This window comes from Allomuricauda ruestringensis DSM 13258, assembly GCF_000224085.1.
In the GTDB taxonomy this organism is placed as follows: Bacteria; Bacteroidota; Bacteroidia; order Flavobacteriales; family Flavobacteriaceae; genus Flagellimonas; species Flagellimonas ruestringensis.
Window position 1 is genome coordinate 1,913,260 of the sequence record NC_015945.1, and the last position, 230,686, is coordinate 2,143,945.

The 230,686-nt window shown below is 41.5% G+C and carries 194 protein-coding genes, 4 tRNA genes and 1 pseudogene (2 of these 199 running past the window's edge); 119 read left to right on the forward strand and 80 right to left on the reverse strand.

What is annotated here, in order from left to right:
* The 9 genes from MURRU_RS08610 to MURRU_RS08650 form a co-directional block, all read left to right on the forward strand.
* Nucleotides 1-2,361, forward strand: partial view of an N-6 DNA methylase gene (locus MURRU_RS08610; RefSeq protein WP_187289884.1) — the 3' portion only. It extends 135 nt beyond the left edge of the window; 2,361 of the gene's 2,496 nt are visible here — the last part of the coding sequence; the start codon falls outside the window, past its left edge; the stop codon is at nucleotides 2,359-2,361.
* A 2-nt stretch (nucleotides 2,362-2,363) separates the two neighbouring features.
* Nucleotides 2,364-3,542, forward strand: a complete 1,179-nt coding sequence (locus tag MURRU_RS08615) for a hypothetical protein (RefSeq protein ID WP_014033074.1) — start codon at nucleotides 2,364-2,366, stop codon at nucleotides 3,540-3,542.
* Nucleotides 3,543-3,606: 64 nt separating this feature from the next.
* A complete protein-coding gene (locus tag MURRU_RS08620; RefSeq protein WP_014033075.1) occupies nucleotides 3,607-4,887 on the forward strand; it encodes a DUF2130 domain-containing protein in 1,281 nt (426 codons plus the stop codon).
* A 3-nt stretch (nucleotides 4,888-4,890) separates the two neighbouring features.
* Nucleotides 4,891-6,528, forward strand: coding sequence for a type I restriction-modification system subunit M (locus MURRU_RS08625; protein WP_014033076.1), 1,638 nt, complete (start codon nucleotides 4,891-4,893; stop codon nucleotides 6,526-6,528).
* Nucleotide 6,529: 1 nt separating this feature from the next.
* Complete coding sequence (locus MURRU_RS08630; RefSeq protein ID WP_014033077.1) at nucleotides 6,530-7,690, forward strand: restriction endonuclease subunit S; 1,161 nt, start codon at nucleotides 6,530-6,532, stop codon at nucleotides 7,688-7,690.
* A gap of 137 nt (nucleotides 7,691-7,827) precedes the next feature.
* The gene (locus MURRU_RS08635) at nucleotides 7,828-9,060 is read left to right on the forward strand and encodes a DUF3825 domain-containing protein (protein ID WP_014033078.1); all 1,233 of its coding nucleotides are present in this window, start codon (nucleotides 7,828-7,830) and stop codon (nucleotides 9,058-9,060) included.
* Nucleotides 9,061-9,075: 15 nt separating this feature from the next.
* Complete coding sequence (locus MURRU_RS08640; RefSeq protein WP_014033079.1) at nucleotides 9,076-9,633, forward strand: DUF1643 domain-containing protein; 558 nt, start codon at nucleotides 9,076-9,078, stop codon at nucleotides 9,631-9,633.
* 127 nt (nucleotides 9,634-9,760) lie between these two features.
* Entirely contained in the window at nucleotides 9,761-13,132 is a 3,372-nt protein-coding gene (locus MURRU_RS08645; protein WP_245545028.1) for a type I restriction endonuclease subunit R, read from the forward strand.
* 74 nt (nucleotides 13,133-13,206) lie between these two features.
* Entirely contained in the window at nucleotides 13,207-14,964 is a 1,758-nt protein-coding gene (locus tag MURRU_RS08650) for a hypothetical protein (RefSeq protein WP_014033081.1), read from the forward strand.
* 575 nt (nucleotides 14,965-15,539) lie between these two features.
* Here MURRU_RS08650 and MURRU_RS08655 read toward each other — a convergent pair.
* Genes MURRU_RS08655 through MURRU_RS08665 form a run of 3 tightly spaced genes read right to left on the reverse strand, consistent with a single transcriptional unit; the run spans nucleotide 15,540 to nucleotide 17,481 of the window.
* A complete protein-coding gene (locus MURRU_RS08655) occupies nucleotides 15,540-15,887 on the reverse strand; it encodes a hypothetical protein (protein ID WP_014033082.1) in 348 nt (115 codons plus the stop codon).
* 30 nt (nucleotides 15,888-15,917) lie between these two features.
* Nucleotides 15,918-16,265, reverse strand: a complete 348-nt coding sequence (locus MURRU_RS08660) for a hypothetical protein (RefSeq protein WP_014033083.1) — start codon at nucleotides 16,263-16,265, stop codon at nucleotides 15,918-15,920.
* A gap of 10 nt (nucleotides 16,266-16,275) precedes the next feature.
* Nucleotides 16,276-17,481 (reverse strand): HEPN domain-containing protein, encoded by a 1,206-nt coding sequence (locus MURRU_RS08665; RefSeq protein WP_014033084.1) that lies wholly within the window; start codon nucleotides 17,479-17,481, stop codon nucleotides 16,276-16,278.
* Nucleotides 17,482-17,625: 144 nt separating this feature from the next.
* Between MURRU_RS08665 and MURRU_RS08670 the strand changes: the two genes are divergently transcribed.
* The 4 genes from MURRU_RS08670 to MURRU_RS08685 all read left to right on the forward strand — a co-directional run bounded on the left by MURRU_RS08670 (nucleotide 17,626) and on the right by MURRU_RS08685 (nucleotide 20,215).
* Complete coding sequence (locus MURRU_RS08670) at nucleotides 17,626-18,027, forward strand: helix-turn-helix domain-containing protein (protein ID WP_014033085.1); 402 nt, start codon at nucleotides 17,626-17,628, stop codon at nucleotides 18,025-18,027.
* A 108-nt stretch (nucleotides 18,028-18,135) separates the two neighbouring features.
* Nucleotides 18,136-18,318, forward strand: a complete 183-nt coding sequence (locus MURRU_RS08675) for a hypothetical protein (protein WP_014033086.1) — start codon at nucleotides 18,136-18,138, stop codon at nucleotides 18,316-18,318.
* Nucleotides 18,315-18,791 (forward strand): nucleotidyl transferase AbiEii/AbiGii toxin family protein, encoded by a 477-nt coding sequence (locus MURRU_RS08680; protein WP_014033087.1) that lies wholly within the window; start codon nucleotides 18,315-18,317, stop codon nucleotides 18,789-18,791. The genes MURRU_RS08675 and MURRU_RS08680 overlap by 4 nt, the downstream gene beginning before the upstream one ends.
* Nucleotides 18,792-19,201: 410 nt before the next feature.
* On the forward strand, nucleotides 19,202-20,215 hold the full coding sequence (locus tag MURRU_RS08685) for a hypothetical protein (RefSeq protein ID WP_148261495.1): 1,014 nt from the start codon (nucleotides 19,202-19,204) through the stop codon (nucleotides 20,213-20,215).
* A gap of 230 nt (nucleotides 20,216-20,445) precedes the next feature.
* Here MURRU_RS08685 and MURRU_RS08690 read toward each other — a convergent pair whose 3' ends face one another.
* Nucleotides 20,446-21,660: a site-specific integrase gene (locus MURRU_RS08690; RefSeq protein ID WP_014033089.1), complete on the reverse strand. Its 1,215-nt coding sequence runs from the start codon at nucleotides 21,658-21,660 to the stop codon at nucleotides 20,446-20,448.
* A gap of 1,064 nt (nucleotides 21,661-22,724) precedes the next feature.
* Here MURRU_RS08690 and MURRU_RS08700 point away from each other — a divergent pair.
* Nucleotides 22,725-23,114 carry a response regulator gene (locus MURRU_RS08700; protein WP_014033091.1) on the forward strand — a complete coding sequence of 130 codons (390 nt, stop codon included), beginning with the start codon at nucleotides 22,725-22,727 and terminating at the stop codon, nucleotides 23,112-23,114.
* 85 nt (nucleotides 23,115-23,199) lie between these two features.
* A complete protein-coding gene (locus tag MURRU_RS08705) occupies nucleotides 23,200-24,657 on the forward strand; it encodes a sensor histidine kinase (protein ID WP_014033092.1) in 1,458 nt (485 codons plus the stop codon).
* A 4-nt stretch (nucleotides 24,658-24,661) separates the two neighbouring features.
* On the opposite strand, the gene MURRU_RS08710 is transcribed toward MURRU_RS08705, so the two are convergent.
* From MURRU_RS08710 to MURRU_RS08720, 3 genes are all read right to left on the reverse strand, one after another.
* Nucleotides 24,662-25,597 carry a threonine/serine dehydratase gene (locus MURRU_RS08710; protein ID WP_014033093.1) on the reverse strand — a complete coding sequence of 312 codons (936 nt, stop codon included), beginning with the start codon at nucleotides 25,595-25,597 and terminating at the stop codon, nucleotides 24,662-24,664.
* 60 nt (nucleotides 25,598-25,657) lie between these two features.
* Entirely contained in the window at nucleotides 25,658-26,566 is a 909-nt protein-coding gene (locus MURRU_RS08715) for a universal stress protein (RefSeq protein WP_014033094.1), read from the reverse strand.
* Nucleotides 26,567-26,647: 81 nt separating this feature from the next.
* Nucleotides 26,648-27,337: a Crp/Fnr family transcriptional regulator gene (locus tag MURRU_RS08720; protein WP_014033095.1), complete on the reverse strand. Its 690-nt coding sequence runs from the start codon at nucleotides 27,335-27,337 to the stop codon at nucleotides 26,648-26,650.
* Between the two features lie 119 nt (nucleotides 27,338-27,456).
* Here MURRU_RS08720 and MURRU_RS08725 point away from each other — a divergent pair, with 119 nt between their 5' ends.
* The 9 genes from MURRU_RS08725 (at nucleotide 27,457) to MURRU_RS08765 (ending at nucleotide 37,459) form a co-directional block, all read left to right on the forward strand.
* Nucleotides 27,457-29,841: a heavy metal translocating P-type ATPase gene (locus tag MURRU_RS08725; RefSeq protein WP_014033096.1), complete on the forward strand. Its 2,385-nt coding sequence runs from the start codon at nucleotides 27,457-27,459 to the stop codon at nucleotides 29,839-29,841.
* A 59-nt stretch (nucleotides 29,842-29,900) separates the two neighbouring features.
* Nucleotides 29,901-30,110: a cbb3-type cytochrome oxidase assembly protein CcoS gene (gene ccoS, locus MURRU_RS08730; RefSeq protein ID WP_014033097.1), complete on the forward strand. Its 210-nt coding sequence runs from the start codon at nucleotides 29,901-29,903 to the stop codon at nucleotides 30,108-30,110.
* A 2-nt stretch (nucleotides 30,111-30,112) separates the two neighbouring features.
* Entirely contained in the window at nucleotides 30,113-32,296 is a 2,184-nt protein-coding gene (gene ccoN, locus MURRU_RS08735; protein ID WP_014033098.1) for a cytochrome-c oxidase, cbb3-type subunit I, read from the forward strand.
* A gap of 83 nt (nucleotides 32,297-32,379) precedes the next feature.
* On the forward strand, nucleotides 32,380-32,568 hold the full coding sequence (locus MURRU_RS08740; protein ID WP_014033099.1) for a hypothetical protein: 189 nt from the start codon (nucleotides 32,380-32,382) through the stop codon (nucleotides 32,566-32,568).
* Nucleotides 32,569-32,572: 4 nt separating this feature from the next.
* The gene (locus MURRU_RS08745) at nucleotides 32,573-33,466 is read left to right on the forward strand and encodes a cbb3-type cytochrome c oxidase N-terminal domain-containing protein (protein WP_014033100.1); all 894 of its coding nucleotides are present in this window, start codon (nucleotides 32,573-32,575) and stop codon (nucleotides 33,464-33,466) included.
* Between the two features lie 129 nt (nucleotides 33,467-33,595).
* Complete coding sequence (ccoG, locus tag MURRU_RS08750) at nucleotides 33,596-35,005, forward strand: cytochrome c oxidase accessory protein CcoG (RefSeq protein WP_014033101.1); 1,410 nt, start codon at nucleotides 33,596-33,598, stop codon at nucleotides 35,003-35,005.
* Between the two features lie 11 nt (nucleotides 35,006-35,016).
* A complete protein-coding gene (locus MURRU_RS08755) occupies nucleotides 35,017-35,463 on the forward strand; it encodes a FixH family protein (RefSeq protein ID WP_014033102.1) in 447 nt (148 codons plus the stop codon).
* Nucleotides 35,464-35,465: 2 nt separating this feature from the next.
* Nucleotides 35,466-36,176, forward strand: a complete 711-nt coding sequence (locus MURRU_RS08760; RefSeq protein WP_014033103.1) for a sulfite exporter TauE/SafE family protein — start codon at nucleotides 35,466-35,468, stop codon at nucleotides 36,174-36,176.
* A 14-nt stretch (nucleotides 36,177-36,190) separates the two neighbouring features.
* Nucleotides 36,191-37,459: an acetyl-CoA hydrolase/transferase family protein gene (locus MURRU_RS08765; RefSeq protein ID WP_014033104.1), complete on the forward strand. Its 1,269-nt coding sequence runs from the start codon at nucleotides 36,191-36,193 to the stop codon at nucleotides 37,457-37,459.
* A gap of 94 nt (nucleotides 37,460-37,553) precedes the next feature.
* On the opposite strand, the gene MURRU_RS08770 is transcribed toward MURRU_RS08765, so the two are convergent.
* Both MURRU_RS08770 and hemN read right to left on the reverse strand, forming a co-directional pair.
* On the reverse strand, nucleotides 37,554-38,378 hold the full coding sequence (locus MURRU_RS08770; protein WP_014033105.1) for a universal stress protein: 825 nt from the start codon (nucleotides 38,376-38,378) through the stop codon (nucleotides 37,554-37,556).
* A 17-nt stretch (nucleotides 38,379-38,395) separates the two neighbouring features.
* Nucleotides 38,396-39,769: an oxygen-independent coproporphyrinogen III oxidase gene (gene hemN, locus MURRU_RS08775; RefSeq protein ID WP_014033106.1), complete on the reverse strand. Its 1,374-nt coding sequence runs from the start codon at nucleotides 39,767-39,769 to the stop codon at nucleotides 38,396-38,398.
* 170 nt (nucleotides 39,770-39,939) lie between these two features.
* On the opposite strand from hemN, the gene MURRU_RS08780 reads away from it, so the two are divergent.
* Nucleotides 39,940-41,784: a glutamate-cysteine ligase family protein gene (locus MURRU_RS08780; RefSeq protein ID WP_014033107.1), complete on the forward strand. Its 1,845-nt coding sequence runs from the start codon at nucleotides 39,940-39,942 to the stop codon at nucleotides 41,782-41,784.
* A 2-nt stretch (nucleotides 41,785-41,786) separates the two neighbouring features.
* Nucleotides 41,787-42,989 (forward strand): succinylglutamate desuccinylase/aspartoacylase family protein, encoded by a 1,203-nt coding sequence (locus tag MURRU_RS08785; protein ID WP_014033108.1) that lies wholly within the window; start codon nucleotides 41,787-41,789, stop codon nucleotides 42,987-42,989.
* Between the two features lie 52 nt (nucleotides 42,990-43,041).
* On the opposite strand, the gene MURRU_RS08790 is transcribed toward MURRU_RS08785, so the two are convergent.
* Nucleotides 43,042-43,770, reverse strand: a complete 729-nt coding sequence (locus tag MURRU_RS08790) for an energy transducer TonB (RefSeq protein WP_014033109.1) — start codon at nucleotides 43,768-43,770, stop codon at nucleotides 43,042-43,044.
* A 218-nt stretch (nucleotides 43,771-43,988) separates the two neighbouring features.
* Nucleotides 43,989-44,957: an ROK family protein gene (locus tag MURRU_RS08795; RefSeq protein WP_014033110.1), complete on the reverse strand. Its 969-nt coding sequence runs from the start codon at nucleotides 44,955-44,957 to the stop codon at nucleotides 43,989-43,991.
* A gap of 196 nt (nucleotides 44,958-45,153) precedes the next feature.
* Between MURRU_RS08795 and MURRU_RS08800 the strand changes: the two genes are divergently transcribed.
* The 4 genes from MURRU_RS08800 (at nucleotide 45,154) to MURRU_RS08815 (ending at nucleotide 48,398) form a co-directional block, all read left to right on the forward strand.
* The gene (locus MURRU_RS08800; RefSeq protein WP_014033111.1) at nucleotides 45,154-45,945 is read left to right on the forward strand and encodes a universal stress protein; all 792 of its coding nucleotides are present in this window, start codon (nucleotides 45,154-45,156) and stop codon (nucleotides 45,943-45,945) included.
* 79 nt (nucleotides 45,946-46,024) lie between these two features.
* Entirely contained in the window at nucleotides 46,025-47,344 is a 1,320-nt protein-coding gene (locus MURRU_RS08805) for an ATP-dependent 6-phosphofructokinase (RefSeq protein WP_014033112.1), read from the forward strand.
* Nucleotides 47,345-47,423: 79 nt separating this feature from the next.
* On the forward strand, nucleotides 47,424-47,723 hold the full coding sequence (locus MURRU_RS08810) for an HPF/RaiA family ribosome-associated protein (protein ID WP_014033113.1): 300 nt from the start codon (nucleotides 47,424-47,426) through the stop codon (nucleotides 47,721-47,723).
* Nucleotides 47,724-47,771: 48 nt separating this feature from the next.
* The gene (locus tag MURRU_RS08815; RefSeq protein WP_014033114.1) at nucleotides 47,772-48,398 is read left to right on the forward strand and encodes a hypothetical protein; all 627 of its coding nucleotides are present in this window, start codon (nucleotides 47,772-47,774) and stop codon (nucleotides 48,396-48,398) included.
* On the opposite strand, the gene MURRU_RS17940 is transcribed toward MURRU_RS08815, so the two are convergent.
* The 3 genes from MURRU_RS17940 to MURRU_RS08825 all read right to left on the reverse strand — a co-directional run bounded on the left by MURRU_RS17940 (nucleotide 48,395) and on the right by MURRU_RS08825 (nucleotide 51,317).
* Nucleotides 48,395-48,544 (reverse strand): hypothetical protein, encoded by a 150-nt coding sequence (locus tag MURRU_RS17940; RefSeq protein ID WP_014033115.1) that lies wholly within the window; start codon nucleotides 48,542-48,544, stop codon nucleotides 48,395-48,397. The genes MURRU_RS08815 and MURRU_RS17940 overlap by 4 nt on opposite strands.
* A 105-nt stretch (nucleotides 48,545-48,649) precedes the next feature.
* Nucleotides 48,650-50,041, reverse strand: a complete 1,392-nt coding sequence (locus MURRU_RS08820) for a sugar porter family MFS transporter (protein ID WP_014033116.1) — start codon at nucleotides 50,039-50,041, stop codon at nucleotides 48,650-48,652.
* Nucleotides 50,042-50,075: 34 nt separating this feature from the next.
* On the reverse strand, nucleotides 50,076-51,317 hold the full coding sequence (locus MURRU_RS08825) for a 3-deoxy-D-manno-octulosonic acid transferase (protein WP_014033117.1): 1,242 nt from the start codon (nucleotides 51,315-51,317) through the stop codon (nucleotides 50,076-50,078).
* A gap of 83 nt (nucleotides 51,318-51,400) precedes the next feature.
* On the opposite strand from MURRU_RS08825, the gene MURRU_RS08830 reads away from it, so the two are divergent.
* From MURRU_RS08830 to MURRU_RS08840, 3 genes are read left to right on the forward strand one after another with little or no spacing between them, the layout of a single operon-like run.
* The gene (locus tag MURRU_RS08830) at nucleotides 51,401-52,555 is read left to right on the forward strand and encodes a DegT/DnrJ/EryC1/StrS family aminotransferase (protein ID WP_041801423.1); all 1,155 of its coding nucleotides are present in this window, start codon (nucleotides 51,401-51,403) and stop codon (nucleotides 52,553-52,555) included.
* A gap of 3 nt (nucleotides 52,556-52,558) precedes the next feature.
* Nucleotides 52,559-53,575 (forward strand): UDP-glucose 4-epimerase GalE, encoded by a 1,017-nt coding sequence (gene galE / locus MURRU_RS08835; protein WP_014033119.1) that lies wholly within the window; start codon nucleotides 52,559-52,561, stop codon nucleotides 53,573-53,575.
* Nucleotides 53,576-53,617: 42 nt separating this feature from the next.
* Entirely contained in the window at nucleotides 53,618-53,974 is a 357-nt protein-coding gene (locus MURRU_RS08840; RefSeq protein WP_014033120.1) for a hypothetical protein, read from the forward strand.
* 7 nt (nucleotides 53,975-53,981) lie between these two features.
* Here the strand turns inward: MURRU_RS08840 and MURRU_RS08845 are convergent, their stop codons facing one another.
* Nucleotides 53,982-55,082 (reverse strand): acyltransferase family protein, encoded by a 1,101-nt coding sequence (locus MURRU_RS08845; protein ID WP_041801425.1) that lies wholly within the window; start codon nucleotides 55,080-55,082, stop codon nucleotides 53,982-53,984.
* Between the two features lie 209 nt (nucleotides 55,083-55,291).
* Between MURRU_RS08845 and MURRU_RS08850 the strand changes: the two genes are divergently transcribed.
* Both MURRU_RS08850 and odhB read left to right on the forward strand, forming a co-directional pair.
* Entirely contained in the window at nucleotides 55,292-58,090 is a 2,799-nt protein-coding gene (locus tag MURRU_RS08850; RefSeq protein ID WP_014033122.1) for a 2-oxoglutarate dehydrogenase E1 component, read from the forward strand.
* A 23-nt stretch (nucleotides 58,091-58,113) separates the two neighbouring features.
* Nucleotides 58,114-59,334: a 2-oxoglutarate dehydrogenase complex dihydrolipoyllysine-residue succinyltransferase gene (gene odhB, locus MURRU_RS08855; protein ID WP_014033123.1), complete on the forward strand. Its 1,221-nt coding sequence runs from the start codon at nucleotides 58,114-58,116 to the stop codon at nucleotides 59,332-59,334.
* A 73-nt stretch (nucleotides 59,335-59,407) separates the two neighbouring features.
* Here the strand turns inward: odhB and MURRU_RS08860 are convergent, their stop codons facing one another.
* The gene (locus MURRU_RS08860) at nucleotides 59,408-59,848 is read right to left on the reverse strand and encodes a retropepsin-like aspartic protease family protein (RefSeq protein WP_014033124.1); all 441 of its coding nucleotides are present in this window, start codon (nucleotides 59,846-59,848) and stop codon (nucleotides 59,408-59,410) included.
* Nucleotides 59,849-59,973: 125 nt separating this feature from the next.
* Between MURRU_RS08860 and MURRU_RS08865 the strand changes: the two genes are divergently transcribed.
* From MURRU_RS08865 to MURRU_RS08900, 8 genes are all read left to right on the forward strand, one after another.
* Nucleotides 59,974-60,741: a TatD family hydrolase gene (locus MURRU_RS08865; RefSeq protein WP_014033125.1), complete on the forward strand. Its 768-nt coding sequence runs from the start codon at nucleotides 59,974-59,976 to the stop codon at nucleotides 60,739-60,741.
* 3 nt (nucleotides 60,742-60,744) lie between these two features.
* Nucleotides 60,745-61,776, forward strand: a complete 1,032-nt coding sequence (locus MURRU_RS08870) for an asparaginase (RefSeq protein WP_014033126.1) — start codon at nucleotides 60,745-60,747, stop codon at nucleotides 61,774-61,776.
* Nucleotides 61,777-61,842: 66 nt separating this feature from the next.
* Nucleotides 61,843-61,930, forward strand: a tRNA-Ser gene (locus MURRU_RS08875).
* A 78-nt stretch (nucleotides 61,931-62,008) separates the two neighbouring features.
* Nucleotides 62,009-62,737, forward strand: coding sequence for a MotA/TolQ/ExbB proton channel family protein (locus MURRU_RS08880; protein ID WP_014033127.1), 729 nt, complete (start codon nucleotides 62,009-62,011; stop codon nucleotides 62,735-62,737).
* Between the two features lie 26 nt (nucleotides 62,738-62,763).
* Nucleotides 62,764-63,201 (forward strand): hypothetical protein, encoded by a 438-nt coding sequence (locus MURRU_RS08885; protein WP_014033128.1) that lies wholly within the window; start codon nucleotides 62,764-62,766, stop codon nucleotides 63,199-63,201.
* A 13-nt stretch (nucleotides 63,202-63,214) separates the two neighbouring features.
* On the forward strand, nucleotides 63,215-63,820 hold the full coding sequence (locus MURRU_RS08890) for an ExbD/TolR family protein (RefSeq protein WP_014033129.1): 606 nt from the start codon (nucleotides 63,215-63,217) through the stop codon (nucleotides 63,818-63,820).
* 12 nt (nucleotides 63,821-63,832) lie between these two features.
* A complete protein-coding gene (locus tag MURRU_RS08895) occupies nucleotides 63,833-64,315 on the forward strand; it encodes an ExbD/TolR family protein (protein ID WP_014033130.1) in 483 nt (160 codons plus the stop codon).
* 72 nt (nucleotides 64,316-64,387) lie between these two features.
* On the forward strand, nucleotides 64,388-65,089 hold the full coding sequence (locus tag MURRU_RS08900; protein ID WP_014033131.1) for a porin family protein: 702 nt from the start codon (nucleotides 64,388-64,390) through the stop codon (nucleotides 65,087-65,089).
* Here MURRU_RS08900 and MURRU_RS08905 read toward each other — a convergent pair.
* The 10 genes from MURRU_RS08905 to rplM form a co-directional block, all read right to left on the reverse strand.
* Complete coding sequence (locus MURRU_RS08905; RefSeq protein ID WP_014033132.1) at nucleotides 65,084-65,686, reverse strand: membrane protein; 603 nt, start codon at nucleotides 65,684-65,686, stop codon at nucleotides 65,084-65,086. The two genes, MURRU_RS08900 and MURRU_RS08905, sit on opposite strands and share 6 nt — an antisense overlap.
* Nucleotides 65,686-67,143: an RNA polymerase factor sigma-54 gene (gene rpoN / locus MURRU_RS08910; RefSeq protein ID WP_014033133.1), complete on the reverse strand. Its 1,458-nt coding sequence runs from the start codon at nucleotides 67,141-67,143 to the stop codon at nucleotides 65,686-65,688. The genes MURRU_RS08905 and rpoN overlap by 1 nt, the downstream gene beginning before the upstream one ends.
* Nucleotides 67,144-67,192: 49 nt before the next feature.
* A complete protein-coding gene (gene asnS / locus MURRU_RS08915) occupies nucleotides 67,193-68,626 on the reverse strand; it encodes an asparagine--tRNA ligase (RefSeq protein ID WP_014033134.1) in 1,434 nt (477 codons plus the stop codon).
* A gap of 90 nt (nucleotides 68,627-68,716) precedes the next feature.
* Nucleotides 68,717-71,116 (reverse strand): efflux RND transporter permease subunit, encoded by a 2,400-nt coding sequence (locus MURRU_RS08920; RefSeq protein ID WP_014033135.1) that lies wholly within the window; start codon nucleotides 71,114-71,116, stop codon nucleotides 68,717-68,719.
* A 75-nt stretch (nucleotides 71,117-71,191) separates the two neighbouring features.
* Nucleotides 71,192-71,746: a ribosome recycling factor gene (gene frr / locus MURRU_RS08925; RefSeq protein ID WP_014033136.1), complete on the reverse strand. Its 555-nt coding sequence runs from the start codon at nucleotides 71,744-71,746 to the stop codon at nucleotides 71,192-71,194.
* Between the two features lie 42 nt (nucleotides 71,747-71,788).
* Nucleotides 71,789-72,496, reverse strand: coding sequence for a UMP kinase (pyrH, locus tag MURRU_RS08930; RefSeq protein ID WP_014033137.1), 708 nt, complete (start codon nucleotides 72,494-72,496; stop codon nucleotides 71,789-71,791).
* 132 nt (nucleotides 72,497-72,628) lie between these two features.
* Entirely contained in the window at nucleotides 72,629-73,453 is an 825-nt protein-coding gene (gene tsf, locus MURRU_RS08935; RefSeq protein WP_014033138.1) for a translation elongation factor Ts, read from the reverse strand.
* A gap of 80 nt (nucleotides 73,454-73,533) precedes the next feature.
* The gene (gene rpsB / locus MURRU_RS08940; RefSeq protein WP_014033139.1) at nucleotides 73,534-74,634 is read right to left on the reverse strand and encodes a 30S ribosomal protein S2; all 1,101 of its coding nucleotides are present in this window, start codon (nucleotides 74,632-74,634) and stop codon (nucleotides 73,534-73,536) included.
* Nucleotides 74,635-74,862: 228 nt separating this feature from the next.
* The gene (gene rpsI / locus MURRU_RS08945; protein ID WP_014033140.1) at nucleotides 74,863-75,249 is read right to left on the reverse strand and encodes a 30S ribosomal protein S9; all 387 of its coding nucleotides are present in this window, start codon (nucleotides 75,247-75,249) and stop codon (nucleotides 74,863-74,865) included.
* Nucleotides 75,249-75,704 (reverse strand): 50S ribosomal protein L13, encoded by a 456-nt coding sequence (gene rplM, locus MURRU_RS08950; protein WP_014033141.1) that lies wholly within the window; start codon nucleotides 75,702-75,704, stop codon nucleotides 75,249-75,251. Before rplM ends, rpsI begins: the two co-directional genes overlap by 1 nt.
* Before the next feature lie 246 nt (nucleotides 75,705-75,950).
* Between rplM and MURRU_RS08955 the strand changes: the two genes are divergently transcribed.
* The gene (locus MURRU_RS08955; RefSeq protein ID WP_014033142.1) at nucleotides 75,951-78,602 is read left to right on the forward strand and encodes a DUF5916 domain-containing protein; all 2,652 of its coding nucleotides are present in this window, start codon (nucleotides 75,951-75,953) and stop codon (nucleotides 78,600-78,602) included.
* 161 nt (nucleotides 78,603-78,763) lie between these two features.
* On the opposite strand, the gene MURRU_RS08960 is transcribed toward MURRU_RS08955, so the two are convergent.
* The 7 genes from MURRU_RS08960 to hppD all read right to left on the reverse strand — a co-directional run bounded on the left by MURRU_RS08960 (nucleotide 78,764) and on the right by hppD (nucleotide 85,352).
* Nucleotides 78,764-79,864, reverse strand: a complete 1,101-nt coding sequence (locus MURRU_RS08960; protein ID WP_014033143.1) for a pyridoxal phosphate-dependent aminotransferase — start codon at nucleotides 79,862-79,864, stop codon at nucleotides 78,764-78,766.
* Between the two features lie 15 nt (nucleotides 79,865-79,879).
* Entirely contained in the window at nucleotides 79,880-80,176 is a 297-nt protein-coding gene (locus tag MURRU_RS08965; RefSeq protein WP_014033144.1) for a type II toxin-antitoxin system RelE/ParE family toxin, read from the reverse strand.
* A complete protein-coding gene (locus MURRU_RS08970) occupies nucleotides 80,173-80,397 on the reverse strand; it encodes a type II toxin-antitoxin system ParD family antitoxin (RefSeq protein WP_014033145.1) in 225 nt (74 codons plus the stop codon). The genes MURRU_RS08965 and MURRU_RS08970 overlap by 4 nt, the downstream gene beginning before the upstream one ends.
* Before the next feature lie 183 nt (nucleotides 80,398-80,580).
* Nucleotides 80,581-81,450 (reverse strand): flavin reductase family protein, encoded by an 870-nt coding sequence (locus tag MURRU_RS08975; protein ID WP_014033146.1) that lies wholly within the window; start codon nucleotides 81,448-81,450, stop codon nucleotides 80,581-80,583.
* Between the two features lie 150 nt (nucleotides 81,451-81,600).
* A complete protein-coding gene (fahA, locus tag MURRU_RS08980) occupies nucleotides 81,601-82,821 on the reverse strand; it encodes a fumarylacetoacetase (protein ID WP_014033147.1) in 1,221 nt (406 codons plus the stop codon).
* Between the two features lie 158 nt (nucleotides 82,822-82,979).
* Nucleotides 82,980-84,137 carry a homogentisate 1,2-dioxygenase gene (locus MURRU_RS08985; protein ID WP_014033148.1) on the reverse strand — a complete coding sequence of 386 codons (1,158 nt, stop codon included), beginning with the start codon at nucleotides 84,135-84,137 and terminating at the stop codon, nucleotides 82,980-82,982.
* 81 nt (nucleotides 84,138-84,218) lie between these two features.
* On the reverse strand, nucleotides 84,219-85,352 hold the full coding sequence (hppD, locus tag MURRU_RS08990) for a 4-hydroxyphenylpyruvate dioxygenase (protein ID WP_014033149.1): 1,134 nt from the start codon (nucleotides 85,350-85,352) through the stop codon (nucleotides 84,219-84,221).
* A gap of 179 nt (nucleotides 85,353-85,531) precedes the next feature.
* On the opposite strand from hppD, the gene MURRU_RS08995 reads away from it, so the two are divergent.
* On the forward strand, nucleotides 85,532-85,987 hold the full coding sequence (locus tag MURRU_RS08995; RefSeq protein WP_148261496.1) for a MarR family winged helix-turn-helix transcriptional regulator: 456 nt from the start codon (nucleotides 85,532-85,534) through the stop codon (nucleotides 85,985-85,987).
* On the opposite strand, the gene MURRU_RS09000 is transcribed toward MURRU_RS08995, so the two are convergent.
* Nucleotides 85,963-86,712, reverse strand: a complete 750-nt coding sequence (locus MURRU_RS09000) for a sulfite exporter TauE/SafE family protein (protein WP_014033151.1) — start codon at nucleotides 86,710-86,712, stop codon at nucleotides 85,963-85,965. The two genes, MURRU_RS08995 and MURRU_RS09000, sit on opposite strands and share 25 nt — an antisense overlap.
* 179 nt (nucleotides 86,713-86,891) lie before the next feature.
* Here MURRU_RS09000 and MURRU_RS09005 point away from each other — a divergent pair, with 179 nt between their 5' ends.
* Nucleotides 86,892-87,455: a hypothetical protein gene (locus tag MURRU_RS09005; protein ID WP_014033152.1), complete on the forward strand. Its 564-nt coding sequence runs from the start codon at nucleotides 86,892-86,894 to the stop codon at nucleotides 87,453-87,455.
* Between the two features lie 70 nt (nucleotides 87,456-87,525).
* Here MURRU_RS09005 and MURRU_RS09010 read toward each other — a convergent pair whose 3' ends face one another.
* From MURRU_RS09010 to MURRU_RS09040, 7 genes are all read right to left on the reverse strand, one after another.
* A complete protein-coding gene (locus tag MURRU_RS09010; protein ID WP_014033153.1) occupies nucleotides 87,526-90,801 on the reverse strand; it encodes a S41 family peptidase in 3,276 nt (1,091 codons plus the stop codon).
* A gap of 103 nt (nucleotides 90,802-90,904) precedes the next feature.
* Nucleotides 90,905-91,180: a thioredoxin domain-containing protein gene (locus tag MURRU_RS09015; RefSeq protein ID WP_014033154.1), complete on the reverse strand. Its 276-nt coding sequence runs from the start codon at nucleotides 91,178-91,180 to the stop codon at nucleotides 90,905-90,907.
* 20 nt (nucleotides 91,181-91,200) lie between these two features.
* Entirely contained in the window at nucleotides 91,201-92,019 is an 819-nt protein-coding gene (locus MURRU_RS09020) for an NIPSNAP family protein (RefSeq protein ID WP_014033155.1), read from the reverse strand.
* 239 nt (nucleotides 92,020-92,258) lie between these two features.
* The gene (locus MURRU_RS09025; RefSeq protein ID WP_014033156.1) at nucleotides 92,259-92,921 is read right to left on the reverse strand and encodes a DMP19 family protein; all 663 of its coding nucleotides are present in this window, start codon (nucleotides 92,919-92,921) and stop codon (nucleotides 92,259-92,261) included.
* Nucleotides 92,922-93,088: 167 nt separating this feature from the next.
* Nucleotides 93,089-93,601 carry a hypothetical protein gene (locus MURRU_RS17365; protein WP_014033157.1) on the reverse strand — a complete coding sequence of 171 codons (513 nt, stop codon included), beginning with the start codon at nucleotides 93,599-93,601 and terminating at the stop codon, nucleotides 93,089-93,091.
* A gap of 27 nt (nucleotides 93,602-93,628) precedes the next feature.
* Complete coding sequence (gene polA / locus MURRU_RS09035; RefSeq protein WP_014033158.1) at nucleotides 93,629-96,463, reverse strand: DNA polymerase I; 2,835 nt, start codon at nucleotides 96,461-96,463, stop codon at nucleotides 93,629-93,631.
* A gap of 166 nt (nucleotides 96,464-96,629) precedes the next feature.
* Nucleotides 96,630-97,631: an isoaspartyl peptidase/L-asparaginase family protein gene (locus MURRU_RS09040; RefSeq protein WP_014033159.1), complete on the reverse strand. Its 1,002-nt coding sequence runs from the start codon at nucleotides 97,629-97,631 to the stop codon at nucleotides 96,630-96,632.
* Between the two features lie 40 nt (nucleotides 97,632-97,671).
* Between MURRU_RS09040 and MURRU_RS09045 the strand changes: the two genes are divergently transcribed.
* Both MURRU_RS09045 and MURRU_RS09050 read left to right on the forward strand, forming a co-directional pair.
* A complete protein-coding gene (locus MURRU_RS09045; RefSeq protein ID WP_014033160.1) occupies nucleotides 97,672-98,391 on the forward strand; it encodes a copper homeostasis protein CutC in 720 nt (239 codons plus the stop codon).
* Nucleotides 98,392-98,445: 54 nt separating this feature from the next.
* A complete protein-coding gene (locus MURRU_RS09050) occupies nucleotides 98,446-99,681 on the forward strand; it encodes a metallophosphoesterase (RefSeq protein WP_014033161.1) in 1,236 nt (411 codons plus the stop codon).
* Nucleotides 99,682-99,725: 44 nt separating this feature from the next.
* Here the strand turns inward: MURRU_RS09050 and MURRU_RS09055 are convergent, their stop codons facing one another.
* Complete coding sequence (locus MURRU_RS09055; RefSeq protein ID WP_014033162.1) at nucleotides 99,726-100,187, reverse strand: CBS domain-containing protein; 462 nt, start codon at nucleotides 100,185-100,187, stop codon at nucleotides 99,726-99,728.
* A 269-nt stretch (nucleotides 100,188-100,456) separates the two neighbouring features.
* Here MURRU_RS09055 and MURRU_RS09060 point away from each other — a divergent pair, with 269 nt between their 5' ends.
* Nucleotides 100,457-100,756, forward strand: coding sequence for a thioredoxin family protein (locus MURRU_RS09060; protein WP_014033163.1), 300 nt, complete (start codon nucleotides 100,457-100,459; stop codon nucleotides 100,754-100,756).
* Between the two features lie 159 nt (nucleotides 100,757-100,915).
* Here the strand turns inward: MURRU_RS09060 and MURRU_RS09065 are convergent, their stop codons facing one another.
* Nucleotides 100,916-104,248, reverse strand: a complete 3,333-nt coding sequence (locus MURRU_RS09065) for a glycosyltransferase family 117 protein (RefSeq protein ID WP_014033164.1) — start codon at nucleotides 104,246-104,248, stop codon at nucleotides 100,916-100,918.
* 170 nt (nucleotides 104,249-104,418) lie between these two features.
* On the opposite strand from MURRU_RS09065, the gene MURRU_RS09070 reads away from it, so the two are divergent.
* Nucleotides 104,419-104,490, forward strand: a tRNA-Gln gene (locus tag MURRU_RS09070).
* A 59-nt stretch (nucleotides 104,491-104,549) separates the two neighbouring features.
* Here MURRU_RS09070 and MURRU_RS09075 read toward each other — a convergent pair.
* Both MURRU_RS09075 and MURRU_RS17370 read right to left on the reverse strand, forming a co-directional pair.
* Complete coding sequence (locus MURRU_RS09075) at nucleotides 104,550-105,152, reverse strand: YkgJ family cysteine cluster protein (protein WP_014033165.1); 603 nt, start codon at nucleotides 105,150-105,152, stop codon at nucleotides 104,550-104,552.
* 217 nt (nucleotides 105,153-105,369) lie between these two features.
* Complete coding sequence (locus MURRU_RS17370; protein WP_049789098.1) at nucleotides 105,370-108,783, reverse strand: PA14 domain-containing protein; 3,414 nt, start codon at nucleotides 108,781-108,783, stop codon at nucleotides 105,370-105,372.
* A gap of 343 nt (nucleotides 108,784-109,126) precedes the next feature.
* Here MURRU_RS17370 and rimP point away from each other — a divergent pair, with 343 nt between their 5' ends.
* From rimP to infB, 3 genes are read left to right on the forward strand one after another with little or no spacing between them, the layout of a single operon-like run.
* Complete coding sequence (gene rimP, locus MURRU_RS09085) at nucleotides 109,127-109,588, forward strand: ribosome assembly cofactor RimP (protein WP_014033167.1); 462 nt, start codon at nucleotides 109,127-109,129, stop codon at nucleotides 109,586-109,588.
* Nucleotides 109,589-109,600: 12 nt separating this feature from the next.
* Nucleotides 109,601-110,833: a transcription termination factor NusA gene (nusA, locus tag MURRU_RS09090; protein ID WP_014033168.1), complete on the forward strand. Its 1,233-nt coding sequence runs from the start codon at nucleotides 109,601-109,603 to the stop codon at nucleotides 110,831-110,833.
* Nucleotides 110,834-110,875: 42 nt separating this feature from the next.
* Nucleotides 110,876-113,617, forward strand: coding sequence for a translation initiation factor IF-2 (gene infB / locus MURRU_RS09095; protein WP_014033169.1), 2,742 nt, complete (start codon nucleotides 110,876-110,878; stop codon nucleotides 113,615-113,617).
* A 51-nt stretch (nucleotides 113,618-113,668) separates the two neighbouring features.
* On the opposite strand, the gene MURRU_RS09100 is transcribed toward infB, so the two are convergent.
* Nucleotides 113,669-114,040 carry an SPOR domain-containing protein gene (locus tag MURRU_RS09100; protein ID WP_014033170.1) on the reverse strand — a complete coding sequence of 124 codons (372 nt, stop codon included), beginning with the start codon at nucleotides 114,038-114,040 and terminating at the stop codon, nucleotides 113,669-113,671.
* Nucleotides 114,041-114,275: 235 nt separating this feature from the next.
* Between MURRU_RS09100 and MURRU_RS09105 the strand changes: the two genes are divergently transcribed.
* The 9 genes from MURRU_RS09105 (at nucleotide 114,276) to MURRU_RS09145 (ending at nucleotide 127,006) form a co-directional block, all read left to right on the forward strand.
* The gene (locus MURRU_RS09105) at nucleotides 114,276-115,643 is read left to right on the forward strand and encodes a cytochrome c3 family protein (RefSeq protein ID WP_014033171.1); all 1,368 of its coding nucleotides are present in this window, start codon (nucleotides 114,276-114,278) and stop codon (nucleotides 115,641-115,643) included.
* 32 nt (nucleotides 115,644-115,675) lie between these two features.
* The gene (locus MURRU_RS09110; RefSeq protein ID WP_014033172.1) at nucleotides 115,676-118,795 is read left to right on the forward strand and encodes a TAT-variant-translocated molybdopterin oxidoreductase; all 3,120 of its coding nucleotides are present in this window, start codon (nucleotides 115,676-115,678) and stop codon (nucleotides 118,793-118,795) included.
* Nucleotides 118,796-118,828: 33 nt separating this feature from the next.
* A complete protein-coding gene (gene nrfD, locus MURRU_RS09115; RefSeq protein WP_014033173.1) occupies nucleotides 118,829-120,580 on the forward strand; it encodes an NrfD/PsrC family molybdoenzyme membrane anchor subunit in 1,752 nt (583 codons plus the stop codon).
* Nucleotides 120,581-120,582: 2 nt separating this feature from the next.
* Nucleotides 120,583-121,110 (forward strand): DUF3341 domain-containing protein, encoded by a 528-nt coding sequence (locus MURRU_RS09120; RefSeq protein ID WP_014033174.1) that lies wholly within the window; start codon nucleotides 120,583-120,585, stop codon nucleotides 121,108-121,110.
* A 4-nt stretch (nucleotides 121,111-121,114) separates the two neighbouring features.
* Nucleotides 121,115-121,684, forward strand: a complete 570-nt coding sequence (locus tag MURRU_RS09125; RefSeq protein WP_014033175.1) for a c-type cytochrome — start codon at nucleotides 121,115-121,117, stop codon at nucleotides 121,682-121,684.
* Between the two features lie 17 nt (nucleotides 121,685-121,701).
* Nucleotides 121,702-123,039, forward strand: coding sequence for a hypothetical protein (locus MURRU_RS09130; protein WP_014033176.1), 1,338 nt, complete (start codon nucleotides 121,702-121,704; stop codon nucleotides 123,037-123,039).
* 33 nt (nucleotides 123,040-123,072) lie between these two features.
* A complete protein-coding gene (locus tag MURRU_RS09135; RefSeq protein WP_014033177.1) occupies nucleotides 123,073-124,197 on the forward strand; it encodes a cytochrome c oxidase subunit II in 1,125 nt (374 codons plus the stop codon).
* 37 nt (nucleotides 124,198-124,234) lie between these two features.
* The gene (locus tag MURRU_RS09140) at nucleotides 124,235-126,058 is read left to right on the forward strand and encodes a cytochrome c oxidase subunit I (protein WP_014033178.1); all 1,824 of its coding nucleotides are present in this window, start codon (nucleotides 124,235-124,237) and stop codon (nucleotides 126,056-126,058) included.
* Between the two features lie 123 nt (nucleotides 126,059-126,181).
* Nucleotides 126,182-127,006 carry a GIN domain-containing protein gene (locus MURRU_RS09145; protein WP_014033179.1) on the forward strand — a complete coding sequence of 275 codons (825 nt, stop codon included), beginning with the start codon at nucleotides 126,182-126,184 and terminating at the stop codon, nucleotides 127,004-127,006.
* A gap of 3 nt (nucleotides 127,007-127,009) precedes the next feature.
* Here MURRU_RS09145 and MURRU_RS09150 read toward each other — a convergent pair whose 3' ends face one another.
* Nucleotides 127,010-129,262 (reverse strand): acyl-CoA dehydrogenase family protein, encoded by a 2,253-nt coding sequence (locus tag MURRU_RS09150; protein ID WP_014033180.1) that lies wholly within the window; start codon nucleotides 129,260-129,262, stop codon nucleotides 127,010-127,012.
* Nucleotides 129,263-129,388: 126 nt separating this feature from the next.
* Between MURRU_RS09150 and ruvB the strand changes: the two genes are divergently transcribed.
* From ruvB to tsaB, 27 genes and pseudogenes are all read left to right on the forward strand, one after another.
* The gene (ruvB, locus tag MURRU_RS09155; RefSeq protein ID WP_014033181.1) at nucleotides 129,389-130,411 is read left to right on the forward strand and encodes a Holliday junction branch migration DNA helicase RuvB; all 1,023 of its coding nucleotides are present in this window, start codon (nucleotides 129,389-129,391) and stop codon (nucleotides 130,409-130,411) included.
* Nucleotides 130,412-130,713: 302 nt separating this feature from the next.
* Nucleotides 130,714-131,688 (forward strand): c-type cytochrome, encoded by a 975-nt coding sequence (locus tag MURRU_RS09160; RefSeq protein ID WP_245545029.1) that lies wholly within the window; start codon nucleotides 130,714-130,716, stop codon nucleotides 131,686-131,688.
* A gap of 12 nt (nucleotides 131,689-131,700) precedes the next feature.
* On the forward strand, nucleotides 131,701-132,375 hold the full coding sequence (locus MURRU_RS09165) for a Tat (twin-arginine translocation) pathway signal sequence containing protein (RefSeq protein ID WP_014033183.1): 675 nt from the start codon (nucleotides 131,701-131,703) through the stop codon (nucleotides 132,373-132,375).
* A 3-nt stretch (nucleotides 132,376-132,378) separates the two neighbouring features.
* Nucleotides 132,379-132,789: a DsrE family protein gene (locus MURRU_RS09170; protein WP_014033184.1), complete on the forward strand. Its 411-nt coding sequence runs from the start codon at nucleotides 132,379-132,381 to the stop codon at nucleotides 132,787-132,789.
* A 14-nt stretch (nucleotides 132,790-132,803) separates the two neighbouring features.
* The gene (locus tag MURRU_RS09175; protein ID WP_313777673.1) at nucleotides 132,804-133,220 is read left to right on the forward strand and encodes a GIY-YIG nuclease family protein; all 417 of its coding nucleotides are present in this window, start codon (nucleotides 132,804-132,806) and stop codon (nucleotides 133,218-133,220) included.
* Nucleotides 133,221-133,247: 27 nt separating this feature from the next.
* Nucleotides 133,248-134,171, forward strand: coding sequence for a tRNA epoxyqueuosine(34) reductase QueG (gene queG / locus MURRU_RS09180; RefSeq protein ID WP_014033186.1), 924 nt, complete (start codon nucleotides 133,248-133,250; stop codon nucleotides 134,169-134,171).
* Between the two features lie 166 nt (nucleotides 134,172-134,337).
* Complete coding sequence (locus tag MURRU_RS09185) at nucleotides 134,338-136,635, forward strand: NADP-dependent malic enzyme (protein ID WP_014033187.1); 2,298 nt, start codon at nucleotides 134,338-134,340, stop codon at nucleotides 136,633-136,635.
* Between the two features lie 23 nt (nucleotides 136,636-136,658).
* Complete coding sequence (gene ruvA, locus MURRU_RS09190; protein WP_014033188.1) at nucleotides 136,659-137,240, forward strand: Holliday junction branch migration protein RuvA; 582 nt, start codon at nucleotides 136,659-136,661, stop codon at nucleotides 137,238-137,240.
* A gap of 5 nt (nucleotides 137,241-137,245) precedes the next feature.
* On the forward strand, nucleotides 137,246-144,349 hold the full coding sequence (gene sov / locus MURRU_RS09195) for a T9SS outer membrane translocon Sov/SprA (RefSeq protein ID WP_014033189.1): 7,104 nt from the start codon (nucleotides 137,246-137,248) through the stop codon (nucleotides 144,347-144,349).
* Nucleotides 144,350-144,452: 103 nt separating this feature from the next.
* Complete coding sequence (gene gcvH, locus MURRU_RS09200) at nucleotides 144,453-144,833, forward strand: glycine cleavage system protein GcvH (protein WP_014033190.1); 381 nt, start codon at nucleotides 144,453-144,455, stop codon at nucleotides 144,831-144,833.
* Nucleotides 144,834-144,882: 49 nt separating this feature from the next.
* Entirely contained in the window at nucleotides 144,883-145,233 is a 351-nt protein-coding gene (locus tag MURRU_RS09205; protein WP_014033191.1) for a VanZ family protein, read from the forward strand.
* 63 nt (nucleotides 145,234-145,296) lie between these two features.
* Nucleotides 145,297-146,001 carry an energy transducer TonB gene (locus MURRU_RS09210; RefSeq protein ID WP_014033192.1) on the forward strand — a complete coding sequence of 235 codons (705 nt, stop codon included), beginning with the start codon at nucleotides 145,297-145,299 and terminating at the stop codon, nucleotides 145,999-146,001.
* Between the two features lie 157 nt (nucleotides 146,002-146,158).
* On the forward strand, nucleotides 146,159-147,061 hold the full coding sequence (gene cyoE / locus MURRU_RS09215) for a heme o synthase (protein WP_014033193.1): 903 nt from the start codon (nucleotides 146,159-146,161) through the stop codon (nucleotides 147,059-147,061).
* Nucleotide 147,062: 1 nt separating this feature from the next.
* Nucleotides 147,063-147,644 (forward strand): cytochrome c oxidase subunit 3, encoded by a 582-nt coding sequence (locus MURRU_RS09220; protein WP_014033194.1) that lies wholly within the window; start codon nucleotides 147,063-147,065, stop codon nucleotides 147,642-147,644.
* Nucleotides 147,645-147,736: 92 nt separating this feature from the next.
* Complete coding sequence (locus MURRU_RS09225) at nucleotides 147,737-148,711, forward strand: cytochrome c oxidase subunit 3 (protein ID WP_014033195.1); 975 nt, start codon at nucleotides 147,737-147,739, stop codon at nucleotides 148,709-148,711.
* A 15-nt stretch (nucleotides 148,712-148,726) separates the two neighbouring features.
* Entirely contained in the window at nucleotides 148,727-149,110 is a 384-nt protein-coding gene (locus MURRU_RS09230; RefSeq protein ID WP_014033196.1) for a cytochrome C oxidase subunit IV family protein, read from the forward strand.
* A 70-nt stretch (nucleotides 149,111-149,180) separates the two neighbouring features.
* Nucleotides 149,181-149,813 carry a hypothetical protein gene (locus MURRU_RS09235; RefSeq protein WP_014033197.1) on the forward strand — a complete coding sequence of 211 codons (633 nt, stop codon included), beginning with the start codon at nucleotides 149,181-149,183 and terminating at the stop codon, nucleotides 149,811-149,813.
* Nucleotides 149,794-150,537 carry an SCO family protein gene (locus MURRU_RS09240; protein WP_014033198.1) on the forward strand — a complete coding sequence of 248 codons (744 nt, stop codon included), beginning with the start codon at nucleotides 149,794-149,796 and terminating at the stop codon, nucleotides 150,535-150,537. The genes MURRU_RS09235 and MURRU_RS09240 overlap by 20 nt, the downstream gene beginning before the upstream one ends.
* A complete protein-coding gene (locus MURRU_RS09245) occupies nucleotides 150,534-151,070 on the forward strand; it encodes a DUF420 domain-containing protein (protein ID WP_014033199.1) in 537 nt (178 codons plus the stop codon). The genes MURRU_RS09240 and MURRU_RS09245 overlap by 4 nt, the downstream gene beginning before the upstream one ends.
* Before the next feature lie 7 nt (nucleotides 151,071-151,077).
* Nucleotides 151,078-151,290, forward strand: a complete 213-nt coding sequence (locus tag MURRU_RS09250; RefSeq protein WP_014033200.1) for a hypothetical protein — start codon at nucleotides 151,078-151,080, stop codon at nucleotides 151,288-151,290.
* Between the two features lie 113 nt (nucleotides 151,291-151,403).
* Nucleotides 151,404-151,547, forward strand: a pseudogene (locus tag MURRU_RS18080) (ABC transporter permease); the annotation flags it as partial.
* A 91-nt stretch (nucleotides 151,548-151,638) separates the two neighbouring features.
* Nucleotides 151,639-152,340, forward strand: coding sequence for an ABC transporter ATP-binding protein (locus tag MURRU_RS09255; protein ID WP_014033201.1), 702 nt, complete (start codon nucleotides 151,639-151,641; stop codon nucleotides 152,338-152,340).
* Nucleotides 152,333-153,562 (forward strand): ABC transporter permease, encoded by a 1,230-nt coding sequence (locus MURRU_RS09260; protein WP_014033202.1) that lies wholly within the window; start codon nucleotides 152,333-152,335, stop codon nucleotides 153,560-153,562. Before MURRU_RS09255 ends, MURRU_RS09260 begins: the two co-directional genes overlap by 8 nt.
* A 2-nt stretch (nucleotides 153,563-153,564) precedes the next feature.
* Nucleotides 153,565-154,821 (forward strand): ABC transporter permease, encoded by a 1,257-nt coding sequence (locus MURRU_RS09265; RefSeq protein WP_014033203.1) that lies wholly within the window; start codon nucleotides 153,565-153,567, stop codon nucleotides 154,819-154,821.
* A gap of 38 nt (nucleotides 154,822-154,859) precedes the next feature.
* The gene (locus MURRU_RS09270) at nucleotides 154,860-155,978 is read left to right on the forward strand and encodes an efflux RND transporter periplasmic adaptor subunit (RefSeq protein WP_014033204.1); all 1,119 of its coding nucleotides are present in this window, start codon (nucleotides 154,860-154,862) and stop codon (nucleotides 155,976-155,978) included.
* Between the two features lie 42 nt (nucleotides 155,979-156,020).
* A complete protein-coding gene (locus tag MURRU_RS09275) occupies nucleotides 156,021-157,370 on the forward strand; it encodes a TolC family protein (protein WP_014033205.1) in 1,350 nt (449 codons plus the stop codon).
* Between the two features lie 16 nt (nucleotides 157,371-157,386).
* Nucleotides 157,387-158,067 (forward strand): tRNA (adenosine(37)-N6)-threonylcarbamoyltransferase complex dimerization subunit type 1 TsaB, encoded by a 681-nt coding sequence (gene tsaB / locus MURRU_RS09280; RefSeq protein ID WP_041801432.1) that lies wholly within the window; start codon nucleotides 157,387-157,389, stop codon nucleotides 158,065-158,067.
* On the opposite strand, the gene MURRU_RS09285 is transcribed toward tsaB, so the two are convergent.
* The 4 genes from MURRU_RS09285 to MURRU_RS09300 all read right to left on the reverse strand — a co-directional run bounded on the left by MURRU_RS09285 (nucleotide 158,064) and on the right by MURRU_RS09300 (nucleotide 162,311).
* Nucleotides 158,064-158,891 carry a mechanosensitive ion channel family protein gene (locus MURRU_RS09285; RefSeq protein ID WP_014033207.1) on the reverse strand — a complete coding sequence of 276 codons (828 nt, stop codon included), beginning with the start codon at nucleotides 158,889-158,891 and terminating at the stop codon, nucleotides 158,064-158,066. The genes tsaB and MURRU_RS09285 overlap by 4 nt on opposite strands.
* Before the next feature lie 83 nt (nucleotides 158,892-158,974).
* Entirely contained in the window at nucleotides 158,975-161,074 is a 2,100-nt protein-coding gene (locus tag MURRU_RS09290) for a thioredoxin domain-containing protein (RefSeq protein ID WP_014033208.1), read from the reverse strand.
* A gap of 67 nt (nucleotides 161,075-161,141) precedes the next feature.
* The gene (locus MURRU_RS09295) at nucleotides 161,142-161,342 is read right to left on the reverse strand and encodes a dodecin family protein (RefSeq protein WP_014033209.1); all 201 of its coding nucleotides are present in this window, start codon (nucleotides 161,340-161,342) and stop codon (nucleotides 161,142-161,144) included.
* Between the two features lie 72 nt (nucleotides 161,343-161,414).
* Nucleotides 161,415-162,311, reverse strand: a complete 897-nt coding sequence (locus tag MURRU_RS09300) for a NifU family protein (RefSeq protein WP_041801434.1) — start codon at nucleotides 162,309-162,311, stop codon at nucleotides 161,415-161,417.
* Between the two features lie 125 nt (nucleotides 162,312-162,436).
* Here MURRU_RS09300 and MURRU_RS09305 point away from each other — a divergent pair, with 125 nt between their 5' ends.
* Nucleotides 162,437-163,432, forward strand: coding sequence for a PorP/SprF family type IX secretion system membrane protein (locus MURRU_RS09305; protein WP_014033211.1), 996 nt, complete (start codon nucleotides 162,437-162,439; stop codon nucleotides 163,430-163,432).
* A 315-nt stretch (nucleotides 163,433-163,747) separates the two neighbouring features.
* Here MURRU_RS09305 and MURRU_RS09310 read toward each other — a convergent pair whose 3' ends face one another.
* Nucleotides 163,748-164,923 carry a vWA domain-containing protein gene (locus MURRU_RS09310; RefSeq protein ID WP_014033212.1) on the reverse strand — a complete coding sequence of 392 codons (1,176 nt, stop codon included), beginning with the start codon at nucleotides 164,921-164,923 and terminating at the stop codon, nucleotides 163,748-163,750.
* A gap of 198 nt (nucleotides 164,924-165,121) precedes the next feature.
* On the opposite strand from MURRU_RS09310, the gene MURRU_RS09315 reads away from it, so the two are divergent.
* The 7 genes from MURRU_RS09315 (at nucleotide 165,122) to MURRU_RS09345 (ending at nucleotide 177,488) form a co-directional block, all read left to right on the forward strand.
* The gene (locus MURRU_RS09315) at nucleotides 165,122-167,338 is read left to right on the forward strand and encodes a tetratricopeptide repeat-containing sensor histidine kinase (RefSeq protein WP_014033213.1); all 2,217 of its coding nucleotides are present in this window, start codon (nucleotides 165,122-165,124) and stop codon (nucleotides 167,336-167,338) included.
* A complete protein-coding gene (locus tag MURRU_RS09320) occupies nucleotides 167,338-168,069 on the forward strand; it encodes a LytR/AlgR family response regulator transcription factor (RefSeq protein WP_041801918.1) in 732 nt (243 codons plus the stop codon). The genes MURRU_RS09315 and MURRU_RS09320 overlap by 1 nt, the downstream gene beginning before the upstream one ends.
* Nucleotides 168,070-168,151: 82 nt before the next feature.
* Entirely contained in the window at nucleotides 168,152-168,667 is a 516-nt protein-coding gene (locus MURRU_RS09325) for a gamma carbonic anhydrase family protein (protein WP_041801436.1), read from the forward strand.
* A 47-nt stretch (nucleotides 168,668-168,714) separates the two neighbouring features.
* Nucleotides 168,715-169,599 carry an ACP S-malonyltransferase gene (gene fabD / locus MURRU_RS09330; protein ID WP_014033216.1) on the forward strand — a complete coding sequence of 295 codons (885 nt, stop codon included), beginning with the start codon at nucleotides 168,715-168,717 and terminating at the stop codon, nucleotides 169,597-169,599.
* A 111-nt stretch (nucleotides 169,600-169,710) separates the two neighbouring features.
* Entirely contained in the window at nucleotides 169,711-174,549 is a 4,839-nt protein-coding gene (locus tag MURRU_RS17375; RefSeq protein ID WP_148261498.1) for a Calx-beta domain-containing protein, read from the forward strand.
* Nucleotide 174,550: 1 nt separating this feature from the next.
* Entirely contained in the window at nucleotides 174,551-175,540 is a 990-nt protein-coding gene (locus MURRU_RS09340; RefSeq protein WP_014033218.1) for a PorP/SprF family type IX secretion system membrane protein, read from the forward strand.
* A gap of 1 nt (nucleotide 175,541) precedes the next feature.
* A complete protein-coding gene (locus tag MURRU_RS09345; protein ID WP_014033219.1) occupies nucleotides 175,542-177,488 on the forward strand; it encodes an OmpA family protein in 1,947 nt (648 codons plus the stop codon).
* Between the two features lies 1 nt (nucleotide 177,489).
* Here the strand turns inward: MURRU_RS09345 and MURRU_RS09350 are convergent, their stop codons facing one another.
* Both MURRU_RS09350 and MURRU_RS09355 read right to left on the reverse strand, forming a co-directional pair.
* Nucleotides 177,490-178,734, reverse strand: coding sequence for an NRAMP family divalent metal transporter (locus MURRU_RS09350; RefSeq protein WP_014033220.1), 1,245 nt, complete (start codon nucleotides 178,732-178,734; stop codon nucleotides 177,490-177,492).
* Nucleotides 178,735-179,008: 274 nt separating this feature from the next.
* The gene (locus MURRU_RS09355) at nucleotides 179,009-181,384 is read right to left on the reverse strand and encodes a prolyl oligopeptidase family serine peptidase (protein WP_014033221.1); all 2,376 of its coding nucleotides are present in this window, start codon (nucleotides 181,382-181,384) and stop codon (nucleotides 179,009-179,011) included.
* Between the two features lie 223 nt (nucleotides 181,385-181,607).
* Here MURRU_RS09355 and MURRU_RS09360 point away from each other — a divergent pair, with 223 nt between their 5' ends.
* Together MURRU_RS09360 and MURRU_RS09365 are read left to right on the forward strand one after the other, a co-directional pair.
* On the forward strand, nucleotides 181,608-183,332 hold the full coding sequence (locus MURRU_RS09360) for a GMC oxidoreductase (protein ID WP_014033222.1): 1,725 nt from the start codon (nucleotides 181,608-181,610) through the stop codon (nucleotides 183,330-183,332).
* A 4-nt stretch (nucleotides 183,333-183,336) separates the two neighbouring features.
* The gene (locus tag MURRU_RS09365) at nucleotides 183,337-184,047 is read left to right on the forward strand and encodes a gluconate 2-dehydrogenase subunit 3 family protein (RefSeq protein ID WP_014033223.1); all 711 of its coding nucleotides are present in this window, start codon (nucleotides 183,337-183,339) and stop codon (nucleotides 184,045-184,047) included.
* Between the two features lie 71 nt (nucleotides 184,048-184,118).
* Here MURRU_RS09365 and MURRU_RS17945 read toward each other — a convergent pair whose 3' ends face one another.
* The 5 genes from MURRU_RS17945 to mutS form a co-directional block, all read right to left on the reverse strand.
* Nucleotides 184,119-184,889: a hypothetical protein gene (locus tag MURRU_RS17945; protein WP_041801437.1), complete on the reverse strand. Its 771-nt coding sequence runs from the start codon at nucleotides 184,887-184,889 to the stop codon at nucleotides 184,119-184,121.
* A gap of 348 nt (nucleotides 184,890-185,237) precedes the next feature.
* Nucleotides 185,238-185,323: transfer RNA gene (locus tag MURRU_RS09375), tRNA-Leu, on the reverse strand.
* An 11-nt stretch (nucleotides 185,324-185,334) separates the two neighbouring features.
* Entirely contained in the window at nucleotides 185,335-185,595 is a 261-nt protein-coding gene (locus MURRU_RS09380; protein WP_014033224.1) for a GIY-YIG nuclease family protein, read from the reverse strand.
* 108 nt (nucleotides 185,596-185,703) lie between these two features.
* Nucleotides 185,704-185,776, reverse strand: a tRNA-Gly gene (locus tag MURRU_RS09385).
* 76 nt (nucleotides 185,777-185,852) lie between these two features.
* Entirely contained in the window at nucleotides 185,853-188,435 is a 2,583-nt protein-coding gene (mutS, locus tag MURRU_RS09390; protein WP_041801921.1) for a DNA mismatch repair protein MutS, read from the reverse strand.
* A gap of 330 nt (nucleotides 188,436-188,765) precedes the next feature.
* On the opposite strand from mutS, the gene MURRU_RS09395 reads away from it, so the two are divergent.
* On the forward strand, nucleotides 188,766-189,299 hold the full coding sequence (locus tag MURRU_RS09395; protein WP_014033226.1) for an RNA methyltransferase: 534 nt from the start codon (nucleotides 188,766-188,768) through the stop codon (nucleotides 189,297-189,299).
* 121 nt (nucleotides 189,300-189,420) lie between these two features.
* On the opposite strand, the gene folK is transcribed toward MURRU_RS09395, so the two are convergent.
* Nucleotides 189,421-190,566, reverse strand: coding sequence for a 2-amino-4-hydroxy-6-hydroxymethyldihydropteridine diphosphokinase (gene folK / locus MURRU_RS09400; protein WP_014033227.1), 1,146 nt, complete (start codon nucleotides 190,564-190,566; stop codon nucleotides 189,421-189,423).
* A gap of 69 nt (nucleotides 190,567-190,635) precedes the next feature.
* Between folK and sppA the strand changes: the two genes are divergently transcribed.
* From sppA to MURRU_RS09415, 3 genes are read left to right on the forward strand one after another with little or no spacing between them, the layout of a single operon-like run.
* Nucleotides 190,636-192,396 carry a signal peptide peptidase SppA gene (gene sppA, locus MURRU_RS09405; protein ID WP_014033228.1) on the forward strand — a complete coding sequence of 587 codons (1,761 nt, stop codon included), beginning with the start codon at nucleotides 190,636-190,638 and terminating at the stop codon, nucleotides 192,394-192,396.
* 40 nt (nucleotides 192,397-192,436) lie between these two features.
* Nucleotides 192,437-193,144 (forward strand): queuosine precursor transporter, encoded by a 708-nt coding sequence (locus MURRU_RS09410; protein WP_014033229.1) that lies wholly within the window; start codon nucleotides 192,437-192,439, stop codon nucleotides 193,142-193,144.
* 36 nt (nucleotides 193,145-193,180) lie between these two features.
* The gene (locus MURRU_RS09415) at nucleotides 193,181-195,886 is read left to right on the forward strand and encodes an AsmA-like C-terminal region-containing protein (protein ID WP_014033230.1); all 2,706 of its coding nucleotides are present in this window, start codon (nucleotides 193,181-193,183) and stop codon (nucleotides 195,884-195,886) included.
* A 9-nt stretch (nucleotides 195,887-195,895) separates the two neighbouring features.
* Here MURRU_RS09415 and MURRU_RS09420 read toward each other — a convergent pair whose 3' ends face one another.
* Together MURRU_RS09420 and MURRU_RS09425 are read right to left on the reverse strand one after the other, a co-directional pair.
* Nucleotides 195,896-196,120: a hypothetical protein gene (locus MURRU_RS09420; RefSeq protein ID WP_014033231.1), complete on the reverse strand. Its 225-nt coding sequence runs from the start codon at nucleotides 196,118-196,120 to the stop codon at nucleotides 195,896-195,898.
* A gap of 79 nt (nucleotides 196,121-196,199) precedes the next feature.
* The gene (locus tag MURRU_RS09425; RefSeq protein WP_014033232.1) at nucleotides 196,200-197,003 is read right to left on the reverse strand and encodes a DUF2797 domain-containing protein; all 804 of its coding nucleotides are present in this window, start codon (nucleotides 197,001-197,003) and stop codon (nucleotides 196,200-196,202) included.
* Between the two features lie 98 nt (nucleotides 197,004-197,101).
* Here MURRU_RS09425 and MURRU_RS09430 point away from each other — a divergent pair, with 98 nt between their 5' ends.
* Together MURRU_RS09430 and MURRU_RS09435 are read left to right on the forward strand one after the other, a co-directional pair.
* Nucleotides 197,102-198,616, forward strand: coding sequence for a GH3 auxin-responsive promoter family protein (locus tag MURRU_RS09430; RefSeq protein ID WP_014033233.1), 1,515 nt, complete (start codon nucleotides 197,102-197,104; stop codon nucleotides 198,614-198,616).
* A 174-nt stretch (nucleotides 198,617-198,790) separates the two neighbouring features.
* A complete protein-coding gene (locus MURRU_RS09435) occupies nucleotides 198,791-199,333 on the forward strand; it encodes a hypothetical protein (RefSeq protein ID WP_014033234.1) in 543 nt (180 codons plus the stop codon).
* A gap of 1 nt (nucleotide 199,334) precedes the next feature.
* Here MURRU_RS09435 and clpX read toward each other — a convergent pair whose 3' ends face one another.
* The 7 genes from clpX to MURRU_RS09470 all read right to left on the reverse strand — a co-directional run bounded on the left by clpX (nucleotide 199,335) and on the right by MURRU_RS09470 (nucleotide 206,391).
* A complete protein-coding gene (clpX, locus tag MURRU_RS09440) occupies nucleotides 199,335-200,570 on the reverse strand; it encodes an ATP-dependent Clp protease ATP-binding subunit ClpX (protein WP_014033235.1) in 1,236 nt (411 codons plus the stop codon).
* Nucleotides 200,571-200,658: 88 nt separating this feature from the next.
* Nucleotides 200,659-201,336, reverse strand: a complete 678-nt coding sequence (gene clpP / locus MURRU_RS09445) for an ATP-dependent Clp endopeptidase proteolytic subunit ClpP (RefSeq protein ID WP_014033236.1) — start codon at nucleotides 201,334-201,336, stop codon at nucleotides 200,659-200,661.
* Nucleotides 201,337-201,426: 90 nt separating this feature from the next.
* Nucleotides 201,427-202,749, reverse strand: a complete 1,323-nt coding sequence (gene tig / locus MURRU_RS09450; RefSeq protein WP_014033237.1) for a trigger factor — start codon at nucleotides 202,747-202,749, stop codon at nucleotides 201,427-201,429.
* 99 nt (nucleotides 202,750-202,848) lie between these two features.
* Nucleotides 202,849-203,193 (reverse strand): phage holin family protein, encoded by a 345-nt coding sequence (locus MURRU_RS09455; RefSeq protein ID WP_014033238.1) that lies wholly within the window; start codon nucleotides 203,191-203,193, stop codon nucleotides 202,849-202,851.
* Between the two features lie 72 nt (nucleotides 203,194-203,265).
* A complete protein-coding gene (locus MURRU_RS09460; protein WP_014033239.1) occupies nucleotides 203,266-204,768 on the reverse strand; it encodes an SGNH/GDSL hydrolase family protein in 1,503 nt (500 codons plus the stop codon).
* A gap of 136 nt (nucleotides 204,769-204,904) precedes the next feature.
* The gene (locus MURRU_RS09465) at nucleotides 204,905-205,675 is read right to left on the reverse strand and encodes an alpha/beta fold hydrolase (protein ID WP_014033240.1); all 771 of its coding nucleotides are present in this window, start codon (nucleotides 205,673-205,675) and stop codon (nucleotides 204,905-204,907) included.
* Nucleotides 205,675-206,391, reverse strand: coding sequence for a pyridoxine 5'-phosphate synthase (locus MURRU_RS09470; protein ID WP_014033241.1), 717 nt, complete (start codon nucleotides 206,389-206,391; stop codon nucleotides 205,675-205,677). The genes MURRU_RS09465 and MURRU_RS09470 overlap by 1 nt, the downstream gene beginning before the upstream one ends.
* 86 nt (nucleotides 206,392-206,477) lie before the next feature.
* Between MURRU_RS09470 and MURRU_RS09475 the strand changes: the two genes are divergently transcribed.
* The 8 genes from MURRU_RS09475 (at nucleotide 206,478) to murI (ending at nucleotide 214,533) form a co-directional block, all read left to right on the forward strand.
* A complete protein-coding gene (locus tag MURRU_RS09475) occupies nucleotides 206,478-207,134 on the forward strand; it encodes a CBS domain-containing protein (RefSeq protein ID WP_014033242.1) in 657 nt (218 codons plus the stop codon).
* A gap of 1 nt (nucleotide 207,135) precedes the next feature.
* Nucleotides 207,136-208,017 (forward strand): NAD kinase, encoded by an 882-nt coding sequence (locus MURRU_RS09480; RefSeq protein ID WP_014033243.1) that lies wholly within the window; start codon nucleotides 207,136-207,138, stop codon nucleotides 208,015-208,017.
* 112 nt (nucleotides 208,018-208,129) lie between these two features.
* Nucleotides 208,130-208,813, forward strand: coding sequence for a type IX secretion system protein PorG (gene porG / locus MURRU_RS09485; protein ID WP_014033244.1), 684 nt, complete (start codon nucleotides 208,130-208,132; stop codon nucleotides 208,811-208,813).
* Between the two features lies 1 nt (nucleotide 208,814).
* Nucleotides 208,815-209,555 carry an isoprenyl transferase gene (locus tag MURRU_RS09490; protein WP_041801440.1) on the forward strand — a complete coding sequence of 247 codons (741 nt, stop codon included), beginning with the start codon at nucleotides 208,815-208,817 and terminating at the stop codon, nucleotides 209,553-209,555.
* Nucleotides 209,527-212,190 (forward strand): outer membrane protein assembly factor BamA, encoded by a 2,664-nt coding sequence (bamA, locus tag MURRU_RS09495; protein WP_014033246.1) that lies wholly within the window; start codon nucleotides 209,527-209,529, stop codon nucleotides 212,188-212,190. Before MURRU_RS09490 ends, bamA begins: the two co-directional genes overlap by 29 nt.
* 98 nt (nucleotides 212,191-212,288) lie before the next feature.
* Nucleotides 212,289-213,110 (forward strand): OmpH/Skp family outer membrane protein, encoded by an 822-nt coding sequence (locus MURRU_RS09500; protein WP_014033247.1) that lies wholly within the window; start codon nucleotides 212,289-212,291, stop codon nucleotides 213,108-213,110.
* A gap of 49 nt (nucleotides 213,111-213,159) precedes the next feature.
* Nucleotides 213,160-213,669: an OmpH/Skp family outer membrane protein gene (locus MURRU_RS09505; RefSeq protein ID WP_014033248.1), complete on the forward strand. Its 510-nt coding sequence runs from the start codon at nucleotides 213,160-213,162 to the stop codon at nucleotides 213,667-213,669.
* 84 nt (nucleotides 213,670-213,753) lie between these two features.
* Entirely contained in the window at nucleotides 213,754-214,533 is a 780-nt protein-coding gene (gene murI / locus MURRU_RS09510) for a glutamate racemase (RefSeq protein WP_014033249.1), read from the forward strand.
* Between the two features lie 3 nt (nucleotides 214,534-214,536).
* Here murI and MURRU_RS09515 read toward each other — a convergent pair whose 3' ends face one another.
* Nucleotides 214,537-215,028, reverse strand: coding sequence for a dihydrofolate reductase (locus tag MURRU_RS09515; RefSeq protein ID WP_014033250.1), 492 nt, complete (start codon nucleotides 215,026-215,028; stop codon nucleotides 214,537-214,539).
* Entirely contained in the window at nucleotides 215,025-215,417 is a 393-nt protein-coding gene (locus MURRU_RS09520) for a 2TM domain-containing protein (RefSeq protein WP_014033251.1), read from the reverse strand. Before MURRU_RS09520 ends, MURRU_RS09515 begins: the two co-directional genes overlap by 4 nt.
* A gap of 54 nt (nucleotides 215,418-215,471) precedes the next feature.
* On the opposite strand from MURRU_RS09520, the gene MURRU_RS09525 reads away from it, so the two are divergent.
* The gene (locus tag MURRU_RS09525) at nucleotides 215,472-216,551 is read left to right on the forward strand and encodes an aminotransferase class V-fold PLP-dependent enzyme (protein WP_014033252.1); all 1,080 of its coding nucleotides are present in this window, start codon (nucleotides 215,472-215,474) and stop codon (nucleotides 216,549-216,551) included.
* Nucleotides 216,552-216,708: 157 nt separating this feature from the next.
* Complete coding sequence (locus MURRU_RS09530) at nucleotides 216,709-217,005, forward strand: isoamylase early set domain-containing protein (RefSeq protein WP_014033253.1); 297 nt, start codon at nucleotides 216,709-216,711, stop codon at nucleotides 217,003-217,005.
* A 90-nt stretch (nucleotides 217,006-217,095) separates the two neighbouring features.
* Here the strand turns inward: MURRU_RS09530 and MURRU_RS09535 are convergent, their stop codons facing one another.
* The 9 genes from MURRU_RS09535 to MURRU_RS09580 all read right to left on the reverse strand — a co-directional run bounded on the left by MURRU_RS09535 (nucleotide 217,096) and on the right by MURRU_RS09580 (nucleotide 225,488).
* Nucleotides 217,096-217,326: a hypothetical protein gene (locus tag MURRU_RS09535; protein ID WP_014033254.1), complete on the reverse strand. Its 231-nt coding sequence runs from the start codon at nucleotides 217,324-217,326 to the stop codon at nucleotides 217,096-217,098.
* Nucleotides 217,327-217,542: 216 nt separating this feature from the next.
* Nucleotides 217,543-218,376 carry an alpha/beta hydrolase gene (locus MURRU_RS09540; RefSeq protein ID WP_014033255.1) on the reverse strand — a complete coding sequence of 278 codons (834 nt, stop codon included), beginning with the start codon at nucleotides 218,374-218,376 and terminating at the stop codon, nucleotides 217,543-217,545.
* 72 nt (nucleotides 218,377-218,448) lie between these two features.
* Entirely contained in the window at nucleotides 218,449-218,877 is a 429-nt protein-coding gene (locus MURRU_RS09545) for a Dabb family protein (protein ID WP_014033256.1), read from the reverse strand.
* A gap of 270 nt (nucleotides 218,878-219,147) precedes the next feature.
* Complete coding sequence (locus MURRU_RS09555) at nucleotides 219,148-220,053, reverse strand: RES domain-containing protein (RefSeq protein ID WP_014033257.1); 906 nt, start codon at nucleotides 220,051-220,053, stop codon at nucleotides 219,148-219,150.
* A gap of 48 nt (nucleotides 220,054-220,101) precedes the next feature.
* Nucleotides 220,102-220,926 carry a thymidylate synthase gene (locus MURRU_RS09560; protein ID WP_014033258.1) on the reverse strand — a complete coding sequence of 275 codons (825 nt, stop codon included), beginning with the start codon at nucleotides 220,924-220,926 and terminating at the stop codon, nucleotides 220,102-220,104.
* Between the two features lie 465 nt (nucleotides 220,927-221,391).
* Nucleotides 221,392-222,852 (reverse strand): NupC/NupG family nucleoside CNT transporter, encoded by a 1,461-nt coding sequence (locus tag MURRU_RS09565; protein ID WP_014033259.1) that lies wholly within the window; start codon nucleotides 222,850-222,852, stop codon nucleotides 221,392-221,394.
* Between the two features lie 13 nt (nucleotides 222,853-222,865).
* Nucleotides 222,866-223,495, reverse strand: coding sequence for a bifunctional nuclease family protein (locus MURRU_RS09570; RefSeq protein ID WP_014033260.1), 630 nt, complete (start codon nucleotides 223,493-223,495; stop codon nucleotides 222,866-222,868).
* A gap of 89 nt (nucleotides 223,496-223,584) precedes the next feature.
* Nucleotides 223,585-224,553 (reverse strand): electron transfer flavoprotein subunit alpha/FixB family protein, encoded by a 969-nt coding sequence (locus MURRU_RS09575; protein WP_014033261.1) that lies wholly within the window; start codon nucleotides 224,551-224,553, stop codon nucleotides 223,585-223,587.
* 188 nt (nucleotides 224,554-224,741) lie between these two features.
* Complete coding sequence (locus MURRU_RS09580) at nucleotides 224,742-225,488, reverse strand: electron transfer flavoprotein subunit beta/FixA family protein (RefSeq protein WP_014033262.1); 747 nt, start codon at nucleotides 225,486-225,488, stop codon at nucleotides 224,742-224,744.
* Nucleotides 225,489-225,656: 168 nt separating this feature from the next.
* Between MURRU_RS09580 and MURRU_RS09585 the strand changes: the two genes are divergently transcribed.
* From MURRU_RS09585 to MURRU_RS09600, 4 genes are all read left to right on the forward strand, one after another.
* On the forward strand, nucleotides 225,657-226,637 hold the full coding sequence (locus MURRU_RS09585) for a pyruvate dehydrogenase complex E1 component subunit beta (RefSeq protein WP_014033263.1): 981 nt from the start codon (nucleotides 225,657-225,659) through the stop codon (nucleotides 226,635-226,637).
* 153 nt (nucleotides 226,638-226,790) lie between these two features.
* Nucleotides 226,791-229,286, forward strand: coding sequence for a DUF5686 family protein (locus MURRU_RS09590; RefSeq protein WP_014033264.1), 2,496 nt, complete (start codon nucleotides 226,791-226,793; stop codon nucleotides 229,284-229,286).
* A gap of 238 nt (nucleotides 229,287-229,524) precedes the next feature.
* Entirely contained in the window at nucleotides 229,525-230,052 is a 528-nt protein-coding gene (locus MURRU_RS09595) for an inorganic diphosphatase (RefSeq protein ID WP_014033265.1), read from the forward strand.
* 116 nt (nucleotides 230,053-230,168) lie between these two features.
* Nucleotides 230,169-230,686, forward strand: the beginning of a protein-coding gene (locus tag MURRU_RS09600) for a sodium-translocating pyrophosphatase (protein WP_014033266.1). Its footprint extends 1,885 nt past the window's final position; the window shows 518 of its 2,403 coding nt (coding positions 1-518); the start codon lies at nucleotides 230,169-230,171; the stop codon falls past the right edge of the window.

Genomic DNA, 230,686 nt, shown 5'->3' on the forward strand with positions numbered 1-230,686 from the left:
AAGGATGGTGTGCTTAATTTTTCGCCTAGAAATTATTCCGATTGGAGCTTCAACCTTAAAAATGAAGATGAAAATTTATTTTATAGAGATATACAGAAAATATTTCACCCATTATTTGAAAGTCTTCATGAAAGGCAGATAGAAGAAATACTTCACATAATAAATGGTATTGACCTCGAACAACTAATTGACAATTTCAAAGAAGTCTTTGAATTTGTTTTAAATAAAATAATTGATTTTGATAGAAAATATTCCAATGTATCCATTAATCCAGAGGAAATAAGTAAACTCATTATTGGGTTGGCTGATTTACCTAAGTTTTCAAATGTATACAACCCCTTTGCTGGTTTTGCTTCATTTGGAGTTTATCTTGAAGAGGGTCATATGTATTACGGTCAAGAAATTAATCCAAATACTTGGGCGATTGGACAGCTTAGGTTAAAAGCCCACTTGAATTGCTTCACACATAGGTATTCTCTTGCAGACTCTATAGAAAATTGGAATGACTTTCAAGATTTTGATTTAATAGTTGCCAGTCCGCCAATGAGGTTACAGCTAAAGAAGCACCAGTCTCATAATTCCATTTATACTAACCATAGAACTATTGAAGGTTTCCTTGTAGAAAAAGGAATGGAGACATTAAGGTATAGCAATAATGGTCAATTGATTGTTGTTTTCCCATTATCATTTCTTTTTAGTGGAGGTGCAGAGGGTAAACTTAAAAAACGTCTTGTTGATAAAAATTTAATTGATACAATTATAACTTTACCCTCCGGGCTCTTGTCTAATACAGTTATTCCTATTTGTGTCATCGTATTCAAAAACCATATTAAAAGACCTGGTTTTGTTAAAATGATAGATGGTTCAAGCTTTTATTATAAGGATAATCCAAAAACCAAAACTTTAAAGTACAAAGACCTTTTAATGCTCATTAAAGACGATGTAGAAACCGAATTTCTTAGATATGTTAGCATTAAAGAAATTTATGAAAATGATTTTGATCTTTCTGTTAGTAGGTATTTCTTAGAAGATCTTGTAGGTTCTAAATTAACATCTTTTGCGCAAATAATAAGAGGAACAAGGGCTCCTATGAATGAGTCATTTAAACAAGTTCAGATACGTGATTTAAAAGATGATGTATTTGACAGTGTATTGAGAAGTATTGAATTGGATTCAAAAATCGTTAAACGCGGTACATTTAGAATCATAAGCGAATCATGTCTGCTGATTGCAAACAAATGGAATACTCTTAAACCAACCTATTTCAAGTTTACCGGAGAGTCAATTGCGATTTCCCAGAATATCACAGCTTTAAAATTAAATGAAGATATTGTTCATCCTATTTATTTAATAAATGAGTTTTCATCTGAATACGTAGAAAATCAAGTCGACAGCTATAGAGTTGGTTCGGTACAACCAATGCTACGAACAAAAGATTTAAAAAATATTGTGTTCAGAATACCTGATATGAAAGAACAAGTTGCTAAAGTTAGCGGCATAATCGAGCTTTCAGAGAGATTGAAAAAAATTGAGTCAGAGAAAGAATCTTTGTTGACTGGAATCAAAAAAGTGGAAACAGAAAGCTCAACTTCTTTGAGTCATATTTTAGGTAAACCATTACTTAGTATCGGGTCATCTTTGGAAATTATTAAGAATGCACTTACTAAGATTGACCCTAAATGGGAGAAACACTACTTATCTCAAAGTAGGGAATTTACATTGTCCGATGCTTTTGAATCCATTTCCAAAAACGTAAAGTATATCCAAGAACTTGCAGATAGAAATACTTCAATGGTAAGTGTTTCAAATTTTGAACTCGAACCAATACATTTTCTGAAATTCCTATCTTCCTTTGTTAAGGACGAAAAGAAAAGTTTAAAAACCAATATTAGTCTTGAACTAGACATTCATGAAGACATTAAGAATCAAATGTCGAATCAAGTAATAATAAATGGGAATATACAGAAACTAAGAATATTGCTATTGAATTTACTCGATAATGCTAAAAACCATGCATTCAATGAAAATGATATTGCACATAAAATCAATATTGAGATTTTACCATTTACAGGTAATGCAAAAGAAGCTTCAATTCTAAATTATGATATTGATGATAAAAAGTCTTATGTGGAAGTTCGTGTTTCAAACACAGGGAAGTCTTTTCCTAAGGACTTTAAACTTGAAGATTATGTCCGAAAAAACTTTGCTGCTGGAAGCACGGGTAATAATGGATTAGGCGGATATGAAGTTAATGAGATACTTAAAACCTTAAATTCAGGTAAAAACGCCTTAAATATAATTTCAAATATTCCGGATTCTGAATATTGTACGGTTGTATCTTTCATCCTTCCAATAATTTAATTATGAATAAAGTATACAATGTGTTGTGGCTGGATGATGAGCATGATCATCCTGATATGGAGCCTTTTTTAATCCTTGCTGAGGATTCTGGTATTATATTAAAAGGATTTCGAAATCCTATTGAAGGATTTCGTGAACTTGAAGCAAATGTTAACCATTATGATGCAATCCTATTGGACGCTTTGTTTTTTGAACATGAAAATTCAGAAACCGTTAGTAAGAAAGGTTTGGGGACTTCTATAGCAAGGATTAATCAATTAAAAAATAGAAAGTTGTTCCCCTTTTTTGTTTTATCAGGCCAACCAACTTTTGTTGAAGCACAAAATGATATTTTAGAAGCTAATAACCTTAGATGTTATAACAAAAAAAAGCTTGAAGATGTTAAGGAGCTTTTACAGAATATAAAAGCTGAGGCTGATAGGCAAATAGATTTACAAATCAAACATGACAATCAAAATCTCTTCAATTTGTTGGAAAGTTATCCTGATTCATCTAGGGATACTTTTATTTCGGTTTTCAAAGGCTTGAAAGGTTTGAAAAGTGATTTTGAGGATCAACTGTATTTTACTCAATTAAGAATAATATTGGAACAAATGTTTCGAAAAGCCAATGAAATTGGCTTGCTACACGATAGATGCGTGAAGGTTAAAGGAAGACAAGTGAATCTTACGGAGTCATGTCTTTTTTTATCAGGCTTGGACACAAAACATTTAGGCATCAGGTGTTCTGAAACTCACTTTCCAAAAGTAATTGCAAACCACGTAAAAAACATTATTCATACAACAGGAGCTGCATCTCATGATGTCAATGTTGATATAAAAAAAAATATCGATGTTCAGAATTTAAGGAGAACTGTCAATACACCTAACTTGTTGTACTCATTGACTTTTCAATTAATAGATGTTTTATTATGGTTTCATGGTTATGCAAAAGCAAACGATGATCAAGTGAGAAACAAATCTTTCTGGCAAGAATTTGATTTCGATGAATATGGAAATAAATATCAATTTGAGGAGATAGCTTCCATTGCTCCAAATGGTTGGGGTCAAATAGAACTCAAAAACGGTTTTAGTGTTGGTGTTCCTAAAGATGAGATGGCCAAACTTAATTTAAAAGTTGGTGACAAAATCAAATTCTGGATTAGAAATTCATCAATTGCAAATGGTATCTCCAAGGTTTAGTTTGTGCAATTATCCCGCACTACCATCCCTTAAATTTGCTTCAAATCATAAAAAACAAGTTGTCATGAGCAAAAACGCAGAAGTTAAGTGCCCAAATTGTAAAGAAGTGTTTAAGGTTGATGATTCTGTATATACGGATATTGTTAAGCAAGTACGAGACCAACAATTTCAGGATGAAATAGTGAAGCGGTTAGAAATAGCAGAAAAGGAAAAGCAGTCTGCTATTGAATTAACAGAGTCTAAAATTAAAGGTGAATACCAAGAATTGTTGGCTCAGAAAAATCAAGAAATTAGTGACCTAAAGCTAAAAAGCAAGGAAGAACTAGTTTTAGAAGTAACTAAAAAGGAGGATAAGATCAGAGATTTACAATCTCAATTGGAGAATGCCGAAACCCAGAAAAAATTGGAGGTCTCTGAAGCGCTGAAATCTATTGAAAAAGAACGGGATCAACTCAAAAATGATTTAAAACTTAAAGATTCCGAAAAGGAAAATCTGGAAAAATCACTTCAAGCAGATTTTAAAAGAGAGCTTGAGTCAAAAGAACAGATTATTAAATATCGTGACGAAGAAATAGAGCGTTTAAAAGATTATAAGCAAAAACTTTCCACAAAGATGTTGGGTGAAACACTGGAACAGCATTGCGAAATTGAGTTTAACAAACTTAGAGCTACAGCTTTTCAAAGCGCATACTTCGAAAAAGATAATGATGCTTCTGCTGGGTCAAAAGGGGATTACATTTTTAAAGAAACTGACCATGATGGCAATGAAATTGTGTCCATTATGTTTGAAATGAAAAATGAAAATGATCAGACATCCACTAAAAAAAAGAACGAAGATTTTTTTGCGAAACTGGATAAGGACAGAAATGATAAAGGATGTGAATATGCTGTACTAGTTTCTTTATTGGAGGCAGACAATGAGTTTTATAATACAGGTATCGTTGATGTCTCCTATAAATATGAAAAAATGTACGTTATTCGTCCTCAGTTTTTCATTCCAATGATTACCCTATTACGAAATGCCGGAATGAAGTCCCTAGCGTATAAAGCGGAATTGAATACCGTTAGAAACCAAAATATTGACATTACCAATTTTGAAGAAAAAATTGAAACTTTCAAAACAGGTTTTGCAAGAAATTACGATTTAGCCAAAAGACAATTTGGAGAAGCTATAAAAGAGATTGATAAAAGTATATCGCATCTAAATAAAATTAAAGATGCACTCACTTCATCTGAGAGAAACTTACGTTTGGCTAATGATAAAGCGGAGGAATTGACCATTAAAAAACTCACCTATAACAACCCAACGATGAAACAAAAATTCGACAACTTAAACAACCAGTAGTATATGATAACCGGAGAAATAAAATCCCAAATAGACCAAATATGGAACACCTTCTGGTCAGGTGGCGTTACTAATACAATTACAATAGTAGAGCAGTTAACCTATTTGATTTTCATTAAGGATTTAGACGAAACTGAAACGCGAAATGAGCGTATGGCAAAACGTTTAAGCAAAACGTACACACCCATTTTTGGTCCTAACCAACAGGATTTCCGTTGGAAAAATCTAAAAGAAATGGATGTGACTCAACGCCATGCAATTTTCAATAATTCGGTGGATGGTATTTTTCCGTTCATTAGAAGTTTGGGTGGCGAAAAAAGCTTGTTCAGTACATATATGAAAGATGCTTCTTTCGGTATTAATAAAGCCAGTACGTTAGACCAGGTTATGGAAAAGTTAGAACGTTTGGATATGTCGAATCAGGACATAAAAGGAGATATTTATGAGTACTTATTGTCTAAGTTGGAAGGTGGTGGAACAGCCGGACAATTTCGTACACCTCGCCACATTATCAAACTTATGGTAGAAATGATGCAACCATCTCTTGATGACGTTATATGTGATCCATCTACCGGTACTGCTGGCTTTCTGGTGGCTGCTAAAGAATACATAGATAAGCATTACAGAATAACTGATTTAGACAAACATAGTGAGCATATAAATAAGCGTATGTTTAATGGTACCGAGTTTGATGCTACTATGCTGCGTATTGCTAGTATGAATCTTTTTTTACATGGCGTTGAAGAGCCTAATATTGTTGATGTAGATGCTGTAAGTAAAGATAATACGGTTAGTGATGCCTATACCCTTATTTTGGCCAATCCACCCTTTAAAGGGACAATAGATAAAGAAAGTATCGCGCCAAGTTTGAGTAATGTGACTAAAACAACGAAAACAGAGTTACTCTTTTTAGCTTTGATGTTACGCCAACTTAAAAAAGGTGGTCGTGCTGCGGTTATTGTACCAGATGGCGTGCTTTTTGGTAGCGGTAAAGCCTTTAAAAGTATCCGTAGTGAAATTGTAAAGAATCATAAATTAGATGGTGTGATTTCCTTGCCCAGTGGTGTGTTTCAACCTTATTCTGGGGTAAGTACTGCAATCTTACTATTTACCAAAACTGACAATGGAGGTACCGATATGGTGTGGTTTTACGATATGAAAGCTGATGGAAAAAGCCTAGATCAAAAACGTAACCTTATTGTAGACGAAAGCATTTTTAACGAGTTTGCATTTGCCAAAGACTTAACACCCGAAAAATTAGCACAACTAGCACAAGCTCACGATAACTTTAATCTACCACAGGTTCTCGACCATTACCGCTATTTAAAAAGCGATTACTTTGGTAAAATGCACGATAGTAACGGCGGTCTTTTAAATGTGAAAGACATTCCGGGAAACCTTGGCTCCGACAATTTTTTGGATGGTACATGCTCGCATAATTTTTCTGATCGCTCAAGTCAAAGTTTCTTGGTCCAGGTTAAAGAAATAGATGATAATGATTGGGATTTATCAATAAATCGATACAAAAAAATTGTTTATGAAGAAGTAGATTATGATTTGCCTGAAGTGATTTTAGAAAGAATTAAAAAACTAAACAGCGAGAGAAGTGAAATATTAAAACAACTTTCTAAAATTAATTAAGATGAAATTAGAAAATTGTGTTGATATACTTTCTGGATATGCTTTTAAATCCAAACTATTCAATACTGAGGGTATAGGTATCCCTATAATTCGAATTAGAGACATTACTTCTAATAGCGTTTCAACTTATTATGATGGAGATTACAAAGATGAGTATTTAATCTCTAATGGAGACTTGTTAATTGGAATGGATGGAGCATTCAATTTAATAGAGTGGCAAGGAGGAAAAGCTATTCTTAATCAACGAGTTTGCAAAATTACTCCTAGAGAAGATAAAGTGGATAAAGACTTTGTAAAATATTTAGTTCCAAAATCTTTAAAACACATTGAGGACAAAACACCTTTTGTTACGGTTAAGCATCTTTCTGTTAAGAAAATTAGAGAAATAGAATTACCTAAATTGACTCTAAAAATGCAAAAGCGTATTGCTCAAATATTAGATGATGCCGCAACTTTACATGATAAAACCCGACAACTATTATCAGAGTATGATCAACTTGCACAATCTATTTTTCTGGATATGTTTGGAGATCCAGTGATTAATCCTATAGGTTGGGAAACAAAAACCATAGAAGAGCTTGTCTTGCCAGTTAAAGGGTCAATTAAGCGCGGCCCATTCGGTGGAGCATTGAAAAAAGAAATTTTTGTTGAAGAAGGTTATCTGGTATATGAGCAATATCATGCTCTAAACAATGACTTTAATTTTGAGAGATATTATATAACCGAAAAGGATTTTAAAAGATTGGAGTCTTTTGAAGTTAAGCCGGGAGATATAATTATAAGTTGTTCAGGTGTGTATTTAGGTAAACTGGCAATTGTTCCAAATAATGCTAAAAAAGGTATTATTAACCAGGCGTTGTTAAAATTGACATTGGACGAAAATAAGATGTCAAAGGAATTTTTTGTTTTTCATTTTACCCAGGAAAATTTTCGAAATAAGTATTTTGGGGCAGATAGAGGTGCAGGAATACCAAATTTTCCGCCGATGAAAAGCTTTAAACAGTTTCCTTTTATTTATCCACCTATTAATTTACAAAATCAGTTTATGGACAAGTTAATTTTAATAGAGCAACAAAAGGCACTTGCAAAACAAGAGCTAAAGGAAACTGAAGATTTATTTAATTGTCTATTACAAAAAGCATTTAAAGGACAGTTGGTTTGAAGTTCAATTATTTTGGATAATAATAAAATTTCCATAATTTTTAATCCTTATAACTCCCCCCTAGCTAACAATAATTCTGCAAATTCACTGCACACTTAAACTTTAGGTTTGCAGTTCACAGTTTAAAAACCTTAAATATGACGGGCAAAATTAAATTTTATAATAACCAAAAGGGTTATGGCTGGCTTTACACCGAAAAGCCAGAAGAAGAGTGTTTTTTTCACATATCTAATGTAGAAGGCGAATTGCAAGATTTAATATCATGCAATAAATACGAAGATGAACCTTTAACTTTTGTAACTAAACCTTCGACTACACATACAGATAGAATGGTTGCTGAAAATATAAGGTTAGATCTTAGTAAAAGAAATGTAGGTTTTGTCGATGAATACGATAAAGGTTATGGTAGAATTATATGTGCTAACACAGATAAAAATTTCTTCTTTCACCACTCTAAATTAGTAGGGTCTGAAAATCGTTATATAAGAGTGAGTAAAGGTGACCCGGTCATTTTTACGGGTAGTGAAAATGATAAAGGGCTTGAAGCTCTAGAAGTAGTGGTAGTGGATAACAGGTCAAGTCTAGAAAAGTTTGCTGAATTTGATAATTTTTATGAATCTCTATCTCAATTAAAGGTAGTGGCTCAAGAAGAAGATTGGGATTACATTAAGAATAGAACAGGGTATGATCCTGTGCTTTATAGTTATATTAATCATACATTTAATAGAATAGAATCACAGGACAAGTTGGTCCTTGGTAAATCTTCTGTAGGAAAAGAATATGCAATATTTAACACAGGTTTGGCGACCAAGTTTCAAGATGATGTTTATGCATATTTTCAGAAGTTAGATGTTATAGATTCTGATAGAAAATGGAAAATAAAAGAACCGCAATATCGTTTTCTAGAATTCAATACAGATCAGTCCCATTTTCGTAAGTATCTACCTAAATCACCAGAAATCGCAACTTATTTTTCGGAAGCGGAAATAACAGAACTTATTTATGATTATTCGCTAAATGGTGGTGAAATAATTATTGATAGGGAACATATAATTTCTAGGAGAAGTAGATTTCCTTCGGAGATTAGAGAGCTTAACGATGAAAAGTTTTTAGATACTATTAAAAAAGGTATTGAATTAGCTCTAAGAAGAATAAAAAGAAATTATAAAACTGCAATCCCTCATTATTATGATGGTAAGATTCAGTTTTTGATGCCGTTATGCTTAGTTTCAAAGTCTGAGGCTGATTTAGCTCTAGTTGTAAATAAAGAAGAGTATGTATACAAGGCTCATACAGTGTTAACGCTGGATCAAGCTTATAATAATGCTCGTTTACTCGCTAAACCTGACAGAGAATGGTTAAATCCATAATGTAATAGTCTTTCTATGAAGGCAAAATTTATAAGCTTACCAGAAAACAATCCAAACTTTAGATACTATTTGGGCAAAAAGGGTAAGAATAACTTATTGGTTGTGGCATTGAACCCCAGCACGGCCAATGTTCACAAACATGATGGAACTTCCGATAATATCGAAAAAATTACAGCTGTAAATGGGTTTGATGGATGGTTGCTTTTTAATCTTTCACCTCAACGGACACAATACCCTTATTTATTAGGATTAGAGCCAAAAATAAAAATGCTGGAACAAAACCGGCATTTCCTAAACCAATTTCTTAAAGATAATGATTGGAGTATAGGTTCAGTATGGCTGGCATGGGGTAATAATATAAATCTCAGACACTATCTAAAAGAAGAAGCACTTCATGTATTAAGTAAAATTCGTGACTTAAATTTAAACATTTACTGTATTAAATTAACAGGAACCGGGCACCCTTATCATCCTTCTAAACAAAGTGTCAATCGGTACGTTGGCCCAATTGATAAAATAGAATTTCATCCATTCGAAATTGACTCCTACATAAAGAAGTTAAAACAAAACTAAGTATCTTTTAACCATGGCTTCAAATTTCCAGTTTCTAAGAGATGAATTCAAAATATTGTTTGAGAGAGCCTCTAGGGCTGAGAGTTTTACAATAACCGACCCTCGTACTTCCTTAATATATGCTCGTATGGCATTGGAAGAAGCTGTTCAATGGATGTATGCCAACGATGAGGAACTTGAGCCTCAATACGATACTACGCTTCATAACCTTCTTGTTCAAAATGCATTTAAGGAGCAATTTAACCACAAACTGTATGGAGAGTTATTTATAATTAAAAAAGCTGGGAATTTGGCTACTCACGGAAAAGCTGTGAGTGATATTGATTCACACAAAGCAATTGAGGCTCTATTTTATTTTACTAAGTGGTTTGTTAAGTCATATAGTCAAAATGGGGTTCCGCATATTGGTATTTTTGATTTTCATTTGTTACCAAAGGAAGGCAGTGATGTTCTGTCTAAAAAGCAGACAAGAGAATTAGAGCAGGAACTTGAAGAGAAATTAACGGTCAATAAGGAGGAACTAAGTCGTAAAGAAAAAGAAAGACAAGAACTCATACAGAGCAATGCGCTTTACAAAAGGCAAATTGAGGCATTACAGTCGCAAATTGAGGCCAATAAGGTAATAGCTAACCAGCAAGATGAGGTTCAACACCCAAGAAATGAAATAGAGACTCGAAGATACCTTATTGACGTCTCGCTTAGAGAAGCCGGTTGGAATTTAGATGGCGTAAATGATAAGGAGTATTTGGTTCAGTATATGCCAGAAAGTACGAATAAAACGAAAACTGGTAAAGTGGACTACGTACTCTGGGATGATGATGGTCTCCCACTCGCTCTTGTGGAAGCAAAGAGCACCCTAGTAAGTGCTACAAAAGGAGAGAATCAAGCCCAACTCTATGCAGATTCCTTAGAAAAGATGTTTGGACGTAGACCGGTTATGTATTACACCAATGGGTATGAAACATATTTGTGGGATGATGGGTTTTATAAACAATCGAGAAGGGTATTTGGTTTTTATACAAAAGCTGAACTACAAACAGTCATGTTCAGAAGAACCCACCGAAAAGATATTCGTACTGCACCAATCGATACTAACATTGTGGAACGGTTTTATCAGATACGGTCTATAAAAAGCATAGCGGAACATTTTGCCGGCAATGATAAAAGAGGAGGTGGGCTTATTGGAACAAATCGCGGTGCCTTATTAGTGTTGGCAACAGGGACAGGAAAGACGCGTACTTCAATTGCTTTTTCAAAATTGCTACTGGAGTGCAACTGGGCAAAGCGTATATTATTTTTAGCGGATAGAATAAGTTTGGTTGAACAGGCCAAGAGAAATTTTGTAAAATTCTTGCCACAACACGCCAGTGTAAATCTTTTGGAGGAAAAAGATAACCCTGATGCTAGAATAGCGTTTTGTACCTATAACACTATGATGGGGCTAATTGATAATTCAAAGGAAAAAGAGACTCGATTCTATGGAGTAGGTCATTTTGATTTGGTTATTATTGACGAGGCACATAGATCTATTTATAAGAAATATCAGGCCATTTTTGAGTATTTTGATGCACTCTTTCTTGGGTTGACGGCCACGCCTTTTGATCGAATTGATAAAAATACATATTCCGTATTTGGTTTGCCGGATAAAATGCCAACTGATGCCTATACTTTCGAAGAAGCTGTATCCAATAAACATTTGGTGCCGTACAAATCAATAGAGTTGCCTACTAAGTTTTTACGTGAAGGTATTCGTTATGACGAGTTGTCAGATCAGGAAAAGGAAGAATTTGAACGGGAAATACTTGATGGAGAAGAAGCAACAGGCAACGAATGGGTTTCTTCAACTGAACTGAACCAATGGCTTTTTAACAAACCAACGACGATTAAAACGTTGCGTTATATTTTGGAAAATGGAATTAAAAAACGTGGCGGGGAAGAATTGGGAAAGACAATATTTTTTGCAAAAAACAGAAAACACGCCCAATTTTTAAAAGACACTTTTTTAGAATTAGACAAAGAGTTATTCGGGAATGAATATGTAAAAGTTATTACGCACAGTGAGCCAAAAGCAAAGGAGTTTATTAATCGATTTTGTGATGAGGAAATGGACCGGTTGCCACAGATAGCTATATCTGTAGATATGATGGATACCGGAATTGATGCTCCCAGTTGTGTAAACTTGGTGTTTTATAAACCCGTTAAATCATATGCCAAATTTTGGCAGATGATTGGCAGGGGGTCCAGATTAAGACCAAATCTATTTGGAGTTGGAAAGGATAAGACTCACTTTTTAATATTCGATTTATGCCAAAATTTTGAATTTTTCAAGCAAAATCCTGAAGGAGTCGATGCGAGTCCCCAAAAGAGTTTGTCTGAAATTGTTTTTGGTTTACGGTTACAATTAGCAGAATATTTAAAGAGTCCTCAATTTAAGGATGAGGTAGAGTTGACAGCATATAGGATGGAAATATTAGATGGGTTGTATAAGGATATTTCAAATTTAAATCCTGATCGATTCGATGTGAAAATGAAACTGGAAGTTGTAAATGAGTTTGGCAATAACAACCGTGAAATATGGAGCCACCTTAACAAACAAGAAGTCAGTAAAATTGAAAGTGAATTGGCTCCATTGGTGAAGCCCAGAAAAGGAGATTCAGACTTATCAAGATTTTATGATAAATTGCTTTATTCACTTATCATTAAGAGACTTGAAACTCCAAATGTTGAAGAATTTACCAATGGCTTTATAGTCCCCATTTCAAAAGTTACTACCACTTCTAGAAAGTTGTTGAAGAAAACAACCATTCCTGCGGTTAAAGAAAAAGAGTCACTGATTAAATTACCATTGGAAGAAGGGTTCTGGAAAACTGAAGGTATAGTTCATTTAGAAAAACTTAGGAAAGGAATTAGGGAATTAGTAAAATATATTGATCCTGAAGACCAACGCTATGTGACCACAGATTTTGAAGATGTCATCTTGGAGGACAAAATTGTCGTTAGTGATATGGTCAGTGAGCCAGCTATTACTATGACATCGCCTTTTCAAAATAATGTCTATAGATTGGAACAACTCATTAGGGAAAATGAAAACCATATAACAATCCAAAGAATTAGAAAGGGAAAAGTCATAACTATTAAAGAACTTTCAGCTCTGGAAGATTTGCTTTTCAGTAATGGAATTAAAAAGGATTCTTTGGAGAAAGAATTGGGTGGCAAACTAAACCTGGTTTCATTTATAGTTGGTTTAATTGGCTTAAGTAAAGAGAAAGTAGATTCTGCTTTCGCCCAATTTGTTAATGATTACAAACTTAATTCTGTTCAAATAGAGTTTTTGGAAACTATAAAGAAATTCTTAACATCCAATGGTAAATTAGAACCAAGTAAGCTTTACGACTCTCCATTTAAAAATTATCATAGTTTAGGTATTGAGGGTGTGTTTAATGAGCAACAGGCAGATACTATATTTAAAATTGTAAAAGACTTCAATCAAGCAAATTAAGGCTTTTTGATTCAGTGCAGTTACTCTGCATAATTTTGCCCTTTATTTGCAGTGTAATTCTTAATTCACTGCTTATGACTGCATATCAAAAACATTGGAACGCTGAAATCGAAAATTTGATAACTCAATTGGATGCTCCAAATTCTCTCGAAGAGAATATTGTGGACACGCTTAACAATTGTAAAAGAACTGGAATTTTTCCAAATCAAATCATCAATGCTTTAAGATTGGGACTTTCCATTAAGGAAGGGAATCAAAATATGGCATTTGTGGCATCCATGCAGAGTGGAAAATCTGGTACGATATACTTTCTGTGTAATTATGTACTTCCCGCAATTGGCATGGTAAATGAATATGAGTCCATTCTATTTGTTACAAGCATGAGGGATACAGATTTGTATGATCAAAACTGTAGGGTTCTACAGAAGGAGTACTATGATGCTGTAAATGGTGAAATGAAACCATCGAACATTAAAGTGATGAAAATGAGCGATTTTTTTAATCATCCAAACCCTCATAAGGTCGTAAATGAATTTGATGTTCAGTTGATAGTTCGTGATGAGGATCAATACGGGTGTGGAGAGGCTTCAAGTTTTCAATCTGCATTCTTTGCAGAATTAAGAAGACGCATGCCAGATATTAAATTGTTAGCAGTTAGTGCCACGCCATATGATATTTTAGATGCACAATATACAGGTGCGGCAGATGTTGATGTTATAGTCGGTGTTAGACCTCCAGAATATTATGGTATCACAGAAATGTTAGAAGATGGATTAATAGAAGACTTGCCCGAAAACTTTAGACCGCTTCTATCTCAAGGTAGCGATGATGATTTGGTTTATACCATTCATCCACTGGTTAATGTTTATATGAACCACCTTTGTGATTTTAAAGATGGTCTTGGGATAATTAGGGAATCTAACACATCAAGGGCATTAGAACTTCGAAGTCTTTTGAAAACAGATTTCAAAAATAGATGTAAAATTATTGCAATTGGGTCAGATGTGGCATGTGATTATGGTATCAATGAAGGAATAAAGGAAGTGTCTAGTCTAATCATGAAAAGGGGTAAGCGGGTTGTTTTGATAATTGTTCAAGCACTTACTGCCGGTAAGGATTTGGGCATTCTCAAGGAAAAAGTGCGATTCGGAATGGAGCCAAGGGACAAACAATTAGCCAATGGTGCCCAAGGAATTACTGGAAGATTCTGCGGATACCATACTAATCGTGATTTTAAGTTATTGGCTAGTGTTGATTTGTTAAGACATTATGCGGAATTTGAACAGGATTGGGAAATTTTTGCAGATGAGACATGGAGGAATGGACTATACAACAGCAATGTATTTGGGTTAAGTACTCATACTAGATTTCAAAAGACACAATCTGAAGGTTTCTTTACACCAATTATTGAAATAATAGAATTGACTTTTGATGAAATCATAACCGAGGAAGGCAGGGAAAGATTAAACTTTATCGATGATGAAGCCTATCATAGACTGCTGGACTTTTTTGAGCCAACATTTTATAACGTTGCAACCAAGGGAACAAGGTTTAAACAAAAGGGTGTCACTGTTCGTATTGCTTCTAGTTACAATTCTCATAGTGATAGAGTTGCTAAAAATTGGAACTGCAATTTGGATAGTGATTTTGGAAATATTTTCTTTAAAAAGAACCCATATGAATATGGAATCTTAATAAGTAATTTCCCTACTCATGATGGAAGAAATAATATAGGATTTACTGGTATAAAAATTATACGTTCAGGCAGCAAAGAATGGCGCAACCAAGAAACTGATCTCCTGAATAAATCAATGTATAATCCAGAAGATTAATTTTTTGTAATTAACAAATGGACAATATGGTTTTGGATTAAACATCCCTAAAGGATTAGCTATCATTTGTGGTTCCGCTTTCGGGACTAGAAATGTATAGCAAGAGGATAGCACGCTGGCGCGATGCTATTGATTCATTTTCCTTCGGAAAAGCCCATTTTTAGAGCGTTTTTTGAAAATATTGAATGATGACGTTTAAAGTGTTTTTCACGGAAAAGCACTCTCAGCCCAGTAAAATCAATAGATTTTTCACGAAAAAATGGTTTTTTAAGGTTTGTTCAAGGATATCTATAGCAGTATCTCTATGCGCAATTTATTTTAGCGGTCATTCTCCAATTTTTGGTGAAAAAATCCTCTCAGCCCAGTAAAATCAATGCATTTTTGGTGAAAAAATGATTGTTCGGTGTTTGAATTAGGGTTTGATTTGTCTTTAATCTTTTGACCGTCTGAAAATTCAGGATTGATGCTGTTTTTAGCGTAAAAATGCGTTCAGCCCAATAAAATCAAGGAATTTTTAGCGTAAAAATCAAAAATCAGTTGCTTATTTGGCCTGAAAATGCTTTGGGCACCTCTAATCATTCCTCTTCTTTGGCTTTCTTTTCTTCCCTGTAAAATAAGTTCAAATGGTCCATCAATGCTTCTTCACCGACTGGCATTAAACGATTGGCGATGGTCATCGCTTGATGGATGAATTCATCTTCGTTTCTGTCCATTACATCGTCCGAACCCAACTCGGGATTTATAGCCCTCATGGAAAGGTATATCAATGCGCGAACCGTCAACAAGAGATCGGCATGACCGTCAAGGTAAAAGAAGGTGGGTTGGAACTTTTCCTTAAACCATGGGTGGGGAACCAAGGTGGGGTAATGGTCATTTGAGTGGTGTCTCAAATCTTTTAAGAGCTTTTCTTCGTTTGGGTTCATGGCGTGATATATTTAAATTGATTTACGGGATTACCTATTTTCAAGTTTCGTTAGCATTTCATCCAGTTTGTCCATATAGTACATTTGACTATCTGGAAGGATGCAAAGAACCAGTTCCAAAACTTGGGTGATACTATCCTCTTTTGATGCATTTTTGTTTTTAGGGGCCAACATCATCCCATCACCATCAAGGGCGAATACACAGAGCTGCAATAGGCTTCTGATCTGCATCAAAAGATGGTGGTTGTCCCTGACCTCGAAGTACACATGGTTTCCTTTGAGATCCATGGATTTTTTGTTTCCCAATAGTCCCGAAAGGTTGTTCCTAAGTTGTTGGATTTCCTCCAAAGTCTTTAGCCTTTGTTTATTTGATTTCATGTCAATGGATTTATTTGGTTGCGGCTGTCTTTTGTTCTGACAGGAGCTTTCTCACCTTGTCCAAGAATTCCATTTCATCATAGGGTATCAGATCAAGTATATATCCGAGAACCTCGCTTATATTGAAATGGGGCTGGGGAACGGAACGTGTCGAGAAATTTTCGTTTTCCAAAGCTGTGATACAGACCTTGATCAAGTCAGAGATCATAAAAGAGGTTTCTTGGTATCCTTTGGTAATGAGTTCTACGCTATAGAGTCCCTTTTCGGGGATATAGGGTTTCAAGGCATGGAAATGCATTTTCTCCAGTTCTTTCAATTGTCCAAATAGGGATGATTCATCATTGTTTTCAACACTCTTGGTTTCTTGTAGGAATGCTTTATTCTTTTCAATTCCCTCGATTTGGTTTTTGCACTGATCAAGATGCTTTTGAAAAATGGACTCCACTTCTTGGATGAAATCGTTCATCTTGGATTGGATGATCTTGGTCTGTATTTTTGTGATTTCAAACTCATTGCCATACCGGGCGACACTATAAGCATGTTCCAATAGGAGCAACAGTTCATTGCTCTTCAACTCCGAAGTTTCCAAAAAAGGTTGCAGGGTGGGAAAGAACTGTTTGCAATAGTTGATATGGCTGATGATACTGTGTGTCACCATACTTCTTCCTATGCACATCTGTTCGATGAACCTGAATGAAAGCTCAAAGACCTGGTGCATGTTGAAGGTGGCAATGGCATAGTCCCCTTCCTTGATCAAGATGTCCGCAGTATTGGCAAAGGCATTTACTTTTGCCAATTCAGATTTGTGATAGCGAGAAGCCCTTTTCATGAGAGTGTTGTAGGCCATAGTGGAATAATCCATGATATTCTCCCCTTCTGGATGAGCGAATACAGTTTTCCCAAGACAACAATGTTCCAAGAAATAGAGCGAACCCCTTTCAAGGCCTGTTTCGGATTGGTTCTCTGTATAGACCCTAATCCTGAAATCGGGATGCTTCTTTCCCTTTTTTGTTATTAGGGAACGGATCTCATTGGGCAAGGGGTCATTGTTGACATCCACAAAAAGGGTAAGGAAATAATATTCGGTTTTGCCTTCATTTTGTTTACGGGATAGAAAGGCCCTGTCAATAGTAATAATGTTCAGGATGCTGTCGAGCAATTCGGACAGCTCTTCCACTTTTTCAAAGTGTTTTGGTATGTTTGTGCCATGTGTCATAGAAATGTGTATTAAAGGGTTCGAGAATTATCCACCATATTAAGGCCACATTTCCATGTATCCCACCATGGGCACTTGTACTTTATTGATGCTGTTTTGTATTTTACAATCGGATTATTGTGGGAAACACCCTATATTTGGGATATGGAGACAATGACCAAGAACAATCATATAGGCAGAAAGATCAGTAGGATCAGGGAACTTCGTGGAATGAAGCAGGAGACCCTGGCCGAAGAATTGGGCATTAGCCAACAGGCCGTTTCCAATATTGAGAACAGTGAGAAGGTAGATGATGTCAAGTTGGAGCAGGTTGCAAAGGCACTGGGTGTTACCAAGGAAGGAATTGAGAATTTTTCTGAAGAAGCGGTTTTCAATATCATCAACAACACCTACAATAATACAAGTAGTGATAATTCCACCATTATTGCCAGTTCCCTTAATTATCAGCCAACATTCAACACAATTGAAAAAGTAGTTGAGCTTTACGAGCGTTTGTTGCAAGCTGAAAAGGACAAAGTTGCTTATTTGGAAAAGCTGATTAAATAACTTGATTTAATTACCAACGATTCCCTTACTTCATTTGATATGGTATTTTAAACACGGCTCTGGTCAATTTGTAATATCTTTATATGCTAAACGGTAATAGATAGGCACATGCAAGTTCAATTTCGTACCAAGGAAGAGGCCAATTTGGAACAGGAAAGGGATTTCCTGAAACTTTCCCCTATTGAGCGTTTTTATCGTTTCTTGGATTTGATGCAGCGCATCAACCGATTTCCCACAAAGGCCAAGTATGATGAGAATAAATTCATCATACAGATTACTACAGGGAAATGAGGCAGTGGAAGGAAGATATTGACCTTTTCTTGAAAATGACCAACAAACATGGGGTTCGTATGCTGATGGTAGGTGGGGGTGCCGTCAATTTTCACGGGCATCAAAGACACTCTGCCGATGTTGATTTCTGGATAGACCCCGAAGAGGACAATTTTAAAAGGTTGGTAAAAGTGTTCAATGAAATGGGATATGAGATCGAGGATTTCCCAAAAGAAGTGAAGGACGGACAGCAAAACATTTCCATTAAATTCTCCCCTGCCGATCTCAACCTAGAGTTGATAACCAATTTTTCAGTGAACAAAAGTTTCGACCAAGCCTATGAAGAGGCGGAAGAAGCTTCATTGGATGACCAACCCCAACTTAAATGGAAAGTGTTGAATCTTGATGACTTGATTACAAGTAAGATCAAAGCGGGAAGGCCCAAGGATTTGGCAGATGTCCAACAATTGAAGAGGATCAACAATAAAGACTAGTTGGAAACCATGTCATCCTGTAGGCCAACAGTGGGTACTACCAAAAAAATAAGAAATTCTTCTAAAATTAGCTGCCATTGCCTCGCTCAGTAAATTAGTTAGGCAAGATTTGGGGCTTGCAGCGCTGCACTTCGTTTTGCTCGCTATTTAACTTATTGATTTTATGTGTTAATTGCATTTCATTTGAGCTGATTATAGGTTGTTTTGAGATGATTAATTATAAAAATTGGGTTGCACACAGGCTTTATTTGATTCAAACAGCCAATTGACTTCAATTTGAATTGACTCTTTTTAAAGTCTTTTGTCTTTTTCGAATATTAGATGCTAATCACAACTTTATTAAGGATATTTGGAAACAAGGTAATTTTGGGAAGAGTCAAATGGTCTAAAACTTTTTAGGCTTACTCCACTTGAAATTGGCATCTGTCAGAACCTTAACGAAAAATATAACCGCTGAGATTAATAATTTAATGATGTTGGATAAATTAAAAGAAATAATTCCGGTTGAGGGCATCCAAGAGAGAGATATCGACCTATTACTTTTGGAAGAACTCAAATCCAACCCTGATTTTATCAAGTGGTTTTTAAATAAAACCATTGCCTATGAAAATCAGTTTCAAACTATTGGCGCATGGCATTCGTTATCACAAGCAGGACTCGGTGAGACAGATGTTGCATTATTAGTACAGTTGAATAATAAAAAAGTACTTTTTCTAATTGAAAATAAAATCACCGCCAATTTTCAACCAGAACAGGAATCAAGATATCGGAAAAGAGGGCGATTAAGGATGGAAAAAGGTGAATGTGATGAGTATCATACAGTTTTAACTGCACCAAAACAATATATCGACCATGACCATGATTTTGACTTTCATTTAGATTATGAGTCAATTAGAGATTGGTTTGAACAACAACTTTTGCTTGGCGAAAGGGCCAAATTCAAATCAGAATTATTGAATATCGCCATAGAAAGATTACGCAGAGGTTACAGGGGTGTAGCTGACGATAACGCTACTGATTTCTGGTGGAAATATTATGAATATTCCAAAAAACATTTTTCTCACTTAGAAATGCGAAAACCAAAGAATGGGGTTCCGAAACTTTCAAATTTTATACCATTCGAAGCTACTGTTCCAAATCTAAAAAAAGGCGATGAAATTCTACATAAAGCTTTTTATGGTAATGTGGATATCCAATTGAGAGGTAAAGCGGATGAAATAGAAGCCATCAAAGAAATATATCAAAACAACTTACCGGATGATGCAAAAATCATCAAAGCTGGAAAATCGGTGTGCATTCGCTGTAAAGTCCCAAAATTGGATTTTGATCAAGATTTTGAAAACCAGATTTCAATTGTAAGGCAAGCACTAGAACAAGTTGATAGGTTATATAATTGGGCGAATGAAAGTCTCAAGAACTATTAAGGAATTTGGCCCTCCTCGCATATTTAGGTAACTGTCATAACTGGAGAATTTGGGCCATTCAGGTGGGTAAAGAAAAAAACACAAGTAAAACTATCACTATGAAGCATATAGCCTGGATTCTTCGTTCTTAAATGGGTCAATAATTGTAAAGTTTGAGACAAAAACAAACGAAATAAACGAAACGTTTAACAGATATCTATGTATTCGATAATCAGCAACATGTTTTTTTGTTAGAAATTGATAACCTTGTCAAGGGCATCATCAGCCTCCTTGTGGATGAAACTCGATTGATAGTTGATGGTCGTCTTTAAGTCACTATGACGATACAGTTTTTGGAGCATGAGCGGATGTATGTTGTCTCCTGCTATATTACCAAAGCTATGCCTGGCTATGTGCATAGTTAGTTTTTTATCGATTTTAGCCTTTTCAGCAATTGATTTTAGCCTGATATTGAGTTTTGAATTACCGTTTCTGAGTCTATTGTATACTTTTTTGGAGTCTGTTAGATCAACACCTTTCATTTCTGGAAAAATGAAATCATTGGCGTCTCGTTTCTCTTTTTTGTAATAATCCAGAATGGGATATACCTTCTCTGGGATTTTTAGACTGAGCAGTTTCGAGTTTTTACTCATTCTATAGTAAAGTCTCCCATCTCTAATATCACTCCAACGAGTCCTAAAAGCGTCTGATACCCTGATTCCCGCGAAATAAAAACAGTAGAGCCAAACATTTCTGGCATGGATTTCCAGTTCAGTTAGATCTGTTAATCTTTCTATTGTTAAGATCTCTTCAGTGGTAAGACCGATTTTTTCGCTTTCAGGGAATTTGATTTTGACCTTGCCGGCCCCAAAGGGGTAATGTTTTCTTTTGACAATTCCTTCCCGAATGGCCTTGTTGTAAAGAAGTCTAATGTAAACTAGGACGTTCATGACACTGACCTCTTTTAATGAATGTTTTTTTCTGAGATAAATTTTAAACCTCTTTAGAAACCGTTCATCAATATCATTAAAAGTCAATCCTTTGGTTTTGCAGAACTTCAAGATGTAGCTTGTATAGGCTGATTCAGCGATGAACCTTCCATGTTTTCCCGCTAATTCAGCTTCATCCAAATGTTCTTGGGCAAACTCGAAGAAACTAAGCTTTCTTTTAGCTCGATAAATTTCTTTCTTCATATAATGGACTGAGGCATCCTTGTCCTTTGTTTGGAGGGCCACCATCCCTTTTTTGGCCTCCCTAATCCTGGCCTTTATAAGCTTGTTCAATTTTTTGGAATCTGGATGAGTCTTTTTTACCCTCTTCTTTTTATCGTCCCAAAATTCTTTTCTTATACGTAGTCCAATATATTTGTATGTGGAACGGCGATTTTTTGTTATTCTAATCGCAAGAGGGCACTCACCCGTTTTATTGGGCTTTTTTCTCAAAATTATTTGTAAACTTGCAGCCATGTTTGTCCTGTTGGAAAGTCAAATCAGGAACAACATACTCTACTGGAAAGTACTGTTATAAATGTACTGAAAAATTGGTACAATATAAGTAAAACATTTATTGGTTTTCGATGGTTTTACTTGAATTCAAAGGAATCCATTAAAAATGTAACCAATTATAAATCAGTTGATTTGACCTATTTTGGTGCAAGATAGGGATGGCTTAGGATCTAGTGCCGCAAGGCGTGGGGGTTCGACTCCCTTCACCCGCACAAAAAGCTCTTCAGAAACTGAGGGGCTTTTTTTATTATCTAGTTAAAGGTTAAAATCCTGCAAACTTGTCTGACGGTAGTCAGGTTTAATGGCAGTTAGTTTAGTTTCTATAAGTTTTAAAGGAAAGTCCCCACTCGGACCTCCCCAAAGGGGAGAAGTTTCCCTCCTTGGAGGAATCAAGGGAGGACTTGATGCCAGATGTGACAAAGAATTCCGTTCTTTTTGAAAACTGTGGATTTTCAAATCCATAGCGGTTTATTTTAATCGGAAAATTACATTGTTTTCGGTTTCGTATGCCGTAAAATTTTTTGTATCAAAAAATCCCATTCTACATTTCCCTTTTGAAATCAGGTTCTTTTTAAACGCCGTTATTCAAGAATTTACCCGCTCCCTTTCCTGTTTAAAAACCTTCGAGATTGATAAGCACCGCCCCCAAATCGTTTAGGGTTTGATTAGATTGTGGGGAGTAACTTATATTACTTTTAACCTGCTTATTTGTACATTGGTCAAGAAATGCTACTTGTGATTAATGTATTTGGGAAGATGATAAAAATCAAAAATAAAAAGTTGATTTTTGAAATTATCCATAAGATTTTGTTAAAACGAGGGGATATTACTAAATTGAAATCGCTTAAGAGAGGAAAATAACCAGGTTAAGCATAAAAATGCAATAAGCAATTAATGTATAATGTTTTTATAATAAAGTTTTCCGATTTTAGTTCTACTTAATACAGAATATTGATATTTGTCAATATTTTTTACAATGGAACAAAACCAAACCAAAACTAACAAACTAAAAGACCAACGACGCTATGTACAAGGAAATATACTTGGTCGATGACGAAGACCTCGTGAATACGGTGAATGCGATTCACTTCAGAAGAATGGGAATGGAAGATAGGGTTAAGAGCTTTACCAATCCCGAATTGGCGCTAGATGACCTTAGATTTAGAGATAATCCTCAAACTAAAACGCTCATATTATTGGATATAAACATGCCCGAGATGAGCGGTTTCGAATTTTTGGAATTCATGATGCTAGAAGATTTTCCAATAACCAACGAAGTACTTTTGGTAACTTCTTCCGAGTCCGATGCGGATAAAGAAGAAGCAAAGAAGTATGAGAAATATGTAAAGGAATTTATTACAAAGCCTTTAAGAATTGAGCATTTGGAAGATTATCTGCAAAGCGCCAATAAATAGTTTTTAGTGTTCAACTACTAAAAAGTATTTGGTTCCCCTTTACCACGTAAGTTTTAAACGGCCCATTCTGATTAAATTTTGACTTTTGAAAAGGAAACAGACACTTATTCATAACAAGGTTGAAATCGTAGAGGATAGGGATGACGCTGTGTGGGCGATGGATTTGAATTATCGGCTGACCGCTTTTAATCCATCGTTTAAGATAAGACTTAAATGTGAGGGGTGGGACAAAGCCGACCGAGGTATGGATCTAAGAGCTGTATATCGGTCGGGAAGTTTCTTTAAACCATGTGAACAGGGATGCGAACGGGCCTTTGACCGTTTCGCAACCACTTCTAAACACACTTTTGAACAAAAAGGGGAAGTAGTGGTGCATGAGTTTTCGTTTCAACCTTTTATGAACAGTTCAGGAAAGGTAATCGGTTGCTGTATTTGGCAAAAAGATATAACGCAGGAAGTGGACAACAATCATCGTTTGCTCGAAAGCGAAAGAAAGTATCGTGAAGCCCAAGAAGTTGCCAATATTGGGCATTGGGGCTGGGATATGAAAGATGACAAAATTGTTTGGTCCAACCAATTGTTTCGAATCTTTGAACAAGACCCTGGGAAATTTAAGGCAACCTTTGAGGCATTATCGGAAATTATCCATCCAGATGACCGCCAAGCGTTTATTGATGATGTTCAAACCAGCATCGAGGAAAACAAAATGCACGACATTACCCATAGAATTGTTTTGGGTAACGGTGAAATACGATATGTGCACCAAAAAGGTAGGGCTTATTACGATGAGCATGGCAAACCCAAGTACATGTCCGGTACGACACAAGATGTGACCAAAGCGGTACTGTCCAATCATCAAATAGTGCAGCAAAACCAAGAGCTTCAGAATTTTGTTAGAATCATATCGCACAATCTACGAGGGCCTATATCCAACCTTTTAATGTTGTCCAAAATTTATGAATGGGGTAAAGATGAAATAAACGATGACATTGTAAAAAAGATTGAACATACAACCGAGGCACTTGATCAGACCATTAAAGACCTCCACCTTTCCCTATCATTAAAGTCTGCTGACAAGAAAAAATTCAGAGAGGTGTGCCTTAAAGATGTGATGAAAGATGTGAATGGGTTGTTAACAGAGGAAGTCACGAAGCAAAAGGCGTCGATACGAACCGATTTTTCGCAAACGGATACCGTGTTCGGAGCCAAAAGCTATGTAGTAAACATTTTTTACAACCTAATTCTTAATGCAATACATTACGCTAAGGATGGTGTTCCTGCCATAATAAATATTTCTACCTATCAAACAAAGGAAACGGTAATTTTAAAATTTGCCGACAATGGTATCGGAATGGAGCTCACACCCGAAAAGGAACGAAAAATATTTGATATGTATGGAAGGCTCAGTGGAGCAACCGAAGGTAAAGGGTTTGGACTTTACTTGGTAAAGACCCAAGTGGAAGCCATGGAGGGGAAAATTGAGGTAGAAAGTGAGAAGGAAGTGGGGAGTACATTTACCATAACACTTCCCAACAAGGTATAGTAACCTAAAAGGGCAAACGCCCCAAATCCACATTGCCCCCAGAGATAATAATACCTACTTTTTTATTGGAGAGTTTTTCCCTTCTTTTAAAAACAGTAGCCAAGGCTACGGCGCTGGAAGGTTCGCATACAATTTTAAGTCGCTCCCAAATCAATCGCATGGACAAAACAATTTCTTCTTCGGTTACGCGGATAATTTCTTCCACATGCTTTTGGATAATGGGAAAGTTTCTATCGCCCAATTGGGTTTTAAGACCATCTGCAATGGTATTGGTGGTTGTGTTGGTTTCTATTTTTCCGCTTTGCAATGACCGATAGGCATCATCCACCTCAAAAGGTTCCCCGCCAATGGTTTTACAATGATTTCCAAAGTAAAGCACAGAAAGCGCTGAGCCAGCAACCAAACCACCCCCACCAACTGGGGCAATCACATAATCAATGTCCGGATGTAGCTCCAACAGTTCTTTACAGGCAGTTCCTTGCCCTAAAATAACATGGTCGTTGTTGGAAGGGTGAATAAAAGTAGCCCCGTGCTTGTTTACAATCCGTTCAGATTCATGTTCCCTGGCCGCTAAGGTGGATTCACATTCAATCAAAATTCCACCGTATCCCTTCACCGCTTCTTTTTTTACCTGGGGAGCCGAACTCGGCATTACAATATAGGCTTTTACCCCCAGGCTTTGAGCTGAAAGGGACAAGGCTTGAGCAAAATTGCCCGAAGAATGGGTGACCACGCCATTTCGTTTCTGTTCGTCCGTAAGTTGCATTATGGCATTGGCTGCCCCACGCATTTTAAATGCACCCATACGCTGAAAGTTTTCGCACTTAAAAAACAAATGGGCGCCCGCCATCTCGTCAATGAGGCGGGAAATGAGTACAGGAGTGTTGTGGATAAAAGGTTTTATCCGCTCGTGGCAGTCTATTAGTTCTTGTTTGTCCATAAAATTACCTTGTACCGATTTTTGTAGAAATTAAATCATGGTAAAGATAACAATGGGATGTTAATTGCGCGACTCTACTTCTTCCTCTTCTTCCTTGGCCTTTGCCGAAATACCTTCCATGCCCAGTTCAGGTATCACTAACAATGGTATTTGGGTATGGAACGCCGTTCTTTTGATAATGGGCTCACGAGTCATTTTTTCCATATAGCTGTGCTGGTAATTGAGCATCGCCAACAGATGAATGCCTAATTCCTTAGAAAAGGTTTCCAGGGTATGGGAAACGGAATTGAGTTCCGAAACGGTATGCACATAGTGCTCTACATCGTTCAGATAGCGGCGCAGCATGTTCAGGTTGAACTGTTGTAGTTCCGTCAATGCCTTTATGCCATATTGTACATGCACAATCCGAATGGTGGCTTTGAACATCTTTGCCATGTCCAATAGTGGTGATAGTTCGGATGTAGTGTAAAATCTATTAAAATCCGTGGCAAATGCAATCTCCGAAGGCGTAACATATTCAAAATGATAGGGTATGGCCAAAACAGGACATTTTTTAGTGCTTTTTATAATCCGTACCGTGTTGCTGCCCATAAATACCTCATCCACTCCAGATGCTCCTTTTGTGCCGGTAACTACCATATGGATACCAAAAGTTTCCACAATATCTTTTACCTCTTCCACCAATAGGTTAAAAGAAGAAATGGTCTCGAAACTGTGATTGGGGTTGCCATATTTGGTTTTTATCCGTTCCACTGTTTTGTTCAATTCCCGTTCAGAATTTTCCCGGACTGCATCCACAATCCGAACCCCATCAATCATTTTTGCCATAAATCGGCTACTGGGAATAACGGGGGTATAGGTGTTGAGCAAATAAAAAGTACAGCGCCTGTTGCGGAACAATTGCATGGCATAATCAATGGCGTTCCACGCGTTTTCCGAAAAATCCGTAGGTATTAATATCTTTTGCATCTGACTAAGATTTTCGATGCGATAAAATTAGACCTAAGGGCTAGGGGATACTATGACAATTGTCAGGTTTTGGAAAGTGAATTAAAAACCCTCGACCACTTCCAAAAGTTTGCGTTCATCCTTAATTCCAATTTTTTTACCAGAAGTATGAATCAAACCTTTCTTTTTGAATTCGGAAATGATTCTAATGGCAGATTCGGTTGCAGTGCCCACCACGTTGGAAATGTCCTCTCTGGACAAAGTAAGTGCCAGAAAACCATCGGCATCTTCGCCAAAATTGTTCTGGAGGTACAGAAACGCCTCGGCCATGCGTTGCTTTACGGTTTTTTGGGAAATATTGACGATTACATCATCGGCCTCCTTTAAATCGTGGGCCATGTGTCGCAAAACCTCTAAAGTAAAATTAGGGTTCTTTTGGAGTGTATTTGTGATACTGTCTTTTGGTATAAAACAAACTTCCATATCGTTTACGGCAACAGCGGAAAGATTGGTGATTTCTTGAGAAATCACCGAGCGTTGGCCCAGAACTTCGCCCTTGCTGGCCAATTTTACAATCTGATCTTTTCCGTTGGCGCTCAACTTGGAAAGTTTGGATACTCCGTTCCTTACACAATAGACCCCGTTGAGTTTATCACCCTCCTCAAATAAAGATTCACCCTTTTTTATGATCTTGGTGGTTTTGGTGTCGGAAACTTGCTTCAATTCCTCCTTGCTCATGGCACGGAGCGAGTTAAACTGTCGGATGATACAATTTTCACATCTACTTTCCATAATGTTTTGCTTACCTGATTCGGCAAACTTAAGGGTTAAACATTTACGAATTACTGATAAATATCATATTTTTAGGAAGAAGAGTATTACAAATTTGTACCAGGTAAAGCAAATGTGAAATGACAGACTCGACCTGTTATCATTGTGGAGACGAGTGCGGTAAAAGTTACGTTCAGTTTGATGATAAAGATTTTTGTTGCAATGGTTGCAAAACCGTTTACGAGATTTTTACGTCCAATGGCTTGTCCACCTATTACGAAATAGAAGGCAAGGCAGGAACCACGCCTAACGAAATCCGTCAGAAATACGATTTTTTGGACAACCAAGAAATTGTACAGAAACTTGTGGAGTTTGACGAAGAAGGCGTGCAGGTGGTGAGTTTGAGTATTCCCGCCATTCATTGCAGCTCCTGTATCTGGGTGCTGGAAAACCTGAACAAGCTACATTCGGCCATTAAAGTCTCTCAGGTCGATTTCCCAAAGAAAACCATCCGAGTTACCTATAAAACAGAAGATTTTTCCCTGAAAGCGCTAGTACTTTTGTTGGGCAGCATTGGGTACGAACCTTATATTTCTCTGGAGGAATACAACAAGAAAGCAAAAAAAGTAGACCGTTCCCTAATCTATAAGTTGGGTGTTGCGGGTTTTGCCTTTGGCAATGTAATGCTGTTCTCCTTTCCCGAGTATTTTGAAGTCGAAGAATTTTGGTTGGACCAATACAAGCAGGTTTTCCGCTGGTTGATGTTCGCCTTTTCCCTCCCTGTGGTGTTTTATGCTGGTCAAGATTATTTTATCTCGGCCTACAAGGGCATCCGTTCCAAATTATTGAATATTGATGTGCCCATTGCCTTGGGGATTTTGACTCTTTTTCTGAGAAGTACGGCTGATATTGTTTTTGATTTGGGTTCTGGCTTTTTTGATAGTCTCACGGGCTTGGTCTTTTTTCTGTTATTGGGGAAATTTTTTCAGCAAAAGACCTACGCCTACCTCTCATTTGAGCGGGATTACAAATCCTATTTTCCCATAGCCGTTACCCGTTTGAAGCAAAATGGAGAAGAAGAAAACATTCAAATTTATAATATCAAAGTAGGGGATAGGATACTGATTCGAAGCCACGAAATTATCCCTGTGGATTGCATCCTGATCAAAGGAAACGCAGAGATAGATTACAGTTTTGTAACGGGCGAATCCGAAGCAGTTTTTAAAGGATCGGGAGAAAAACTGTTTGCAGGCGGAAAACAGCTTTCAGGAGTTTTGGAAGTTAAAGTGTTAAAATCCGTTTCCCAAAGTTATTTGACGCAACTCTGGGGCAACTCCGTATTTTCCAAAGACAAGGCAAGTCAGTTCCAGACCCTTACCGATAGTATTGGAAAGCGATTCACCATTGCTGTTTTGAGTATTGCCACTGTGGCCACCATTTTTTGGCTGATTTTTGATCCAAGTTTGGCACTTAACGTGTTCACCTCGGTATTGATTATCGCCTGTCCGTGTGCCATTGCCTTGGCGGCCCCATTTACCTTGGGAAATATGCTACGCATTTTTGGGAAACATAAATTCTATTTGAAGAATACCAATGTAATTGAAAGGCTTTCCAAAATAGGTACGGCCATTTTTGATAAAACAGGAACCCTGACCACCAATGTAAAAGACACCATCCATTATGAAGGAATGGAACTGACCGAAGAGGAAACAGCACTTTTAAAGACAACCCTAAGGGCATCCAACCACCCGTTGAGCCGATCACTCTACACTATTTTAAAATCCAATGCCATCATGACTCTTGAGGAATTCCAAGAACATACCGGAAAAGGTATCGAGGGAAAATATAAGGAGCACTCCATAAAAGTGGGGTCGGCATCCTATGTGGGAGGGAGCAAGTCCAATACATTGACCAATACTTCGGTCTACGTAAGTGCCGATGAAGATTTTAAGGGACGGTTCGTGTTCAAAAACACCTATCGCGATGGGATGAGCCAAATTTTTGATGAGCTGTCCACCGATATGGAACTGGGCATTCTTTCGGGGGATAACGATGGGGAAAAAGAGCAGTTGCAAAAAGTACTTCCGGCAAAAACAAGAATGCTGTTCGACCAAAAACCCGAGGATAAGTTGGAATATATCAAACATTTACAGGAAAAACACAAAGTTTTGATGGTGGGCGATGGTTTGAACGATGCGGGGGCCTTGGCCCAAAGCGATGTGGGTTTGGCCGTTTCGGAGAACATCAACGTGTTCTCGCCAGCTTGTGATGGCATTTTGGATGCAAATAGGTTGCGAATGCTGCCAAAGTTCATAAAACTGTCCAAAAAGTCCATTCGCATTATAAAAATGAGTTTTTTGTTGTCGCTCTGTTACAATGTCGTGGGATTGTATTTTGCCGTTACAGGTCAGTTGCAACCTGTGATTGCTGCTATTCTGATGCCGTTGAGCTCTATCAGTATTGTGGTGTTCACCACCTTGGCGACCAATTACCTCGGTAAAGATTTAAAAATTTTAGAAAGCTGATTTATGTCATTTTTTGAGGAATACCATCATAGTAGTTTTATCCCTAAATTCAGGCAGGTATGAGTGTTATTTATGTGTTGTTGGCCATTAGCATAACGGTGGCCGTAATCTTTTTTGTAGCCTTTGTTTTCTCGGTAAAAAGCGGACAATACGATGACACCTATACCCCATCGGTAAGAATGTTGTTCGAGGATGAGGTGGTTAAGGACAAGGAAAAATCAAACCCAAATAAAAAGGAAATCAAACAAACTAAAAGTACAAACCAATAAATATGGAAATACAACAGTTCCGTTACGATAACAAAATCGTACAAAAGTTCTTATACGCTACCATTTTATGGGGCGTAGTGGGTATGTCAGTAGGCCTTTTGCTGGCCTTTATGTTTTTGTTCCCCAATGTTACAGAGGGTATTTCATGGTTGAGTTTTGGGCGTTTGCGTCCATTACATACCAACGCCGTGATCTTTGCATTTGTGGGGAACGCCATTTTTGCAGGGGTGTATTACTCGCTGCAACGCTTGCTGAAGGCAAGAATGTTCAGTGACGCCTTGAGCAACATCAACTTCTGGGGTTGGCAAATGATCATTGTCGCCGCAGCGATCACACTTCCATTGGGGTATACCACCACCAAGGAATATGCCGAGTTGGAATGGCCCATAGATATTGCCATTGCCATTGTGTGGGTAGTCTTTGGATGGAACATGATCGGTACCATCCTCAAAAGGCGACAAAGGCACTTGTATGTGGCTATCTGGTTCTACTTGGCCACATTTGTTACCGTTGCCGTGCTGCACATTTTTAATAGCTTGGAGCTACCGGTATCTGCACTGAAGAGTTATTCTGTGTATGCTGGTGTGCAAGATGCTTTGGTACAATGGTGGTACGGGCACAATGCGGTGGCATTCTTTTTGACCACGCCTTTCTTGGGGTTGATGTACTACTTTGTTCCCAAAGCGGCGAACAGGCCCATTTACTCCTATAGACTGTCCATCGTCCACTTTTGGTCGTTGATATTCATTTATATCTGGGCAGGTCCCCACCACTTGTTGTATTCTTCCTTGCCCGATTGGGCACAGAACTTGGGTGTGGTATTCTCCATAATGTTGCTGGCACCATCTTGGGGTGGTATGATCAACGGATTGTTGACCCTCCGTGGTGTTTGGGACAAAGTGCGTACCGATGCCACATTAAAATTTATGGTGGTAGCCATTACAGGTTATGGTATGGCTACCTTTGAAGGTCCCCTGTTGTCTTTGAAAAACGTAAATGCCATTGCTCACTTTAGTGACTGGATCATTGCCCACGTTCACGTAGGTGCTTTGGCCTGGAACGGATTCTTGACCTTTGGTATGATCTACTGGTTGGTGCCACGAATGTTCAAAACAAATTTGCACTCGAAAAGATTGGCGAACTTCCACTTCTGGATAGGAACCTTGGGTATTGTATTGTATGCCCTGCCCATGTACGTAGCTGGATTTACCCAAGCCTTGATGTGGAAAGAATTCAACCCAGATGGTACCTTGGTATACGGTAACTTCTTGGAAACTGTTACACAAATCATCCCCATGTATTGGATGAGGGCAATCGGAGGTTCGTTGTATATCCTTGGTATGTTCGTGTTGCTTTACAATATCGTGATGACAATCAGGTCTGGTAGCAAGGTTGAAGATGAAGCAGCAGAAGCTCCGGCATTGGAACGTGTTGCAAAACGAAGAGTGGCTGGCGAAACCTTCCACAATTGGTTGGAAAGAAAACCGGTTCAGCTGACCATCTTGGCCACCGTGGCTATTTTGATTGGGGGTATTGTTCAGATTGTCCCAACAATTTTGGTGAAATCCAACATTCCGACCATTACGAGTGTTAAACCGTATACTCCACTGGAATTGGAAGGTAGGGACCTTTACATTCGAGAAGGTTGTGTGGGTTGTCACTCGCAAATGGTCAGACCATTCCGTAGTGAGGTGGAACGCTATGGCGAATATGCCAAAGCGGGGGAGTTTGTTTACGACCACCCATTCCTTTGGGGCAGTAAGCGTACAGGTCCAGACTTGTTGCGCGTTGGGGGCAAATACTCCGATAGCTGGCATTTAAACCACATGTACGACCCTCAAAGTACCTCGGCAGGTTCCATAATGCCATCGTATGAGTGGTTGGTGACGGATGAACACGACCGTAGCGATGTTCAAGCTAAAATGGAGGCTATGGTAAAATTGGGTGTACCATATACTGATGATGACATTGCCAACGCTCCGCAATCCATGGCAGAGCAAGCAGCCCAAATAGAGAAGAGCCTGTACACAGACCCAGAATTCGAAAAAACCTACGAAGCGGATAAAAAATACGCAGAGGAAAACGGATTGGAATTTGTGGAAATGCGCGATCGCGAAATCGTAGCCTTGATTGCTTATCTGCAACGATTGGGCACCGATATTAAGATTACTAATACTGAAGAATAGAGAAAAAATCATGAACCAAGAGTCAAGACAGAAGCCATCAAAATATAGTGCCTTGATTCTTGCATCAAAAATCTAATATAACCATGTTGAAATTTGTAAAAGAACATATGGAAACCATTGATGGGATAGCCAACTACCCCATGGTTTCCCTGCTCATCTTCTTTGTCTTTTTCGTTCTCTTGTTCTGGTGGGTATTTACCGCTACCAAGGAACACATAAGGGAGATGTCCGAACTGCCATTGGATAACGATGATCAACAACACAAACTATAACATTATGAGTACAAAAACACCTTGGTGGATACGAGTCCCGGTTTTATTCTTTTTGATCTTCGGATTGATGGAGTTTTTTATAGACTCCGGTGACAAACCCGCAATACTTGAATATCCCATCACGCAGTTTTTTATGCTGTTGGTATTGATGATCCTTATTGCCATTGAATTGATTTTGAATTCTATAGAGAACATTATGTTCCAAACCCTTTCCGAAGAAAGCAAGGAACGTTACCTGGAAACCAAAAGCAAGAAATTTGAATGGACATGGGCCAAAAACCTCATGAAAAAATTGACCAAGAGCCGAGCCATTGAAAAAGAAGGTGAAATTGTCTTAGATCACAATTATGATGGTATCCGCGAGCTGGACAATGTGCTCCCGCCTTGGTGGGTGTACCTTTTCTACGCGACCATTGTTTTTGCAGTTGTTTATTTAGTGCGCTTCCACGTTATTGGAGATTATACACAGGAACAGGAATACGAACAGGAGGTGGCCGCTGCCCAAGCAGCTATTGAGGAGTATAAAAGAACTGCCAAAGACTTGGTGGATGCCAGTACTGTGGAGTTCCTTTCGGATGAATCCGACTTGGCTGCAGGAGAGAAAATATTCCAGACCAATTGTGTTGCTTGCCACATGGCCGATGGCGGAGGGGGAATTGGACCAAACCTGACCGATAAGTATTGGATTTTGGGTGGAGGCATCAAAAATGTGTTTTCCACAATTTCCGAAGGGGGCCGCGATGGTAAAGGGATGATTGCATGGAAACAAACCTTAAAACCGGTCGAAATGGCTCAGGTGGCCAGTTACATAATTACTTTGGGTGGAACCACACCTGCCAATCCAAAGGAACCTGAAGGGGATATTTGGGTAGATCCAGATGCTCCTGATGAAAATTAAGCAAACCGAACCTGATACGAAAAGCTGTGCCCCAAGAATTGGGGCCGGGTTCAGGTTCTGGATAAGTTGCATCGAAACTCCCCTTGGGAGCGATGGTATCAAAACATTTATCCACAAACCACAAATGTGATGGAAGAGAATTTTAGGGATTCCATAGGCACAATTACAGAAGAAGGGAAAAGAAATTGGATTTTCTCCAAGAAACCCAGTGGACGGTATTACAATTACCGAAAGTACGTTAGTTACTTTCTACTTATTTTCTTGATTGCAGCCCCTTTTGTTAAGATCAATGGGCACCAATTTTTGCTGTTCAATGTGTTGGACAGGCGTTTCAATATATTCGGACTTCCGTTTTGGCCCCAGGATTTTCACTTGATTGTGGTGTCCATGATTATAGGGGTTGTTTTTATAGCACTATTTACAGTGGCCTACGGACGTATTTTCTGTGGGTGGATGTGCCCGCAGACCATTTTTTTGGAAATGGTATTCCGTCGTATTGAATATTGGATAGATGGAGATCGCGGAGCCCAGATGCGTTTGGCCAAAGCACCTTGGACCGGCAAAAAAATCAGGAAAAGAGTGTTGAAGTGGATTATTTTCTTCATCATCTCCTTTTTTATTGCCAATGTGTTCTTGGCGTACTTGATTGGAAGTGATCAGCTCCTATCATATATTACCGATGGTCCCATGGCACATTTAGGTACCATGGTCCCGTTGCTGATTTTCACAGGGGTGTTTTATTTCATCTTTGCGTGGTTCAGGGAACAGGTATGCATCATTGCTTGCCCTTATGGAAGGTTACAAGGTGTGCTTTTGGACAATAAATCCATAGTTGTGGCCTATGATCACAAACGTGGTGAAGGTGAAAACGGACGTAAAAAGTTCAGAAAAAATGAAGATCGGGAAGCACTAGGACATGGTGATTGTATTGATTGCCTCCAATGCGTGAATGTTTGCCCCACGGGGATAGATATCCGTAACGGAACCCAATTGGAATGTGTAAACTGTACCGCTTGTATTGATGAGTGCGATCACATTATGGAAAGTATCAATAAACCCAAAGGGTTGATCAGGTACGCCAGTGAGGACGAGATCACCAATAAAAACAAGTTCAAGTTCACGCCACGTATGAAAGGCTATACGGCAGTACTTGTTGTGCTAACGGGCGTCCTTATTGGAATGCTGTTCATGAGAAACGAGGTCGAGGCCAACGTGCTACGCTTGCCGGGCCAGTTGTACGAGCGCAAGGAAAACAATATCATCAGTAATGTGTACACCTATAAATTAGTGAACAAAACCACAAAGGATATCGAAAATGTTTCTTTTGAACTGATGTCGCACAATGGGGAGATCAAGATGGTTTCCCAAGATAAATTTACCGTTTCTGCGGAAGAAATGGCAGAAGGGACATTGTTCATAGAAATAAACGCTTCTGCACTGAACGGAGATAAGGATAAGTTGAGGATAGGGGTGTATAGTGGCGATAAGCTCATAGAAACTACAGTGACCCAGTTTTTGGCACCGAGGAGTTATAATTAAAAGATAATAAGATGAAAATTAATTGGGGAACAGGAATCGTATTGGCATTTATAGGTTTTATCACCTTCATTCTATACTTCGTCTTCAGGATGAGCACGGATGATAGTGCCAACCACGATTTGGTGACAGAGGAATATTATAAAAAAGAATTGTCCTATCAGCAGGAGATAGATGCATCAAAAAAGGCTACGGAAATGAATGCCAACCTAAAGGTTGAAAAAACAGATGAAGGTTTGGTGGTTTATTTTCCAGAGCGTTTCGACTCCAAAAAAATAAGTGGAACAGTGTCCCTATACAGACCGTCTAACAAGCACTTGGACACAAACTTTCCTATAAGTTTGTCCAATACACATTTGCTCATACCTGACAATCGCTTGGTAGACGGTCGCTGGGACATTTCCATAAACTGGGAATACCAAGGTAATTCCTTTTTACATAAAGAAAAATTGGTGTACTGATCATGTTGACATCTGCATTGGTTCTGGGACTTTTGGGAAGCCTGCACTGCTTGGGTATGTGTGGGCCAATTGCCTTTATGCTGCCTTTGGACCAAAACAATGGTGTAAAAAAGACTGCACAACTATCCATCTACCACTTTGGGAGACTATTGGCATACGGAGTGATTGGTTTGTTGTTTGGACTTTTGGGCAAGGGATTGTCACTGTTTGGCATTCAGCAAAAGCTATCCATTGGAATAGGGGTGCTTATGATTGTACTGGTACTCATCCCAGGAAAATACCTGAACGGACATAAACTATTATCACCCATATATTCCATTATTGGGAAGGTGAAATCCAAACTGGGGGCAGAACTCAAAAAGAAGACGCCCGATACCTTTTTGACCATTGGCTTTTTGAACGGCTTTTTGCCCTGTGGTCTGGTGTATATGGCGCTTTTGGGGGCTATTGCCATGGGCAGTCCTTTGGAAGGCGGTTTTTATATGATGATTTTTGGTCTGGGAACTGTGCCACTAATGTCATTGGTGGTATATTCAAAAGGAATGTTCAGTACAACCATTAAATCCAAAATACAGAAATTGATACCGGTATTTGTGGTCATCATCGGTATATTGTTTATTGTACGTGGGCTGGGATTGGGAATACCCTATGTTTCCCCAAAGGCCGCACCTGCAGATTCAGTATCGGCGACCATTGAATGCCATCAACCCTAAAAATATAATCCAAAATGAAAATAACATCAGCGGAAGAAGCGGTAGGAATTGTAAAATCAGGCGACCGGGTCTTTTTCCAAGGAGCGGCCATGACCCCAAATGAGTTGATCGATGCACTCTGTGAGCGTCACGATGAATTGAAGGATGTAGAGATCATTTCCATCCACACCGAAGGGGATGCAAAGTATACCAGAAAACCCTATTGTGATGCTTTTACCTTGAATGCCTGTTTTGTGGGGGGCAACGTACGGACCTTCGTAAACACCTATATGGGCGACTATATTCCGGTTTTTTTGAGTGAAATACCTTGGCTGTTTGCCGATGAATATTTGCCCTTGGATGTGGCCTTTGTACAAGTATCCCCACCGGACAAGCATGGATATTGTTCCTTGGGAGTTTCGGTGGATGTGGCATTGCCAGCGATTCGAACGGCAAAAAAAATCGTGGCACAGATAAATCCACAGGTACCCAGAACCCACGGTACTGGAATTGTCCATGTGGACGAGATATCTTATGCCATAGAGATCGATAGGGCCATTCACGAACATAATCCGACCGAAATATCGGAAGTAGAACATCAAATAGGCAGACATGTAGCATCCTTGATTGAGGATGGCGCTACCTTGCAAATGGGAATTGGGAACATACCCAACGCAGTGCTGTCCAACTTGGAAAACCATAAAAACTTGGGTATTCATACCGAAATGTTTTCTGATGGAGTATTGCCCTTGTTGGAAAGTGGTGTTATCAACGGAAAAGAAAAAACGGTTAAACGAGGTAAAATTGTGGCTTGTTTTGCTGTAGGTTCCCGTAAGCTTTATGATTTTATAGACGATAACCCGATATGTGATTTTAGAGACTCGGGGTATACCAACGATACGGCCAGAATCCGAAGAAACCCAAAAGCAACCGCTATCAACAGTGCCATAGAAATTGACCTTACGGGTCAAGTTTGCGCGGATACTATTGGCGGGTACCAATTCTCTGGAGTAGGTGGTCAAATGGATTTTATGCGTGGGGCATCGCTTTCTAAAGGAGGAAAGCCCATTATTGCCATGTCGGCCACTACCAAAAAAGGTGTTTCCAAAATAACACCCTTTTTAAAACAGGGAGCAGGGGTGACCACCACACGTGCCCACATGCACTACGTGGCCACGGAATATGGTGTGGTGAATCTTTTTGGGAAAAATCTGCAACAGAGAGCCAAAGCGTTAATTTCCATAGCGCATCCAGACCATAGGGAGGAATTGGAAAAAGCTGCTTATGCAAGATTCCACGGCTAAAGATTTACAGGTTTAAAAGCAATAAAAAAGGGGGCAATTTTAAAATTGTCCCCTTTTTTTGAATCGCATGAAACCAATCAAAAATGCAATCCGATCAAATTTTAAAGGTTATTACAGGAGCTTCGGAATGATTGACAATATCTTCACCAATACTTCCCATAAAGAAGTGGGATAGACCCTTTCTGCCGTGTGTTGGAATACCGATTAGGTCAGCGGATATTTTGTCGCTGTAATTGATAACACCTTTTTCGACAGTATAGTCGTTAAATATCTCCACTCCAATGTTTATTTTGGCCTCGTTCAGGAATTTGGAGATTTTTTCAGAAGCATCATTGGTGCTCAAAAACTCGTCCCCTGGAGTGTTTATATATACAAGGTGCAACTTGGCCTTTAAAAGGCTGGCCATTTCTTTGGCTTTTTTTAGGGCAGGAACACTCTCTTCCTCAAAATCACAGGCAAAAACAAAATGCTTTGGATTAAAGCCATTGACCTCATTACCCTTGATTACCAAAACAGGAACATCGGAGGTTCTTACAACTCTTTCGGTGTTGGAACCAATAAAAATCTCCTGCAGGCCATCTGCACCATTGGATCCCATAACAATAAGATCGGCATTGTGTTTTTCCGCCACTTCGGCCACCTCACTGAACACTTTGTAGTGCTTTATAATGGGAACTACCTTTAGGTCTTTTAAATAAGGTTTGTCCAAAAAGTCGGTGAACCTTTGCTCTCCTAATTTTATAAGGTGTACCACCTGTTCTTGGGAAATATAACCAGATTCCCCCATAATGGCGGGAGAAAGTTCCAGCATGTGCAATACATATAGTTCTGCCTTGTGTTCTTTTGCTAAGGAAGCAGCAACTTTAAGGGCTTTTTCGGATTGGTTTGAAAAATCAACCGGTACGATTATACTGTTCATTTTATTGTTTTTTTAGGTTAAACGGTCATGGAAAATATTCGGGTATTTGGTTTTTGTCGGTGCAGTTTAAGGTCAAATGCCATGCTAATGTTTCTTACAAAAGGCCTTCCTTTGTCGGTTACCTTAATTTTGGTGTCGTTTATTTCTACAAGTCCATCTGCTTCCAATTCGGATAAGTTGCCCAAGATATTTCCAAAATCCACCACTTCTTTTTCCTCGGTGTTCCAAGTAGTTTCGAATTGGCACATTATATTAAGAATATGCTTTCTCAAGATTTCATCTTCCGTATTTAGGATGTGCCCTCTAAAAATAGGGATAACTCCGTGCGAAACCAAATTCTGATATTCTTCCACATTCTTTACATTTTGGGCAAATCCATACCAGCTATCGCTAATGCTCGATGCTCCCAAACCGATCATAAGTTTGGTTTTTGATGCGGTGTAACCCATAAAGTTTCGGTGCAGGGTGCCATTTCCCAGTGCTTTGTACAAACTATCGGTGGGTAGGGCAAAATGATCCATGCCAACATCCTTGTAACCGAACCCCGTGAGCATTTTTTTGCCCATTTCGTACTGTGCTTTTTTCTCCACGGACGATGGAAGGTCTTCATTTTTATAGCCACGTTGTCCGTTGCCTTTTATCCAAGGCACGTGAGCATAACTATAAAAAGCGATTCTATCGGGTTTTATAGCATTGGTTTTTATCATGGTATTCTCCACATTGGCACAATCTTGAAATGGCAATCCATAGATGATGTCGTGTCCAACCGAGGTATATCCAATTTCTCTGGCCCATTCGGTAACATTTTTCACGTTCTCAAAGGGCTGTATCCGGTTTATGGCACGCTGAACGGTGAGGTTATAATCCTGTACACCAAAGGAAACCCTTCTAAACCCTACATCGTAAAGCGCTTGTAAATGTTCTTTTGTGGTGTTGTTGGGATGGCCCTCAAAACTAAATTCAACTTCGTCCGCCTTGTTTCCCAGGCGCACAATGCCTTCGATGAGCATTTTTAAATTTTCCGGAGAAAAAAAGGTAGGGGTGCCACCACCCAAATGGAGTTCCTTTATCAGAGGTTTGGAACCCAACAAGTCGCAATACAGTTCCCATTCCTTTAAAACTGCCTTTATGTAGGGTAGTTCAACCTCGTGTCTTTTGGTAATGCGTTTATGGCATCCGCAAAAGGTGCACAGATTTTCACAAAAGGGGAGGTGTATGTATAAACTGATTCCTTCCTTTTGGCTTTCCCGATATGCTTTTAGTACACTAGAATTCCATTTTTTTCCAGAAAAACTGTCCAGATCCCAATAGGGTACGGTTGGGTAACTGGTATATCGGGGTCCGGGAACATTGTATTTTTGAACTAATCCACACATCGTTGTATATATCATTACATTAAAATTCAAAATTACCTTAGGCAGGTTGCATAGAACATGATAATTGTCAGGATTGGTGTGTAGAATGGCAAAAAATGATTTTTAATGCCTGATGAGTATCATATTTTTCGTTATCCGAGCAAAGTATCTTTAAAGGACTTTGACTTACAATTAACTTAAGCTCAATGGGAGAACATATCAGAAAAAGCACGTTTAGTGAAGCGGAACGGAAAGCGTTTGTCCAACATCTTATTGATGACGTCCAAACCTTGGAGCAAATGATTGCAGAAGGTATGATCGAAAATGATATCGTTAGGATTGGAGCCGAACAGGAAATGTGCCTGGTAAATGGCGATTTTAGGCCATCCCCCAAAGCTATGGAAATTATCGAAGATGTTAACGACGACCACTTTACCACCGAATTTGCAACTTATAATATTGAGGCCAATCTCGACCCGTATAAGTTGGAGAAGGATTGCTTCGCCAATATGGAGCAACAGCTACGAAAATTGTTGGACAAGGTGAAGAGAACTGCTGATGAACATGGTGTCAAGATTATTTTGACCGGTATCCTCCCTACTATAAGCAAGGAAGAGCTTGGTATGGATTTTATGACCCCAATACCCCGGTATTATCGGATAAATGAAGTTTTAAGGGCTTGGAGAGGGAATGATTTTTCGCTCAGGATCAAAGGGGCAGATGAACTTTCACTGCATCATGACTCGGTACTTTTTGAAGCCTGTACTACCAGTTTTCAACTCCATTTGCAGATATCCCCCGATGACTTTATCAAAAGTTACAATTGGGCACAGGCCATTTCCGGTCCTGTTTTGGGAGTGTGCTGCAATTCTCCTTTGCTTTTGGGAAAAGAACTTTGGAGAGAGACCAGAATAGCCCTATTCCAACAAAGTTTGGATACCAGGGTTTGGACAAAAGCGGTAAAGGAACAAGTGGCCAGGGTAGGCTTTGGGGAGCACTGGCAAAAGGATTCTGTGGCCGAGATTTTTAAACAAGACATTTCCTCGCACCGAATTTTACTTACAAAACCCATTACAAAAGGTTCGTTGGATGTGTTGCGGCATGGAGAAATCCCAAAATTGGAAGCACTGAGCCTGTTCAATAGTACAGTGTACCGATGGAATCGCCCATGCTACGGAGTGGGCAATGGAAAGCCGCATTTACGAATTGAAAACCGGTACATTCCCTCTGGCCCAACGGTAATCGATGAAATGGCCAATTTTGCTTTTTGGGTAGGGCTTATGGCCGGAAGACCGGAAAAGTATGACGATATGCCTAACGTTATGGACTTTAGAGTAGCCAAGCTCAACTTTTTTAGAGCCGCCATGAGTGGAAGGCACACGGTGTTTTCATGGTTGGACAAGACTATGACGGTAAAAGAAATTGTCAAAAAAGTATTGTTGCCCATAGCTTACAATGGATTGCGAAAATTCGATATTGATGAAAAGGATATTAATAAGCTCTTGGGCATAATTGAAGCAAGAACGAAAAACGGTACAGGGGCCGAGTGGCAGATCAAAAATTTTAGGGAACTTAAAAAACAGATGAAGCTGGACAGTGCCATTGTGCAATTGACCAAATCCATGTACAATAACCAAGAGACCCAAACTCCCGTTCATCAATGGAAACCAATAAGGGGAATGGCCAAGACCAAGGAGTCGTTTCAATGGGTAAGACAGATCATGTCCACAAAGCTCATGAAGCTGTACGAAGATGATTATGCCAATTTGGCCATAGCCATTATGCAATGGAACAATATCCACCATATTCCTGTAGAAAACGGAAAAGGGAAATTGGTGGGGCTGCTTACCTGGAGCCATATCGAAAAGTTCGAAAAACTGGACAAGAAAGAAGCCAAGGTGTCTGATATCATGGTCAAGGACGTAATTACCGTACAGCCCAGAACTGAAATAGAAACCGCAAGAAAAATGATGCACGATCACCAAATAGGATGTTTGCCGATTTGTGTGGATACCCATATTGTGGGAATCATCAGTAAAGTAGATTTGTAGCTATGACTTTAGTTCACAATATAGCATGGGATGAAACAGTTAGGGTTGATAGAATCATTGATCATGTTAAAGGTAAGAAGGGAGGTCCGACCGTAGTTTTTTTTGGGGGTATTCACGGGAACGAAACAGCCGGTGTTTTTGCTCTAAAAACTGTTTTTAATGAAATCAGAGCAAAAAAAATCGGCATAAGCGGGGAAGTCTATGCCATTTCTGGAAATTTGGGCGCCCTGAAAAGTAGACAGCGTTTTCAAGATGAGGACCTGAACAGGATTTGGTTTCCGGAAAGGATAGAACGTATTGTTGGAAATAAAGAAATTCATCATAACGAGGAGAAAGAACTGAACCAGCTTTATCGGTTGATTCAGGACATCCTAAAAAACAGTAATCCTCCCTTTTATTTTTTGGACCTTCATACCACATCGAGCCATACCTCGCCTTTTATGGTGCTCAACGATAGTTTGCTGAACCGTACGTATGCATCCAATTATCCATTGCCCATTATCTTGGGGATAGAGGAGTATCTTAAAGGGGCTTTATTGAGCTATATCAATGAACTGGGCTATGTTTCCCTTGGTTTTGAAAGTGGGCAGCACAATGATGGTGAAGCCATACAAAATAGTATTGAGTTTATTCGCTATTCCTTGGCATTGACCCGGTCCGTTGATTTTTCGGAACGGGAGAAAGGGCGATTAAGGAATAAAATAGCAGCATCTGGAACGGTATCGCATAAGTTTTACGAAATATACCATCAGTATGATATTGGTCCGCAAACCACTTTTAAAATGTTTCCGGGCTTTGTCAATTTTCAAATAGTGCCAAAGGATGAAAGTTTGGCACTTGTTGATGGTGTGGTGTTAAAAACGACCAAAAAACGGCAGATTTTTATGCCTCTATACCAAAAACAAGGGAATGAAGGCTTTTATTTTATTAGGCCCATACCTAAAATTTGGTTGTGGCTGTCCAAAAAATTAAGAAGGTTCAAAGTAGACCATATTTTAGTGAAATTGCCCGGTGTGGAATGGGAAACGGATATGAAAGATACCCTGATGGTTGACCAGAGGGTGGCCCGTTTTTTCACCAAATCATTTTTTCACTTGTTGGGTTACAGGGCAAGAAAATTGGATAAAAACCATTTAGTGGCCAAAAATAGGGAGAGTGCTTCAAAATCTGAGGAATATAAGGGAGCGGCTTGGTTCAAAAAATAAAAAGGCCCAAGAAATTGACTTGGACCTCTATCTTCGGGCTATGTTTCGGTTTTCAGTTTTGCATTACAAAATTTATAGGTATGCTATACTTTACACTTACTTTTTTTCCACGTTGTTCGCCTGGTTTTACTTTGGGCAAAGATGCAATAATACGTTCGGCCTCTTTTTCCAATAGCTTATCCGGACCTCTTTTTTGTATACCGGTCACCTGACCGTTTGAATCGATTACAAACTGTACGTGGACCCTACCTGTTATCCCCATTTCCAAAGCAGATGGTGGATAATTGAAATTGGCTTTGATATGCTCCTGCACCTTTTGGTTAAAGCAATCTTTGCGTTCTGCTTGAGTTTGTAGATGCTCGCATCCAGGGAACACAGGAACATATTCAATTACTGCAAAGGGAACTACAATTTCTTCCTCCACTTCCTCCACTTCAACATCTTCGATTTTTACAACAACATCCTCGATGTAGGTTTCTTGACTGCTTTCGGTACTTTCAATTACGGTTTCTTTCACATCTTCCACATCCTCCACAATCTCAATTACATCAGGTGCAGATGGCGGGGGCGGGGGCGGTGCGGTTCTGATTATTTCGGTAATGGGTACATCTTCCTTAAGTTCGTCGGTTACCTGCACAACTTCCGAAACTTTGGATTCCTCTTCATAGAACTTTACTTCAAAGGATTGCCATGTCATGAACAACACCGAAGTAAGTCCTATCATGAAATATAGACTGCTGTTGCGTCCAATTTCTGCGTTTGAGTTCTTTTTTGGTTTCATGACTGCTACTATTTAACTATGTTAAAGGTAGCGCTCTTCAAAATCAGAAAATATGATAATAATCAGGTTGAGCCCTTCGGCTACGCTCAGGATAAACTATGGTCGAAACAGCTTTGTTTTTTGAATTACTGATATCTCTACTGGGTGTTAGAGGATAAATCATTCTTCGTAGTATGATACTTGTCATAGATTCACCTTTTCAATAAAAGCTATGTTCTTTAAGCAATTTTCTTCTTTTGGTTTTCCCAGATGAGTGCAGCGGCGCCGCAAATAGCCGCTGTTTTTCCCTCCATGCTGGAGTGTAGGAGCTTTACCTTTCCCTTGTACACATCTAAAAGGAACCCGTTAAAGTATTTTTCCAAAGGGGTCATGATCCACTTGCCGCTATTGGTGAGCCCACCCATTAAAATAAATGCTTCAGGTTGGGTAAATGCCGTAAAGTTGGCCAATGCCTGTGCCATAATTCGGGCTGTATAGTCAAAAGCTTTAAGAGCAATTTCGTCCCCTTCTTCCGCGGCTTGGGTAATGTCCTCCCCATGGAGGTCGTTATAGGCGATGTTTCTAAACCTGCTATCCACCATATATTTGCTCTGCATATACATAACAGTTCGCTTTAATCCGGTAGCGGATACATAAGCCTCCAACCCTCCTTTTACGCCAAGTCCGGTCAACCTGCCATCTCCCATGGTCATGTCCACATGGCCCAATTCGCCTGCGAATCCGTCATATCCATCTATAAGTTGACCATTGGCCACTATTCCGGCGCCAAAACCTGTACCTAGTGTAATTACAATAAAATCGGTCATGTTTTTAGCACCTCCAAAGAGCATTTCGCCCAATGCGGCAGCACTGGCGTCGTTCATTATGCGAATGGGCATGTCCATTCTTTGCTTAAGGAGTTTAACCAAAGGAACACTGCCTTTCCACACTAAATTACTGGCATTTTCTATGGTTCCATTTTTACTGGAAGCATTAGGGGCGCCGATACCGCAACCTATTACATTGGCATGCTCTCCAAACTGTGCCAAAAGCTCATCGGAAGTAGATTTTATTTTATCAAGATAAGCATCCAAGTTTGGGAATTCCTTGGTTCTAAAAAAAGTTTTTTCGTGGCATTTACCAGTTTCATCAACCAATCCAATTTTGGTTTTGGTTCCTCCAATATCTATTCCGATTACTAAATCCATATTTAAAGTCACATTATTTTACGGCTTTTAAATATAACTATTATGAAGGCAATAAAATAACCTCCTTGACTTTTATGACCGCTGATTTTTTGCTAATATCATGGAAAAGTTGAAAACCCTGACTTCTGTCATGTTTTAGATCATGGAGCGGTTCTACTTTTGGATACAAGAATTGAAATCAATAAATAAAATAGGTATGAGCAGTTTAAATAAAATATTAATTCCGTTTGATTTTTCCGAGGCATCAGTAAATGCCTTGGAGTATGTGGTCAATTTTGTGGGTACAGAGAGAGCTATAAATATCTTGGGCCTTTATGTAGGCGTTATGCCCATTAGTGAATCCGATAGTGAAAAATTAAAAAGAGATTTTTCCAAATTATTGGATTCTTTCAATGTAAAATTGAAAGTGGACCCTGAATTCACTACCGATACGGGTGAAGTAATCAGCACTATTCTTTCCGCCCAAGAAAAGAGCAATGCAGATTTGATCATGATGGGCACTATGGGCGATAAAATTACGGATGAAGCCATTACCAACACATCGAAATTGGTGTTGGAGGCCAATTGCCCGGTAATATCAATTCCTTATGGAACCGCCATTAAAGAACCTAAAAACATTGCCTTGGTAATGGGGGGCGAAAAAATTGATGACAAGAACGTCTTGGGAACACTATTGGACATTGCCAGAGCATTTGATGCCCGTATCCATGTGCTTACCATTTATAAGGATTCCGTTTATGATGAAGAAGCCATCAAAGAATCCAATGAAAATTTGTTGGAATACTATTTGGAGCACTTTTATGCCGACCACACCTTCACTAAAAATGAAGATGTGGAACAAGGTATTTTGGACTACATCAACGAAAAAAGCATTGATCTGTTAACCATATTGCCCCGGAACCATAACGAAAAAAGTATACCTTCGGAAGGGAGATTGACAAAATTGCTGACCCTGCACTCCGAGATACCGGTATTGGCCTTGGATTAAATCTTTACCTTTGAAGATGCTGTCGCTGCCGATAGATTCGCACCACAGTTTGTCCGAACATCTTTAAGATTCAATAAAAGTGAACGATAAAAATAGATTTTCCATAGAAAGCTTGGGGGCGTCTCAGTATACGTCGCCGCTTCAGCTTAGTACCGTTAAGGGAGACCACATATTCAGCTTTGTAAGTGAGTCGGATAGGTTGGTGTTCGACCCCTCCATACAATATTACAATCAATGTTTAAATGATGGGGAGGCACCTATTTGTATGGAAAAAGCAGGTCCAAGACAAAACATCTTTTTTGATGCCAAAAACACTACTGCGGCAATAGTCACCTGTGGCGGTCTTTGCCCAGGAATCAACAATGTGATTCGTGGATTGGTAATGGCCCTGCACTATTTTTATGGGATCAAAAAAATTATTGGGATCCCCTATGGTTATGAAGGCCTAAATCCTGAAAAAGGACATGATTTCGTAGAATTGACACCGGACAAGGTAAAGGACATCCATCAATTTGGGGGTACTTTTTTAGGTTCGTCCAGAGGCGAGCAAGATGTGTCTGTAATGGTGGACACCCTTGAAAATAACCGTGTGGATATGTTATTTGCCATTGGTGGAGATGGAACTTTGAAGGGGGTAAATGCCATTGGTGAGGAAATTGCCAAAAGAAATGGGAAAATCAGTGTAGTGGGAATTCCAAAGACCATAGACAACGATATTGATCTTATTGACGAATCCTTTGGCTTTCAGACCGCTTTTGACGTAGCAAGTCCCATTTTACGCGATGCCCATAATGAAGCAACAGGAGCTTATAATGGTATCTCCATTATTAAATTAATGGGTAGGGATAGTGGTTTTATTGCTGCTTCGGCCGCTTTGGCCATGCCCGTCGTTAATTTTGTACTGATTCCCGAAATGGATTTTTCCCTTGAGGGTGAAGAAGGCTTCTTAAAAGTTTTGGAAAAGCGTCTACAAGAAAAAAAACATGCCGTTATTGTGGTGGCAGAAGGTGCGGGACAACAACTTTTTAAAGACAGAAAGATGGTAAAGGATGCATCGGGCAATGTACAGCACGAGGATATTGGTGTTTTCCTAAAGGAAAAAATTATAGAATACTTTAAAGAAAAAAGGCCAGTGACCATTAAGTACATCGACCCTAGCTATATTGTGCGGTGTGCCCCGGCCAACTCCAGCGATAGTGTTTATTGCAGTGGATTGGCTTATCATGCCGTACACGGAGCAATGGCCGGAAAGACCAAGTTTGTTGCCAGTAGGATAAACAATCGTTATGTGTATTTGCCTGTTGACGAAGTCACTAAAAAGAGAAAGAAAATTGATTTGGAAGGCGAGTTCTGGTTCTCTGTACTGCAAAGCACAGGTCAGCCGTTTTTCTTGGGATAAGAACCGGTTTTTAACTGACAATTATCATTAAATTTTATCTATAGTAGTCATAGATTTGAATACAATCAAAACAGTAATCATGGAAGTACACGTTCAATATCAAAAGATGAAGACCAGTGAGTCGTTGACCCAATTATTAATAAAAAAACTGGAAAGTTTGGAACAAAAATACAGTTGGTTGATCAAGGCCAATGTATTGTTTAAAACTGAAAATGATAAAACTGGAGAAGGCAAGATCTGTGAAATTGAGCTGAGTGCTCCGGGACCGAGAATATTTGCCAAATCCGATACCGACGATTTTGAAAAATCCATGTCCCAAACCGTTGAGGATTTGAGAAGACAGCTTGAAAAAAGGCAAGCTACGTTCGATACCCGTTAATAGAAATTAAGATCTTTGTAGCGTACAGATCTTTTAAAAAACACTGTGATGAAACTTAAATTAATCGGCATCAGTTTACTGCTCCTTATGGGATGCTCTTCAACTAGATTGGTGAGTACTTGGAAAAATCCCGATATAGTGCTATTTGATGCATATCAAGTGCTGGTAGTGGGCATGGTGCAGGACGATAGCGCCCGAATGGAGTTTGAATCCAGGTTTGCCGATGCTTTAAAAGATCAAGGAGTGGATGCTATGCGCAGTATTGATCTTTTTGATGTGGAATTCACCTCTTCCCAAAGATCTGAACAGGAATTGGAGGAAGTGGAACAACAGTTGCTGGACAAAGGGTTCGATGCTATTTTGTTTACCAAGGTCGTAGGCACAGAAAACCGAAGAACATTTAGGGAACACATTAACGAAGTGGATAAAATGCTTATGAGGTTCAGTACGGATTATTTGGAACATCAAGAAATTTACTACGATCCCGAATACTACGATACTTTTAACATATACCATGCAGAAACCTCCCTATACTGTATATGTGTTGGAAAGGAGATAGAGCTTGTTTGGAGGGGCGAAGTGGACGTTACGGAGCCAACGAATGTCGATAAGGCCATAGGTTCCTACGTTAAGTTGGTAACCAAATCAATGGGAGAAGAAGACGTGATTTTTTAAGAGGATAGTCCTATTGCCTCCAAAATTCCCAAAAAGTCCAACGCAATCAAAACGGGTATTGCAATCAATATTACGATCAATACAAAGACCATGATTCGTAAAAAACCGACTATAAGTCTGTTTCCAAAGCTAATTTCATCTGCCATAATAGTGTAATTTCCATCAATTTAAGGAATTATTTGCGTATTTCCTTTATTGGATGGCTCACTATTCGATTAAAGGATTGTTTTTTGCCGTATGCTGTAAACCAATCAATTGGACTTTTGTTTCTTTCGACTGAGCAGTTTTCCCAACTCCTCCAAAGAGATTCCCTTGGTCTCTGGCATCATAAAAATCACCCATAATAATTGGAGTACCATCATAACCGCAAAAAAGATAAAGATAGGCCATGGGTTATCTTTAAAAATTCCTATTTCAGCATCTAAAAAAGTAGGGGTGAGCAAGGTAATCAAAGCAGCGAATACCCAGTGCGTTCCAGTACCCCACGATTGCCCGTAAGACCGGACCTTGTTCGGGAAAATTTCCGAAATAAACACCCAGATCACGGCACCTTGCCCCACGGCATGGGAGGCAATAAAAATCAAAATAAAAGTGAGCAACAGCACGGAACTGGCGCCTGAATAGAAACACCAGCCCACCATGGCCAAACTCACAATATAGCCGATGGAACCGATGTACATTAATTGCTTTCGTCCCAATTTATCGATCAGGGAAATGCCTACAAAGGTGAATATCAAGTTAATGATACCGATGGATATGGAACTAAAGAGCGATTCACCCGAAGCGAGACCTGCCCGTTCCAAGATTTCAGGGGCGTAGTACAGCACAAAATTGATTCCCGAAAGTTGATTGAAAAAAGCAATCAAAAAAGCTAGGGCCAGCGGTTTGTTGTACTTTCCAGAGAACAAACTTTCCTTTTGTTTTTCCGTGGTTTCCACTAAGGCAACTTTAATTTGCTCCAGATGGATGGAGGCCTTGTCTTTTGCAATGCCCAATAAAGTAATGGATTCAATGACCACAGCGTCTGCTCGGTCCTTCAACAACAACCATCGTGGGCTGTTCGGTATCTTGAACACCATAAAGGTGTAGATCAAAGCGGGAAGCCCTTCAATACCCAACATCCATCGCCAAGCAATGCTTTCATCAAAAATGATCCCGATAAAATAATTGGATATAAAGGCGATCAAAATTCCAAAAACAATATTGAACTGGTACATGGCCGTTAACCTACCACGTGTTTGGGCAGTGGAAATCTCAGAGATATAAACCGGTGCGGCCACCGATGAGGCACCTACGCCAATACCCCCAATAAACCTAAAGAGTGAAAAACTATAGGGTTCGGGAGCAAAGGCCGAACCCATCGCCGATGCAAAATAGAGTACACCTATCCAGAACAAGGTCTTTTTTCTTCCCAAACGGTCGGTTGGAATACCTCCAAAAAGTGAACCCAGAACGGTTCCCCAAAGTGCCATGGACATTATGAAGATACCGTGGAAAGTGAAAATGGAATCGCCCAAAAACCAGTTGGTGTCCCATATTTCTTTTATGGGCTGATTTGCACCGGAAATAACAACGGTATCAAACCCAAATAAAAAGCCCGCTAGGGCCGCCGTCAATGAAATTCTGAAAATACGCTTGTCCATATAAAAGGTGAATTTTGCTAAAGCTAACCAAAATTTACATAATCTTGGAAATGTGTTTCATAATCAAATCGGCAGCACCTCTGTTAGAATTGATGTAATTGGAGTTGATTGCTCCTATATTTTTAATGGAAATAGGGTTGTTCAAAAGGTCGTCCACCAAATTGTCAAAACTATCTTTACTCGAAATGGGTAGGATGCCACCTTCATTAACGAGGTCCTCTGCTTCCTTGAATCCTTCAAATTGTGGTCCAATAATAATGGGGATTCCAAAAACCGCAGGTTCCATGGTGTTGTGCAGTCCCGTGGCAAAACCACCCCCTACGTAGGCGATATTGGCATAACTGTATATTTTGGTCAACAAGCCAATGGTGTCCACCACAAGTACATCGAACTCCTTTAAATTTTGATTGCCTATCGTGGAATAAAGTACCGTTCTTTTTTGAAGGGCCGAGGTGATTTTCTCAATATGGGCAGGTTTTATTTCATGAGGGGCGATTACAAATTTCACCTTTTCTTTGCTGTTATTGATGTAGTTGATGAGTATCTCTTCATCTTCGAGCCATGTACTGCCCGCTACCATGCACAGTTGGTTGTTTTTGAAACGGTCCATGAATTCCAATTGATTGTTGCGTTCCAAAATTTTTGAAACTCGGTCCAAACGAGTATCCCCACTAATACTGATATTTGTAAATCTGATGGATTCCAACAGCTTTTTGGAGTTTTCATCTTGAACGAAATAATGGTCGAATTTCCCGAGGCTCTTTCGCATAAATCCACCATAAGGCTTAAAATAAATCTGCCTACTGGAAAAAATAGCCGATACCAAAATAGTGGGAATGCCCCTTTTTTTAAGGTGATAAAGATAATTGGGCCAAACCTCGTACTTTACAAAAATGGCCAACTCTGGATTCACAAGGTTTAAAAATCGCTTTGCCTTGTAATTGCTGTCCATGGGTAAATACACCACCAGATCGGCAACCGATGAATTCTTTTTCACCTCATAACCAGAAGGAGAAAAAAAGCTTAGGACCAGTTTGTGCTCGGGATATTTGGAACGTAATCTTTCTAAAATAGGCAGCCCTTGTTCAAATTCGCCCAAGGAAGCCACATGCATCCAAACGGTTTTACTGTTCAGTGGGAGCTGTTCCTTCAATAAGGGAAAGGCTTTCTGCCGACCTTGAACGAACAATTTAATCTTCGCGTTAAAAAGTGCAATTACTTTAAGGCCAAGCCAAGCTATGTTGATCAGTATGTTGTAAAGAAAACGCAAGGACATCATTTTTCGCTAAAATACATTCTTTCGGTCAGAGACCATTATAGCATCTTAATTTCTTAATTTTGATCTATTAATTTATTTGGATGAAAAAAATACAGATGGTTGACCTAAAAGGTCAATATGAAGGTATAAAAACCGAGGTCAACGAAGCCATTGCAGAAATCTTGGATTCTTCAGCATTCATAAATGGTCCCCACGTACACGCTTTTCAAAATGAATTAGAGGAATATCTGGATATAAAGCATGTTATCCCATGCGCCAATGGAACCGATGCTCTTCAAATTTGCATGATGGGGCTTGGATTGAAACCGGGAGATGAGGTAATTACGGCCGATTTTACTTTTGCCGCAACGGTTGAGGTGATAGGTCTTTTACAATTGACCCCAGTTTTGGTGGATGTGGAACCCGACACTTTCAATATTGATGTAAAAGCCATAGAAAAGGCCATTACACCAAACACAAAGGCCATTGTGCCCGTACATTTATTTGGGCAGTGCGCCAATATGGATGAGATTATGGCCTTGGCCAAAAAACACAATCTGTATGTGATTGAAGATAATGCACAGGCCATTGGGGGGTCCTATGTTTCCAGGGATGGCAAAAAACAGAAGGCCGGTACCATTGGTCATATTGGCGCAACTTCCTTTTTCCCGTCCAAAAACTTGGGCTGTTATGGCGATGGTGGTGCCATTTTTACCAATGATGACGATTTGGCCCATACCATTCGCGGTATCGTGAACCATGGTATGTACAAAAGATATTATCATGATGTGGTGGGAGTAAACTCCAGGTTGGACTCCATTCAAGCCGCTGTTTTAAGGGCAAAGCTGCCCAAATTGGACTTTTACAACCAGAAACGATGGGAGGCAGCATCAAAATATTCCAAGGCATTTAAAGGGCAGGAGCATATTGTAGCGCCAAAAATATCTTGCGGCTGTGAAACGGATAAAAGTGTTTGTGATTGCCATGTGTTCCATCAGTATACTTTGCGGATTACAAATGGTAAGCGGGACGGTTTGGCACAACATTTAAACGACAATGACGTTCCTTGTGGTGTATATTATCCAGTTCCATTGCATAAGCAGAAAGCCTATGCGAATGACCGTTACAATGAAGAAGATTTTCCTGTGACCAATCAATTGGTGGAAGAGGTTATTTCGCTTCCCATGCACACGGAGTTGGATGATGAACAAATTGATTTTATAACCAAGTTGGTCATCGACTTTGTAAACAAATAAAAAATGAAAATACTTGTAACAGGCGGTTTGGGTTTTATTGGAAGCCATACCGTTGTTGAATTGCAGAATGAAGGTTTTGAGGTAGTGGTGGTGGACAACCTATCCAACTCGTCCGTTGATGTTTTAGACGGAATTGAAGCCATTACGGGCAAAAGACCCATTTTTGAAGAATTTGACCTTCGGGATAAACCAAAAGTCCAAACTTTCTTTAAAAAACACGACGATATCACAGGGGTAATCCATTTTGCGGCTTCCAAAGCGGTCGGGGAAAGTGTGGAGGAACCACTTTTGTATTACGAGAACAACTTGGGTGTGTTGGTATACATCCTTCAAGAGTTGAAGAAAAAAGGGGGGGCAAACTTTATCTTCAGCAGTTCTTGCACCGTTTATGGCCAGGCAGATCAAATGCCCATTACCGAGGCTGCTCCAGTAAAACCAGCAGAATCTCCTTATGGCAATACCAAGCAAGTAGGCGAAGAGATAATTCGAGATACCTGCAAGGTAAACCCAGATTTGAAAGCCATTGCTTTACGTTATTTTAATCCGATAGGCGCGCACCCATCCGGGAAAATAGGGGAACTTCCCATTGGAGTGCCCCAAAATTTGGTTCCCTTCATCACTCAAACAGGTGTGGGGTTGCGGGAGCAACTTTCGGTCTTTGGAGATGATTACCCTACCGAAGATGGGACTTGCATTAGGGATTATATCCATGTAGTTGACTTGGCGAAGGCGCATGTAGCAGCATTGCAACGTCTTTTGGAAGAAAAGAACGAAACCAATTACGAGGTGTTCAACTTGGGTACGGGAAAAGGAAGTTCCGTTTTGGAAGTGATCCATAGTTTTGAACGCGTTTCTGGAGAAAAGTTGAACTATAAAATAGTTGGTAGAAGACCAGGAGACGTAATCCAAGCCTATGCCGATACTCAAAAGGCGAATCAAGTTTTGGGGTGGAAGGCTAAATCCTCTTTGGATGATGCCATGAAATCCGCTTGGGAGTGGGAGAAAATCGTAAGAAGTTAAGGCGCAATAATCCCAAACTCAAATTTTCACGTAAATAGGAGAATGCTATCTAACTTTAAAAACAGTTTGGAGTTGCTGGAAGCAGTCCAGAAAGAACAACTCTATCAAAAACTATTGCAACAGCTAATAAAGGATTTTGAATTGGCCAATGTGCCCATCAATATTCCCTTGGACATTACCCCCGAGCAACTTAAAAGTACCATCCACGAAAAGGTTTATTACTTGATCGTGGAAAAGTTCCAAAACTATCTCAACCTATTATATGTGGTGGATATTGCAGAGAGCGAAGTCAAAAAAATAACTCCGTCGGATGTCGTTGATATTTCGGCGGAGGTATCTTTTTTACTATTGAAAAGGGAGTGGCAAAAAGTTTGGTACAAAGCCAAATATAGCAGCTGACCTTTGGTCAGACCTTTACATAAACTCCTTTCTTGTCCATAATGTAGCCCACGAACCAACAAGTGAGCACAACCCAAAGTGCAAACAATAAAGAACCCATATACCCGCCAGACCACGATATAAAAATGGTGTCGGCAATCCATCTGTAAAGCGATTCCCCGTTAACATCGATAGCAAAAAGGGTTATGATGAAAAGTTCCGATAATAGGTAAATAAACAAGGTGTTTTTACCGAAAACCTCAAAAAAGTAGCTCCAGCTTTTCGCCTTTTTCATATCAAGGATATAAATAAGTATCGCAATGGCAAAAAGGTCGATGCCACAGGTGAGCAGTACAAAGGAGCTTGTCCAAAGTTTTTTATTGATGGGCAAAACAAGGTCCCAGGCCAGACCTGCGAAGACCAGGGCAAACCCGAACATCATCAATTTGGCGACAGTTTCAAAATTTTGGCCGTTGTTCTGGATAAATCGACCCGCTAAGTAGCCGATGATCACATTTACAATGGCGGGAAGGGTGCTCAACAATCCCTCGGGGTCAAAAGCAATGCCTTCGCCATGGTACATATGGTTGGCGCCAATAAGCCACTCATCCAGTTTAAGAACGGCATTTCCAGTTAAGGTGAGGTCTCCAAAACCAATTAAAATGAGGTGGTAGCCCACTAAAAACAGGGCACTAAGCCAAATGGCCGTTTTGGTCTTTACAAAGTGAAGGATTATGGATGCGAACATATAGCACAACGCAATACGTTGCAAAACCCCAAAAACTCTGGTTTCCGAAAATGGTTTTAACTGTCCGTCATCAAAAAATGGGTACCAGTACATTAAAAAGCCCAATAGAAAAATGATGGCAGTTCGCTTCAGAACCTTCTTAAAAAAAGCAGGCTTGCCCATGCTTTCATACTTTTTCATGCTAAAACTCATGGAATTTCCCACCACAAATAAAAAAGTGGGAAAAACAAGGTCGGTCAATGTAAAGCCGTTCCAATCGGCGTGCAATAATGGCGAAAAAGTGGTGGAGCCATTACCTGGTGAGTTAACAATGATCATCAAGGCGACATCCAGACCCCTGAAAACATCCAAGGAAAGATATCTATTTTTAAGTTTGGACATGTTTGGTTGGTTTAACTGGGCGCTCAAGTTAATTTATTTTTAGTTTCCCCTGTTAATTTCAGTTAAAAATTTCATTTTTATCGCTTTCCTGCTCATTCTGTGATATAGTTGTAAATTTGAATAAGAAATTGAAGGGAATGCAAGCATATAAATGCTAAAACCCGTATTTTTGACAAAATTTTCCATAAAGTTTTGGAGAAACATAAAGAATGGACAAATATTCATTTTTAAATGCTGCGCACACTTCGTTTTTTGCGGAGCAATACGAAAAATATCTAACGAATCCCGATAATGTAGAGCCCAGTTGGAGGGCTTTTTTTCAAGGATTTGATTTTGGTTTGGAAGGTTCCCTCGAAGATTTGGGGATTGAATCCGATAAAGGCGGAATGGTGGTACTTTCCAATGGAAGGAAAGTGGAAATGCCCGAAGCCCTTCAGAAGGAATTTCAGGTAATTCGCCTTATTGATGGTTATCGTTCCCGTGGACACCTCTTTACCGAAACAAACCCTGTAAGGGAAAGGAGAAAGTATGTACCTACTTTGGATATAGCCAACTTTGGCCTGACCGAAGGAGACTTGGACACTGTTTTTGATGCTGGAAAAATTCTTGGAATAGGTCCAGCCCCCCTGAAGGAAATTATACGACACCTCGAGAGTATTTATTGTGATGCGATAGGAGTGGAGTACATGTATATACGTACCCCGGAACGTATCCAATGGATTCAGGACTGGCTCAACAAAAATGACAACCACCCCAATTATACCGCGGAAGAAAAGAAAAACATCCTTAGGAAATTAAACGAGGCCGTTTCTTTTGAGAGCTTTTTACATACCAAATATGTAGGGCAAAAACGATTTTCATTGGAAGGTGGCGAATCGTTGATTCCCGCTTTGGATGTGATTGTTGAAAAAGCGGCGGACCAAGGCGTGAAGCAATTTGTGGTGGGTATGGCCCACCGAGGGCGTTTGAATGTTTTGACCAATATTTTCGGGAAATCGCCAAAAGATATCTTTAGTGAGTTCGATGGTAAGGATTATGAGGAAACCATCTTTGATGGTGATGTAAAATATCACTTGGGGTGGACCTCTAAACGTGAAACGGATTCAGGGAAAATGGTCAATATGAACATTGCCCCGAACCCTTCGCACTTGGAAACCGTAAACTCCATTGTTGAAGGTATAGCTAGGGCTAAGCAAGATCGTGACCATGGTGATAACATCTCCGAAGTACTGCCAATTTTAATCCATGGGGATGCTGCTTTTGCTGCACAGGGAGTCGTGTACGAAGTGATTCAAATGGCTCGTTTGGAAGGCTACACCACAGGCGGTACTATCCATATTGTGGTGAATAACCAAATCGGGTTTACCACCAACTATTTGGATGCTAGATCCTCCACCTATTGTACAGATGTTGGGAAAGTAACCCTTTCCCCAGTATTGCACGTTAATGCCGATGATGCCGAAGCTGTGGTGCATGCCACGACCTTTGCGTTGGAATACAGGATGCGCTACAAGCGCGACATTTTCTTGGATTTATTGGGTTATAGAAAGTATGGCCACAATGAAGGTGATGAACCTAAGTTTACCCAGCCCTTGTTGTATAAATCCATTTCCAAGCATAAAAACCCGAGGGATATTTACGCAGAGAAGTTGATTGCCGAAGGGGTAATCGATGAGAATTACGTAAAAGAGCTCGAAGAAAAATATAAGAACGATCTTGAGGAGGATCTTTTGGATTCCCGCAAAATCGAGAAGACAAGGATAACCCCTTTCATGAAAGATGAGTGGGAAGGGTTTGAGCAGGTGACCGAAGAGGTGATGCTGAAACCTATGGATACTACTTACGACCTTAAAAAGTTAGATGAGGTTGCCCAAAGCATCACCAAACTTCCAGAGGATAAAAAATTCCTAAGAAAATTGGAACGATTGGTGGAAGGTCGCCATAAAATGTATTTCGAGGACAACAAGCTCGATTGGGCCATGGGAGAACTTTTGGCCTACGGATCATTGGTCGAGGAAGGTTACGATGTTCGGATGACGGGACAAGATGTGGAACGGGGAACTTTCTCGCACAGGCATGCCGTCATCAAAACGGAGATGCACGAGGAAGAGGTGGTGCTGTTGAACGAGATGGGGGACAACCAAAATGGAAAGTTCCATATCTACAACTCACTACTTTCAGAATATGCCGTAATGGGATTTGATTATGGCTACGCCATGGCAAGTCCAAAAACTTTGACCATCTGGGAAGCGCAGTTCGGGGATTTCAGCAATGGAGCCCAGATTATAATAGATCAATATCTCTCATCAGCGGAGGACAAATGGAAATTGCAGAACGGATTGGTGCTCTTGTTGCCCCATGGGTACGAAGGTCAGGGTGCTGAACACTCTTCGGCACGTATGGAAAGGTACTTGCAATTGTGTGCTAAGGACAATATGTTCGTGGCGGATGTGACCACACCGGCCAACCTGTTCCATCTCTTCCGTAGACAAATGAAAGCCAAGTTCCGTAAGCCATTGGTGGTATTTACACCGAAAAGTTTGTTGAGGCATCCCAAGGTGGTTTCCACCAAGGAGGAGATGGCCAATGGAGGTTTCCAGATGGTGATTGACGATGCCGAGGCCAAAGCCGCCAAAGTAAAGACATTGGTGTTCTGTACGGGCAAATTCTACTATGACCTTTTGGATAAACGGGAAGAGCTTGAAAGAGATGATGTAGCTTTGGTACGCGTGGAACAACTGTTCCCATTGCCTGCAAAAGAAATGCGAAGCATCATCAAAAAATATAAAAATGCAGACGATATTGTTTGGGCCCAGGAAGAACCCAGGAACATGGGAGCGTGGAGCCACATGTTGATGCATTTGGAAGAAGCCAAACAATTTCGGGTGGCTTCCAGAAGGTTCTATGGTGCTCCTGCAGCAGGTAGTGCCGTTCGCTCAAAAAGACGTCATGCCCAAGTGTTGGACTACGTTTTTGACAAGAGCAAAAATAATATGCAAATAAGATAATACAAGTATAAACTACAATAAAGATGGTTTTAGAAATGAAAGTTCCCTCACCAGGGGAATCCATTACAGAAGTAGAAATTGCCGATTGGTTGGTTGAGGATGGAGATTATGTGGAGAAAGACCAAGCCATAGCCGAGGTGGACTCGGACAAGGCAACATTGGAGCTTCCTGCGGAGGCGAGTGGTATTATTACCCTTAAGGCCGAAGTGGGGGACGCCGTAGCCGTTGGCGAGGTGGTTTGCCTCATCGATACGAGTGCGGAAAAGCCTGAAGGTTCATCTGGTGGTTCCGATAAAAAAGAAGAACCCAAAAAGGAAGAACCCAAAAAAGAAGCGCCTAAGAAAGAAGAATCCAAAAAGGAAACCTATGCTTCCGGGACTCCATCTCCTGCAGCAAAGAAAATATTGGATGAAAAAGGAATCGAACCCTCATCTGTTTCTGGAAGCGGAAGAGATGGGCGTATCACCAAAGATGATGCTGTAAAAGCTAAGCCATCCATGGGAACCCCAACTGGTGGTAACCGTGGTGAAAGCCGTTCCAAACTGTCCATGTTGCGCAGAAAAGTGGCCGAGCGATTGGTTTCGGCAAAGAACGAGACCGCGATGCTGACCACCTTCAACGAAGTCGATATGTCGGCAATCTTTGAGTTACGTAAAGAATACAAAGAACAGTTCAAAGAAAAGCATGGGGTAAGTCTTGGGTTTATGTCATTCTTCACCAAGGCGGTGATCAGAGCATTGGAAATGTACCCCTCTGTGAACTCCATGATTGATGGCAAGGAAATGATCACTTATGATTTCTGCGACATCAGTATAGCGGTTTCAGGGCCTAAAGGATTGATGGTTCCCGTAATCCGTAATGCAGAGAACCTTACGTTTAGGGGGATTGAATCCGAAGTTAAACGTTTGGCCATTCGTGCCAGAGAAGGTGAGATTACCGTGGATGAAATGACCGGTGGTACCTTTACCATAACCAACGGGGGTGTATTTGGATCTATGTTGTCCACTCCGATCATCAACCCACCACAAAGTGGGATTTTAGGTATGCACAACATTGTGGAACGTGCCATTGTTAGGGATGGCGCCATTGCCATCGCACCTGTAATGTACGTTGCACTTTCTTATGATCATAGAATTATTGATGGTAAAGAATCCGTAGGATTTTTGGTAGCTGTAAAGGAAGCCTTGGAAAGTCCAGAAGAATTGTTGATGGACGATAATGTGAAAAAAGCGTTGGAATTATAAATAGGTTGTCAGCTCGAGCGAGGTCACTGAGCGAAGTCGAAGTGCGGTCGAGAGGTTAATAAAACAAATGCCTTTACTTTTTTAAGTAGAGGCATTTTTTATTGTAGTCGATTACCGCTTTACCTTTTTTAAGCACATCGGCACCGATAATGCCATCTACGGGCAATGCATTGTGTGCAATCAAAGCTTGGTTCACGTGGGTAAGGTCAAAAAGGACCACTTTCTGTTTTTTCTTTTTCCACTCCCCGATCTGGATTTTGTTTTTGTTGGAGATTAAGGTTTCCATTTCCGTGGCGCCAGCCCCAGCCGCTTTAATGTCCGTAGCTTCGGAAGCCATTTCAAAAAATTCGATTTTGTCCATCCCAACACAAGTATTGGACGCTCCAGTATCCAAAATAAACTTGCCTGTAACGCCATTGATGCTTGCAATGAGTTCAAAGTGGTTAGTTTCGGTAAATACCAAAGGTATTGTAATGTAATCCTTGTTTTTGAGGAATTTTTTGAGTGATGCCATATTATTAATTGAGAGATGTCATGCTGAGCCTTTCGACTTCGCTCAAGACTGGCTCCGTCGAAGCATCTATGTGTATATTTAGAAACAAAGTTTTGGGACGTCTAAGATAAACCTATTTTTGCGATATGATTATAACCGATACCCATACCCATTTGTATAGTGAAGCCTTTGATAAGGATAGAAGCGAAATGATGCAACGTGCCCTTGATGCTGGGGTGGAGCGCTTTTTTATTCCCGCCATCGATTCCGAGTATACCCAATCCATGCTGGATTTGGAATCCAATTATCCCGATAATGTGTTTTTAATGACAGGCTTGCACCCCACCCATGTCAAAGAAAATTATAAGGACGAGCTGGCCCATGTAGAGGAGTGGCTCTCCAAAAAAAAATTCTATGCCGTGGGCGAAATCGGAATCGACCTGTATTGGGACCAGACCTTTTTAAAGCAACAGCAGGAGGCTTTTGTGTACCAGATCCGTCTGGCGAAAAAGCACCAGTTGCCCATTGTGATCCATTGTCGGGAATCGTTCGATGAAATCTTTGAGATTTTGGAACAAGAAAAAGGAGATGACCTCTTCGGGATTTTTCATTGTTTTACGGGAACTTTGGAACAGGCCCATCAAGCTATGTCCTACAATATGAAGTTGGGTATTGGGGGAGTGGCCACCTTTAAAAATGGCAAAATTGATAAGTTCTTGAATAAAATCGACCTGAAACATGTTGTTTTGGAAACCGATGCGCCCTATTTGGCACCAACACCCTATCGCGGAAAACGGAACGAGAGCTCCTATATAACAAAGGTGTTGGGAAAACTTTCATCCATATATGGTAAACCCGAGGAAGAAATTGCTGCTATCACTACCGAAAATTCCAAAGAAATATTCGGAATCTAACCTATGAAAAAGAAGACCAACATATTGCTGATTTATACCGGGGGAACCATCGGGATGGTTAAGGATTACAAAACAGGTGCGCTCAAAGCCTTCAATTTTGAGGAACTCGTCAAAAATATCCCAGAGCTGAAACAATTGGACTGTAACCTCAAAGGAGTTTCGTTCGAAGAGCCCATTGATTCCTCCAATATGAACCCCGATTATTGGGGGGTGATCGCTTCCATCATCGAAGAGCATTACGCGGATAATGATGGTTTTGTGGTGTTGCACGGAAGCGATACCATGAGTTATTCAGCCTCGGCGCTCAGTTTTATGTTGGAGAATCTGGAAAAGCCGGTCATTTTTACGGGATCTCAATTGCCCATTGGGGATTTACGAACGGATGCCAAGGAGAACCTGATTACCTCCATCGAGATTGCTGCGCTCCAGAAAAAAGGAAAACCCGTGGTGCAGGAGGTAGGTTTGTATTTTGAATATAAACTCTACCGGGGTAACCGAACCACCAAGATAAACGCGGAACATTTTGAGGCTTTTGCCTCGCTCAACCATCCACCTTTGGTGGAATCCGGGGTGCATTTAAAGGTGCATCAGAATTATTTGATCAAAAAGATGACAAAAAACAAGTCGCTTCAAGTGCATAAAAAACTGGACAATAACGTGGCGATTCTAAAATTGTTTCCCGGGCTTAACCAAAATGTGCTCCAATCGGTCTTGAACATTCCCGATTTAAAGGCCCTTATTTTGGAAACATACGGTGCAGGGAACGCTCCGATGGACAAATGGTTTTTAGGTGCCGTAAAAAAAGCCGTGGAAAATGGATTGCACATTATTAACGTGACACAATGCTCTGGTGGGAGCGTTTCCATGGGTCATTATGAGACCAGTGAAAAACTTAAGGCGATGCAACTGGTTAACGGCAAGGATATTACGACCGAAGCAGCTGTAGCAAAGGCGATGTACCTTTTGGGGGCAGGGGTTCCCGACAAATTGTTCAAGACAATTTTTGAGACACCACTCCGTGGTGAAATGGTGTAAAATTAACGCTTCAAATTTCTATAACTAATTATTTTTTTGTTTATTGGTCGCCCTAAATGAAACAATAGAGAGGTGGCCGAGTGGTCGAAGGCGCACGCCTGGAAAGTGTGTATACACCAAAAGTGTATCGAGGGTTCGAATCCCTTCCTCTCTGCAAGGTATTTTAGTTTTTCTATTATAAAATTTTTATATCTTTAACATTATTAACTAACTAAATTTAAGTTTAAGTAAAATGAAAAAAATATCCTTTACTCTGGCTGCTGCCGGAATGTTTGTGATGGGAACTACAACTGCATCTGCAGCAATGTTGCAAGAAGAAGCTGAAGCCAGCAAAGGTTTCACCCAAGTATTAAAAGAACAATTTATCCAAGGAGGTCCTGCCTTTATGGGTATCGTACTTCTTTGTTTGATCTTGGGATTGGCAGTTGCCATTGAAAGAATCATCTATTTAAATTTGGCAACCACAAATTCTACCAAGTTGAAGCAACAAGTTGAAGATGCTTTGGCTTCTGGAGGTGTTGAAGCTGCCAAAGAAGTTTGTAGAAACACTAAAGGACCTGTTGCCTCTATCTATTACCAAGGTTTGGATAGAGCAGATGAAGGACTGGAATCTGCTGAAAAAGCAGTTGTTGCCTACGGAGGTGTACAAATGGGTCAGTTGGAGAAAAACGTTTCTTGGTTGTCTTTGTTTATCGCCATTGCTCCGATGCTTGGATTTATGGGTACGGTAATCGGTATGATTGCTGCCTTCCAGAAAATTGCAGCTGTAGGTAACTTGAGTGCTTCCTTGATTGCAGGTGATATCCAGGTGGCGTTGTTGACAACCGTATTTGGTTTGATCACGGCGATTATCCTTCAGATTTTCTACAACTATATTATTGCTAAAATCGATAGTATCGTAAATGACATGGAAGACAGCTCAATCGCATTGATCGACATGTTGGCTGCCCACAAGAAGTAATTACGAATTAAAAACTATCGAGAATCATGAATAAAATAGTAAAAATATTGCTCATCGTCATCGGATTGGTTGCCGCCGTTCTTTGGTTCTCCCTTCCGTCCGCCGATGATCCAAGCGCCATAAATAGTGGGGCAATGAACTTTATGTTCATTATTATGTACATCTTGTTGGCTATTGCAGTTGTAACTACAGTAGTTTTCGGATTTGCAAAATTGTTTACCACAAAAGGAAGTTTAAAGAAAGCTCTTTTCGCCATTGGTGGATTGGCCATAGTAGTGGCTATATCTTACGGGCTTTCTTCAGATAACATGGCTGTGGTAGAAACTATGTCCGAAAGAGGTGTGGAGACCACAGAAGGAACTGTGAAAAACATTGGAATGGGATTGAATGTATTTTTTATCCTTACGCTGATTGCGGTAATTCTAATGATAGTACCAGGTTTGAAAAGAATGTTTGTTAAGTAAAAAAAGTTGAATTATGCCTAGAAGAAAAGGAGCACCGGAAGTAAATGCCGGCTCCATGGCGGATATCGCTTTCCTATTGCTTATCTTTTTCTTGGTGACCACCACCATTGAAACAGATGCAGGTTTGGATCGTATGTTGCCGCCTATTGAGCCGCCAGAGCAGGATGTTGTTATTAAGCAGAAAAACATTTTTACTGTCAACATCAACAGAAATGGGCAACTTTTGGTTGAGGATAATTTGATGGAAATGAAGGATTTGAGAAAAGCTGCTACCGCCTTTTTGGAGAACGGAGCAGACGGTTCTTGTACCTACTGTAAAGGTAAAAAAGATCCCTCTTCATCGGATAACCCATCAAAAGCCATTATCTCGTTAAAGAATGATAGGGAAACCAAGTACAGTACATACATTACAGTTCAAAACGAATTGGTAGGTGCTTATAACGACTTGCGTAACCGTGAAGCACAACGTTTGTACGGTAGGGACTTTACAAAGATGGAGGCAGAATACCTGAATCCAGAGACCCCGTCCAGCGTAAGAGATGACTTGAAGGACAAAGTGAAACGTATCCAAGATATGTTCCCACAAAAGCTTTCAGAGGCAGAAACATCAACCGATTAAAAACTATTTAATATGGCTAAGTTTACCAAAAAGAAGGATGGCGATTTGCCAGCGGTGTCAACAGCTTCGTTGCCAGATATCGTTTTCATGCTACTGTTCTTCTTTATGACCGTGACCACAATGAAAGATAGTTCGTTAATGGTTGCCAATACCCTTCCCAATGCTTCCGAGATCAAGAAGTTGGAAAAGAAGGATCGTGTTATTTACATTTATGTAGGAACACCTACTCAAGAATATCAAAAAGTTTTTGGTACAGAACCAAAGATTCAATTGAATGATAAATTTGCCAATGTGGACGAAGTAGGTTCATATATTTTGGCAGAACGAGCAAAGAAACCGCAAGAGATTCAAAATGTATTGACTACTGCTTTGAAAGTTGATAAGGATGCCAATATGGGCCTTATCACCGATATTAAGCGACAATTGAGAGAAGTAAATGCCCTTAAAGTGAATTATACCACTTACGAAGGGGATGCTTTTAACAATTTACAGTAGGCAATAGCTTAGATTTAGTGGGAAACGCTCCAAATTTTTAATTTGGGGCGTTTTTTGTTTTAAATTGCTACCATGATCCGCACCGTACTTCAATTTATAGTTAGCGCTGTTTGTTTATTGCTCTCGATATCTGTTTTGGGTCAAACAGTAATGGATACCACCGTAGTACGCGATAGTCGGTATCTAGAAGATCAATTTTATATTGGAGTTGGCTATAATGTACTGTTGGATACCCCGGACGAAGTAGGCCAACAAAATCTATCCTATAATCTACAAGCGGGCTTTATAAAGGACATTCCCTTGAACCTAAGAAGGAATTTTGGTGTTGGTTTAGGACTTGGATATGCCGTGAACTCCTATTATTCAAACCTCGTTTCATCAGAAGAATCCAATACAATTGTGTACCAAGTAATGGAAGGCTCCAATTTTAATAGGAGTAAGTTCGAAACCCATTCCATAGAACTTCCATTGGAACTAAGATGGCGTACATCGACCGCAGAGGAATATAAGTTTTGGCGGATATATGCTGGTGCCAAATTGGGTTATGTGTTCTCGGGTAGGTCAAAATTGGTAACAGATGACGGTAATGATTCATTTTCCAATAATGATATTGAAAAGCTCCAATATGGCCTTATGCTGAACTTTGGTTATAATACCTGGAACATTCATGCCTACTATGCGTTAAATCCATTGCTTAAAGAAGATTCTACGCTTAATGGGAACCCTATCGACTTTAGGGTGCTGCGTATTGGATTGATTTTTTATATCCTATAGCCAGTATTTTAGAATAATCAATTGGGAACAACAACCCAGAATAAAACCTATCAACAGTTCATTCTTAGTGTGTGCCTTTAAGTATAATCTTGAGGTAGCCACCAGCCCGGTAAAAAGAGTGAACAAGCTTATGGCAATGGTAATATTGGTCTCAAAATGAATGCTCAACGCCACCATAAAAGTTAAGATGCTTCCCATGCCCAACAGGTGCATACTCGTTTTAAATTTAAAGAACAACAGAATTAAGGTTGCGCTGGTCGCTGTCAGAAGCCCTGTAAAATAGTAAAAGAGCTCGTGTACGTAATTATTGGGTATTACCTTGTACAATATCATTAAAAAGATGATACAGCTTATATAAAGCGGGTATTTGCGTTCCTGTATGGTGGGCAGAAATATGGAACTGATAACTCCAAGGTTTTTCAATATCAAGAAAAAGATAATGGGAATGATTACCGTAAGGATGAAAATGGGAAGTATATTCCCGCTTTGGGTTTGCAGAGTGCTATAGGGAGCCACCAAAAAATACACTATGGTACCTCCAATCGGTACAAACAACGGATGAAAGAGGTAGGAGATAATGTTGTATACGTGGCGCATCAAATTTCTTTTCTTAATCGAGCTACAGGTATGCCGAGCTGCTCCCGATATTTGGCAACGGTCCGCCGGGCTATGGGATAGCCCCTTTCCTTTAAGATTTTCGCCAACTTTGCATCGGTCAAAGGTTTTTTCTTCTCCTCATCACGAATAACGGTCTCCAATATTTTTTTAATTTCCCTAGTGGATACATCTTCACCTTGTTCGTTCTTCATGGATTCAGAAAAGAAATCCTTGATCAGTTTGGTGCCATAGGGTGTATCCACATATTTGCTGTTGGCGACCCGTGACACGGTGGAAACGTCCATATCAATTTTATCGGCAATATCCTTTAGGATCATGGGGCGCAATTTTCTTTCGTCCCCGGTCATAAAATATTCCTTTTGATATTCCATAATGGTGTTCATGGTGATGAAAAGGGTTTGCTGACGCTGTCTTATGGCGTCTATAAACCATTTTGCAGCATCCAACTTTTGCTTGATGAACATGACCGTGTCCTTCTGGGATTTGGATTTCTCCTTGGCATTTTTGTACCCCTCCAGCATATTGCTGTAGTCTTTGGAAACATGAAGTTCCGGGGCATTTCGTCCGTTCAAGCTAAGTTCTAGTTCACCATCCACTATTTTTATGGAGAAATCGGGAACAATATGCTCGATCATACGGGTATTGCCAGAATAGGAACCACCCGGTTTTGGATTGAGTTTTTCTATTTCCGAAATAGCCTCCTTGAGTTGTTCTTCGGAAACATGGTGTTTTTGTATAAGTTTGGAGTAATGCTTTTTGGTAAAGTGATCGAACGATCGTTCCAAAATGTTAATGGCCAGCTCAACGGAAGGTTTTTTTTCCTTGCGTTTTAGTTGAATGATCAAACATTCATCTAAAGATCGGGCAGCCACCCCCGGGGGATCTAAATCTTGGACAATTTTGAGAACTTTCTCGATTTTATCCTCTTCCACATAAATGTTCTGGGTAAAGGCGAGGTCGTCCATAATATCTGGAAGCGGCCTTCGTATGTAACCGCTTTCGTCTACGCTACCCACCAAGAATTCGGCAATGGCCCATTCCTGATCATCCAAGTAAGCTGTGTTCAGCTGATTGATCAAGTATTGGTTGAATGATGTTCCAGCGGCATACGGAACCCTTTTATCCTCATCGTCAGCACTATAATTATTCGCTTGGGTGCGGTAATCGGGAATTTCATCATCACTCAGGTAATCATCAATATTGATTTCTTCGGTGTCAATGTTTTCATTGTCCGCCGAATCATCATAGGTGTCCTCGTAAACATCATCCAGAGCATCGGTTTCCTCCTTACCGCTCTCCAATGCAGGATTTTCTTCCAGCTCTTGTTTTAACCTTTGTTCAAAAGCCTGCGTTGGCAATTGAATAAGTTTCATGAGCTGAATCTGCTGTGGAGACAGTTTTTGTGAAAGCTTAAACTGTAGATGTTGTTTCAGCATATTGATTGATGATTTACAATCGAACCTTCTTTAAAATAATAAATTCAAATTAAAACTCGGCATTTTGCGGTGTTCTGGGGTAGGGGATTACATCTCTGATATTGCCCATTCCAGTGGCGAATTGCACCATGCGCTCGAAACCAAGTCCAAAACCACTATGCACCGCGGTGCCAAATTTTCTCAAATCCAGATACCACCAAAGCTCTTTGGCATCAATATCCAGTTCCTTTATTTTTTGTTCCAGTACATCCAAACGTTCTTCCCTTTGGGAACCTCCAACAATTTCTCCGATACCTGGAAAAAGTACGTCCATGGCACGTACGGTTTTGCCATCCTCGTTCAAGCGCATGTAAAATGCCTTGATGTTTGCTGGATAATCAAAAAGGATTACGGGACATTTGAAATGTTTTTCTACCAAGAAGCGTTCGTGCTCGCTTTGCAAGTCGGCACCCCATTCATCAATAGGGAACTGGAACTTTTTCTTTTTGTTAGGCTTACTGTTCTTTAAAATATCAATGGCCTCGGTATAGGAAACCCTTTTGAAGTTGTTCTCTACAACGAATTTCAATTTTTTGATCAAAGCCATTTCAGAACGCTCGTTCTGAGGTTTGGTCTTTTCTTCATCCAACAAACGTTTTTCCAAAAATTCCAGATCATCCTGGCAATGGTCCAGCACATATTGGATAATGTATTTGATGAAATCTTCTGCCAAATCCATGTTGGCATCCAGATCATAAAAGGCCATCTCGGGCTCGATCATCCAGAACTCGGCCAAGTGACGTGATGTATTGGAATTCTCAGCTCTAAAAGTAGGTCCAAAAGTGTACACCTTGCCCAGCCCCATGGCGTAGGTCTCTGCTTCCAGTTGCCCAGATACCGTTAAGTTGGTCTCTTTTCCGAAAAAGTCCTCGGAGTAATCCACTTCGCCATTGTCATCCACAGGCGGGTTCTTGGCATCCAAAGTGGATACACGAAACATTTCCCCGGCACCTTCGGCATCGGAACCTGTAATAATGGGTGCGTGCATATAGTAAAAACCATTTTGCTGAAAGTAGCTGTGAACGGCAAAGGAAAGCACCGACCTAACGCGCATTACCGCAGAAAAGGTGTTGGTGCGTACCCTAAGGTGTGCCTTTTCCCTCAAAAACTCCAAGGAGTGCTTTTTGGGTTGAATAGGATAGGTCTCCGGGTCTGCGGTACCGTGCACGAAGATATCCGTAGCTTGGATTTCCACACTTTGCCCTCGACCTTGGCTTTCTTCCAAAGTCCCTGAGATTTTCAAGGCGGCACCAGTTGAAATTTGCTTCAGTAATGCTTCGTCCAATTTTTCAAAATCTACAACACATTGGAGGTTATGTATGGTGGAACCATCGTTCAAAGCAATAAACCGGTTACTTCTAAATGTTTTTACCCATCCATTTACTTCAACGGAATCTCCTACGGGTTGCTTTTCTAGCAATTCTTTTATGGAATAAGACATCATTCTAAAACTATCGTAATTTAGTTGGTAAAGATAGGTTTTTGATAAAAAACGATGGCAATGGAATAGCCTAATTTATGGCCGTTTCAAACACTATTTGTCCTTGGGGTTGTCCTCGTCCTTGGGCAAAATGTCAATTTGAGGTTTTTTGAGCACCTGTTTGTTGGCAATACTTCTTTCCAAGGAGAGGAGAAGTGATGGCAACAAGATCAAGTTGGACAGCATGGCGAACAACAAGGTGGCCGAAACCAATCCCCCCAATGCTTTGGTACCCCCGAAACTTGAGATAATAAAGACGGAGAATCCAAAGAACAAGACTATGGATGTGTAGAACATGCTCACCCCCGTCTCGCGCAAGGCGGCGTACACCGATTTTTTGATGTGCCAGCGGTGGGCAGTGAGTTCTTGCCTGTATTTGGCCAAAAAGTGAATGGTGTCATCCACCGATATGCCAAATGCAATACTAAATACTAGGATAGTGGATGGCTTTATAGGCACCCCCAAATAGCCCATGACACCGGCTGTAATAACCAGGGGCAACAGGTTGGGCACCAAGGATATGATGACCATTTTATAGGATCGGAACAGATAGGCCATAAAAAGCGAGATCAATCCAATGGCCAATGCAAGGGACAATAGCAGATTTTTGACCAAGTACTTTGTTCCTTTTAGGAACAAGAGGGCTTTTCCTGTCATAAAAACATCGTATCGCTCCGATGGAAATTGCTTTGTGATAGCTTCTTGCAGGTCTTTTTCAATTTCCTCCATACGGTCGATTTTTACATCGCGCATGTAGGTCGTTAAACGGGCTGTTTGGCCAGTACTGTCCACAAAACTTTGCAAAAGGTTTGTTCCATCCGTAGACGATTTTTGCACCGCATTCATTATAAAGGTGTTCTCTTGACTGGTGGGCAGTTGATAGTATTTTGGAATACCGTTGTAAAAGGCCTGTTTGGAGTATTTTACCAAATCAACAATGGAGATGGGCCGCGATAGTTCTGGAATTTCATCGATTACAGCGCCCAATCGGTCCATTCGCTTAAGCGTGGCAGGTTTAACCACCCCATTTTTACGTTTGGTATCCACCACAATTTCCATGGGCATGATGCCGTCAAACTCAGCTTCAAAAAACTGGATGTCCTTGTAAAAATGACTTTTCTTTGGGAGGTCTTCAATCCTACTTCCAGTGATTCGCATTTGATAAATTCCAATAATGCTCAATACCAAAACTGCAACTGTGGTAATGTAAACGCCAATCCTGTGGTTTCTTACCATGTTTTCCATCCAGTTCACAAAAATGTCCATCCATTTTTTGTTCAGGTGCTTTAGGTGCTTGGTCTTTGGAAGCGGCATAAAGCTGTAAATGATGGGTATGATCAATAGGGATAGAATAAAAATGCCAATGATATTGATAGAGGCCACAATACCAAATTCCTTGAGCAGGTCACTGTCCAAAATAATAAAGGTGGCAAAACCTGAAGCCGTGGTAATGTTTGTCATTAAAGTGGCATTGCCAATTTTGGAGATTACTCGTTGTAGCGATAAGGCCTGGTTTCCGTGTTTTTTTACTTCTTGCTGATATTTATTGATCAAGAAAATACAATTGGGAATACCGATTACAATGATTAATGGCGGAATCAAAGCGGTAAGAATCGTAATTTCGTATTGTAAAAGCCCAAGTATTCCAAAGGCCCACATTACTCCAATGATTACTACGCACATGGAGATGAAAGTAGCCCTGAAACTTCTAAAGAAAAAGAAAAAGATGATGGAGGTAACAAGTAGGGCACCTACGATAAAAAGCCCGATTTCATCAACAATGGATTTTGTGTTCCAGGTGCGGATGTAGGGCATTCCCGAAATACGGACGTCCATATTGGTTTCTTGTTCAAAATCTTCTACAAGCTCGGCAAGATCATTGAGTATGAATTCGTTTCGAACCGCCGTGTTCATAATGTCTTTATCCAAATAAATCACGGTTTGGATGGTTCTACTTTTGGGATTGTACACCAAATTATCGTAGAAAGGAAGTTCTGTGAAAAGGTGGTTTGTCAGTGAATCTATTTCGGATTTGGTCTTGGGTGGAGCCGATATAAGGGGTTCCATGGAGAACGTTTGGGTGTCGTTATCCTTGATGAGCTCCTTTAGATTCTCCAAAGAGATTACATAGTCAACTTCCGGAAAAGCATCGAGCTGTTTGCTCAAAGTGTTCCATCGATTAAAGTTTTTTGGGGTAAACAGGGCAGAATCCCTAATGGCCAAAACTATGGCGTTGCCTTCTTCGCCAAATATTTTGGTAAATGCATTGTACTGGATACTAGCTGGATGGTCATCGGGCAAAATATTGGCCTCGGTGTTGGAAAACTGCATGTTTTTCCATTGCATGGCCAAGAAAACGGTAAAGCCGACAACCGCCAAAAGAATCAGGATTCTATTGCGGAGTATAATTCTTGCGACCTTTGGCCAAAATCCTTTAGTGAGCTTTGCTACCATCTGGGTTTTGTTGGGCGCAAAGGTAGAAAATGATATGTTGTGTTCCTAGGAAAGGGGCTGGTCAAAATCCAAGTTTTACACCTTCATTATTTCAGCCTCTTTTGTGGTCAAGATGGCATCAACTCTATCGCTGTACTTGTTGGTGAGTTCTTGCACATCAACTTCGGCGTTTTTTAAAAGGTCCTCGGAAATGTCCAATGCTTTTAATTCCTTGTTGGCTTCTTGCCTGGCACTACGGATACTTACTTTGGCGTCTTCGGCTTCGGCCTTGGCCTGTTTTGTCAACTGTATTCTTCTTTCCTCTGTTAATGGGGGTACGTTAATGATTACCATTTCGCCATTGTTCATGGGGTTGAAGCCCAAATTAGCGTTCATAATGGCAGTTTCAATCTCACCCAACAGGTTTTTTTCCCAAGGTTGAACGGAGAGCGTTCTTGCATCCGGGGTATTGATGTTGGATACTTGGGAAAGTGGGGTTTGAGAACCGTAGTAATCCACCATTACTGTAGAAAGCATCATGGGACTGGCTTTACCGGCCCTAATTTTGGTCAATGCTTTTTGCAAGTGTTCAATACTTGCCTCCATACTTTCTTTTGTACTATCAAGAATAAATTTTACGTCTTCGTCCATAACTTTCAAATTTATAAAACTAAAACCAAAGTATATACCAATTTAAACATTGACCACGGTTCCGATATTTTCTCCAGATACTATTTTCATTAAATTACCTCGGGTGTTCATGTCGAACACCACGATGGGCAATTCGTTTTCTTGGCTTAAGGTAAACGCGGTGGTGTCCATCACTTTAAGTCCTTTGGAAAGCACTTCGTTAAAGGAAATGGAATCGAATTTAGTGGCGTTTTTGTCTTTTTCAGGATCGGATGTGTAAATGCCATCTACACGGGTGCCTTTTAAAATTACATCTGCCTTTATTTCGATGGCTCTCAAAACCGCAGCGGAATCCGTGGTGAAATATGGATTTCCCGTTCCGCCTCCAAAGATGACCACTCTTCCTTTTTCCAAATGGCGGATGGCCCTTCTTCGGATAAAGGGCTCGGCAACCTCATTTATTTTGATGGCCGATTGCAGCCTTGTCTGCACTCCTTTTATCTCTAAGGCGCTTTGCAACGCTAAACCATTAATTACCGTGGCCAACATGCCCATGTGGTCTCCTTGTACCCGGTCCATGCCTTGGCTGGCTCCTGCGAGGCCTCTAAAAATGTTTCCTCCACCGATTACGATGGCTACTTCAACACCTTTATCGATTACAGATTTTATTTCTTCGGCATATTCATCCAACCGGTTGGCATCAATGCCATATTGTTGTTCGCCCATTAAGGCTTCTCCACTTAATTTTAATAAAATTCTTTTGTAATGCATTGAGAGTTTCTTGAAGTCCGGACAAAAATAATCAAAATTATTTACGGGAAATGAAGAATTATTGGTTTGATATGGACATTAAAAAACCGCTTCTGTTGGGAAGCGGTTTTTTGAATTTATTGTTGTGGTGAATTAACCCAATGCTACTCTCGAAAAACTGGTAACTTCCAAGCTGGAATCCACCGACTTAACGTATTGGGCAACGCTTTGTTTGCTATCTTTAATGAAAGCTTGGTTCACCAAAGTGTTGTCTTTAAAGAAGCGCTGTAATTTGCCTTGAGCGATTTTGTCCAACATTTCTTCTGGCTTGCCTTCTTCGCGCAATTGATCTTTTGCAATCTCGATTTCCTTATCGATGATGGATTGATCAACGCCTTCTTCGTCCAAGGCAACAGGATTCATTGCGGCAGCTTGCATGGCTACGTCTTTTGCGGCTTCGGCAGCACCATCAACATTGGCGGACAAACCTACCAAAGTGGCGATTTTGTTACCCGCGTGGATGTAAGAACCTACGAAAGGAGCGTTCAATCTTTCAAAACTTCCAATCTCGATTTTTTCACCGATAACACCGGTTTGCTCTGTCAATTTATCGGCAACGGTCATTCCATCAAAGGAAGCAGCTAGGAAATCGTCTTTGCTCTCGTAACCTAAAGCCAAATCTGCCAAATCGTTCGCAAGTTTTACAAAAGTGTCGTTCTTGGCAACAAAGTCGGTTTCGCAGTTCAAGGAGATAACAACACCTTGTGTGCTATCACCATTTACTTTTGCGATGGCTGCACCTTCAGATGATTCTCTGTCGGCTCTTTTTGCCGCAACTTTTTGACCTTTTTTTCTTAGGATCTCAATTGCTTGGTCGAAATCACCTTCGGCTTCGACCAAAGCTTTTTTACAATCCATCATTCCAGCTCCAGTGGCCTTTCTTAATTTATTTACTTCTGCGGCGGTAATCTTTGCCATTTTCTTTTCTTTTTTAAATTTTACGTAAAGTAAAACACTGTAAAAGTGTTTTTGTTTAGGACAATGTTAAATCAGCAGGTTTATTCAACGCCACCTTTTACGTTGTCTTGCCATTCTTTAAGTTCGTCCCATTTTCCATCGGCAGCCATTTTAGCTTGTTTTGGCCAAGATGTCGGGTCCAAGTGGGCTAAAGTTGAGCTTGCCTCGGTCAAGATTTCCTTAACTTTTTCGGCATCGGCATCAGCAAGTTCGGCGTAAGTTTTTACTCCGTTGGCTACAAGAGCTTCGGCAGCTTTTGGTCCAATACCTTCAATTTTGGTAAGGTCGTCCGGTTTTGCCTCTTCTTTAGCTTCTTTTTTTGGAGCTTCGGCTTCAGCTTTTTTGGCTGGTTTTTCCTCAACGACTTTTTCTTCCTTTTTTGGAGTAGCCTCAGCTTTTTCCTTCTCTTTCTTAGAATCTTCTTCTTTGTCTTTTCCGCTATTTTTCTCGCTCTTGCGCTCTTCCAAACCTTCGGCCACAGCTTGGGTTACGGATTCCATGATTGCTTCGATGGATTTACCTGCATCGTCGTTGGATGGGATGGCGTAATCAACATCGCGAGGGTCTGAGTTGGTATCTACCATTGCAAAAATTGGAATGTTCAATTTTTGGGCCTCTTTAACTGCGATGTGCTCACGCATGGTGTCTACAATAAAAAGCGCACCTGGCAAACGGGTCATGTCGGCAATAGAACCTAAGTTTTTGTCCAACTTGGCACGCAAACGGTCAACTTGCAATCTTTCTTTTTTGGAAAGGGTGTTGAAAGTACCGTCTTTCTTCATGCGGTCGATAGCTGCCATTTTCTTAACAGCTTTACGAATGGTTACAAAGTTGGTCAACATACCACCGGGCCATCTTTCGGTGATGTACGGCATGTTCACTTTGGATACTTTGTCCGCTACAATGTCCTTTGCTTGTTTTTTTGTGGCTACAAATAGGATTTTTCTTCCCGAGGATGCAATTTTCTTAAGGGCTTCGTTGGCCTCTTCAAGTTTTGCAACTGTTTTGTAGAGATTGATTACGTGGATTCCGTTACGCTCCATGTAGATGTAAGGAGCCATGTTCGGATTCCACTTCCTTGTTAGGTGGCCAAAATGAACACCTGCTTCCAGTAAGTCTTTTACTTCAATTTTACTTGCCATTTCTTGTACTTAGTTTACGTTCCGTTGTAGTAGCAATGCATTGGTGGTCACAAAATTTTGTTCGCCCAACCCATTTAGATGCTAAACTAGTTTCCAAAAAGTTGAATTGTTAATCCTTTTTGGAACAACGACAACTTGGTTAAAAATTTAACCCTGAAAGTATAGTACATAATTTCAGGGTTTTCAATGAACTTATCTATAATTGAGTGTCGAAACACCCAAAGTATATTAACGTTTGGAGAATTGGAATTTCTTACGGGCTTTCTTCTGACCGAATTTCTTTCTTTCTACCATTCTCGGGTCTCTTGTCAATAGGCCTTCTGGCTTAAGAATCCCTCTGTTTTCTGCGTCTATTTCGCACATTGCTCTGGACAAAGCCAAACGAACAGCTTCTGCCTGACCGGTGATGCCACCACCGAAAACATTTACTTTTACGTCGTAATTGCCATCAGTTTCGGTTAAAGTGAAAGGTTGTTTCACCTTGTACTGCAATGTACCTGTGGTAAAGTAATCGTTAAGATCTCTTTTGTTTACTGTGATGTTTCCAGATCCTTCGGAAACATATACTCTGGCCACTGCGGTTTTTCTTCTACCTATCTTATGAACCACTTCCATTATTTGTAGTCGTTTAAGTTTATAGCTTTTGGTTTTTGCGCTTCTTGCCCGTGCTCAGCACCTGCATATACTTTAAGGTTTCTGAACAAGTCAGCTCCAAGTTTGTTTTTTGGAAGCATTCCTTTCACAGACCCTTCGATAATACGCTCAGGATGTTTTTCCAATACTTCTCTAGCGGAAGCGGAACGTTGTCCACCTGGATAACCAGTATACCTTAGATATTCCTTCTCATCCCACTTGTTGCCCGACATGTCGATTTTTTCAGCATTGATGACAATTACATTGTCTCCACAATCAACATGGGGGGTAAAGTTGGTCTTATATTTCCCTCTGAGTATTTTGGCTACTTTAGACGCCAATCTTCCTAAGGTCTGTCCTTCAGCATCAACCAATAACCATTGTTTGTCAACAGTAGATTTATTGGCGGAAATAGTTTTATAACTTAATGTATCCACTTCTCGAATATTATTGATTTAATAACCTATCCCGAATAACGGGCTGCAAATGTACAATTATTAGATTGAAATACAAATGGTTGATCGGGAATATTTTTCTACTTTTTTCAATTCCATTCCTTGGCTTCAAAAAAGGCCATGATCAAGCTCTGTAAAATGTTAAAAAAAGACTAAAAAAAACCATAGGTGTAACTCTTCCCCTTTCCACAAGTCTTTACCATGTCAATCTAACCAAAAAACGATCAAGTGAGAAACGTAGTCTTAGTTTTCTTTAACCTATTCTTTTTTCATAATCTTCAAGCACAAGACTCCACGGAAGTAATCTTCAAAAAAAAATATACCACCAAGGCCTTAGACGAATATGCTGCCCCGACCATTAATGGTATTTTAGAAGATGAAGCTTGGAACATGGTAGAATGGGGCGGGGATTATATAGAATGGCAACCCGATGAGAACACGCCACCTTCCCATCAAACCAAATTTAAAATACTTTATGATAGCAAGAATTTATATATAGGTGTACGTTGTTATGATTCCGAACCCGATAAAATTGTACGGAGATTGTCTCGTAGGGATGGTTTTGATGGAGATTGGGTGGAGTTTAATATCGATAGTTATTTTGATAAGCGTACCGCATTCTCTTTTACCATTACTGCTGCTGGAGTAAAGGGCGATGAGTTTATATCCAACAATGGCAACAATTGGGACTCCAGCTGGAACCCCATTTGGTACGCCAAAGCCCATGTGGATGATGAGGGCTGGACGGCCGAACTACGAATTCCATTGAGTCAATTAAAATTTGGCAGTGCCGAAGAGCAGGTTTGGGGTTTTCAGTCGACCAGGCGATTTTTTAGAAACGAGGAGCGTTCCGTTTGGCAACGAAAACCTGTGGATCAGCCTGGTTGGGTAAGTGAGTTTGGAGAACTGCACGGTCTAAAAAATATTGAGCCTCAAAAACAATTGGAGATTCAGCCCTACACAGTGGCCAAGACCGAAACCTACGAAGCAGAGGAAGGGAATCCGTTTCGAGATGGAAGCGAAAGTAATATCACGGCAGGTCTGGATGCCAAAATTGGCATTACTAACGACCTTACCTTGGATTTAACGGTCAACCCTGATTTTGGACAAGTAGATGCCGACCCATCGGCCATAGCCTTAGATGGGTTTCAGATATTCTTCCAAGAGCGACGCCCATTTTTTGTGGAGAACAAGAATATTTTCGATTTTAGGGTATCGCAATCCGAAGCTGGGAATACATTCGGTTCCGATAATATTTTTTATTCCCGTAGAATCGGTAGAAGCCCGCAAGGGTATCCCGATACATCGGACGATGAGTTTGTGGACCAACCGGACAACACTCCAATTATTGGGGCGGCAAAATTTAGCGGCAAAACCAAAGATGGATGGGCCATTGGCGTGCTCGAAAGTGTTACGGCACAACGAACCGCCACTATTATTAATGGTGAAGGAAATACCAGAAAGGAAATGGTGGAACCCCTTACCAATTATTTTGTAGGAAGATTACAAAAGGATTTTAACCAAAGAAACTCTTATGTCGGCGGCATATTTACGGCCACCAACCGCGAACAAGTTCCTGGACAGCTCAATTTTTTACATGATGCCGCTTACACAGGAGGTTTGGATTTTAAGCACCAATGGGCCAACCGAGATTGGTATTTTGGGGGAAATATCACCATGAGCCATGTTCGAGGAAGCGAAGAAGCGATTACAAATACCCAACAATCCATTACACATTTGTTCAATAGGGTAGGTGCCGATCATGTTGCCGTAGACACCACCCGAACATCATTGACGGGTACCGGAGGTAATGTACAAATAGGTAAGGTGGGCAATGGGCATTGGAAATTTGAATCGGGGGCCACGTGGCGGTCACCGGAATTGGAACTCAACGATATTGGGTTTCAACGGCAGGCGGATGATGTACGGCATTATACCTGGATAGGCTACCAAACCTTAAAACCGGACAGTACTTTTAGGCGCGTCGGTATCAATTATAACCATTGGACAGCATGGGACTTTCAAGGGAACCATAATTATTTACAGTTTAACACCAACAGTTGGCAAAACTGGAAAAATAACTGGAGAACCAATGTCGGGTTCAATTTTGCGCCAATCGAGTATTCCAATTTTGCTTTACGTGGAGGACCGAGGTTAAGACAATCCCCTTGGATGAGTTTTTGGAACAGCATCAATACCGATAACCGGAAAAAATTAAGGTTCTCCTTTTTTCACAACGGAAGAAAAGCACTGGACAATTCTATAAAGAGTTATTATTTGGAAGGTGGCTTTGTATATCAACCGATAAATGCGTTGCGGATTTCGGCATTTCCATCCTTGGAGATCAATCACGATAAGCTACAGTTCATTGATAATTTTGATGACGTCAACGGCTTACCCCGTTATCTCAATGGAGAAATCAACCAGCGAACTCTAAGTATGTCGTTTCGGTTGAATTATACCATCAACCCCAACCTCACCATTCAATATTGGGGGCAACCGTTTATTTCGAGAGGCCGCTATTCCAACTTTAAACATGTTACGGACCCCGTAGCCAAAACTTTTGAAAATAGGTTTGTGCAATACAGTACCGATCAAACCAGTTTGATGGATGGAACTTATGCCGTTGATGAAGATTTGGATGGGGTTACCGATTTCAGTTTTGATGACCCCGATTTTTCCTTTGTGCAGTTTCGTTCCAATTTGGTAATCCGTTGGGAATACATACCAGGTTCTGAGATATTTTTGGTATGGTCGCAGGATGTTTCCAGAAACGGTGACCCCACCAATGGCCTGTTGTCCGGTTTGGGAGATAATATTTTTGGGCAAAAACCGCAAAACATCTTTTTATTGAAGGCTACTTACCGATTTGTGTTGTAAATGTCACATCGAGCTGTCATCCTGAGCGCAGTCGAAGGAGCAGTCGAGATGTCTAGGAAGGCATAATTTTCATTCCTCACGGATGCCGAGGGTAGTCGAAGCGCGATGCAGAATCCAAGTCACATTAGTTGATAGATTCCTGCTTTTGCAGGAATGACATCTTAGCTGGCAGTTATTTTCCTGAGTGCTTTCACCAATGCTTCATTCGCTTCGGCATCACCTATGGTGATCCGTACCTTGCCAGGTGCGCCAAACTGTGAAACAGGACGAACCATAATCCCTTCTTCCATCATTTTGTCCGTGAATTCCATTTCAGGTAATGGCGGGTCAATAATAAAAAAGTTCGCTTGGCTTGGCCAATATGTAATGCCCAATTCATCAAAAGCCTTCGCAATAAAAGCTCTGCCGTCCAGTACGGTTTTTACGGTTTTTGCAATAAATCCGGTATCATTTAATGCTCCAATGGCCGCTTCAATGGAGGTCAAGGGAAGTAGAAAGGGCTTATGGATTAGACGCACGTAGTTGGCAATAGTTGCCGTGGTATACCCATATCCAATACGTTGCCCTGCGAGACCATAGGTTTTGGAAAAACTATTGAGTCCTACTACATTGTGGCCTTCCAGTACATACGGCAATGCGGTCACATAATCTTCGGCGTCCGCAAAATGGCGATAGACTTCATCAAACACCACCGCAATAGTTGCGGGGACACGAGTTATGAAATCGTCCATCACCGATTTGGGAATATAGGTGCCCGTTGGATTGTTGGGACTGGTCAAGAATATCACCTTGGTCTTCTCGTTGATGGCATTCAAGATACCCTCCACATCCAATTCGTAGTTGGGTGATAGTAGAGGCACATCTACCTGATTGGCACCATACCATCTAGAAAAAACGGAGTAGGGCAGAAAGCAAGGATTGGAGAAAATTACCTCGTCCCCTTCGTTGATAAAAGCTCGGAGAATAATGTCGATAACTTCCGAACCGCTATTGCCGCACAAAAACTGGTCGGCGCTCAACTGACCATCAAAGTCTTGGACCAAGGCCTCGCGTAAACGGATGTCCGTTTGATCTGGGTAAATATCAATTTTGTCCATGGCGACCTTCATCGCGGCAACGGCCTTGGGCGATGCACCCAAAGGATTTTCATTGGAGGAGAGCTTGTATATTTTTTTATCCGTCGGGGGAATGTTTTTTCCCCCTTTATATACCTCTTTTGGTACCAAATGGAGTTTGAAGATGGATTCGATGTTTTTTTTCATTTTTCTGATTGAATTTTAGAATAAGAATTTTATCAAATCCCTACCACCGTACAGTACCCTTATTATGCGTACATAACCGTCCATTTTACGATAGAATATAATATGGGAAACGTAAGGGAAACTGAATAGTCCATCCTTGATTTCTTTTCTTTCTTTTCCTATATCGGGATTTTTGGCAATTGCTTCAAAGTGATTGTTCATGCCAATTAGATATTCAATGGCTTTAGAGGTACCGAATTTGTGTTCCCCATATTCAAAAATATCCTCAATTTCATCATCTGCTTCTTGTGATAGGGTGTAGCCGCTTATCATCTGTTTTTCTTTGACTCGATAATATCCTCCATTGTTCTTGGACTATCGGGACCGTTCCATCCTTTTTCTATTTCCCTTCTTAGGTCATCAATAACCTTGCTCCTGTATATTTTGTGCAGGCGTAATGCATCACGGATAACCTCACTATTGTTCTGATATTCCCCAGTAGCAACTTGTTCGGTAATATATTCTTCCTGTTTTTTTGTAAAACTGACATTCATGACAAACCTATTATTGATTATTCAAAAATAAACAACATGTCTATATTTAGCAAATATGGATATGAAATAAATGTTTTAGTTGAATCCCTCATTGAGGGTTTGATTCCCCGACGTTCTACGTCGAAATGAATTAAATTTTTTCGTTTGAATACCTCGTGGGCTTGCCCCGAGGTAGTTGATTTTTCATAAACCCTCCGCAAACAATAAATAAGCCATTGCCTTTACAGCATCACCATCTTCCAATAGCTGTTTGGCCAAGGTGTGCAGTTCAGTTTTGGAAGCATTTTGTACCCCTTCATTCGCTATAATGGTTTTGATTTCTTCCGAAGAAGGAACACTTTCCAAATTTCCCAAGCGGCCCAAATTGTTTCCTGTGAGCACATCGCTCTCGCGGATGCCCTTGGGCAATGCATCTACACCAATACCTCGGGTGCGGATAGGTTTTGGAATCTCGAACAAGGATTCTTTTATGGCTCGTATATACCAATTGCCCCCCATGCGGCCCACCAAATCCAATTTTTCGGTATCCAGCACGCCATTGGTAAAGTAATCATCGTTTACATGGATCATATCAACCTGCGCAATAATCAAATTTCCTGCACCAGGGGTTTGCGCCAATTCAACCACTTCCAAAACGGTACATTCAAACGAAACGGGAGCTTCGCCCACGCGTGGTGGTTTTACTTTTATGCTTGGTACTTCGGTAAAACCAGCTTTCACAAACTCGTTCACCCCTTTATCGTAGGCAGTACTGGAGAGCGACATTTGCTCCGCCATTTTGTGGTTCACTACATTGATGACCACTTCGGGCACTTCCACCACATTTTGGTGGGTATGTTTCAACGAATTGTCCCTGCCGCTCCTCGCAGGCGAAAATACCATCACTGGCGGATTGGAACTGAACACATTAAAAAAACTGAACGGGCTCAGGTTTACATTGCCAGCTGCGTCCACTGTACTTGCAAAGCAAATCGGCCTGGGAGCCACTGCGGTCGATAAAATACTGTACAGTTCGGGTTGAGGTATTGTGGTTGGGTCTATGGTTTTTATCATTAAGTTTATTTTTTGTCATTCCTGCGCTTCGGCTTAGCTTAGCATAAATTTCCGCAGGAATCTCTTATTTGTTTTTTGTCTAGGTGACTGAGCGGAGTCGAAGTCACATTTTAATAGTCAGGTAGCTTCGACTCCGCTCAGCTACCCACTTTATTTAGCAGGCAACACTTTTGTGCTTACTTCGCCAAATCCGACTCTAATATCGCCATTTTGTGCGTAACCCCGCATAGTCACCGTATCGCCATCTTCTATAAATTTGCGTTCGCTGCCATTTTTTAGTTTGATAGATTTTGTGCCTCCCCAAGACAATTCGAGCATGGAGCCAAAACTGTTTTCTTCCTTACCCGAAATGGTTCCCGAAGCCATCATGTCACCAATATTGATGTTACATCCGTTTACGGTATGATGCGCCAATTGTTGGCCCATATTCCAGTACATATATTTAAAGTTGCTAAAGCAAATAGTAGTTTCTTCACCTTGCTCTGGGGTGATGTTTACTTCTAGATTGATATCGTAATTCTTCGCACCCTCAAATTGCAAATAAGGTAATACTTCGGGTTCTTGTTTGGGTCCATTTATTCTGAAGGGTTCCAAGGCCTCCAAAGTAACGACCCAAGGCGAAATGGATGAGGCGAAATTCTTCGCCAAGAACGGCCCAAGCGGTACATATTCCCATTTTTGAATATCACGAGCCGACCAATCGTTGAACAATACCAGCCCAAAGATGTAGTTTTCCGCGTTTTTTGTGGAAACGGATTCGCCCAATTGGGTTTCTTTTCCGCAGATGAAACCCATTTCCAGTTCAAAATCCAAGCGTTGCGTAAGGCCAAAAATTGGAGTTTCTGCACCGTTGGGAAACGTTTGACCCTTTGGACGATAAATGGGTTGACCACTAACAATAATAGAACTTGCCCTGCCATGATAACCAACTGGAATATGTTTCCAATTGGGCAAAAGGGCATTTTCGGGGTCACGAAACATTTTCCCCACATTGGTGGCGTGTTCCAGACTCGAATAAAAATCGGTATAGTCACCCACCGCAACGGGCATGTGCATTTGGGCCTCGCCCTGCTTCACGAATAGTTCTGGTTTTCCAGCCAAAACGGAATCGTCATCTTTTAGCCAATATTGGATTTTTTTACGAACCCGTGTGGTGATTTCTTTCCCAAGGGAAATAAAATCGTTCAAGGTGTCCTTTTCCAGTAATGCCGTGTTGAAGTCAAAAACGTCCAACTCTGCCACAGCGGCCAAATCCAAAATATGCTCCCCAACGGCCACACCTACACGTGGGCTTCTGTCTTTAGTGGAAAAAATCCCAAAGGGAATATTGTGAATCGAAAAATCTGAGTTTTCGGGTATTTCTATGACCATGTAACTTTTTATATGTCATTCCCGTGAAAACGGGAATCTTATCTTTTTGTCATTTCGAACTGTCAGATTGAGCGCAGTCGAAATCAAAGTAAGAAATCTGGGAATAAGATTTCTCAATCGTTTCGCTCATATCGAAATGACATTCAATTATCTCAAATTTACTCCAACCACGATTTATAATACTTGCCATCATCAATTTTGAGGGCATTCTTGGTCACCTGTAAGGGTTTAAAGGTATCTATCATCACCGCCAACTCCTCGGTTTCTTTTTTGCCGATACTGGCTTCATAAGTTCCAGGGTGCGGCCCGTGCGGAATACCTGCAGGATGCAACGAAATATAACCCGGGCCAATGCCTGTTCTGCTCATAAAATCACCATCTACATAATACAATACTTCGTCCGAATCTATATTGGAATGGTTGTATGGAGCGGGTATGGATTTTGGGTGATAATCGTACAATCTAGGGCAGAACGAACACACCACAAAGGCACCCGTCTCAAAAGTTTGATGCACAGGTGGCGGTTGGTGCACACGTCCCGTAATCGGTTCAAAATTATGGATGGAAAATCCGTAGGGGAAGTTATAACCGTCCCAACCGACCACATCAAAAGGATGCGTGGCATATACGAGTTGGTGCAACATACCCTGTTTCTTGATTTTCATCAAAAACTCTCCTTTTTCATCAAAAGTTTGAAGGTCCTGCGGCAGTTTGTAGTCCCGTTCGCAGAAAGGGGAGTGCTCCAAAAGCTGTCCAAACCAGTTACGATACCGTTTTGGGGTATAAATTGGATGGAAGGACTCTGCATACAAAATACGGTTGTCCTCCGTGTCAAATTCTATTTGATAGATCATCCCTCGTGGAATGATGAGGTAATCCCCATATTCAAAAGGAATGTTCCCCAAAAAAGTTTTTAAGGTTCCTGACCCTTTATGAATAAAGAGCATTTCATCAGCATCGGCATTTTTATAAAAATAGTCCGTTACTGATTTTCTCGGTGCTGCCAAACCTATGTGAACGTCGTTGTTTACCAACAGTGGTTCGCGCCCTTCCAAGAAATCATTTTTAGGAGCTACATCAAAACCGATTAATTTTCGGCTGGTGATGTTCTTTTCCACGGCAATTTTTGGGCTCACGTCCAAGGCCTTGCCAATTTCTTTGACCTGAGTGGGTCGGTGAACATGGTAGGACAGTGAGGACATCCCATCAAAACCGATAGTCCCAAAAAGCTGCTCGTAATAGAGGCCGCCATCGGGCTTTTCGAATTGGGTATGCCGTTTCTGCGGAATTTTCCCGAGTTTATGATAAATAGGCATTTTTTCTCAGTTTTGAGTTTAAAGTTATGAGTTATGAGTCTGAAATTCCAATAACTCATAACTCATCACTCTTAACTATGATTAATGCAATGTGCCTCGAAGCTCTTGCTCACGCTCTATGGCTTCGAACAATGCTTTAAAGTTACCTTTTCCAAACGATTGCGCGCCCTTTCTTTGGATAATTTCGAAGAACATGGTTGGTCTGGGCTCCACGGGCTTGGTGAAGATTTGTAGCAAGTACCCCTCATCGTCACGGTCTACCAAGATGCCCAATTCTTTTAATGGAGCGATGTCCTCATCAATTTCACCAACACGGTCGGAAATGACATCGTAATAAGTAGAAGGAACCCTTAGAAATTCTACACCACGGCTTTTTAAGTCTCGAACGGTTTGGATAATGTCGTCAGTGGCCACGGCAATGTGCTGTACGCCTTCGTCTTCGTAAAAATCCAAGTATTCCTCCACTTGGGATTTCTTCTTTCCCTCTGCAGGTTCGTTGATCGGGAATTTAATGCGTCCGTTTCCGTTGCTCATTACCTTGCTCATTAAAGCGGTGTAGTCTGTAGAAATGTCATTGTCATCAAAAGATAGGATGTTTTTGAACCCCATTACATCTTCGTAAAACTTCACCCAATGGTTCATTTTGTTCCAACCTACATTGCCAACCATGTGGTCTACAAATTTTAGACCCGCAGGTTCTGGGTTGTAATCTGGAGTTTCCCATTTTTTGTATCCTGGAAGAAATGTACCATTATAATCTTTGCGTTCCACAAAAATATGCACGGTCTCACCATAGGTGTAAATTCCAGCACGTACCACTTTTCCATTCTTGTCCTCTTCAACTTTGGGTTCCATGTAGGACTTAGCGCCTCTTTCCATGGCGTTGTTATAGGCTTGGGATGCATCGTCCACCCATAGGGCCACAACTTTTACGCCATCACCGTGCTTGTCGATGTGTTTTCCTATCTCTGTTCCACTTTTTAGGGGAGAGGTAAGAACCAAACGAATTTTATCTTGAATCACCACATAACTTTCTCGGTCTTTTAGTCCAGTTTCCAATCCGGCCTGTGCGTATGATTGAAAACCAAAGGCGGTTTTGTAAAAGTGTGCCGCTTGTTTGGAATTGCCTACATACAATTCGATGTAGTCGGTCCCGTTGATGGGCATAAAATCTTCAGATGTATTCGCTCCTTTTGGAAGTGTTGATGTCTCCATGATCTTTTATGTTGTTTTTATTGTCTAACTTTATATTGTTGCATCAACAACAAAAATAATGATTTTAAAACACGAAAACGATTTTGTTGACTGAAATTTGAGTTAAAATTGATGCTGTGATGGGGCATGGCCGATCAACTAAATCGGAATCCCTATTTTTGTGGCTATTCTCAAAAAAGATGCTCAATCGTATAGATGAAATACAAGGGATGGGGTTCCACTTGGATTTGGTGCTCCGTAAAATCCAAAAGGCGTATTTGCGCACCTTTAATGAACTTGGAGTGGATACGACCATTGAGCAATGGGTGATTCTCTATCAAATTCATCAACTTGGTGAAAATGCCAGTCAACGTGATATTGTGAATGAAAATTTTCGCAACCGCGCCACAACCTCTAGGGTTATTGGTGGCTTGGAGCGTAAAGGTTGGATTTCCAAAACCCGTTTTGAAGGCGACCAAAAGCGTTTTAAACTGGAACTGACCCCAAAAGGAAAGGAAATTCTGGACATTACCTTGCCCAGCGCACTTCAACTGCGAAAACTGGCCATAAAGGATGTGGATACATCCGAGTTTGAGACCTTTTTAAGGGTATTGGATAAAATAGGGGAGAATTACGAAGAAAATGAGTCCCAATAATTAAACGCCAAACCGGCGATGGTGGCCAATCCTATAAGCAGGATAAAAATTAAACTTAGTTTACGGAACTTTTCTTGTGGGATGTAATGCAGTATTCTTTTTCCCAAATACGTACCCACCAAACCAATTACGAACAAAAAGGGCAGGTAGGTCAATTCTTGTTTGCCGATGTAGCCATTTCCGTAGTACACAAAGGTTCGGGAGAAATCGATCATAAAATCAATAAAGGCGGAAGTGGCAATAAAAGCACTTTTTTCCAAATTGAAAGCAGCCATGGTCAATCCACGGATAGCACCTCCTGTGCCCAAAAGGCCAGCGGAAAACCCTGATAATGCGCCTCCGATTACAGAATTCTTTTTGTTTGGAAGGATGATAATCTCACTTTTAATGAGAAACAATAGGCTAAAAGCAACCAGAAATACACCCAACACAATTTCGAGTGCACTGCTGTTTACTATTTTAGATAGAAACCCACCCACAATCACGAAGAGCACCGAAGGAACACCAATGTAAAGCAGCAGTTTCTTGTCCAATCCTTTTTTGAACAGGAAAATCTTACTAACGTTACTGGATAGGTGAAAAATGGCCGTCATACCCAGCACGGAATAAAAATCAAAGTAAAAATTGCCCAGCGGTACAAAGAACACTGATGAGCCAAAACCTCCTATGGTTCCTATGATTTCAGCAACCAATGCAAGCAATAAAAAAATGTAGTTGATCTTCATACTTCAGAAATATAGTACGGTATGCTATATGGAAGTTAAATTTATGTCATTTTAACCTAAAAAAATCTTAAAAAGTATATTTCGTGTTAATGTAGCATATAAAATGGATAATCTGTTGGACGTAAGGATGGGAAAACCGCTGCAACTTTGTACCTGTATAAGTTTGATATACAATTGCTATGAAAAAGACGAATTTTTATCCAACAATATGGTCAATAGCTGCTTACACCCCGAGTGTAATGGCAGACTGGTATGGCACCGAAGCCAATACAGCCGAGTTGATCTTGAAAAATGAGGCCGCTACAGCGCTCCATGTTTCAGAAATGACCCTTAACATTACTAAGTTCTCAGCAATCGATGAGCAGGGTAATGAGCATTTTATTATAGATTTTCCTGGTCAAAACCCAGTTACCCTAAAAGGTATAGCTTCCGGAAACTTTATGCGTTCCAAAAGCGTACTATCCTTGCCCGAAGGTAGATACACCGCATTGCGTTTTTATATGGCAGGATGGGGAAACCAGTTCATTTATCAGGATGGGGCAGCCGAATCTGCCAACTCGTTCAACCGTTTGGATTTTCAGATTGAAGATGGTTTTACGGTGGAGGAAGGCAACGCCCCCGAAGTTAAATTGTGGTTTGACTTTGCTCCCTACCAGTGGAAGCGACACTTTAAACCGCTTACGGATTTGTTTATTGGGAGCAAAAGTCAAAAACCACGATTGGCCAATAGTTTTGGCAATTGAATATTATGTTATGAAAAGGAATGAAAAAGGCACCGATCGGTGCCTTTTTTAGTTTGATATAAGTTCAAAATTATTGATTTCCTTCTTCATCATAGCCTGCGGGCCGCTTCCATCGCACAGGTGCATCTGGTTCGGGCTTCATTATGAATTCTTGGGTTTCCAAGAGCTTCAATGCTTCTTGTACGGCACGTTCCAATTGGGGGTCTTTTCCAGCAACCACCTCTTTTGGTGCTTGAATCACTTCGATGTCCGGGGAAATCCCTTTTCCTTCCACATCCCATTCACCATCATTGTTGTAAAAGCCGCCTCGGGGAGCTACCATCCGTCCTCCATCAATAAAGGGCGGGGTGTCCCAAGTCCCAACAAGTCCTCCCCAAGTTCGGGTACCTACCAAAGGCCCCAGTCCTTTTTCCTTGAACATATAGGGCAATAAATCCCCTCCAGATCCTGCACGTTCGTTGATGATCATCACTTTTGGACCCCATATTCCCGCTATGGGACTGGTCCAAGGACGATTATCATTGGCTTTACTGTTGAAATATCCAAAAGGTTCCCTGGACATGATGTCGATCATATAATCGGCTGCCGAACCGCCACCATTGTTACGTTCATCCAAAATGACCCCTTTTTTATCCTGTTGGGAGAAGTAGTACTTGTTGAAACTACGGAAACCATTCCCACTGGTGTTTGGAATGTACACATAGGCCAATTTCCCGTCCGATAGTTCGTCCACTTTCCTTCGGTTTTCCTCCACCCAGTCCATATAACGAAGTTGATACTCGTTGGCAACAGGTTTTACGGTAAGCATTCGGGAACCGTCCATGATTGGCTTGCTGTTTACGTTGATATTGATGGTGCGATCGGCGGTTTGGGCCAGCAATTCATACATGTTTTGGTCAGCGGAGAGCACTTTACCATTGATGGCCACGAGATAATCACCCTCCTGAACCTCTAAGCCTGGCATGGCCAAGGGAGCCCTTAGTTCTGGATTCCAGTGTTCGCCTGTGTATATTTTTTTGATTTGATAGTGGCCGTTGGTCAACTCAAAATCCGCTCCCAAAAGCCCAACCGGTACTCGGTCCACATCGGGCATATCTCCACCGGAAACATAGGAATGGCCAATGGCCACCTCTCCGCTCAGAATATCGACCACGTAGTTGAGATCGGTTCTATGTTTTACGTGTTTGATCCAAGGTTGGTACCAACTGTAGACTTTGTCCCAAGGTGCACCGTGGACGTTATCGACATAAAGAAAATCCCTCATGTAGCGCCAACCTTCCTTAAAGATCTGTGCGTATTCCGCTTTAGGGTCAATTTTTATTTGGGCATTGATGGTGAGCTTATCTTCTGGTTTTGGGGAGGCCTTGGTATCGGTGATCATCCAACCACCTGAATTTTTGACCAATGCATGTGCCCCATTCGTGGAGGTTCTCATAAAACTGACGCCATCAGCAAAATCAGTGGCTTTTTCTTTGGCAACATCATAGGAATGTACCTTAAGCCCAGGTGTGTTTGGAACCGATTCGGCCACAAAAATTTGTTTTTCGGGACCGGGCTGCAAAAACTGATAGTCCCTTGCAGGAAGCTCCAGTGCGACCACCCGATCTTGAATATTGGCAAAATCAATCACTACGGGCTTTGGAGTTGGTTCTTCTTCTTTTTTGTCATCCTTTTTTGATTTGGTTCCCTTGTCCGACGAATTTTCTTCCGGTTTGGAGCTTTCCTCGTCCGTTTCGGGAAGATTCGGGGCCTTGCCCGAAGCACTCAATACCAAGGCGTACAAACTGCGGGTAACGCCTGGGTCGTAGGAGCTCATATCCAACCAACCCGATGCCAGGCCATAATCGGTACTGGCTAAAAAGTACAGGTATTCACCAGAAACATCCCAAATGGGACTTGTGGCATCAGCCGTTCCTTCCGTTACCTGAACCGTTTTTCCGGTTTGAGTGTCGTAAATAAAAACGGCTTTAAAATGACTGTCCTGTTGTTTTTCATAGGTAATCCATCGGCTATCGGGCGACCAAACGGGATTCATGGTCCTGTTTGGGTGGGCATACCGGTCTGTATCGACCTTGACCACTTTTCCCGATTCAATGTTCACGTACCACATATTGTAATCCGTATCGGTATAGGCAATCAGTTTGCCGTTTGGGGACCAATCCGGTTGAAAGTAGAAGGTCGGGTTTTCCAAAGGGTAGGATTTCTGGTCGTTCCCATATTGATCGGAAACCACCAATTGATACTCCCCGCTGCGGTCGGAAAACCATGCAATTTTATCGCCTTTGGGCGACCACACGGGATACCGGTCCGCTACCCCGGAGGATTGGGTTATGTTTCTCCAGCTACCTTCTTCTTTAGGGAAGGTGAAAATATCGCCACGATGTTCAAAAATGGCCCTTTTTCCATTGGGCGAAATGTTTGCGTTTCGCACCGAATTCGCCGAAACCTCTTCCCATCGCTCGCGGCTGAAGTTCAAATCGCCCTTCACGGTTATGGTCAAAGGATTGCTTTGCTTTGAGGTCAGGTCCATCACGTGTAAGCGACCTCCTTGCTCATAGACCAATTGGTTGCCACGGACATCCAAGTTTTTTACATCAAATTTTTTGTGAAACGTAATCTGTTCCTCGGTCTTGGTGTTGATATCGAAGCTCCATACGTTACTGGTGTAGTCGCGTTCCGAAAGGTAATACACCTTGTTGCCCGACCATACGGGGTACAAATGACGTTCTTGGTCCAATTGAGGGGTAGTCATTAATTCGTAGGTATCCAAATTCACGATCCAAATGGGCATGGCCTGTCCACCACGGTAGTTTCGCCATTCGGGGTCCCACGAAGTGATGGGAGTGTAGGCGATATGTGAACCATCGGCAGAGATATTGCCATAGGCCCCTCTAAGTATTTCCAATGCTTTGGGCAGTCCTCCGTTTGGTGAAACGGTAAAAAACTGACTTGTCATGGTCGGCCGTGCATTTCGGGTGGAACGAAACAAGATAGTTCCATCAGGTGTCCACCCCTGTACTTCGTCCATGGCTGGGTGGAAGGTAATCCGTTTGGGTGTGCCCCCATCCGAAGGTATCACGTACACATCGCTGTTGCCATCGTATTCTGCGGTAAAGGCAATCCATTTTCCGTCCTTGGAAAAGCGGGGGTCAGACTCGTTGCCTATACCGCTCGTAAGGCGTTGGGCCTCGCCACCGCTAAGGGAGGCCTTCCAAAGGTCGTTGGCGTGTACAAACACTACGGAATTGTTGCTCAAGGTAGGCTCACGCAACAACAAAGTGCCTTCTTGGGACAGTAGTTGTGCCGTTGCCAGTAATGCAATTCCTAAAACATATATTTTTCTCATTGGATTGGTTTGAGGTTACTAAATAATGAACGGGATATACCCTGTTGCCCTAAAAGTACATAAAACAATGGAAGGGTTATCCGGCTTGGATATGAAAGCTTGGTCAAGGGGAAACTGTACCTAGTCGCTTGAGTTTTTCCAACACTTCATAGACCGAAAAACTCCGGGCGAAACGGTACATTTCCTTGTCGTCGACCTTGATGATGACTACCGGAAGGGTAAAAACCATGGACTGCCCGGTAAACTCTACTTCTTCTTCCACATCTACCACGCGGATGCCCACTTTCGGGAAGTTTTCTTGAACCGCCTCGAGGAGTTTAGGCTTTAACACCTTGCAAACCCCACAGGTTTTGCTGGTAAAATAAATCAATTCCGTCATGGGATACCAGTTTTGCTTCCCTAGTAGTCGGAATATTCAGTAGGGTACAAAAACCAAATATCGGCATGGGATACATTGTTCTTATACTTGGGCAAGGCAATGAGTTCCTTCCATTCCGGTGCATCCACAAAAGCTTCCCAATTTTTTTCTCTGGTGGCCATATCGGCATGGGTGGTCATGTACATTAAATTGGGCATGTTGGCACCTGAAAGTACCTCGCCATAAAACACGGCGTTGAAGCCCAATCGGTCAAAAAGAGGAATTTCACCTCCTGCATTGAACATATCCACCTTGTTACGATAGTATTTTTCGGTAGCGGATTCGTAGCTTCTCAGTTCGTACACGCGTTCCGATCTTGGACTATCCAAATCTGGCACCTCCATCATGGGCATATCGGGGAATGCCTGCAATAGGATGGACTGGATGCGATCATAGGGCGGATTATCGTAATTGGCATTGATGTACGCACTTCCTGTTGCGGTATATTCCTCGTTTTCCAGGAGTTTGTTGTCCAGTTCTTTGAACTGTTGCAAACCTTTTAAAGGAAAGAGCACGTAGGTTTTTTGAACCGTGTCTGTTTCATTGGTGCGAAATTTAAAAACACCCACTTTATCGATACCCTGTTTCTTAACCGCTGGCATAAAGGCATTTTTCAAGTAATTGTCCGTGGCAGCTATCTGGTCTTCGGAACTAAAGGAATAGATTTTTAGTTGATAGAATTCCCGTTCATCTTGTACGGTTTCAGGAGTCTCGATAGTTGCTGTGGTTTCGGACTTTGGATTGCCACAGCTTGCCAATGCTACCGTAACCAATAGCAATAGGAGTTTGATAGTTTTCATTTTTATGTGCAGTTTAGTTTGATGTTTGTACTAAAAATAGAATCAAAAACAATGTTTGAAGATAGGGATTTAATTGATGACTGTTTTGCCTGCTTTACCCTTATGATTGATTAATAGGTTTTAAGACAGAATGCCATTGCCCACAAACCAAAGCGATGTACAGCAAAACTGCGACAGCAGAATGATAGGCAGTATGATTTTTGAGGGTTTCATCAAAATAGGGTTCTGGATACCTAAAATTAATTGAAGTATTTCCTTTCAAGTTCAGGCCAAAGGGTTTGGCAATGGTCTTCAAAATAATCCATCTTCAATTTGGAAAGATTCTCTTTGTACTGGTAGAATTTTTTGTCCATTTCATACAGTTCATTCTGTAGCTCGCTATTTTCATAAAGTTTGGAAAGATCGATGAACTCGTATATTTTTTTTGAATTGATTTTCTCGTTGAGGTTATTGGGATTCTCGTTGTATTTGATCAATACGTCATAGGCGTTTTTTAAAAGCTCACGGTTATAAGTTGCGCCAATCAGTTCCAAAGCTTCGAGGGTTTCGTCTGCATATCGCCCCGATGCATTGGTAAAAAACTGCAGATAACCTCCATTATTGACCTCCATTTCCAGTTCGTTTACTAACCAAACCACTTGAAGTTGTTTGGGCATGTTCTTGAATGAAACTTCTCCATAATTATCGCCTTGCCTTAATTTATGGGTGAAGTAATACAACATTTCTTCCTTTTCTTCTTGGGTGGCCTTTTCAAATTTCTCCTTGTTGAGTTTGGCGAATTTAATACGGTAGTGCCATTCGCTTTTCCGCTCGGATTTTTCGGGGGCTCCAAAATTCACCAATCTGGGGACTAGGTATTTTAAGACAACGATTACGGCAATAAGGATAGTTAATTTCATCATAATTGCGAGCATTCAGCAAAAGTTGCCATCAAGTCTCGCATTATCCCATTGTCCGCAAACCAAAGCGAAGTGCAGCAAAACTGCGACAACACGATGATAGGAAGTATGGTTTTGAAGGGTTTCATTTTGGGTTTTTCAAGGTTTGGAACAACGCCAATGATTGCAGATTACTTCTTAAAAGCCTCTCTGAATAGTTTGGCAATTTTTTGGTCGGATTGCCCTAAAAACGACCCGCAGATAATTGCAAAATCATTCAGCAGTATTTCATAAGAATTGTGGGAAATATCACGGCTTATTTTAACAATTTTTTTTATTTCAATTAAGTCATCAAGTTTCAATTCTGTGCTTAAGTTATGGGCGTACTTATTTCGTATTTTGTTTAGTTCAATTATTCCAGGTTTTAACCAAGTTGCAGCAGCATCACTTTTTGGAATCAATTTTGTTTTTTGACTGAAACTTAGTCTAACACTATCAATATCATCTAGCTCAAAATTTCTTTGTAGGTTAGAAGTCAAATAATGTTCTACAACAAGGTGGATTTTAAGAACAAGACCAATTTGATTATGATCTTTTGCTAATAAGATGTTAAGTTTTTCTGCGCGAACTTTAAAATCTTCCATAATCTCTTCCCAATGTGGATTGAGGTATTTAACCATCTTTTTTATTTGATTATCGTCCATTTTTCCACTTAATCTGATAAAAGTATTTTAATGCGCCTCCAACCAGTTCTCCCCAACACCCACTTCCACATCCAACGGCACAGAAAGTTTGTAGGCGTTTTCCATTTCGGTTTTAATGAGTTCCTTCATTTCCTCCAATTCCGGTTTGTAGCAATCGAACACCAATTCATCATGTACCTGCAACAACATCTTGGTCTTGTATTTTCCTTCGGAAAGTTTTTTATGGATATTGATCATCGCGATCTTAATAATGTCCGCAGCACTTCCTTGTATGGGGGCGTTAACCGCGTTACGTTCCGCTGCACCGCGCACCACTTGGTTGCCTGCATTAATATCCTTTAAATAGCGACGACGTCCCAAAACCGTTTGCACATATCCGTGCTCCCGGGCAAAATCTACCTGCTCGCTCATATAATTGCGCAATTTCGGATAAGTTTTGTAATAGGTTTCAATGAGTTCCTTGGCCTCGGTGCGGTTCAGGTCCGTCTGGTTGCTCAACCCAAAGGCCGAAACCCCGTAAATAATCCCAAAATTCACCGTTTTGGCATTGCTACGCTGCTCGCGGGTCACTTGGTCAATCGGTACGTTGAACACTTTGGAAGCAGTAGAAGCATGAATATCCTCTCCATTTTTAAAAGCGGAAATCATCGTATCCTCCTCGCTCAATGCTGCAATAATGCGCAATTCTATCTGGGAGTAATCCGCCGCCAAGAGCACGTAATTTTCATCCCGTGGGATAAATGCCTTGCGCACTTGTCGCCCGCGCTCCGTTCTAATAGGGATGTTCTGCAAGTTTGGGTTGTTGCTGCTCAATCGGCCCGTAGCGGCTACGGTCTGCATATAATCGGTATGCACCCGACCTGTTTTTTCTTGTACTTCGTTGGGAAGCGCATCCACATAAGTGCTTTTTAGTTTGGCCAATCCTCGGTAGTCCAGTACATTCTGAATAATGTCGTGATCCTTGGCCAAGTAGGAGAGTACATCTTCCGAAGTGGAAAACTGTCCTGTTTTGGTTTTTTTCGGTTTGTCCACCAGCTTCAACTTGCCAAAAAGAATCTCGCCCAGTTGTTTGGGAGAGGCAATATTGAATTCCTCACCAGCATTTTCATAGATTTTCTTTTCTAACTCAGCAATGTCTACTTCGAGCGCAACCGAGAGGTCATTTAGATACTCCTTATCCAAATTGATGCCTTCTAATTCCATATCGGCCAATACCCGAACCAACGGAATCTCGATTTCATCAAACAATTTATCGGTATGCGCCTCTTTCAGCTCAGGGGTAAATTTTAAACCTAACTGGAAAGTGATATCGGCATCTTCCACCGCATACTCCGTTTGTTTTTCCAAAGGAACCTGTAGCATGCTGAGCTGGTTCTTGCCTTTTTTGCCAATAAGTTCCGTAATGGAAATGGGTGTATAGTTGAGGTAGGTCTCGGACAGCACGTCCATATTGTGGCGCATATCGGGATTGATGAGGTAGTGGGCCAACATGGTGTCAAATAACTTGCCCTTGACCTCCACACCATAGTTTTTCATCACCTTGATGTCGTACTTCAGGTTTTGCCCCACTTTCTCAATGGCTTCAGATTCGAAAAAAGGACGTAGCTTTTCAATCAAAGGTTTGGCGTCGTTCTCGTTATCGGGAAAGGGCACATAAAATCCTTTGCCCGGTGACCAACTAAAGGCGATGCCCACCAGTTCCGCTTCCAAAGGATTTAGGGAGGTGGTCTCGGTATCAAAACAGACGGAGGGTTGCTTCATCAGCATTTCGAGAAAGAGTTCCATACCCAGACCATTTTCTACATTCTGATAAAAATGAGGCACATCGCTAATGGTTTTTCGACTGTTCACATCTTTAATGGTGGCTGCAGCATCCGAAGGGTCTCCTCCAAATAGGGTAAACTGACCACTTCCCGCCACTTTGGCCTCTTCTTTGGCCGTTTTGGTACTCGTTACTTGGGTGCTGGCTTCCGCTTCGCCCGAAAATATTTTGATAAATTGATCCTTTAACCTACGGAATTCAAGTTCCTCAAAGATTTCTTGCACCTTTTCGGCATCGGGCGGACACATTTCGTAATCCTCCGCGTGGAATTGTACTTCGCAATCGGTTTTGATCTCGGCCAATTTCCTGGATAAACGGCCCAGTTCGGCATTTTCTTCCACTTTTTCCTTCATTTTGCCCTTGAGCTGGTCGGTGTTGCTCAATAAACCTTCCATGGAATCGAATTGATCCAAGAATTTTTTGGCGGTCTTATCTCCCACACCGGGCAGTCCGGGAATATTATCACTTGCATCGCCCATCATTCCCAAATAGTCGATTACCTGTTCTGGACGTTTTACGCCGAAGCGTTTTTGTACTTCGGGAATGCCCCAAATTTCGATACCGTTGCCCATTCTGGCAGGGCGGTACATAAAAATGTTTTCGCTTACCAACTGCCCAAAATCTTTGTCGGGCGTTACCATAAATACTTTGTAATTCTCCTTTTCGGCCTGTTTGGCCAAGGTTCCGATAAGGTCATCGGCTTCGTAGCCCTCCAATTCCACCACGGGAATCTTCATGGCCTCCAAAATTTGTTGGATGTATGGTACGGCAATGCGGATGGCATCTGGAGTTTCGTCCCGGTTGGCTTTGTATGCTTCAAAAAGTTCGGTTCGCTCTACACTGCCTCCTTTGTCAAAAGCAACGGCCAAATGGTCGGGCTGTTCGCGTTTGATTACATCAAAAAGAGAGTTTACAAACCCCATAATGGCGGAGGTATCCATTCCCTTGGAGTTGATTCTCGGGTTTTTGATCAAGGCATAATAACCACGGAATATAAGTGCGTAGGCATCAAGTAAAAAAAGGCGTTTTTGTTCGGACATGTATTTTTCAGTTGTCAATTATCAATAAACAATTATAAAAGGCAGGTTTTAAAAGTACGAATTGCTGTTTAAAAAGAGACAAGATTCAGAAGCCAAGACCCAAGATAATTGAAACAAGCCGTCCTTATTCTTGAATCCAAAAGCGCAGCGGTCTTGAGTCTAATGTCTATTCATAAAAACTGGTCACCTCTCGGTTTTCGTGCCCATTGTCGGAATATTCCCGATAGGTAAACCCGGGATGCACGCAGTAGCCACCCGTTTCCCCATTTTTGTTGATGGCCAAAAACCCGATTTGGAAATCTTTTCGGCCCTCATTTTTCTTCATAATACGTTTTACACCTTCTTCGCAGGCTTCTTGTGGACTTTTTCCTTGTCGCATCAATTCCACGATCAAAAAACTGCCCACGGTACGGATCACTTCTTCGCCTACACCTGTTGCAGTGGCACCGCCCACTTCGTTGTCGATAAAAAGCCCGGCACCGATAATGGGAGAGTCCCCAACGCGTCCTGCTACTTTGTAGGCCATTCCACTTGTGGTGCAAGCCCCGGAAATATCGCCATTTTCATCAATGGCGAGCATTCCAATGGTATCGTGGTTTTCTATATTGATGGTGGTCTCGTATTTGGAGGTTTTTAACCATTCTTCGTATTGTTCTCGGGTACTTTTGGTGAACAGGTCTTCTTTTTTGAAGCCTTGCTCGTAGGCAAATTTCTCTGCGCCTTTGCCCGCCAAAATTATGTGTGGTGTTTCTTCCATCACTTTTCTTGCCACTGAAACGGGGTGTACAATGTTTTGCATACAGACCACGGAGCCGCAATTACCGTCTTTGTCCATAATACAGGCATCCAAGGTGACATTTCCATCTCGATCGGGACGACCGCCCTTGCCGACGGTCTCGTTGGTTTCATCGGCTTCCTCCACCATAACCCCTTGCTCCACGGCGTCCAAGGCATTACCGCCCGACTTTAAGACTTCCCACGCCTTCTCCGTAGCATTAAAAAAGTTCCAAGTACAGACGACGATTGGTTTTACAGGATTTGGAGTTGGAATTGCCGCAGCTGGGGCAACTTCTGGCTTTGGTTCTGTTTTACAGGCGACCAAAGTAGAGGCGGAAACCAGTCCGGCTGCGGAGAGGCTGGAATTTTTAAGAAATTTGCGTCGTTCCATGCGATGGTATGTTTATTTTTAAGGATCATAAATATACAATATGCTGGTAGAAGTTTGTGCCAATTCCTTGGAATCGGCTTTGAATGCCGAGAGGTCAGGAGCTGATAGAATTGAACTTTGTTCAGAACTTGGGGTGGGGGGCATTACCCCATCTGCAGGACTCATTAAATTAGTAAAAAAGGAGTTGAATATTCCCGTTCATGTACTTATTCGTCCAAGGGGCGGGCATTTTACCTATTCCAACACTGAGTTTGAGGTGATGAAAACCGATGTTTTAGCTTGCAAAGAGCTGGGTATGGATGGCATTGTAACTGGAATTTTGAAAAAGAATTTTTCGGTGGATATTAAAAGAACGAAAGAATTGGTGGATTTGGCCCAACCGATGCATTTTACATTTCACCGTGCTTTTGATTGGGTCAATGACCCGTTGGAAGCATTGAAGCAACTTGAAGATATTGGTGTGCAGACCATTTTAACTTCTGGAGGAGAGATTTCAGCGGAAAAAGGAATCAATCACTTGAAGTTATGGCAGCAAAATACCAACATGACCATTATGGCAGGTGGAGGTGTGTCTCCCAAGAACGTATCAGATTTTAAGGATATAGGACTTAATGCTATCCATTGCTCTGGGACTTCCTTTGGACATCATGTGGCGTTAGAAGGTAAAATCAGTATGAACTCCAAAAAACATTTGGTGGAGGATGAAGTGGCGGTTTCAAGTTTAGCTATCCTTAAATCCATTGTTGAAGCCGTTAAATAAAATTAAAAAGTACTGCTTAATAGGAGATTAGCACTAATTTTGTAAAAAAATTGTATGTCCCGATTTATTGTTTTGGCAATCCTGTATGTGGTGCTGGCCGTTTATGGCTTTCAAGCATTCCGTACACTGTTCAAAAGTCCGTTGATGCAATGGGCTTACATTGTACTGTTTTTGGGCGCCTTGATTTTTTTGACCATCAAAGTAATGACATACGACCCTGGCGATGGGTTTAAAGGTACCGCTGCCATTGCAGGAACCATATTTGCTTCATTCTTTTTATTGGCTTTGGTCTTGGGCTTCTTCCTTTTGTTGGAAGATGTGGTACGTGTGATTGGTTACGGGTATAACAAAATTGTTGGGGTTTCGGATGCTGATACAGGTTACTTCCCTTCACGAAGAAAATTTATTAGTGGTATTGCCCTTGGCTTGGCAGCGTTGCCTTTTGGGGCTTTGCTATATGGCATGTACCGTGGAAAATACAACTATCAGGTTTTAAAATACGAGTTGGAGTTTGATGACCTTCCGGATGCTTTCCATAATTATCAGATCACACAGATTTCCGATGTGCACAGCGGTAGTTTTGACGATTATAAAAAAGTGGAGTATGGGGTCAGTCTTATCAACGAACAAAAGAGCGATGTAATTTTCTTTACTGGAGATATCGTAAACAACCGTTCGGATGAGTTGAAACCGTGGAAAGAGGTTTTCTCTCGTTTGGATGCTAAGGATGGGGTGTTCTCCATTTTGGGCAACCACGATTACGGGGATTATGCGGTTTGGGATACGGAAGAAGAGAAAGCACAAAACTTGGAAAACCTCAAAACCATGCAAAAAGAAATGGGCTTTGATTTGCTTCTGAATTCCAATCGTTTTTTGGAGAAAGATGGTGATAAAATTGCCTTGGTCGGGGTGGAGAACTGGGGCCGCGGCGGATTTAAAAAAGCGGGCGACCTACAAAAGGCCAAAGCGGGCGTTTCCCAAGATGATTTTAAAATATTGCTGAGCCACGACCCATCGCACTGGGAAGATGTGGTGGTCCACGATGATTACCATTTTCATCTGACCTTGAGCGGGCACACCCATGGCATGCAGTTTGGCGTTGAGATTCCTGGCTGGGTTAAATGGAGCCCTGTTAAGTGGCGCTACAAATATTGGGCGGGCATTTACAAGGAGTTGGACCAGTTTATCAATGTAAACCGAGGGTTTGGGTTTATTGGTTACCCCGGTCGTTTTGGTATTTGGCCCGAGATTTCGGTAATTACCTTGAAGAAAAAGGGGATGGCGGCGTAAATCCGATTTTTTTGGGTTTACAGGAAGTTTTTAACGGTTTACAATCATTTCCAGTTTTGGCCCTTTATTCCCATCGTAGCTTTTAGAATGTCTTTTTGGGATATTTGACCAACAAGTTTTCCGTTTTCCAAAATAGGGAAACGGCGTCTTCTGACTTCGAGGAACATTTTTGCTGCATCAAAGATGTTCATATTGCCATCAATGGTCTCTACATTTTTAATCATTCGAAGTTCTACTTTGCTGTGCTCCATGGGTAAATTGTAATACCTACTGTCACTAATATGCTTTATACAATCCCCTTCTGAAATAATCCCTATCAACTCGTTGTTTTCGTTAACGACCGGACCTCCCGAAATTTTATGCCGTATCAAAGCTTCGATGACCTCCTCTATAGATTGGTCAGGACTAAAGGTGATTAGGTCCCGAGTCATATAATCACTCACTTTTAGCGGTATTTCTTTGGGTATTTCCTTTACCCTTTTTCCTGTGTAACTCTTGATTCCCATATCCAAATTTTTTAATCCCTCTATTAAATATATTGAATTTCAGTGACTTAAAATCATAAAAAGTGTAAATTAATTACTTGTGGAATATGGTTGTATGATGATTAAATTGTACTGTTTGTTAGAACAAATATTGGAATGAGACATGGTAATAGGGCACTATATGCTGAGATGGTTTAATGAAAATTTGCCATGGACTGTAGGGTAAAGCATTGACTTGCTATAAAAACATTCACATTTTTTCTTACTTTTGATTGTAAACCTTAGAATACATGTCCAAATTTGGTGAACTTATAGATTTACAAGTCCCTGTATTGTTAGACTTTTATGCAGAATGGAACCAGGAGTCCACTTCCATGCACCCTGTTTTGAGTGATGTGGCCGCTGCCCTTGGTGATAAGGGAAAGGTTATAAAAATTGATGTGGACAAAAACAAGGAACTTTCGCAGGCACTCCGCATTAAGGGACTGCCCACTTTAATGATCTACAAAAAAGGTGAGATGGTTTGGCGCCAAAGCGGGGAGCAGGACGCCAATACGCTCATAGGTATCCTAAACGAATATATCCAATAAAGAAAGAGGCTATAAAGCATTGAAACACGTCATTCTGAATTCCTGCCGGCAGGCAAGGTATTTCAGAATCTCATCATACTGATAAACAAATCGCTATGAGAACCTGAATCAAGTTCAGGTTGACGAAAATCGACATTTTAAACAGGCTCTTTATGTTTTTTATTCTTCAGGAAGTGTGGAATCCGGAACACTTTCTATGGTATCCAGCAAGATGGAATCTTCCATATCCGGGTCAAGGGGGAGTGGTTCGTCCAAACTCTCTTCTTCTTCATCCACAAACTGCGAAAACTTATCTATATACTCATTGAAAATGACCGTTTCCGATTCGGCTAGTTCCTTGTCGTTGTTTTCGATTAGGATATCAATGTTCCTGCGGTATGCTTGCATATCGGACAGGATATCGTCAATTTTATCGTACTGCTCATCCAAAGGAATGTTGGCATAATACTCCAAATGTTCTTGATATACTTTTTTGAGCTTGCCGAACAACGCACGGGCCTTTTCGGTCTCGCCGACTTTGTAGTACCCATCTACAAATGGTTCCACAAAGGCATAAAAGCCATAATGGTCCACTGGCATGTTGTCCATGGCAATGTTGATGACACCTTTGGCCTTGTCTATTTTGTTTTCTTCGATAAGGGTTTCCATCAAACGGGCCAAATTGCTCCTAAAGGAGAGCCCTTGGGAACGTGTTTGTGGGTCATGATAGATTTCATCGCTTCCAGAGTTGCCCCATTCCCAATCTTTGACGATGTCGTACATCAAATCAGAATCGATACGGCCCATTTCAAAGGAGTTTCGGTTCGGGGTTTTGATGGGCACCAATTTGTACACCAGACCATCCAGTTGCAGATAATCCTTCATCCAAATGTATTCGGCGCTGTCAAAACTACCCCCGGAGAAATAAATCGGACGTTTCCAATCGTTGTTGGCAATCAAATCCAACATCAGTATTCTATTTTTTGGAAGTGCGCTCTGCGGCAAATCAATATCAATATAATCCACAATAAGGGCGGAGTCTTTTTCCTTGACCAACCCACTTTCCAGTACATTTTTCTTGTTGACCGGAATCCTGATTTTATTGGTAGGATAGTACACAATGTCCAGGGTACTTTCAGAGTAATTGCTTAAATCTGCTCCTTGATTAGTGAGTATATGCCTGAATTTGGTTTGGGGCCTATCACTCCCGATCCAGTTCATAAAATCCTTGATGCTCCAACGATTTTCGGTAATGCCTTGATAGTAAACTGCATCCCGGGTTCCATAACTATACTTGTCGTGGGTCAATTGGGAGGGTATAGGGTCACTCTCGTAGGCTTTGCGTTTCATTTGGTCTATGTACCAATCCGTAGCAAAAAGGCTGGTGTTTACCACGCGGACATCTGTCCTGTACTTTTCAATCTCTTGAGCGTACCAAATCGGGAAGGTGTCGTTGTCCCCAATAGTGAACAGAATCGCCCCTGCATCTTCTTGGCAGGAGTCGAGATAGGCTTTAGCAGTTGCTGGGGCGGTATATCGGTCGGATCTATCGTGATCGTTCCAGTTTTGGAAGGCCATTAAGAGGGGTACGGCCAACAGACACAATATTGTGATGGCTGGTGCTGCAATTTTTGCAGAAAATATTTTTTTGAATTCTTCAAAGAGCCCATAAACCCCAATACCAATCCAAATACAGAAAACATAAAAAGATCCCACCAAGGAATAATCCCTTTCCCTAGGTTGGAAAATGTAGGGGTTGGTGTAAAACTGAATCGCCAGGCCCGTAAATATAAAGAACACGAAGAGGACCCAGAACTGTTTCGGGTTTTTGGATATCTGGAATACAATGCCCAAAATTCCGAGTAACAACGGTAGGAAGAAATAGGTATTTCTTCCTTTGTTGTTTTTCCAGTCGCTGGGAAGGTTTTCTTGGCTTCCCAACCTAATGCTATCAATAAAATTGATACCGCTCAACCAGTTTCCGTTTTCATCGTATCTGCCTTGTACATCGTTTTGCTTTCCGACAAAATTCCACATAAAGTAGCGCATGTACATGTAGCTGAACTGGAAATCAAAAAGGTATTCTAGGTTTTGTCCCAATGTTGGAGGCTCTACTTCGATATACTGGCCGAATTCCCGTAAAAATCGAATGTATTGTTCGGTGTCGAGCTCCCCTTGGGAGTATGCCGTTTTAAATTGGTTTACGGCATCCCTAAGGTCGTTGTTGGAGATGTATTCCGATTTTATCCGAAATTCCAGCGCACCAAAATAGCGCATGTAATTTTCGGCATGTTGGTCGCTCCACATTCTGGGCAAAATGCCCACATGCTTTTCGTTGGGTCCGGGTAAGGCACCTTTGTAGTGGTTTACAATAACATATTTTCCCAGTTCCAGATCTTTTTCATATTTGGGGCTGTCATCCCTATCTTCTCCAGCGGGAGCAAAGGTATCCGAATAATAAGCGCCATAAACGGGACTGTCCACACCTGGATATTGTTCCCTGTTGTAGTAGGCCAAAAGGGCCCTTGCATCGGCAGGATTGTTTTCGTTGACTACGGTTTTTGCATTTGCACGGATGGGAAGCATTAACCAAGATGAAAATCCAAGGAAGAGGAACATGAGGCAAAGCACCACGATGTTCGCATTGTAGTAATTATGTTTTCGGGTATATCTCAATCCAAAATAGAAAGCAGCTACAAATAGGAGCCCCATAATAATGGAACCTGAATTGAACGGAAGTCCAATTTCATTGATAAAGAAAACCTCGCTCCATCCAAAAAGCTCCAGTACATAGGTCAAAGAGAATTTGTAAACCAGGATGAGCACCGCCACCACTGCAATATTGGCCAACAAAAAGTTCTTTACCGTTGTAATCTTATACTTTTTAAAGTAATACAGCAAACCTATTGATGGAATGGCCAAAAAGCCCATAAACTGAATCCCAAAGGTGAGTCCGATCACAAAACAGATAAGCATAAGCCAACGGTGACCTCTGGGGTCTCCCAAATTGTCGGTCCATTTTAAGCCCAGCCAGAGCAACAGGGCCATAATTAAACTGGCCATGGCGTATACTTCGGTTTCTACGGCATTGAACCAAAAACTATCTGAAAAAGTAAAGGCAAGCGCTCCAACAAGTCCGCTTCCAAAAACAGCAATAGCTTTGCTATTGGTGATTTCACTCTTTTTGGAAATCATTTTCCCGACCAAATTGGTAATGGTCCAGAAGGTGAACAATACGGCAAATGCACTCGAAACAACGGAGACTGCATTTACCATAAGCGCTATTTTGGTCTCATCGCCAAAGGCGAACATGGCAAAAAATGCACCTATCATTTGCAGCAATGGAGCCCCAGGTGGGTGTCCAACTTGCAATTTTGCTGAAGTGGAAATATACTCCCCTGCATCCCAAAAACTTCCTGTGGGTTCAACGGTCAGGGCATAAACTATAAACGCGATGGCGAAGGAAGTCCATCCAAGGATGGTATCCCATTTTTTGAAGTCTTTTGCAAACATAGAGTTGGTTATTAACCGAATTGTGGCGAATTTAGTAAATCTAGAACAGATGCCTAACCCTTTTTGGAAAACCTTTAACACCCTTGTTTAAGAAAAATAGCGTGTATTCTTGTCAAAAATATTTGTTGAAACCAAAGTTTGTTTTAAATTTGCACGCTCAAATATGGCACTGACCCATGGTGTAATTGGCAACACAGCTGGTTTTGGTCCAGTCGTTCTAGGTTCGAGTCCTAGTGGGTCAACGGAAAGCCCCTTAAATCATTGATTTAAGGGGCTTGTTTTTTAATTAGGTCGGATTCTTTTAAACACACTCTCTGTCCAAGCTGGGAACAGGCCTGTAGGTATAGTATTGTAAAACTTCTTCCAAAGCCATTTTAAGAGCTTTGTTTATGGGCATTATTTTGGAGCCCAATTGAAAATCGATTTGATTTAATTGCATATAATAGTCCGTAAAGACAGGGACATCCATTCCTTTCAAAATAGCTTCGGACGCAACAAGATAGTTGTCGGCCTGTTCTTCTTTGATGGTTTTACAAGTTGCCAATCGTAAATTGCCATATTTGTCCCTGTTCGTGGCGTAGCCAAATAATCTGCACATTAAGCCTCTATGACGGTAACTCCCACAATGGCCTTTACCTATAATGGAAACAGGTGTCAGCATAAAGCAGGTCATAATCGGGTATTCATTGATACTTGTAAGTGCATCCTCCGCTTTACCAGATAAAAATAGATGAAATGCCCAAGGTAAAAACTCCAAAGGAGAAGCTTCAATATTAGGGTAAGTACAACATTTTCCGCAACCCGAAACACAGCCAATTCCAGATGCTTTTTGAAATTGAAGGGTTTCTTTCTCCAATTGATCAAATAACCTTTCAACCAATTGAACTTTATTTTCCAGTGTCATTATTCTTTATCGAAAGTATGTTTTATTTCGATACAGAGGCAACATAAATTCAATTGATTTTTTTGATACCACCTTATGTTGGAAATACCCAAACCATTGTAGAAACTCAAAACGATAAAATATAGGAAATACCAATGGAAAAGGACTTCCAACCTGAAGCAATTACAACAATTGTGAATCAACTACAAGAGACATTTATCTGGTTTTAGGTAATGCGTTAGTTGTTGTTCACGCGGTATGTTACCCCTCGGTTGGTGATGACTCTTCCCGTTTTTACAGTTAAAGATGCCATGTCCGAAGTGATTGGGCTGCAGCTTCCGGTACTGCTGGAGGCATGTACACGGAAAATATATCCATTTTTAGAGGTGTCTGGCGAGTTCACGCTAAGGTTTGCTGTTTGCGTTCCCGAGTATTCAGCTCCATCCGAGATAAGGGCAAAATTGGTTCCACCATCTGTACTTACCTCCCATTGATAGGTATCTACGTTGATAGCTGTAACCGAAAAACTTCCATTATTGCCCATAACAACTGTTTGATCTGTGGGTTGTGATGATATGGTGAAAGGTGTTATCGTAATGATTTGCTCCACATCAGTGGTGTTTCCAGCCGTATCTGTAATCCTGTATGTACGTGTAATGATTTCCGGATTGCTTCCTCCATCGCTAACATCACTCACAAAAACTACCGTTGGATTTGGGTCGCAATTATCGGCTTCATCTGTTATTACGGCTTCATCTGGTGTAGGAATGTCAGCCGAACAATTCACCATTATTGGAGCTGGAGCACTTGCTGTGGGTGCTGTTGACTCAACAGTAATCATTGTCGTAGCTGCCAAGTCTGGATGAGTGGGATCTCCGGGCATGCCTCCATATTCTACCAAATATCCTTTTGGTTGATAATCCCCGCTAGCAGCTCCTGTGTTGGAAAGGTCGTTCCAAGACCCGGGCAATCCAACCCCTGGAGCAGTGATGTGGGCATAATCCTCGTCTCCGGATTGATTGGGCTCGCCGGAATTCCAAAATTCATAACCAAAAGCGGTTCCACCGCCAGTTCCCCTCCAGAACAAGGTTCCTGCTTCAGGGCCGGTTACCCAGTACCAATCTCCTTCGGTGGCGGCATCACTTGCCCCGATCCAACCTGCTCCTGGTGCTTGTGAACCCAACAGATCCGATTCGTCTTGAAAGGAAATGGTGGCCAAATAGCCTTGGAGTCCATAAAATGTTCTTAAGGCTGCGGCATCGCGGGCTGCGGTCCAAGTAATTCCTTCGGAAGGGACATACTCATAATAGTGCCCTGTGGATTCCAAATAGTTAGCCTCGTTCATTACTATGGAAAATGTTCTTGTGTCGCCACTGCTTACGGTGGCCGTAGTTTGGAAAACTACAGCGCTAATAGCTGCCTCAAATTCGGCCAAGGTCGCCGGCCCTTCCAAGAACAACCTTCCTTCGGAAGTGTCATAGCTGGCCGTTATGTTGGTGTGTGTTCCAGTTAAACTCAGAACATCGCCGGAAACATCGTAATTTGAAGTAACCTGCACATAAACACCATCCAACGTACTGCTGTCAGCGTCTGAAATATCTACACTTTCTACGACAGAAATCGTATTGCCAGGACAAAAAATTTGGTCTCCCGTAGCTGTAATGGATGGTGGGCCGTTATCGTCAAAAGTATCATCCCTAAAATCCAAGTCACCTCCCGAAGCAACATCGCCATCGGAATCGGGAAGCATCAAAGAACCGCCGTTGGTGTTCATGGGGTTGTCTATAGTCCCCCCGGGGTCGGAATACCCGGTCGAGCTATCCATATTGTTGTCCAAGCCATCATTATCACTGTCCGATCCAACAAGGGTAAGTGTAGCTTCAATGGTATCCAATGTCCCATCATTATCGCTGTCGGTATCCATATAATCGGGAGTGCCATCACCATCGGTATCCACAGCCGATAAACCGCTTCCTTCGTAGGCATCATCCAGTCCATTGTTGTTGGAATCAACTCCCGAAGGAGCCGTATAGCTTAAAGAAGTTTGTGCTTCTACATTGTCGGGTATGCCGTCACCATCACTATCCAGGTCTTGGTAATTGGGTATGCCGTCGCCATCGGTATCCACAGTAGAACAATCCAAAGCGTTATCAAAACTGGCGCCATATACTCTTGCTCCAGTCTGCCACGCTTCAACTCGGATGTATTGTAAACTACTTCCAGAGACCGTAAATGTTACTTCCCGAATTGACCCTGGTGTTGTGCCATTGGCAGTTGCCAACCAAATACTAGTGGTTCCTGATGAATTGGTGCGTTGGATCTGAATGTCTGTACTTGATACTGCCGGGTCTGCTCCAACAAAAACACTGACATTGGTTCCAATTGGAATAGCTACAGGAAATTGGAGCAATAATCTGGAACTTGAGCCTGGATACGTTGTTGGATTGGCCGCATAGGTTGTTCCAGGATTACTTTCTGCATTGGTAGGGTCACTAAAATGTCTTAGGTTTGTTGCGGTCTGTACAAAGTTTCCGCCAGAACCACATTCATCAGTATCAAGGATTCCATCGTTGTCATCATCAATATCGGCTACATCATCAACACCGTCCCCATCAAGGTCGGCACTGGCCACACTACAATTCGAGTATAATTTGGAAAACGGGACATTTTGTTTGGACAAGGAAGGTCCTTGATATTGTACGTTCAGCGTTTCACCGCCCCCGTTTTCAAAAAATAGAACAGTAATGGCATGCAGTCCAGTGGTCAGCGATATATTACCAGACCTTTCTTGTGTGCCGTGGTTTCCATCATTGTCAACCACTTCGGTTCCGTCAATAAAAAGCTTGGAGCCGTCGTCCGATGATGTATAAAAGGTGTATGTGCCTTCCGTGTCTATCTGAATGTAGCCCGAATATCGAATGCTGAAATTATCGGCATCGCCAGGATCTTCTTGGTTTTGTAGTGCATCAACATTAAAACTGGTAAAAGTCCCCGTGCCAATGGATCCGGAAGTCGGGATGTTGTCCACGGTATTTCCAGGGGGAACGCTGTCATAGAATTGAAAATCAACTTCTCCAGAACATAGGCTCAGGTTTCCTTCCACTGTGACATCATCTATATAATAATATTCATTGCTTGAGTCGTTGTACATGCGCACCCTGATTTCCAAAGTGGAGCCTGTTGAAGGGAGGTTGACCATGTAGGAGGTATCCAGCGGATCCCAAGTAGCCCCTGAGACACTTGCAAACTCCACCCAAGAACCTCCGTCAAGCCGGTATTGGCCGATAAAGTAATCCTCCCACCAATCCATATCATCCTCATCGTTCACCCAGGTTTCCATACTAAAACTTACCTCGGTATAGCCATAAATATTGATGGGGTCTGTTTGCCAAACGCCTTCTTCGCCCAAATTCCTAGCTCGTAATTCGTTGCTCCGAACAGATAGGCTGTTCCCTCGATCGGTCGTCCAGTCAGAGGCCGAAGGACCAGACGCCGTGCCACTTTGTGTATTGTTGTTATAGGAGAAGTTTTCGCTCCAAATAGTGGTTTGGGAAAATGAAAGAAATGTTCCCAGCAGGAAAAATGCGATGATCAGCATCCATCCATTCGGAAAATGATTCATCTTCTTATCGAAGAAAGAGGTTGTGCCCATGTACTTTAATTCATTGTACCACAAAATTAGTGGGGGTTCTTTAGCTTCAAAATATTTGTTGTGAAAGGGGGTGAAACGAATGTTAACCCTATAATAATGTAGGGATTGTTGTTAACATGTTTACAATTTGTCCTATAAATGGCATTCATATTTTACAGGATTATTGGGAAGCCAATCATCTATATATTATTGTAATACACTGAAAAGTAGATGGCAAAAGCTTCATTTTTGTGCTTGAATGAGTTGCACATGCGATATTATTTGTTGTATATTTGCAAAACTGAACGGATATAAAAGTATTCATGAGGGGACCTTGAGTCCCCTCTTTTATTACTGATTTCTTATGTTGAAGGATAAAGTAAAGCAATTGTTGAACAATGCATTGGAAGAACATTCTTCCTTGTTCTTGGTTGATTTTACGATTGGCGGCGATAATAGCATCAAAGTCGTTTTGGACGGTGATCAAGGAGTTAGTCTGCAAGATTGTATGAATGTTAGCCGGGCCATTGAACATAATTTGGATCGCGAGGAGGAAGATTTTTCCTTGGAGGTGACCTCGGCTGGAGCTACATCGCCTTTGCAATTGCCACGTCAGTACAACAAAAATATTGGAAGAAAATTACAGGTGAAGACCAGCTCTGGGAAATTGGAAGGAACACTGGTGGAAACCTCGATAGATAGTATTACCTTGGAATGGAAGGCGCGAGAGCCCAAACCAGTGGGTAAAGGAAAAATTACAGTGCAGAAAAAGCAGGAAATCGCATTTTCTGATATTCAAGAAGCAAAAGTTAAATTAAAATTTTAATTGTAGTAGAAAATGGAAAACCTAGCGCTCATCGAATCCTTTTCGGAGTTTAAGGACGATAAGTTTATTGACAGGGTTACCCTTATGGCGATTTTGGAAGAAGTGTTCCGAAGTGCGCTCAAGAAAAAATTTGGTTCTGACGACAATTTTGATATTATTATCAACCCCGATAAAGGGGATTTGGAGATATGGAGAAACCGTGTGGTTGTTGAAGATGGTGAAGTGGAAGAACCTAACGAGGAAATATCCTTGTCCGAAGCTAGAAAAATCGAGCCCGATTTTGAGGTGGGCGAAGATGTTTCGGAAGAGGTGAAGCTGATTGATTTGGGTAGGAGGGCAATTTTGGCGTTGCGTCAAAACCTGATCTCCAAGATCCATGAGCACGACAATACCACCATCTACAAGCAATTTAAGGACTTGGAAGGTGAGATTTATACTGCAGAGGTGCACCATATTAGGCATCGTGCAGTTATTTTGTTGGATGATGAAGGAAATGAGATCATTCTTCCAAAAGAAAAACAGATTCCATCCGACTTTTTCCGTAAAGGGGACAACGTACGTGGCATTATCGAGAGCGTGGAGCTTAAAGGAAACAAGCCTACCATTATCATGTCCAGAACCTCACCAATTTTCTTGGAGCAATTGTTCTTCCAAGAAATCCCAGAGGTGTTCGATGGACTGATCACCATTAAAAAGGCAGTTCGTATCCCTGGCGAAAAAGCCAAGGTCGCGGTGGATTCTTACGATGATAGGATTGACCCAGTGGGTGCCTGTGTGGGTATGAAAGGATCTCGGATCCATGGAATTGTACGTGAGTTGGGCAACGAAAATATAGATGTGATTAACTGGACCAACAACCCGCAATTAATGGTGACCCGTGCACTTAGCCCTGCCAGGGTATCGTCCGTTAAATTGAACGATGAGAAAAAAACAGCTCAAGTATACCTTAAGCCAGAGGAAGTTTCCAAGGCCATTGGTAGAGGTGGGCATAACATACGATTGGCAGGTCAATTGACTGGTTACGAAATAGATGTGTTCCGCGAAGGCGTTGAGGAGGATGTGGAGTTGACCGAGTTTTCCGATGAGATCGAAAGCTGGGTTATCGAAGAATTCAAGAAGATTGGATTGGATACCGCACGTAGCGTTTTGGAACAGGATGCAAAAGATTTGGTGAAGAGAACCGATCTAGAAGAAGAAACAATCCTAGAGGTCGTTCGCATCCTCAAGGAAGAATTTGAAGATTAGGCTTATATTAGCAGCGAAAATTTAGGGCAAGTAAAATTATTTATGGCAGAAAATCCAACAATACGACTTAACAAAGTTCTCAGAGAATTGAACATTTCACTGGATAGGGCAGTCGATTACCTCTCCTCGGAAGGGCATGACGTAGAAGCACGACCTACCACCAAGATATCCAATGAGGTGTATCAAGTTCTGTTGGATGAATTCCAAACGGATAAGAGCAAAAAGGTCGCTTCCAAGGAAGTTGGTGAAGAAAAGCGCAAGGAAAAGGAGGCTATTCGCATCCGAATGGAGAAAGAACAGGAAGAGCGCAGGTTGGCCAAGGAGAAAAAAGAAGCGGAACAGCAAGTGGTAAAAGCCAAAGCTGAACTATCCGGGCCTAAGACCGTGGGCAAAATCGATTTGGATAAAAAGCCGGATAAGCCAAAGGAGGAAGAGCCAAAACAGGAAGAGGCACCAAAAGCTGAGCCGGAAAAAGCCAAAGAAGAAGTAAAAGAAGAAGCGCCAGCTAAAGAGAAGACTGAAAAGTTGGAAGCTGAAGCTCCAGAAAAGAAAGCGGTTGAGGCCAAGGAGGAAAGTGCTGAAAGCAAAGAAGAGTCTGAAGGAGCTGAAAACGGAACCATAAAGACAAAATACCAAAAGCTTTCAGGTCCTAAGATAACCGGGGATAAAATTGACCTTTCCCAGTTCAAAAAACCTGCCAAGAAGAAAAAAGAGGATACCCAAAAACCCAGTCCCAATAAAGGAGGTTCGTCCGATAGTGGAGATCGTAAAAAACGCCGCAGAAGAATTGTTAAGAACGCCCCACAAGCAGGTGGTGGTCGAAATACAAGAGGAGGTACTGCTAGAAAAGGACAGCGTTCAACAGCGCCTAAAGTAGAGCCTACCGAGGAAGAAGTACAAAAACAAGTACGGGAAACCTTGGAAAAACTCCAAGGTAAATCCAGTAAGGGCAAAGGAGCCAAATATCGTAGGGAAAAAAGAGATCAACACCGTCAACAAACGGAGAAAGATCTTGAGAAACAAGAGATGGAGAGCAAAATCCTCAAGGTGACCGAGTTTGTTACGGTCAATGAGCTTGCGACCATGATGAATGTTTCCACAACCCAAATTATTTCGGCCTGTATGTCCTTGGGTATCATGGTAACGATGAATCAGCGTTTGGATGCCGAAACGCTTTCCATCGTGGCTGATGAATTTGGTTACGAAGTTGAATTTGTGACCGCTGAAATCGAAGAAACCATTGAAGAGGTGGAGGATGTTCCTGAAGATTTAAAATCTCGCGCACCAATAGTTACCGTGATGGGGCACGTAGACCATGGTAAAACATCCTTATTGGATTATGTTCGTCAAGAGAACGTAATTGCCGGTGAAAGTGGAGGGATTACACAGCATATTGGAGCTTATGGTGTTTCGCTTGAAGATGGACAAAAAATAACATTCTTGGATACACCGGGTCACGAGGCGTTTACCGCAATGCGAGCCCGTGGTGCCCAAGTAACGGATATTGCAATAATTGTAATTGCTGCGGATGATGATATTATGCCTCAAACCAAAGAGGCCATAAGTCACGCTCAAGCAGCGGGAGTACCTATTGTATTTGCAATCAACAAAGTTGATAAGCCAACGGCAAACCCTGATAAGATCAAAGAAGGTTTGGCCAGTATGAATTTGTTGGTGGAAGACTGGGGAGGAAAAGTTCAGTCCCACGATATTTCTGCCAAGACTGGACAAGGTGTGAAAGAATTGTTGGAAAAAGTGCTGTTGGAGGCTGAGTTGTTGGAACTTAAAGCAAATCCGAACAGGCTTGCGTCAGGTACAGTTGTAGAAGCTTTCTTGGATAAAGGTAGAGGATATGTGGCCACGATTTTGGTTCAGGCCGGTACCTTGAACATAGGTGATTACGTTTTGGCTGGAACCTGTAGTGGTAAGGTCAAGGCAATGCACGATGAAAGGGGCAAGAATATAGAGAGTGCCGGACCATCCACGCCAATTTCAATTTTGGGATTGGATGGAGCGCCTCAGGCAGGTGATAGGTTCCATGTGTTGGAAGATGAGCGTGAGGCAAAACAGATTGCAGCAAAACGTTCACAGTTGCAACGCGAGCAATCCGTAAGAACACAACGTCATATTACCTTGGATGAAATTGGACGTAGAATCGCATTGGGTGACTTCCAGGAATTGAACATTATCCTTAAAGGTGATGTGGACGGTTCAGTGGAAGCCTTGACGGATTCGTTCCAAAAATTGTCCACCGACGAGATACAAGTGAATATTATCCATAAAGGAGTTGGGGCCATTACAGAGTCCGATGTGTTGTTGGCAAGTGCTTCCGATGCGATTATAATCGGATTTAACGTACGGCCAATGGGCAACGCCAGGACCATTGCGGATAAGGAGGAAATCGATATCAGGACGTACTCCATCATTTATGATGCAATCAACGACCTTAAGGATGCGATGGAAGGTATGTTGTCCCCAGTAATGAAAGAAGAAATCACGGGTAACGCCGAAGTTAGGGAAACCTTCAAGATTTCCAAGATTGGAACCATTGCCGGTTGTATGGTAACCAGTGGTAAAATATTCAGGAACTCACGAATCAGGTTGATTAGGGACGGTGTTGTAATCTACACTGGAGAATTGGCCTCGTTGAAACGATTTAAAGATGATGTCAAGGAAGTATCCAAAGGATATGACTGTGGACTACAGGTTAAAAACTACAATGATGTAAGAGAGGGTGATATTATAGAGGCCTTCCAAGAAGTGGCAGTGAAGAAAAAACTGTAAGCGATAATCGAATAAGAAAAAAAATCCCGCCTAGAGCGGGATTTTTTATGGTTAAGATTCTTTTTCTTCCGGTTTTAGTAGCATGGCATGCGGATATTTTTTACGCACCTCCAAGTACTTTCTTTCGGCCTCCAGTTTGGTTTTGAACCTTCCCAGCCTTACTCGGTAGGTGGGGGATTCAAACTCTATTTTGGAATACCAGTCCGGGAAATCAACTTCCACTTGGTTCAAGAGATCTAATGCTTTTTTATAGTTGCCAAAACCTACCTGAATTTGATAATATCCTGTATTGGAACTAACCTTGGTGTAGAGTTTTACCAATTCATCGATCTTTGGATCTTGTTGAATGGTCACTTGGGCGTTCTGGGCCGAAAGATGTGTTGTAAAGCCAATTAAAATTGCTGCAAATACAGTGGTTTTCATATTGTTCCTGTGTTGTATCGTTTACGCTTGTTGCAAATGTAGATTATTATAGGTTAATCATGTGGGAGCAAAGTTATTTAGAATCTTTATAAATTATAAGTTATAAATACCTTAACATTTCAAAAAATGACTGTATGTCTTACTTTTGTTGCCATTCTTGGCAGGGTAAAAAGCTATTGCTCTCAAACTCAATAGAAAGAATCATGCCAAAGATTTCGATAGAAATTTCACGAATATGAAAAAGGTTTTATACCGCCATCTATTTTCTAAAGTTTTAGGTTTATCTTTCCTATTGTTCTCATCATCTTTTTATGCACAGGAAGAAGCTGAGGTCGCTACGGATGCTGCAACGGAGCAAACTGCCGGTGCTGTTGAAGGTGACCCGGTAAAGGGGAAGCAATTGTTTAACCAGAACTGTGCCGCATGCCACTCCTTGGACAGGAAAATGACCGGTCCTGCATTGGCCAATGTGGAGACAAAGTTGATGGAGGATGAGGGGTTGGATAAAGAATGGATTTATGCGTGGATAAAAAACAGTCCCGCTGTTATATCTTCCGGAGATGCCTACGCCAACAAAATTTACGCAGAGTACAATCAGGCAGCAATGACGCCATTTCCAACATTGTCGAATGAGGATATTGACGATATTTTGGCTTATACAGCTGCACCTCCATCTACACCTGCTGCTACCGCAACTGCAACAACGGATGGAGGAGAGGCAACTGGTTCAAGTTCAGGAATATCCAATGAGATGATTCTTGGAGCCTTGGCCTTGGTGTTTGGTCTTTTGGTGATTATGTTGGTCTTGGTGAACAAGACCTTGCGAAGAATCGCCGAAGCCAATGGAGTTGTTCTTGAAAAGGAAAAAGAAAAGCGTTTGCCTCTTTGGAAAGCATTTGTTCAAAACCAGTTTTTGGTTTTGGTAAGTGTGGTGTTCTTACTATTGGCTAGTGCTTATTTCGCTTATGGTTGGATGATGCAGATTGGTGTAGATCAAGGTTATGCTCCTGTGCAGCCAATTCATTTCTCGCACAAAATTCACGCTGGTGACAATAATATTGACTGTAAATACTGTCACTCTTCTGCTAGGGTGTCAAAAACTTCAGGGATTCCATCTTTGAACGTTTGTATGAACTGTCACAAATCCATATACGAATACACAGGCAATCCAGAAGGCCCATCTGCAGAAGATTTGGCTGCGGGCCATACCAATGAGTTCTATACTGGAGAGATTAAAAAATTATACAAGGCAGTAGGTTGGGACGAAGAAAACCAAAGCTATACGGGCGAGACAAAACCTGTAGAGTGGGTGAGAATTCACCAGTTGCCCGATTTTGCCTATTTCAACCACTCCCAGCATGTTTCTGTTGCCGGTGTTGAGTGCCAGACTTGTCACGGTCCAGTTGAGGAAATGGAAGTCGTGGAGCAGTTCGCTCCATTGACCATGGGATGGTGTATCAATTGTCACCGCGAGACCAATGTCAAGGTTCAGGGCAATGCGTACTACGAAGCAATTCACGAGGAGTTGTCCAAGAAGTATGGGGTAGAGAAATTGACCGCTGCCATGATGGGTGGTCTTGAATGTGGAAAGTGTCACTATTAAGAATTAAAAGAAGATAATCTCAGATATATCGTATGGCATCAAACAAAAAATATTGGAAAAGTGAAGCGGAGTTGAATCCGAACGATTCCATTGTTGAGGCGCTAAAAAACAACGAGTTTACCGAAGAGATTCCCGTTGATGAATTTTTGGGCGACAAGGAAAACCTGTCTTCCTCGAACACATCCCGTAGGGATTTCTTGAAATATGTAGGTTTCAGTACGGCAGCAGCTACAGTTGCGGCTTGTGAGGGCCCTGTTCATAAATCCATTCCTTATGTGGTACAGCCGGACAGTATTGTTCCCGGTGTGGCCAATTACTATGCCACTACCATTGCGGACGGTTTTGATTTTGCCAGCATCTTGGTGAAGACTAGGGAAGGAAGGCCCATCAAAATTGAAAACAATACCGACGCCAAGGTTAACGGAGGTGCCAATGCTAGAGTGCAGGCTTCTGTTTTAACATTGTACGATAGCAAAAGGGTTCAAGGACCAATGGCCAATGGTGAGCCTGTGGAGTGGAAGGTGTTGGATGCAACGGTTAAGGCTAAGTTGAATGCCTTGAAAGATTCCAGTAAGCAGGTGGTTTTATTGACGCAGTCTTATGCCAGTCCCTCAACTGCAAAATTGATATCTGAGTTTAAGGCGGCTTACGGAGAAAATGTGAACCATGTGGTTTACGATGCCATTTCCGAAGATGCTGCATTGAATGCGTACCAAAAAGCTTACGGTGAACGTGCCTTGGCCGATTACGATTTTGAGAAAGCTGGTCTGATTGTTTCTTTCGGAGCGGATTTTCTTGGTGATTGGCAAGGTGGAGGTTACGATTCTGGCTATGCCAAAGGACGTGTTCCCAAAAATGGAAAAATGTCCAGGCACGTGCAGTTGGAAGCTAATATGTCTTTGACCGGTGCCAATGCCGATAAGAGATATCCGATGACGCCTACACAGCAAAAAATTGCCCTTGCCAAATTGTACGGCAAGTTAAATGGCAGCAGTGTTGGCGGCGGAACTTCCGATGTTGACGAAGCTGTTGAGAAGGTTGCGGCCGAAATCAAAAAGGCAGGTAGTAAAGCAGTTGTGGTCAGCGGTCTTCATGACGAGAATGCACAGACTGTTGTGTTGGCCATTAACAAATTGTTGGCCAGTGAAGCTTTCGACCCGGAAAAACCAAAATATGTTCGTCAGGGCGATGCTGCAAAAGTGGCCAAATTGGTTGCTGATATGAATGCAGGTCGTGTTGGTGCATTGATTATGGACGGGGTTAACCCAGCGTATACATTGCCTAACGCGGAAGAGTTCCTTTCAGGGCTTGAGCAGGTAGATGTTTCGGTTGACTTTGCTTATACCAACGATGAAACGGCACAAGCGTCCAGTTATGTGGCTGCAGCTTCACATTACTTGGAGTCTTGGGGTGATGCCGAATTTAAAAAAGGACAATACAGCTTGATGCAACCTGCCATTCGTGAATTGTTTGATACAAAACAATTTCAAACAGCGCTTTTGACATGGATGGGTATCGAGAAAACATACTACGAATACATCAAGGAAACCTGGAGTACAGATGTGCTTCAAGGTGGATCTTGGAACCAAGCATTACAAGATGGTGTGTTCGCTTCACCTACGGTGGCTATTGAAGATGCTGAGGCAACAACTACTGCTGAATCAGAAGAAGAGGAGCCTGAAATAGTTCCGATTGCCTCTGCAATCCGTTCTTTGGTGAATTCAACAAATCCAGGCACTGAGTTGGTGCTATATTCCAAAGTTGGGATGGGTGATGGTCGTCAGGCCAATAACCCATGGTTGCAAGAGTTCCCCGATCCTATTTCTAGGGTGTCTTGGGACAATTATGTAACGGTTTCCAAAGCTGATGCTGAATCTTGGGGGCTTGAAAATACAATTGAGGCCGATGGTGGTGTTAATGGTAGCTACGTGAAATTGACCGTGGATGGTAAAGTGTTGGAGAATGTTCCGGTAATCATCCAGCCAGGTCAGGCAATAGGTACTGTGGGGCTATCTTTCGGTTATGGTAAAAAAGCCGGAATACAAGAGGAGATGGCAACAGGGGTTAATGCCTATACTTTGTATGGCAATTTCTCCAATGTTCAGTCCGTAATTGTTGAAAAATCGGCTGGAGTGCACGAGTTCGCTTGTATTCAATCACATAAAACATTGATGGGTAGAGGGGATATCATCAAGGAAACCACCTTGGAAATCTTCAATACCAAAGACCATGCGGAGTGGAACCCAATGCCTCACGTATCATTGAATCACCAAGAAATTCCGGTGACTTCGCCAGATGCGGACCTTTGGGAGGAATTTGATAGGAGTATTGGACATCACTTTAATTTGTCCATCGACTTAAATGCATGTACCGGATGTGGTGCCTGTGTTATAGCATGTCATGCAGAGAACAACGTTCCAGTGGTTGGAAAACTCGAAATGCGTCGTTCCAGAGATATGCACTGGTTGCGAATCGATAGATATTATTCTTCAGAAGAAACCTTTGAGGAGGACAACGAGAAGAAAGAAAATATGGATGGCCTTTGGGGAGATAAAGGTTCTCTTGGAGGATTCAGGGAGATGGAAGACCCATCTGCCAACCCACAAGTGGCTTTCCAACCTGTAATGTGCCAGCACTGTAACCACGCACCCTGTGAAACCGTTTGCCCGGTTGCTGCCACATCTCATGGAAGACAAGGTCAAAACCACATGGCTTATAACCGTTGCGTGGGTACAAGATATTGTGCCAACAACTGTCCATATAAAGTTCGTAGGTTCAACTGGTTCTTGTACAACAACAACGACGAGTTCGACTTTAACATGAACAATGATTTGGGTAAAATGGTAATCAACCCAGATGTTAACGTACGTTCAAGGGGTGTTATGGAAAAATGTTCCATGTGTATCCAAATGACCCAAAAAACTATTTTGGATGCGAAGAGGGATGGAAGAGTTATCAAAGATGGTGAGTTCCAAACAGCTTGTTCGGCTGCATGTAGCAGTGGGGCAATGGTATTTGGAGACATCAATGACCATGACAGTAAAGTGGCAGCGTTGAAAGAAGATGATAGAATGTACCATTTGTTGGAACATGTGGGAACAAAACCAAACGTGTTCTATCATGTGAAAGTTAGAAACACCAACGAGGCTTAATCAATAAAAAAAGAAGTAACTAGAAGATAAATTATGGCGTCGCATTACGAAGCACCTATTCGAAAGCCCTTAGTGGTCGGAGACAAAGGATACCACGATGTAACAGTGGACATTGCCCGTCCGGTTGAGGGAAAGGCCAATAAACAATGGTGGATTGTATTCTCCATTGCATTAGTGGCATTCCTCTGGGGTCTAGGATGTATCATTTATACCGTTTCCACGGGTATTGGGGTTTGGGGTCTTAACCGAACCGTAAACTGGGCCTGGGATATCACCAACTTTGTATGGTGGGTAGGTATTGGTCACGCAGGGACACTTATTTCGGCTGTACTCTTGCTTTTCCGTCAAAAATGGAGAATGGCGATTAACCGTTCTGCCGAGGCGATGACCATTTTCTCGGTAATTCAGGCAGGTTTGTTCCCGATTATCCACATGGGACGTCCATGGTTGGGCTACTGGGTGCTTCCCATCCCTAACCAATTCGGTTCGCTTTGGGTAAACTTTAACTCGCCCTTGCTTTGGGACGTGTTTGCGATTTCAACCTATCTTTCGGTATCATTGGTATTCTGGTGGACAGGACTGTTGCCTGATTTTGCCATGATTCGTGATAGAGCCGTAAAACCATTCCAAAAGAAAATATACAGTCTGTTGAGCTTTGGTTGGACAGGACGTGCAAAGGATTGGCAACGTTTTGAAGAGGTTTCCTTGGTATTGGCCGGTTTGGCCACACCTTTGGTGCTTTCGGTACACACCATTGTATCCTTTGACTTTGCTACCTCGGTAATTCCGGGATGGCACACCACCATTTTCCCACCGTACTTTGTTGCTGGTGCGATTTTCTCTGGATTTGCCATGGTGAACACACTTTTGATCATAATGCGTAAAGTGTGCAGCCTTGAAGCCTATATCACCGTACAGCATATCGAATTGATGAACATTGTGATTATGATTACAGGTTCCATTGTAGGATGTGCCTATATCACGGAGTTGTTCATTGCGTGGTATTCCGGTGTGGAATACGAGCAGTACGCCTTCTTGAACAGGGCTACAGGACCTTATTGGTGGGCTTACTGGTCCATGATGACCTGTAACGTGTTCTCTCCACAGTTTATGTGGTTCAAAAAATTGCGTACCAGCATCATGTTCTCCTTCTTTATCTCTATTGTGGTGAACATAGGTATGTGGTTCGAGCGCTTTGTAATCATCGTAACCTCATTGCACAGGGATTACTTGCCATCTTCTTGGACCATGTTCTCCCCAACTTTTGTGGATATCGGAATTTTTGTCGGAACCATCGGTTTCTTCTTTGTACTGTTCCTTTTGTACTCAAGAACATTCCCTGTAATTGCTCAAGCGGAGGTAAAATCAATCTTGAAATCATCAGGGGAGAAATACAAAAAACTAAGGGATGCAGGAAAGCCTTTGTATCAAATGCCACAAGGTGTAAACAAGGTGGTCCGCTATGATGAGCCCATTACTGATGATGTTTTGATGGGCGAGCCCAAACCAACGGTTGGCGATAAAGTAGGAGTTTCTGAATTGTTGAGCGCTATCGGAACTTTTGATTCGGCAACAGAAACCCCCGACGATTTGAAAAAAATAAAAGGTGTAGGTCCGGAAATGGAGCGTACCTTGAACGAGATAGGAATTTTCACCTATGCACAGGTCGCTAGAATGACTGAAAAAGAGTATGATTTGCTGGACTCCATTACAGGAAGATTCCCAGGCCGTGCGCAGCGCGATGATTGGGCGGGTCAAGCAAAGTTGTTAAACGATAAAAAATAATTATGGCATCAAAAGTTATACAAGCACTTTACAACGATGACGATGTGTTGATGCATGCCGTAAAAAAGGTTAGGGCAGAGCACCATCATATTGAGGAAGTGTACACTCCGTTTCCTGTTCACGGTCTGGACAAGGCGATGGGACTGGCGGATACCCGAATAGCTATTACCTCTTTCCTATACGGATGTTTGGGGTTGACGGTTGCCGTAGTTATGATGAACTATATCATGATCGAGGATTGGCCACAGGATATCGGTGGTAAGCCAAGCTTTAGCTACTTGGAAAACATGCCGGCCTTTGTTCCGATTATGTTCGAGCTTACGGTTTTCTTTGCGGCCCACTTAATGGTGATTACTTTTTACCTAAGAAGTAGAATGTGGCCGTTTAAAAAAGCAGAAAATCCCGATAAACGTACGACCGACGACCACTTTTTAATGGAAATTGGGTTGCACGATAACGAAAATGAACTTGCCGATTTGTTGTGGGAAACAGGTGCGGTAGAAGTAAAAGTTACAGAAAAGGAGTCTTAATAATATGAAGCAATTAGGTAAAATAAGTGTTGCTTTGGTCTTGGCGATGTTCGCAGCCTCTTGCGCGGATAAGAGCAGTCCAAACTACCAATTCATGCCAAACATGTACGAACCTGTAGGATATGAGACCTATCAAGGTGTGGACAATGGGTTGTTCCCCGATGGAACAGAGGCCCTATTGCCACCAGAAGGTACTATCTCCAGAGGATACATGCCCTATGAGTTTGAAAACACTCCGGAAGGTAAAGAACTAGCAAGATTGAACACAAGCCCTTTGGATTCCCTAAAACAAGAAGAGAACTTGGCAAAAGGAGCAGAGCTTTATGCAATTTATTGTGCCGTATGCCATGGATCAAAAGGGGATGGGCAAGGCAATCTTGTGAAGAGAGAAAAAATATTGGGTGTTCCCAGCTATGATGACGTAGCTAGAGATATTACTGTTGGAACCACATATCACGCGATTTATTACGGATTGAACTCCATGGGCTCATACGCCTCTCAGTTCGCCAGTGAAGAAGAGATGTGGCAAGTGTCCGAATATGTAATGAAGTTAAAGGAAGACCTAACAAAATAATAGGATAAGAAGAAACTATGTACACCTTTTCAAACAAACTTAGAATAGGATCTTTCATAGCCATGGGGCTTGGATTTATATTCCTTGTAATTGGTTTTATGTCTGCCCCATCAACTGTAGAAGAGGCCAAGGCCATTGTAGCAGTACATGACGATGGTCATGGTGGAGGGCATGCAGAGGAAGCAACCAACAGCCATGGTGAAGAACAAGGTCACGGTGCAGAAGCTTCGCACGGGGAAGAGCACGACGCTTCCCACGACACACATTTATTGCACCAATTGCAAAACAGACCATGGTCTGCACTATACGTAGCTGCATTCTTTTTCTTTATGATATCATTGGGCGTTTTGGCCTTCTACGCCATACAGCGCGCCGCACAAGCAGGTTGGTCCCCATTGCTCTTTAGGGTCATGGAAGGGATTACAGCTTATCTGGTTCCAGGTGGAATCATTGTATTTGTGATTTTATTGCTGTCCACATTGCACATGAACCACATGTTTGTATGGATGGACCCCGAAGTAGTGGCCCACGATAAATTGCTGCAAGGTAAAGCAGGGTATTTGAACCCGACCTTCTTTTTGATAAGAGCGGCCATATTCTTGGGTGGATGGATTTTTTACCGTCAATATTCAAGAAAACTGTCCTTGGCACAGGATGAGTCCGATGATAACAGCAACTTTGTAAAAAACTTTAGATGGTCCGCTGGTTTCTTGGTATTCTATTTGGTAACCGAATCCATGATGTCCTGGGACTGGATTATGAGTGTAGATCCACACTGGTTCAGTACCCTGTTCGGGTGGTATGTGTTTGCCAGTATGTTCGTTTCGGGCATTACAGTAATTGCAATGGTAACCGTTTACCTAAAATCAAAAGGATACTTGGAAGATGTAAACGACAGCCATATCCACGATTTGGCCAAGTTTATGTTCGGTATCAGTATCTTCTGGGCCTACCTTTGGTTCGCCCAGTTTATGTTGATTTGGTATGCGGATATACCAGAAGAGGTAACCTATTTCGTGGCAAGGATTCAAGATTATAACTTGCCATTCTTTGGAATGCTGGCCTTGAACTTTATATTCCCATTGTTGGTACTTATGAACAGCGATTACAAAAGAATTAACTGGTTTGTTATCATGACCGGTATTGTGCTGTTATTTGGCCACTATATGGATATATTTAATATGATAATGCCTGCAACGGTTGGCGACCAATGGTATATTGGATTGCCAGAGATTGGTGGTATTTTGTTCTTCGGAGGTTTGTTTGTGTTCTGGGTGTTCACAGCTTTGACCAAGGCACCATTGCAGCCCAAACGAAACCCATTCATTGAGGAGAGTAGACATTTTCATTATTAATACAATACGATTTAAGTCTTAGATAGATATACGATGACTGCATTATTAACATTAACTGTTTTAGTACTGGTTGCGATTGCAATTTGGCAGATGACCAAGATTTTTGAACTATCGCAAACTAGAACAGAGTACGATGAGATTGCGAACGATTCCGATAACAAAAATAACGGCTACCTATTATTCGCCTTCCTGATTTTTATTTACGGAATAACTATTTTCAGTTTTGCCAAGTATTATAAGATGCTTTTGCCCGAGGCTGCATCCGAACACGGGGCAGATTACGACCAATTGATGTGGGTCTCTTTCGCAATTATATTCTTTGTTCAAACCATAACCCAAGCTTTGCTCCATTATTTTGGATATAAGTATAGGGGACAAAAAGGTAGAAAAGCACTTTTCTTTGCCGATAACGACAGATTGGAGTTTATCTGGACCATTATTCCAGTAATTGTACTGGCAGGTCTGATTCTTTGGGGACTGTACACTTGGACCAATATCATGGACATCAATGAAGACGATGATCCGTTGGTGGTGGAACTTTACGCACAACAATTTAACTGGACTGCCAGATACGGTGGGGACGACAACGTTCTTGGTGAAGCCAATGTTCGTTTGATCGATATTGCCAATGCCAATGTACTTGGTTTGGATGAGTCCGACCCCAACGCAGAAGATGACATTATTGTAAAAGAATTGCACTTGCCCGTAGGTAGAAAAGTAAACTTTAAAATGAGGTCACAAGATGTACTGCACTCGGCATACATGCCCCACTTTAGAGCACAAATGAACTGTGTACCAGGTATGATTACCCAGTTCTCTTTTACGCCAACAGTTACAACAGAGGAAATGCGTTTAAACCCAGATGTTGTGGACAAGGTAAAAAGAACCAATGCCATTAGGGCACAAAAAGCAGCAGAAGGGATTCCAAATAACGACCCATGGGAGTTCGATTACATATTGCTGTGCAACAAAATATGCGGAAAATCCCATTATAACATGCAGATGAAGATTATAGTGGAAACCGAGGAAGAGTTCAATAAATGGCTTGCTGAACAGAAAACCTTTAAAGAAACTGTTATGGTCGATGACACGGAGCAAGTACTTAACTTGGAAGATGATGCTGATATCGAATTGAGCGAAACAGCTTCGGTAGAATAACAAACAAAAGAGAATAACGAAAAAAATTAATTGGAATATGTCTGAAGTAGCCCATGTAAATCACGATGATCACCACGATGATCACGGACATCACCATAAGGAAACCTTCATAACAAAATATATTTTCAGTCAGGACCACAAGATGATATCCAAGCAATATCTCATTACGGGTCTGATCATGGGATTCATAGGTATAGCCATGTCATTGTTGTTCAGAATGCAATTGGCTTGGCCGGGCGAGTCCTTTGGAATTTTTGAAGCTGTTTTGGGCAAATGGGCCCCAGACGGTGTAATGGATGCCGATATCTATTTGGCATTGGTTACCATTCACGGTACATTAATGGTGTTCTTTGTATTAACGCAGGGATTGAGTGGTACCTTCAGTAACCTGTTGATTCCATTGCAAATCGGTGCCAGGGATATGGCATCAGGATTCATGAACATGGTTTCTTACTGGATGTTCTTCGTATCCTCTGTGATCATGATTATTTCATTGTTCGTGGAAGCAGGACCTGCTGCTGCAGGTTGGACCATCTATCCACCCTTGAGTGCACTACCAATGGCCCAACCAGGTTCTGGTATGGGTATGACACTTTGGTTGGTGTCCATGGCAATTTTCATCGCATCTTCTTTGTTGGGATCGTTGAACTACATTGTTACAGTAATCAACCTAAGAACAAAGGGAATGTCCATGACACGTTTACCTTTGACAATCTGGGCATTTTTTGTAACCGCTATTATCGGTGTGGTTTCTTTCCCAGTATTGTTATCGGCAGCCTTGCTGTTGATTATGGACAGAAGCTTCGGTACATCTTTCTTCCTATCGGATATCTTTATCCAAGGTGAAGTATTGCATTACCAAGGAGGTTCCCCGGTATTGTACGAGCACTTGTTCTGGTTCTTGGGCCACCCCGAGGTATATATCGTATTGTTGCCAGCTTTGGGTATTACATCCGAAGTAATGTCAACCAACGCAAGAAAACCGATTTTTGGATATAGGGCGATGGTGGCATCCATCTTGGCGATTGCATTCCTGTCTACAATTGTATGGGGACACCACATGTTCGTATCCGGTATGAACCCATTTTTGGGATCTGTATTTACATTTACAACCCTTTTGATCGCGATTCCATCAGCAGTAAAAGCATTTAACTATATCACGACCCTTTGGAAGGGCAACCTGCAGTTGAACCCTGCAATGTTGTTCTCCATTGGATTGGTGTCAACCTTCATTACAGGTGGTCTTACGGGGATTATTTTGGGAGATAGTACTTTGGATATCAACGTTCACGATACCTACTTCGTTGTAGCTCACTTCCACTTGGTAATGGGTATTTCGGCCTTGTACGGTATGTTCGCTGGTATTTATCACTGGTTCCCGAAAATGTTCCAAGGACGAATGATGAACAAGAACTTGGGTTACGTCCACTTTTGGATTACCGCAGTCTGTGCCTACGGGGTATTCTTCCCCATGCACTTTGTGGGAATGGCCGGTGTGCCACGTCGTTACTACGAGAATACTGCATTCCCGATGTTCGATGAGTTGACAAACGTCCAAGTATTGATGACCGTATTTGCACTTATTGCAGGTCTGGCGCAGCTGATATTCGTTTACAACTTTATCTCAAGTATTTTCTACGGTAAAAAAGGACCAATTAACCCTTGGAGTTCAAACACCCTGGAATGGACAACCCCTCAAGAGCACATCCACGGAAACTGGCCGGGGGAAATTCCACACGTTTATCGTTGGGCTTACGATTACAGTAAAACTTATGAGAATGGTGAGTACATTATTGCAGGGCAGGATTTTGTTCCGCAAAACGTTCCACTTCAAGAGAACGAAGAAGAACTCAACCATTAAGAGTACATTTATATTAGTGAGAAGGCCCGTCCGTTTTTGGATGGGCTTTTTTTGTTGGAATAGATTTTGAAGTGAATTGCATATCTTTAAAAAGCATTTTCCTTCATCAAAAAGAGAACCATCATGAAAAAGTTACTTATCCTACTGTTGATATTGACCCCGATACTTTCCATTGCTCAGCGTAAACCCAAAATAAAAGGTAGTAGAATCGTTACTGAAATAAGCGAGGAACTTCCACCCTTTACTGCCATTATGTTGAATGATGACCTTGAAATCACACTGAATAAAGCGTTGGGGCCAGGCTATCACCTTATCGCGGATGATAATTTGATCGATATACTAAAATTTGAAGTGGAAGAGGGTACTTTAGTAATCAGTTCTTACTACAATATCACAGCCAAAAAAGAATTGCAAATAACCGTTAACTATACCGAGCTACAAGCAATCACCTTAAAAAATGGTAGTATTCTCTCCAAGGATGTAATTCAATCCAACGAATTGTTTGTGGATGGGTTCAACAATACCAAACTCGATATAAAGGCCAATGCAGCCGTAATGGATATAAATCTGGAAGATACGAGCAGCGGAGATTTTCATGTGGAAGTAGATTCTTTGAATATTAACCTGAACAAAAGGGCGCAAGCCTATGTTTATGCCCAACTCAATACTGGCGAATTGGACCTCGAGGGCAATTCCTCTCTGACCATGGAGGGCACATCCGAACGATTACAGGCCAATTTACTGGAATCTGCCAAGTACAGGGGCGAAAGTATGCAAATAGGCTCCTGTGAACTTAAGATTACCGGTAATGCCAATGCAAGGGTGTATGCATTTGGCGACATTAATATCAACTCCACGGGAAATGCCGGTATTTACCTCTACGGAACCCCGAAGATTACCATAGAGGAGTTTTTGGACACTTCCCAACTCATCAAAAAACAAGAGTGACGCTTACTTTGTAATTGGGGCGGTTAGGCAATGTTCGGGAATGCCAAAACCATCCACCAAGACCTCTATGTGTGGTCTAAGCTCTGTGGATAAACGTTCCACCCGTTGCCGGATTGCTTTTGATTTTGTTCCGCCGATATACCCCTGTTCCAAAAACCATTTGGCATCCTTGTTAATTTGATCTAGTGCGTAAAGGCAACCTACCTTCTCCAGTAATGCACGGTATTTTAAATCTTCTATTTGTTGATAGTGGTCACAGAAGATGTTGTAAGCCAATTCCACACTATAGGCTTTTCCCAAGGCCAATAAATGGGTCTGTACCTTTAAGAAAGCTTGATACGATGGAATCCCTTTTTTGATATAGTTTCGAATCCGCATCGCCAAGGTATAGGTCAATCTTCGGGTACGATAATCAAAAGCGTGTCTGTGGAACTTCGGGTTGTACAGATGCTTCGCGTCAACTTTGTTGGAGTACAACGGGTTAATGGCGGTCAGTTTATCCGAAAGCTGGGTTTGCAAAAGTTTTAATACCGATGCAAAACCAGCACTGTTGAACTCTGCCCTAAAATCGGAAAGAATACCCTTGGCCGCCAGTTGCAACAATACGGTGTTGTCACCTTCAAATGTGGTAAAAATATCCACATCGCCCTTTAAATCGGCAATTCGGTTCTCCAATAAATACCCTTTCCCACCGCAAGCCTCTCTGCATTCTTGAATGGTCTCATTGGCAAACCAAGTGATTATGGATTTTAAGCCTGCCACTTGGGTCTCAATCTTTCTTTTGTCAGGTTGGGAATAATCACTGTAACGCTTCATCATCTCTTCCAAGGTAAAATGATACACATAAGCGCCAGCAATGGCAGGGGTCAGCCTTAGTTGATGCGTGGGGTAGTCCATGATCAAATCTTCCTGGACCTTTACATTATCATTGAACTGCCTGCGGTTAAGGGCGTATTTTACAGCGATGGACAAGGCCATTTTGCTACCTCCAAGGGCGCCACGGGCCACACAAATGCGTCCGCCTACCAAAGTGCCCAGCATGGTAAAAAATCGCTTGTTCGGATTTTTTATGGATGAAGCATAGGTGCCATCTTCCTGTATTTCACCATACTTGTTCAGTAGATTCTCTCGCGGGACCTTTACATTGTTGAACCAGATTTTTCCATTGTCCACCCCGTTCAAACCCAATTTATATCCATTGTCCTTAACGGAGACTCCTTCCAGTTCTTCATGGTTTTCATTTCTTAACGGAACCAAAATAGCATGTACGCCCTCATTTTTGCCGTTTACGATTAATTGGGCAAAAACCGTAGCTATTTTAGAATGTATGGCATTGCCAATGTATTCTTTGTTGTCGTTTTTACCTGGCGTGTGAATAATGATGGAGTCCGAGGATTTTTCATAAGTAGCGGTGGTTTTGATACCTCGGACATTGGAACCATGTCCGGTTTCCGTCATGGCAAAACACCCTAGCAACTTGGTTGTTCCTGCATCGGTCAAATATTCGTCGTGATGTTTTTTTGTACCCAATTTTTGGATGCTTCCACCGAAAAGCCCAAACTGAACACCAAATTTTACGGCCAAACTACCATCCACAAACATTAAATGTTCAAAAATAGCTGCGTAGGCAGGCATGTCTCCAGTACCGCCATATTCAGGTGGGTAGGCCATGGCACCATACCCTGCTTCTCCCAAAAGCTGAACTTGTTGCAAAATCCTGTTCCTAAAATCTTCTTTGTTTCTTAAAACCTGCCACGAAAAGTCAGGCTTGTCCAAAAAACTCCTGAACCTATCAACCACACGAGCATGTTCTCCCTTTAAGATTTCATCCAGAATGTTAGCGTCATATTCACTGGAAGTTTTTTCATGCACTACCTCCACATCAAACAGGTGATTGTAATGGTTTGGCTGTATGCCCAAATGGACTTCAATATGTTTTAAATGATCGTTCAGATTTTCACTATTAACCAATCGTTGACTAAGTGAAGAAAGGGGGTAGGTGTCGCTTTCGATCAATCTTACCTTGGAATTTGCAATGGTCTGTTTCCAGTTCTTGATTTCATCATCAAAAGGAGGGGTATCCCTTTTTAGCCATCTCCTTAATTGATGTTTTTCATCCACATTCAAAGATGTATCCAGTTCGATTACTTTTTGTACGACCGAAATTTCTGAAGCGGACAGCAAATCATCGGACCAAATCACATAGAAAAAAGGGATGTATTGTAGAATTCCAATGGAATAATCTGTGACGATCATATAAAGGTGTGTTGATGCATTTATACTTTTCTAAGGTAAGGTTTAGATTTTTAAGTACCATCCCTACGGGTATTTTTGTGAATATGGTTTTAGGTGGATAGGGTTTTCAGTTATATTTGTTGAACTATGAACGAGAATTTAGATCCAACAGGCGAAAATCTTTCTCCGGAAGAATTCGATATAGAAAGAGCCTTACGGCCCGTTAGTTTTGATGACTTTACCGGGCAGGCTCGCGTATTGGAAAATCTCAAGATTTTTGTGCAAGCAGCCAACCTAAGGGGCGAAGCCTTGGACCATACACTTTTTCATGGCCCTCCAGGGCTGGGCAAGACTACCTTGGCCCATATTTTGGCCAACGAACTTGGGGTAAACATAAAAGTTACCTCTGGCCCTGTGCTGGACAAACCGGGAGACTTGGCTGGACTGTTGACCAATTTGGAAGAACGCGACGTACTTTTTATTGATGAAATCCATAGGTTGAGTCCCATTGTGGAGGAGTATTTGTATTCCGCCATGGAAGATTATAAGATTGACATCATGATTGAATCGGGTCCCAACGCCCGTACCGTTCAGATTAACCTTAGTCCGTTTACCTTGATAGGGGCTACTACTAGATCTGGATTGCTTACCGCGCCCATGCGGGCAAGATTCGGCATTCAGAGCCGGTTGGAATACTACCATACAGAGCTGTTGTCCACCATTGTGGAACGTAGTGCGGAAATACTTAAGGTGCCCATCACCAACGATGCAGCCATAGAAATTGCCGGACGAAGCAGGGGAACTCCCAGAATATGCAATGCACTATTGCGCAGGGTTCGGGATTTTGCACAGATCAAGGGCAATGGAAACATTGATCTTGAAATCTCCCAATTTGGACTTAAGGCCCTAAATGTGGATGCCCATGGTCTGGATGAAATGGACAACAAAATTTTGACGACCATCATAGATAAGTTTAAAGGAGGTCCCGTTGGGATAACTACTTTGGCAACGGCGGTGTCAGAAAGTGCGGAAACCTTGGAAGAAGTGTACGAACCTTTTTTAATACAACAAGGTTTTATAATGCGCACCCCAAGAGGACGCGAAGTAACTGAACTTGCCTATACCCATTTGGGGAAGGTAAAGGGCGGTACTCAGGGTGGTTTGTTTTAACCCCTTTAACCTATATAAAAATTCTTAGTGAAAAGAACCCTATTGTTCCATAACTTTTTGTATTTTAATAGGCTTCTTTGATTATAAGGGCTTTATTTTTTTGGATACATGGCCCTGCCCTATATAACCATGGATGATATACACTGAACCTCCCAAATATTTACCATTAAAGCTGTATGCTAGTGGTGAAATTATAGGGAACAATGAAGAAACACTCTAAAAAAAACAATGTCCCCAAAAAGGGAGATTTCCAATCCTTATCTCTGCAAATAAGAAGATTGTGCATGCAAATAGGTATTTGCATGGGGTTGATCATTGTTTTGGCATTTGCTGTTCTTATGGCAGGGTTTGGATTCGGGGCGAATGATCATCATGTGGAGTTCCCCGACGATGTGTATTACATGGACTATAATGTGAACAATCTCCCATTTTCTGAAAAAAATGAAGAAATCAAGTTGGGTTTCGATATTTTCAGAAATACCTCGCTTCACATAGGTCCCAAACAAAAGGATTCTTCAAAAGTATTTGCACAAAACAATTTGGCTTGTGCCAGTTGTCATTTAAACGGTGGCACCAAGCCCTATGCAGCTCCTTTGATCGGAGTTATTAAACGCTTTCCTCAGTTTCGCGGGCGCGAAAACAAAATGGGAACCATTGAAGAACGCATCAATGGATGCATGGAACGAAGTATGAATGGCAGAACGATGCCGGAATCCAGCGTTGAAATGCAAGCCCTTATTACTTATATGGATTGGTTGGGCAGAGCAGCCCCATCAAACGGTAAAATAGAAGGGCAAGGCTTTTTAAAAGTTGAAATTCCCAATAGAGCCGTTGATCTAGACCATGGGCAAAGAGTTTTTGAAAATACCTGTGTGGAATGCCATGGCGCTGATGGTCAAGGACAGCTTTTGGCGGAAAACGATCAATACCTATATCCTCCTTTGTGGGGGGGCGATTCTTATAACGATGGCGCCGGAATGACCCGCGTAATCACTGCGGCCCAGTTTATAAAGGGCAATATGCCTTTTGGCACCACCTTTGACAATCCCATACTTACCGATGAGGAGGCCTATGATGTAGCAGGTTACATCAACCAAAAACTCCGACCAACAAAGCCCAATAGAGAGGTAGACTTCCCCGACCTGGTCAAAAAACCCGTATCCACTCCCTATGGTCCCTACCTGGACCCTTTTTCTGAAGAACAACATCAGTTAGGACCTTTCCAGCCTATTATGGAATATTACCAAAAAGAATATCTATTAAGTAAATCCAAATAAACACTAGTAACAATGAAAACAACAACAAGAAGGAACTTTATGGGAGCGATGATGCTGGGTGCCACTGCATCCACATTGTCGGCTTTTACCAATCCTGCTTTTGCGGGAATGACGGATTTTGCACATTCAGAAATGAATGATGCAGAGGCTTGGATGAAAACAATAAAAGGAAAACATCGTATTGTTTATGATGGTTCCTATCCACACAGCGGTTTTCCCATTATATGGAACTGGGCCTATTACCTGTCAAACAATGAAATGGGCTCTACCGACGATGAAATTACGGCGATGACCGTTCTAAGACACGATGCCATTCCATTTGCATTGCACGATGATCTTTGGAAAGCATACCCACTGGGTGAAATGTTTCATGTTAAAAAAGCCGATGGTACAGTATATGATCGCAATCCATACTACGAACCGCAGGAGGGCGATTTTCCGTTGCCGGTTATTCAAGGAATCAAAGATTTGATGGATAGAGGGGCTATGTTCTGCGTGTGCAATCTGGCACTAAATGTATACAGTGGTGCAGTTGCACAACAAATGGGCAAGGACCCGAACGAAGTTTACGAAGAGTGGAAGGCAGCTGTTTTGCCCGAAATTCAGATTGTTCCCTCCGGGGTTTGGGCACTGGGTAGGGCCCAAGAAGAAGGCTGTGGATACATTTTTGCAGGAAATACGATTTAAAAGATGAAAAACATACTTTTATTTTTAGTGATAATGGTGTCAGGATTGACCTTGGCACAGAACGAACCCATCAAAGTAGTATTTGATGTAACCAGCAGTAATCCCGAAGTACATAGAACAGCGGCCAAGCATTTGAGATTGATGGCTGAAGCTTATCCGGAATCGGAGTTTGAATTGGTGGTTTACAGCGGAGCCTTTAAAATGGTGGATAAAAAATCATCTGTGGCCGGTGAAACCTTGTCAACTGTAGTCAATAGGGATAATGTGTCCATAGTGATTTGTGAACAGACCATGAAAAAGCATAAAATGACCATGGACGACCTTATTCCCGGAGTAGGTTCCGTGCCCGACGGCATTTATGAGTTGGTCATAAAGCAAAAACAAGGCTGGGGCTATATTAAAGAAGCGCAGTAATCAACTTGTTTTTAGTGGATATAAACCGAGGGAAGACCACCTCGGTTTTTCTTTGTCAGGCTGAGCGCAGTCGAAGCCATGAGCAGATAAAGCCCTATATTTGGTTTCCCATGTACACCTACTACGTTTATATACTAAAATGTTGTGATGGCTCATATTATACTGGAATCACAAACAATATTGCCATTCGACTTGCCCAACATCAGCATGGAATTGATAAGTATTGCTATACCTATAAAAGTAGACCGCTGACATTAAAGTTTCAACAAGAGTTCAATGATGTTTTACAGGCTATTTATTTTGAGAAAAAAATCAAGGGGTGGACTAGGGCAAAAAAGGTAGCTTTGATAAATGGGGATTACGATATGTTGAAGATTTTATCGGAATGCAGAAATGCAACGCACTTTAAATATCAATCGTTGAACAAATAAGCGCTTCGACTGCGCTCAGCATGACAGATGGGTTCTAAGCAAAAGCATACTAATCTAATAAAAACCGAAGCCAAGCGCCTCGGTTTTTTGTCGTGCGGTGTTTCAAAAGCCGAATTTTTGGAAGAAGAAGCGCCCCGTTTGGAGAAATGGCTCAACCAGAACATGCATGGCGAAATGCAGTACATGGAAAACTATTTTGACAAACGGCTGGACCCAACAAAATTGGTGGAGGGTTCCAAATCGGTCATTTCTTTATTGTTGAATTATTTTCCCTCCAAAGAACAAAACCCGGATTCCTACAAAATCTCCAAATATGCCTATGGCATGGATTATCACTTTGTGATAAAGGACAAACTCAAAAGCCTGCTCCACTTTATTCAAGAAGAAATTGGAGACGTGCATGGGCGGGCCTTTGTGGATTCTGCACCTGTTCTGGACAAAGCTTGGGCAGCCAAAAGTGGTCTGGGTTGGATTGGCAAGCACAGTAACCTGCTTACCCAACAAGTCGGCTCTTTTTATTTTATAGCCGAACTGATTGTAGATTTGGATCTGGAATATGATACCCCCGTAACCGACCATTGCGGAACCTGCACTGCTTGTATAGATGCTTGCCCAACCGATGCCATTGTGCAACCCTATATGGTGGATGGAAGCAAATGCATATCATACCTCACAATTGAATTAAAGAACGAAATCCCCTCCGAATTTGATGGTAAATTGGATGATTGGATGTTTGGTTGCGATGTTTGCCAAGATGTGTGCCCATGGAACCGCTTTTCAAAACCGCATAGCGAACCGCTGTTTAATCCAACCCCAGAATTATTGTCCTACACCAAAAAGGACTGGGAAGAGATTACAGAGGATGTCTTTAAAAAAATCTTCAAAAAATCAGCGGTAAAAAGAACAAAACTGTCCGGCCTTAAACGTAATGTTGACTTTATTAAAAAATAAGTGGACAGCCTTGTTTGATCTTTTGTTCAAATTTATAATGAAAACAAAATCAACGATTTGAAAAACCGTTCGTTTTCTATGTAAGGCACCAATAAAAAATTGATTGTTATAGATGGCCCCATAAAACCTTGGAATACCCTAACTTTACCAATTCATTTTCGACAATATGAGCAAGGAAAAACAAAGAAGGGAAGCGTTACTCTACCACGCAAAACCACAACCGGGAAAAATAAAAATTGTACCAACAAAACCCTATTCCACACAACGGGATTTGGCATTGGCCTATTCTCCAGGGGTGGCCGAACCTTGTCTGGAAATTGAAAAGAACAAGGACGATGTGTACAAGTACACTGCAAAAGGGAATATTGTTGCCATAATCTCCAACGGAACCGCAGTTTTGGGCTTGGGGGATATTGGACCGGAAGCCTCTAAACCCGTTATGGAAGGGAAGAGTTTGCTTTTCAAGATTTTTGCCGATATCGATGGGATTGATATTGAACTTGATACCAAGGATGTGGATAGGTTCATCGAAACCGTTAAGACGATTGCACCAACATTTGGGGGCATCAATTTGGAAGACATCAAGGCCCCCGAAGCATTTGAGATTGAACGTAGATTGAAGGAGGAACTTGATATTCCTGTAATGCACGACGATCAGCACGGAACAGCTATCATTTCCGCCGCCGCTTTGTTGAATGCCTTGGAGATTGCCGATAAAAAAATCGAAGAAGTTAAAATTGTAGTGAGCGGTGCGGGAGCAGCAGCGGTTTCCTGCACAAAACTCTACAAGGCGTTTGGTGCCTTGGCAGAGAATATTGTAATGCTGGATAGTAAGGGAGTGATCCGAAGTGATAGGGAAACCCTGAGCGAAGAGAAAAAAGAATTTGCCACCGATCGGAAGATTGACACTTTGGAAGAGGCCATGAAAGATTCCGATGTGTTCATTGGACTTTCCATTGCCGATATTGTTTCTCCAGAAATGCTGAATTCCATGGCCGAAAACCCCATTGTTTTTGCCATGGCAAACCCTAACCCCGAGATTGAGTACGATTTGGCCATGAAGACCAGGGACGACATTATTATGGCCACAGGCCGTTCCGACCATCCTAACCAGGTGAACAATGTGTTGGGCTTTCCTTTTATTTTTAGAGGGGCTTTGGATGTGCGGGCAACCAAAATCAACGAGGAAATGAAGATGGCCGCAGTAAGGGCCTTGGCCGATTTGACTCGGGAACCAGTACCGGAACAGGTAAATATCGCTTACGATGCCACTAGGTTGACCTTTGGACGTAATTATATCATTCCTAAACCTTTTGATCCCCGTTTGATCACCAAAATTCCGCCTGCTGTGGCCAAAGCGGCCATGGACAGTGGTGTGGCGAAATTCCCTATACAAGATTGGGCAAAGTATGAGGAGGAACTCTACCAAAGATCGGGTAATGACAACAAAGTTGTTCGGTTGCTTCACAATAGGGCCAAAGTCAACCCCAAACGTATAATTTTTGCGGAAGCCGAACTATTGGATGTAATGAAGGCGGCCCAAATTGTGCATGATGAGGGTATTGGCACCCCAATTCTTTTAGGAAATAAGGAAACCATAGAAAATTTAAAGAAGGAACTCGAATTTGATGCCGAAGTACCCATTATAGACCCGCGTTCCGATGAGTTCAGTGATATGAGGACCAAATATGCCCTGAAACTTTGGGAACTGAGAAAAAGAAAAGGAGAGACCAAATATAGTGCTCGGGTAAACATGGGCAAGCGCAATTATTTTGGCGCCATGATGCTCAAGGAAGGGGATGCCGATGGTATGATTTCCGGATACTCAAGATCGTACCCCAAAGTACTTCGACCCGTTTTTGAAGTTTTGGGAAGGGCCAAAAATGTGAAAAATGCGAGTACCGTCAATATTATGATAACGGACAGGGGGCCGCTCTTTTTGGCCGATACCTCTATCAATATTGATCCCAATGCCGAAGAGTTGGCGGAAATTGCCCAGATGACGGCCAATGTGGCCAAAACCTTTGGTTTTAATCCAGTAATGGCATTGCTCTCTTACGCCAACTTTGGCTCATCAAGCCACCCTAATGCGCAAAAGGTAAGGGAAGCTGTGAGAATTCTACATGAAAGAAACCCCGATTTAGTCGTGGATGGTGAAATTCAGACAGATTTTGCATTGGACCCGGAGTTGAGCAACAACAACTTTCCATTCTCCAAAATATCGGGCAAAAAAGTCAATACCTTGGTTTTTCCTAATTTGGAATCGGCCAATATCACCTATAAACTCTTGAAAGGTCTTAATAATGCAGATTCCATTGGGCCGGTAATGGTAGGGTTGACCCGTGCCGCCCATATTTTGCAGTTGGGTGCCAGTGTGGACGAAATGGTGAATATGGCTGCCGTAGCTGTTATAGATGCCCAAGAACGGGAGAAAAGAAAAATAGCGAAAATGCAAGGGGAATAGTCATAAATCAAACCGCTTAAAAAATGATTACCCATTTAAGAGGAAAACTAGTAGAGAAGAATCCAACCTATGCCATTGTGGAGTGTAATGGAGTAGGGTATTTTTTAAATATTTCGTTGCACACTTTTTCCCTGCTTCAGGATGAGGAAAACATATTTATTTATACCGATTTATTGGTTAAGGAAGATTCTCATACCTTGTTCGGTTTTGCCGAACGGGCGGAGCGTGAAGTGTTCCGTTTATTGATATCGGTTTCAGGAGTTGGTGCCAGCACGGCGCGCACCATGTTATCCTCTTTGTCCCCATCCGATGTAAGGGATGCCATAGCCAATGGAGATGTGCCCACCATCCAGTCCGTAAAAGGGATTGGAGCCAAAACGGCACAACGTGTAATCTTGGATTTGAAGGATAAGATTTTAAAAGTCTACGACATAGGCGAAGTTTCACAACAATCAAACAATACAAATAAAGAAGAAGCGTTATCTGCATTAGAGGTTCTTGGTTTTACCAGAAAGCAATCCGAAAAGGTGGTGGACAAGGTAGTTTCCCAAGACACTTCGCTAAGCGTAGAGAACATTATTAAACTGGCGCTCAAAAATTTGTAACTAGTTTGAAAAAAGGGGCAAAACCAATACTTAAACCAACGCGCTTTAAGTACATATTCTTTGTTGTTTGTTTGCTGTCCATAACTACAATAATGGCGCAGGAAACCAACGAACAGGCTCAAGATTCTGTAAAAACAGGTGTAGAGCTTGGTCGCCTTATCATGGAAAACCCCGATAGCATTGTTGCAAAATACACCTACGATCCCAAAACCAATACGTACATTTACAGAGAAAGCATAGGGGATTTTAACGTTAACTACCCCGTAATTCTAACCCCGGAACAATACTACGACCTTGTTGAAAAGGAACAGATGAAATCCTACTTTAAGCAAAAGGCAGATGCCTATGCAGGGAAGAAGGAAGGAAGTGAAGAAGCAAGAAGAAACTTGTTGCCCAACTTTTATGTGAACAGTAACTTTTTTGAGACCATTTTTGGCGGGAACACCATTGAGGTAATCCCACAAGGATCGGTTGCGATGGATTTGGGGATTTTATGGCAAAAGAACGACAACCCTGCACTATCTCCCAGGAACAGAACCAATCTTTCCTTTGATTTTGATCAACGCATCAGTTTGAGTTTATTGGGAAAAGTAGGTGAGCGTCTTCAGGTAACCGCAAATTATGACACCGAAGCCACATTCGATTTCCAGAATTTGGTAAAACTCGATTATACCCCGACCGAGGATGATATTCTTCAAAAAATTGAAGTGGGTAACGTAAGTATGCCGCTCAACAGTTCTTTGATTACGGGTGCACAGAGTTTGTTCGGGGTGAAAACACAACTTCAGTTTGGAAAAACAACGGTTACCGCGGTTTTTTCCGAACAACGATCACAAAACAATACTGTAGTTGCCCAAGGCGGGGGTACTGTAAACGAATTTTCCCTGACCGCATTGGATTACGATGAGGACAGGCATTTTTTCCTGGCACATTACTTCCGCGATAATTACGATCGCGCATTGGAATTTTATCCCTTTATACAAACGCAAGTGCAAATTACCCGTTTGGAGGTTTGGGTGACCAATAGAAACCAGCAAACACAAAATGTTAGAAACGTTGTGGCCATTCAGGATTTGGGAGAGGCCATTTCGGATAATACCCGAATTGGGGCCAACAATGGTGACCCGGCAGGGTTTTTTAATCCCTCTGTTGTGGCAAGTGGACTTCCACAGAACGGGGCCAATGCATACGATCCCAATCAAATTGGAAGCGGAGCGCTAACCCAATCCATTCGAGATATTGCTACGGTGGATTCCGGATTCAATATTCCGGGATATACCGTAAACCAAGGTTTTGATTATGCGATTCTTGAAAACGCCAGAAAACTTGAGGCAGGGAGGGATTATGAGTTCGATTCCCAATTGGGATATATCTCCCTGAGCCAGAGCTTGAGCAATGATGAGGTACTGGGAGTAGCTTTTCAGTATACCTACAATGGCGAGGTTTATCAGGTGGGTGAGTTTGCCAATGGCGGGGTTGATGCGACATCGGTTTCGGTCAACACAAGTTTTGTTGAAAATAATTCATTGGTCTTAAAATTACTGAAAAGTAACATTACCAATGTGGAGGACCCTATTTGGGATTTGATGATGAAAAACATCTATTCCACAGGGGCTTATCAACTGAACCAAGAGGATTTTAAGTTGAACATCCTTTATTCCGACCCAACACCACGAAACTATATTACGCCAGTAGACCCCAATGCAGGCTGGCCCTCGGGCTTGGAAGACCAGATATTGCTCAATGTGTTCAATTTAGACCGTTTGAACACCTATAACGATGTACAACCGGGCGGGGATGGATTTTTTGACTATGTGGAAGGAATCACTGTCGACTCACAATCCGGGCGAATTATTTTTACTAAGGTGGAACCGTTTGGAGAATACCTTTTTGAGAAATTGGGGGGCGGAGTTTACGATGTGAACAATGACCAAGGGTACAATCCAAACCAAAGGCGTTACGTATTCCGAAACATGTATGCGAAGACCAAGGCGGCTTCGTTGCAGAATGCCGAAAAAAACCGTTTTCAGATAAAGGGAAGGTACACCTCCCAATCCAATAATGGTATTCCCATCGGAGCTTTTAATGTGCCACAAGGATCCGTTACTGTTACCGCGGGGGGGCGTCAATTGCAAGAAGGCATCGATTATACGGTGAACTATCAAGCAGGAACGGTCCAACTTTTAGATCCAAGCTTGGAGGCATCCAATACCCCCATCAATATTTCTGTAGAGAACAATGCCGTATTTGGTCAGCAAACTCGACGATTTGCAGGGGTTAATGTAGAACATAAGTTCAACGACAAATTTGTTTTGGGCGGTACCTTGCTCAATTTGAACGAACGCCCCCTTACCCAAAAATCAAACTACGGGATTGAGCCCGTTAACAATACTATTTTTGGTCTGAACGGAAATTTCAGTACCGAAATCCCTTTCTTGACAAGACTCGCAAACAAATTGCCAAATATTGATACCGATGTACCCTCCAATCTCTCGTTGAGGGGCGAAGTGGCTTTTTTACGACCCAATTCACCAAAAAATGCGGATTTTAGGGGTGAAACCACCACCTATCTGGATGATTTTGAAGGAGCGCAGGCCTTGATCGATATCCGTTCCTCTTTGGGATGGACCTTGGCCAGTCCGCCAGTTGAGTTTATAGATGATAGAACAGGAATTGATGTAGGTTATGAGCGTGCAAAAATGGCGTGGTACACCATAGACCCTATTTTTTATACGAATCAGAGGCCATCAGGATTGTCGGACAACGATATTTCCCTGAACTCCACCCGTAGGGTTTTTATTGATGAGGTGTTTACCGAAACCGATATTGCCCAAGGGCAAACGCAGGTGCAAAGCACATTGGATATTGTATATTACCCAAATGATAAAGGACCCTACAATGCCAATCCAAGTTTTGAATCCGAAACCCCAGATGCCAAGTGGGGGGGTATTATGAGACCCTTGAGCAGTACCAACTTTGAGCAATCCAATGTGGAATTTGTTCAGTTTTGGGTGTTGGATCCCTATATTGATGGAGAAACCACCGATGCGAATGCAGGGGAATTGGTGCTTAATCTGGGCAATATCTCCGAAGATATCCTGAAAGATGGTCGAAAACAGTACGAAAACGGACTTCCCGCAAGCACGAACAACGAAATTCCAAGAGAAACAGCTTGGGGCCAAGTACCCTCTACACAATCTTTGGTATACGCCTTTGATGCAGATGAAGCCAACAGAACAGCTCAAGACCTTGGTTTGGACGGATATGGCGATGCCCAGGAACAAGCAATCTATAATGGGCCGGCGGAAGACCCAGCATTGGATAACTATCAGTATTACCTGAACAGGGAAGGTAGCATCTTGGAGCGTTATTTTGATTTTAATAATACCCAAGGAAATTCACCGGTTTCCGTGACGAACACCAATAGGGGTTCCACGACTTTGCCCGATGTGGAAGATATTGACAGGGATTTGACCATGAATACGGTAAACAGTTACTACGAGTATCGTATTCAGGTAAAGCCCAACACCACAATTGATGATAAATATGTAACCGATATCCGCGAAGGACAAACACCAACACTGCCCAATGGAACACAACTGAACCGTAGATGGATCCAGTATAAAATACCATTGAGCGATTTTACGGATGCCATAGGTGGAATCTCGGATTTTAGGTCCATTAGCTTTATGCGGATGTACCTTACCGGGTTTTCGGATGATGTGGTACTGCGATTTGCAACCTTGGATTTGGTGCGTGGCGATTGGAGAACCTATACCAACTCTTTGCAGCCCAATGTGGACAATGATCCTTCGGATGATGCGACCATTACCGATGTGAATACCGTTAATATTGAGGAAAACTACGGAAGACAACCCATACCTTATGTATTGCCCCCTGGAGTAGTGCGGGAGCAATTGAACAACAACAATACCATCATCCGCCAAAACGAGCAGTCCTTATCTTTTGTAGTGGAAAATTTGGAGTCTCAGGATGCTCGTGGAGTGTTCAAAAATGTGAATGTTGATGTACGCCAGTACGAACGCCTAAAAATGTTCATGCACGCCGAAAAAATATTCAATACCGATTATTCGGATAGCGATACACCACTGGTCGGTTTCCTAAGAATCGGTACCGATTTCTCCGAAAACTTCTATCAAATAGAGTTGCCGCTTCAATTTACTTCATTTGGAGCTTCATCCGCGGATGAAATTTGGCCCGATGTAAACGAAATTAATGTCGCATTGAGCGATTTGGGCAAGGTCAAATCCAAAGGAATATCGGATCAGACCCTGGACGAGATCAAATACTACGAAATTGTGAACGGTGAGGCCGTTCTTGTGGATGAGTTTGCTCCAAGAACCTTGGGTGCCGTTCGTATTGGTATTAGAGGTAATCCATCTTTGGGTAGTATTCGTGGTATGATGGTCGGTATCAAAAACATTGATGATATTCCGGCCCGTGGGGAAGTATGGTTCAATGAGCTTCGCTTGGCAGGTCTTGAGAATAGTGGAGGTTGGGCCGCTACCGCTGCTTTGGACGCCAACATGGCCGATTTTGCCAATGTGACGGCAACAGGAAGCAGAAGCACATCGGGCTTTGGTTCCATTGATCAAAGTCCTACGGAGCGTTCCTTGGAAGATGCCATTTCTTACGATGTGGTGACCAATGTAAATGTGGGACAGTTGTTTCCAAAGAAATGGAACTTACAGCTACCGTTCAATTATGGAATATCCGAAACACTTATCACTCCAGAGTTTGATCCTGTGTATGACGACTTAAGGTTGGATGATAGGATTGCTGCAGCAACAACAGCCGAGGAGGCCGAGACCATAGAGGAGCAAGCAGAGGATTATACGAAACGAACCAGTATCAATTTGATTGGTGTACGGAAAAATCGGGGAGAGGAAGCCGAGGAAAACTTCTTCGATGTGGAAAACTTCACTTTTAATTATTCCTACAACGAAACAGACCATAGGGATTTTGAGGTTGCGGAACTTCGTGACCAAAATGTTTCTACTGGATTTGTGTACAATCACAACTTTAAACCCGCTCCTGTGGCACCTTTTGCCAAAAAGGATTCCATGCTTACAAGCAAATATTGGCAATGGCTAAAGGATTTGAACTTTAATGCACTGCCAACAAGTCTTTCCGTAAACGCGAACTACAACCGGTCTTTTAACCAACAGCGATATCGGGATGTACTGGAGCCGGGCGTAGATGCTTTGGAATTACCATTGCTGCAACAACGAAACTATTTGTTCAACTGGCAATATGCCCTCAATTATAGCATAACAAAATCCTTACGGTTGAATTTGACCGCGTCCAACAATAACATTGTCCGTAATTATTTTAATGTGGACGATGATTCGGATTCTGGAATCAACGAAGCTCTGGATTTATGGGATGGATTTTTTGATATAGGCGAACCCAACAGGCATGCACAGCAAATGCAGTTGAACTACGAGCTGCCCTTTAGCAAGATACCATTCCTCAATTTTATAAATGCACAGTATACCTACACCAGTAATTTTGATTGGCAACGTGGGGGCGATGCATTGAGACAGGTGGCCCGTAAAGACATCAATACAGTTCAGAATGCAAGCACCCATAATTTAACGGCCAATATGAGCATGCAACGTTTTTATGACTTTTTGGGCCTTAAAAAGCGAGATGGAAAGGTAACGGCAAACCAAGCTGCTATCAGAAGGGATAAAGCAGGTAATCCCGCAAATGGTGAAGCTGCCGATGGACCAAGAAAAACAAGTAAGGGTTTTAATACATTGGTGGATATTGTTACCATGGTAAAACGGTTAAATGTAAATTACAGCGAAAATCGCGGTACCGTACTGCCAGGGTATACCCAATCCATTGGATTTATTGGAACCACCCGACCAACTTTGGGCTTTGTGTTCGGAAGTCAGGCCGATGTGCGTTTTGAAGCTGCACGTAACGGATGGTTGACCGATTATCCCGAGTATAGCCGTCAGTTTATGCAAAACACCAACAAGCAATTGAACATTACTGCCACGGCACAGCCCACCCAAGATTTGACCATAGATTTGAGTGCCGATAGAAATTATATGAGTTCCTCCCAAGAAAGTTACAGTCCAGAAGAATGGATGAATGGACAGAATGGACTGATCAATGAAATGGGCAACTTTAGTATCTCCACAGTAATGATTGGAACCGTCTTCAATAAAAGCGATGAGTTCGATTCCGAGACTTTTGAACAATTCAAACAAAATAGAATAACCATTGCCAACAGATTGGTATCCGATAGAGGCGAGAGTCCAGGGGAATTGGATGAGGATGGTTTCCCGGAACGTTATGGTAAAACACAGCAAGAAGTATTGCTTCCCGCATTCTTCGCAGCCTATACCGGGCAGGATGTAGAACGTGTAAATATGGATGCCTTCCGTGATATTCCAATTCCTAACTGGAATATTAAGTACACAGGATTGATGAAAAATCGGTGGTTTAAAAAGAAATTCAAGCGCTTTTCATTGAGCCATGGGTACCGTGCTGCTTATAGTGTCAATTCATTTCAGACCAACTTGGAACGTCAGAATACCACTTTTGACCCTGAAAATGGGGATTTGCTTCCCAAAACACTAATTAATAACGTGGTGCTTACGGATGAGTTCAGTCCGTTGATGCGGGTGGATTTTGAAATGCAGAACTCCTTTAGCTTCTTGGCCGAAGTGCGAACCAGTAGAACCTTGTCCTTAAGTTTTGACAACAATTTGATGACGGAAATCAATGGAAATGAATATACGTTAGGTCTTGGTTATCGTTTTAAGGATGTAAAATTTGTGACCAATATCGGAGGCGAGAAAACCAGGCTGAAAGGGGACTTAAACCTGAAAGCGGACCTTTCACTTCGTGATAACATTACCATAATCCGTAATTTGGATATCGACAATAACCAAATCACTTCGGGGCAAAAATTAATGTCCATCAAGTTCACTGCCGATTATGCCCTGAGCAAAAGTTTGAACGCGCTGTTCTTCTATGATCATTCCTTCTCGGAGTTTGCAGTTTCCACGGCATTTCCACAAACAACCATCAATGCGGGCTTTACATTGAGGTACAACTTTGGAAACTAATAAATAAGGTTATCCGATTTTCTTTCATTTTGTCGCAAAGTTTCTTTGAAAAGCTTTCCGCAATCTGTTACATTTGTCCATCGACTAATTCAAATATATAGTAATGAACATACCATCAGAATTAAAGTACACAAAAGACCATGAGTGGGTCAAGATAGATGGAGATATCGCAACCGTAGGAATTACGGATTTCGCCCAGAGTGAACTAGGGGATATAGTTTATGTAGAGGTGGAGACTTTGGACGAAACATTGGATAAAGAAGAGGTTTTCGGAACCGTGGAAGCTGTAAAGACGGTTTCCGATCTGTTTTTGCCGTTAAGTGGTGAGATTGTTGAGTTTAATGAAGCTTTGGAAGATGAGCCCGAAAAAGTAAACTCCGACCCTTATGGCGATGGTTGGATGGTAAAAATTAAAATAAGCGAGCCCTCCGAGGTGGATGACCTTATGAGTGCCGACGACTACAAGGCATTGATAGGTGCTTAAAAAAAATAGATATACCTTATTATTTATAAGCTGGGTGATCGTTATTACGATGCTCAGCTTATTTTCTTTTTCGGACATGAACTTGGATGCAGGAAACCTGAACGTTCCCTATGCCGATAAAATCACCCACTTCATATTTTATATGGTGTTTGGTTTTGTAGGTTGTTTGAGTTTTCGGGAAAGAACTAAAGGAAGTCTTGGATTGAGCAAAACCACAAAAATTGTTGTGGGCTTGGCAATTGTATACGGTATAATTATTGAGGTATTACAGTATATGGTCACAACTGATCGAATGGCCGAAATTGGCGATTTTTTGGCCAATACATTGGGCGCATTTACAGGAATTGGGCTTATTATGTGGGTTTTTTCCAAGAAAAACCCGTTAAAATGGAAATTTTAATTGTTTATTTAACCAATTAATAATTAAATTAGCAAACACTAAATTTAGAAAAGGAGAAAAAGGATGGAACCAAAAAAGAACCCGAAAGCAGACGTAGGAAGAAACAGTGCTCTATATTTTGTTATAGGATTGGCTGCTGTTTTGGCATTGGTCTACGGTGCCATGGAGTGGAAAAAATATGACAAGGTCAGTGATTACGACATTTCGATGAATGTTGAGGATCAATTGGACGAAGAAGTACCAATGACCGAGCAGATTAAAACTCCACCGCCACCGCCACCACCTGCTGCCCCCGAAGTAATCGAGGTTGTAGAAGATGAAGAAGAAGTGGAAGAGACCGTTATCGAGTCTACCGAAACTAGCCAAGAGGAAGAGGTAATCGAAATCGAGGAAGTTGAAGTGGAAGAGGTGGAAGAAGATATTTCCGTTCCTTTTGCCGTAATTGAGGACGTTCCCGTTTTCCCAGGCTGTGAAAATGCAAGCGATAAAAAAGCATGTTTCCAAGAAATGATGCAGAAGCACATCCGTAAAAACTTCCGTTATCCAGAAATAGCCCAAGAAATGGGTGTTCAAGGTAGGGTTAGCGTAATTTTCGTTATCCAGAAAGATGGAAGTATCGGTAACATTAGAATGCGCGGACCTGATAAAAACTTGGAAGCCGAGGCAATGAGAATTATCCAAAAACTGCCTAAAATGACTCCTGGAAAGCAAAGAGGTAGACCAGTAAAAGTACCTTTCAGTATTCCAATTACATTTAAGCTACAGTAAAATATATATAATTCCTGTCGAGGCAGGAATGGAAAAAGCCCGAATGAAATTTCATTCGGGCTTTTTTTATGGATTTAACTCCAAGAATCATAAAACTTTAGCTTTGGTTGCAAAAGATACGTACTGGCGTTATCTTTGCCAGCCAATAAAGATGTGGATGAAATCTGCCGTAGGTTCCGTAAAAAATAATACCCTTTCCTTATTATTTTCCGATTTTAAGGAGATTACCAAGGCCAAACTGGCCATTAGTGTGGTTTTCTCTTCCATTGCGGGGTATTTTTTGGGCGCCTACCAGATTGATGTGGTGTCTTTGTTGTTGTTGATGTTCGGGGGCTACTGCATGGTAGGGGCATCAAACGCATACAATCAAATCATAGAAAAAGATTTGGACGCTTTAATGAAGCGTACCAAGAACAGACCGATTCCTTCGGGAAGAATGTCCGTAAAAACTGCGTTGGCCGTTGCTGTGGTTTTAACGGTATTGGGAGTACTGGCTCTTTTTGCACTTAGCCCCAAAACAGCCATGTTCGGTGCCATCTCCATATTTTTGTACACAAGTGTGTATACGCCATTAAAAACCAAATCGCCACTTTCGGTATTTGTGGGAGCATTTCCAGGAGCGATTCCTTTTATGTTGGGATGGGTAGCAGCAACCGATGATTTTGGCATTGAACCAGGGACTTTGTTCATGATTCAGTTTTTTTGGCAGTTCCCACACTTTTGGGCCTTAGGTTGGATGTTGGATGAAGATTACAAACAAGCAGGGTTTAAAATGTTGCCTACGGGCAAAAAGGATAAGGGTACTGCAATGCAAATCATTCTTTACACCATTTGGATGATTGTTATCTCCATAATTCCAGTATTCGGGTTTACGGGAAGATTGCACCTTTCCATTCCAGCAGCCGCAATTGTACTGTTGTCTGGATTGGTCATGTTGTTTTTTGCCTTCAAATTATACGAAAACAGGGACAATCCATCAGCAAGAAAATTGATGTTGGCCAGTGTCACCTATATATCATTGATTCAAGTAGTGTACGTAATAGATAAGTTTATAAACTAAAATGGATTTAACCCAAGGAACAGCAGAAGAAAAGAACAGACGGGCAAAAAAAATGATGCTCTGGTTCGGTATTGTGAGTTTGATTATGGGCTTTGCCGGTTGGACCAGTGCCTACATTGTAAGTAGTAAACGGGAAGATTGGGTAAGTGATTTGGAGCTGCCAAGTGCATTTTTCATCAGTACCATCATGATTATCTTGAGCAGTATTACCTATTTTGTGGCCAAAAAAGCCGTAGCCAAGAACAATCAAAAGAACGGGACAATATTTTTGCTCATCACATTGGTGCTCGGGATAACATTTATATCCTTACAATTTGTAGGATTTTCCCAGATGTTGGAAAACGGCTATTATTTTACTGGCCCCACCAGTAACATAAAAATGTCCTATGTGTTTTTGATAGCGGCAGTGCACATTGCCCATGTGGTGGCAGGATTGATATCACTTTTGGTGGTTTTGGTACAACAGCTCAGAAATAAATATACCCCGGAGAACATGTTGGGGATGGAATTAGGAGCCACTTTTTGGCATTTTCTGGATTTTATTTGGGTATATCTAATTCTATTTATGTATTTCGTGAAATAAATTTTGATTGGAGCAGTTTTCAATCAAGTTTGTCTTTTACAATACATCAAAAAATGTAAATTTGTGAAAGTTTTAATAAAACGACCTTTTATATGGATGCAACGGTAAGTACCGGTACAGAAGACAGCGTTTGGGGAGGTGGAAACAAACCCCTCGGCGCTAGCTATGGAAAAATGATGATGTGGTTTTTTATCATGTCGGATGCCTTGACCTTTTCTGGTTTTTTGGTGGCATACGGTTTCTCAAGATTTAAGTTTATAGAGTTATGGCCAATTGCCGATGAGGTATTTACCCACGTGCCCTTTTTTCATGGAAATTATCCCATGTACTATGTGGCTTTTATGACCTTTATTTTGATTATGTCTTCCGTGACCATGGTATTGGCTGTGGATGCTGGTCATAAAATGAAACAGAAAAGTGTTATCTTTTATATGTTCCTTACCATTATCGGTGGTGCCATCTTCGTTGGTTCACAGGCTTGGGAATGGGCAACTTTTATAAAGGGTGATTACGGAGCGGTAGAAACAAACTCAGGAAGAATCCTTCAGTTTGTAAATGCCGAAACAGGCGAAAGAGCTGCTTTGGCCGATTTTTCCAAAACACTTCCAGAGGAAAGGGTGAAACACCAAGCAAGTGAAGGAATTTGGTTTGAAAGCGAAGGCTACAAAACATCCTATTCTTTAAATGAAGTCGTGGAAGGCTTCAAGGCAACACCAAATATCTTGATCCGTACCGAACAATTGAATGAAGAAGGCGAAAAGACCCTTTTGGATAGAAAAGAATCTTTGGCCAAAATATTGGAAGCCAATCAAGTGGTGGAAGGGGCCAACCTTGTCCACAACGAATACGGCCATAGACTGTTTGCTGACTTCTTTTTCTTTATTACAGGGTTCCACGGATTCCACGTATTTTCGGGTGTAATGATCAACATTATCATATTCTTTAATGTGATTTTGGGCACCTACGAGCGTAGAGGTCATTACGAAATGGTAGAGAAAGTTGGACTGTACTGGCACTTTGTGGATTTGGTATGGGTATTCGTATTTACATTCTTTTATTTGGTATAAAAACATTGATTATAGATGGCACACGAGCATAAACTTGAGATTTTTAGAGGATTATTAAAATTTAAATCGAACACCCAAAAAATTTGGGGAGTACTTATCTTCCTCACAATAGTAACCACTGTTGAAGTTGCATTGGGTATCGTTAAGCCAAGGTTTTTGACCCACAACTACTTTTTGGGCATGAAATTGCTTAACTGGATCTTCATTATCCTGACCCTGGTAAAGGCCTATTACATTGCATGGGACTTTATGCACCTTAGGGACGAAAAAACACCATTAAGAAGGGTAATTGTATGGACCCCCGTATTCCTAATATGTTATTTGATATTCATCTTGCTGTTCGAAGCAGATTACATTTATAATGTATACACTGAGGGATTCATAACCTGGGACTTTTAAGAAAGTATTTAACAAAATTAAAAGACGGTTTTCCAACCGTCTTTTTTTATTTTTGTACGGTTGAAACACTATGAAAAAGAAAATCGTATTAGCAGCCCTTTTTGTACTCCCTGTCGTAGTCTACTTGTTTTTTGCATCGGGGGTAAACAATTTTGGACGTTTGCCAATCCTTACCGAAAAAGTATCCGATGTTTCTCAAATGGATCCCAACGTACAGTTTAAAGGCAAGATTACCATTCTCGGTTTTTTGGGAAACAATGTGGGGGCCATGCAAGGAAATGCCTTTAATCTAAATCAAAAGATTTACAAAAGATTTGGGGAGTTCAGCGACTTCCAAATGATCATGGTCGTTCCCCAAGGTAATGAAGAGCAAGTGGGGGAGTTGAAGGATGAATTGGGGAAATTGTCCAACGTGGATAAATGGCACTTTGCCTTTGGTACCGAAGACGAAATCGAAACTTTGTTCGCATCCTTAAAGTCCAATGTGGATTTGGATGCCAATTTAGCGACCCCGAATGTTTTTATAATAGATAAGGATTTGAGCCTCAGGGGAAGGGATGATGACGAGGATGAAGGTGTTAAATATGGTTTTGATACTTCTTCCGTTGCAGAACTGAACAATAAAATGGTGGACGATGTCAAGATTATTTTGGCAGAATACCGTCTGGCCCTAAAAAAGAATAATGCCGACAGGAGCAAATAACAAAAAGAAGTACACGTACATTTGGGTATCCGCAATCATTTTGATTTTCGGCATTTTTGCCGTGTACGAGATCACAAAACGCGTAAAAGGAGGAACAGTCGTGGAAAACGACCGTATGAGTGTTCCACTCAAAAATACCAAAGTGGGTTTTGTGGTAAACCAGGGAGAAAAACGTAGAGTTCCCGACTTTTCTTTTTACAATCAGGATAGCGTATTAATTACCAACGAGGATTATTTGGGGAAGGTTTATGTGGTGGAATTTTTCTTCACCACCTGTCCGACAATTTGCCCTGTAATGACCAAGAACTTGGTGGAACTACAGGAAACCTTTAAAGGGGATGAAGATTTCGGTGTGGCTTCCTTTACCATCAACCCACGGTATGATACACCATCCGTATTGACCAAGTATGCCAAAAAATATGGGATAACGGATGAGGATTGGCATCTGATGACAGGTAATCAGGATAAGATCTATCAATTGGCACAAGAAGGATTCTACATCTTTGCCAACGAAGACCAAGATGCCCCGGGCGGGTTTGAGCATTCCGGTATGTTCGCATTGGTTGATAAAAAAGGATATATTCGTTCGCGTAAAGATGAGTTTGGCAACCCGCTGATCTATTATCGCGGAACCATTACAGAAGAGCAAGGAGTAAATTCAGACGGGGAAACCCAACAGATTACGATATTAAAAGAGGACATTAAAAAACTATTGGCAGAATGACCGATGAAATTTCTTTGAAGGAAAAACGGTATAATAGATTGATAACCGTAATTTCCATTGCAATACCTTTAGTGGTTGCCGTATTATTTAGGTATAAGATTCCAAATGCAAAACCATTATCTTTTTTGCCGCCGATTTATGCGGGAATTAATGGTTTAACCTCAATCTTGCTTATTCTTGCATTTATAGCCATTAAAAATGGCAGGCAATTGATACACCGTAGGTTGATGACGACCAATATTGTGCTTTCAGCATTGTTTCTGATTATGTATGTAGCCTATCATATGACCTCTGAAACGACTGTTTTTGGTGGAGAAGGTCCCATTAAATTTGTTTATTACTTTATTTTGATGACGCACATTGTGTTGTCCATATCGGTAATTCCTTTGGTGTTGATCACATATTCAAAAGTGTATTTGGACGATTTTGAAAGTCATAGACAATGGGCAAAATATACCTTCCCGATATGGCTATATGTTGCGGTTACCGGAGTTTTGGTCTATGTGATGATTTCACCCTATTATCAATATTGATTTTTCCATGAAAACAAAATTGCTGTTCATTCTACTTGTTATATTGGTTTTTCCAACTGTGTCTGAAGCCCAATGCGCCATGTGCCGCGCAGTTGTGGAAAGTGAATCTGATGGAAAAACTGCGGAAGCGATCAATAACGGAATTGTTTACCTAATGGCCGTGCCCTATGTTCTGGTGGCTGGCCTTTTCTACTTTATCTATAGAAAAATGAGAAGCTAAAATAGCTTTTCAGCTCAAGTTTTACCTTAGACTGTAATATTTAGTGAGTTTGATTGTCTTATTGATAGACGCTTGCGTAACTCATCAATCATAATCGCTGACCTAAGTTCGACCTGGAACGGTGGCAAGAAATATTTGACACCATAAGAAAGAACAAACTCCATACTTTTTTAACCGGACTTTCTGTTGCCTCGAGTATCTTTATTTTGGTGATTCTACTTGGGTTTGGCCAAGGAATAGATGATGAAATCCATCGTTCGGAAAAAAAAGTAAAAAATCTTGTAACAATTTAACAACTTTACTGTCTTACTTGCAGAGGTAAACGTAAGATAGCTAACATCATCAATCATGATAGAAATCAAAGATCTTCATAAATCCTATAAAATGGGGAGCAACTCCCTTCATGTTTTAAAGGGGATAAATTTTAAAGTAGAAGAAGGGGAGCTTGTGGCCATTATGGGGTCTTCAGGATCTGGAAAATCCACATTGTTGAACATTTTGGGAATGTTGGACGGAGCGGATTCCGGTGAGTATACCTTGGATGGTGTACCGATCAAAAACCTGAGCGAAACCAAGGCCGCCCAATATAGGAACAAATTCTTGGGATTCATCTTTCAATCCTTCAACTTGATCAATTATAAAAGTGCCTTGGAGAATGTGGCCCTTCCGCTCTATTATCAAAAAGTGCCCAGAAAGGAGCGCCAAGAAAAGGCCATGAAGTATTTGGAGAGGGTTGGCTTAAAACCATGGGCGGACCACTTGCCCAGTGAGCTTTCCGGAGGTCAAAAACAAAGGGTGGCCATCGCGCGTGCCATGGCGGCAGAACCCAAAGTGCTCTTGGCAGACGAGCCAACAGGAGCCTTGGACAGTACAACTTCTTACGAGGTCATGGACCTTATCCAAAAAATCAACGATGATGGAAATACCATTTTGGTGGTTACCCACGAGGAAGATATAGCCCACATGTGCAAACGTATAGTACACCTTAAGGATGGTATTATTGTGGAGGACAAGAAAATTGAACAAGTAAGAGCAGAACAGTATGTTTGATCGAGACGTTTGGCAGGAAATATTCAATACGCTCAAAACCAACAAACTGAGAACCTTTTTGACAGGCTTCTCTGTAGGGTGGGCCATCTTTATTTTGGTAATGTTGCTCGCTTCGGTAAACGGTATGCAAAACGGTTTTGTTGGTCAGTTCAATGATGATGCCACCAACTCTATCTTTGTCCGTCCAGGAACTACTTCCAAAGCGTATAGTGGTTTTGAAGCAGGTAGACGCATCCAATTGAAGAATAATGATTTAGAGTATATCAAGCAGAGCTTTCCAGGAGATATCGAATATATAAGCGCCAGATATTATACAAATACTACAGCAAGGTACAAAAGTGAAACCGGGTCTTACTCGGTTCAAGCTACCCATCCAGACCACCAGGCCATAGAAAAAACTTTGGTGGTTGCCGGTAGGTATATTAACGAGGCAGATATTGTCAATAAGGCCAAAGTTGCCGTAATCGGTAGAAAAGTGGCCGAAGATCTTTTTAAAAACGAAGAGCCATTAGGAAAATTTGTCGAGTTCAATGGATTGCCTTTTAGAGTAATTGGAATCTTTACCGATGAAGGTGATGACAATGCAGAAAGAAGAATATATGCACCCGTAAGTACCTACCAGCGTATTTATGGCAATACCAATGATATTGCAAGTATTGCATTGACCTACAACCCCAATTACGATTTGACGGAAGCATTGGAGTTTTCGGAAAGGTTGGAAATACTGATGAAACGTAGACACAAAATTGATCCAGAGGACCAAGCCGGTCTTTATGTGTGGAACTATGCTGAAGCCTTTGATAATATCAGCAGTTTTACGGCGGTGTTGAAAGGAATCGGTATAGGTGTTGGGTTCTTAATACTCATAGCAGGGATTGTAGGTATCGGAAATATTATGGTGTTCACAATTAAGGAAAGGACCAAAGAAATTGGAGTGCGGAAAGCACTTGGGGCAAGACCACGTCAAATTATAAACTTGGTATTGTTGGAATCCGTTTTTATTACCGCCATCTCTGGTTTTGTGGGATTGTTGTTTGCTTGGATGATTTTGGCCTCGGTAGGCCCCATGATAGAAACACCTGCCTTTAGCAACCCCTCGGTAAATCTTTCCACCGTGGTTACGGCCACTATTATTTTGATAATTGCGGGAGTATTGGCAGGGCTGTTGCCAGCCATGAAAGCTGCAAATGTTAAACCCATTGTTGCACTAAGTGATATATAGTTATGTGGTTATTTGATAAGGATTTGTGGATAGAAATTTTTCATACCCTGGGCAAGAATATGTTCAGGACCTTCCTAACTATGTTGGGCGTAATTTTCGCCATGATCATCTTGGTGTTGTTATTGGGGTCGGCCAATGGGATGAGCAACGGGTTCAACAAACTTTTTGCGGGAACTGCCTCGAACAGCTTGTTTGTTTGGGGGCAATCAACCTCCGAACCCTACAAAGGTTTTGAACGTGGACGAAGAATCCGCTACAAGCTCGAAGACGCGGACATCTTAAAAAGACAGATTCCGGAGATTGAGGTGCTGGCACCACGAATTGAGTTGGCCAGTCACAGAGGAACTGTTACCGTTTACAGAAATGGACAGACAAGTGGTTCTGCAGTGTACGGAGACTTTCCGGAAATAGACAATATCACCAAAAAGAAACTGGTCGAAGGCAGGTTCTTGAACCAGACCGATATTGAACATTCCAAAAAAGTATGTGTTATTGGCGAAGAGACCTATAAACTCCTTTTTGATAAAGGAGATAAGGCTATAGGCAAGGATATCCGTATCAATGGCGTATATTTTAGTGTGGTGGGAATTTATAAGCCCAACAACAATATTAATATTGATGGGGAAAATGCAGTATTTATACCCTTTACCACTTTTCAAAAAGCCTTTAATTCTGGTGATAGGATGGGATGGATGGCCATTGCGGTCGAGGAGAATACACCTGTCCCCTTTGTTGAAAGACAGATAAAGAGCATTTTAAAGGCCAAGTACGATATCCACCCAGATGACGAGCGTGCCATAGGAAGCTTCGATATGTCGGAGATATTCAATAACATCTCAGCATTTACAACGGTTCTAAAAGGGTTTTCCTTTTTTGTGGGAATCTTCACCTTGCTGGCGGGCGTGATTGCCATTAGTAATATTCTGTTGATCACGGTAAAGGAACGTACACAGGAGATAGGAGTAAGAAGGGCCTTGGGAGCAACCCCGGTCATTGTAAAACGTCAAATTGTTGTGGAAGCCATTGTTTTAACAGCGTTTGCAGGTTTGGTAGGATTTGCGGTTGCAGTAGGAATATTATCCATTTTGGATGCCATGTTTGGCAGCGGGGACAATTTCCCTTTTGTACAGCCCATGATCAGCATCCCACAGTTTATCATATCATTTATTTTAATGGTAGGGCTGAGTGTACTCATAGGCCTATTGCCAGCCAACCGGGCCGTAAAAATTAAGCCCATAGACGCACTAAGAGAAGAATAATCATCAATACAATTAAATAACGAATCAAATAAGCAAGAATGAACAAGTATGTAAAATACGGATTGATAGGGGTAGTGGTCATTGGTATTTTGGCCGCCGTTGTCTACTTTTTAAAGCAGAACAGTACTCCTGTAGAGCTGTATAAAACCGAAACAGCAGAACGAAAGGACATCGTAAATAAAGTAATCGTTACTGGGAAAGTGATACCCGAGGACGAAATCAACATCAAACCCCAAATTTCCGGGATCATTGATAAAATTCTTTTGGAAGAAGGGGTAAGGGTAAAATCAGGCGACCTTATTGCGATAATCAAAGTTGTTCCCAACGAGCAATCCATGAACCAAGCGGCAGGAAGGGTACGCAATGCGGAATTGGCCCTTAACAATGCCAAAATTGAGTACGACAGGAACAAAACCCTGTTCGATAAAGGTGTGATTTCCAGTCAGGACTTTAACAACTTAAAGTTGACCTATGATCAGGCTTTGCAAGAACTAAAAAATGCACAAGCGGATTACCAGATCATTAGAAAAGGTTCGGCCGGAGGTTCAGCTAGTGCCAACACTAACATTAGGGCCACTGTATCTGGGACCATCCTCGAAATTCCTGTGAAGGAAGGAGATCAGGTAATCCAGAGTAACAACTTTAACGAGGGGACCACCATCGCCACGATCGCCGATATGTCCAAAATGATTTTTGAAGGTGAAGTGGATGAGGCCGAGGTTGGAAAGTTAAGCGTGGGAATGCCATTGGAAATAAGCCTAGGTGCCTTGGAAGAGCAAAAATTCGATGCCAAATTAAAATTTATCGCACCTAAAGGTGTGGAAGAAGAAGGTGCCGTCCAGTTTAAGATTGAAGGTGATCTGGATGTAAAGGAAAGCGATAGTACTTCGTATGTGCGGGCCGGGTACAGTGCAAACGCTTCCATTGTTTTGGAAGAAAAAAAGGATGTATTGGCGATAAAAGAAGCTTTGCTTCAGTTTGATAAAGAGACCGAAAAACCATACGTGGAAGTACAAACAGGCGAAAACGAATTCGAACGCAAAGATCTTGAGTTGGGAGTGAGTGATGGTATAGATGTAGAAATTGTTTCAGGCATTGGTGAAGATGATAAGATCAAAGTTTGGAACAAGCTCGAGAAGAAGACTGAAGAGGATTAATCCATGCTGACCATCATTATATAAACCAAAATCAAAAAACGAATGAAAAATAGCATAACAATACTACTATTGTTGTTCGCCGTTACCTTGACCAGTGCCCAAGTACGTCAATGGACGCTTCAGGAGTGTGTGGAATACGCGGTGGAGAACAATTTGACCGTAGAACAATTTGAACTAGATCTGGAAAACGCTAAAATAGATAAGTCCGATGCCATAGGAAATATGCTTCCTAGCTTAAATGGATCAACATCGGTATCGAGTAATACAGGTTTCTCCATTAACCCAACAAACAACCTGCCTACAAACAGCACGGCAAATAACATGAACATTGGTGTTAGCTCCAATGTAACCCTTTTTGATGGCTTGAGAAACATGCATCAATTGAACAGGGCAAAAATGAATGCCATTGCCAACCAATATCGTTTGGATAATTTAAAGGACGATATTCGTTTAAATGTGGCCAATGCCTATTTGCAGGTACTTTCCAACAAAGAGCAATTAAAAACCTTTAAAGCACAATATGCCGTTACGGAACAAGATCTAAAAAGAACCAAGGAGTTGGTGGAATCTGGAGTTGTGCCAAGGGGAGATCTTTTGGAGATTGAGGCAACCGCTGCCAATCAAGAACAGCAAATCGTGAACGGTGAAAGCAATGTTTTGATCGCTCGTGTTAATTTGGCACAATTGCTACAGATTACCGATTACGAAAACTTTGATATTGCAGAAGAGGAGTTCGATATTCCACCTTCGGATATCCTTAAAAATTCTCCAAAGGTAATTTTTGATAAGGCTTTGGGTTTTAGAAACGACATTAAATTCTCTGAATCCAATGTGGATTTGGCCGAACAGGACCTTAAGATTGCCAAAGGTGCTTATTTGCCGACCTTGTCTGCTTTTTTCCAATACGGTACTAGATATTCCGATGTGACCCAAATACCTGACGGTGACGGAATTCCCTACACGCCAAACCTAACGGACCAGTTATGGATTTTTGATGGTATCAGTTATGGTGCACAATTGAGCATTCCCATATTTAATGGATGGAGCACGCGCAATAATGTTATGCGATCTAAGATCAGTCTGGAAAAAGCAAAATTGCAATTTAAGCAGGATAAACTGGACTTGGAGTACACCATTCAACAAGCTTATGTGGATGTAAGTACGTTTGAAAAGGCTTATATCGCAGCAGAAAAAACTTTGGAAGCCAGACGTTTGGCCTACGAATATGCCAAGGAACGTTTCGATGTTGGATTAATGAACGCCTTTGACTTTAGTCAGGCACAGTCCAGAGTGGAGAATGCCCAAGCCGATGTGATCCGTACCAAGTACGATTATATCTTCAGATTGAAAATATTGGAGTTCTACTTTGGGTTGCCCATTTCATTAAACTAGTATCTTTGTGGCCGCTATGGCCATAATACTAAATATAGAAACTGCGACCACCAATTGCTCCGTAAGCATTTCAAAGGACAAAGATATCATTGTCCTAAAAGAAAACAATGCAGCGAGCTATTCGCATTCGGAACAATTGCATGTATTTATAAAAGAAGCCTTGAAAGAGGCTTCTTTGTCATTTTCGGACCTTGATGCCGTTGCCATCAGCAAGGGTCCCGGTTCGTACACTGGGCTTCGTATTGGGGTGTCCGCTGCCAAAGGGCTCTGCTTTTCGTTGGATTTACCTTTGATTGCCATACCAACCTTGCAGAGTATGGCCCATCAGGTGGATTTGAATCCTGGGGAATTGGTGATCCCTGTGCTGGATGCCAGACGCATGGAAGTCTATTCCTGTATCTATGGTTCGGATTATAAAGAAGTACGGGAGACCCGTGCAGAGATTGTCAATGAGGAATCTTTTTCTGATTATGTTTCCGATAAAAAAGTATATGTGGTGGGTAGTGGAGCAGAAAAATGTAGGGGTGTCTTGCAACACCCCAATTTTGTTTTTAATGAATCCGTAGTTCCTTCTGCTAAGGAAATGGCTTCAATTGCATTTAAGAAATACGAAGCCGGTCAATTTGAGAATGTGGCTTATTTTGAGCCCTATTATCTCAAGGATTTTGTCCTTCAACAGAAAAAGAAAAAAAATTAATCTACTTCAGCTTGGTGCATGACGCGTTGTGGAAAGGGAATTTCGATTCCAGCAGCATCAAAGCGCAATTTTGTCTGTTCTATTACGTAAAAGTGTGCGGGCCAAAATACATCGGTGCTGGCCCAAAAACGTAGCGTTAGGTTTACGGAACTATCGCCCAAGGCACCTACATATACCTCTGGGGCAGGTTCAGTATTAATACTTGGGTTGTCGGCACAAATTTGTAATAATATCTCTTTGGCCTCCTTAATGTTTGATCCATATCCGATACCTACATCAAATTTATCCCTTCGGGTATTTTCCATATTATAGTTGACAATGTTGCCGTTGGATAGTTGCCCGTTCGGGATAATGGCAATTTGGTTGCCAAAAGTGCTCAACTTAGTGTTGAAAATGGAAATTTCCTTGACAGTACCATCCACACCTTGTGCAGAAATCCAATCCCCTACCTTAAAAGGCTTAAAAATGAGGATAAGCACCCCACCGGCAAAATTGGCCAAAGATCCCTGTAAAGCCAAGCCAACAGCAAGGCCTGCGGCACCAACTATGGCTACCAAAGAGGATGTTTTGACCCCCAATTGGGTAATCACCAAAACAAACAGTAATGCTTTTAGGGTAATACTGATAAAACTCTGTAAGAAGGATTCCAAAGTTTCATCATAATCCTTTTTTGCAAAAAAGCGACGGACCATTCGATTAAAAAATTTGATGACCCAAAGACCTATAAAAAATGTGATGATGGCCGTTATAAGACTTGGTAAAATGCCTACGGCCCATTCGATGGTTTGATCAATGTATGTTTGATAATTTTCTAGTTCTTCCATAATGGTTTTTTAGTTTAAATGGCAACGTAGTTAATATTAAACTGAAATAAAAGAAAAGGTTTTTAAACAAATGTTAATGTTGCCTACAGCTGTTTTAAAGCCTCTTCCACTTTTGTTACAGGGAGTTTGCAAGCCCCCTCTATACAAACATAAACTAAGGTTTTGTTAGGGTTTCCCCTGTTTTTCAATAGTTCCAAATTTCCCTCTTTTTGGGAGCCTACCAAAATACTGTTGGGTACATATTCCTTACTGATCTGTTGCCCCAAATTTTTGTAGTCCTCGCCAAGTATAGCGATTTCATAAAAATCTTGATTCTGGAACAGCACCAAATGCAACCAGTTGGCAAAACCTTGGGCCCTACGGTCAAAATCCTTTTGAACGTTTTTCAACATCTGCTCGGACATATTACCATAGCTTTCCTCAGGGTAGAGTTTATGAAATTTATACAGATTGATGGCCATGATGGAGTTGGAGGAAGAAATCACATTATCGTCCACCTCTATGGTTCTTCTGATCAAGGATTGGTCTTCATCCGAAGTATAAAAGAACATGCCCGAAGTTTCATCCCAAAAGTGCTTTTTGGAATACTCGAGCAGATTTTTGGCCAAGTCCAGCCATTTTTCATCAAAGGTGGCTTCGTAGAGCGAGAAATAGGCATCGATTACGGTGGCATAATCCTCTAAAAAACCATTGATGGTACTTTTGCCCTCCTTGTGGTTTCGGTAAAGCGAGCCATCACTTTTAATCATTTCACGCTCAATGAACTCAGCATTTTTTAAAGCGAGATTCAGGTAATCTTCTTCACCCAAATAGCGGTAGGCATCCACAAGTCCTTTAAGCATTAATCCATTCCAAGAGGTCAAAATTTTATCATCTAACCGTGGTTTGGGGCGTTTTTCCCTTTCTCCCTTAAGTTTGGCAAGGCTCTCTGTAATTGTGGTCTTCAACTCTGGGATGGTGATGTTGAATTTATCCGCAACTTCTTCATCCGATTTGTCCCTGATCAGCACATAGTTTTCCTCTTCCCAATATCCGTAGGAATTAATATTGAAATACTCTTGAAATAACTCGAAGTCATCCCCCAATAAACCGGAAAGCTCTTTTTTGGTCCAAACGTAATAAGCGCCTTCTACCAATTCGGCGTTTTCATCAAGACTGTCGGCATCCAAAGAGGAATAAAAACCGCCACTGCGATCCAAAAATTCTTCTTGAACAAAATTGATGGTTTCTTCCACTACATTTTTGTACAATTCGTTTTTGGTTGCGGCATAGGCCTTGGCATAAAGGCTTGTCAACTGACCATTATCGTACAGCATTTTTTCAAAATGGGGCACATGCCATTTAGTGTCCACGGCGTATCTGGAAAACCCACCTCCCACGTGATCGTATACACCACCGTAGGCCATTCGAGTGAGGGTCGTGTCCACAAACTCCATAATTTCAGGTTTGTCGACAGCGGTGGCATAGTGCAATAAAAAGTCCCAATTGTTGGGCATCATAAATTTAGGGGCGCGTTTGTGGCCTCCCAAAAAGGTGTCGAAGTATTGGGTCCAATTTTGGATTGCCACATCCAGTTGATCCAAAGAATACAGGTCACTGTCCTTATCGTTTTCCACTAGATTTATGGCATGCAGTCCATTGGCCAGATCCGCAGCATATTGGGTTACCCGTGGTTTATCTTTTTTATAAAGTTCTGCGAGCTGCTCCAACGATTTTATCCAATTGTCCTTGGGCACGTATGTAGCACCCCAAAAAGGTCTCCCGTCTGGCAGTGCCACAATGTTAAGGGGCCACCCACCTTGCCCTGATATCATTTGAATGGCATCCATGTAAATTTGGTCCACATCGGGGCGTTCCTCGCGGTCAATTTTAATGTTGACGAAGTTCTTGTTCATCACCTCGGCCACTTCTGCGTCTTCAAAACACTCTTTTTCCATCACATGGCACCAATGGCAAGCAGCATAACCAATACTGATGAGCAATAGCTTATCCTCTTTTTTTGCCCGTTCCAACACATCGGGGTGCCATGCTTCCCAATTTACGGGATTGTGGGCATGTTGCAGGAGATAGGGGCTAGTCTCATGGATGAGTGCATTGGTATGTTCGTGGGTCACTTCCTTAGGTTTTTGTTTGCAACTTAGGGTTGCGATTGTAATTATTATGAAGAAAAGCACTTTTTTCATTAACTGAATATTTTAAGCATAAAAAAATGCGTCCGTTTAGGGACGCATTTTCTTTTCTTCAAATTTTCTACTGAACTTCAAAGGTAATCTTTACGTTTACCCTGTAGCCGTCAATCTTTCCATCTTTTACCGTAGCACTTTGCTCGTTGATGTAGATGGAACGAATATTCTTAACTGATCTTGAGGCTTGCTCCAATGCTTTGTTGGTTGCATCTTCCCAACTTTTGCTGGAATTCGCCAATACTTCAATAACTTTTAAAACTGCCATGGTCAATGTATTTTTTTGATTCCCTTGAATTTAACAAATTTTGACCGAAATATGGCAGTTAAAAGGTAAAAATTACCCGTTTAAAGCCACTACTTCCTTGATTTTTTCACCCATCATGTTCTTGAGCATGGTCTCGATGCCATTTTTTAGGGTAAATGTAGAAGATGGACAACCACTACAAGCACCTTGAAGGATTACGCTAACCGTACCACTTTGCTCTTCATAAGATTGGAAAAGAATGTTTCCGCCATCGCTGGCAACGGCAGGTTTTACATATTCTTCCAAAATGTCTATGATTTGCAGGGAAGTATCATCATAATCGGTCTGCACCGTTTTTTGCTCTACCGTTTCCTTACTTTTTTGAATGGCCTCTGCTGTTACCACGTCCTTGCCATCAGCCAAATAATCCCTGATGAACTCACGCAATTGCATGTTGATTTCCTCCCAATCCGCAACCTCATATTTAGTAACGGAAACATAGTTTTCGTCCATAAAGACCTCTTTTACAAAGGGAAGATGGAACAATTCTATGGCTAAAGGCGAATCTTTCGCTTCATCAATATTCTTGAATTCGTAGGTGCTGGGAACAATGCGCTTGTTGGAAACAAACTTCATCACCGCAGGATTGGGGGTCACCTCCGCATAAACGGTAATGGGTTGCTTCTTTTTAATATCTTCTTCATTGACCACGGGTTCTCCAGCGTTAAGGTATTCCACCAATTGCTGGGCCACTTCGTCCTTTACATCGTCCCACTCCACAATGTCAAACTTTTCCAAAGCCACAAAATTACTGGCAATGTAAACGGTTTTGATAAAAGGCAAGTAGAAAAGTTGTTGGGCCAAAGGAGAATTTTTGGCCTCGTCTATGTTTTTATATTCATAGTTGCCCTTAGCCAAAAAATGATTGGCTTCCAACTTGATTATCTTGGGGTTGTTGGTTGGAACAACGGTAATGTTATATTCTTTCATCTTGAATCTTTTGTACAAAAATACCAATAGTTAGGATGCGCAGCAAAATATTATAATAATGTGCACCACTTACCGTTATCTTAGTGTTTTATTGTATTGAACAACCATCTAGCCCCAACCGTCACATGAGACGTATTTTAACCTCAATTATCCTAACCATGTTTTTTGGGTCCGTGGCCAAAGCACAGGAAGGAATTCCCGTGTATTTTGATTACTTGGCGGACAATTATTACTTAGTCTACCCATCCATGGCAGGTATTGCCGAGGGGACCAAGGTTCGTCTTACCGCTAGGAAACAGTGGTTTAATGTGGATGAAGCACCAAGCTTACAAACATTGAACATAAATTCCAGGGTTGGTGAGCGCAGTGGGATAGGGGGCATACTTTTTAACGATTCCAATGGATACCATTCACAAACGGGCTTCAAAGCTACTTACGCGCACCATTTGCAGTTAGGCGGCGATTTTAGAACGCTCAACCAACTATCTTTAGGTTTGAGTGCAGGCATTATTCTTAGTAGTTTGGACGAAACGGAATTTAGGTCCGTGAATCCAGACCCTGTTGTTACTGGGGTAAAGAACACAGCGAGCTATTTTAATGTGGATTTGGGTGTTTCCTATAATTTGTTCGAGTTTTATGCACATGCTGCTATTTTAAATGTTTTGGGGAGTGGACGTGACCTATACTCAGCAGCCGAATTTGACAACTTGAGGCGCTACTTGTTCTCCGTAGGATATGTTTTTGGAAGAAATACACGGATTGAACCATCCATTTTGTTCCAGATGACGGATTTTACCAAAGAGAAGACGGTAGATTTGAATGCTAAAGTGTACCGAGATGTGAGTTTTGGTACAGTGTGGGCCGGTTTGTCATACCGACGTAGTTTTGATGGGGCACAATTTCAATCCAACGGAAATTTCGGGGAACAACGTTTGCAATTGTTTACGCCAATTATCGGGGTTAATGTGAATAGATTCATGTTCTCGTACAATTATTCCTATCAATCCGGGGATATCCGTTTTGATAATGGTGGTTTCCATCAAATCACTTTGGGTTACGATTTTGGACAAAGCGACCAAGGCAATCGTTACGATTGTTACTGCCCGGCTGCTAACAATTAATTCGCATAACAATTGAAATTATGTCAGTTCGAGCGTAGTCGAGAACTTTTTTAGGAGTAAAGAGTCAAGAATAAGTACTTTTAGGTAGTTCAGACTTCAGACATCCAAGTTCTGTTCTATGACTTCTGATTTTAGAAAACCTTCGCGATAATTTGTGGAATTTGTGTCAACCCCTCCGTTTTTAATCTTTTTTCCTATGCGATATTTTTTTTGACACCATTCAGAATTGATATTATGTCACATCGAGCGCAGTCGAGATGTCGTTAAAAGTTCACGACTACGCTCCATGTGACAACGTGCCTTTGATTGGCAATTCTATTTTTTATCCCAAGTATAATTTTTCTTTGAAGCCTGGGCCTTTATGGCCGAAAGCATAGCATTCTCTAGCTCTCCCGCTTCTTCTTTTTGATGCTCGGCAATGTAGGCCTCACGTTTGGCATTGAGTTCCTGTATCCGCTTTTGGATTTCTTCCCGTTCCGTTTTCTTTTGCTTTACATAAGCCTTGATCTCATTTTCGGATTTTCCTTGAAGTTCTTTTGGCAAATCTCGGTCTTTCAATTCGGATATGACCGCTTCATCCTCATCTGCGGCATCCACCAGGTCCCAAGTAGCGTTTTTGTACAATCTGGAACTTTTGCTCACGGCACGCTTTACGACAACGGCCTCTTCCAATTCGGCGGCATTGGCATCCTGCATGGATTGGAGTTCCTTTTTTTGTCTTCCGCTGGAACCATAGGAGATGTAAGTGTTGTTCAATTTGGAATTCAGCTGAATGATGATGTCATCGTAAGGAGTGTTTATATGAACCACTTGTCTGTTGTGGTCGATTGCCATATACTCACCACCGGTAAGCGTAGCTCCTTTTTTCCACATGGTAGAAATGCCTTGGTCGTAGTTGCCGCAAAAAATGGTATTCACAATAATGTCTTTTTCCTTGGCATTGGTTGCTGCATCCCTATAATCCAACTTCCCTTGCGTAAAAGGTTCGTTGCCAGCAATAAAGATCATTTTAAGGTCGTCGGCGTTTTTGCCCCAGTCCAATTGCTTTAAAGAAGTATGGATGACTTGTCCGCAATATTCCTCACCTCCGTTCGTGGTCAGAGAAAATAGTTTCTCCGAAATCTCATCCAGGTCATTGCTAAATCCCAAAACCTGTCTAATGTATCCTTCACGGGACGAAAGGTTGTCATTCCCATACTCATAAAGCGCAATTTGAAGGGAAGGCCGAGCATTGGTACCGCATTTGGCATGGGTAAATTCGTTTACAATGTCCCATAATTGTGCCTTGGCTTGGTTGATGAGCCCATCCATGCTATTGCTGGTGTCCAATAATAAGGCAATTTTAACGTATTGTTCCTTTGGTTTTGTCTCAGCATATTGAGTGACCAATGTAGTTTTGTCGTTGTTCTGGGCTTTAAGGTTACAACCGTAGCTTGTACCTGTCATAAATAGCAAAAATGCCGTACCCAATAAATAATTTATATGTTTCATGATGCAATAATTTTTAAAGTTGAGGTAAATGTATCTGCATCTTTCATGAATAAAAAACCAGAATGAGTAACACGGCACTTAAAATGAGTGACCGAACCGGATTACTTCGTGACCAAGGATAATCATGGTGTTTTTTAGCCTAATTCAGCGGGAACCCATTTTTTAAAATGCCTGGGAAGCAGTATGTTTACCTAAGTTATGATTCATAAGGCATACATAGTGTTATTGGTGTTGATGGCCTCCCTGAGCAGTTTGGCGCAAGTTGGAAATGTGCAAGGGCAAATGGAAATCAAAGGTTCCGTAAAGGGCAAGGAGAACTATGTGCCCATTTCTGGAGTTCAGGTTTCCATCGATAAGGGAGCTTACACCAGAACCAATGCCTTGGGCGAGTTTACCATTAAGGCATCCATTGGGGATATGTTGATTATTGAAGGACCGGAATTGGAAACGGTTCGTTACCGCATTAAATCAGATGAAGACGTGGATGTACTGGTGGAGGGCTATGGCGGTTCAACGTCCTCACGAAAGCAAAAGCGCGAAGTATCCAGTTCAAGAAATAATCTGATGGACCATCAGCGCTTTTTGGATTCGGCCAATTTCTACAAAAAGAAGGACCTTGAGAAAAGTATCGACTTTATTGCCCGTTCCATGGAGCCATTGGGGAGCATAGGAAACAAGCGAGAGTTTTCATCATCCCTTCGAACACTTGGAGAAATTTACATGTACCACAAGCAGTACGATTTGGCCATTACAAATTTTAAGGATGCTTTGACCGCCCTAACATCCAATAAAACCAAATTGTTGTTGGGTAAGGTCTATGTGCTGAACGGTGACCATGAAAGTGCAATTTCCATTTTGGAACCATTGGTAGTAGAGAAAAATATGGTACCGTACCAGCGGGTGGAACTTTTTGAAACTTTGGGAGATGCCAATAAGGAACTGTCGAACTTAAAGCAAGCCCAAGACTATTACCAACAAGGATTGCTCATTGCGAAAAAAAACCAAATCTCTCCGAAGGAGATAGACTTAAGTTCCAAAATTGCCGATGCCTTTGCCAGTGAAAACAGGGTGATTGAGGCCGAGGGCTTTTATCAAAATTCCTTGAACCTATCCAAACAAGTGGCACCCGAACGGTTGATTCAAGAAAGTGAAAAAGTAGCGGATTTTTACAATCAAAAAAACCGATATGATGACGAGATCCAGTTGCGCAAAAAAAACTTGGACGAACTGGAACAGCTGCCCAAATCCAATGTTTCTTCAAACGAGAAAGGAGTCTCAGCAAGGGATACCATTACCTCGCAGCGCATCAATTATAAAATTGCCAATGCATATATTGCCCAGGATAAATTGGATGAGGCCATACCTTACTTGGAAAAAAGTATTGTCGAAGCCGATAGGGACGATGATTTGATCGTACAAAAGGACGCTACGCGGAAATTGTCCGAAGTGTATCGCTACAAGGGCGATTATACCAAGGCATTGGAATCTTACCAAGATTATGTGGCCGTGGTGGACAGTTTGTATGTGCGAAAAGAGCAGGAAATATCACGGGCCGCCCGCTTTAATCGGGAAATAGCGAACACGCAGAACCGCATTTCCAGTTTGGAACAGGAGCGGGAACTCAGTCAAAGCAAGTACAGCTTGGCCGTTACGGAGCAGCAGTTGTACGAAGAGACCAGCAAGCGCCAAAAATGGATCATTTATTCATTAATATTCGGGATAGCCCTTATGGCACTCACCGCATTTTTGTATTACCGGAGCAACAAACAGCAAAAACTGGCCAACAACCTTTTGGCGTTGAAATCGCTTCGAACCCAAATGAATCCCCATTTTATTTTTAATGCGCTCAATTCTGTGAACAATTATATTGCCAAGAGCGACGAGCGAAGTGCCAACCGCTTTTTGAGCGAGTTCTCCGTATTGATGCGTAGCGTACTCGAGAATTCGGAGGAAGATTTTATTCCACTTGCCAAAGAATTGGAGTTGTTGGAACTTTATGTAAAACTGGAACATTCGCGATTTTCGGATAAGTTTGATTATGAAATTGAGGTAGACGACAAAATCGACATAGCTGCCTTTCAAATTCCGCCCATGCTACTTCAACCTTATATTGAAAATGCTATATGGCATGGTTTGCGCTACAAAGAAGAAAAAGGATTTTTAAAAATAAAAGTGAGACAGGTCACCAATGATCTGCTCGAAATCTGTATCGAGGACAACGGTATTGGAAGGAAAAAATCGGCGGCCCTGAAGACCACCAATCAAAAGAAACAGAAATCAAAAGGGATGGGAAATATCCAAAAGCGAATCCAAATTTTGAACGATATGTACAAAAATCGGGTAGATGTATCCATTTCTGATTTAAATAACGACCGAACGGGTACAATGGTATCCTTAAAACTTAAAAAACAATGATGGAACTCAAAGCGGTCATTGTGGAAGATGAAACCAATAGCCGGGAAATACTTCGGAACTATTTGGCCAAATACTGCAAAAACATCCATTTGATGGGAGAGGGAGCAACCATTGAAGAGGGGTTGGCCCAGATTAAAAAGCATGACCCAGATTTGGTATTTTTGGATGTGGAAATGCCCTTTGGCAACGCTTTTGATCTATTGGACAAAATTCCCGACCGTGCATTCGAGACCATTTTCGTTACGGCCTACAATCAATATGCCATGGATGCACTGAACCATCATGCGGCCTATTATTTAATGAAACCCATCAATATTGATGAATTGATCAAGGCAGTGGACTACGTTAGGGCCATCAAGGAGAAAGAAAATGCCTTGGAGGGACAAGTGCTCCAAGCAAGGCCCGTTCGTGCAGAAGGAAAAATAACCCTGCCCCAACAAGATGGTTTTCAAGTGTTGGACGTATCGGACATCTATTTTTGTAAAGCAGATGATAACTACACCGAAATCTATCTGGAAAAGAAAAGAATAGTGGTGAGCAAAACACTAAAATATTTTGAAGAAGCACTAAAACCCTATTCCTTTGCCCGCATACATAAATCCTATTTGGTAAATGTTGTGGAGGTGGTCAAGTACAAGAAAGGAAAAGGAGGAAGCGTTGTGCTTTCCAATGGCAAGGAACTTTCCGTTTCCGCTTCCAAAAAAGCCGATCTATTGTCGTATTTTCAATAAAGTATCACATCGAGCTGTTACCCTGAGTGGAGTCGAAGGGGTAGTCGAGCATACACAGACAAAAACCTCAAAATATATTAGAATGATTATGAAATCCGTGAGGGGCAAATCCCCAGAAATAGGAAAAGACTGTTTTATAGCCGAAAATGCCACCATTGTTGGCGAGGTGAGTATGGGCGATCAATGTAGCGTTTGGTTCAATGCCGTGATCAGGGGCGATGTCCATTTTATAAAAATGGGCAACAAAGTGAATGTACAGGATGGTGCCGTTATCCACTGCACCTATCAAAAATCTCCGACCACTATTGGAAACAATGTGTCCATTGGGCATAATGCCATCGTCCATGGCTGTACCATTAAGGACAATGTGCTTGTGGGTATGGGGAGTATTATTATGGATGATTGCGTGGTGGAAAGCAACTCCATTATTGCGGCAGGGGCTGTGGTTACCAAAGGTACACTTGTAGAAGCCGGGAGTATATATGCCGGAATGCCCGCCAAGAAAATAAAAGATATCAGTCCCGAACTTTCTTCGGGGGAAATTTACCGAATTGCCAACAATTACATAAAATATTCCAGTTGGTTTAAGGAAGGGTAAGCAAACAAATTATCCCTATTTTTGTCCCACTCAAAAACTCGACAACTATGAACGCATATATTTTTCCAGGACAGGGGGCACAATTTGTAGGTATGGGCTTGGACCTCTACGAAAACCATTCCGAAGCACAGGAACTTTTTGAAAAAGCCAACGAAATTCTTGGGTTTTCCATAACCGATATCATGTTCGAGGGCGCTGCCGAAGATTTAAAGCAGACCAAGGTGACCCAGCCTGCTATCTTTTTGCACTCCGTGATTTTGAGCAAGGTGTTGGGGGATACCTTTAAACCCGATATGGTTGCTGGTCACTCTTTGGGGGAATTCTCCGCATTGGTGGCCAATGGAACATTAAATTTTGAAGATGGCCTAAAATTGGTTTCACAACGTGCCCTTGCCATGCAAAAAGCCTGTGAAATTCAACCCAGTACCATGGCCGCTGTTTTGGGCTTGGAAGATGAGGTAGTGGAAAAGATTTGTGCCGAAGTGGAAGGCATTGTGGTTCCCGCCAACTATAATTGCCCAGGACAATTGGTAATTTCTGGTGAGGTGGATGCCGTAAACATCGCCTGTGAAAAAATGAAGGAAGCTGGAGCAAGAAGAGCCTTGTTGTTGCCCGTGGGAGGAGCATTTCATTCCCCTTTAATGGAGCCTGCCAGGGAAGAATTGGCAGCAGCGATTGAATCTACGGAATTCAAAATACCTACTTGCCCTATTTATCAAAATGTAACGACTACGGCCGTGTCCGATGCCGAAGAAATCAAGAAGAATTTAATACTACAATTAACTGCTCCCGTAAAGTGGACGCAAAGCGTGCAACAAATGGTGAAAGATGGAGCCACATCCTTTGTGGAAGTAGGGCCGGGCAAGGTGTTGCAAGGCTTGGTGAAAAAAATCCACCGCGAGGCCGAAACCACTTCTGCGACAGTTTCGTAGGCAAGGAAAACACTTTATCCGAATAAACTGAGGTTTAAACTAATTGGCAAGGATGTTCCTTGCCTTTTTTGTAATATTGGTAGCCCCAAATCACCGACCTATATGTAGCTTTTGGATAAACTGAAATTGATTGAATTGGTGATGTCAACCTTATATAAAAATGCCCCAAATAAACCCAGGACCACCATAGGTCGTGGTGGACTATTGTTTGTTGTTTTTTTACTGCTCGGTATTGGTGTGGGGTTTGGGCAGATTAATGTCCAATTCTCTCAGGCGACGAGTTCAGATGTCGAGGCTAATGGTGGTAACCTCCCTGAGCTCATAGTGTCTGGGGGGATGCTTGGTACCGATACTTCGGTAACTGTTACTGATGATGGAACAGGTTCTGCGGACGCTGGTACTGATTATTCATTTTCCAGTCCTCAAGTTGTGGTAATCCCTGCCGACGATTACTCTTCTACAACTATTATACCAATTACAGGGCTTTCAATAACAGAAGATTCTGATGTTGAGTCAGATGAGGATATTAATTTTTCCTTATCCACTTCTGATGGTACTTTAACCTTGGGTCCACAAATTACGACGACCTATACGATAAACAATGACGACGGTGCGACCGTGAACATATTGAACACCACCAACGGTTCGGAGAACGGGGCCGGGAGCGTGACGGACGGTGTTCTGACGGTGACCCAGACTGCCATATCGTCCACGGATACTGATGTCAACTACAGCATTACGGATGGTACGGCTACGGAGAATATCGACTTTACGGCAACGGGAACGGTGACTATATTCGCGGGTGACACAACGGCGGACATCGTCCTTTCCGTTATTGAGGATGCCATAGTGGAAGGGAACGAAACTGTTGAGGTAACCCTTACGGGCACTTCCAATGGATCGATAACCTTGGACCCGTCCCCAGCGAACCTGACGGCGACCAACACGATACTTGATGATGACAGTGCGACCCTAACAATGACGAATGTTAGTGTTTCGGAGGACGTAGCGGGAGGTGATCTGGTATTTACGGTAACACTTGACAATGAGGTAGCTGGCGGAACGGATGTCACGTACACATTTACGGATGTCACCGCAACGGGCGGTGTTGATTACGACAATACTGGGAGTGCATTGAACTTTGTCGGCGACCCTGGGGAAACACAAGAGATCACGGTGCCGATAACAAACGACGCGATAGTCGAGGCGGATGAGACCTTCGAGGTGGTCCTGGGCACCCCTACCAACGGAGTTGGCGTTAGCGGCTCCCCTGCGACGGGCACGATAACAAATGATGATAGTGCGACCCTTACGATAACGGATGTCAGCGCAACTGAGGACGTGGCCGCTGGTAATATGGTCTTTACGGTCACCCTTGACAATGCGGTTTTTGGCGGCACAGAGGTAGCATACTCATTCAGTGACGACACGGCCACTGGCGGTGTTGATTACGATGATACGGTCGGCCCTCCGTTGATTTTTGTCGGCAACCCCGGAGAAACACAAGAGATCACTGTGCCGATAACGGATGATGCGATAGTCGAGGCTGATGAGACCTTCGAGGTGGCTTTAGGTACACCGACCAATGGAGTGGGTGTCAGCGGTTCCCCTGCGTCGGGCACGATCCAGAACGATGATACTCCAGTTGTGTCAATCATTGCAACAGATGATACAGCAGCTGAACTTGGTACGGAAGAGGGGGTATTTACAGTGGATATTGGTGCGGTTAATGAAACAGGTTCACCAATAACAATAAATTATGTAGTTTCGGGAGATGCTACACCAGATGATGATTATGAGGCGTTATTGGGTAGTGTGGATGTTATTGATGATCAGCAGACTGCGGTTATTACGGTTAATCCTATAGACGATAATCTCACAGAATTGGATGAAGAGGTAATAGTAACTCTTGATACTGGTGCTGACTATACTATTGGTTCGCCAAACAGTGCTACAGTAACCATAACCAGTGAGGATGATAATCAACCTAGTGGGTATACAGTGACCATTAATCAAGATCCGATTAATATTACCAATGAAGAAAATGTTAGTTTTTCTTTTTCCAGTGCTCCAACATTTCTTACCACGTTCGATTATACATTTACCAGTGATGGTGATGGCAATACATTATCCGTAACAGGTAGTGGAACAGTTCTTACATCGGATAGAACTGTTTCCAATATTGATTTGAGCGGTCTGCCGGATGGTGTGATTACTCTTACGGTAACCATTACCAATGTTTTGGGCACAGAAGGACCAGAAACCACTGATATTGCCATAAAAGATACAGCCGTGCCAACAGGGTATAGTGTGACGATAGATCAGAACTTAATTGATTCAGACAATGAGGATGATGTAAGCTTTACGTTTACAAATGCCATTTCTGGTACAGATTACGATTATACCTTCAGCAGTGACGGGGGCGGTACAGATGTTACAGGTTCAGGAACGGTTTCTACAGCCAACGAACAAATAACAGGGATTGACTTAAGTGGTCTTGCAGATGGTACAATTACTTTGGATGTAACCCTAAGTAATGATAATGGATCGGGACCACTAGCTAGCGATATGGCTACTAAACTTGTTGCAGTACCATCAGGGTATGGTGTGACTATAGACCAAGACCCTATCAATTCGGTGAATGATACCAATATTGGTTTTACCTTTTCAGGAGCAGAAGTAGATGCCGATTACGAATATACGTTCAGCAGCAGCGGGGGAGGTACAAATGTTATCGGTTCTGGGACGATATCCGCAGCAAACGAACAAATAACAGGGGTAAATTTAAGTGGTCTAGGCAACGGCACCATTACGCTTTCCGTAATATTATCAAATACTAATGGAGATGGAGATGTTGCAGAAGATACCGCAATCAAAGAAACCTGTTATGCAGGAACAACAGCCCCATCACTTAACGATACAGGTAAGGAATTCTGTGTGGAAACCTTAGATGATTTTACTCAGGATTTGGATAATTATGTAGATGAAGCTGCACCAATTGGAACAGAATTGGTTTGGAGCTCAAACCCTGACTCAAGTGTAGCAGCAGATTATTTGGCTTCGAGTGTTGTAACAGGCACACAGGTGGTCAATAACAACACCTATTACGGATTTTATTACGATAGTTTAAACAATTGTGCTAGCCCCAATACGGTAACGGTGCAGCTATCGGTAAACGAAGAACCCAATCCTGGAACCACAACTGGGGCCAGTGTTTGTGCTGATTCTTCGAACGGTGGCACCACTATTGATTTGGACAATCAACTTTCGGGAGCAGATCCAGGGCTTTGGAGTATCACTACGGACCCATCAGGTGGAGCTATAACCATTGATGCGGACAATGTGGTAAACTTTGATGGTCAACCTTTGGGCGATTATATTTTTACTTATACAGCTACGGCATCAGGTATTTGTGCCGACCAAACCGTAGAGTTGATCGTTACTGTTGACGATTGTTCCGGTCCTTGCAATGCTGGAAATACGGCCCCAACGTTTAACGGGGATGATACCACCATAGAATTTTGTGATGAAGTAAGCACGGATTTGAGCAGTTATGTTACAGGTACAGCGCCATCGGGCAGTGAGCTCATTTGGAGTACAAGTTCGGTTCCTTCGGAAACAGGAGCACACCTTAATAGCAGCAATGTAGTGGAACCTGGAACCTATTACGGCTTTTACTACGATGAAACAAACGATTGCGGTAGCCCTGTATTGGCTATCACCTTAGTGCGTAATTTCACCCCTACAGTTGATACGACCACTGGTGATTCCAGTTGTGATGCCGCTACGTTAATATTAACAGCTAGTGCATCCGTAGCAGATGAGAGTACCATCAATTACACATGGTACGATGCCCCAACAGGCGGAAATATTGTTGGTACAAGTGCTACATACACAACAAACACTTTGACCGAAACAACCTCTTTTTATGTTTCAGCTTCCGCCAACGGATGTGAATCTGAACGAGTTGAGGTCATCGCTACAATAGACAACGAACTCTCACCTGGTGTTCCTATCGAAGGTCTGACGGTGTGCAACGTTTCGAGTGATGAAGGTCCCACTAGTTTTGATTTGGACGATGGTCTGATGGGCCAGGATGCAGGAACATGGGCCGTGGTTACCGATCCTTCCAACGGAGAAATAGTCCTTGATGCGGATAATACCGTTGATTTTACAGGATTGCCCAGCGGGGCGTATGTGTTTGAGTATACAACCGATACCGTGGGGTCCTGTGCCGATACTTCATCGGCTCAGGTGACCATTACCGTGCAGGATTGCATTTCCAATGAAGCTATAGATTTGGCCATCACCAAAACAGTGCAGGGCAATTCTTCTTACTTGGTGGGTGAGGAGATAGTTTTTGTGATCAGTGTGGAAAATGTTGATGGAAACACGGTAACGGACATCGTAATTTCGGATGTACTTGATGAAGATTTTGAATTTATCGATGCCGAAGCATCCATTGGAAACTATGATGCCAATACTGGGGAATGGACGATTGCGCAATTGGAAGCAACAGATGCAGAAGCATCACTTACAATAACGGTAAGGGCAACAAATGCTGGAGATATTTCGAATACGGCGACATTGGAGTCCTCCATACCGGCAGACAATGAGATCACTGATAATAATTCGGATTCCGTTACGGTAACCATTAATAGAAACCAATGTGAAGACCCAGGAACCATTTGTACTATTTTTTCGCCCAACAGCGATGGACGTAACGATACATTGACCCTTGTGAATCATGAAGATTTTGAAGATAACACTTTCGAAGTATTCGATCGCTATGGGAACAGCGTCTTCCAAATGGATGGTTATGACAGTTCGTGGGACGGAACAGGTAAGAACGGAGATTTGCCCAAAGGCACCTATTTTTATATCCTAGATCTTAATGGAGATGGAACGGACGTGGTAAAAGGGTGGATTCAAATTGTAAGGAACAACTAAAATGCCAGATAAAACAGGTTTTTCAACAAACAGAATTGTTCTAGTAGTGCTTTTTATGGCTGTGGGTTTTGCCTATGCACAAAAAGAACCACAGTATACCCAGTACATGTACAATATCGGTAGTTTTAACCCAGGCTACGTAGGTACGGTGGAAAGTCCTGAAATTATTGGGTTGTACCGCGCACAATGGGTGGATATCCCTGGAGCACCAACAACCATACGTGGAGGGGCCAATATTCCATTCAACAACGAAAAAATGGGACTGGGCATCAATATTGTAAACGATGTTTTGGGACCATCCACACAAACCTATTTTGATGTGGCCTATTCCTACCAAATTCAATTATCGGAAGACACCAAGCTCTCCTTTGGACTCAATGCAGGAGGTTCGTCCTTGAATATTGATTATTCCAAAGGTACTTTTGAAGACCCATCGGACGGTTCCATCTTAGGAGGGAATTATAGTAATTTCTATCCGACCGTGGGTGCAGGACTTTTTATGTATCACAAAGAAGATTGGTATTTGGGGGTTTCGGTTCCCAATTTTTTGACCAATGCCCTATATAATGATGAAGTGGCGACCATTGTAGAAGATAATATGCAATTCAATGCCATTGGGGGCTACGTGTTCGAGTTGGGAGAGCAAACCAAATTTAAACCAGCTTTTTTGGTGAATTATCTCCAAGGCTCCCCGGTAACGGTAAACCTATCGGCCAATTTTCAATTTATTGATGCATTGACCATCGGAGCTTCATACAGGTTTGATAATGCCGTGAGCGGATTGGCAGGTTTCCAGATTTCCAACGGAATGTTTATTGGATACTCTTACGATTATAACACCAATGGTTTGGGCGAGTACAGCGGCGGTTCCCACGAAGCCATTTTAAAATTTTATATTGGAAGAGGTGGTTTTGACTTTGGAAACAATAAATCAAAAAACAAGAAACAAAACAATAAAGGTAAGCAGATAGATTCCCCAAGATTTTTCTAACATGAACCATACAAAAAAAATACAGATAACACTTTTGGTATCCCTACTGGGTGTGGTTTTCTGCTTTGCCCAAAAAAAGAAGTCCCAAGGCGATGTTTTCTTTTTTCAATACGAATACCAAAAAGCAGTCAATGCATACGAAGAAGATCTTTCTGAAGGTGTATTGACCAAGCAGCAGTTCCTGAACCTTGCGGACGCTTATTTTGAAACAAATAATTACGACAAGGCTTCGGAAGCCTACATGAAAATCTATGACCAAGACACCTTGATGGACACGCACCATTACAATAAAATGTTGCAGAGCCTATCCAAAAGTCCGAATGTCGAAGGAAAAGAAGACTTTTTAACCAATATATCATCAAGTTTTCCAAAGGAACTGATGGAGAACATGGAATTCAATAATCAGTTGTTGCAGAACGGTGCCGAAGCGAATCAGTTGGAGTACGAAATCTTCAATTTGGAGGGCAATAGTCCCCAAACAGATTTTGCCCCTAGTTTTTACAATGATAAGTTATTGTTCTCCAGCGGGCGTCAAGTCAACAAAAAACTACGATACGAACCGGGTAACGAAGGCTATTTCAATATTTATGAGTCCGAAATACAACCAACGGGCCAAATTACTGCGCTGCAATCTTTTCAGGAACTAAAGGAAACCGATTACCATGAGGCTACACCATTGTATTCATCTGGCTTGAACAGTGTATTTTATGTGTTGTCCAACACCCAAGATGGAGAACTTGCCTTTGATGAAAATGGCAAAAATGCCTTGGCCATTGCAAAACAGACCATTGGAGGTTCCTACCAGTTGTTGCTAAAGGATTTGAGCACCTCTTTCTATTACCCTTTTTACGATGATGCCAACGGAAAACTCTACTTTTCTGCCGATTTTGAAGAGGGCTACGGAGGAACGGACATTTATTTTGTGTACACCAACAATGGACAGGTAATGTCCGCCCCTATCAATTTAGGGCCACGTATCAATTCATCAGGTAACGAGGTTGCCCCATTTATATTTGAGAACAGTTTTTACTTTGCTTCCGATGTGTTTTATGGCCTTGGTGGCATGGACATCTATAAATCCAACATTGAAGGCGAAGGTTTTGGAATCCCTATTAATTTGGGAACACCTATTAATACTGAATTCGATGATTTTGGAATGATCATTAGAAATGATGGTGATGGTTTGTTGGGGTACTTCACATCAAACCGTGAAGGAGGAAAAGGAAAAGATGATATTTACGGCTTTAAGGTTGACGAAAAGCCTGGCCTCAAGACCATTACCTTTAAAGGAACCGTTGTGAATGCGAGCAATGCAAACGAAGTAGTTTCCAATGCAGCAGTAAGTCTTTGGGATATGAATGGGGAAATGTTGGCAGAAACAAGTTCGGATGAAGAAGGGCAATATCGATTGGAAATTCCATACGAAACCGAATTGATTTTGGATGCATCCAAAGAGCGCTATTCAAGATACATTAAAAAGTTCAATCAAGATGAACTCGAAGCCTTGCAAAATAACACTTTTGATGTGCCAATTTCCTTTTACAATGATATGGTAGAAGAGCGCGAGGGCCAGAAAGTGGTGAAGATGGACGATTTCTATTTTAGCACCAGCTCTACGCAATTAACGGATGATATCAAAAATGAACTGAACACGGTGGTGGACTTTGTGAAAGCTTTTCCGCAGGCTCAACTTAGAATTGAAACTTATACTGACAGTAGGGGAGGCAGCAGCACTAATTTTAGACTTACCCAAATGCGCTCAGATGCTATAAAAAAATATTTGGTGGAAAGCGGTGTGCCTGCTAGCAATATCCTATATTCCGTAGGTTATGGAGAGGACAAAATCTTGAACAACTGCACCAACGGCGTATTCTGCTTGGAAACATTGCACAAAAAGAACCAACGTTCTTTGATCGTGGTCCTAAATGATAATGTGTTGTTTGATTAAGCTATAGCAACAACATCCAGCAATAGTAGAGTGCAAAAAGCGATAGAAAAACCATTCCACAGTAGGTAAGTACTTTTAGTCCCATTTTGGGTTTGTGCTCATCGGGAACATCTTTTCCGGTTACCGTTTTTAGGTTCATCCATCCCAATAGCGGCGCAAAAACAAAGGACACAAAAGTGGCCAAGGCAACGAGTTTGCCCATATTGGCACTAAAAAGACTGATTACAATCCAATTGATCCAGGCCATTACGATTACCATCAAGGCGAAAGCATGTTTCTGGTCGTAGATGTTTTTCTTAGGATATAGTTTTTGAAGCACGTCCAAACTCACACGGGAAATAGCGTCATGGGCGGTCATGCACGTACTGAACATGGTCGCAAAAGCAGCTACGGCAATAAAAAAGTAGGCCCAGCTCCCAATATGTGTGGTGAACAGATTGACCAACTGGTCGGCAAAAACCACAGCGTTGCCGCTGAGTTTGGTCCCCGTACCATACAGGGTCATCCAACCGATAATCATAAAAAACAACGCTAAAACTGCCGTTAATATATAACCTACATTAAATTCTTGAAGGGCAAGTTTAAGCGTAGGCTTGTTCTTCATGGTCTTTAGGTTTTCCATGCCCCAAAGGCTCACCCATCCTGATGCCTCTACGGCTGTAGGCATCCATCCGACCAAGCCGATCAAAAACAAAATACCGACTTCATTAAAAATTTCGGGTCTCTGGTACGATTCGGCATTCGGTACAGGACCTTTTTGCAGTACCATAAGGGTTGTAATCAACAGCGCTATAAAAAGTATGGAGATAACTGCCTTTAGGGAACGTTCCAAAAACTGGTACTTACCAATAATCAGCAATAAGCTAATAAATACAAAAAGGCAAAACGAAATGGTCCCAGCTCCCACGGAGGTTACACCAAACAAATTCATGAATAAACCTGCCGTTACCACATAAAGAGCCGCTAAAATCGTAAAAGTGGAAATTAGGGTGACAAAGGCATAGATGTACAAATAGGTTTTGCCCAAGTTGGTATATCCTTCTATCAAACTTTTTTCTGTAACAGTGGTGTATCGTACCCCAAATTCAAAAAAAGGATACTTAAGCAAGTTGGCCAAAAGAATGGGAATTACCATGACCCATCCATATTGGGCTCCCGCTTTGGTAGAGAGTACCAAATGTGAGGTGCCAATGGCCATACTGGCAAACAACAGGCCAGGGCCAAGTGCTTTCAACAATGCCTTCATGCAGCTTGTTTATTAATTTTTAAGGCAGGAAGATATGTTTTTTTGTTGAAAGTTTTTTGTTTCGGGATGTGTTGAGTCACTTCAATTTGAAGCATTGAAAAAGAAAGGTCAGTTCGAACACAAATTATTTTGCTGATAAGAATCCATACTCGATGTTATTTTATCTGTTATGATGTTGACAACGTCACCCTGAACTTGTTTCAGGGTCGCATAAGGATGCTCATATTCAGTGGGATGAGATGCTGAAATAAGTTCAGCATGACACCAAAACCATTTATTCTTTCCCTAAAAGTGATTTCTGGAACAATTTAAAGATACGGGTATACTCGTCCGTCCAACTGCTGGGTTCCACAAAGCCGTGTCGTTCCACTGGATAAACCGCCATTTCCCAGTTTTCCTTGCCGAGTTCAATCAAACGTTGGGAAAGTCGAACCATATCCTGAAAGTGTACATTATCATCTACCATCCCATGAAGAATTAAAAGGTCGCCCTTTAATCCATCCGCAAAATAAATGGGAGAACTACGCTTGTAGGCCAAGCTATCGGTAGCAGGCGTGTTTAAAATTCGTGCCGTATAGCCATGGTTGTATGCCGCCCAATCGCCAACGGAACGAATCGCCCCGCCAGCACTGAAGGTATCAGGTGCGTTGAACATGCCCATCAAGGTGATAAATCCACCATAGGAACCTCCATAAATACCAATCTTATCGGTATCGATGCCATATTCATCCATCAACATTTTGGCGCCATCTACTTGATCGGACAAATCCTTGCCGCCCATGTGCCTGTAAATACCGGTTCGCCAATCTCTACCGTAACCTGCACTTCCGCGGTAATCAATATCAAGTACCGTATAACCATTGTCCACCAAAAGGTTGTGGAACATATACTCCCTAAAATAGGAACTCCACCACTTGTGTGCATTCTGCAGGTAACCTGCACCGTGTACAAAAATCACAGCGGCTTTGTTTTTGACCGAAGCTTCGGGTTGATACAATCTTGCGTGGACTTCTGCGCCATCGGATGCGTTGAAGGTGATAATTTCTGGGTCTTTCCAATCGTAGGCATTAAAGTCATCAGTATTGGAATTCGTAATTTGCTCTGCTTGAGGGTTTCCATTAGTCTCAACAGGATTGTCTTTGATGAACAATTCCGTAGGCTTGTTGGAGTAGGAGTAGAGAATGGCCATTTTTTCCTCGTTGGGGGAAAGCACCACATCGTTTCTACCCACCATATTGGTCAATTGTTCCCATTTTCCACCTTTGAGTGGCATGGAATAGAATTGACGATCACCAGGATGGGTTTTGTTGGAAGTAAAATACCAGCTGTTTTTATCTTTTGATAGAAAAGCATCATAAATTTCAAATGCCCCAGAGGTCAAGGCCTTGGATTTTTTGTTGTTGATGTCCATGGTGTACAAATGGGAATACCCTGTTTTTTCGGACATGAACCAAATTTTCTTGTCATCGGGCATCCATCCCAAATCTCCCCCTCGGTAGCGGCCTATGCCTGGGCCACCAATCCAAGCTTCATCATGTTGGCGGTCCAATGGTTCCACAGTTCCGGATTTAGGGTCTAGTAGCACAATCCATCTGTCCTTATAATCATTGGCCTGAATATCCAAAATGGCTTTACTGCCATCCGTGTTCCAGGCAGGTCCGTTAATATATCCGATACGGTCCTCGTTTTCATAGGTTTTGTCCGGATAATCCTTGGTGTACTCCGGAACATAGTCCAGACCCTCCAGATTATCCAAAACCACGGGATAGTTTTTGCGGTTTTCCACATCGTACACAAACATTTCGTATTGTGTGGGCTCGTCACCTACTTTGGAACGGGTGTTTTGATCTTCGGTATATCCCGATTCGGTTACAAAATGTGGAACTATGGTTCCCTTGGAATCCGGTCTGTCCATCAAAATGTAGGTTACGTACGAACCCGATGGGTCCATCTCAAGGCTGATAACTTGTTTTCCGCCCGTTTCAATTTCCAAAGGCTCCAAGGACTCCAGTTTTTTACTGATCTGCTCCCCAGTATCCTTTTTTGCTTTGCGCTCTTGTAGTACATCAAAAATATCCAATTGATCCTGGTAGAGCCATTCATCCTTAGAATCACGATTCGGCTCTCCATCTTTAGATTTTACAAAGTGAGTTTTCTGTTCTATCAACCCCGAATCTATATTCCAAGTATAAAGCTCTCCATCTCTCACAAAGGCAATGCTTTTTCCATCATCGGTAAAATGTGGATTGCTTTCCCTTTCTTGGGTTTTGGTTATGGTTTTGGATTGATAGGTGCTAAGATCTAAAAGGAAAATATCCCCATTTTTTGAATACACGGCCTCCGTTTTTGCTTGGTTGTATGTTAATCTAGATGAGGGAAGTGCGTTGGCCTCTAAAAAGCCCAGTTTTTCAATGTTTTTATGGTCAATGGAGTAAGCATATAGCGAATCGCTCATTGCGTTGTTCGGATTCCAATCAAAATACAAAGTTTTCCCATCTGTGGACCAATAGGGGGTGGATGGCCTATGCCCGACAAAGTCATCTCCCTGCATAATATCTTTGATTTTTAAGGTGGAGATGTTTCCTTTTTGAGCAAACAAAGTGTTCAAAGTGATAAGAAAAAGTACGAATGGCGTAAAAAATCTTCCCATAATTATCCCGAGGTTTAGGGGGTTCGTTCTTCAAATATCGGGTATTTTGATGAGTTTATATTATCAACTATTAAAATGAAAATTTGATAAAACTTCCTGTTTTTATTTATGGAAAAAGTATCTTTAAAACGCACTAGTTGCACAAAACATCAATTTACCCCTTTTCGATTATAGGGTAATGCGTTGATTTAAAGCAAAATAAAACTAAACCAAACTTATATCCATGCAGATTATAGAGAATTCCACGGTCTACGATGCCATTATTGTGGGCTCTGGAGCAGGTGGCGGTATGTCGGCGAAAGTTTTGTCGGAGGCCGGCCTAAAGGTTGCCGTAGTGGAGGCGGGTCCGTTTTTCGACCCTGCCATGCCGGAGCACCAGACCCAATTAAAGTGGCCCTACGAGAGCCCTAGGCGTGGCAAGAGCACGCGTTTCCGACCCTTTGGGGATTTTGATGCCGCTTACGGTGGTTGGGACATCGAAGGTGAGCCCTATACCCAGAAAGACGGTACCCAGTTCGAATGGTTCCGCTCCCGGATGCTCGGTGGGCGTACCAACCACTGGGGAAGGATTTCACTTCGTTTTGGGCCAAAGGACTTTAAGCACAAAGATGAGGACGGCCACGGCGACAACTGGCCCATAGGTTATGAAGATGTAAAGCCGTATTACGATAAGGTGGACAAGATGATCGGGGTGTTCGGCACCAACGAAGGCCTTCCCAACGACCCGGACGGTTTTTTTCTGCCACCGCCCAAACCAAGATTGCACGAGCTTTTTTATATCAAAGGAGCACGCAAGAGCAACATTCCCGTGTATCCGTCGCGGATGTCCATGCTGACCAAGAAAATCAATAACGACCGCGGGGTGTGCTTCTACTGTGGGCAATGTAATAGAGCCTGCCAGGTATATGCTGATTTCTCTGCAGGGACATGTTTAATTTTTCCTGCGCAGAAAAATGGAGGACAAATCGATCTTTTTGTGAATTGCATGGTTCGTGAGGTCAATACCGATGAAGAAGGTAGAGCCACAGGAGTGTCCTACATTAACAAAGAAGATCGTAAAGAATATAAATTGAAAGGAAAAGTAGTGGTACTGGGTGCCTCGGCCTGTAGTTCTGCTCGTATCCTTCTCAATTCAAAAAGTAAGCAACACCCGAATGGATTAGGGAACAGCAGTGACGTTGTGGGTAGGTATCTGCACGATTCAACGGGTGCTGATAGAGCTGCATTTATTCCCGATTTGATGAACCGAAAGGTTTCCTATAACGAAGATGGTGTAGGAGGTATGCATGTGTACTCACCTTGGTGGGGTGATAATTCCAAGTTGGATTTTCCACGTGGTTACCACATTGAAGTTTGGGGCGGTATGGGTATGCCCAGTTACGGATTCGGTTTCAATGTGAACGAGTTCAATAAGTTCTTCGGGACCAAGGTGGGCGGCTATGGCGACGTACTGCGCAGCGATGCCAAAAAATACTACGGTGCCGTAGTGGGCATGGCCGGTCGGGGAGAATCCATTGCAAGGAAGGAGAACTATTGTGAAATAGACCCGACCACGGTGGACGAGTTCGGTATCCCAGTGCTGCGGTTCAACTACAAATGGAGCCAGTACGAAATCAACCAGGCCAAGCACATGCAAGATACTTTTGAGGAAATCTTGACCAATATGGGTGGTGAGTTTATGGGGGAAAAACCAGGTAAAGACATCAATTATGGTTTGCACAACCCTGGAAACATTATCCACGAGGTTGGAACAACTAGAATGGGAGATGACCCGAAAACATCAGTGACCAATAAATTTCAGCAGCTGCACGATGTAGACAATGTATTTATTGTTGATGCAGGACCATTTACTTCGCAAGCGGATAAGAACTGTACGTGGACTATTTTGGCGCTTTCCATGAGGGCTTCGGAATATATCGTGGAGCAATTGAAACAACAAAACATTTAAGGACATGGACAGAAGAAAGAGTTTAAAATCGATAGTACTGGGCTCCGTGGCCGGTGGACTGGCCATACACGGATGCAAACCCGCTACGGAAGGGACAGAATTAACGGAAGCACCAAAGATCACCTACCCGGGAAGAGTGCCACAGGAGACCGAACTGATCGACGAACTACAGGACGAACAGTTTCTGAATCCCCATGAAGTGGAAACGCTTACCATATTGTGCGACCTTATCCTGCCCCCATCGGAGGATTACAAAGGAGCATCGGATGCCGATGTGGTCGGCTTTATCGAGTTTATGTCCAAGGACGAGGAGACCTTACAGCCCGACATCCGCGGGGGGATCATGTGGTTGGACCACAAGGGCAACACGGAGTACGGAGCGGAGTTCAAAAAGGCGACCGAAGAACAGCAAAGGGCCATACTGGACGGAATCGCCTATTACGACCCGGAAGTCCCAAGCAACGAGCGCCCCTTTGAGGTGAACTTCTTCTCGTTGGTCAGGAACCTGACGATGACGGGCTTCTATACGAGTAAGATCGGGATAGAGGAGATCGGTTATAAAGGGAACCAGCCCAATGTATGGGACGGCGTACCGGACGATGTACTGGAACAGCACGGGGTATCGTACGACGAGGAATGGCTCGCCAAATGTGTGGACCAGAGCAAGCGTGGCATCATCGCAGAATGGGACGAGGATGGCAATTTGTTAACATAATAAAGATTTCACTAAAAAATAAAAAGCCCTGGCCTTTTAAAGGCAGGGCTTTTTATTTTATGTTGATGATGTTATAAGGCTTCCAAAGCTATGATGTCCACTTCCCCTGATATATGTAGGTCGTTGCCTGTAACATTGTCTAATGCAGGAATGGTGAACGTGAATGAAAAGGTCAGGTGTTTGGTGGTAGTGTCGTAGATAACATCCTTAATTATGTCATCATCTTCAGGGGTAAAAAAAGGCCAATTATCGTCCACAACAAAATATTTATTGTCATCCCCCACGACTGCATATTCGTTGATTTGAATATTGAAAAAATCTATGCTTTGGGAATTCTCTCCCGGATCGGTAATCTCGAATACAATCTTTACAAAAGAATTTGTGTCATCTTGGTTTTTATTTGGGACACTAAGGAAACGTCTTATGTCAAAAGTATAAGTGTTGCCACCAAAGTTAACATTATTGTTGATTGGTAATTCAGCAGGGTCAATAGGTGTAAACTTAAACGATGTGGAGTCTTGGAACAGTACATCATCCACTCTCTTTCCCTCCATTTCAAGAGTGATATATCCATATTGGGTTAATTCATCAAAGCCTACCCCATTTTCTCCATCTTGCCCATCGGCACCATCTTGCCCATCAGTGCCATCTTGACCGTCTTCACCATCTTGTCCATCTTCACCATCTTCACCATCTTCGCCGTCTTTCCCATCTTGACCGTCTTGTCCTTTGATACCATTTATTCCATCTTTTCCATCGATCCCATCTTCACCATCAGAACAAGAGACCATGGCTATGCCAAGTGCAAGAACGGCAATACTAAAAAGCTTAATCAGTTTCATAGAATATAAATTTTTAAGACAAAGGTAGTTATGCTACTTGTCTAAAATAGAGTTAATTGACGTATGCTTTGTTTGAATTGATGGATGAGTGTTTTGAATGGATAAAGGAAAAAATCAGACAGGAGATGTTGACATAAAAACTATATTAATGAGCGAAAAGTAGAATAATAGATAAATTCGCTGAAGGATTGTATTATCTCATAAACCTCAAAACCCTCTTAATATCATGATGAAGGAATGCTATTACATTCAACTTGATTATGGCTGGTACTGGTAAGATTCCCGTAATTGATGATTGTTGCTAAAAACAAAAAACCCTATAAACATTGGGTTTACAGGGTTTCTCTGTACTCGAGGCGGGACTTGAACCCGCACGGGCAATAATGCCCACAGGATTTTAAGTCCGGCGTGTCTACCAATTCCACCACTCGAGCAGGACTTATTTTCAGTATTTTTGATTTTTCTGGTTGTGAATCAAATTCTTTAAGAATTCTTTTCCGTACCCAGATTTTAATTTTATCTCTTCAACCCTGGCCTCTAGTCTTGTTTTAAATTCTTTTTTAAAAATTAAAACAAATGGTCTGTAAGGCCTTGTCGTTTTATTTTTACCTAAGTTATGTTCTTTTACTCTTCTTTCAATATCAGAAGTGATTCCGACATAAATATAGTTTCTTTCTAAACTATTTAAAGCGTATGTATAGAACATAATTCTCTGTCTACCAACCTGCCTGCCGGCAGGCAGGTTCCACCACTCGAGCAGGACTTGTAAGTAAAAAAAAACTCCACCCGTGGTGACTGAGCGGAGTCGAAGTCGAGCGAAAAACGGGATTCGAACCCGCGACCTCCACCTTGGCAAGGTGATGCTCTACCAACTGAGCTATTTTCGCATTTTAAAGAACGCTGCACTTTTCCCAAGCGCGGATGCAAATTTATAACATTTCTATTAAAATGAAAGAATTTTTTTCAGGAAGAAGCCTTTTTCTTTTTGCCCAGCAGTCGTTTGATCTCGTTTAGTTTCATTAAAGCCTCCACAGGTGTCAGTGTATCAATGTCCAAATGCAATATTTCTTCCTTGATTTCTTCCAACAGCGGGTCGTCCAAATTGAAAAAACTTAATTGCATCTCACTCTGGGATGCTTGCAGTTTATCCGTCATCTCTTCGCTGGAGTGTGACTTCTCCAACTTTTTAAGGATTTTGTTAGCTTTTTGAATCACCTGTTGGGGCATACCCGCCATTTTCGCCACATGGATTCCAAAACTGTGCTCGCTTCCGCCAGGCACCAATTTTCGAAGAAAAAGAACATTGTCCTTCAATTCCTTTACCGAAACATTGTAGTTTTTGATGCGGGAAAACGTAGTGGTCATCTCGTTGAGTTCGTGATAGTGTGTGGCGAACAAGGTTTTTGCCTTGGCAGGGTGCTCGTGCAAATATTCGGAAATGGCCCAAGCAATCGAAATCCCGTCATACGTACTTGTTCCGCGACCTATCTCGTCCAAAAGGACCAAACTACGCTCCGAAAGGTTGTTCAAAATGGAAGCGGTTTCGTTCATTTCTACCATAAAGGTGGATTCACCCATCGAAATGTTGTCGCTGGCTCCCACACGCGTAAAAATTTTGTCTACCACCCCCAAATTGGCCTCGGTGGCAGGAACAAAGCTTCCCATTTGTGCCAATAAAACAATAAGGGCGGTTTGCCGTAACAAAGCCGATTTACCACTCATGTTGGGACCGGTAATCATAATAATCTGTTGCTCTTCACGATTCAGGAGTACATCGTTGGTTACATACGCATCACCAATAGGTAATTGCTTTTCAATAACGGGGTGTCTTCCTTCCTTAATATCAATATCGGTAGAGTCATTTACAACAGGCTCAACATAATTGTTTTCCTTGGCCAATTGGGCAAAACCGCAAAGGCAGTCCAATTGTGCGATAAGTTGAGCGTTCAACTGTACTGGAGCAATGTATTCCTGCATCCAGACGAGCAATTGCTCAAAAAGTTGTTGCTCTAGCAGGTAAATCCGTTCTTCTGCTCCTAGGATTTTGGATTCGTATTCTTTAAGTTCCTCGGTAATGTAGCGTTCTGCGTTTACCAAAGTCTGTTTGCGTATCCAGCTTTCAGGAACTTTATCCTTGTGGGTGTTTCTAACTTCGATGTAGTAGCCAAATACGTTATTGGAAGCAATTTTTAAGGAAGTGATGCCTGTTTCCTTGGTTTCGCGCTGCAACATTTGGTCCAGATAGTCCTTACTGGAAAAGGCAAGGCCGCGCAGTTCGTCCAATTCTTCGGAATAGCCTTGCGCAATGGTACTGCCTTTGGCGATGTTTACGGGAGCCTCTTCGTTGAGCACTTCTTTGATTTTTGAACGCAGGGCTTCGCAATCATTTAACCGTTCCCCAATATTTTTTAATGAATTGTTGGTGCTGTTTTGTGCCAATTGCTTGATGGGAACAACTGCTTCCAGTGAATTTTTAAGCTGTACCACCTCTTTAGGGTTGATTTTACCTGTGGCCAATTTGGAGATCAATCGCTCCAAATCGCCCATTTGTTTGATGTAGCCCTGAATTTTGCCAAGCGCTTCGTCCTCATCCTTTAAATAGGAGACAACTTGATGCCTTTGCTGGATTTTTTCCACATTTTTTAAGGGAAGGGCCAACCATCTTTTCAACAGTCGCCCGCCCATTGGGGAAATGGTCTTGTCGATAATGTCCAACAAAGTCACCGCATTTTGATGCGAAGAGTTGTAGAGTTCCAGGTTCCGGATGGTAAACCGGTCCATCCATACGTATTCCTCCTCTGCAATACGCTGTATTTTGTTGATATGCTGTAATCGGCTGTGTTGTGTTTCGGACAGGTAATGTAAAACCGCACCCGATGCAATAATACCATGATTGAGATGGTCGATACCAAAACCCTTTAGGGTTTTAGTGCCAAAATGATGGTTCAAGCTCTCTTCCGCATAATCTTCCTGAAAAATCCAATCCTCCAAAAAGAAGCTGTGGAATTGATTGCCAAAGCATTCCACAAAATCCTTTTTATGGCTTTTGGAGACCAAAACTTCGTTCGGTGAAAAATTTTGAAGCAGTTTGTCCACCTGTTCCACCGACCCTTCTGATGTTAGATATTCACCCGTGGAAATATCCAAAAAGGAAACCCCTAATTTGTTCCTTCCAAAATGTACGGCACACAAAAAGTTGTTGCTTTTGGCGGAAAGAATATCATCGTTGAGGGCAACGCCCGGTGTGACGAGTTCCGTTACACCTCGTTTTACAATGCTCTTGGTCTGTTTAGGGTCTTCCAACTGGTCGCAAATGGCCACCCGCTGTCCGGCCTTTACCAATTTTGGCAAATAGGTGTTCAGGGAATGGTGCGGAAAGCCTGCCAATTCGGTTTTATCGCCCCCATTGTTTCGGTGAGTAAGGATAATGCCCAGTATTTTGGCGGCCTTTACCGCGTCTTCCCCAAAGGTTTCGTAAAAATCCCCAACACGAAACAGCAACAGGGCATCAGGGTGTTTTACCTTAATGGCATTGTACTGCTGCATCAACGGGGTTACTTTCTTTATCTTTTTCTTGGCTGCCAAAGCGATTTAGTTATCTATTTGAGAATTAAAATTCCCAAATCGGATTGCATAAACTTTGGATTCGAACAAAAGTTTTAAACATTTTGTCATTCCGCACGGATGCTGAGCGAAGCCGAAGCATGATGCGGAGTCTATAGAATCTTAGTTTGATGGATTCCTGTTTTCACAGGAATGACAATCCATAGGTGAATTATTCTCTTATTTTTGCCCAAAATTGGGATGGAAACGAATATATTGTTTTCATCGCCCATCAAAAATTTTTGTTGATATTTTCACCCCAATGTTTAAAAAATGAGTCGAAAACTGGAAAATAACGAGCTGGACCGATTGGATGTGACCAGTTTTAAGGAGGCAAAAAAATCGCCAATCATCATCATTTTGGACAATGTTAGAAGTTTAAACAATATCGGTTCCGTTTTCCGCACAGCTGATGCTTTTTTGGTACAGAAAATCTATCTCTGTGGAATTACGGCAACCCCACCTCACAAGGATATTCGAAAAACAGCATTGGGCGCTACCGAAAGTGTGGAGTGGGAATACAAAAAGGATACTTTGGAGCTTGTTGAGGCCTTGAAGGAGAACGGTGTAAAGATAGTTTCGGTGGAACAGGCCGAAAATGCTGTGATGCTCAACGATTACCAAGTTAAACCAGACGAAACGATAGCTTTGATTTTTGGAAATGAGGTGAAAGGGGTATCACAGGAAGTAGTGACTGCCAGCGATGCGGTTCTGGAGATTCCCCAGTTCGGCACCAAACATTCTTTGAATATCTCGGTTAGCACTGGTGTAGTGGTATGGGACATCTGGTCCAAGCAGAATCCCTAAAATAAAAAAAAGCCCTGAAAAACAGGGCCATATATAAAGTCTGAGTTAGTTAGTTTCTCTTATTGAGGGTGCTAATAAAATAAAACCATTCGTTATATCCAAACATTTTCCAAAAATTCTCTTAAATGTTTAACAAAAGTATATTGTCTTCCAGCTTTTCTAAAATGAATTCGTAATCGTCAGGATTGTGCACAAAATCGAGTTCGCCCATGTCCAGGATTATACTGTTTTGATTGGGATGGCTTTTGATAAAATCCAAATACCCTCTATTGATTTTCTCTAAATACACCGGGTCGATGTTCTGCTCATAGTCCCGCCCTCTTTTTTTGATATTGGCCAATAACCGTTCGGTATTTTGATAGAGGTAGAGATATATTTCTGGCTTTCTTACTTCTTTGTACATAAAACTAAAGACCTTTCGGTATAGATTGTACTCCTCTTTTTGTAAGGTGATCTTGGCAAAAATCAAAGATTTAAAAATGTCATAATCGCTCACCATAAAATTTTTGAAGAGGTCAAACTGTGAGGTATCATCCATAAATTGCTGGTACCTATCCGCCAAAAAGGACATTTCCAAAGGAAATGCATAACGTGCTTGGTCTTCATAAAATTTGGGGAGAAAGGGGTTGTCCGCAAAACGTTCCAATACCAATTTGGCATTAAAATCGTTGGCGATCATTTTGGACAAGGTGGTTTTTCCTGCGCCAATGTTTCCTTCAATGGCAATCAATTGCAATTGGGAAAAAAGCCCCGACCGATCTTTAAAAAGCTTGTGCTTGGTTTTGGTTAGCCTGCTTATGTCCCTACATTCCTGTAAAAGATTGCGGGTGTCCTTGTACAGCACAGGATGGTAAAATTGTGGTGCTATATCCCCCAAAGGCTTCAAAACAAAGTTTCTGTGCTGCATTTGCGGATGTGGGATCACCAAATCATCATTGTTGATGATCTCTGATCCAAAATAAATAATATCGATATCCAAAGTTCGCGAACTATATCCGCCTTCTCCAGAACGGATTCTCCCAAACTCTTTTTCAATCTGCAATAAAATATTTAGTAATTCCTTGGGGTTGAACGGGGTTAATAGCGATATAACAATATTTAGGAATTGATCGCCCTCGAAACCAATTGCCGGATTTTCATAAACCGAGGAAATATCCAGGACCTTGCCTGCTTTTTGCTGGATACGAAAAATGGCTTTTTGGAGGTTCGCATAGCGATTTCCCAAATTACTTCCCAATGAAAGATATACCTTTTGCTTTCTGCCCATAATCGAAGAAACAAAGTAAACAAAACAATACTACATTGGTTATATTTGAGGCGTATTAAATTTTATTGAATGAAGTTTTTAAGAAACCTACTGGCCTCAATTTTGGGGAGCTTGGTGGCATTTGGAATATTGATGGGGATGTTCTTCATCTTTTTGGCCCTAATAGGAAATGTGGATGATGGTGTTGTGGTGAAGAAGAACTCTGTGTTGGAACTCAGTTTTGTTGCCCCTATTTTGGATTACACAGGAAAAGATGAGACCGACCCGTTTGCTGCTTTTGGTGGTGAAGAACTCGGTTTGGATGAAATTCTGCACGCTATCAAAGTCGCCAAAAACGATGACAATATAGAAGGTATTAGCATCACCACAGGTTATTTGATGGCAGGAGTTGCCCAAACCCGGGAAATAAGAAAAGCCCTGCTGGATTTTAAATCAAGCGGAAAATTTGTAATGGCCCATTCCGATGTGTATGCGCAGCGGGATTATTACTTGGCCAGTGCAGCCGATGAGGTGTACATTAACCCTGTTGGTGTTTTGGATTTTAAAGGGTTGGCCACCGAAGTGCTTTTTTTTAAAGAATTACAGGAGAAATCAGGAATTAAAATAGAGGTTATCCGTCATGGTAAATATAAAAGTGCCGTGGAACCATTTCTTTCCGATACCATGAGTGATGAAAACCGTACCCAGATAAAAGAACTGATTAGCTCTATCTGGAACGTTATTGTGGACGATATTTCGGAATCTCGAAACATTACGCCCCAAAACTTGAACACAATCGCCGACACCCTTGGTGGAAGAACCCCTGAATATGCAGTAGCTTCGGGACTTTTGGATGGAATCTTGCATTACGATGAGTATGAGGGGTTGCTCAAGGAAAAAATGGAGGTGCCAGAAGATGACGAACTAAACTACGTGGGGCTTAGGGATTATGTGCAGAAAGCCAACAAAAAGAGCATCAGAACAGGGTCGGACAAGATAGCCGTTATCTATGCCCAAGGAGAAATTTTGGGTGGCGAAGGTGGAAAAGATTACATAGGACAAGACCTTATTGTGGATGCTTTGCATAAAGCAGTGAACAATGAGCATGTTAAGGCCATTGTACTGCGTGTAAATTCGCCGGGAGGCAGTGCTTTGGTCTCCGATATTATTTGGAGGGAAATACAGTTGGCCAAAAAAGAAAAGCCTTTGGTGGTTTCCTTTGGAAATGTAGCGGCGTCCGGTGGGTATTATATCGGCGTGGGGGGCGATAAGATTTTTGCCGAACCTACTACCATAACAGGGTCAATAGGTGTTTTTGGTACTATTCCCAACGTTCATGAACTGGCAAAAAATATGGGTGTAAATGCAGAGCAAGTGGGCACGAACAAAAACTCTGTGGATTATTCCTTTTTTGAACCCATGACCGATTCCTTCCGCAATGTGATGCAAGAAAGTATTGAGGAAACTTATGACACCTTTTTGGACCGCGTATCCAAAGGCCGAAACATGTCTGTGGAACAAGTAAACAAAATCGCCCAAGGTAGGGTTTGGAGTGGTGTGGATGCCCAAGCTATTGGTTTGGTGGATGAACTGGGGACTTTGGATGATGCCATTGCCGCTGCTGCCGAAATGGCCGGACTTGAATCTTACGGTGTTCGTAAATACCCCAAATACAAATCGGATTTTGAGCGGTTTATGGAAGATTTTGGGTCGGTAAAGACCAAATTGGGAGAGTCCATCATACAAGAGGAAATAGGTGCGGAAGCCTACGAAGTTTTGAAGGAGTTCAAGCAATTTACCAAACAAGAAGGTGTCCAGGCCAAGATGCCCTTCAGCTTAAAGATAAAATAAGTCGATTATAATAGTTCTTTATTGAATTTTTAAACTATTTATGACGCAAAAGGACAAGAAGTTAGCATTTTCCATATATCTGTATCTAGGAGCATTGTTCATTACCTCCTTGGTGGTGTCCAACCTTATCTTCCAAAAGTTTTTCTCTTGGAGCCCTTTTGGAGATGTTACCGTTTTTGGAGCGCCACTTTTTGAACTTTCGGTAGGAATTTTACCCTATCCCATCACTTTTTTGATTACCGATTTGGTCTCCGAGATTTACGGACAAAAAAAAGCTAACCAAGTGGTAACGGCAGGTATTTTTGCTTCGTTTTTCTCTATGGGAATCATTTTGTTGGCCAATTATTCCAGTGCCATACCAACATCGCCCGTAGATGATGCGACTTTTACCACTGTATTTGGTTTGTCGCCGCTTGGAGTATTGGCTTCGATGTTGGCTTATTTAGGGGCCCAATACATCGATATTACCATTTATCACTTTTGGAAACGGCTCACAAATGGTCGAATGTTATGGCTTCGGAATAATTTTTCCACCTTTTCATCACAATTTATTGATACTTTTACGGTTGTAGGGCTATTGTGCATTTTTGGTGTTTTGCCTTGGGATAAGTTCTACGGATTACTGATCAGTGGAGTGATTTTTAAGATGATGATCGCCCTCCTCGACACCCCTTTGCTCTATTTTTTCGTATATCTAATGCGAAAAAGATTTAACTTAAAAATAGGGGAAGAAATTTCTTTGGATTGATAACTTCTCCTTTAATTCGTTGTAAAACATACAATTATGAAGAAAAAAGTCCTAAAAATTACCGCAATAACCCTACTTATCCTACTAGCAATAATCATTGCTGTCCCGCTATTTCTTCAAGGTAAAATTGAAGAAATCATCAAAACAAAAGTAAACAACAGCATAAATGCGACCTTGGATTTCGAAAAGGCAGACCTTAGCCTTCTCAAAAGCTTCCCTAATGCCAATGTTGGACTTAGCAAGCTCTCTTTGGTCAACAAAGCCCCTTTTGAGGGCGATACCTTGTTCTACTCTTCGGAGATTGAGTTGGCCATGTCCATAAAAGAATTGTTTAAGTCTGCTGATGAGCCGATTGTTATTAAAACGCTGAACATTGACGGCGCCAAGCTGCACATCAAAGCGGATGCCGAAGGCAACGCAAACTACGATATTGCGAAAGAAAGTGAAGAAACAGCCTCAACAACTTCCGAAGAATCCAGCAATAATTTTACGCTGAACATGGATTCCTACGCCATTACCAATTCCGAAATTATTTATGAGGATTTGGCCAGCGGAATGCTATTGGACATTTCTGAGATGAACCATTCGGGAACGGGCGACCTTTCCTTGGAAAAATCGGAATTAAAAACCCTTACCGATGCTTTGGTGTCCTTTGAAATGGACAGCACCCGATACCTGAACAAGAACAAAATCAACTTGGATGCCCTGATAGGTATTGATTTGAGCGAAAACAAATATACTTTTTTGGAAAACAAGGCCATGATCAACCAATTGCCCTTGGTGTTTGATGGTTTTGTGAAAGTAAACGAGGATAACCAAGAAGTGGACATCACATTTAAAACACCATCGTCAGATTTCAAAAACTTTTTGGCGGTGATACCCGAAGCCTACGCTTCAAATATTGAAAATGTTCAGACCACTGGGAATTTTGAGGTGAACGGTGAATTTAAGGGTGTGGTGGATGATGAACATATCCCGACCTTCAAAATTGCGATCAACTCGGAAAATGCTTCGTTCAAATATCCAGATTTGCCCAAATCAGTGCGGAATGTGTATATCGATACCGAAATCAACAACGAAACGGGAATCACCGAGGACACTTATGTGAACATTAACAGGTTATCCTTTCTTATTGATGAGGATAAATTCAACTTGAACGCAAAAATTCGCGAATTAATGGGCAATACCAAGGTAAATGCCCATATGGACGGAAGCATCAACTTGGCAAATATTTCCAAAGCCTATCCCGTGCCGGATGATTATAACCTTAAAGGAATCTTGAATGCCGACGTTACTACGGCCTTTGACATGGCTTCTTTGGAGAAAAAGCAATACCAGAATACCAAGACCAGCGGAAAAGCATCGGTATCTGGTTTTGAATATGCTTCGGAAGAACTTAAAAATCCGGTGGCTATCAACACTGCCGCAGTTACCTTTAACCCGAATACAGTAACCCTTAATTCTTTTAAAGGAAAAACAGGAAGTACGGACTTTGATGTGAAAGGTACATTGACCAATCTGTTGGGCTTTATGTTCAACAATGAAAATATTGAGGGAAACTTTACGCTTGCTTCCAATCAGTTTGCCCTGAACGATTTTATGGTCGAGGAAACCGAAAAGGTTGAAACGGAAGGTTCGGAAGAAGAAAAAAAATCCACTCCAACCGGGGAAGAACGTATCAAAATACCATCGTTTTTGGATTGTACTATAGAAGCTTCTGCCAATACGGTGGTCTACGATAACCTTAACCTGAAAAATGTAAAAGGAACCCTCCTTATTAAGGATGAAACGGCCACGGTAAAAAACCTTACTTCCAATTTATTTGGGGGTACATTGGGCTTGTCCGGTTCCGTATCTACCAAGCAAGAGAGTTCCACATTCGATGTAAATCTTGGAATGAATAATTTTAATATTGGAGAGTCCTTTGCCGGGCTGGAACTTTTTAAAGTTTTAACACCTTTGGCAACGGCGATTCAGGGGAAACTAAATTCGGACGTAAAAATATCGGGAAACCTAAAGGATGACTTTACACCGAACTTGGCCACAATTTCCGGTAATTTATTGGCAGAATTGCTATCGCCCAAGGTGGATGCCCAGAAAGCACCGTTGGTATCGGCCCTGGACAGTAAGCTTAGTTTTTTAAACACCAAGGAAATCAATTTGGATGGACTGAAAACTGCTTTGAGTTTTGACAATGGCACGGTTAAAGTGAAACCATTTACCTTGAAATACAAGGATATAGGCATTGATGTTAACGGAAGCCATACGTTTGACAAACAGATGAATTATTCGGCCACTTTGAATGTGCCTGCCAAATATTTGGGTACAGAGGTAACTAAATTGATTGCCCAATTGAACGATGACAGCCTAGGTGAGGTAACCGTGCCCGTAACTGCAAATATTGGAGGTAATTTTGCCAATCCATCTGTAAGTACCGATTTAACGTCGAGCGTAAAAACGTTGACTTCCAAGTTGGTGGAAATGCAAAAACAAAAATTGCTCAACAAAGGCAAGGACAAGGCAAAAGACCTTTTATCCGATGCCTTTAAAAAAGATAAATCCGATACGACTTCAACCAAGTCCGATGGGGTCAAGGAAGCCATTGGGAATATATTGGGTGGTAAAAAGGACACAACTGCAACGGATAGTACAAAGGCCAAAAAAGAGGACGAAGTAAAAGATGCTGCCAAATCCATTTTGGGCGGACTGCTCAAGAAAAAGAAAAAGGATACGGTGAATTAGGGAGGTCTGTTAGGACTTGGTTTTCATTTTTTCGAGGAAATTGACCATTTCCTTAAGACTGGCTTGCAGTTCATCATAGCCAATAACATCGCCTATGGACATAAGGTCCAGTAGGTTTTCTTTGGTTCTGGCCTTCACGGATTGTTCTAAAAAATCCAATGAGTCCTTTACTTCTTGTGACGGGTTTTCAATGCGTTTGAGCATTTTCAATGTATGCAGTACTTCTTTTAGCATTTCTTGTGTTTTTAAAACAGGGTGTAAGTTATTAAATCTATGTAGAAAACACACAAGTGGTGTTATACATATAAAATGTCTAAATACACTGGTTGATGTTTATCCCTACATAATAACCCTCGCTACCCCTAACATTGAACACTGTATTGTCCTCAAAAATGAGGTATTGTCCCTTAATGCCCTTAAGCACGCCTTTATAGCTTGGTGTTTTGTCCAAATTAAGGCTTTTTACCTTTTCAGGATATTGCAGCACGGGAAACTCCAAATGGGTCTCTTCTTTATCATCCAAAAAATAAGTAATTGCTTCATCCGGGATGCTTGCCTTTAATTTATTGCGCCACGCTACCAAATCCACATCTTCAATATCATTTTTGAGCATTTTTTGCCAGCTGGTCTTGTCGCTCACATGGTCTTTGAGGGCAACTTCGGTAATCCCAGCCAAATAGCGATTGGGAACCTCCACAATTTCGATGGCCTCGTGGGCACCTTGGTCAATCCATCGGGTTGGCACTTGCGATTTACGGGTAACCCCAACTTTAATGTTGCTGGAATTGGCCAAATACACAATATGTGGCTGTAGCTGCATCTTTTTTTCAAACTCAAGGTCGCGGTCCTCCTTGTCCAAATGGGCGGTACTCAGTTCGGGTTTCATAATCCAATCGCCGGCAAGGGGCGTTTCAAAGAAACAGGACTTACAAAACCCCTGCCGATAGATAGGTTTGTCCTCGCCACAGTTTAAACATTGAAATTTGATAAAATCTATCTGAAGTTCCTTGTTCAACCCTTGATTCATATTGATAAAGTCGTTCTCAAAAACCAAAAAATATTGAATGGGACTTCCGATTTCCGTTCGCATCTTTCTCAGTACTCCTTCGTATAGCATATTAAAATGAATGTATTTATCTTATTTGAAAATGAGTGTTAGAAAAGCTATTTTAGCGGTTGGACCAACCTTAGTTTCTTTGGTTAAAGATACCTAAAATGCCAATACCATTATTCAACTCCATTGCTTCTTGGTTATTGAGAAAGCGCTACCATCAAATAGAGCTTTTTTTAAAGTATCCTTTGGATGTTCAGGATGAGGTGTTGCACCAGCTTTTGGATTTTTCCAAAGATACGATGATCGGGAAACAATATGGGTTTCAAGACCTTCCCAAGTATGAAGAATTCCGAAACAGGGTACCTATTGTAACCTACGAAGATGTTGCTCCACTTATTGAGCGTACACGTAGGGGCGAGCAGAATCTGTTTTGGCCAACTTCCATTAAATGGTTTGCCAAAAGTAGTGGGACCACCAATGCGAAGAGTAAGTTTATTCCCGTAAGTACCGAGGCCTTGGAGGATTGCCATTACAAATCCAGCAAGGATTTGCTGTGCCTATACCTTAACAACAATGAAAACTCTCAATTATTTACAGGTAAAAGTTTAAGATTGGGCGGTAGCAAAGAACTTTACGAGGATAACGGGACTTTTTTTGGCGATTTATCTGCCATATTGATTGATAATATGCCGCTTTGGGCCGAATACAGTAGTACGCCGAGCAACAAGGTTTCCCTTATGACCGAATGGGAATCCAAACTGGAGGCCATTATTGAAGAAAGCATCCGTGAGAATGTGACCAGTTTGGTCGGCGTGCCGTCTTGGATGTTGGTATTGCTCAATCAGGTTTTGGAAAAAACCGAAAAAAACCACTTGTTCGAGATTTGGGAAAATTTGGAGGTGTATTTTCACGGAGGGGTAAGTTTTACGCCCTATAAGAACCAGTATAAAAAACTCTTGCCCAGAAAAAGGTTCAATTATTACGAAACCTATAATGCATCCGAAGGGTTCTTCGGTATCCAGGATCAGAACAATTCCGATGAGCTTTTACTGATGTTGGACTATGGGATTTTCTACGAGTTTATCCCGATGGGTTCCAATGGAGAAGGGGAGCAGGCCATTCCACTTTGGGACGTTCAACTGGGCGTTAATTATGCCATGGTCATCACGACCAATGCCGGATTGTGGCGCTATAAAATTGGTGACACCATACGATTTACTTCTAAAAATCCCTACCGAATCAAGATTACCGGACGTACCAAACACCATATCAATGTATTTGGCGAAGAGTTGATCATAGAGAATGCAGAGGAAGCCTTAAAGCAGGTTTGTCAAAAGACAGCGGCAGAGATAGTGGATTACACCGCCGCCCCCATTTTCATGACGGGCAAGGAAAAAGGTGCACATGAGTGGATCATAGAATTTAGAAAACCACCGGAGAGTATTGCCTATTTTACCGAAATGCTGGATAATGCCCTTAAATCCCTGAACTCGGACTATGAAGCCAAGCGCTATAACAACATCACCTTAAAGATGCCCAAAGTACATGTAGCGCGTAAGAATTTGTTCCATCAGTGGCTCAAGTCCCAGAACAAGCTGGGTGGCCAACACAAAATTCCAAGATTGTCCAATGAGAGGAATTGTATCGAGGAACTTCTTCAAATGAATATCCAATAAGGGCCGATTATCGTAAAAAAATGACGTTCATCTGAAGTTTACGAAAACGTTTTCGTAACTTTGAACCGTTCACCGTAAAATTTTTTCTTTTGAACAAATAAAAGAGGATTTGAAACGTTTATTGATGAAATTCCCCCTATCAAATCTTTTTGTAAACACAAAACCATTAAAATCATGGCAGAAGAAAAGCTTGTTATAATTTCAGACAAATGGGGATCCAAGAAGGGACTTTGGATAGCCTCTTATTTTGGTTACCTTCAACAGTACTACGATATTGTTTTTTACGATTGCCAACAATTGGGCAATATTGATGTTTCTATTTCCTCAGAGGAAAATATAGATTTGGCTTTTAAAGAAAATGGAATTAAAAGGGCGGTATCCAACCTGATCAAAAAGGAAACCCAACCAGCGCATTATTTAGCTTTTGGTATGGGAGCAACGGTTATTTACAAAGCTTCGTTAATGGGCTTACCAGCAAAAACAATTACCGCTATTTCCGCTGTTGGCATTGAAACAGAAGAACAAACAGCACCTACCGATGTGCAATTAATTTACGGTGAGTGCGATAAATCCAAGCCTGGGTTAAAGTGGGCCAAAAGTGTTGGTGCCAATCTTAAGATTGTTCCCAATTTTGGGCACACCCTTTATTCTGATGAGAAAATTATCTCGGAGATTAGTTTGGAGCTATTGGAGAATGTTACTAAAAAAGCAGTCTAAATTAAGAGACTGCTTTTAATTTTTTCACTGTTTCGTACGAGAGCTTTTTCTCGGCATAACCTTTTGTTACCTTAAACTCAGTTTCTTCACTACTGGGTAGGGAGAACATGGCATCGGTGAACACGGCTTCGCACAAAGAGCGTAAACCACGGGCGCCAAGCTTGTACTCCACGGCTTTTTCAACAATATAGTCCAATGCCTGGTCGGTAATGGAGAATTGAATATCGTCCATGGCAAACAGTTTTTCGTATTGTTTGATGATGGCATTTTTTGGCTCTGTTAAAATGGCACGAAGTGTTTTGGAGTCCAACGGGTTCATGTGGGTAAGCACAGGGAGCCTTCCGATAATTTCAGGGATAAGACCAAACTCCTTCAAGTCTTTAGGTATTATATACTGAAGAATATTTTCTTGGTCCAGGTTTTCATCTGCTTTGGAAGCACTGTACCCAACCGCTTGCATGTTTAAGCGCTTGGTGATGATACGCTCTATACCATCAAAGGCGCCACCCGCAACAAAAAGGATGTTTTCGGTATTTACCTCGATGAATTTTTGGTCGGGGTGTTTACGGCCACCTTTAGGTGGAACGTTAACGGTGGTGCCTTCCAAAAGTTTTAAAAGTCCTTGCTGAACCCCTTCTCCGGATACGTCACGGGTAATGGACGGGTTATCACTCTTTCTAGCGATTTTGTCTATTTCATCAATAAAAACAATACCGCGTTCCGCTTTTTCCAAATTGTAGTCTGCAGCTTGTAGCAAGCGGGTCAATATACTTTCCACATCTTCACCAACGTAACCAGCCTCAGTTAAAACTGTGGCATCGACAATGGCAAGGGGTACATTGAGCATTTTGGCAATGGTTTTGGCAATAAGGGTTTTACCGGTTCCGGTTTGCCCCACCATAATAATGTTGCTTTTTTGGATTTCGATATCTTCATCCTTGCCCTTGGGCTGCAACAATCTTTTGTAGTGGTTATAAACCGCCACGGACATTACTTTCTTGGTTCTTTCTTGTCCAATTACGAATGTGTCCAAGAAATCGTGAATCTCCATAGGTTTTTTTAAGACCAGTTCGGAAGATAGATCTTGGTTTTTTGATTGTTTGGACTCTTCGGCTACAATGCTATGGGCTTGCTCAATACATCTATCGCAAATATGCGCATCAAGTCCGGCGATCAATAAATTGGTTTCCGGCTTTTTTCTACCACAAAAAGAACATTCCAAATTTTCCTTTGCCATATAATTTTAATCTTCAACCAACAATAACGCAAAAAAAACGGATTTGTTCTACGTTAAATAGTTGTTTTTTAATCAATTGTGGAGATTCTTATTTTTCTCTCACTAATATTTCGTCTATCATTCCATACGCTTTGGCCTCTGGAGCCTTCATCCAGAAATCGCGGTCGCTGTCTTCATATACTTTATCGAAGGATTGGCCCGAATGCTTGGAAATGATCTCGTAAAGCTCATTTTTGATCTTTAGCACTTCTTGTGCGGCAATCTCGATATCGCTGGCCTGACCCTGCGCTCCGGAAAGCGGTTGGTGGATCATTACCCTGGAATGGGGCAATCCACTGCGTTTGCCTTCGTGCCCCGCACAAAGCAGCACAGCCGCCATAGATGCGGCAATACCAGTACAAATGGTGGCTACATCCGGCTTAATAAACTGCATGGTGTCGTAAATGCCCAAACCTGCATACACACTTCCGCCTGGGGAGTTGATATAGATTTGAATATCCTTAGAGGCGTCGGCGCTTTCCAAGAAGAGCAACTGTGCCTGTACAATATTGGCCACCTGATCGTTGATGCCTGTTCCCATAAAAATGATCCTGTCCATCATCAATCTGGAGAAAACATCCATGGCAACTGCGTTCATTTGCCTTTCTTCGATGATGTTTGGCGTCATGTTCATGGGGTACATGGTACTCATGAGCTTATCATAGTACATGCTGTTTATACCATGATGCTGGGTAGCGTATTTTTTAAATTCTTTTCCGTAATCCATAGGATTTGACTCGATTTATCTTAAAAAAAAGGTGCCGAAAAATTAGCTTTCCGGCACCGTAAAGATACTTAATTTTCTTTTAGCGAAGCCTTAGCTGTATGCTTCCTTGATGAAGTCGTCATAAGATACTTCCTTCACCTTAAGGTTGGCCTTTTCTTTATAAAGGTCCAAAAGTTTTTGGCTCATCAATTGTTCGGATAGTCTTTTCACCTCGTCTTGATTGCTCATAACTCTGGCTGCTACACTTTCCAATTCCTCATCTTTAGGGTCCATATGGCCGTATTGGGCCATTTGCGATTTAATGAATCCTTTAGCGAATTCCTTAAGTTCTTCAAATTGAACTTGAAGTTCGTTTTCTTGTATGATCTTACCCTCGATCAATTGGTAGCGAAGTCCTTTTTCCGATTTTTCGAACTCTTCTTTGGCCTCATCTTCGGTCAATGGATTTTCCCCACTGATCTGAATCCATTTTTTCAAGAACTCGGAAGGAAGTTCAAATTTGGTTTCGTCAATCAATTTTTCGGTAATGTCGTTCAACAATTTTTGGTCGGATTGTTGTTCGAATTGTTTTTCCGAATCTTCTTTGATTGTATCCTTCAACTCTTTTTCAGAAGTTACTTTTCCTTCTCCAAACAATTTATCAAAAAGATCTTGATCCAAAGCAGCTGGTTCTCTCTCGTTTATTTCTTCAATGGTGAAAGTAACATCAACTTTTAGGTTGTCTGCTTTGTCACGGGCAATGCCCAAGGCGCCGGATAAGAGGTAGTCTTCCTTAAAAAGTCCTTTTGTGGAAAGGGTAACGGTATCACCAACCTTTTTTCCAACAAGGGCATCAACAGCTTTTTTGCTCTTGATTTTATCCATTTCGACGGTAGTCTTGTGGTCGATTTCCTCTTCTTCGTTGGCAAAGAAACCGGATACTTCATCGGTTTTGCCCACTTCGGTCTTGGAAATCAATTTTCCATATTGCTTTTGAATACGTTCCACTTGCTCCTCGATCATTTTTTTGTCGGCCACAATTTTATATTGGGTCACGGCTTTTTTGGTCTTCAGGTTAACGTCGAAGCTCGGTGCCAACCCCAATTCAAATTCAAAATCGAGATTGTCCTTGTCCCAATCAAAATTGTCTTGTTGTTTTGGAAGAGGGTTGCCCAAAACATCCAACTTTTCTTCGGTAAGGTATTTGTTCAGATTGTCTTGAAGCAGTTTGTTAACTTCATCCACCAAAACAGCCTTGCCGTACTGCTTTTTGATAAGCCCCATAGGAACCTGACCTTTTCTAAAGCCCGGGATGTTGGCTTGTTTTTTATAATCCTTTAGGATTTTTTCTACTTTGTCTTGATAGTCTTCTTTGCTTATGGCAACCTTTACAACTGCATTAAGATCGTCAATCTGCTCTTTGGTTATATTCATTTCCTACCTAATTTGCTTTCTAAAAATGGGATGCAAAAGTAATGCTTTTTTGTGATGCTGACAACTTTTTAAACCGTTGACTTTCAAACAAAATGATTTCTATTGATCTTCTTTTAAAATGGATTGTAAAATGGCTTGTAAAAATGCGAGTAGCAGACTAAAAAGAATGGCCCACCAAAAACTGGTCACATGGAAGCCGTCAATTAAATTGGCTGCCAAGAGTATAATTATGGCATTGATTACCAATAGGAAGAGCCCTAAAGTGAGTATGGTGATGGGTAGGGTGAGGATGATCAATATGGGTTTCACCAAAAAATTGAGCAGACTGAGCACAACGGCTACGATAATGGCGGTCATCATGGAATCTACGCCCACTCCGGGCAATACGTAACTTAGTATTACAACTGCTAGGGCATTGAGTAAAAGTCTTAGGATTAGTTTCATAGGTTCAATTGATTTTATAAATAAAAAGGCACCGAATTTCGGTGCCTTTAAGATAAAGAAAATAATGTTTGTTTAGTCAATATAAAGTCCGGTGTAGTCCAAAGGATCAACCCCGGGTAAATTTGAATTGTATTTTGCGTTGATAGCACCTATAAAGGCATTGGCGACAATGGCGTAACCTCTTGGTGCTGGGTGAACACCATCCAAGGAAAATCCACCTCCTGTGGCAAATGTTGCATCGACAATGCTTCCATCGGCTTGCTGGAATCCATTTTCTTTTAACTCGTTCAACAATGCATTGGCATCTACAAAGGCAAGGTCGTAAGCTGCGGCCAAACCTGCAATGGTTTGGTTGTATGATTCAAGTGCAGTTTCCACAAGGTCTTGCTCATCGGTTGTCAGTACCCATTTATCTGCCAAGGGAACGGCAACTCCATTGATTGATGTTGGGTTGTTCGGGTCGGCCAATGTTCCGATATGCGTTCTTGCGGTAAGCACCAAAAGGTCTTCTTCGGTGGCTTGTCTCATGTTGGTCAATGCAGGGTTGTATGCTGTTAAATCCGTTAGGTCTTCATCTATTATTACTACCGCATTTCCTTCACCAGGAGCAAAAGAGATGGTTCTTTCTGCCAACTCTTCTTCGGTTATAATATTTAATTGTTGTAATTGGGCCAAACCAGCGTTGTAGGCACCATAAGCTTCTGCGCTGTTCAAAAAGGCAGCGGTGGCTTCATCCAAAGGAATGGGGTTGTGTGGTACGGTGGTAAAGTAAGGTATGTCTGTTACGTTGGGCAAATTGGCAATGGCGCCATCTGCACCATTTGCAGTCATGGCCTGTAACATGGCATCAAGTGAGCCTGCAAAAACATTAGGGTCTGTAATATCATTTCTGGAATAGGTGCTAGGGTCTAAATTGCCAGTTTGGTCAACTCCTGTACCGCCTCCGGTGGCATACAATAAAATATCGTTGGAGCCTGTCCAAAGTGTGAAAAATGTGGTGCCCTGAGCAGCGGCATCACCAATAACTGTGGCGGATTCGGAAGATGAGAACCTTGCAAAATAAGGATTTGCAGTTCCCATGGCCACGCCTGTTACGCTACCATATCCCGGGGCTAACAGTTCATAACTTTTAGAGCCAGGCACTCCCATATTATTGTAGGTTCCGGGCAATTTAACGGCTACATCTGTTGTGCCTTGCCCTTCAACAGGTGTTGGGCTTGGGCTTTCACCCAAAAAGGACAAAATCAATCTATTGCCTGCTATAGGATTTCCTCCAAGTGTCATTCCGCCTAAATTATCCGCCATAAAAGGGATTTCAAAACTTCCGCCTCCAGCAAGCGAAAAGTTGGCTGCCAGCATGTTGGGAAAGGATGCTTTTTGTCCATCTTCAAACAATGCATTGTCAGAGAAACCGGCGGTCAATGAGTTTCCTACAGCTACGTAGTTTGAAAAATCTGCTGTTCCTGAAGTATATTCTACGGGTTCTGGACCCGGTGTTTCGGTTATTGGGGTATCATCTTCGCATGCAATCAAGAATAAGCCTAGAAATGGGAGTAGGGCATAAAACTTTTTCATATCAAATAATCTGTAATAGTTAGTTTATGTTAATTGTTATGGTAAAACCAGAACTAACCAAATCTATATCAAATTTGCCATACAGACAATTAAATGGGCAAAAAAATTATGCATGCATAATAAAAAGGGGTGGATTTTAAGAATTCAAAAACTTAAAACTCTTCTCGTAAAACTGTTTAGGGTTCTCGGCATGGAGCCAATGTCCTGCTTTATCAATGGTTTCAATTTGGGCATTGGGGAAGTGCCTTTTTATTTCTTCAAAGTCGTTGGGCTGTATATATTCCGAACGATCGCCGCGTAAAAATAGGGTAGGACCATCATAAATGGCATTGGGGGTTATGTTTTCGCCAATATCCTCCATTTGGTCTTTGAGGACATCAAAATTGAAACGGAATCCTAGTTTTTCCTTTTCGACCCAATACAGGTTTTTGAGCAAAAACTGTCGAATGCCTCTTTCCTTAATATGTTTTGATAGTTCATCATCGGCTTCCCGTCTATCTGAAATTTTGTCAAAATCCAATTGGGAGAGTCCATTGAATATAAAATCGTGATGTGGTGGGTAATATTTCGGGGCAATATCAGCAACAATTAATTTAGTCACCCTTTCTGGATGCGAAGTGGCCAGTTGCATGGCGGTTTTGCCACCCATGGAATGGCCCATTACAAAGGCAGATGCTATGTTGTGGTAATCCATATAGTTGATGACATCATCACTCAATAGATCGTAATTGAACTCTTCGGAATGAAAACTTTTTCCATGGTTACGTTGATCTATCAAATGAACTTCGAATCCATTTTCGGAATATTGTGAGCCGAGCGTTTTCCAATTGTCGGACATGCCCAAAAATCCATGTAGAATAATAAAAGGTTGTCCTTCGCCCAATATTTTTGAATGTAATATGTCCATTATTTCAATCGGTGTAAATACATGTTTACCACATTTTCGAGGCCCAGGTAAAGAGATTCGCAGATCAAGGCGTGCCCAATGGATACCTCCAAAAGGTGTGGAATGTGTTCCTTGAAAAATTTGATATTGTCCAAACTAAGATCGTGCCCCGCGTTGAGACCCAGACCAACCTGTTGGGCCATTTCGGCAGCTTTGACAAAGGGAGCAATGCTTTCTTCCTTATTGCCTTTGGCAAACCCGTGGGCAAAACTTTCCGTGTAGAGCTCCACTCGGTCGGTACCGGTTTCTGCAGCTGCTTTTACCATTGCTGCATCGGGATCCACAAAAATGGAGGTTCGGATACCTTTTTCTTTAAAAGCTTTGATGACGTCCACCAAAAAATCTTTGTGTTTAATGGTGTCCCAACCAGCGTTGGAGGTGATGGCATCCTCAGCATCAGGAACCAAGGTTACTTGTGTAGGCTTTACTTCAAGGACTAAATCAATAAACTTTGGAATCGGGTTGCCCTCAATATTAAATTCCGTGGTCACCACCTTTTTTAAATCCCGGGCATCTTGGTAACGTATGTGGCGTTCGTCGGGTCTTGGATGTATTGTGATACCCTCTGCGCCAAAAGATTCGATGTCCTTGGTCGAAGTAATCAGGTTGGGCACGTTACCTCCCCTGGAATTTCGTAATGTTGCCAGTTTATTTATATTGACACTCAACTTTGTCATGTGCTTCTTTTTTAGATTGTCAAAAATAAGAATTCGGCATGCCTTTTGCCATTTTAAATTAGTATTTTGCACCTAATAGAAGTGTTATGAACATTCAAGACAAAATAATCAATACAGTTCCCGTTTTTGAAGTGTCGGAAACTTTGAAGGATGTGATCAAGTTTTTCGAAGAGACTACATTTTCCCATGTTGGGGTTACCGAAAACGGCACTTATTTGGGGTTGCTCTCGGAGAACGACCTTGCTTGTTTTGAACCTAAAAAGAAGATTGATGATTTTCGATTGGAGATGGAGAGCTTTTTTGTAACCAAGGAAACCGCTTGGTTGGATGTGTTGGAAATGTTCTCAAGAAACGAAGCCAATGTATTGCCCGTTTTGGATGAAGACCGTTTGATTATTGGGTATTATGACCTCGAGGATGTCGTGGACGTTTTTATAGACACTCCTTTCTTTAGGGAACCAGGCGCCATTTTGGTGATTTCCATTGGAATTAAAGATTATTCCTTTAGTGAAATTGCCCAAATTGTGGAAGGTAACAACGCCCGTTTGTTGGGAGCCTTTATTACAGCGTCCGAGAATGATATTGTTGAGATTACCTTAAAAGTCGGCACACAAAGTTTGAACGAAGTGGCCCAGACCTTTAGGAGATATAACTACACCATTGTATATGGGAACAGTGATGACCAGTTCTTGGAAGATTTGAAACGGCGTTCCGACTATCTAGAAAAATATCTTAACGTTTAGTATGAAGGTAGCCATATACGGTCAGTCTTTTCAACAAGAGGACCAGCTTTGCGTAGTGGAACTTTTGGACGAATTGAAGAAGTTGGATGCATCTGTTTATGTGGAAGAGAACTTCAACAAGCTCGTGGCCACAATCACCAAAGAACAAGTAAAAGGGACATTTACCCAATCCAAAGGATTGGATTCTTCCTTTGATATGTTCGTGAGTTTTGGAGGTGATGGCACCATGCTGCGGGCCGTTACCTATATAAAGGATTACGGAATTCCCATTGTTGGGGTCAATACTGGTCGATTGGGTTTTTTGTCCACCTTTAAAAAAGAAAATGTACGCAAGCTCGTTACCGAGTTTGAAACTGGACACTATACCATCGAGGAACGCAGCTTGGTGGAAGTGGAACTGAACTCCGAACTGGATGAGTTCAATGGTCTCAACTTTGCACTGAACGAGATTACCGTCAGCCGTAAGGACACTACATCCATGATCACTGTGGAAACATGGTTGGATGATGAGTACCTCACCTCTTATTGGTCCGATGGATTGATTGTTTCCACCCCAACAGGCTCAACAGGGTACTCATTGAGTTGTGGCGGACCTGTGATAGCACCCTCGGCAGAATCCTTGGTGTTGACGCCCATTGCACCGCACAACCTTAATGCAAGACCTTTGGTTATTTCTGATAAAACCCAAATCAGGTTAAAGGTTTCAGGCCGGGAACAGACCCATTTAGTATCCTTGGATTCCCGCATTGCCGATATTCCCAATGGAAAGGAAATCCGAATCAAAAAAGCGGACTTTACCATCAAAATGATCGAGTATAAATCCGAAAGCTTCTTGAAAACATTGCGCAATAAATTACTTTGGGGAGAAGATAGACGCAATTGATAAAATCAAAAGCAATAAAAGGAGCGAAAAACTGTTTAACAAGGGAAAGCAACTTTAAATATAAATCTATTGACCTTCCTTTACTCTTAATTCTTGAAACTTTTTGGATAGTATGCGGATAGTTTTGGCTGTTTTTCTATGCTGTGTGATCAAGGTGAGTGCGCAAACCTACGAGATAGGGGTGTTCGCCGGTGGTGCCAACATGATAGGTGATGTAGGAAGGACCAATTACATATTGCCATCAGGCCCTGCCTTCGGCGGAATATTTAAATGGAACAAAGGAAAACGCTACGCGTGGAGGGGGAGTGTCCTCTACGGTAAAGTGACTGCCGATGATGCCAAATCAAATATGCAATCCAGGCAACAAAGGGGCTATGTAGTGGATAATTCCATTTTGGAGTTCTCCGCCGGACTGGAAATCAACTTTGTGGAATATAATCTTCATAAGCTCGGACCTGCCTTCACGCCTTACTTATACACGGGTGTAACCTACTTTAGATACGATTTTAATTATATTGATGCCCTTCAGATGCAGGATATTAACCAAAAAGAAGGTAGTTTTGCAATTCCAATGACGGTTGGGGCTAAGTATCGTTTAAATCAATTCTTGATTCTTGGTGCCGAGATTGGGGCCAGATATACTTTTACGGACAATTTGGACGCAAGTAACCCAGAAGGTTCCAATTTTGAGCAATTCCGATTCGGGAATATATTGAGCGACGACTGGTACGTTTTTTCAGGTATAACATTAACCTATACCTTTGGACGTAAACCCTGCCAGGATTGTTTTCAATAAAATGCACACACTAGAGGACGTAGACAAAGAAAAACTACCGCAGCACGTGGCCATTATTATGGATGGTAATGGCAGATGGGCCAAGCAGCGTGGCAAAATACGCATGTTCGGACATGAAAACGGAGTGGAATCGGTAAACCAAACCGTAGAGAGCTGTGCAAAGCTCCAGATACCATTTTTAACGCTTTATGCCTTTTCCACCGAAAATTGGAACCGCCCCAAAACCGAAATAGATACCTTGATGAAGCTTTTGGTCAACGCCCTTAAAAGGGAACTAAAGACCTTGAACAAGCATAATATTAGGTTAAGGGCCATTGGGAAAATAGAAACATTACCGTCAAAAGTATATAAAGAGTTGACCGAGGTAATGTCCAAAACAGAAAATAATTCGGGGATGACCCTTACGCTAGCATTGAGCTATGGCTCACGTGAAGAGATAAAAACTGCGGTCCAGCAGATTGCGACCAAAGTTAAAAATAACATAATTTCCCCCGAAAATATTGATGAAACAGTTATAAATACACATCTTTACGCGCACTTTTTGCCCGATGTAGACCTGCTTATCCGCACAAGTGGCGAATGCAGGATAAGTAATTTTTTACTTTGGCAGATAGCATACGCCGAATTATATTTTATTGATGTATTTTGGCCCGACTTTAGAGAAAACCATTTGGTAGAGGCCATATTAAGTTACCAAAATAGAGAACGACGATTTGGAAAAACGAGCGAACAACTTAACTAAGGGTATCACAAATTTCATCCTTTCAGCCCTTATTATCCCATTATTTTTATTTTCAGCCCACGGTATTGCCCAGGAGACCGACTTCGAAGAAGGCAAGCAATACATTTTGGGAGGTTTGACCGTAACGGGTTTACAAAGCTACAACGAACAAACGGTTAAGAGTTATACCGGTTTACGAGTTGGTCAGCCCATTAAGGTACCTGGCGATGAAATTAGTACCGTAATCAAAAAGTTGTGGAACCTTGATTTGTTCAGTAATGTAGAAATGTATTATACCAAAATCGAGGATGATAAAATCTTTTTGGAGCTTAATATTACCGAACGGCCTACCTTAAATAACGTTACGGTCTATGGTGTTAAAAAAAGAAAAGTGGAGGATATCATCGACGACACCGATCTTAAAAAAGGTAAAAAAATCACCGAAAGTTTAATCGCCAATACCAAGAATTACCTTCAGAACAAGTATAAAAAGAAAGGTTTTCTAAATGCCAAGGTAAGCATTGCCACAACTGCCGATACCACTGGTACCAATGTGCAGAACATGGTCATCAATGTAAACAAGGGCGATAAGGTTAAAATAAAGGACATCAACTTTGTTGGTAACGAAAAACTCTCCAACAAAAGGCTTAAAAAATCGCTTAAAAATACCAAGAAGAAAAAGTTCTATCGATTTTGGAAAAAGTCCAAATATATTGAAGCAGATTATCAGGAAGACCTGGACAACTTAATTGATACCTACGCTGAAAGAGGATACAGGGATGCCAGGGTATTGTCGGATACTTTTGTTAAACTGGATGAGAAAAATATTGAGTTGACCATTAAAGTGGAAGAAGGCGATAAGTACTACTTTGGTGATATAGACTTTGTAGGGAACTCGGTGTACACCGATAGAATGTTGAGCCAGGTATTGGGAATCAAAAAAGGGGATACCTATAATGGAGTACTGCTCAAGGAGCGGGTTGCAGACGATTCCGACCCGGATGCCCAGGATTTAACCAACCTGTATCAGAACAACGGATATTTGTTCTCCAGTATAAACCCTGTAGAGGTTTCCGCTGTAAACGATACCATTGATTTTGAAATAAGGATCATTGAAGGGAAGGAGACCTTTTTGGACCATGTTACCGTTTCTGGTAACGATAAGACCAACGATCACGTAATCTATAGAGAGATTCGTACAAGGCCAGGTCAAAAATACAGCAAGTCCAATATTGTAAGGACCATTAGGGAGTTGGGACAACTTGGATTTTTTGATGCCGAGCAAATCGTTCCGGATATTATAAATCCAGACCCCAATGCAGGTACTGTGGATGTAAATTATAGCTTGGTGGAATCAGGTTCCAGCCAAATTGAGCTTCAAGGTGGTTTTGGTGGCGGAGGTTTCATAGGTACTTTGGGACTTTCCTTTAGTAACTTCTCTTTAAAGAATATATTTAACAAGGAAGCCTATAAACCCGTTCCCATGGGAGATGGGCAAACATTTGCTTTGCGTTTGCAGGCCAGTAGGACTTTTAGGGTGTACAGTTTAAATTTCTCCGAACCGTGGTTGGGCGGCAAAAAACCCGTGAGGTTTAATTTATCACTTTCTAGGACACAGCAATTTGCTACGGGTTATGACCAAAATGGTAGATTGGATGTGGATAAATCCAGGGGGTTTGCCATTACGGGGGTTTCTGCCGGCTTGGCCAAAAGAGTACAGTGGCCGGACGATTTCTTTACCATTTCACACTCGTTGAGCTATCAGTTGTACGATTTTAACGATTACAATAGTGGACTCTTTAATTTTGGTAATGGTAGTTCCAACTCCTTAAGTTATACCTTTGGTATTTCCAGAAGTTCCCAAGGGCCCAGTAGAATTTTCCCTACCTCGGGTTCCAACTTTGAGTTGACCGCCAAATTCACACCGCCCTATTCCCTGTTCAGTGGGAAGGATTATAAACAGTTGAAAGAAGATATTGATGATACAACCCGAAGACTTTATGAAATAGGGGAGCCCGGATCAACCGAAGAGCAACTGGAGTTCAATCAACTTAGTGGAGATTTGGAAAGAATGGAAGAAGATAGGTTCAAACTTTTAGAGTATTACAAAGTAAAGTTTAAAGGGGACTGGTATCAGGCCATTGTGGGCAAGCTTACTTTGCGAACCAATGCCGAATTTGGATTTTTGGGAGCTTATAACCACGATATCGGAAATGTTCCTTTTGAACGTTTTTATGTGGGAGGAGATGGTTTAGGAAACTTTACCTTGGATGGAAGGGACGTGGTGCAGCTTCGCGGCTACGAAAATCAATCCCTCACACCTTACATTACGAATGCCATCACGGGTAATTTAGAACAGGATGGAGGAACCATTTATAATAAATTCTCTCTGGAATTGCGTTACCCATTGACCTTAAAACCTTCGGCATCTATTTATGCCCTATCATTTTTAGAGGCTGGTAACGCCTTCAACAATTTTAATGATTATAATCCGTTTGAGTTAAAAAGATCTGCCGGAGTGGGGCTACGTATATTTATGCCGGCATTCGGACTCTTGGGGATTGATTTTGGTTACGGCTTCGATACCGATGCCCGTCCAGGATCAGTTGGGCCAAGCGGCTGGCAAACGCACTTCATCATCGGACAGCAGTTTTAATCAATGGAAAATCGTGTATTGCTAATTTGTAAATGATTCATTATAAATTAATTAGTAATTTTGGCACGATATTTTCTATGTAAAAAGCGGAATCAAAGATGAATACCAAAGTTCTTTTGTCATTAGTTGTTTTGATGTCGTCCCTTTATGGGTTCTCCCAGAGGGGAGTGCGAATAGGGTATGTGGATATGGAATATATCCTCGAAAATGTGGAAGAGTATCGGGATGCTACAGAACAATTAAACGCCAAGGCCCAAAAATGGAAACAAGAAATTGAGCTGAAGCAAAGCGTTATTGATCAAATGAAAAAAGATTTGATGGCGGAAAAAGTGCTTTTGACCGATGAACTGATTCTGGAGCGGGAAGAGGAAATCCAAATTTTGGAAAAGGAAATGTTGGACTACCAACAAGACCGTTTTGGACCGCAAGGGGATTTGGTATTGCAAAAACAACTTTTAATACAGCCGATACAGGATCAGGTTTTCAACGAAGTTCAAAAAATCGGTGCCAATAAAAGATACGATTTTATTTTTGATAAATCCGCAGATGTTGTAATGTTGTACTCCGAAAAAAGACACGATATCAGTGACTTGGTTTTAAGGGAGATAGGACGCACCAGAAAAATCAGTGCATCCAACAAAAAACAGGAGGATCAAAGCCGTTTGGAGCAGTTCCAAGAAGAGGAGGACCAAATCAGTGATGCCCTAAAGGAAAGACAGGAGCAAGCTGCTGAAGCCCAAAACGAAAGAGAGAAGGCAGCAGAAGAAAGAAGGGCCGAAAAGTTGAAGGAACGCGAAGAGCGCAAGAAAGCATACGAAGCACGAAGGAAAAAATTATTGGAAGAGCGTGAAGCCCAGCGGAAAGCCAAATTGGAAGAACGAAAAAAAGCGCAAGAACAACAAAAGGATTCAATAGGATAATTTATATTGAAACACTAAATTTAAAGTCAAAAAAGTAACGTTGAGAATCATGAAAAATGTAAAAAGGATTGCTGTAGCCCTAGTATTGTTTGTTGCGGCTACGGGTTTTGTAAATGCACAGAGCAAGGTTGCACACATTAATGTACAGCAACTATTGTCTGAAATGCCGGAGATGAAGGCTGCACAAGCTGAATTGAAGAAATTACAAGAAACCTACAGAGCAGACATTCAAAGCTCCATGACAGAGCTTCAAAACAAGTATACCCAATACCAGAACGAAGCCACTTCCAAAACAAGGGAAGAAAACGAACAAAGAGCGGTAGAGCTTCAAGGGTTCGAGAAAAACATTCAAGAAGCTGAGCAGGCGGCCATGCAAGAAATGCAGAAAAAACAACAAGAATTGTTTGCTCCAATTTCTGAAAAAGCAAAAGCAGCTATCGAAAAAGTAGCAGCGGCCAAAGGCTATGATTACGTAATCGATGCCAGCCCAGGTTTGAGCTTGATCGTGGCCAAAGGCCCGGACCTTTTGCAAGAAGTAAAACAAGAATTGGGTTTCTAAACCGTGATTTTACAATATTTAAAAACCGCTTTTAATAAAAGCGGTTTTTTTATGCGATAATAATTTTAGGGACTATTTTTAGGTATGGCAAAACCAATAGGAATATTTGACTCAGGAGTAGGGGGTACATCCATTTGGAAAGAAGTAGCAAAGATACTTCCCAGCGAAAAAACCATTTACTTGGCCGATAGCGCCAATGCTCCTTATGGTGAAAAGTCAAAAGAAGAGATTCTAAGGCTCAGCATCAAGAATACGGAATATTTACTGGGTCAAGGCTGTAAAATTGTTCTGGTGGCCTGCAATACTGCCACAACAAACGCCATAGATTACCTCCGTTCTCATTATGCTGTGCCGTTTATTGGAATTGAGCCAGCCATAAAACCTGCGGCACTACATACCAAAACCAAAAAAGTGGGGGTTTTGGCCACCAAAGGAACGCTCTCCAGCAGTTTGTTTCACAATACTTCCAAACTCTTCGCCGAAGGAATTACCGTGCTGGAACAAGAGGGCAAAGGGTTGGTGGAATTCATTGAAGCAGGTAAAATTCAATCCAAAGAGATGAAAACGCTTTTGCAAGGCTTTTTACAGCCGATGTTAGATCAAAATATAGATTGTTTGGTGCTTGGTTGTACCCATTACCCGTACTTAATGCCAGTGCTTAAGGATATATTGCCAGAACACATCAACATTATAGATTCGGGCGAAGCCGTGGCTCGCCAAACCAAAGCTGTTCTGGAGCAACATAAATTACTTTCGGATTTTGATGGTGACCCAGTGCATGTCTTTTACACCAATGCAGAGGTCAAAGTATTGAAAGAATTGATAGACAGTCCGACCGCCCAAGTGTCCTATCTGGATTTTTAAACCCTATTTTCTGGTATACGAAAGGTAAGTAAAATCGTACTTGTGCCTATCATCCTTTGGATGATGTTCTTCATTCACCAACTCCCATTGGTCCTTATCAATTTCAGGAAAAAAAGCATCGGCCTCAAAAGTGCCATGTACCCGTGTGAGCTCTATGTCCGTGGCAATGGCCATGGATTGTTTGTAAATTTTGCCGCCACCAATAATAAAAGCAGTTTCATTGTCTTTCACCAAACCAATGGCCTCACTAATGGAGTGCACAATGGTGCAAGGGAACTTTGGCGTGTAATCTTCATCTCTTGTAATGGCGATGTGCGTTCGGTTGGGCAATGGTTTCGGGAAGCTTTCCAAGGTCTTCCGGCCCATGATTATTTTGTGCCCGGAGGTCAAACTTTTAAAACGCTTAAAATCATCCGGTAAGTGCCACACAAGGTCGTTGTCCTTGCCCAAGGCATTGTTTTCACCTGCGGCTGCAATAATGATCAATCGCTTCACTGATCTTTTTTTTTATTGATTTTGGAAAGCGGAAAGTCCGTCTCAATTTCTTTTTGGATTTCGCCGATACGTTTCTTTTGAAGATCTACCAATCGTTCACGTTGTTGACGCTCCCAATTCTGGCCCATAAACTTGTAGGTTACAAAAACATTGAAGGTGTGCAGGGTGAGTAAAAAAGACCAAGCGCAAACAATCCAGATAGACCAATCGTAAGGCTCGCCGTATTTGAGGACCTTGTTGGCGAGAATCAAAAAAATACTTCCGATCAAAAAAATCACACAGTGGATGAACAACCTTTTCTTTTGTTTGATGCGTTTATGGGCATATTCCAAAAGTTCGTGTTGCTCCAAATCAATTTCAGGCTTCTTCTTTTTACCAAATGACAACATGGAATGGCTATCTTTATCAACAAAGATAACTGAATTGTATCCAAAAATCCCGACATGCAAAACTTAAGAAAAAAATTCCCTGTTCTTAACCAATGTGTTTATGCCAATACCGCCTCCGCAGGTCTGTTGAGCGAAGATTTGATGGAATGGCGTCAAGGGCACGACCTCGATTACCTTATTGGCGGTAGCGAAATGAAAATGAAGGGCTTTGCCCACATGCCCGAAATCAAGAAAACCGTCGGAAAATTTTTCAATTGTAAGCCCGAAAATGTGGCTTTGGTCCCCAATTTTAGTTTGGGGTTCAATTTGTTGTTGGAAGGTTTGCCCAATGACAAAAAAGTGTTGCTCGTCAATAAAGATTACCCGAGTGTAAACTGGCCCTTCGAGACCCGAAATTTTAAGCGGGATTATGTGGATGCCGATGAGCACATGGAGGAAAACATATACGCTAAAGTCAAAAAGGGCGATGTGGATATTCTTGCACTCAGTTTGGTGCAATGGGTAGATGGCGTTCGTATTGATTTTGATTTTCTGAAAGATTTAAAAAAAGAGTTTCCCAACCTGATAATTCTGGCAGATGGCACCCAATATTGTGGTACAGAACCTTTTGATTTTAAAAATTCGGGGATTGATATTTTGGGGACGAGTGCCTATAAATGGATGTTGGCCGGTTATGGCAATGGCTTTTTCTTGGTGAAAGACGAAGTGATGGATCAGTTTGAGCTTCGTGGAATTGGAAACGGTTCTGTGGATAACGATGCATCCAAACGTAACAGCATAACCTTTTGTAAATTTTTGGAGCCAGGCCATTTGGATTCCCTCAATTTTGGAAGTTTGGAATTCGCCGTTAAATTTTTGGACGAAATTGGTCAGGAAGATGTGCAAGTACAATTGCAAAAACTGTCCAAAAAGGCCATGTCCGTCTTTTCTGATCTTCATCTTTTGGAACCAGCCATCATCAAAAGAAAGCAGCATAGTACTATTTTCAACATTAAGGGAGATGAAAAACTTTTCAATAAATTAACGGAAGAAAATATAGTGGCATCCGCGAGGGGAGGAGGCATCCGGTTGAGTTTTCATTTTTACAATACTGAAGATGAAATCGAAGCCATTGCAAGAATATTGAAGCCCTGAATGATCTGAATCATTTTTCAGGAAATATTAGTGCTTATTTTTGTAAAAGTAACCCTATTGTTAGGGGCATTTTATCAATTTGATAAATCGAACGTAACTCATTGTAAATAAGAGGTTTTATCTGTTGCTTTGCCCTTAAATTTAAATTATTGGTACCATGGCGATCAAAAAACAATACCTAAAGAGCAAGCCTGTTTGCAAAGTAACTTTTACTGTTGCTGCAGAAGAGGCAAAATCAGTTGCTGTAGTTGGGGATTTCAATAAATGGAACCCCAAGAAGAGTAGCTTGAAGAAATTAAAGAACGGAACCTTTAAGGGTACGTTTGACCTGCCTGTGGAGAACAGCTACGAATTTAGATACTTGATCGACGGTAATTACACCAACGATTCCGAGGCCGATCGTTTCCAGTGGAACGACTACGCGGGCACCGAAAACGCCGTTTTGGAAGTATAAAAACATTTGGATTCACCATCAGTTGACCCCAAAACCGGTGGTGATTTTTCCCGAACTTAGCCGTTTTTGGAATTCGATTTTACTCCGTAATCAATCCTCTACCAGAGAAATACTGAGTCGGTCATATTGTTCCGTAGTATCATTGGCATCTATTTGATAGGTATAATAACCGCTACTTAAGGTTGATTCCCCAACATAGTCTATGGGTTGAATCGTATACGTTTCTCCATCTATTTCAAGTTCAACAAAGGCATAACTATATGCTTTTGCAACCAGTTGGTATGCTGAAAGCTCACCGGAACCTAAGTTTTCATAGTCCAAACGCCCGGTCGAAGTGTTCGCGGTTATATTTTGATAATCGTAGGCGCTAACATTGGATAATCGAATGTATACTTCGGCATCACTATCGTCTTAAGAACATCCGACAACCAACAAGAGCAATAAGGAAAATAGTTTTTTCATAGCATAACAGTTTTTATAAGACGGTCATGTGGTATATGGGTTGCATATACGGTAAAGACATGTATTGGACTTCTCTTATTGCTCAACTGTTTTGTTTAGATATTTTAACCCTTCGTAAATTGCTGGAAGTGGAACAGAACGATGGTCCTCTTTTTCAAAATAGTCCTGCTTTATCGTTAGTTTTTCACCCCAACGCTCTTGCAAAAATGCTATGAAGCTATCGTGTCGCTTTTTGTTTCGTTCATAATTGGCTTTTCCTTGGTTAGCGGTCGCTACATACAATTTTTTGCCGATAGAGGTCTGTGTTGTACTCTTTACTTTTTCAAGCATAACAGTTTCGTCCCACCAAATGCTGGGGTCTATGGCTAAATAGGCGTCAAACAGCTTAGCTTCGCCCAAATAGGCGTTAATGGTCAACAAACCTCCAAGGGAATGGCCGATTAAGGTTCGATGTGAGGTTGTTCGGTATTTGTCATCCAAGAATGGAATCAATTCTTTTTCAATAAAATTCAGGAAATTTTTGCCCCCACCCATTGTGTTTGGCCGTTTGGTCTTTAGTTTGGTAACCGTAAAATCCCGTTCACGATCTACATTTTCTATGGCAACCACAATAGTTTCTGGCATCAAATAGTTTCGATTGGTGCGTGAACCCATAAAACCTACAATGCCAGAAGTGACTTTAAAGTGAACAAATCCATCCAATAAAATAATTATCGGATACGTTGAATTGGCTTTGTATGGGTCTTGGTAAGAATCAGGTAAGCTTACTAAGAGATTGCGATTCTCATTGAGGATCTGTGAGTGTATCGATAAAGTGTTGCCAAGTTCAATAGTGTTTCCGTCTTGACCAAATAAGAGTTGGGTTGGACCGAGAAGAACACAAAAAAGGTAGGCGAAGAAATATTTCATTGTTGCTATATCAATTAAAGAACGAAATATTATCGTAATCGTGATGCTGACTCAAATTCAGTATCTTTTAAATTACTCCGTCCAATAATCCACCACCAGCACATCCGCAATGTGTGGGCCGGCAATATCGCCAAACGCTACATGGTCGGGGTGGGTAAGATAAGTGTCTCGGTCTTCTTCGCTGGCAAAGGTCAGGAAATAGCAATGCGTAAGTCCTTTGTTTAAATTCTCCGGGCTGTTGTTCGTGCCCCATTCGTAGCCCTTTATTTCGGAAATTTTGGAGGGCAAGGCGTTAAAGGCCTCTTCTACCTGTTGTATATCGGCTTCGGAAGAGGTTTCCTTAAATTTGAACAATACTACGTGGCGCAATTTTGGTACTGCTGTTGCCTCCGTTTCTTTCACAGTTTTTTCTTCTTCTTTTTCGGTGGTTTCTTTTTTAGGTTGTTCGCCACAACTGGCAAATAATAGTGCGGCAAAAAGGGTGATTGCGGTGGTTTTCATGGGAATTATTTGTTTATACTGATTTGAATCAAATGTACAATTTTACAGATTAGTACTGTTTCTGCTTGTACATCAACTATTTTACCGTCACCCTGAACTTGATTCAGGGTCTCACAAGCTTGTTTGCCTATTTTGATGGGATGCTGAAACGAGTTCAGCATGACGCCGTTGTTGGCGCGAGCGTTACGCTCGTTCCACCCACTTAACATTCTGTACTTGACACGAGCCAAGAGGCTCGCGCTAGCAGGGGGGTTTTAATTAAATAACACATTATTTAATTTTTTTAAAAAGGTTAATTTCTTGTCCTGTTTTTTCTCGCCATAACATTTTAGTGTTTTCAATATATCCTACTTTGCTTCCTATCTTAAAAATTGGTCCATCCGAATTATGTCCCATTACCTTCAATTTGATTAATTTATCAAATTTCAAATTTTGATTAACGGAGTTTGGATGGAAAGCCATATTGCAAAATCTTTCATTTGATAAATAACTAGGGTATACAATAAAATCTCTCCACATTTGACCGTATAAATATTCCCAACTAATTATTGAAGTGAGATAATAGGGCTTTTGTTCGCTCCGAAATTTTTCTGCAAAGAATCTGTAAAGAGTTAAGATATGATTAGATCTATCTCCAACTTTACTAGGTAATGAATTAATGGTTTGTTCAAATACCTCTTTAGCCATATGACTCCAAATGTTTTGTCTGTTTAAATTGGGAGGCAGAAGATTTCCTATTTTTATACTATTTTTCGCAATTCCTTTCCAAACACTTAAATATATTTCATCATCTTTTTCTGGTTTGGTTTCTCTAATGGCAGCATCCGCTTCATTGGAACAGTAGAATACACTTTTACCCTTTAAATTAGCTCTGCCATTCTCAAAACAAGCCTTAGGAGGAGGGTATGAATATGTTTGTACTAATGTTATATCTTCCACAGATTTATCAATGTTTTTACGTACCCTATAAAAGCTATGATAATTAAATTGTTCAGGTTTCATCCATCCAATGCTGCCAGGGATGGTTCTAGCCAAATCATAGATTTTATCTAGTCTTTGCTCAACATTAAGCTGGCTTAAATCTAGTTTACCAAGTTTTGATAAATCTGACTTATATTGACTTAAACTGGGAAATGATTCCAATTCTTTTGATGTAATCTGTTCTAGCTCATCCATATTATATTCATAATTTGTGGAAATCTGCCTTTCGGTACAAACTAAGGCTTAAACCGCCACAACCCCTTTAATATGCGGGTGCGGGTCGTAGTTCTGCAGTTCAAAATCGTCAAAGGTAAAAGAGAAAATGTCCTTTACTTCGGGGTTCAGTTGCATAGTGGGCAAGGGGCGTGGGTTACGGCTCAATTGCAGTTCCACCTGTTCCATGTGGTTGTTGTAAATATGCGCATCACCAAAGGTGTGGATAAACTCTCCAGGTTGGTAACCGCATACTTGGGCCATCATTAAGGTGAACAGGGCATAGGACGCAATATTGAACGGTACCCCTAAAAAAATGTCCGCACTGCGCTGGTACAATTGGCAAGATAGTTTGCCATCGGCCACATAAAACTGGAAAAAAGCATGGCAGGGTGGAAGCGCTGCCTTTCCGTTGGCCACATTTTCCGAGAAAGAAACCGAAGTATCGGGCATTACGCTGGGATTCCATGCAGAAACTAACATTCTACGGCTATTGGGGTTGTTCTTCAAGGTTTCCACCACATCCTTGATCTGGTCAATTTCCTCGCTGTTCCAATTGCGCCATTGGTGTCCGTACACGGGGCCCAAATCACCGTTTTCATCGGCCCATTCGTTCCAAATACGCACGCCGTTTTCTTGGAGGTAGGCCACATTGGTGTCGCCTTTTAAAAACCACAAAAGTTCGTGAACAATGGATTTCAGGTGCAATTTTTTGGTGGTCACCATGGGAAAGCCCTCGGAGAGGTCAAATCGCATTTGATAGCCAAAAACGCTCAAGGTTCCTGTTCCTGTACGGTCGCCTTTTTGGTTCCCGTGCTCCAATACGTGTTTAAGAAGGTCGTGGTATTGTTTCATGCTGTCTGTTCCGTTAACAATGTCATTTCGAGTGGTTTTCCGCTAGCGGAAAATTGTATCGAGAAATCTTATCAGATTAAACCTAGGTCATCCCCGCTGCGCTCGATGTGACAAAAAATAAATCCATCTAAATTACTTCAATAATCAAGTTTTTGAAACAGAAATCGGAAAGACTTATGAAAAGTTTATTAACTGTGATGGGGTAAAGGGTAAGGGTTTTTGGTTGAAGTGTTATTGGTGTATTAAAGATGTAAGCAAAGTATTTTGATTAAAATTTGTCAACTCGAGTGGTTTTTAGCGTGAAAACGATAAAAATTGTATCGAGAGTCAGAATTTCAATAAAGTAACGCTTGTTCTCGATACGATTTTCTTTGGTTTCGACTTTAGTTTATCCTGAGCATAGTCGAAGGGCTCAACCACCAAAAATTACTCGAACTGACGCTCTCTCCATTCTTTTATCCCTATCTACCCCAAAATCATCCCCGCAATGGTAGCGGACAACAAGGAAGCTAACGATCCGCCCAAAACCGCCTTCATTCCAAAAGAAGAAAGTACCTTACGCTGACCGGGAGCTAAAGAACCGATACCACCAATTTGAATGCCGATGGATGCGAAGTTGGCAAACCCACAGAGCATATACGTGGCCATGATTACGGATTTGTTATAAGTGAAGTGTACACCGCTCGTCACATTTTTAAGGTCGGCCAATTGAATGTATCCGACAAATTCGCTTGCGGCCAATTTTATTCCAAGCAACTGACCCATGAGCATAATATCTTCGTTGGCGACACCAATGAGCCACATGAGTGGGGCAAACACGGTTCCTAGAATGGATTCCAAAGAAAAACTTTCATAAGGGGAATTGGCGGCAATCCAATTATTAAAGGTGGTTACATCACCGACCCAACCCAAGATGCCGTTGATCATAGCAATAAAAGCTACAAAAACCAGGAGCATGGCCCCAACATTCAAGGCGAGTTTTAAGCCTTCGGTAGTTCCGTTGGCAATGGCATCCAAGATGTTTGCACCAATTTTTTCGGAGGAAACCTCAACATCGGTATTTACTTTTTCCGTTTGGGGATATAATATTTTTGAAATGACAATGGCGCCAGGTGCAGCCATTACCGATGCGGCCAAAAGGTGCTTGGCAAATACCAAGCGTAGTTCGGGGTCGTCGCCCCCTAAAAATCCAATATAGGCGGCTAAAACGGCTCCCGCCACGGTAGCCATGCCGCCGATCATCACCAAAAGGATTTCGGACTTGTTCATTTTTTCCAGATAGGCCTTGATCAGTAAAGGGGCCTCGGTCTGACCCAAAAAAATGTTACCTGCCACGGAAAGACTTTCAGCCCCGGATATTCCCAAAGTTTTGGAAAGTAACCACGCCATCCATTTAACCACCACCTGAATAACCCCCAAGTAATAAAGTACCGAGGTCAAAGCGGAGAAAAATATAATGGTCGGCAATACCTGAAAGGCAAAAATATAGCCGAAGGTGTCCATATCCACCACAAGCCCTTCAAACAGGAATTGGCTTCCTGCCCGGGTAAAGTCCAAAATATTTACAAAAATGTTTCCTACCTGATCAAATAGGTATTGAATAAAACGAACCTTTAATACTCCAATGGCTATCAATATTTGAAGGGATAGGCCTATGCCCACCGTTTTCCAATTAATGGCTTTTCGGTTGGAACTGAACAAAAATGAAATAAGGATGAGCGCCGCCATACCCAAAGCACCACGTAACAAAGTGGTAATGGTAAACCCTTGGTTGGGGATGATTTCTGTTGCTCCCTGTTGTGGGATATTCTCCGTAATGGTGGAGCCAATGGCAATGTTAAGTGAATCTGCGGGCAATGAATCTTGGCCGAAAGTGACCGAACAAATGAATAAAAGTATCAGTAAACTTTGGGTCTTTTTCGCCATGTACGTTGGTTGGTTATTTGCGCTTGGAAATTTCGTCCCTCAATTTGGCAGCCTTTTCATAGTCTTCGTTGGCTACTGCCTTATCCAGTTCTTTATGGAGTTCTTGTAAGGACATTTCTCGGTACCCATGTGTATCAGAACCGGATTCTATTTCTACAGCCTCTCCTTCTTGAAGGATTTCATCGACCATGATGCTGTCATCTTCACCCTCTTCTTTTTCTTTGGAAGAGAATTTTAGGAAGATTCCAGCTTTGTCCAAAATGGTTTTGTAAGTAAAAATAGGAGCGTTGAACCTGAGTGCAAGCGCAATGGCATCACTGGTTCGAGCATCAATAATTTCCTCATTGTTATCGCGCTCACAAATAATGCTGGAATAAAATACGCCATCCACTAATTTGTGGATAATCACCTGCTTGACCACAATCTGAAACCTGTCCGCAAAGTTCTTGAACAAATCGTGGGTCAAGGGTCTGGGCGGTTTTATCTCTTTTTCCAATGCAATGGCAATGGACTGTGCCTCAAATGCGCCTATAACAATGGGAAGTTTTCTATCTCCCTCCTCTTCATTTAAAATAAGGGCATACGCGCCATTTTGTGTTTGGCTGTATGAAATCCCCTTTATTTTTAACCTTACTAAACTCATATATCTCCTCCTAAAGCAAAAGGGCCGTTCAAATAAGTGGCTTTACCAGTTATCTGAACAGCCCCTTGCAATGGGCAAATTAACAAAATTTAAGCGTTTTGTGCTTTAAATTCCTTTAATTTTTCGATGAGTTCGGGTACTACTTCGAAAGCATCCCCAACAATTCCATAATCTGCGGCCTTAAAGAACGGTGCTTCTGGGTCGTTGTTGATGACTACTTTTACTTTGGAAGCATTTATGCCTGCCAAATGTTGTATGGCCCCAGAGATACCGATGGCAATATAAAGATTGCTCGCAACCGGTTTTCCGGTTTGTCCTACGTGTTCGCTGTGCGGACGCCATCCCATATCGGACACTGGTTTGGAACAAGCCGTTGCGGCTCCAAGTACATCGGCCAATTCTTCAACCATGCCCCAATTTTCAGGTCCTTTGAGTCCACGACCCCCAGAAACCACAATATCGGCATCGGCAATGGTCGCTTTTCCGACTATTCTGTCCACTTCTACGGATTTAACTGTAAAGGCATCATCATCTAAAGATGGGCTAAAATCTTCCACAGAAGCGGAAACGTTATTTTCCACTACTCCAAAAGCGTTGCTGGAAACTCCGATTACCTTGATATCGGAAGAAATCTCCGTCATGGCAAATCCTTTGTTACTGAAAGCGGTTCGCTTCACCACAAATGGGGAAGTGCTTTCCGGTGCAGCCACTACATTGGGTACGTAGCCCGCAATTAATTTTGCCGCAAGGATGGGTGCCAAAAATTTGCTGTCCGCGCTGGAACTCAATATAATTACTTTGGCATCTTCTGCTTTAGCAGCTTGGGCCAATGCATCAGCGTAGGCTTTGGCATTGAAAGTTGCCAATGAGTCATCAGTGACTTTTAAAACCTTGGAAATTCCGTAGACTCCCAATGAGGCATCATCCTCAGCATTAAAAGAGACCGCGGTAACGCTTGTGCCTAAGTCCTGTGCCACTTTATGTGCATAAGAAGCTACTTCGAAGGCGTTTTTTTTGAATTTCCCCTTTAGGGATTCTGTATATACTAATACTGACATAATTTTTTGAAATTTCAATATTCAAACCCCAAATTCCAAGATATTTTTGGAACTTGCCCGCCTGCGGCAGGCAGGGATTTTTAGATTTTAATCCCTCATTGAGGGTTTTATTCCCCGACGTTCTACGTCGAAATGAATTAATTTTCTTTGTTTGAATACCTCGTGGGTTTGCCCAAAGGTAGTTGATTTTAAATCACTTTTGCTTCGTTGTGCAGCAGTTCGACCAATTCTCCCACATTACCGGCATCGACCAATTTAACGGGTCCTTTGGCAGCAGGTTTTTCAAATTTTTGGTCTTGTGTAGGTTGTGTGGCATCAATTGGTTCAACCACGTTCAATGCTTTTTTACGTGCCATCATAATGCCTCTCATATTAGGAATACGAAGGTCACTTTCCTCAACCAGTCCTTTTTGTCCACCGATAACCAATGGGAGCGAAGTACTTATTTTTTCCTTACCTCCATCAATTTCGCGAATTGCGGTTGCATTGGTTCCATCTATTTCCAAACCTATACAGGTATTCACAAAGTTTATATCCAACAAAGTGGCTAGTATTCCAGGTACCATACCACCGTTATAGTCGATGGATTCACGTCCGGCAATTATAAGGTCGTAATCCCCATTTTTGACCACTTCGGCCAACTGTTGGGCCACAAAAAAACCGTCCGTTGGTTCGGCATTTACCCGAATGGCTTCGTCGGCACCAATGGCCAGGGCTTTTCTAATGGTAGGCTCGGTTTGGGCCCCGCCAACATTGGCCACATGGACCGTTGCACCTTGCTTTTCCTTGAACCACATGGCTCGGGTAAGCCCAAATTCATCGTTTGGATTAATAACAAATTGAACCCCGTTTGTGTCAAACTTGGTATCGCCTTCCGTAAAATTGATTTTGGAAGTAGTATCCGGTACGTTGCTTATGCAAACTAAAATCTTCATATATACTTAAAGGTTTATCTGCTCAAATATAGGTATAAAATCTGAAATTTATTATGCATGCATAATAAATTTTGTGCTTTTTTTGGTTTTTGTCCAAGCACATTTCGGGTAGTTTTTGCTATTTTTGCTTGCGTTTTTAAGCAGACTATAAATATTTAGTACGATTTAATGAAAACATTACAGTTTAGAGAGGCAATAGCCGAGGCTATGTCCGAAGAAATGCGAAGGGATGATACCATTTATTTGATGGGCGAGGAAGTAGCCGAGTACAACGGTGCTTACAAAGCTTCCAAAGGCATGTTGGATGAATTCGGACCAGAACGGGTAATCGATACCCCGATTTCAGAACTTGGTTTTGCCGGAATCGGCGTGGGTTCTGCTATGAACGGCAACAGACCGATTATAGAATTTATGACATTCAATTTCTCCTTGGTGGGAATAGACCAAATAATAAACAACGCCGCCAAAATTCGTCAGATGTCGGGAGGTCAGTTCAATTGCCCGATCGTATTTAGGGGGCCAACGGCTTCTGCAGGGCAATTGGGTGCAACGCACTCACAAGCTTTTGAAAGCTGGTATGCCAACACTCCAGGGCTTAAGGTTGTGGTTCCTTCGAACCCTGCCGATGCTAAGGGACTGTTGAAGACGGCCATCCGTGATGATGACCCCGTGATTTTCATGGAATCAGAACAGATGTATGGCGACAAGGGTGAAGTTCCTGAAGGGGAATATACCATTCCACTTGGGGTTGCCGATATTAAAAGGGAGGGTTCCGATGTGACGATTGTTTCCTTTGGAAAAATCATCAAAGAAGCTTACAAAGCTGCTGATGAATTGGAGAAAGAAGGTATCAGTTGTGAAATCATAGATTTAAGAACAGTGCGTCCCATGGACCACGATGCTATCCTTAACTCGGTAAAGAAAACCAATAGATTGGTTATTTTGGAAGAAGCATGGCCTTTTGGGAATGTGGCTACCGAAATTATTTATCATGTTCAGGACAAAGCATTCGATTATTTGGATGCACCTATCGTAAAATTGAACACCGCGGATACGCCAGCACCTTATTCGCCAGTTCTTTTGGCCGAGTGGTTGCCAAACCACGAAGATGTTGTAAAGGCTGTTAAGAAAGTGTTATATAAGCTTTAGAATCATATTTGTACGGTATATTAGCCCTGTCAACATTGTTGATGGGGCTTTTTTTAGGGAATATTTTTTGATTAAAAATTACTTTGAACCAAATTTGACCTAAGTTTAGTGGGTGAACCATTGTGTTTTTCCAATTGTCCCTTATATCTGCCTATGAAAAGATTTCTTTCCGTCTTTTTTCTGACTTTTATTACCTGCGTTACTGCACAGACTAAAATTGAAGGCGTAGTTACCGACGATAGTGGCATGCCCATTGCCTTTGCCAACATCATTTTTGCAAACTCTTCCGAAGGAACCATTACCAATGATAACGGGCGCTTTTATATGGAGTCCGACGAAACCTATGATGCCATCAAAGTATCTTTCATTGGTTACGAGACCAAGGAAATTCCCTTGGAGCAAAAGGTGAACTATGGCATGGAGATCATACTTACAGAATCTACTGAGCAACTTCAAGAGGTAATCGTTTATACGGGTAAACAATCCAAAAAAAATAATCCGGCCATCGATATTTTAAGAAAGATCTGGTCCAAAAAACGGGAGAACGGAGTACGCAAGTTTAAACAGTACCAGTACGATAAATATGAAAAAATTGAGTTTGACCTCAATACCATCGACAGTGCCTTGATCAAAAGTAAACTCTTCAAAGGGTTGGAGTTTATGTTCGAGGACTTGGATACATCCCGAATCACAGGAAAAACCTATTTACCCATGTTCCTCAACGAAACATTTTCCAAAGTGTATGGCGATAATGTAATGGATAGGGAAAAAGAAGATGTTTTGGGAAATAAAAGTTCAGGTTTTAGTGGTAATCAGGCCATAACCGCTTTTGTGGAGGATTTATATTCCGATTACGACATTTACGATAATTACCTTAAGTTTTTTGATAAAAGCTTCACCAGTCCCTTGTCCAAAACGGGAATTGATGTCTACAACTACGTCTTGTCCGACAGTACCTTTATTGACAATAAATGGTGCTACAATATTATTTATTACCCGAGGCGTAAAAACGAACTCACCTTTAAAGGGGACTTTTGGGTGAACGATACCACCTTTGCCATCAAAAAAATTAACATGCAGGTTACCAAAAGTGCCAATATCAATTGGGTGAAGGAAATCTATATAGAGCAGGATTTTGAGGTGGTCAGCGATTCTGTTTTTCTCTTGAAGCGGGATTATATGTTGAGTGATTTTAGTTTTTCAAAAAAAGAAGAATCACGGGGAGTGTATGGAAAACGCACCACGGTTTTTGATAATTATAATTTTGATAACCCACGTCCAGAAAATTTTTACAAGGCAGTTGCCGACCCGTATGACCCAAGGGTTTTCTCGCAGGATATCGTTTTCTGGAAAAATGCCCGTTTGGAAAGTTTGAACGAGGATGAGTCGGGAATCTTTAAACTGCTGGATACCTTAAAAACTGTTCCCAAGTTCAGGACATACTACGATATCGTCAGTATTTTAGGGTCCGGATATGTGGAAATAGACAAATGGAATATCGATATTGGTGATATCTACAGCACCTTTGGTTATAATGATGCCGAAGGTATTCGTATGCGGGCCGGTGCACGGACCTATTTTGGACAGAACGATATGTGGCGTTTGGAAGGATATATGGCCTATGGTTTTGATGATAAAAAATTTAAGCACGGGTTTTCGGGCAAGTTTTTGCTCGATAGAAAAAACCGACTCATTGTATCTGGAGGAAATCGAAGGGACATTGAACAATTGGGACTTAGTCTTACCAGTACCAATGATGTAATGGGAAGAAGTATAGCCTCATCCTCCTTGGTTACCGTGGGTTCCAACGACCGTCTAACAAACATTAATCTGTCAACCCTGAATGTGGAGATGGAGCCCGTTAAAAACTTCAAGATCAATGTGGGCGGTTCCTTTAGGACCTTGAGCTCTGCTTTACCTGACGCATTTAGTCTGGATTATGTTGACCCGGCTTCACCCACGGGCATTTCATCCGAAATAAAACAGTTTGACCTTAACACCACATTGATCTATACACCGGGCAAGCGTACCATTGGTTACGGAGTGGAACGCTCCAGCATTAATGATGATTACAGCACCTTGGTCCTCAAATACACCAAAGGTGTGGATGGATTTTTGGAAAGTGATTTTGACTACGAGAAAATCCAATTCTCTTACCAACAGCCATGGCAAATAGGCGGTTTTGGTAGGTTGACCAGTAGTGTTGAACTTGGAAAAACCTTTGGGGAAGTGCCTTTGGGGCTGTTGAGTGTAATCCCGGGTAACCAGACGCTATTTTCATTGTATAATGTATTTCCCAATCTGGATTTCTACGAGTTTGTTACCGATACCTATGCTACGGTGCACTTGGAACACAACTTCAATGGTAGATTATTCTCGCGTATTCCATTATTGCGTAAACTCAATCTTAGGGAAATTGTAGGAGTCCGAGGTGCTTGGGGACAATTGTCCGAGGAAAACATAGCCTTGAGTGCCCCGACCAATATTCCTTTAATGGCTCCAGAGGACCAAGTGTATTGGGAATATTCTCTTGGTGTGGGGAACATTTTTAAAATACTTCGGATTGACTTTAACTTTAGAGGAAACTACCTCGATAATCCAGATGCGAGAGCATTTGGGATAACTGGAACCTTCGGATTTAGCTTTTGATCAAAGGCGGCCCTTTGGGTTTTACTGAAATTGTCATTCCCGTGAAAAACGGGAATCCAAATAACGGAATTTTGGTTTTTGAACTAAAGGGTGCAAATAAAACAAGTGAAATACATCTACGGCTCTGCCTCTTTGATTGTTCGTTTCAAGAAATTCTTTTATTTAATACGAAACAGCCAATTTATACGCCCTATTCCAGTTATACTGGTTATTTTTGCACAATAAATTTATCACTAACATGTCTAAAAAACCACGTATTACCTTTGATGTACTGGTAGAAATACCCAAAGGTAGCAGAAACAAGTACGAATACGATTTTACCCTCAACAAAATTCGATTTGATCGAACCTTATTTTCCTCAATGATGTATCCGGGCGATTATGGGTTTATTCCAGAAACCTTGGCCTTGGATGGCGACCCGTTGGATGTATTGGTCCTGTGCACCGAGCCAACCTATCCGATGGTGGTGATCGAGGTAAAACCTGTTGGGGTTTTTCACATGACCGATGAAAAAGGTCCTGATGAAAAAATTATCTGTGTTCCGGTTTCCGACCCAATTTGGAGCAAAAGAGATGATATAAGTGAATTGAACCCACATCGATTAAAGGAGATTGAGCACTTCTTTCAAGTATATAAAGATTTGGAAGAGAAGAAGGTAGATACCGGAGGATGGGGAGACGTTAACGAGGCCGTTAAAATATACCATGAGTGTGTACAACGCTACGAAGATAGCGACCACAAAAAAAGGCGGGCTTACACGATATAAATTACCTAAATATAACTTTAAAAAAATGCGCTTTTAATAATTAAAGGCGCATTTTTTTTATTACTTCGTATTTTACTACATTAGCTGGCATTAAAAATTTCTAAATAATCTAACCTATGGATTTAATCGTAAAATTTTTGCCTGTATTTGGTGTCTTGGCCCTCCTGTATGTATTCATCAAGAATGTATGGATTTCAAAACAAGAGGTCGGGGACGAAAAAATGGCAAGGATTGCAAAGAACATTGCAGATGGAGCAATGTCATTCTTAAAGGCCGAATATAAAATACTGAGCATCTTCGTGGTCTGTGTGGCCGTTTTGCTCTTCTTCAAGGGAAGCAACGAAACAGGTTCCAACGGCATGGTGGCCGTTTCCTTTATTGTAGGGGCCATCTGTTCCGCTTTGGCCGGATTTATCGGAATGAAAGTCGCGACCAAAGCCAATGTAAGAACTACCAATGCTGCAAGAACCTCTCTTGGTAAAGCCCTTGAAGTGGCGTTTGCCGGTGGAGCCGTAATGGGGCTTGGTGTTGTGGGACTTGGTGTTTTGGGATTGAGCGGTCTCTTTATGATTTACAGTGGGCAAGGCTGGGAACTTGCCGAAATTTTAAATGTACTCTCCGGTTTCTCCCTTGG

What these genes read in the sequence shown, in the direction of transcription:
- MURRU_RS09340 (WP_014033218.1), top strand. Translation starts at nt 174,551, where the DNA reads ATGCCAGATAAAACAGGTTTTTCAACAAACAGAATTGTTCTAGTAGTG.
- MURRU_RS09125 (WP_014033175.1), top strand. Translation starts at nt 121,115, where the DNA reads ATGAAGCAATTAGGTAAAATAAGTGTTGCTTTGGTCTTGGCGATGTTC.
- MURRU_RS09205 (WP_014033191.1), top strand. Translation starts at nt 144,883, where the DNA reads ATGCTCAGCTTATTTTCTTTTTCGGACATGAACTTGGATGCAGGAAAC.
- MURRU_RS09165 (WP_014033183.1), top strand. Translation starts at nt 131,701, where the DNA reads ATGAAAACAACAACAAGAAGGAACTTTATGGGAGCGATGATGCTGGGT.
- MURRU_RS09225 (WP_014033195.1), top strand. Translation starts at nt 147,737, where the DNA reads ATGGATGCAACGGTAAGTACCGGTACAGAAGACAGCGTTTGGGGAGGT.
- MURRU_RS08960 (WP_014033143.1), bottom strand. Translation starts at nt 79,864, where the DNA reads ATGAAAAAAAACATCGAATCCATCTTCAAACTCCATTTGGTACCAAAA.
- MURRU_RS09270 (WP_014033204.1), top strand. Translation starts at nt 154,860, where the DNA reads ATGAACAAGTATGTAAAATACGGATTGATAGGGGTAGTGGTCATTGGT.
- MURRU_RS09045 (WP_014033160.1), top strand. Translation starts at nt 97,672, where the DNA reads ATGCTGGTAGAAGTTTGTGCCAATTCCTTGGAATCGGCTTTGAATGCC.
- MURRU_RS09345 (WP_014033219.1), top strand. Translation starts at nt 175,542, where the DNA reads ATGAACCATACAAAAAAAATACAGATAACACTTTTGGTATCCCTACTG.
- MURRU_RS09135 (WP_014033177.1), top strand. Translation starts at nt 123,073, where the DNA reads ATGACTGCATTATTAACATTAACTGTTTTAGTACTGGTTGCGATTGCA.
- MURRU_RS09170 (WP_014033184.1), top strand. Translation starts at nt 132,379, where the DNA reads ATGAAAAACATACTTTTATTTTTAGTGATAATGGTGTCAGGATTGACC.
- murI (WP_014033249.1), top strand. Translation starts at nt 213,754, where the DNA reads ATGGCAAAACCAATAGGAATATTTGACTCAGGAGTAGGGGGTACATCC.
- MURRU_RS09555 (WP_014033257.1), bottom strand. Translation starts at nt 220,053, where the DNA reads ATGGATGAGCTAGAACAGATTACATCAAAAGAATTGGAATCATTTCCC.
- MURRU_RS17365 (WP_014033157.1), bottom strand. Translation starts at nt 93,601, where the DNA reads ATGGACGATAATCAAATAAAAAAGATGGTTAAATACCTCAATCCACAT.
- MURRU_RS08765 (WP_014033104.1), top strand. Translation starts at nt 36,191, where the DNA reads ATGAAAATAACATCAGCGGAAGAAGCGGTAGGAATTGTAAAATCAGGC.
- MURRU_RS09110 (WP_014033172.1), top strand. Translation starts at nt 115,676, where the DNA reads ATGGCATCAAACAAAAAATATTGGAAAAGTGAAGCGGAGTTGAATCCG.
- MURRU_RS08760 (WP_014033103.1), top strand. Translation starts at nt 35,466, where the DNA reads ATGTTGACATCTGCATTGGTTCTGGGACTTTTGGGAAGCCTGCACTGC.
- queG (WP_014033186.1), top strand. Translation starts at nt 133,248, where the DNA reads ATGGGTTCTAAGCAAAAGCATACTAATCTAATAAAAACCGAAGCCAAG.
- MURRU_RS08680 (WP_014033087.1), top strand. Translation starts at nt 18,315, where the DNA reads ATGAGGCAGTGGAAGGAAGATATTGACCTTTTCTTGAAAATGACCAAC.
- MURRU_RS09050 (WP_014033161.1), top strand. Translation starts at nt 98,446, where the DNA reads ATGTCCCGATTTATTGTTTTGGCAATCCTGTATGTGGTGCTGGCCGTT.
- sppA (WP_014033228.1), top strand. Translation starts at nt 190,636, where the DNA reads ATGAAGTTTTTAAGAAACCTACTGGCCTCAATTTTGGGGAGCTTGGTG.
- MURRU_RS09240 (WP_014033198.1), top strand. Translation starts at nt 149,794, where the DNA reads ATGCCGACAGGAGCAAATAACAAAAAGAAGTACACGTACATTTGGGTA.
- MURRU_RS09545 (WP_014033256.1), bottom strand. Translation starts at nt 218,877, where the DNA reads ATGAAAACCACCGCAATCACCCTTTTTGCCGCACTATTATTTGCCAGT.
- MURRU_RS09065 (WP_014033164.1), bottom strand. Translation starts at nt 104,248, where the DNA reads ATGTTTGCAAAAGACTTCAAAAAATGGGATACCATCCTTGGATGGACT.
- MURRU_RS08725 (WP_014033096.1), top strand. Translation starts at nt 27,457, where the DNA reads ATGACAGACTCGACCTGTTATCATTGTGGAGACGAGTGCGGTAAAAGT.
- MURRU_RS09145 (WP_014033179.1), top strand. Translation starts at nt 126,182, where the DNA reads ATGAAAAAGTTACTTATCCTACTGTTGATATTGACCCCGATACTTTCC.
- MURRU_RS09480 (WP_014033243.1), top strand. Translation starts at nt 207,136, where the DNA reads ATGAAGGTAGCCATATACGGTCAGTCTTTTCAACAAGAGGACCAGCTT.
- rpsB (WP_014033139.1), bottom strand. Translation starts at nt 74,634, where the DNA reads ATGGCAAGTAAAATTGAAGTAAAAGACTTACTGGAAGCAGGTGTTCAT.
- MURRU_RS08840 (WP_014033120.1), top strand. Translation starts at nt 53,618, where the DNA reads ATGCTATCTAACTTTAAAAACAGTTTGGAGTTGCTGGAAGCAGTCCAG.
- MURRU_RS09005 (WP_014033152.1), top strand. Translation starts at nt 86,892, where the DNA reads ATGAAAAAGACGAATTTTTATCCAACAATATGGTCAATAGCTGCTTAC.
- MURRU_RS08905 (WP_014033132.1), bottom strand. Translation starts at nt 65,686, where the DNA reads ATGCGCCACGTATACAACATTATCTCCTACCTCTTTCATCCGTTGTTT.
- MURRU_RS09355 (WP_014033221.1), bottom strand. Translation starts at nt 181,384, where the DNA reads ATGGGAAGATTTTTTACGCCATTCGTACTTTTTCTTATCACTTTGAAC.
- MURRU_RS17370 (WP_049789098.1), bottom strand. Translation starts at nt 108,783, where the DNA reads ATGGGCACAACCTCTTTCTTCGATAAGAAGATGAATCATTTTCCGAAT.
- MURRU_RS09040 (WP_014033159.1), bottom strand. Translation starts at nt 97,631, where the DNA reads ATGGAACGACGCAAATTTCTTAAAAATTCCAGCCTCTCCGCAGCCGGA.
- MURRU_RS08865 (WP_014033125.1), top strand. Translation starts at nt 59,974, where the DNA reads ATGATTATAACCGATACCCATACCCATTTGTATAGTGAAGCCTTTGAT.
- tsaB (WP_041801432.1), top strand. Translation starts at nt 157,387, where the DNA reads ATGGCCATAATACTAAATATAGAAACTGCGACCACCAATTGCTCCGTA.
- ccoN (WP_014033098.1), top strand. Translation starts at nt 30,113, where the DNA reads ATGGAAATACAACAGTTCCGTTACGATAACAAAATCGTACAAAAGTTC.
- MURRU_RS09010 (WP_014033153.1), bottom strand. Translation starts at nt 90,801, where the DNA reads ATGAGAAAAATATATGTTTTAGGAATTGCATTACTGGCAACGGCACAA.
- MURRU_RS08985 (WP_014033148.1), bottom strand. Translation starts at nt 84,137, where the DNA reads ATGCCTATTTATCATAAACTCGGGAAAATTCCGCAGAAACGGCATACC.
- MURRU_RS09460 (WP_014033239.1), bottom strand. Translation starts at nt 204,768, where the DNA reads ATGAAAAAGTTTTATGCCCTACTCCCATTTCTAGGCTTATTCTTGATT.
- MURRU_RS09250 (WP_014033200.1), top strand. Translation starts at nt 151,078, where the DNA reads ATGAAAACAAAATTGCTGTTCATTCTACTTGTTATATTGGTTTTTCCA.
- fahA (WP_014033147.1), bottom strand. Translation starts at nt 82,821, where the DNA reads ATGGTCATAGAAATACCCGAAAACTCAGATTTTTCGATTCACAATATT.
- MURRU_RS09000 (WP_014033151.1), bottom strand. Translation starts at nt 86,712, where the DNA reads ATGAAGATCAACTACATTTTTTTATTGCTTGCATTGGTTGCTGAAATC.
- MURRU_RS09360 (WP_014033222.1), top strand. Translation starts at nt 181,608, where the DNA reads ATGCAGATTATAGAGAATTCCACGGTCTACGATGCCATTATTGTGGGC.
- ruvB (WP_014033181.1), top strand. Translation starts at nt 129,389, where the DNA reads ATGAACGAGAATTTAGATCCAACAGGCGAAAATCTTTCTCCGGAAGAA.
- mutS (WP_041801921.1), bottom strand. Translation starts at nt 188,435, where the DNA reads ATGCAGCAGTACAATGCCATTAAGGTAAAACACCCTGATGCCCTGTTG.
- cyoE (WP_014033193.1), top strand. Translation starts at nt 146,159, where the DNA reads ATGAAATCTGCCGTAGGTTCCGTAAAAAATAATACCCTTTCCTTATTA.
- MURRU_RS08690 (WP_014033089.1), bottom strand. Translation starts at nt 21,660, where the DNA reads ATGGCTGCAAGTTTACAAATAATTTTGAGAAAAAAGCCCAATAAAACG.
- MURRU_RS09420 (WP_014033231.1), bottom strand. Translation starts at nt 196,120, where the DNA reads ATGCTAAAAGAAGTACTGCATACATTGAAAATGCTCAAACGCATTGAA.
- clpP (WP_014033236.1), bottom strand. Translation starts at nt 201,336, where the DNA reads ATGGATTACGGAAAAGAATTTAAAAAATACGCTACCCAGCATCATGGT.
- MURRU_RS08645 (WP_245545028.1), top strand. Translation starts at nt 9,761, where the DNA reads ATGGCATTGGAAGAAGCTGTTCAATGGATGTATGCCAACGATGAGGAA.
- MURRU_RS09305 (WP_014033211.1), top strand. Translation starts at nt 162,437, where the DNA reads ATGAGACGTATTTTAACCTCAATTATCCTAACCATGTTTTTTGGGTCC.
- MURRU_RS09260 (WP_014033202.1), top strand. Translation starts at nt 152,333, where the DNA reads ATGTTTGATCGAGACGTTTGGCAGGAAATATTCAATACGCTCAAAACC.
- MURRU_RS09220 (WP_014033194.1), top strand. Translation starts at nt 147,063, where the DNA reads ATGGATTTAACCCAAGGAACAGCAGAAGAAAAGAACAGACGGGCAAAA.
- MURRU_RS08770 (WP_014033105.1), bottom strand. Translation starts at nt 38,378, where the DNA reads ATGAACAGTATAATCGTACCGGTTGATTTTTCAAACCAATCCGAAAAA.
- MURRU_RS09350 (WP_014033220.1), bottom strand. Translation starts at nt 178,734, where the DNA reads ATGAAGGCATTGTTGAAAGCACTTGGCCCTGGCCTGTTGTTTGCCAGT.
- MURRU_RS09320 (WP_041801918.1), top strand. Translation starts at nt 167,338, where the DNA reads ATGGAACTCAAAGCGGTCATTGTGGAAGATGAAACCAATAGCCGGGAA.
- MURRU_RS09540 (WP_014033255.1), bottom strand. Translation starts at nt 218,376, where the DNA reads ATGAAATATTTCTTCGCCTACCTTTTTTGTGTTCTTCTCGGTCCAACC.
- MURRU_RS09245 (WP_014033199.1), top strand. Translation starts at nt 150,534, where the DNA reads ATGACCGATGAAATTTCTTTGAAGGAAAAACGGTATAATAGATTGATA.
- clpX (WP_014033235.1), bottom strand. Translation starts at nt 200,570, where the DNA reads ATGGCAAAGGAAAATTTGGAATGTTCTTTTTGTGGTAGAAAAAAGCCG.
- MURRU_RS09325 (WP_041801436.1), top strand. Translation starts at nt 168,152, where the DNA reads ATGATTATGAAATCCGTGAGGGGCAAATCCCCAGAAATAGGAAAAGAC.
- MURRU_RS08890 (WP_014033129.1), top strand. Translation starts at nt 63,215, where the DNA reads ATGCCTAGAAGAAAAGGAGCACCGGAAGTAAATGCCGGCTCCATGGCG.
- MURRU_RS08785 (WP_014033108.1), top strand. Translation starts at nt 41,787, where the DNA reads ATGACTTTAGTTCACAATATAGCATGGGATGAAACAGTTAGGGTTGAT.
- MURRU_RS08745 (WP_014033100.1), top strand. Translation starts at nt 32,573, where the DNA reads ATGAGTACAAAAACACCTTGGTGGATACGAGTCCCGGTTTTATTCTTT.
- MURRU_RS09290 (WP_014033208.1), bottom strand. Translation starts at nt 161,074, where the DNA reads ATGAAAAAAGTGCTTTTCTTCATAATAATTACAATCGCAACCCTAAGT.
- MURRU_RS08815 (WP_014033114.1), top strand. Translation starts at nt 47,772, where the DNA reads ATGAAACTTAAATTAATCGGCATCAGTTTACTGCTCCTTATGGGATGC.
- MURRU_RS08900 (WP_014033131.1), top strand. Translation starts at nt 64,388, where the DNA reads ATGATCCGCACCGTACTTCAATTTATAGTTAGCGCTGTTTGTTTATTG.
- MURRU_RS09275 (WP_014033205.1), top strand. Translation starts at nt 156,021, where the DNA reads ATGAAAAATAGCATAACAATACTACTATTGTTGTTCGCCGTTACCTTG.
- MURRU_RS09235 (WP_014033197.1), top strand. Translation starts at nt 149,181, where the DNA reads ATGAAAAAGAAAATCGTATTAGCAGCCCTTTTTGTACTCCCTGTCGTA.
- MURRU_RS08670 (WP_014033085.1), top strand. Translation starts at nt 17,626, where the DNA reads ATGGAGACAATGACCAAGAACAATCATATAGGCAGAAAGATCAGTAGG.
- MURRU_RS08825 (WP_014033117.1), bottom strand. Translation starts at nt 51,317, where the DNA reads ATGTCCTTGCGTTTTCTTTACAACATACTGATCAACATAGCTTGGCTT.
- MURRU_RS09410 (WP_014033229.1), top strand. Translation starts at nt 192,437, where the DNA reads ATGACGCAAAAGGACAAGAAGTTAGCATTTTCCATATATCTGTATCTA.
- MURRU_RS09285 (WP_014033207.1), bottom strand. Translation starts at nt 158,891, where the DNA reads ATGGAAGAACTAGAAAATTATCAAACATACATTGATCAAACCATCGAA.
- nrfD (WP_014033173.1), top strand. Translation starts at nt 118,829, where the DNA reads ATGGCGTCGCATTACGAAGCACCTATTCGAAAGCCCTTAGTGGTCGGA.
- hppD (WP_014033149.1), bottom strand. Translation starts at nt 85,352, where the DNA reads ATGGAGACATCAACACTTCCAAAAGGAGCGAATACATCTGAAGATTTT.
- MURRU_RS09230 (WP_014033196.1), top strand. Translation starts at nt 148,727, where the DNA reads ATGGCACACGAGCATAAACTTGAGATTTTTAGAGGATTATTAAAATTT.
- pyrH (WP_014033137.1), bottom strand. Translation starts at nt 72,496, where the DNA reads ATGCATTACAAAAGAATTTTATTAAAATTAAGTGGAGAAGCCTTAATG.
- ccoG (WP_014033101.1), top strand. Translation starts at nt 33,596, where the DNA reads ATGGAAGAGAATTTTAGGGATTCCATAGGCACAATTACAGAAGAAGGG.
- MURRU_RS08720 (WP_014033095.1), bottom strand. Translation starts at nt 27,337, where the DNA reads ATGGAAAGTAGATGTGAAAATTGTATCATCCGACAGTTTAACTCGCTC.
- MURRU_RS08845 (WP_041801425.1), bottom strand. Translation starts at nt 55,082, where the DNA reads ATGTCCAAACTTAAAAATAGATATCTTTCCTTGGATGTTTTCAGGGGT.
- MURRU_RS09585 (WP_014033263.1), top strand. Translation starts at nt 225,657, where the DNA reads ATGAAAACATTACAGTTTAGAGAGGCAATAGCCGAGGCTATGTCCGAA.
- MURRU_RS09425 (WP_014033232.1), bottom strand. Translation starts at nt 197,003, where the DNA reads ATGCTATACGAAGGAGTACTGAGAAAGATGCGAACGGAAATCGGAAGT.
- ruvA (WP_014033188.1), top strand. Translation starts at nt 136,659, where the DNA reads ATGATTACCCATTTAAGAGGAAAACTAGTAGAGAAGAATCCAACCTAT.
- MURRU_RS09120 (WP_014033174.1), top strand. Translation starts at nt 120,583, where the DNA reads ATGGCATCAAAAGTTATACAAGCACTTTACAACGATGACGATGTGTTG.
- MURRU_RS08870 (WP_014033126.1), top strand. Translation starts at nt 60,745, where the DNA reads ATGAAAAAGAAGACCAACATATTGCTGATTTATACCGGGGGAACCATC.
- MURRU_RS08620 (WP_014033075.1), top strand. Translation starts at nt 3,607, where the DNA reads ATGAGCAAAAACGCAGAAGTTAAGTGCCCAAATTGTAAAGAAGTGTTT.
- rpsI (WP_014033140.1), bottom strand. Translation starts at nt 75,249, where the DNA reads ATGGAAGTGGTTCATAAGATAGGTAGAAGAAAAACCGCAGTGGCCAGA.
- MURRU_RS08965 (WP_014033144.1), bottom strand. Translation starts at nt 80,176, where the DNA reads ATGATAAGCGGCTACACCCTATCACAAGAAGCAGATGATGAAATTGAG.
- MURRU_RS09470 (WP_014033241.1), bottom strand. Translation starts at nt 206,391, where the DNA reads ATGACAAAGTTGAGTGTCAATATAAATAAACTGGCAACATTACGAAAT.
- MURRU_RS09525 (WP_014033252.1), top strand. Translation starts at nt 215,472, where the DNA reads ATGCAAAACTTAAGAAAAAAATTCCCTGTTCTTAACCAATGTGTTTAT.
- MURRU_RS08710 (WP_014033093.1), bottom strand. Translation starts at nt 25,597, where the DNA reads ATGGACAAACAAGAACTAATAGACTGCCACGAGCGGATAAAACCTTTT.
- gcvH (WP_014033190.1), top strand. Translation starts at nt 144,453, where the DNA reads ATGAACATACCATCAGAATTAAAGTACACAAAAGACCATGAGTGGGTC.
- MURRU_RS09590 (WP_014033264.1), top strand. Translation starts at nt 226,791, where the DNA reads ATGAAAAGATTTCTTTCCGTCTTTTTTCTGACTTTTATTACCTGCGTT.
- MURRU_RS09565 (WP_014033259.1), bottom strand. Translation starts at nt 222,852, where the DNA reads ATGGCGAAAAAGACCCAAAGTTTACTGATACTTTTATTCATTTGTTCG.
- MURRU_RS09140 (WP_014033178.1), top strand. Translation starts at nt 124,235, where the DNA reads ATGTCTGAAGTAGCCCATGTAAATCACGATGATCACCACGATGATCAC.
- MURRU_RS09100 (WP_014033170.1), bottom strand. Translation starts at nt 114,040, where the DNA reads ATGAAAACCACTGTATTTGCAGCAATTTTAATTGGCTTTACAACACAT.
- MURRU_RS09430 (WP_014033233.1), top strand. Translation starts at nt 197,102, where the DNA reads ATGCCAATACCATTATTCAACTCCATTGCTTCTTGGTTATTGAGAAAG.
- MURRU_RS08700 (WP_014033091.1), top strand. Translation starts at nt 22,725, where the DNA reads ATGTACAAGGAAATATACTTGGTCGATGACGAAGACCTCGTGAATACG.
- MURRU_RS08630 (WP_014033077.1), top strand. Translation starts at nt 6,530, where the DNA reads ATGAAATTAGAAAATTGTGTTGATATACTTTCTGGATATGCTTTTAAA.
- MURRU_RS17945 (WP_041801437.1), bottom strand. Translation starts at nt 184,889, where the DNA reads ATGAAACTGATTAAGCTTTTTAGTATTGCCGTTCTTGCACTTGGCATA.
- infB (WP_014033169.1), top strand. Translation starts at nt 110,876, where the DNA reads ATGGCAGAAAATCCAACAATACGACTTAACAAAGTTCTCAGAGAATTG.
- MURRU_RS09530 (WP_014033253.1), top strand. Translation starts at nt 216,709, where the DNA reads ATGGCGATCAAAAAACAATACCTAAAGAGCAAGCCTGTTTGCAAAGTA.
- MURRU_RS09520 (WP_014033251.1), bottom strand. Translation starts at nt 215,417, where the DNA reads ATGTTGTCATTTGGTAAAAAGAAGAAGCCTGAAATTGATTTGGAGCAA.
- MURRU_RS09455 (WP_014033238.1), bottom strand. Translation starts at nt 203,193, where the DNA reads ATGAAACTAATCCTAAGACTTTTACTCAATGCCCTAGCAGTTGTAATA.
- MURRU_RS08715 (WP_014033094.1), bottom strand. Translation starts at nt 26,566, where the DNA reads ATGCAAAAGATATTAATACCTACGGATTTTTCGGAAAACGCGTGGAAC.
- frr (WP_014033136.1), bottom strand. Translation starts at nt 71,746, where the DNA reads ATGGACGAAGACGTAAAATTTATTCTTGATAGTACAAAAGAAAGTATG.
- MURRU_RS08665 (WP_014033084.1), bottom strand. Translation starts at nt 17,481, where the DNA reads ATGACACATGGCACAAACATACCAAAACACTTTGAAAAAGTGGAAGAG.
- MURRU_RS09160 (WP_245545029.1), top strand. Translation starts at nt 130,714, where the DNA reads ATGGGGTTGATCATTGTTTTGGCATTTGCTGTTCTTATGGCAGGGTTT.
- MURRU_RS17940 (WP_014033115.1), bottom strand. Translation starts at nt 48,544, where the DNA reads ATGGCAGATGAAATTAGCTTTGGAAACAGACTTATAGTCGGTTTTTTA.
- MURRU_RS08650 (WP_014033081.1), top strand. Translation starts at nt 13,207, where the DNA reads ATGACTGCATATCAAAAACATTGGAACGCTGAAATCGAAAATTTGATA.
- odhB (WP_014033123.1), top strand. Translation starts at nt 58,114, where the DNA reads ATGGTTTTAGAAATGAAAGTTCCCTCACCAGGGGAATCCATTACAGAA.
- MURRU_RS08660 (WP_014033083.1), bottom strand. Translation starts at nt 16,265, where the DNA reads ATGAAATCAAATAAACAAAGGCTAAAGACTTTGGAGGAAATCCAACAA.
- rimP (WP_014033167.1), top strand. Translation starts at nt 109,127, where the DNA reads ATGTTGAAGGATAAAGTAAAGCAATTGTTGAACAATGCATTGGAAGAA.
- hemN (WP_014033106.1), bottom strand. Translation starts at nt 39,769, where the DNA reads ATGATATATACAACGATGTGTGGATTAGTTCAAAAATACAATGTTCCC.
- MURRU_RS08790 (WP_014033109.1), bottom strand. Translation starts at nt 43,770, where the DNA reads ATGAAACCAAAAAAGAACTCAAACGCAGAAATTGGACGCAACAGCAGT.
- MURRU_RS08740 (WP_014033099.1), top strand. Translation starts at nt 32,380, where the DNA reads ATGTTGAAATTTGTAAAAGAACATATGGAAACCATTGATGGGATAGCC.
- MURRU_RS08975 (WP_014033146.1), bottom strand. Translation starts at nt 81,450, where the DNA reads ATGATAAAAACCATAGACCCAACCACAATACCTCAACCCGAACTGTAC.
- tsf (WP_014033138.1), bottom strand. Translation starts at nt 73,453, where the DNA reads ATGGCAAAGATTACCGCCGCAGAAGTAAATAAATTAAGAAAGGCCACT.
- MURRU_RS08675 (WP_014033086.1), top strand. Translation starts at nt 18,136, where the DNA reads ATGCAAGTTCAATTTCGTACCAAGGAAGAGGCCAATTTGGAACAGGAA.
- MURRU_RS08780 (WP_014033107.1), top strand. Translation starts at nt 39,940, where the DNA reads ATGGGAGAACATATCAGAAAAAGCACGTTTAGTGAAGCGGAACGGAAA.
- MURRU_RS08995 (WP_148261496.1), top strand. Translation starts at nt 85,532, where the DNA reads ATGCTCAATCGTATAGATGAAATACAAGGGATGGGGTTCCACTTGGAT.
- MURRU_RS09315 (WP_014033213.1), top strand. Translation starts at nt 165,122, where the DNA reads ATGATTCATAAGGCATACATAGTGTTATTGGTGTTGATGGCCTCCCTG.
- MURRU_RS08755 (WP_014033102.1), top strand. Translation starts at nt 35,017, where the DNA reads ATGAAAATTAATTGGGGAACAGGAATCGTATTGGCATTTATAGGTTTT.
- MURRU_RS09255 (WP_014033201.1), top strand. Translation starts at nt 151,639, where the DNA reads ATGATAGAAATCAAAGATCTTCATAAATCCTATAAAATGGGGAGCAAC.
- MURRU_RS08820 (WP_014033116.1), bottom strand. Translation starts at nt 50,041, where the DNA reads ATGGACAAGCGTATTTTCAGAATTTCATTGACGGCGGCCCTAGCGGGC.
- MURRU_RS08830 (WP_041801423.1), top strand. Translation starts at nt 51,401, where the DNA reads ATGAAAAAAATACAGATGGTTGACCTAAAAGGTCAATATGAAGGTATA.
- MURRU_RS09060 (WP_014033163.1), top strand. Translation starts at nt 100,457, where the DNA reads ATGTCCAAATTTGGTGAACTTATAGATTTACAAGTCCCTGTATTGTTA.
- MURRU_RS09020 (WP_014033155.1), bottom strand. Translation starts at nt 92,019, where the DNA reads ATGAAAACTATCAAACTCCTATTGCTATTGGTTACGGTAGCATTGGCA.
- polA (WP_014033158.1), bottom strand. Translation starts at nt 96,463, where the DNA reads ATGTCCGAACAAAAACGCCTTTTTTTACTTGATGCCTACGCACTTATA.
- ccoS (WP_014033097.1), top strand. Translation starts at nt 29,901, where the DNA reads ATGAGTGTTATTTATGTGTTGTTGGCCATTAGCATAACGGTGGCCGTA.
- MURRU_RS09365 (WP_014033223.1), top strand. Translation starts at nt 183,337, where the DNA reads ATGGACAGAAGAAAGAGTTTAAAATCGATAGTACTGGGCTCCGTGGCC.
- MURRU_RS08625 (WP_014033076.1), top strand. Translation starts at nt 4,891, where the DNA reads ATGATAACCGGAGAAATAAAATCCCAAATAGACCAAATATGGAACACC.
- MURRU_RS09560 (WP_014033258.1), bottom strand. Translation starts at nt 220,926, where the DNA reads ATGAAACAATACCACGACCTTCTTAAACACGTATTGGAGCACGGGAAC.
- fabD (WP_014033216.1), top strand. Translation starts at nt 168,715, where the DNA reads ATGAACGCATATATTTTTCCAGGACAGGGGGCACAATTTGTAGGTATG.
- MURRU_RS09490 (WP_041801440.1), top strand. Translation starts at nt 208,815, where the DNA reads ATGCACACACTAGAGGACGTAGACAAAGAAAAACTACCGCAGCACGTG.
- MURRU_RS09505 (WP_014033248.1), top strand. Translation starts at nt 213,160, where the DNA reads ATGAAAAATGTAAAAAGGATTGCTGTAGCCCTAGTATTGTTTGTTGCG.
- nusA (WP_014033168.1), top strand. Translation starts at nt 109,601, where the DNA reads ATGGAAAACCTAGCGCTCATCGAATCCTTTTCGGAGTTTAAGGACGAT.
- MURRU_RS08655 (WP_014033082.1), bottom strand. Translation starts at nt 15,887, where the DNA reads ATGAACCCAAACGAAGAAAAGCTCTTAAAAGATTTGAGACACCACTCA.
- MURRU_RS08810 (WP_014033113.1), top strand. Translation starts at nt 47,424, where the DNA reads ATGGAAGTACACGTTCAATATCAAAAGATGAAGACCAGTGAGTCGTTG.
- MURRU_RS09395 (WP_014033226.1), top strand. Translation starts at nt 188,766, where the DNA reads ATGAGTCGAAAACTGGAAAATAACGAGCTGGACCGATTGGATGTGACC.
- MURRU_RS09105 (WP_014033171.1), top strand. Translation starts at nt 114,276, where the DNA reads ATGAAAAAGGTTTTATACCGCCATCTATTTTCTAAAGTTTTAGGTTTA.
- MURRU_RS08800 (WP_014033111.1), top strand. Translation starts at nt 45,154, where the DNA reads ATGAGCAGTTTAAATAAAATATTAATTCCGTTTGATTTTTCCGAGGCA.
- rpoN (WP_014033133.1), bottom strand. Translation starts at nt 67,143, where the DNA reads ATGCTGAAACAACATCTACAGTTTAAGCTTTCACAAAAACTGTCTCCA.
- MURRU_RS09150 (WP_014033180.1), bottom strand. Translation starts at nt 129,262, where the DNA reads ATGATCGTCACAGATTATTCCATTGGAATTCTACAATACATCCCTTTT.
- MURRU_RS09415 (WP_014033230.1), top strand. Translation starts at nt 193,181, where the DNA reads ATGAAGAAAAAAGTCCTAAAAATTACCGCAATAACCCTACTTATCCTA.
- MURRU_RS08880 (WP_014033127.1), top strand. Translation starts at nt 62,009, where the DNA reads ATGAAAAAAATATCCTTTACTCTGGCTGCTGCCGGAATGTTTGTGATG.
- MURRU_RS08895 (WP_014033130.1), top strand. Translation starts at nt 63,833, where the DNA reads ATGGCTAAGTTTACCAAAAAGAAGGATGGCGATTTGCCAGCGGTGTCA.
- MURRU_RS09580 (WP_014033262.1), bottom strand. Translation starts at nt 225,488, where the DNA reads ATGAAGATTTTAGTTTGCATAAGCAACGTACCGGATACTACTTCCAAA.
- porG (WP_014033244.1), top strand. Translation starts at nt 208,130, where the DNA reads ATGCGGATAGTTTTGGCTGTTTTTCTATGCTGTGTGATCAAGGTGAGT.
- MURRU_RS09500 (WP_014033247.1), top strand. Translation starts at nt 212,289, where the DNA reads ATGAATACCAAAGTTCTTTTGTCATTAGTTGTTTTGATGTCGTCCCTT.
- MURRU_RS08885 (WP_014033128.1), top strand. Translation starts at nt 62,764, where the DNA reads ATGAATAAAATAGTAAAAATATTGCTCATCGTCATCGGATTGGTTGCC.
- MURRU_RS08970 (WP_014033145.1), bottom strand. Translation starts at nt 80,397, where the DNA reads ATGAATGTCAGTTTTACAAAAAAACAGGAAGAATATATTACCGAACAA.
- MURRU_RS09075 (WP_014033165.1), bottom strand. Translation starts at nt 105,152, where the DNA reads ATGACACTGGAAAATAAAGTTCAATTGGTTGAAAGGTTATTTGATCAA.
- MURRU_RS08920 (WP_014033135.1), bottom strand. Translation starts at nt 71,116, where the DNA reads ATGGTAGCAAAGCTCACTAAAGGATTTTGGCCAAAGGTCGCAAGAATT.
- MURRU_RS08850 (WP_014033122.1), top strand. Translation starts at nt 55,292, where the DNA reads ATGGACAAATATTCATTTTTAAATGCTGCGCACACTTCGTTTTTTGCG.
- MURRU_RS09265 (WP_014033203.1), top strand. Translation starts at nt 153,565, where the DNA reads ATGTGGTTATTTGATAAGGATTTGTGGATAGAAATTTTTCATACCCTG.
- MURRU_RS09465 (WP_014033240.1), bottom strand. Translation starts at nt 205,675, where the DNA reads ATGGACATATTACATTCAAAAATATTGGGCGAAGGACAACCTTTTATT.
- MURRU_RS09295 (WP_014033209.1), bottom strand. Translation starts at nt 161,342, where the DNA reads ATGGCAGTTTTAAAAGTTATTGAAGTATTGGCGAATTCCAGCAAAAGT.
- MURRU_RS09380 (WP_014033224.1), bottom strand. Translation starts at nt 185,595, where the DNA reads ATGTTCTATACATACGCTTTAAATAGTTTAGAAAGAAACTATATTTAT.
- MURRU_RS09300 (WP_041801434.1), bottom strand. Translation starts at nt 162,311, where the DNA reads ATGAAAGAATATAACATTACCGTTGTTCCAACCAACAACCCCAAGATA.
- MURRU_RS08860 (WP_014033124.1), bottom strand. Translation starts at nt 59,848, where the DNA reads ATGGCATCACTCAAAAAATTCCTCAAAAACAAGGATTACATTACAATA.
- MURRU_RS09210 (WP_014033192.1), top strand. Translation starts at nt 145,297, where the DNA reads ATGGAACCAAAAAAGAACCCGAAAGCAGACGTAGGAAGAAACAGTGCT.
- MURRU_RS09185 (WP_014033187.1), top strand. Translation starts at nt 134,338, where the DNA reads ATGAGCAAGGAAAAACAAAGAAGGGAAGCGTTACTCTACCACGCAAAA.
- MURRU_RS09310 (WP_014033212.1), bottom strand. Translation starts at nt 164,923, where the DNA reads ATGAAACATATAAATTATTTATTGGGTACGGCATTTTTGCTATTTATG.
- MURRU_RS09575 (WP_014033261.1), bottom strand. Translation starts at nt 224,553, where the DNA reads ATGTCAGTATTAGTATATACAGAATCCCTAAAGGGGAAATTCAAAAAA.
- MURRU_RS09570 (WP_014033260.1), bottom strand. Translation starts at nt 223,495, where the DNA reads ATGAGTTTAGTAAGGTTAAAAATAAAGGGGATTTCATACAGCCAAACA.
- MURRU_RS09435 (WP_014033234.1), top strand. Translation starts at nt 198,791, where the DNA reads ATGGCAGAAGAAAAGCTTGTTATAATTTCAGACAAATGGGGATCCAAG.
- MURRU_RS08635 (WP_014033078.1), top strand. Translation starts at nt 7,828, where the DNA reads ATGACGGGCAAAATTAAATTTTATAATAACCAAAAGGGTTATGGCTGG.
- folK (WP_014033227.1), bottom strand. Translation starts at nt 190,566, where the DNA reads ATGGGCAGAAAGCAAAAGGTATATCTTTCATTGGGAAGTAATTTGGGA.
- MURRU_RS09475 (WP_014033242.1), top strand. Translation starts at nt 206,478, where the DNA reads ATGAACATTCAAGACAAAATAATCAATACAGTTCCCGTTTTTGAAGTG.
- MURRU_RS08615 (WP_014033074.1), top strand. Translation starts at nt 2,364, where the DNA reads ATGAATAAAGTATACAATGTGTTGTGGCTGGATGATGAGCATGATCAT.
- galE (WP_014033119.1), top strand. Translation starts at nt 52,559, where the DNA reads ATGAAAATACTTGTAACAGGCGGTTTGGGTTTTATTGGAAGCCATACC.
- asnS (WP_014033134.1), bottom strand. Translation starts at nt 68,626, where the DNA reads ATGATGTCTTATTCCATAAAAGAATTGCTAGAAAAGCAACCCGTAGGA.
- MURRU_RS09130 (WP_014033176.1), top strand. Translation starts at nt 121,702, where the DNA reads ATGTACACCTTTTCAAACAAACTTAGAATAGGATCTTTCATAGCCATG.
- MURRU_RS08640 (WP_014033079.1), top strand. Translation starts at nt 9,076, where the DNA reads ATGAAGGCAAAATTTATAAGCTTACCAGAAAACAATCCAAACTTTAGA.
- MURRU_RS09595 (WP_014033265.1), top strand. Translation starts at nt 229,525, where the DNA reads ATGTCTAAAAAACCACGTATTACCTTTGATGTACTGGTAGAAATACCC.
- MURRU_RS08795 (WP_014033110.1), bottom strand. Translation starts at nt 44,957, where the DNA reads ATGGATTTAGTAATCGGAATAGATATTGGAGGAACCAAAACCAAAATT.
- tig (WP_014033237.1), bottom strand. Translation starts at nt 202,749, where the DNA reads ATGAATATAACCAAAGAGCAGATTGACGATCTTAATGCAGTTGTAAAG.
- MURRU_RS09025 (WP_014033156.1), bottom strand. Translation starts at nt 92,921, where the DNA reads ATGATGAAATTAACTATCCTTATTGCCGTAATCGTTGTCTTAAAATAC.
- MURRU_RS09015 (WP_014033154.1), bottom strand. Translation starts at nt 91,180, where the DNA reads ATGACGGAATTGATTTATTTTACCAGCAAAACCTGTGGGGTTTGCAAG.
- MURRU_RS09055 (WP_014033162.1), bottom strand. Translation starts at nt 100,187, where the DNA reads ATGGGAATCAAGAGTTACACAGGAAAAAGGGTAAAGGAAATACCCAAA.